Raw genomic sequence first — 230,686 nt, 5'->3', positions numbered from 1 at the left:
ACGCCCTCGGACCAGCCGGTGCCGTCGGCCGAGTCGGAGAACGCCTTGCAGTGCCCGTCCGGGGCAAGACCGCCCTGGCGGGTGAACCCGGCGAAGCTGGTCGAGGTCGACATGACCGTGACCCCGCCGACCAGTGCCATGGAGCACTCGCCCGCGCGCAGCGCCTGGGCGGCCCAGTGCAGCGCGACCAGGGAGGAGGAGCAGGCGGTGTCCACGGTGACGGCGGGGCCCTCGAAGCCGAAGGCGTAGGAGAGCCTGCCGGAGATGACGCTGGCGGCCAGCCCCGTGCCCGCGTGGCCCTCCACGTCCTCGTTCGCCCGGAGGATCAGATTGGCGTAGTCCTGGCCGTTGGTACCGACGAAGACCCCGGTCCGGCTGCCGCGCAGCGAGGCCGGATCGGTCCCGGTGCGCTCGAACGCCTCCCAGGCGGTCTCCAGCAGCAGCCGCTGCTGCGGGTCCATGGCAAGGGCCTCGCGGGGCGAGATGTCGAAGAAACCCGGGTCGAAGTCGGCGGCCTCGTAGAGGAAACCGCCCACGCGTGTCGCGCTGCGGCCCTGGCCGTCCCCGGCGAGGACATCGAGGTTCCAGCCACGGTCCGTGGGGAACTCCGCGATGCCGTCGCGGCCTTCGGTGAGCAGCTGCCACAGATCCTCGGGCGAGCGCACCCCACCGGGGAAGCGGCAGGCCATGGAGACGATGACGACCGGGTCGTCGGTGACCGCGGCGGTGGGCGGTGCGCCGGCCCCGGCCGGCTCCCCCGTCTCTCCCGTCTCCCCGGACTCGCCGGACTCGCCGGTCTCGCCGGTCTCGCCGGTCTCGCCGGTCTCGCCGCCGAGCAGTTCGGTGCGGAGATGGCCGGCGAGCGCGTGCGGGTTCGGATAGTCGAAGACCAGGCTCGCGGGCAGGGCCAGACCCGTCATCTCCGTGAGCCGGTTGCTCAGTTCGACGGCGGTCAGCGAGTCGAAGCCGAGATCGCGGAAGGCCTTGTCGCCCCTGATCGCGTCGGCTCCGGTGTGACCGAGCACGGCCGCCGCCTGGGTACGGACGAGGGTGAGCAGTACGGCGGTCCGGTCGGCCCCGGTCGCTCCGCGCAGCCGCTCGCGCAGCCCGGACGCGGCCGATTCGCCCTCGCGCCGCGCTTCCCGTACGGCCGTCAGCGCCTTGCGCGCCTCGGGCAGATCGGCGAGCAGCGGGCTGGGGCGCAGACTCAGCAGGGCGCTCAGCAGCCGTGGCCGCTGGAGGTCGGCGAGGACCACGGTCGGCTCGGGCTCCACCACGACGCGCTGCAGCGCGGAGACCGCGAGGGCGGGGTCGAGCGTGCCCGGTCCCGTCTGCCGGTCGGAGGGGGCGGAGTGGGCCGCCATACCGCCGCCGTCCCAGGCGCCCCAGGCGATCGAGGTCGCCGGCAGACCGAGCGAGCGGCGCCGCTCGGCCAGTGCGTCGAGGACGGTGTTGGCGGCGGCGTAGTTGGCCTGGCCGGGGTTGCCCACGGCGCCCGCCACCGAGGAGAACAGCGCGAACACCGACAGATCGAGGTCACGGGTCAGTTCGTCGAGCAGCAGCGCCGAGGCGACCTTGGCGCGGAACACCGTCTCGAACCGCTCGGCCGTCAGCCCCGCGAGCACCCCGTCGTCCAGGACGCCCGCCGTATGCACCACCCCGGTCAGCGGGGTGTCCTCGGGGACGGCGGCGAGGGCCCGTGTCAGCTGGTCCCTGTCGGCGGCGTCGCAGGCGGTGAGGGTGACCCGCGCGCCGAGAGCGGTCAGTTCCGCCCGCAGTTCCCCGGCGCCGGGCGCTTCCGGGCCACGGCGGCTGAGCAGGACGAGATGCGGGACGCCCTCGCTCGCCAGCCGGCGCGCCACATGGGCGCCGAGCGCGCCCGTACCGCCGGTGATGAGCACGGTGCCGGACGGCTGCCACCGCTCCTCGGCGGCACCGGGGCGCTCCGTGCTGGGCGCGGGCGTCATCCTGCGGCCGAACACGCCCGAGGCGCGGACCGCCACCTGGTCCTCGCCGTCCCGGCCGGCCAGGACGGCGATGAACCGCCGTACGGACCGCTCGTCCAGTTCCTCGGGCAGATCGGCCAGCCCGCCCCACTGGCGGGGGTGTTCGAGCGCCGCGACCCTGCCGAGGCCCCAGACGGCGGCCTGCGCCCGGCCGGTGGGCGGCTCGGAGTGGATGGGTGAGACGGCGCCGCGCGTGACGGCCCAGAGGGGGGCCGCGATGCCCGCGTCGCCGAGCGCGCGCAGGAGCGCGGCGGTGGCGATCAGTCCCGCGGGGACACCGGCGGGACCGGCCGACTCGTCGAGGGCGAGCAGCGACACCACCCCGGCGATCTCCGCCGGGGCGTCCGAGGCGGCCTCCGTGAGCCGGGCGACCAGGCCGGTGCCGTCGGCCGTGCCGGTGCCTTCAGCCATGTCGGTGCCGTCGACCGTGCCGGTGCCTTCAGCCGTGCCGGTGCCAACCCGTACGGCGGCCGGGCCGAGCCCGTCGATCAGTGCGGTCACCCACGCGTCGGCGATCCCGGGCGCGGGCGCCAGTACCAGCCAGGTCCCGGACAGCGTCGCCGCGGAACCGCTGACCGTCAGCGGCTTCCAGCTCTGCCGATAACGCCACGCGTCCACGGCGGAGCGGGTCTTGCGCCGGGTACGCCACGACGACAGCGCGGGCAGGACGGCCCCGAGCGAGTCGCCGTCCACGTCCAGTCCGGCCGCGAGGGATTCCAGGTCCTCCCGCTCCACGGCGGCCCAGAACTCCGCGTCGGCCGGGTCCGTACCGTCGGCGGGCGTGGCGGCGACCACCTCGGGCCAGAACCGTTCGCGCTGGAAGGCGTACGTCGGCAGATCGACCCGCCGGGCGCCGGTGCCCGCGAAGACGCCGGCCCAGTCGACGTCGGCGCCCACGACATGCAGCCGGGCCAGCGCGGTGACGAGTGCGGCTTCCTCGTCGCGGTCCTTGCGCAGCGCCGGGACGACCACGGCGGTGGCGGGCAGGGACTCGCGTGCCAGGGCGGAGAGCACCCCGTCCGGGCCCAGCTCCAGGAATGTACCGACGCCCCGGTCGCGGAGCGCGCGCACCCCGTCGGCGAAGCGCACGGCCTCGCGGACATGGCGTACCCAGTACTCGGCCGAGCACAGCTCGCCGACCGACGCCGGAGCGCCCGTCAGGTTGGACACGACGGGAAGCGTCGGCTCGGCGTAGGCGAGCCCCTCCGCGACGGTACGGAACTCATCCAGCATCGGCCGCATCAGCGGCGAGTGGAACGCGTGCGAGACGCGCAGCCTGCTCGTCCTGCGGCCCTGGGCCTCCAGTTGGGCCGCGACGTCCAGCACGGTGTCCTCCGCGCCGGAAATCACCACGGACGAGGGGCCGTTGACGGCGGCGACGGACACCTCGCCCGACAGCAGGGGAAGCACCTCGTCCTCGGCTGCCTGGACAGCGACCATCGCACCGCCCGGGGGCAGCGCGGCCATCAACCGCGCACGGGCCACCACCAGCCGGGCCGCGTCCTCCAGCGAGAACACCCCCGCCACATGCGCCGCCACGATCTCACCGATCGAATGACCCGCCACAAAGTCCGGCCGTACACCCCACGACTCCACCAGCCGGAACAACGCCACCTCGACCGCGAACAACGCCGGCTGAGTAAACCCCGTGTCATTCAGCGGCTCGGCGTCATCACCCCACATCACCTCACGCAGCGACCGCCCCAACTCGGTTTCCAACGCGGCCAGTACGGAGTCCAGCGCCTCCGCGAACACCGGGAAGCGCTCATACAGCTCACGCCCCATCCCCAGCCGCTGACTGCCCTGACCGGAGAACAGCACCGCCGACGACCCCTCGGTGGCCAGGCCCCGGGCGACGTCCACGACGCCCTCGTCGGTCGCCAGCAGCACCGCGCGGTGCTCGAAGAGCGAACGGCCCGTCGCCAGCGAGTGGCCTGTATCCGCCGCCGGGATCTCGGGGTGCTCCCGCGCGAAGGCCCTGAGCCGGTCGAGCTGTCCGTCCAGCGCCGCCTCGCTCTTGGCCGAGACGAGCCACGGCACGGCGCGCGGGGCGGCCCCGGGCGTGACCGGCCCGCCCTCGGCGGTGTCCCGCTCCGGTTCGGGCAGCTCCGGACCGGCCTGCTCCAGCACCACATGCGCGTTCGTACCGCTGATCCCGAAGGACGAGACGCCCGCCCGGCGGGCGCGTCCTGTCTCCGGCCACGCGGTGGTGTCGGCGAGCAGCTCCACGGCCCCCGCCGACCAGTCGACATGGCTTGACGGTTCGGTCAGATGCAGCGTCCTCGGGAGCGTCCCGTGCCGCAGCGCCATCACCATCTTCACCAGGCCGGCCGCGCCCGCCGCGGCCTGGGTGTGACCGATGTTGGACTTCACGGAGCCGAGCAGCAGCGGCAGGTCCCGCTCGCGGTCCTGGCCGTAGGTGGCCAGCAGCGCCTGGGCCTCGATCGGGTCACCGAGCGGGGTGCCGGTGCCGTGCGCCTCCACCGCGTCCACCTCGGCCGGGGAGAGCCCGGCGTTGGCGAGCGCCTGCCGGATCACGCGCTGCTGCGCGGGCCCGTTGGGGGCCGTCAGACCGTTCGAGGCACCGTCCTGGTTGACGGCGCTGCCGCGCACGACGGCCAGCACCTGGTGGCCGTTGCGCCGCGCGTCCGACAGCCGCTCAAGGACCAGCACGGCCGCGCCCTCGGACCAGCCGGTGCCGTCGGCGGAGTCGGAGAACGCCTTGCACCGGCCGTCACCGGCCAGTCCGCCCATCCGGGAGAAGCCCGCGAAGTTCGCGGAGGTGGTCATCACCGTCACACCGCCCGCGAGAGCGAGTGAACACTCACCGCCGCGCAGCGCCTGGGCGGCGAGGTGCAGCGAGACCAGGGACGACGAGCAGGCCGTGTCGACCGACATCGCCGGGCCCTCCAGGCCCAGCGCGTAGGCCAGTCGGCCGGAGACGACGCTGACCGCGAGCCCGGTGGTGGCGTGGCCCGCCATGTCGTCCTTCGAGCGCATGACGAGGCCGACGTAGTCCTGGCCGCTGACGCCGACGAAGACACCGGTGCGGCTGCCGCGCAGGGTGGCCGGGTCGATGCCCGCGCGTTCCGCCGCCTCCCAGGAGACTTCGAGCAGGACGCGCTGCTGCGGGTCCATGGCAAGGGCCTCGCGCGGCGAGATACCGAAGAATCCGGCGTCGAAGTCGGCGACGTCCCGCAGGAATCCGCCCTGTCCCCCGACCGCGCCGATGGACGCGTCGGTCTCCCAGCCGCGGTCGTCGGGGAAGCCGGAGATGGCGTCGCCGCCGGAGAGCACCAGCTCCCAGAGTCCTTCGGGGGACTCCACGCCGCCGGGGAACCGGCAGCTCATGCCGACGATCGCGATCGGGTCGTCGGTGGTGCCGGCGCTGTCACGCGATTCGCGCGCGGTGACGGCCGCGACCTCGTCCTCCCCGACCAGCTCGTCGAGGAGATACGCGGCGAGCCTCGCCGGTGTCGGGTAGTCGAAGATCAGCGTGGCGGGCAGTGTCAGTCCGGTGGCGGACGCGAGCCGGTTGCGCAGTTCGACGGCGGTCAGCGAGTCGAAGCCGAGCTGCCTGAACTCCCGTTCCACGGCGATGGCCTCGGGCGAGGAGTGGGCGAGCACCACCGCGGCCTCGGCGCGTACCAGGTCGGTCAGCAGCCGGGGCCGCTCGTTCGCGCGCAGCGCGGCCAGCCGCTCGACGAGTCCCGCGCGGGACACCCCCGCGGCTCCGCTCTTCGCGGCGCGGCGGCCGGTCCGTACGAGTCCGCGCAGGAGGGCCGGGACACCGGCCGCGGCCGGCACGGCGCCACCGCCGATGGAGAGCGGGACGATCAGCGCCTCGTCGCTCGCGGTGGCGGCGTCGAACAGCGCCAGGCCCTGTGCCACCGAGAGCAGCGGCATTCCGGAGCCGCTGCTCACCCGGCGTACGTCATGGTCCTCCAGCGTGCTGGTCATGCCCACGCCCTGTTCCCAGGCGCCCCAGGCCAGCGAGAGCGCGGGCAGCCCCTGGGCACGGCGGTAGGCGGCCAGCGCGTCGAGGAAGGTGTTGCCTCCCGCGTAGTTGGCCTGTCCGGGGCTGCCCATGACCCCGGCCGTGGACGAATACACCACGAACGCGGCCAGATCGAGATCCCGGGTCAGCTCATGCAGATTCCACGCCGCGTCGATCTTGGGACGCAGCACAGCGGCCAGCCGTTCGGGGGTGAGCGAGCCGATGACGCCGTCGTCCAGCACGCCCGCCGTGTGCACCACGGCCGTCAGCGGATGCTCGGACGGTACGGACGCCAGCAGTTCGGCGAGTGCTTCCCGGTCCGCCACGTCGCAGGCGGGGACCGACACCTCCGCGCCCAGGGTACGCAGCTCCGCGGCCAGCTCGGCCGCTCCGGGGGCCGCCACTCCGCGCCTGCTGGTGAGCACGAGGTGCCGTACGCCCCGTTCGGCCACCAGGTGCCGTGCCAGTACGCCGCCCAGACCGCCCGTGCCACCGGTGATCAGGACCGTACCCTCGGGGTTCCACACGGCCGGCATCGTGAGCACGATCTTGCCGACATGCCTGGCCATGCTCATGAAGCGGAACGCGTCACGTGCCCGCCGTACGTCCCAGGACCGCACCGGCAGCGGCTCCAGTACGCCGCGCTCGAACAGCCCTTCCAACTCGACCAGCATCCGTTGGATGCCCTCGGGGCCGACCCAGCCGAGGTCGAAGGCCTGGTAGTCCACACCCTCCGGCACATCTGCGGCATCCCGGATATCGGTCTTGCCCATCTCCAGGAACCGGCCGCCCGAACCGACCAGCCGCAGTGACGCGTCCACGAACTCACCGGCCAGCGAGTTCAGTACGACATCGACGCCCCCACCACCCGTGACCCCCGCGAACGCCGCCTCGAACTCCGTCGTACGCGACGACGCGATGTGATCATCGGCGACCCCCAATGACCGCAGAACATCCCACTTGCCCTCACTCGCCGTCGCGAACACCTCAGCACCCAGATGATTCGCCACCTGAATCGCCGCCATACCCACACCACCCGCACCGGCATGGATCAGCACCCTCTCCCCACGCCGCAACCCGCCCAGCTCCACCAGCGCGTGATACGCGGTCAGGAACACCAGCGGCATCGAGGCCGCCGTCTCCCACGACCAGGTGTCCGGTACGCGGGTCATCATGTGCTCGTGGCCCACCACATGGGTGCCGAAGCCGCCGAAGAGCATGCCCATGACCCGGTCGCCGACCCGCAGATCGGTCACGTCGGGCCCGGTCCCGACCACGACACCGGCTGCCTCTGAGCCGAACAGCCCGGCGTCGCCCGGGTACATGCCCAGGGCGTTGAGGACATCGCGGAAGTTCACTCCGGCCGCGCGGACCTCGATCCGTACGTCGCGGCCGGTCAGCGGTTCGAGTACCTCGGGGAACGGAGCCAGGGTCAGTCCGTCGAGGCTGCCCTTGGCCCGGCTGCCCAGCCGCCAGGGCATCCCGGCCGGCGGCACCAGGCCCGTGCCCGACTCCAGCCGGGCGAGCCTGCCGACGCGCAGCGCGCCCGCGCGCAGCACGGCCTGGGGCTCCTCGGCGGCCACCAGCCCCGGCAGCGCCGGGAGTACGGCCGCCGAGTCGGCGGTGTCATCGGCGTCCACCAGCAGGAACCGGCCGGGGTTCTCGGCCTGCGCCGAGCGCACCAGACCCCATACGGAGGCGGCGGCGACATCGGTGACGTCCTCGGCGCCCTCCTCGACGGCGCCTCGGGTGACGAACACCAGCCGCGAGTCACCGAAGCGCTCCTCGGCCAGCCACTCCCGCACCAACGTCAGTGCGTAGCGGGCGAGTTCATGTGCCGACTCGGCGCCGCGCGCGCTGTCGCCGCACAGCGGTACGACCACGATCCCCGGCACCGCCGCGCCGTCGCGGGAGGTCAGCTCGGCCAGGGTGCGCGCCGGGGCGCCGAGCTTGGCGGCGCCGGTCGAGGCGAGGGCGGCGCCCAGGCCCAGTCCGTCCGTGCCGAGTACCACCCATTCGGTGTCCTCGGAGACCTTCTCCGGGGTGCCGGGCACCCAGTCGACGCGGAAGAGCGAGTTCAGCTCGTCCCGTCGGCCGCTGTCGGCCGCCTGGGGGCCCGCCGCCCGCAGGAGAAGCGAGTCCACCGAGATGACCGGTTCGCCGTGGACGTCGACGGCGGCCAGCTGGACGGAGTCCTGACCATTGCTGGTGATCCGGACACGCAGGGTCGACGCCCCGGAGGCGTGCAGGGAGACCCCGTTCCAGGCGAACGGCAGCAGACTGCGGTCGTCGCCGTCCGCGCTGGCGAACACGGTGCTGTGCAGGACGGAGTCGAGCAGCGCCGGGTGTACGCCGAAGTCGTTCGCGTCGCTGACACCGCGGTCGAGGGCGACCTCGGCGAAGATCTCCTCGCCCCGGCGCCAGACCGCGCGCAGACCGCGGAAGACCGGGCCGTAGTCGAGTCCGTTGGCCGCGTAGCGGTCGTACAGACCCTCGATGTCCACCACGGTCGCGCCCTTGGGCGGCCATACGGACCCGTCGAAGCCGAGGATCCGCTCGCCGCCGCCGATCCGGCCCGAGGCGTGCAGGGTCCACTCGTCGTCCGGCGCGTCGGCGGGGCGGGTGTAGAAGCGCAGTTCGCGGCGGCCCTCGTCATCGGCGCCGCCGACGGAGATCTGTACCTGGACGGCGCCGGTACGGGGCAGGATGAGCGGCGCGGCGAGCATGAGTTCCTCGACGCGGTCGCACCCTGCCTGGTCGGCGGCCCTGATCGCCAGTTCGAGGAATCCGGTGCCGGGGAAGAAGACCATCCCGCTGACGACATGGTCGGCCAGCCAAGGATGGGTGGCCAGCGAGAGGGTGCCGGTCAGCAGGAGTTCGTCGGAGCCCGCCACGGACATGGCGGCGCCGAGCAGCGGGTGATCGGCGGAGGCCAGTCCGAGACCGGTCGCGTCGGCCGGCCGGAAGGTCGTCTTCGGCCAGAACCGCTCGTGCTGGAACGCGTACGTCGGCAGATCCACCAGCCGGGCGCCGGTGCCCGCGAAGAACGCGGGCCATTCCACGCGCACGCCGTGGACATGCAGCTGGGCCAGTGCCGTGACGGCCGAGGTCTCCTCGGGGCGGTTCTTGCGGAGCAGGGGTACGGTCACGGCGCCGTCCGGTACGGACTCCTGGGCCATGGCCGACAGCACCCCGTCCGGGCCCAGCTCCAGGAAGACGCTCACGCCCTGCTCGCCGAGGGTGCGTACGCCGTCGCCGAAGCGGACGGCCTCGCGGACATGCCGTACCCAGTACTCGGCCGAGCACAGTTCCTCGGCCGACGCCGGAGCGCCCGTCAGATTCGATACGACGGGGATGACCGGCTCGGCGTAGGCGAGGCCCCGCGCGACGGCGCGGAACTCGTCCAGCATCGGGTCCATCAACGGCGAGTGGAAGGCGCCCGAGACCCGGAGCCTGCTCGTCTTGCGGCCCTGCTCCCCCAGCCGTGCCGCGGCCTTGAGGACGGCGTCCTCGTCGCCGGAGATCACCACGGAGGCGGGGCCGTTGACGGCGGCGACGGACACCTCGCCCGACAGCAGGGGAAGCACCTCGTCCTCGGCGGCCTGGACGGCGACCATCGCACCGCCCGGGGGCAGCGCGGCCATCAGCCGCGCCCGCGCGACCACGAGCGTGCAGGCGTCCTCCAGCGAGAACACCCCCGCCACATGCGCCGCCGCGATCTCACCGATCGAATGACCCGCCACGAAGTCCGGGACCACACCCCACGACTCCACCAGCCGGAACAACGCCACCTCGACCGCGAACAACGCGGGCTGAGTAAACCCCGTGTCATTCAGCAGCTCGGCGTCCTCACCCCACATCACCTCACGCAGCGGACGGTCCAACTCCCCGTCCAGTTGGGCCAGTACGGTGTCCAGCGCCGCCGCGAACACCGGGAAGCCCTCGTACAGTTCGCGGCCCATTCCGAGCCGCTGGCTGCCCTGCCCCGAGAAGAGCACGGCGCTCTTGGTACGTCCCGCGACCGTGCCCTCGACCGCGCCGGCCGCCGCGCCGCTCTCGATCCAGCTCCTCAGCGCCGCGCGTCCCGCCCCGCCGTCCTCGTCCGCGACGACCGCGAGGCGGTGTTCCAGGCTCGCCCTGGATGTGGCGAGGGAGAGCGCGGTGTCCAGCGCGCGCGTACCGGGCTCGTTCTCCAGCCTGTTCAGCAGCGCGGTCGCCTGGTCGCGCAGCGCCTCGGCGGTCCGCCCCGAGACGACCCACGGCAGCGCGATCGCACCGCGGGCGGGGGCGGCCTCGTCCTTCCGCGCGGGGGTCCCCCCGGTGCTCGGCGCCTGCTCGATGATCACATGCGCGTTGGTGCCACTGACCCCGAACGAGGAGACACCCGTACGGCGCGGACGGCCCGCGTCCGGCCACGCGCGCGCCTCGGTGAGGAGTTCGACCTTGCCCGCCGACCAGTCGACGTGCGACGACGGCTCGTCCGCGTGCAGTGTCTTCGGCACCACGCCGTGCCGCATCGCCATCACCATCTTGATGACGCCCGCGACACCCGAAGCGGCCTGGGTGTGACCGATGTTGGACTTGACCGAACCGAGCAGCAGCGGGTGCTCCCGGTCCTGGCCGTAGCTCGCGAGCAGGCTCTGCGCCTCGATGGGGTCGCCCAGCGGGGTGCCCGTACCGTGCGCCTCCACGACGTCCACCTCGGCCGGGGTGAGTCCCGCGTTGGCGAGCGCCTGCCGGATCACCCGCTGCTGCGAGGGACCGTTGGGCGCGGTGAATCCGTTGGAGGCGCCGTCCTGGTTGACGGCGGAGCCCCGGATCACGGCGAGGACCGGGTGTCCCTCGCGCTGCGCGTCCGACAGGCGCTCCAGCATCAGGACGCCCGCGCCCTCGGACCAGCCGGTGCCGTCGGCCGACTCGGAGAACGCCTTGCAGCGGCCGTCCCTGGCGAGCCCGCCCTGTCGGCTGAACTCGATGAGCGAGCCGGGGGTGGACATCACATTGACGCCGCCGGCGAGCGCCAGCCCGCATTCGCCGTTGCGCAGCGACTGCACGGCGAGATGGAGGGCGACCAGGGAGGACGAGCACGCGGTGTCGACGGTGATGGCCGGGCCTTCGAGCCCGAGGGTGTACGAGAGCCGGCCGGACACCGCGCTGGCGGCGATACCGGTGCCGACGTCGCCGGTCGCGTCGTCCAGCGACCTGACCAGCAGGTAGGCGTAGTCCTGGCCGTTGGTGCCGATGAACGCGCCGGTACGGGTCCCGCGCAGCCGGGTGGCGTCGATACCCGACCGCTCGATGGCCTCCCAGGTGGTCTCCAGCAGCAGCCGCTGCTGGGGGTCCATGGTGACGGCCTCGCGGGGCGAGATCCCGAAGAAGCCCGGGTCGAAGTCGGCGACCGTGCTGAGGAATCCGCCCTGCTGGCTGACGGAGGTGTCGCGCTCGTCGGTGGTGCTGTCGCGCAGCGCGTCCAGGTCCCAGCCCCGGTCGGCGGGGAATCCGGAGATGGCGTCGGTGCCGGCGGCGACGAGGTCCCAGAGTCCTTCCGGGGAGTGCGCCTCGCCGGGGAACCGGCAGCTCATTCCCACGATGGCGATGGGTTCCTTGGCGGCGGCGACGAACATCCTGTTCTGCCGCCGTAGCCGCTCCGTCTCCTTCATCGCGGCGCGCAGTGCTTCCACGACGTCGGCGTTGGGGGCCTTCTCGGTGGGGGCGTTCATTCTCTGCTCCATCACTCTCGCGCTACAGGTCGGACTGGCCGTTGAGCGCGGCCCGCACCAGGTCTGCCACTGCCATCGAGTCGATGGACTCGTCGGTGTTGTCGGTTCCCTCGTCCCGCACCGGGGCGCTCTCGCCCCGTCCCGCCAGTTGGAGCAGCGGTTCCAGCACGCCGATGTCCCGCAACCGCGCGAGCGGTACGGACGCCAGCAAGGCCCGGATCTCCGCTTCCTCGCCGTCGGCCCCGGCTCGGTCCCCCTCGTCGGGGATCAGCTCGCCGAGCACATGCTCGGCGAGCGCCGTGGGCGTCGGGTGGTCGAAGACGAGCGTCGCGGAGAGGCTCAGGCCGGTGGCCGTGTTGAGCTGGTTGCGCAGCTCGACGGCGCCGAGCGAGTCCACCCCGAGGTCCCGGAAGGACCGTTCGGCGCCGACGGCGTCCGTGTCCGGGTAGCCGAGCACCTGCGCGGCCCGGGTACGGACGAGGTCGACGACCGTCTCCAGCCGCCGGTTCGCCGGCAGACCCGCGAGCCGGTCCCGCAGTCCGCCGCCGGCCGCGCCGTTCCCGGGCGCCGCCGCCGTCGCGGCCACCAGCTCGCCGTAGCCGGGGAACTCGCGGAGCAGGGCGCTCGGCCTGGCCGCGCCGAAGGCTCCGACAAAGCGGTCCAGGGCGACTTCGGCGACGACCGCGGTCGGTTCGGGCTCCATGACCAGCCGGAGCAGCGCCTCGCAGGCCAGCCCCGGGTCCATGGCGCCGATTCCGGCGCGCCTGGCGGCCTCGTCGGCGCCGGCGCCGTCGGCCATTCCGCCGCCGCCCCAGGCGCCCCAGGCGATGGAGGTCGCCGGGAGGTCCTGGGCGCGGCGCCGTTCGGCCAGGGCGTCCAGGACCGCGTTGGCCGCCGCGTAGTTGGCCTGGCCGGGGTTGCCCACGGCCGCGGAGGCGGAGGAGAAGAGCACGAACGCCGCGAGGTCCAGCTCACGGGTCAGTTCGTCGAGCAGGAGGGCCGAGGTGACCTTCGAGCGGAAGACCGCCTCGAACCGCTCGGGGGTGAGCCGGTCGAGCACTCCGTCGTCCAGGACACCGGCCGCGTGGACCACGCCGGTGAGCGGGTGCTCCGCCGGGATGTCGGCGAGTACGGCGGCCAGTTGGGCACGGTCGGCGACATCGCGGGCCGCGATCGTGACGGTCGTGCCGAGGGCGTCGAGTTCGGCGCGCAGGGCGTCGGCGCCCGGTGCCCCGGGGCCGCTCCGGCTGAGCAGCACCAGGTGCTGGGCGCCGTCCTTGGCGAGCCTACGGGCGACCTGGGCGCCGAGGGCGCCGGTGCCGCCGGTGATCAGGACGGTGCCTGCCGGGTCCCAGGCGCGGGCTGACCGCTTGCCCGGCGCCCGTACCAGCCGTCGGGCGAGGACCGCGGAGGTGCGTACCGCCACCTGGTCCTCGCCGTCGAGGCCCGCCAGTGTTCCGGCGAGGCCCGCGGCGGCGCGCTCGTCCAGCGTCTCGGGAAGGTCGATCAGACCGCCCCAGCGTTCCGGGTACTCCAGCGTGGCGACCCGGCCGAGACCCCATACGGCGGCCTGGAGCGGGCGGTGCGCGCCGTCCGCGCGGTTGACGGACACGGCGCCCCGGGTGGCGCACCACAACGGCGCGTCGATCCCGGCGTCGCCGAGCGCCTGGAGCAGTACGGCGGTGAGGGCGGCTCCCTCGGGCACACTGCCCGCGAGGGTCTCGCGCAGGGCCAGGAGCGAGAGGACACCGGAGAGGCGGGTGCCGTCCTCGGCGTGGACGCTTCCGGTGAGTGCGCGCAGTTCCCCGGCCAGTTCGGTCCGGTCGGGGCTGCCCGCGGCGAGCCGTACGACCTTGGTGCCGAGCGCGTCGAGCGCGGCGGACACCCAGGCGTCCTCGGCCAGTTCGGCGGGGACCACCGCGAGCCAGGTGCCCGTCAGCGACTTGCGGTGGGCGAGGGACGCGCCGGCCAGGGCCTTCCAGACGATCCGGTGGCGCCAGCCCTCCATGACCGATTCGTCGTTCCGCTGCCTGCGCCAGTCCAGCAGCGCGGGCAGCACCTTCGACAGGGCGTCGCCCTCGACGTCCAGGGCGGACTCCAGCGAGGCGAAGTCCTCGTGTTCCACGGCGTCCCAGAACGCGCGGTCCGTGGCCTCCGTCTCCCCCGTGTCGGCGCCGGCGGCGGTGGCGCCTGGCATGACGTCCGGCCAGAACCGGCCGTGCTGGAAGGCGTAGGTGGGCAGGTCCAGCCACTGGGCTCCGGTACCCGCGAAGAACGCGGACCACCGAGGGCTCACCCCGTGGACATGCAGCCGGGCGAGCGCGGTGACGAGCGTGGTCTCCTCGCCCCGGCCCTTGCGCAGGACCGGTACGGCCACGGCGCCGCGCGGCGCCGTCTCCTGGGCGAGTGCGGAGAGGATCCCGTCCGGGCCAAGCTCCAGGAACGTGGTCACGCCGCGCTCCGCCATCGTCCGTACGCCGTCGGCGAAGCGGACGGCCTCGCGGACGTGCCGTACCCAGTACTCCGGCGAGCACAGCTCGTCGGCCGTGGCCTGGGCTCCGGTCAGGTTGGACACCACCGGGATACGGGGCGCCCGGAGCGACAGCCCGGCGACGACGGTGCGGAACTCGTCCAGCATCGGGTCCATCAGCGGTGAGTGGAAGGCGCCCGAGACCCGCAGCCTGTTCGTCTTGCGGCCCTGGGCCTCCAGCTGGGCCGCGACCTCAAGGACCGTGTCCTCGTCACCGGAGATCACCACCGACATCGGGCCGTTGACCGCCGCCACGGAGACCCGCTCCGACAGCAGCGGCAGGACCTCCTCCTCGGTGGCCTGTACGGCGACCATCGCGCCACCGGACGGCAGGGCCTGCATCAGCCGGGCACGGGCCACCACCAGCCGGGCCGCGTCCTCCAGCGAGAACACCCCCGCCACATGGGCCGCGGCGATCTCACCGATCGAGTGGCCGGCCACGAAGTCCGGCCTCAGGTCCCAGGACTCCACCAGCCGGAAGAGCGCCACCTCGACGGCGAACAGCGCGGGCTGGGCGACGCCCGTCCCGTTCAGCGCCCCGGCGTCCTCGCCCCACATCACCTCGCGCGGCGACCGCCCCAACTCGGTTTCCAGCGCGGCCAGTACGGTATCCAGCGCCGCCGCGAACACCGGGAAGACCTCGTACAGTTCGCGGCCCATGCCGAGCCGCTGCGCACCCTGGCCGGAGAAGAGGAACGCACGCTTTCCGACCCGCTCCACCTGGTGCTCGACCAGGTCCGAGGCGGTACCGCCCTCGGCGAGAGCGGCGAGTCCCGCGAGCAGACCGTCCCGGTCGGTGACCGTCAGGGCGGCCCGGTGCTCGAAGACCGCGCGGGTCGTCGCGAGCGAGAACGCCAGGTCGGTCAGCGGGGCGTCGGGCCGCGCCGTCACCTGGGCGAGCAGCCTGCGCGCCTGGGCGCGGAGCGCGTTGTCGGACTTGCCGGAGAGCAGGACCGGCAGCGTCCCCGGCTCACGGACGGGCGCGTCGGGCGCGGTGGGCGCCGGGGCGCCGGCGGGCGCCTGCTCCAGGATCACATGGGCGTTCGTACCGCTGGCACCGAACGAGGAGACTCCGGCGCGGCGCGGGCGGCCCGACTCGGGCCAGGCGACCGGCTCGGTGAGCAGTCGGGCGGCGCCGGCCGTCCAGTCCACGTGCGAGGTCGGGGTCTCGGTGTAGAGCGACCTCGGCAGGGTGCCGTGCCGCATCGCCATCACCATCTTGATCACGCCCGCGACACCCGAGGCGGCCTGGGTGTGACCGATGTTGGACTTCAGCGACCCGAGCAGCACCGGGCGGTCCGGGTCGCGGTCCTGGCCGTAGGTCGCCAGCAGCGCCTGCGCCTCGATCGGGTCACCGAGCTTGGTGCCGGTGCCATGGGCCTCGATGGCGTCCACCTCGGCGGCCGTCAGGGCGGAGTTGGCGAGCGCCTGCCGGATCACCCGCTGCTGGGCGGGTCCGCTGGGCGCGGTCAGTCCGTTGGAGGCGCCGTCCTGGTTGATGGCGGAGCCGCGCAGGACCGCCAGGACGTGGTGGCCGCGCCGCCGGGCGTCGGAGAGCCGCTCGACGACGAGCATGCCCACGCCCTCGGACCAGCCGGTGCCGTCGGCGTCCTCCGAGAACGCCTTGCAGCGGCCGTCGGGCGACAGCGCGCCCTGGGCGCTGAATTCGACGAAGCCCGCCGGGGTCGCCATCACGGTCACACCGCCGGCCAGCGCGAGGGAGCACTCGCCCGACCGCAGCGCCTGGGCCGCCAGATGCAGCGCGACCAGCGACGAGGAGCAGGCGGTGTCGACGGAGACCGTGGGTCCCTGGAGACCGAAGGAGTACGCGAGCCGGCCGGACAGGAGGCTCGCCGACTGGGCCGTCTCCCACTGGCCCGCCTCGGCCGGCGGCCGGTAGTCACCGCTGCCGCCGCCGACGTAGACGCCGGTGGTGCTGCCCCGCAGGGTCGCCGCGTCGATGCCCGCGCGCTCCAGCGCCTCCCAGGCCGCTTCGAGCACGATGCGCTGCTGCGGGTCCATCACGATGGCCTCGCGCGGCGAGATGCCGAAGACCCCGGGGTCGAAGTCGGCGGCGTCGTAGAGGAAGCCGCCGTTTCCGGTGGTGCTGCGTCCGCGTCCGCCCTCCGGCGGGCCGCCGAGCAGGGTGTCCAGATCCCAGCCCCGGTCGGTGGGGAACTCCCCGACGGCGTCGGTCTCGTCCATGACGAGCCGCCACAGGTCCTCGGGCGAGCCGACACCGCCGGGGTAGCGGCACGCCATGCCGACGATGACGACGGGGTCGTCGCCGGTACGGGCCGAGGCCACCACGGGGGCCGCGGCGTCCGGCAGTTCGCCGAGCAGCAGGCCTCGGAGATGACCGGCGAGTTCGGCCGGGGTGGGGTGGTCGAAGACCAGGGTGGCGGGCAGGGTGACGCCGGTCGCGGCCGTGAGCTGGTTGCGCAGATCGACGGCGGTCAGGGAGTCGAAACCGAGGTCGCGGAAGGGCAGATCGGATTCGACGACCGCCGTGTCCGGGTGTCCGAGGACCATGGCGACCTTGTCGGTGACCAGGGTGAGCAGGGCGTCGGCGCGCTCCGCCTCGGGCAGTTCCAGCAGTCCCAGCCGGTAGGCGCCGGCCGCCGGCCGCTCGTCGCCGCGGTCGCGTTCGGCCGCGTCCAGGGCCTCGCGTGCTTCGGGCAGGCCGGCCAGCAGGGCGCTGCGGCGGGTTTGGGTGAAGGCCGGTGCGAAGGTCTCCCAGCGCACATCGGCCACGGTCACGGCGGGCCCGCCGTCCGCGACGGCCCTGCCGAGCGCGGCGAGCGCCGTCTCGGCGTCCAGAACGGGCAGTCCGTTCATCCGCAGATGCGCGGCCATGGCGGTGTCGACCACGCCGGACCAGGCGCTCCAGGCGACGGCGAGCGCGGTGGCGCCCCTGGCACGGCGCTGCCGGGCGAAGGCGTCGAGGTACGCGCCGAACGCGGCCTCGTCCGCCTGGCCTTGGACGCCCCAGACTCCGGCGACGGTGCCGAAGAGGACGAACGCGTCGAGCGGCCGGTCGCCGAGGACGGTGTCGAGTCCGCTCACTCCGGCGAGCGCGCCGGCGAGGCCCGCGGATCCGGAGTCGCCGGTACCGGTGATCCCCTCCGCGTGGATCACCGCGGTCAGCGGCGCGTCCTCGGGGAGCGCGGCGAGCAGCGCCGTCAGCTCGTCGTGGTCGGAGGTGTCGCAGACGGCGAAGGTGACGGTGGCGCCGAGCCGCTTCAGTTCGGCTTCGAGCGCGTCGGACCCGGCGAGGTCGGACGGGTGACGGCCGGTCAGTACGAGGTGCGTGGCGCCGTCGCGGGCCAGCCGGCGGGCGGCCCGGCCGCCCATCGGTCCCGTACCGCCGGTGATGAGTACGGTGCCGGTGGGGCGCCAGGAGTCACCGGACGGGTTGGCCTCCGTGGTGGTCGTACGGACCAGCCTGCGTCCGAAGGTTCCGCTCGCGCGGACCGCGATCTGGTCCTCGCCGGCCCGGTCCTGACGGCTCGTCAGGACAGTCGCGAAGGCGGCGACGGTGCGGTCGTCGAGTGTCCCGGGGAGGTCGATCAGACCGCCCCAGCGGTCGGGGTGCGCCGGCGCGGTGACCCGGCCCCGGCCCCATAGGGCGGCCTGTCCGGCGCTGAGCGGCGGCTCGGAGGGGGCCACGGAGACGGCGCCCCGGGTGACGCACCACAGCGGCGCGTCGATCCCCGCCGCTTCCAGGGCCGTCAGCAGCGCGTCGGACCAGGCGGCGTCGGACGGCAGCTCCGTGGCGCCCGTGGCATCCGGGACCCCGGTGGCGAGCAGGGAGACGACGCCGGTGTAGGGGGATCCGTCCCGGTCCGCGCGTGCCGCGGCCAGGAGTCCGACCAGTCCGTCGGCGTCGGCGGGGTCGGCGGCGACCGTGTCCAGCCGGGCCGTGCCCGTACGCAGCGCCTCGACGGCGGCGGAGTGCCACGCCGAGTCGGCGCCGGAGTCCACGATCACCAGCCAGTCGCCGGACGGCTCGGTCACGGACGGCTCGGTCACGGACGGGGCGGCGAGCGGTGTCCAGGTCTCGTGGTAGCGCCAGTTGGCGCCGGCGGACTGCTCGCCCCGGCGGCGGCGCCAGGCGGAGAGCGCGGGCACCATCGTGGTGACGGTGCCGCCGTCCAGATCCAGCGAGGCGGCCAGCGACTCCAGGTCCTCGCGCTCCACCGCCGACCAGAACTCGGCGTCCACCGGGTCGGGTGCCCCGGCGGCGGCGAGCGCGGCGGGCTCGGGCCAGTACCGCTCGCGCTGGAAGGCATACGTCGGCAGTTCGATCCGGCGCGCGCCCAGGCCCTCGAAGAAGGCGGCCCAGCGCGGTCCCGTGCCGTGCGTGTGCAGCGCGGCGAGCGCGGCGACCACGGCCGCCTCCTCGCCCTGGTCCTTGCGCAGGAGCGGCACCACCGCGGGCGCGGGCTCGACACCGTCCAGGCTCTGCTGGGCCATCGCGGCGAGCACCCCGTCGGGGCCCAGTTCCACGAATGTCCCGACCCCGGCGTCCCGCAGGGTGCGCACGCCGTCGGCGAACCGTACGGCCTCGCGGACGTGCCGCACCCAGTAGGCGGGCGAGCGCAGTTCGTCCGCCGTCGCCAGGGCCCCGGTCAGATTGGAGACCACCGGGACACGGGGTTCCTCGTAGGTGAGTGACTCGGTGACCCGGGCGAAGTCCGCGAGCATCGGGTCCATCAGCGGCGAGTGGAAGGCGTGCGAGACCCGTAGCCGCCTGGTGCGACGGCCGTCGCCGGCGAACACCTCGGCGACCTCCAGGACGGCGTCCTCGGCACCGGCGATGACCAGCGCGCGCGGGCCGTTGACCGCCGCGATCGAGACATCGCCGTCCAGCAGCGGCGCGACTTCGTCCTCGGTGGCCTGGAGGGCGACCATCGCACCGCCCTGCGGGAGCGCCTGCATGAGCGTGGCGCGGGCCGCGACCAGCCGGCAGGCGTCCGCCAGGGAGAACACCCCCGCCACATGCGCGGCGGCGATCTCACCGATGGAGTGACCGGCCACCACGTCCGGGGTGAGGCCCCAGGATTCGGCGAGCCGGAACAGCGCTACCTCGACCGCGAACAGCGCGGGCTGGGTCCATCCCGTCTCGTCGAGCAGCTCCGACTCGAAGGTGCCCGGATCGGCGAACAGCACCTCCCTGAGCGGGAATTCGAGCTCGGTGTCCAGATGGGCGAGGACCGCGTCGAGGGCCTCGGCGAAGACGGGGAACCGCTCGTACAGCTCGCGGCCCATGGCGCCGCGCTGGCTGCCCTGGCCGGAGAAGAGGAACGCGGTCCTGCCGGGGGCGCGGCTCGCGACACCGCGCGCGCTCTCCCGTACGCCGTCGGCGCCGGCCAGCAGCACCGCGCGGTGCGGGAAGACCGTACGGTCCGTGGCGAGCGAGCGGCCGATGTCCAGCGGGGACAGGTCGCTGTGGGCCGCCGCGAAGGAGGTGACCCGGTCGATCTGGGCCTGAAGCGCCTCACGGGTCCTGCCGGAGACGATCCACGGCACGACGGCCGGGGTGGCGACGGGCTCGGCGGTCCGCTCCGCCGGCGCCTCGACGGCCGGTGCCTGCTCGACGATGACATGCGCGTTCGTACCGCTGACACCGAACGCCGAGACTCCGGCGCGGCGCGGGCGGCCGGTCTCCGGCCATGCCTCCGGCTCGGTGAGCAGCCGCACGTCGCCCGCCGTCCAGTCGACATGCGTGGAAGGGGTGCCGATGTGCAGCGACTTGGGCAGGGTGCCGTGCCGCATCGCCAGCAGCATCTTGATGACACCCGCGACACCGGCGGCGGCCTGGGTGTGGCCGAGGTTGGACTTGACGGTGCCGAGGAGCAGCGGGCGCTCCCGGTCGCGGCCGTAGGTGGTGAGCAGGGCCTGGGCCTCGATCGGGTCGCCGAGGGTGGTGCCGGTGCCATGGGCCTCGACGGCGTCGATGTCGGCGGCGGTCAGTCCGGCGTCGGCGAGGGCCTGCCGGATGACGCGCTGCTGCGAGGGCCCGTTGGGGGCGGTCAGTCCGTTGGACGCGCCGTCCTGGTTGACGGCGGTGGCGCGGATGACGCCGCGGACCTCGTGTCCGTTGCGTACGGCGTCGGAGAGCCGTTCCAGGACGAGGATGCCCACGCCCTCGGACCAGGCGGTGCCGTCGGCGGAGTCGGAGAACGCCTTGCAGCGGCCGTCGGGGGCCAGTCCGCCCTGGGTGGAGAACTCGACGAAGGAGTCGGGGCTCGACATCACGGAGACACCGCCCGCGATCACCAGTGAGCATTCACCGGCGCTCAGCGCCTTCCCGGCCCAGTGCAGCGCGACCAGTGAGGAGGAGCAGGCGGTGTCGATGGTGACGGCCGGGCCCTCCAGGCCGAGGGCGTAGGAGAGCCGGCCGGACATGACGCTGGCGGTGTTGCCGGTGGCCACATACCCCTGGACGTCGGAGCCGGACCGGCGCAGCAGGGTGGGGTAGTCCTGGCCGTTGGTGCCGACGAAGACGCCGGTGGTGGAGCCGCGCAGGCCGGACGGGTCGATCCCGGCCCGCTCCAGCGCCTCCCAGGTCGCTTCGAGCAGCAGGCGCTGCTGCGGGTCCATCGCCAGTGCCTCGCGCGGCGAGATACCGAAGAAACGGGCGTCGAAGTCGGCGACCCCGGTGAGGAATCCGCCTTCGAGGGTGTCGGAGGCGCCCGCGCCGAGGGCGCCGATGTCCCAGCCCCGGTCGTCCGGGAAGCGGGTGATGCCGTCCCGGCCCTCGTCCAGCAGCCGCCACAGCTCCTCGGGCGAGGAGACCCCGCCGGGGAAGCGGCAGCTGATGCCGACGACGGCGATCGGGTCGTCGTCGAGCGGGCGTCCCCCTGCCACCGGCTCGGCGGCGGCCGGTCCCGGCAGCGAGCCGAGGAGTTCGGCGAGCAGGAAGTCGGCCATCTCGCGCGGGGTCGGCCGGTCGTAGACGAGCGAGACGGGGAGGCTGAGCCCGGTGGCGGCGGCGAGCCCGTTGCGCAGTTCGAGTGTGGTCAGCGAGTCGAAGCCGAGGTCACGGAAGGCCCGGTCGTCCTCGATGGCACCGGCGTCGGAGTGGCCGAGCACGGCGGCCACCTGGCCGCGCAGCAGGTCCCGTACGTATCCGCCGCGCTCGGCCGCGGGGAGCTCGGCGAGCCGCTGCCGCAGCTCCGGCTCCCCGTCCGTGGCGCCGGACGGGGCGGTGGCGGACTGCCGTACCTCGGGCAGGTCGCCGACGAGCGGCAGGGGGCGGGTCGGCGCGAAGGCGCGGAGGAAGCGGGTCCAGTCGATGTCGGCGAGCGCGAGGGCGGTGTCGTCCCGCTCGATCGCGCGGAGCAGGGCGCGGACAGCGGGTTCCGGGGCGAGCGGCTCGAATCCGCCGCGCCGTACGCGGGTCTCGATCTCGGCCGCGTCGGCGACCATGCCGGATCCGGCCCAGGGGCCCCAGGCCACCGAGAGCGCGGTCTGTCCGTGTGCGCGCCGGTATTCGGCGAGGGCGTCCAGATAGGCGTTGGCCGCGGCGTAGTTGCCCTGTCCCGCGGCGCCGAAGACGCCCGCCGTGGAGGAGAAGAGGACGAACGCGGACAGCGGCAGCTGGGCGGTCAGTTCGTGCAGGTGGCGCGCGGAGGCGACCTTCGCGTCCAGGACGGTCCTGAAGCTCTCCTGGGTCAGCGCGTCCACCACACTGTCCGCCACCACACCGGCCGTGTGGATGACCGCGCTGAGCGGGGTGTCCTCGGGGACGGTGGCGAGCAGGGCGGCCAGCGCCTCGCGGTCGGCGACATCGCAGGCCGTGATGGTGACCCGGGCGCCGAGTCCGGTCAGTTCGGTGCGCAGCGCGTCCGCGCCGGGGGCGTCCTCGCCGCGCCGGCTGACGAGCAGCAGATGTTCGGCGCCGGCGCGGGCGAGCCCGCGGGCGACATGTCCGCCCAGGCCGCCGGTGCCGCCGGTGATCAGGATGGTGCCGGACGGGCACCCCTTCGCCCCGTCCGGGAGGGACCCGCCGCTGCCCGTGGCCGGGCTGTGGGCGAGCCGGCGTACGAAGACGCCGGAGGCGCGTACGGCCGCCTCGCTCTCGCCGCCGGTCCCGGCCAGGACGCCGCGCAGCCTGCGCGCGGTGTGGGTGTCGAGCTGTTCCGGCAGATCGACGCAGCCGCCCCAGCGGTCGGGCTGTTCCAGCGCGATGACGCGGCCGAGGCCCCATACGGCGGCCTGGTCGAGTCCGACCACCGCCTCGGAGCGGCCCACGGAGACCGCGCCGCGGGTGACGGTCCACAGCGGCGCGCCGATCCCGGCGTCGCCGAGCGCCTGTACGGCGACGGTGGTCAGCATGAGGGAGTCGGGTACGCCGGTGCGTGGGACGCTCTCACAGCCGGCCAGGCCGAGCAGTGACAGGACTCCGGCGAACTCCCCGTGTTCGGCGTGGAGTTCGGCCAGCCGGGCGGCGAGTGCGGTCCGGTCGGCGCCGGTGACCTGGCAGCTGACGGTCGGGGTGGCGAGGGCGCGGACGACCTCGTCGGACCACTCGGCGTCCTCCGTGCACGGCGGCGCGAGGACGAGCCAGCGGCCGGTGAGCGCGGTCGGCGCGGTGGATCCGGTCTGTGGCTTCCAGGTGACCCGGTAGCGCCAGGCGTCCACCTCGGACTGCTCGTCGCGGCGGCGGCGCCAGGCGGTCAGTGCCGGGACCATCGCGGTGACGGTCGTGTCGTCGAGACCCAGCGAGGTGGCGAGCGCGCTGATGTCGTCGCGCTCCACGGCCGACCAGAACTCGGCGTCCGCCGCGCTGCCCGCGCTCACCGGCGTATCCGTGACGGCGAGCGTGTCGGGCCAGTACCGCTCGCGCTGGAAGGCGTAGGTGGGCAGTTCGATCCGGCGTGCGCCGGAGTCCGCGAAGTACGCGGCCCAGTCGATGTCCACGCCGTGGGCGTGCGCCCCGGCCAGCGCGGTGACGACCGTCTGCTCCTCGGGGCGGCCCGCCCGCAGCAGCGGCAGCAGTCCGGTACGCGGCGCGTCGGTGAGGCTGTCCCTGGCCATGCCGCAGAGCACGCCGTCGGGGCCGGTCTCCAGGAACGTCCGCACACCGCCCTGTGCCGAGAGCCAGTTGATCCCGTCGGCGAAGCGAACGGCCTGACGCACATGCGTGACCCAGTACTCCGGGGTGCTCACCTGGTCGTCGGCGGCGAGCGAACCGGTGACGTTGGAGACGAGGGGGATCACCGGCGGGTGGTACGTGATGCCCCGCGCCACCCGCGCGAAGTCGTCGAGCATGGCGTCCATGAGCGGCGAGTGGAAGGCATGGCTCACCCGCAGCCGCTTGGTCTTGCGGCCGTCGGCCCCGAGCGTCGCGGCGATATCGAGGACGGCGTCCTCGGCGCCCGCGATCACGATCGACTCCGGGCCGTTGACGGCGGCGATGGAGACCTGGTCCTCGCGTCCGGCGAGCAGCGGCAGGACCTCGTCCTCGGCGGCCTGGAGGGAGATCATCGCGCCGCCCTCGGGCAGCGCCTGCATCAGCCGGCCGCGCGCCACCACCAGGGCGCACGCGTCCTCCAGGGAGAACACTCCGGCGACATGGGCGGCGGCGAGTTCACCGATGGAGTGCCCGGCCAGATAGTCCGGGGTGATGCCCCAGGACACGGCCAGCCGGAACAGCGCCACCTCGATGGCGAAGAGCGCGGGCTGCGCGTACTCGGTCCGGTCGAGCAGGGCCGCTTCCGCGGAGCCCTCGGCGGCGAACAGGATCTCGCGCAGCGGCCGGTCGAGCGCGCCGTCGACCCGCGCCAGTACGGCGTCGAGCGCGTCGGCGAAGACGGGGAACCGCTCGTACAGTTCCCGTCCCATGCCGGGGCGCTGGCTGCCCTGGCCGGTGAAGAGGAACGCCGTACGGCCGCGGCCCGTACCGCCCTGGACGACCCCGGGGCCAGGCAGTCCGTCGCGCAGGGCCAGCAGGCCCCGCAGCAGTTCGTCGCGCTCCCCCGCCACCACGGCGGCGCGGCGCTCCAGGCCGGCCCGTGAGGTGGCCAGGGAGAAGGCGAGGTCGGTGAGGCGCGCGTCGGGGCGCTCCTCCACCAGCGAGAGCAGCCGTCCCGCCTGGGCGCGCAGCGCGGTCTCGCTCCTGGCGGAGACCACCAGCGGGAGGAGGCCGGGGCGGGGCTCGCTGTCCGGTGCCGGGCCTTCGGCGGGCTCGTCGGCGGGGGCCTGTTCGAGGATGGTGTGCACATTGGTGCCGCTGAGTCCGAAGGAGGAGACGGCGCCGCGGCGGGGCCGGCCCGTCTCGGGCCAGTCGGTCCGCTCGGTCAGCAGCCCGATGGCGCCGGAGGACCAGTCCACATGCGAGGAGGGGGTGTCGATGTGCAGCGTCTTCGGCACGATGCCCTGCTGGAGGGCGTGCACCAACTTGATCACGCTGGCGACGCCGGAGGCCATCTGGGTGTGGCCGATGTTGCTCTTCACCGAGCCGAGGAGCAGGGGCCGTTCGGCGTCCCGGTCCTGTCCGTAGGTGGTGAGCAGCGCCTGTGCCTCGATGGGGTCGCCCAGCGCGGTGCCGGTGCCATGGCCCTCGATGACATCGATCTCGCGGGACTCAAGTCCGGCGTTGGCCAGGGCCTGGCGGATGACCCGCTGCTGTGAGGGGCCGTTGGGGGCGGTGAGTCCGTTGGAGGCGCCGTCCTGGTTGACGGCGGAGCCGCGTACGACCGCGAGTACGGTGTGGCCGTTGCGCCGTGCGTCGGAAAGGCGCTCCAGCAGGACCAGCCCGACGCCCTCGGCGAGCGTCATGCCGTCGGCGGCCTCGGCGTACGCCTTGCAGCGGCCGTCGACCGCGAGCGCGCGCTGCCTGCTGAAGCCGACGAAGGCGCTGGGGGTGGACATGATGCTGACGCCGCCGGCGAGCGCGAGGGAGCTCTCGCCGTCGCGCAGCGACTGGCAGGCCAGATGCAGCGCGACCAGCGAGGAGGAGCAGGCGGTGTCGAGAGTGACGGCGGGGCCCTCGAAGCCGAAGAGGTAGGAGACCCGGCCGGACAGCACGCTGGAGAGCGTGCCGGTGATCATGTGGCCCTCTGAGCCCTCCGCGGAGTTGGCCACGCTGGACGCGTAGTCCTGGTAGCTCGCGCCGATGAAGGTGCCGGTGAGGCTGGAGCGCTGGGCGACGATATCGATCCCGGCGTGTTCGAAGGCTTCCCAGGCCGTCTCCAGCAGCAGGCGCTGCTGCGGGTCCATCGACATGGCCTCACGCGGTGAGATACCGAAGAAGCCCGGGTCGAACTCGGCGACGTCCCGCAGGAATCCGCCCTGGACGGAGTAGGTCCTGCCGGAGCGGTCCGGGTCCGGGTCGTAGAGCGCCTCGGCGTCCCAGCCGCGGTCGGCGGGGAAGCCGGAGATGGCGTCCGTACCGTTCAGGACGAGCTTCCACAGCTCCTCGGGGGAGGTGACCCCGCCGGGGTAGCGGCAGCTCATGCCGACGATGGCGATCGGGTCGTCGTCGGCCCCGGAGAGGGACCCGGAGCGAGCCCCTGAGAGAGACCCTGAGCGAGACCCCGTGAGGGACGCGGGGAGCGCGGGCGCCCCGGTGGCGCTCTGCGCGCCGGCCAGTTCGGAGCGGAGGAATCCGGCGAGCGCGGCGGGGCTCGGATAGTCGAAGACCATGGTCGTCGGCAGCGTCAGCCCGGTGACGGAGGCGAGACGGTTGCGCAGTCCGACGGCGGTGAGCGAGTCGAAACCGACGTCGCGGAAGGCGCGCTGGTCGGGCAGGGCGTCGGGGGCCGAGAGGCCCAGGACGGCCATGGCTTCGGTGCGGACGACCTCCAGCACCAGCCGTTCCTGCTCGGCGGCGGACAGCGCGCGCAGCCTGGCCGTGAACTCGCCCTCCACGACGGTGCCGGTGCCCTGCTCGGCGGCCTCGGTGAGCGCCCGGACCTCGGGGACCTCGGTGAACAGGGCCGTGGGGCGGCTGGAGGTGTAGACGGGGTAGTACGTCTCCCAGTCGACGTCGGCGACCGCGATGACGGTCTCGTCGTCGTCCAGGGCCCGCTTCAGTCCGGTCAGCGCCAGCTGCGGGTCCATGAACTCCAGACCGCTGCGCCGGATCATCTTCGGGTCGACGCGGCCGGCCTTGATGTCGTCGGCCCAGATGCCCCAGGACAGGGAGGTGGCGCGCAGGCCGCGGGCGCGCCGGTGGGCGGCGAGCGCGGCGAGATAGGCGTTGCCCGCCACATAGGCGGCGTGTGCCCCACTGCCCCACATACCGGCGGTGGACGAGTAGAGGATCAGATCGTCCAGGTCGTCGTTGTCGAGGAGTTCGTCCAGGACCTGGGCGCCGGTCACCTTCGCGTGCAGGACGCGGGAGAAGGCGTCCATGGTGGTCTCGGCCAGGGTGTACAGCTCGATGAGCGCGGCGGTGTGGACGACCGTGCGTACGGTACGGCCCTGGGCCTTGAGATCCGCGAGGAGCGCGGCGACGGCTTCGCGGTCGGTCACATCGCAGGCGACGGCGGTGGCCTCCGTACCCGACGCGGCGAGTTCCGCGACGAGTTCGGCCGCGCCCGGGGCGTCCATGCCCCGGCGGCTCATCAGCACCAGGTGCCCGGCGCCCTGTCCGGCCAGCCAGCGGGCGAGATGCGGGGCGAGAGTGCCGGAGCCACCGGTGATGAGCGTGGTGCCGCGCGGTGTCCAGTCGCGGGGGATTCCCTGCTCACCGGCTCCGGCGCGGACGATACGACGGGTGAAGACCCCGGAGGGGCGAATGGCGAGCTGGTCCTCCTCGCCCAGCGCGCCCGCGAGCGCCGAGGCGAGCCGTCCCGCCGCCCGCCGGTCGAGCGCCTGCGGCAGATCGATGACGCCGCCCCAGCGCTGCGGGTGCTCAAGCGCGGCGGTCCAACCGACGCCGGACACCTGTGCCTGGACGGGGGAGGTGACCTCGTCGGAGCGGCCGGTGGAGACCGCGCCCCGGGTGAGGAACCACAGCGGGGCCTCGATTCCGGCGTCGCCCAGGGCCTGTACCAGCGAGACGGTCAGCGCGAGTCCGAGAGTCAGTCCGGGGTGGAGCGTCCCGGGCTCCTCGGCGGCGGCGAGTGTGGAGACGACCCCGGCGAACTCACCGGTCTCCGGCAGCCGTTCGGCGAGAACCGCGCGGTCCACGCACGGCTCGTCGAGCACCAGCCTGATCACCTCGGCGCCCTGGCCGCTCAGCGCGTCGGCCACCTCGTCGGCGTCCTGGCCCTCGGCGGAGACGACGAGCCAGCTGCCCGTCAGCGACCGTTGCGGAACGGTGCTCACCGGCGTCCAGGACACCCGATAGCGCCAGGAGTCGACGGTGGAGCGGTCCTTGCGGGACCTGCGCCATGAGGAGAGTGCGGGCAGTACGGCGGCCACGGAGTCCTCGTCCGTGCCCAGGGTGGAGGTCAGCGCGGACAGGTCCGCCTGCTCCACCGCCGTCCAGAACTCCTCGTCGGCGGGGTCGGCGGCGACCGCGTTCCCGGGGGCGGGCGCTATGGCCCAGAGCCTCTCGTGCTGGAAGGCATAGGTGGGCAGATCGACCCGGCGGGCGTCCGTGCCGTCGAACAGTCCGGCCCAGTCGGCCTCGACTCCGCGTACGTAGGCCTCGGCGAGCGAGAGCAGGAAGCGCGGGACGCCGCCCTGATCACGGCGCAACGTGCCGGTGGCGACGGCCGGTTCGGCCGTCTCGTCGATCATGTCCTGGACCGACATGGTCAGTACGGGGTGCGAGCTGACCTCGATGAAGGCGCGGTGTCCCGCGCCCAGCAGCTCGCGTACGGCGTCGGCGAAGAGGACCCGCCGGCGCAGATTGCGGAACCAGTAGCCCGCGTCCATCTCCTCGGTGTCCAGCCAGTCGCCGGTCATCGTCGAGAAGAACGGGACGTCGGAGGCGCGAGGGCTGACCGGCGCGAGGACATCGAGGAGTTCGTCGTGCAGATTCTCGACCTGCGCGGAGTGCGAGGCGTAGTCCACCGCGACCCGGCGGACCCGTACCTCCTCGGCCGTCAGCCGCGCCGACAGCTCGTCCAGTGCCTCGGGTTCGCCGGAGACGACGACCGAGCGCGGCCCGTTGACCGCGGCCACCGACACCCGGCCCGACCAGGTCTCCAGCCGGCTCTCCAGCTGGTCCACCGGGAGCGCCACGGACATCATTCCGCCGTGTCCGGCCAGGGTGCGGCCGATCGCCTGGCTGCGCAGCGCCACGACCCGGGCACCGTCGCGCAGGGACAGCGCGCCGGAGACGACGGCCGCCGCGATCTCGCCCTGCGAGTGGCCCACCACCGCGGCGGGCTCCACGCCCCGGGAGCGCCAGAGGGCCGCCAGCGACACCATGACCGCGAACGAGGCGGGCTGGACGACATCGACGCGCTCCAGCGTGGGGGCGCCCTCCGTCTCCCGCAGCACATCGACGAGGGACCAGTCCACGAACTCGCTCAGAGCGGCGGCGCATTCGCCGATCCGCTCGGCGAAGACCGGTGACTCCTCCAGGAGTTGGGCGCCCATTCCGGCCCACTGCGAGCCCTGTCCCGGGAAGACGAAGACCGTCTTGCCCTCGATATCGGCCACGCCCCTGGCCACCACGGCCGACGGTCCGTCGGCCGCGACGGCGCGCAGGGCCTCCAGCGCGTCGCCGTCCTCGGCGGGGACCACCACGGCGCGGTGTTCGAAGACGGAGCGGGAGGCGACGAGCGAGTGGCCCAGATCGATCGCGCGCGGCGCGGGGTCCGCGCTCTCGATGTACGAGACCAGCCTGGCCGCCTGCTCGCGCAGCGCGGCGCCGGTCCTGGCCGAGACGGCCCAGGGGACGACGCCGCCCGCGACGGGCACCGGCGGGAGCGCGGGAGCGGTCTCCTCGGCCGCCTCGGGCCCGTCGGCCACGGGCGCCTGCTCAAGCAGCGTATGGGCGTTGGTGCCGCTGATACCGAACGACGAGACGGCGGCCCGGCGCGGGCGGCCGGTCTCGGGCCACTGGACGGCCTCGTGCAGCAGCCGCACCGTGCCGGAGGACCAGTCCACGTGCGAGGACGGGTTCTCCGCGTGGAGCGTCCTCGGGAGGACGCCGTGGCGCAGCGCCATCACCATCTTGATGACGCTCGCGACACCGGCGGCGGACTGGGTGTGCCCGATATTGGACTTGACCGAGCCGAGCAGCAGGGAGCGCTCCGGGTCGCGGTCCCTGCCGTAGGTCGCCAGCAGCGCCTGCGCCTCGATCGGGTCGCCGAGCGGCGTACCGGTGCCGTGCGCCTCCAGGGCGTCGATGTCGGAGGGGGCGAGGCGGGCGTTGGCCAGCGCCTGGCGCATCACGCGCTGCTGCGAGGGGCCGTTGGGGGCGGTCAGTCCGTTGGACGCGCCGTCCTGGTTGATCGCCGAGCCGCGGATCACCGCGAGGACGGGGTGTCCGTTGCGCTGGGCGTCGGAGAGCCGTTCGACCAGCAGGATACCGACGCCCTCGGCGAGCGTCATGCCGTCCGCCTCGTCGGAGAACGCCTTGCAGCGGCCGTCCTGCGCGAGGGCCCGCTGCCGGCTGAACGCGACGAAGGGGGCGGGCGTGGTCATGATCGTGGCGCCGCCCGCGACGGCGAGCGTGGACTCGCCGTTGCGCAGCGACTGGCAGGCCAGATGCAGCGCGACCAGCGAGGACGAGCAGGCGGTGTCGACGGTGACGGCGGGGCCTTCGAGCCCGAAGACATACGAGATACGTCCGGACAGGACGCTCGGGCTGCTGCCGGTGACCATATGGCCCTCGGCGCCGTCGCCCGCGCCGAGTCCGTAGTCCTGGTAGCTGGAGCCGATGAAGGTGCCGGTCAGACTGGAGCGTGCCTCGGCGGGGTCGATCCCGGCGCGCTCGAAGGACTCCCAGGTGGTCTCCAGCAGCAGCCGCTGCTGGGGGTCCATCACCAGCGCCTCGCGCGGGGAGATACCGAAGAACGTGGGGTCGAACGCGTCGGCCTCGTGCAGGAATCCGCCGAGCGTCGAGTAGGTCTTGCCCTGCCGGTCGGGGTCGGGGTCGAAGAGCCCCTGGGCGTCCCAGCCGCGGTTGACGGGGAACTCCGTCACCGCGTCCGTGCCGTTGGTGACCAGGTCCCACAGCTGTTCCGGGGAGTCGGCGCCGCCGGGGAAGCGGCAGCTCATGGCGATGATGGCGATGGGTTCGTCGTCGGCCGCGCCGGTGGCGACCGGTCCCGTCACCTCCAGGACGGAGCCGAGGATCTCGGCCCGCAGATACCGCGCCAGCTCCACCGGGGTCGGATAGTCGAAGACCATGGTGCTCGGCAGGGTGAGGCCGGTGACACCGGAGAGCCGTTTGCGCAGTTCGACGGCGGTCAGCGAGTCGAAGCCGATGTCGCGGAAGGCCCGTCCTTCCGGGACGCCGTCGGCGGAGCTGTGGCCGAGGACCGCCGCGGCCTCGCTCCGTACGAGATCGGCGAGGAACCGGTCCTGCTCGGCCTCGTCCAGGGCGCGTACGCGCGAGACGAACTCGGGGGCGCCGCCGGTGCCGTCCTGCTCGGCGGCGCTCGCGAGCGCCCGTACCTCGGGCAGCCCGGCGAGCAGCGCGCTGGGGCGTACGGAGGTGAAGACCGGCGCGTAGCGCGCCCAGTCGACATCGGCGACCGTGACGGTGGTGTCCCGCTGGACGACGGCGCGGCGCAGTTCGGTCATGGCCGGGCCGGGCTCCAGGAAACCGAGTCCCTGGCGCCTGAGGGTGTCGGAGACCGTCTCGTCGGTGGCCATACCGGCTTCGGCCCAGGGGCCCCAGGCGACGGACGTGGCGGTCAGCCCCCGGGCGCGCCGGTGCTCGGCGAGGGCGTCGAGATAGGCGTTGGCGGCGCCGTAGGCGCTCTGGCCGCCGCTGCCCCAGACACCGGCGACGGAGCCGAAGAGGACGAACAGATCGAGTTCGCGGTCCCCGAGCAGGGCATCGAGATGGGCGGCGCCCGCCAGCTTCGCGGAGGTCAGCTCGGCGAACTCGGCGGGGGTCAGCTCGGCCAGGGGGCCGTACTGGCCGACGCCCGCGGTGTGCACCACGCCGGTCAGCGGCAGTTCGGCCGGGATGCCGGCGAGTACGGCGGCGAGCGCGTCACGGTCGGCGGCGTCGCAGCCGACGATCTCCACGCGGGCGCCCAACTCCTCCAGCTCGGCGCGGAGTTCGGCGGCGCCGGGGGCGTCAGGACCGCGCCGGGAGGTGAGGACGAGATTCTCGGCGCCGGAGCGGGCCAGCCAGCGGCCGACCTCGGCGCCGAGGCCACCGGTGCCGCCGGTGACCAGTACGGTGCCCCGGGCGGTGAACTCCTCGGCGGCGGGCAGCGCGTCGACGGTGTACCGGACGAGCCGGCGGCCGGAGACTCCGGAGGCGCGCAGCGCGATCTGGTCCTCGCCGTCGGGGGCGTCCTTCGTGGCGAGCACACCCGCGAGCCGCTGGGCGGCCCGCTGGTCGAGGGTGCCGGGCAGATCGATCAGTCCGCCCCAGAGCCGTGGGTACTCCAGGGCCACGGTCCTGCCCAGGCCCCAGGCGGCGGCCTGGGCGGGGCGGGTGACCGGGTCGGCGGGGCCGGTGGACACGGCGCCCCGGGTGGCCGTCCACAGCCGTCCCCTGGCTCCGGTGTCGTCCAGCGCCTGGACGAGCGCGAGCGTCAGGGCGAGGCCGTGGGTGAGCGGCGCGTAGCTGTCGCTCGGGCGCTCGTCCAGCGGGAGCAGGGAGAGCACCTGGGCGGCGCTGTCCACATCGTCGGTGGACGCGGCGGCTTCGAGCCGCGCGGCCAGCGTCCGCCGGTCGGCGCACGAGGGGTCCAGGACGAGACGGCGTACCCGCGCGCCGTGGGCGCTGAGCGCGCCCGCCAGTCGCTCGGCGAGATCGCCGCCGTCCTCCGCACGCGCGCCGTCCTCCGCGGGAGAGCCGTCGGTGTCGCTGGTGACGAGCAGCCAGGTGCCGTCCAGGACCGGGGCGGCCGGCTTGTCGAGCCTCGTCCATTCGACGCGATAGCGCAGCGAGTCCAGCAGGGTCTTCTCCTGGTTGCCGCGGCGCCAGGAGGTCAGCGCGGGCAGCAGCGAGCCGAGGGAGTCGTGTTCCTGTTCGCCCAGACCGAGGATGGCGGCCAGCTCATCGGCGTCGCCGCGCTCCACGGCGGCCCACAGCCGCTGGTCCCCCGGGTCGGCGGTCGCCGCACCTGGGGCCGGTGGCAGCTCGGGCCAGTAGTACGTGTGCTGGAAGGCGTAGGTCGGCAGATCGACGCGGCGGGCGCCGCCGCCCGCGAAGTAGGCCGGCCAGTCGACCGTGCCGCCCTGGACCTGGAGCCTGGCCAGCGCGGTGGTGACGGCCACTTCCTCGGCGCGGTCGGCGCGGCAGAGCGGGATGAGTTCGGCTTCGTAGGTGTCGCCCAGGGTGTCCTGGACCATGGCGGAGAGCGGTGCGTCGGGGCCCAGTTCCAGGAAGGTGGTCGTGCCGGCGTCGCGCAGGGTGCGTACGCAGTCGGCGAAGCGGACCGCGTCGCGGACATGGGCGACCCAGTACTCCGCCGAGCACACCTGCTCGTCGGCGGCGAGGGCGCCGGTCAAGTTGGAGACCAGCGGGATGCGCGGCGCGCTGTAGGTGAGTCCTTCCGCGACGGTGCGGAACGCGTCGAGCATCGCGGCCATGCGCGGCGAGTGGAAGGCATGGCTCACCCGCAGGCGCTTGGTCTTGCGCCCGCGCGCGTCGAACGCGGCGGCGATCTCCAGGACGGCGTCCTCGTCCCCGGAGACGACGACCGAGTCGGGGCCGTTGACCGCCGCGATCGAGACGGAGTCCTCGCGGCTGGCCAGCAGCGGGGTGACCTCGTCCTCGGCCGCCCGCACCGCGACCATCGCGCCGCCGGCGGGCAGCGCCTGCATCAGCCGGCCGCGGGCCACGACCAGGGCGCAGGCGTCCGCGAGCGTCAGCACGCCCGCGACATGGGCCGCCGCGAGTTCACCGATCGAGTGACCGGCCACGTAGTCCGGCGTGACGCCCCAGGACCGTACGAGACGGAACAGCGCGACCTCGACCGCGAACAGCGCGGGCTGGGTCCAGCCGGTCTCGTCGAGCAGCGCGGCCTCGGCGGTGCCCGCGTCGGCGAACAGCACCTCGCGCAGCGGGCGGTCGAGTAGCGGATCCAGCTCGGCGAACACCGCGTCGAGGGCGTCGGCGAACGCCGGGAACCGCTCGTACAGTTCGCGTCCCATGGCGGCCCGCTGGCTGCCCTGGCCGGTGAAGAGCATCGCGGTCCTGCCCCGCCGTGCCGCCTCGCCCTCGATCAGTCCGGCGTCGGGGCGGTCGGTGGCCAGTGCGCTGAGGGACCGCAGCAGCGCGGTACGGTCCTCGGCCACCACGGCCGCGCGCTGGTCGAACCGGGTGCGGGTGGTGGCGAGCGAGAACGCCGCGTCCACCAGGTCCAGTTCGGGCCGCGCCTGTACGTAGGAGAGCAGCCGGGCGGCCTGGCCGCGCAGGGCGTCCCGGGTCCGGCCCGAGATCAGCCAGGGCACGGCTCCGGGCTCGCGGCGCGGCGCGGTGTGCGCGGGGGCCGGGGTGCGCGGGGCCTGCTCGATGATGGTGTGGACGTTGGTGCCGCTGATCCCGAACGAGGAGACACCGGCCCGGCGCGGGCGGCCGGTCTCGGGCCAGGCGGTCTGCTCGGTCAGCAGCTCCACCGCGCCCTCGGACCAGTCCACATGCGAGGACGGAGCGTCCACGTGCAGTGTCCGGGGCAGCACGCCATGGCGCATCGCCATGATCATCTTGATCACACCGGCGACTCCGGCGGCGGCCTGGGTGTGACCGATGTTCGACTTCACCGAGCCGAGCAGCAGCGGACGCTCCGGGTCACGGTCCCTGCCGTACGCGGCGAGCAGGGCCTGGGCCTCGATCGGGTCGCCCAGCGTCGTACCCGTGCCGTGCGCCTCGACCACATCGACGTCATCGGCCGCCAGTCCGCCGCCGGCCAGCGCCTGACGGATCACCCGCTGCTGCGAAGGGCCGTTCGGGGCGGTGAGGCCGTTCGACGCACCGTCCTGGTTGACGGCCGAGCCACGGACCACGGCGAGGATCTCGTGGCCGTTGCGCCGGGCGTCCGAGAGGCGCTCCAGGACCAGCATGCCGACGCCCTCGGACCAGCCCACGCCGTCGGCCGAGTCGGAGAACGCCTTGCAGCGGCCGTCGGGCGACAAGCCGCGCTGGCGTGCGAAGTCCACGAACACCGACGGGGTCGACATCACCGTCACACCACCGGCCAGCGCCAGCGAGCACTCACCGCTGCGCAGCGCCTGCATCGCCCAGTGCATCGCCACCAGCGACGACGAGCACGCCGTGTCCACCGTCACCGCCGGACCCTCCAGGCCCAGCGTGTACGAGACCCGGCCGGAGGCCAGGCTCGCCGAGCTGCCGCCGCCCCGGAAGCCCTCGAACTCCGGACCGGCGAGCACCGCGCCGTAGTCGCTGTACATCACCCCGGCAAACACACCGGTCGCACTGCCGCGCAGCGTCGTCGGGTCCATGCCCGCCCGCTCCACGGCCTCCCAGGAGGCTTCGAGCAGCAGCCGCTGCTGCGAGTCGGTCGCCAGCGCCTCACGCGGGCTCATCCCGAAGAAGGCGGGGTCGAACTCGCCCGCCTCGTGCAGGAATCCGCCCGAGCGGGTGTACGCCGTACCGGCGTGGTCCGGGTCCGGGTGGTAGAGCGACTCGACGTCCCAGCCGCGGTTGGTGGGGAAGCCGGAGATGGCGTCCGCGCCCTCGGTGACCAGACGCCACAGATCCTCCGGCGAAGCCACCCCGCCCGGGTAGCGGCAGCTCATCCCGACGACCACGATCGGATCGTCGGCCACCGCGGCGGTCCGGGTGGCGGCGGGCCCGGCGACAGCCGTGTCGGAGCCCAGCAGTTCATCGAGGAGATAGGCGGCGAGAGCGCGCACGGTCGGGTAGTCGAAGACCAGGGTGGCAGGCAGCCGCAGTCCGGTGACGGTGCCCAGTCGGTTGCGCAGCTCCACCGCCGTCAGCGAGTCGAAGCCCAGCTCGCGGAAGGCGCGCCCGGCGTCGATGTCCGCGCCACTGGTGTGGCCGAGGACGAGGGCGACCTGTCCGCGTACGAGATCGAGCAGCAGCTCGGCGCGCTCGGTCGCCTCCAGCCTGGTCAGCCGCTGGACGAGACCGCCGGCCGTACTCGATCCCGCGACGGACGTCCGGCGGGCGCGGGTACGGATCAACGACCGCAGCAGCGGCGGGACATCGCCCTGTGCGCGGAGCACCGGCAGATCCAGCCGTACGGGTACGACGGCGGCCTCGCCGGTGGTCAGCGCCGCGTCGAACAGCGCCACGCCCTGCTCGACCGGGAGCGCGGGCACCCCGGAGCGTGCGTGCCGCTCCGCCTCGGACTCCGCCAGGGAGCCCGTCATACCGCCGGTACGGTCCCAGGGGCCCCAGGCGAGGGACACACCCGGCAGGCCCTCGGCGCGACGGTGCTCCATCAGCGCGTCCAGGAAGGCGTTTCCGGCCGCGTAGTTGCCCTGTCCCGCGCTGCCGATCACTCCGGCGACCGACGAGAAGACCACGAACGCGGCCAGCTCCTGACCGCGTGTCAGTTCATGCAGATGCCAGGCCGCGTCGGCCTTGGGGCGCAGGACCGCCGCCAGCCGCTCCGGTGTGAGCGAGGCGATGAGACCGTCGTCCAGCACACCCGCCGTGTGGATCACCGCGGAGACGGTGTGGCGGGCCAGCAGCCCGGCCAGAGCCTCGCGGTCGGCCACGTCGCACGCCTCGACCGAGACCTCGGCGCCCAGCTCCGTCAGCTCGTCCGTCAGGGCTTCGGCGCCCTCGGCGGCCGGACCCCGGCGGCTCACCAGCAGCAGCCGGCGCACTCCATGCTCCGCCACCAGATGCCGCGCCATCACCGCGCCCAGACCACCCGTACCTCCGGTGATCAGCACACTGCCGTCGGTGTCCCAGACCGGCCCTGTCCCGATCTCGCCGAGCGCCCTGCGCACCAGCCGCCCGGCCCTGGGCTCGCCGTCCCGGACGATCAGCTGCGGCTCGTCCGTACCCAGCGCCCGGAGCGGAAGCGCGAGTGGCCCCGCCGGGTCCAGATCGACCAGGCCGAAGCTGCCGGGGTGCTCCGACTGCGCGGAGCGCACCAGCCCCCACGCCGCGGCCGACGCCACATCGGTGCCACCCACCGCGCCGCGCGTCACGAACACCAGCCGTGATCCGGTGAACCGCTCCTCCGCGAGCCAGGCCCGCGCCGCCGCCAGGACGTCCGCGGTCAGCGCGTGCGCGGACGCTGCCGCGTCGTCCCCGGAGGTGCCACCGACCGTCATGAGTACGACGGCCGGTACCGGCTCCCCGCCCGCGGCCAGCGCCGCCAGCTCGGGATGGACCGCGAGCGGGCCGGCCGGCGCCTCGGGCCCGGCGAGTCCGAACACGTCGGGTCCGACCAGGGCGACGGACTCGGGGGCCCGCGTCCCCTCGCGTACGGGGATCCAGTCCAGGCCGAACAGCGCGTCGCGGGCGGCCGTGGCGGCGGCGCCCACCTGCTGCGCCGCGACGGCGCGCAGCACCAGCGACTCGACGGAGACGACCGGCTCGCCGGAGGTGTCCGCGACGGTGATCGAGACCGCGTCCCCGGCGGCCGGGGTGAGCCGTACCCGCAGCGCGGTGGCGCCGGTCGCGTGCAGCGACACGCCCTCCCACGAGAAGGGCAGTCCGCCGCGGCTCTCCGCGCCGAGTTCGACGAAGGACGCCGCGTGCAGCGCCGCGTCCAGCAGCGCGGGGTGCAGACCGAACGCGTCCGCGTCGGCCTCGCCGCCCTCGGGCAGCGTGACCTCGGCGTACACCTCGCCGTCGCGCCGCCAGGCGCCCCGCAGCCCCTGGAAGACCGGACCGTAGGCGAAGCCGTCGTCGGCCAGCCGGTCGTAGACGCCCTCGACGGCGACGGGCTCGGCCCCGGCGGGGGGCCAGACGGCCGCGTCGAACCCGGCGCCCCGCTCCTCGGCCCGCCCGTCGACGGAGAGTACGCCGGTGGCGTGCCGCGTCCAGGCCGTCTCGTCGCTTCCCTCGGGGCGCGAGTAGACATTGACGGTGCGACGGCCGGAGTCGTCCGGGTTGCCGATCCACAGCTGGACCTGGATACCGCCCCGTTCCGGAAGGATCAGCGGCGCGGCCAGGGTCAGTTCCTCGACCAGATCGCAGCCCACCTCGTCGCCCGCGCGCAGGGCGAGTTCGAGGAAGGCGGTGCCGGGCAGCAGCGTGGTGCCGCGCACGGCGTGGTCGGCGAGCCACGGGTGGGACTGGAGCGAGAGCCGGCCGGTGAGCAGGACGCCCTCGGAGTCGGCGAGGGAGACGGCGGCGGAGAGCAGCGGGTGGTGGGCCGCGCCGAGCCCGGCGGCCCGCAGATCGGCCGACTGGTTCCGGGCGCCGCCCTTGGGCCAGTACCTGCGGCGCTGGAAGGCGTAGGTCGGCAGGTCGTGGCGGTGCGCGCCGGTGCCCGCGAAGTACTCCGCCCAGCGGACGGTGACGCCGCGTACGTACAGTCCGGCCAGCGCGGTGGTGAGGGTGTCGGCCTCGGGGCGGCCTGCCCGCAGCGCGGGGAGCGCCGCGTGGTCCGCGGTGTCCGCCGAGTCGAGGCAGTCCTCGGCCATCGCGGACAGCACGCTGTCGGGGCCGAGTTCGAGGAAGGTGGTGACGCCGTGCCCGGCGAGCCAGCCGACGCCGTCGGCGAACCGTACGGCCCGCCGGACATGGTCCACCCAGTAGTCGGCGGAGGTCACCTGCGCGACCGTGGCGGGCTCGCCGGTGAGGTTGGAGACGAACGGCAGCAGGGGGGCCTGGAGGGACAGGCCGGCCACCACGGCGCGGAACTCGTCGAGCATGGGCTCCATGAGCGGCGAGTGGAAGGCGTGCGAGACCGTCAGCCGCTTGGTCTTGCGGCCCCCGTCCGCCAGGCGGCCGGCGATCTCGGTGACCGCGCTCTCCTCACCGGCCAGGACGAGGGCGGAGGGGCCGTTGACCGCGGCGATCGACACCGCGTCCTCGTGGCCGGACAGCAGCGGGGTGACCTCGTCCTCGGTGGCCTGTACGGCGATCATCGCACCGCCCTCGGGCAGCGCCTGCATCAGCCGGCCGCGGGCGGTGACGAGGGCCGCCGCGTCGGTCAGCGACAGTACGCCCGCGACATGGGCGGCGGTGATCTCACCGATCGAGTGGCCGGTCAGATAGTCGGGCTTGACGCCCCAGGACTCGACGAGCCGGTACAGCGCGACCTCGACGGCGAACAGCGCGGGCTGCGCGTACTCGGTACGGTTCAGCGCGTCGGCGTCCTCGCCCCAGAGCACCTCGCGCAGCGGCCGGTCGAGGAACGGGTCGAGTGCGGCGCAGGCGGCGTCCAGCGCCTGGGCGAACACCGGGAATCTGGCGTGGAGTTCACGGCCGGCGCCGAGGCGCTGGGAGCCCTGGCCGGTGAAGAGGAACGCCAGCTTCCCGTCACTCCGGGTGGCGCCCTGGACGGCGCCCGCCGGCGGGCCCGCCGTCTCCCCGTCCTCGGTGAGCGCCGTCAGCGCGGCGAGCGCGCCGTCGCGGTCGGCGGCCATGAGTACGGCGCGGTGCTCGAAGCCGGCCCGGGTGGTGGCCAGTGAGTAGGCGGTGTCGAGGACGGTCGCGGCGGGGTCGGCCGCCAGCGCGGCCAGCAGCCCGGCGGCCTGGGCGCGCAGGGCCTGCCGGGTCCGTCCGGAGATCAGCAGCGGTACGGTGCCCGGCTCGATGCCCGCGCCGTCCGCGGGGGCGTCGGCAGCGTCATCGCTCTCGGTGGCGGCCGGGGCCTGTTCGACGATGGTGTGCGCGTTGGTGCCGCTGATACCGAAGGAGGAGACGCCCGCGCGCCGGGGCGCGCCGGTCTCGGGCCAGGGGGCGTTCTCGGTGAGGACGCGGACCGCGCCCCGCGACCAGTCGACATGCGAGGAGGGTTCGTCCGCCAGCAGGGTCCGCGGCAGCACTCCGTGGCGCATCGCCATGACCATCTTGATGACACCGGCGACACCGGCGGCGGCCTGGGTGTGGCTGATGTTCGACTTGACGGAGCCCAGCAGCAGCGGCCGGCTCTCGTCGCGGCCCTGGCCGTAGGTGGCGAGCAGGGCCTGTGCCTCGACCGGGTCACCGAGGGTGGTGCCGGTGCCGTGCGCCTCGACGGCGTCGACCTCGGCGGCGGAGAGCCGGGAGTTGATCAGGGCCTGCTGGATGACCTCCTGCTGGGAGGGGCCGTTGGGGGCGGTCAGTCCGTTCGACGCGCCGTCCTGGTTGACGGCGGTGCCACGTACCACGGCAAGGATCTCGTGCCCGTTGCGCCGGGCGTCGGAGAGCCGTTCCAGGACGAGGACACCGACGCCCTCGGCCCAGCCCGTGCCGTCGGCGGTGTCCCCGAACGAGCGGCAGCGGCCGTCCGCGGAGAGGCCGCCCTGCCGGCCCATCTCGATGAAGGTGCCGGGGCTCGACATCACGGTGACACCGCCGGCCAGCGCGAGGGTGCACTCCCCCGCGCGAAGCGCCTGGGTGGCGAGATGGACGGCCACGAGCGAGGAGGAGCAGGCGGTGTCCACGGTGACCGCGGGGCCGACGGTGCCGAAGGTGTAGGAGATACGTCCGGACAGGACGCTGCCGGTGTTGCCGGTGAGCTGGAACCCCTCGGCGCCGTCGGCGGGGCCGACCCGGTAGTCCTGGGCCATCGCGCCCATGAACACGCCGGTCTGGCTGCCCTTGACCGAGGTCGGGTCGATGCCCGCGCGTTCGAACGCCTCCCAGGCGGACTCCAGCGCGACACGCTGCTGGGGGTCCATCGCCACGGCCTCGCGCGGCGAGATACCGAAGAAGTCCGCGTCGAAGTCGGGGGCGTCGTGCAGGAATCCGCCGGACGAGGTGCTGGACGAGGCGAGCGCCTCGGCGTCCCAGCCGCGGTCGGTGGGGAACGCCGTGATGCCGTTCTCACCGGCCTCGACCAGCCGCCAGAGGTCTTCCGGGCTGCTGACACCGCCGGGGTAGCGGCAGGTCATACCGATGATGGCGATCGGCTCCTGGGCCGCCGTCTCCAGCTCATTGACCCGCTGCCGCGTCCGTCGGAGATCGGCGGTGGCAAGCTTGAGGTAGTCCCGGAGCTTCTGTTCGTTGTCCATCTCAACTCAACCCATCTCGACAGCCAGCGGCCGAACATGAATCACGCGGGGCATCTCGCGCTCGCCGTGCAATGCGAAAAATAGAAAGCCACATGGCTTCGCAGCCGTTCAGCGGGAAGCCATGTGGCGAGTGTGGTACGGACCGCTACGGGAATTCCCTAGTCCTCCGCGGCCCTTCGTTCCGCTACCAGTTGGAGGCCAGCAGAAGGTCCCCGTATTCGTGTTCCCTGGAGACCTGATTCAGATCGGCGTCGACCATCATGTGCATCAGTTCGGGGAAGTCGACGCTGGGCTTCCAGCCCAGTTTGGTACGGGCGTGCTCGCTGTCCGCGCAGAGGATCTCCACCTCCGCCGGGCGGACCAGCTCGGGGTCGATGACGACATAGTCCTGCCAGTCCAGGCCGACGTGTTCGAAGGCGATGCGCACCGCGTCGCGTACCGAGTGCATGGTGCCGCTGCCCACCACGTAGTCATCCGGCTCGTCGGGCTGGAGCATGAGGTGCATCGCGCGCACATAGTCGCCGGCGAAGCCCCAGTCACGTACCGCGTCGAGGTTTCCGAGGTGCAGCTTGTCCTGGAGCCCGAGCTTGATCCGGGCGACGGCGAGGGAGATCTTCCGGGTCACGAACTCCGAGCCCCGGCGCGGGGATTCGTGATTGAAGAGCATGCCGGAGACGGCGTACATCCCGAAGGACTCACGGTAGTTGCGGGTGATGAAGTGGCCGTACGCCTTGGCGGCGCCGTACGGGCTGCGCGGGTGGAACAGCGTCGTCTCACGCTGCGGGGTCTCGGCGGCCTTGCCGAACATCTCCGAGGACGACGCCTGGTAGAAGCGGATCTGGCCGTCTCCCGCGGTGCGTGAGCTGTTCAGACCGCTCACCATCCGGATCGCCTCAAGGACGCGGAGGACGCCCATGCCATTGACCTCGGTGACGAGTTCGGCCTGCTGCCAGGACATCGGCACGAACGAGATCGCGCCGAGGTTGTAGACCTCGTCCGGCTGCACGGTGTCGACGGCGGAGACCAGGCTGCCCTGGTCCATCAGATCGCCGTCCACGAACGAGAGTTCGGAGACGAGACGGCTGACCCGGGACTTTCGCGGGTTGGCCTGTCCTCGGATCAATCCCCATACCTGGTAGCCCTGTGACAGGAGATGCTCGGCCAGATAAGAACCGTCCTGCCCGGTAATTCCGGTGATCAGCGCACGCTTGGTCATACCAACCCCTTCTCGACCACGGAGAGACCGCCCAAACGCAGAGCTCGGTCGACGACCTTGCATCGAATACGCTTCTGTCCGGACGATAGACATCGGCACGCTCGCAAGCCGCCGACCACGGTGTCAAGAAATCCCGTGCTTACTAGGGAATTCCCGAGTCAGAGCCCCGTCAGGAAGCCGCGGAGAGACGGAACACTAGTAATTTTCGGGACCGTGATGCGGTGCACTGTGTGCGTCGGCGTTCGGGCCGGCTCTGTCAACCGGAGCGTCTTTCCGTGCTGTTCAGACTTCTGCGTACCCATGTGCGCCCGTACCGGCGAGCCGCCGCCCTGCTGGTCCTCCTGCAACTGATCCAGATCCTCGGCACACTGCTGCTGCCGACGCTGGGCGCCGCCCTGATCGACAACGGTGTCGTCGCCCGGGACAGCGGCTATATCTCCCGGCTCGGCGCGGTCATGGTCGCGCTGGCGCTCGTCCAGGTCGCCGCGGCGATCGGCGCGGTGTCCCTGGCCTCCCGTACGGCGATGGCGATGGGACGCGACATCCGCCGCGTCGTCTTCCGCCGGGTGCTGGACTTCTCCGCCCGGGAGGTGGGCCGCTTCGGTACGCCGTCACTGCTGACCCGGACCGTCAACGATGTGCAGCAGGTGCAGACGCTGACGCAGTCGGGCTTCGGCATCGTGGTGGCCGCGCCCCTGATGTGTCTGGGGAGCGTCGTACTGGCGCTTCAGCAGGACGTTCCGCTGGCGCTGATCCTGGTGGTCCTCGTCGTGGTCGTCGCCGTCGCGTTCGGGCTGTTGCTGGCCCGGATGGGTGTGTTCTACGAGCGGATGCAGACGTATCTCGACCGGCTCGGCCGGCTGCTGCGCGAGCAGATCACCGGCGTACGCGTGGTGCGTTCCTTCGTACGGGACGGCTACGAGCGCGAGCGGTTCGCCCGTACGAGCACGGAGCTGTACGAGGTCTCGCGGCGGGTCGGCCGGCTCATCGCGTCGATGCTGCCCGTGGTGCTGCTGCTCATGAACGGGTTCATGGTCGCCATCCTCTGGGTCGGCGCGCACCGGATCGACAGCGGGGCGACCCGGATCGGCGCGCTCAGCGCCTTCCTCAGCTATCTCTCCCTGATCCTCATGTCGGTCGTGATGGTCGCGTTCGTGTTCCTGTCGGTACCGCGCGCGAAGGTGTCCGCCGCGCGTATCCAGGAGATCCTGGCGACACCGACGAGTGTCTCCCCGCCCTCCGAGCCGGTCCCGGCCGCGTCGGGCGACATCGGCCAACTGGAGCTGCGCGGGGCGGAGTTCCGCTACCCGGGCGCGGAGAAGCCGGTGCTCCAGGGAATCGATCTGACGGCGGGCCCCGGGGAGAGCGTGGCGATCCTCGGCTCCACCGGCAGCGGAAAGACGACACTGCTCAACCTCGTCCTGCGGCTGTTCGATGTCACGGAGGGGGCGGTACGGGTCAACGGCGTCGACGTACGGCGGCTTGACCCCGATGTCCTCAGCCGAGCCGTCGGCTTCGTACCGCAGAAGCCGTATCTGTTCTCCGGGACCGTCGCGACCAACCTCCGTTTCGGGAATCCGGACGCCACCGACGACGAGCTGTGGCACGCCCTGCGGACCGCCCAGGCCGCCGAGTTCGTCGCGAGCATGCCCGGCGGGCTCGACGCCGAGATCTCCCAGGGCGGCACGAATGTCTCCGGCGGCCAGCGCCAGCGGCTCGCCATCGCGCGCACGCTGCTGCGCCGGCCCGCCGTCTATCTCTTCGACGACTGCTTCTCCGCGCTCGACTACGCCACGGATGCCGCGCTGCGCACCGCGCTGGCACCGGAGATCGCGGGTTCGACCGTGATCACCGTCGCCCAGCGGGTCGCCACCGTCCAGTACGCCGACCGCATCGTCGTCCTGGACGCCGGACGCGTGGTCGACAGCGGCACCCATGACGAACTGCTGCGCGACAGCGCCACCTACCGCGAGATCGCCCTCTCCCAGCTCACCGAGGAGGAGACCGTTCATGGTCTCGTTGGCCGGCCCCAGCCCAACTGAGTCCCGCGGGCCCGGCCGCCGGCTCCTCGGCCTGCTCCGGCCGCACCGGCCCCGGATCGCCGTCGCCCTTCTGGTGGGCATCGGCGGGATCACGCTCAACGCGTTCGGTCCGCTCCTGCTGGGCAAGGCCACCGACCTGATCGTGGACGGTCTGCTCGACGGATCCGGCGACGCGTCGCCGGGGGGCACGGGGGTCACCACCGGAGGCGTCGACTTCGGCGCGGTCGGGCACCTGCTGCTGCTCCTGCTGGTGCTGTATGTCGCGGCGTCGCTGTTCATGCTGGCGCAGGGCCGACTGGTCGCGGCCGTCGTCCAGCGCGTGGTCTTCGATCTGCGGGAGAAGGCGGAGGAGAAGCTCGGACGGCTGCCGTTGCGCTACTTCGACCGCAATCCGGCGGGCGAGGTGCTGAGCCGAACGACCAACGATGTCGACAACCTCCAGCAAACCCTTCAGCAGACCCTCGCCGAGCTGATCACCTCGGTCTTCTCCATCATCACCATGCTCATCCTGATGCTGGTGATCTCGCCGTCCCTGGCGCTGATCATGCTGGCGAGCGTGCCGGTGTCGGGGGTGCTCGCCGCGTGGATAAGCAAGCGCGCCCAGCCCCGGTTCGCGGAGCAGTGGGCCGCCACCGGCTCAATGAACGCGCAGGTCGAGGAGGTCTATACGGGCCACTCACTGATCAAGGGCTTCGGCAGGCGCGAGCAGGCCGAGCGGCGCTTCGACGCGCACAACGAGGCGCTGTACCGGGCGGGCGCCAAGGCCCAGTTCGCCTCGGGCACCATCGAGCCCGCCATGATGTTCATCGCCAACCTCGGCTATGTGGTGGTGGCGGTGGTGGGTGCGTGGAAGGTGGTGAGCGGCACGCTGACGCTGGGGGACGTACAGGCGTTCATCCTGTATTCCCGGCAGTTCAGCCAGCCGATCGTGCAGGTCGCCAGTGTGGCGGGCCGTCTCCAGTCCGGGATCGCCTCCGCGGCGCGGGTCTTCACCCTGCTCGACGCCGAGGAACAAGGCCCCGACCCGATCCACCCCGTCCGGCCGGAACGGATCACCGGACGGGTGGAGTTCGACCACGTCGGCTTCCGCTACACCCCCGAGACCCCGCTGATCGATGATCTCTCCCTGACCGTGGAACCCGGCAGTACGGTGGCGATCGTCGGACCGACCGGGGCCGGCAAGACCACGCTGGGCAATCTCCTCATGCGGTTCTACGAGGTCGACGAGGGCCGGATCCTGCTCGACGGCACGGACATCGCGACGATGACCCGTGACGATCTGCGCGCGCAGTTCGGTCTGGTGCTCCAGGACACCTGGCTGTTCGGCGGCACGATCGCCGACAACATCGCGTACGGCCACGCCGGGGCCACCCGTGCGGAGATCGTCGCGGCGGCCCGCGCCACCTGCGCCGACCGCTTCATCCGTACCCTGCCGGACGGCTACGACACCGTGCTGGACGACGAGTCGGCGGGCGTGAGCGCGGGTGAGAAGCAGCTGATCACGGTCGCCAGGGCGTTTCTCGCCCGGCCCGCCGTGCTGGTCCTCGACGAGGCGACCAGTTCCGTCGACACCCGTACCGAAGTCCTGATCCAACGCGCCATGAACACCCTGCGCGCGGGCAGGACCAGCTTCGTCATCGCGCACCGGCTGTCCACCATCCGCGACGCCGATGTGATCGTGGTCATGGAGGCGGGGCGGATCGTGGAGCGCGGCACCCATGACGAACTGATCCATGAACAGGGCGCCTACGCGCGTCTGCACGCCGCCCGCGCCCATGGCTCCCCCCGGCCGGGCGCCGAGGATGCGGTTTCCGGTGGCTGACGCGTCGCCGCCCGCTTCCGCGTAATCTCGAAGGGTCAGCGCGCCGGTCCGATCACCGGCGTGCGAGCCCGACCGATAAGGACGGTATTGTGCCCGACGGAAAACTCCTCGCCGTCAGCGATCTGCATGTCGTGTACGACGAGAACCGCGCGCTGGTCGAGGAACTGCGCCCGGCCTCGGACGACGACTGGCTGATCGTCGCGGGCGATGTCGCCGAGAAGTACGCCGATATCGAGTGGGCGCTACGGCTGCTCAGCGAGCGCTTCGCGAAAGTGATCTGGGCGCCGGGGAACCATGAACTGTGGACCCATCCATCGGATCCGTGCGATCTGCGCGGCGAGAAGCGCTATCTCCATCTGGTGGAGCTGTGCAGGGGGCTGGGCATCGCCACCCCGGAGGACCCCTATCCCGTCTGGCGGGGCGCCGGCGGTCCGGTGGCGATCGCTCCGCTCTTCGTGCTCTACGACTACTCCTTCCGCGCGCCAGGCGCCACCACGACGGAGGAGTCACTGCGGCTGGCCCATGAGGCGGGCGTGGTCTGCTCCGACGAGTACTTCCTGCACCCCGACCCGTTCGCCGGCCGGGACGCCTGGTGCTGGTCGCGCGTCGAGGAGACCGAACGCCGGCTGTCGGCGATCGATCCGTCCCTGCGTACGGTTCTGGTCAACCACTTCCCGCTGGTCCGCCACCCCACGCGCATTCTGTACTACCCGGAGTTCGCGCAGTGGTGCGGTACGGAACTGACCGCCGACTGGCATGTGCGCTTCCGTTCCGCCGCCGTGGTCTACGGCCATCTGCACATCCCCCGGGTCACCTGGCACGACGGGGTGCGCTTCGAGGAGGTGTCGGTCGGCTATCCACGCGAGTGGCGCAAACGCCCGCCCAGGGAGCCGTTGCGGCAGATCCTGCCCGAGCCCGTCGGAGAGGTGGCCCGGTGATCGGGGAGGTGCTGCCCGCCGCGGTCGCCGCCGAGGCGGCCTACGACGACGGGCACGAGCCGGGCGAAGAGCTGTTCCCGCAGGAGAAGGCGCTGGTGGCGAACGCCGTGCCCAAGCGGCAGCGGGAGTTCACCACCGTACGGTTCCTGGCCCGGCGCGCGATGCGCCGTCTCGGGCAGCGGCCCGTACCGCTGCTGCCCAACCGGCGCGGGGCGCCCCAGTGGCCGGAAGGCATCGTCGGCAGCATGACGCACTGCGACGGCTACCGCGCCGCGGTGGTGGCCAGGTCCGCGGAGACGGTGGCGCTCGGCATCGACGCGGAGCCCGACGCTCCGCTGCCCGAGGGTGTGCTGGACGTCATCACGCTGCCGCCCGAGCGGACTCTGATCGCAAACCTCACCGAACGTCACCCCGGGGTCAGCTATGACCGGCTGATTTTCAGCGCCAAGGAGAGCGTTTTCAAGGTGTGGTATCCGCTCACCGGTCGCGAACTCGACTTCTCCGAGGCGGAGATCGACATCGATCCGGTCGAACGGACCTTTCAGGCAAGGCTTCTGGTACCGGGCCCCTTCGTGAACGACCGTCATATCGGTGAATTCCAGGGCCGTTGGATCGCGGAACGGGGTCTGGTGGCCACCGCGATCCATGTGGCACATGAAACGTCATCAGTTTTTCATTGAATCCTTCGTCACTCGCCGTCGTGAACTGCTATCCAGGTGTGGTCCTTGTCCCCCCACTCCTGGAGAAGCATCTCCGTGCGTTCAATAAAGGCACTGTTCGCCGTCTTTCTGGCAATCGTCGCGGCGGTCACGATTTCGCCGTCCGCGTACGCCGCCGACGGTAAGTACGTGGCGATGGGTGACTCGTACGCGGTCGCTCCCGGCACCCGTACCTACGACGACCCCAACCACGAATGCCGCCGTGGCCCGCTGACCTACCCCCGGCTGTGGGCGGCTCAGCACAGCTCGGTGGCGTTCGTCGAGGCGTCGTGTTCGGGTGCGACCACGGCCGAGGTGATCAGCTCCCAGATACCGCAGCTCACCGCGGACACGACACTGGTGACGCTGCAGGTCGGCGGTAACGATGTCGGCTTTGTCGACGTACTGACCAACTGCGTCCTCACCATCGACGACCGGGACTGCCTCAACGGTGTCGCGCTGGCGAAGCAGGCGGCGGAGGCGGTTCTGTCCCCGGCGCTCGCGCAGACCTACGGCGCGGTGCGTGCCGCCGCGCCCAACGCGAGAGTCATCGTCATCGGATATCCCCGGCTCTACACCATCGGGGGTTCCTGCGGCATTTTCGGACTGAGTGACACCGAACGTACCGCGCTGAACTCCGCGGCCGACACCCTGGCCTCCGTCATGTCCGCCCGTGCGGCGGCCGCCGGTTTTGAATTCCTGGACGCCCGACCGGTATTCGACCCGCACACGATCTGCTCGTCCGGTTCCACCTGGGTCACCAGCCTGGAATGGGACAAGCTCAACGAGTCCTACCACCCGAACACCGCGGGCCACCGCGACGGTTATCTGGCCGCTCTGAACGCCCTCACCGGCTGACGGAGCGACCGGCCTGCCGGCCTGTCGATTGAATAAGTGGGGGCGTTCCGCTCTGTTCCGCGGAACGTCCCCACTGCCATATTCCCTGCCCTATGCCTTGCCGTTTCTCTTTGTCAGCGCGGCATGTCCGCCGCCCATGCGTCGATGCCCTCGTCGCCTTCGCTCACCAGCATCTGGGAGGAGGCGAGTTCGCGGTAGAGGACATCCGCCTCGACCAGCTCCGCGTGGGTTCCCGCGGCGCGCACCAGACCGTGTTCGAGGACCACGATCTGGTCGGCGCCGGTCACGGTGGACAGCCGGTGCGCGATCAGGATCACGGTGCAGCGTCTGGCCGCCTGGTCCACCGCCTCCCGCAGCGCCCGTTCGTTGCTCGCGTCGAGCTGGGCGGTGGCCTCGTCCAGGAGCAGTACCTCCGGCCGGCGCAGCAGAGCGCGCGCGATGGCCAGCCGCTGCCGCTCGCCGCCCGACAGCGTGACGCCGCGGTTGCCGACCTCGGTGCGCAGTCCTTCGGGCAGCCGGTCGATCAGGGAGTCGAGCCGGGTGAGCCGCAGGACCTCCGCGATGTCCTCGTCCGACGCGCCGGTCGCGGCGTAGCGCAGGTTGTCCTCGATGGTGCCGGCCATCACCGGCGATTCCTGCTCCACATAGGCGATGCGCCTGCGCACCTCCGACCGGGGCAGGGTGGCGATGTCGACGCCGTCGATCAGGATCTGTCCCGCGGCCGGTTCGTGGAAGCGCTGGAGCAGGGCGAACATCGTGGTCTTGCCCGCGCCGGAGAGTCCGACCAGCGCGGTCTGGGTGCCGCCCGCGACGGTGTACGAGATACCGCGCAGGGCGGGTGCGCGGCCGGGGTAGGAGAACCGTACGTCCCGGAACTCGACCGGCGGCGCGCCGGGCGCGGCCACGGCGGCGCCCGGCTCGCGCGGGTCGTCCACATCGTCCTCGACCGGCATGTGCTCGACCTGCTCGATACGGCCGACGGCGCCGAGCCCCTGTTGCAGCATGCTCAGCCCGGCGACCAGTGAGCCGACCGGGCTCGCCAGATAGAACACGTACAGCAGGAAGGCGATCAGGGCGGAGGCTTCGAGGCCGCCGGAGGCCACCAGCGCGCCGCCCACGCCGAGCACCGCGAGGAACGCCGCCTGGATGGACACGCCGGAGAGGACCTTCACCAGCGCGACATAGCGCGCGCCGGCCAGTCCGGCGCGGTAGGCGCCCTCGATGGCGTCTCCGGCGCGTTCGGTCTCCCTGCCCTCGGCGCCGTTGGCCTTCACGGTCCTGGCGGCGCCGAGCGTACGGTCCAGTGCGGCGCCCACCGCGCCGACCGACTCCTGCGCGCGGGCGACCGCTTCACGGATCCGGGGCAGGACGAGCATCATCACCAGCGCGACGGCGATCAGCACGCCGGCGGTGACCCCGAGCAGTCCCGGATGCACCACGCCCATCAGGACCACCGCGCCGAGGATGCTGAGCACTCCGTTGGAGACCATCACCAGCCCCTCGGTGGCGGCGTTCTGGACGAGGGCGCTGTCGGAGGTGACGCGGGAGATGAGGTCGCCCGGAGGTCGGCGGTCCAGCTCGGGTACGCGCAGCCGTATCAGCCGGAACACCAGATCGCGGCGGATCTGCCGGACCACCCGCTCCGAGGTGCGCTGCTGCCACCAGGACTGGAGTCCGGTGAGCCCGGCGCCCAGGACGACGAGCGCGGCCAGCAGGAGTACGGGCCCGAGCACCCCGCGCCCGTCGCTCAGTCCGTCCAGTACGTGCTGGGCCACCAGCGGCTGGACGAGTCCGGCGGCGCTGGCGGCGAGCACGAGGAGCAGGGTGGCGAGCAGCACCGTCCGGTGCGGGCGGGCGTAGCGCAGCAGAACGCGCAGCGGGGGTGTCGCGGGCGGCTCGGGGGTCTGGGCCGGCGCGGGCGGCCGAGGGGTCCCGGCCATCGCGGGAGGAGCGGAAACCGTTGTCATGGGGGGGGTCCGGGTTCGCTGGTCGGGAGGGGGGTTCGCCGGGGGGAGCAGAGGACGGTGGGTGGGTGGGGTGTTCAGTGGGCCGCGGGGACGGGCACGTGGTGTGCCGCGATCCGCTCCAACTGGTCGGCGGCGGCGACCTGGCCGCCCGCCGCGCGGAAGGACCGGCCGATCGCCTCGGCGGCGGCGCGGTGGCCCGAGGCGCTGTCCAGTACGGTTTCGACGGCCGTGGCCAGCCGGGCGGCGTTCACCCGGTTGAAGCGGACCCGGACGCCCGCGCCCGCGTCGACCACCTGTTGCGCGACGATGGGCTGGTCGTCGCGGATGGGGGCGAGGACGAGGGGCAGCCCGTGCCAGAGCGACTCGCACACGGTGTTGTGTCCGGCGTGGCAGACGACGGCGTCGGCCCGTGCCAGCAGATCGAGTTGGGGTACGTGGGCGCGTACGAGGACTCCCGGTGGCACCGTTGAGAGCGTATGGCCGGGGTCGACCACGACGCCCTGTACCGCGTCCCCGAGCCCGTCGAGGGCGGTGACGGCCTCCGCCAGGAACCGGCCGCCCGCGTCCGCGTTGGCCGTGCCGAGCGAGACGAGCACGGTGGGGCGCCCCGGATCCAGTTCGTCCCACGGGAAGTCGGAGCGGTCGGCGCGCGGCGCGATGGCGGGTCCGACCAGATGTGTCCGCTCCCAGGGCAGCGGCGTGTCACCGAGCAGTTCGCGTCCGGTGAAGGCGATGACACCGTACGGGGAGAACCGCGGGTCGGCCGTGCTCGCGGGGTCGCCGATACGCGCGCGCAGCGCGCCCAGCAGCTCAGCGAGCCAGGCGGCCACCTTGGGCATCCCGGCCAGCGGGTCGATGAGTTCGGCCGAGGTGGTCGCGGAGGTGACATGGGGGATGCCCCTGCGCTCCGCGATCAGCGCGCCCGCCACGGCGTGCTGGTCACCGAGGACGACATCCGGGCGGAACGCGTCGATGGCGTCCTCGATCCCCGGCGCCATCAGGTCGGCGAGCGGGACGAAGAACTCCTCCCACAGAAACCGGAAGGCGGCGGGTCCGGTCAGCTCCGGCGGCCTGACCAGTCCGTTCTCGGGCATGGGGCAGTCGAGGGCCATGGCGTCGGGGCCGGCGAGCCGGCGGATCTGGTCGGCCTGGCCCGCCCACGCCACCGGATGCCCCCGCCGGGCGAGTTCACCGGCCACCCCGACCAGCGGGTTGACATGCCCGACCAGGGGTGGGACGACGAGCAGGAAGCGGGTCACCGCACCGCCCCGGCGAGCGTGTGGTCCCGTATCCACTCCAGGATCAGATCGCGGGTCTCCTCGGTCCGCTCCACCAGTACGGAGTGGCCCTGCTCGGCCAGGACCACGGTGCGGCAGAACGCCAACTTGGCTTCCAGGGAGTCCACTTGGGCGCTCAGACCGGACTCGTCGCCGAAGATGGCCAGGACCGGGCAGCCGAGCGCGGAGAGATCGTCGTCGATGACGCGTCCGGCGGGGATGTCCTCGGCGAGGGTGGTGACGCGCAGGATACGGCCGGCGCCCCGGGAGAGCCGGGCGGTGTGCGCGCCGTGATGGGCCGAGATCCAGCCGATGACATCCTCGCGGGCGAGCTGGCTCTTGGCGTCCGCGAGCCCGTCGGCCATGTGCCGGGTCCACTCCGCGACCGGGGGCTCGGACTCGATCATGGTGACCGTGGCGACCCGGTCGGGGTGCCACGCGGCGAGCGCGGCGGCCACCGTACCGCCGAAGGAGTTGCCGACGACATGCACCCGGCGGGTCTCGCCGAGCGCGTCGAGCAGTCCGGCGAGGTCGGCGACGAAGGACTCAAGGCGGTAGCCGGTGGCCGGCCGGTCGCTGCGGCCGTGGCCGCGCAGGTCGTACATGATCACGTCGAAGCCCGCGGCGGCGAAGGCCGGGCCCAGGGTGAAGTAGTAGCTGGCCAGGCTGTCGGTGAGCAGACCGTGCACGAATACGACGACGGGCGTCTCGCCGCCGTCCGCGGGCCGGGTGGCGGCGGGGAGCCGCTGCACATGGGTGGTGATCTCGCCGGTACGAATCTTGGTCATCGGTTCAGCCCTGTCCGGTGGCGGTGGAGCGCAGCGACGCCGCGACATAGTCGGCCAGCTCACCGACGGTGAGGGCGATGATCTCGTCGAGTTCGAGGTCGGCGATGAACAGGGCGAGGTTGACCCGCTCCCCGTAGTGCTCGCGCAGGATGCCGGCGAGCGTCACCAGATCGATGCTCTCCAGTTCGAGATCGTCGTGGAAGGTGGTCTCCCGGCTGATCTCGGCGTCGTCGAGACCGTCCTCCTCCAGCAGTTCGCGCAGCATGCGGGTGATGTCCGCCAGCACAGCGGCGTCATCGGTGTCCAGCTGCTCCGTGGTCATGATCCCGATCGCCTCAGTGCTCATCAGACTCTCCTGTCTCGTTGTCATCGGTCGTCCAGGCGACGATGTACCGCCGCTCGGGCAGCCCCGGTGGATTGGCCACCTGCCGCACACTCACCTCGTACGCCCGGCCCTCGGTCACCACGCGCAGCCTCTCCGCGTCCGCCGCCACCACGCGGTACTCCTGGGGTCTGCCGCGCAGACCGGTACCGCGTGCCTTGGCCACGGCCTCCTTGGCCGTCCAGAACCGGGTGAACCAGCCGGGCCCGCTGTCCGGGGCCGCTGCCACCAGCCGGTCCAGCAGGGCCAGTTCGGCGCTGTCGCAGGCCATCTCGACGGCGGACCTGGGCCGGTCGGTGATCTCCTCGACATCGATCCCGCACGGTCCGCGCCGGGCGATGGCCACTCCGGTCTCCCGGCAGTGGGCGATCGACACGGTCAGCTCGCCCAGCGCGCGTCCGTGCACCCCGTGGGCGAGGGGCCGCCCCGTGTCGTCGTTGCGTAGGGCGATCTCGGCCGGATAGATCTCTTGCGGACAGATCTCGTCCGCGCCCTCCCGCCACAGGAGTCCGCGGACCGCGTCCTTCGCGGCGACCCTGCCGAGGAGCCACTGACGGCGCCGGACAGGGGGCAGCGCGTCATAGCCGGCGCGTTCTGCGCCGCCGAGCATATTGCGCATGATCAGCTCGCGGGTGGCCAGGTCGGGCCAGCGCTCATGCACCCTCGTCCAGCCCTCGGGCTCGGCCGTGGAGAGGGTGTTGCGGCCCGGGAAGCGGTCCACCGCCCGGATGTTGGGATCGGTGTCGAACCTCCGGTCCTGCCAGCCGGTGAACTCCGCCCAGACCCGGCCCTCGTGGACCAGCTGCATGTCCGCGGTGAGGGTGAGGTCGGTGATCTCGGTGATCCGGATCAGACAGTCCAGCCGCTCCCCCGGCTTCGGTTCCGGCCCGTGGAAACGGATCCGGTCCATTCCGATCGGGAAGACCGTGGTGCGCTCGGTGAGCGTCGCCATGATCCAGTAGCCGAGGAGCTGTCCGACGTTGTCGAGGAGGGCGCCGGGGGCGTCCGGCGCGGTGATGACGCCCCGTACCGACAGATCACCGAGGGCGGTCAGTTCGCTGACGCCCTGGAAGCGCGGCCCGTGGAACATCCACCGTTCGCTGTAGAGCTGTTCTGCCCGCAGGCCGGGGGCGCGTTCGGCGGCCGGGTCGACCGGCCACGGCGCGGGCGCTTCCGGGTAGCGCGGGGCCAGTTCGACCACCGCCCGGGAGTAGCCGGTCAGGCTCACCTCGACCAGGTCCGGTGCCTGCCGCCGTACCACCACCGGTACGTCGACGGACGGCATGGCCTCGATCCACTTCAGCAGCCGCACCTCGTGCACGGCGACGGCCCGCGTTCCGGGCACGGCGCGTTCGGCGATCTCCATGAGATGGCCGATGACGGTGGTGGCGGGCACGATCGGCCAGCGGTCGGCCTCGTCGGGCCATCCGGGGCGCTGCCGGAAGAAGCAGTGGTCGAGCAGATACGGCATCGCGGTGACGTCCACCCGCAGTACTTCGGGGACCGGCGCCACGGCCGGAGCGGGGGCGGGCGTCCCCGTCGAGGGTCCCCGGCGGGCCGGTGCGGGGCGCCGGAGTGTGGCGCCCGCGCCGATGAGTTCGTTCGCCACGGCCGCGGTTTCGTTCAGCAGCGCGGAGAGTTCGGCCGCCACCGGGAACCGCGCGCCGGCCCGGCCGAGCGACTCCAGCGCCCCGCCGTCGGCGACGGCGAGCGCGGGCGAGGCCGCGGGCGTGACGGGCCTGGACACGATCCCGGTCAGCGCCCTCCTGGTGTGCTCGGGCAGGGACACGAGCGCCCCGCCGAGCTCCAGCCGTACCCCTGGCCGGGCCGGCCGCGCGCTCGCGGTCGGCGTACGGATGTCCGTCGCGGTCACGGGCCCCAGCAGTGGCGTGACATCGGGGGCGGCGCCGTCCACCCAGAGCGCGGTGACCACCCGGCGCAGCTGCGCCAGGCTGTCCCTGGCCGTGGAGTGGGCGGAGACGACGAGCCGGTCCTCGCCCGCCAGAGTGTCGTCGATCAGCGAGCCGAGCTGCCCCGCGCCCAGCTGGATGAACGCGCGGTACCCCGCCCCGTGCATCGCCGCGATCATGAGCCGGAACCGCACCGGTTCGAGCAGATGCCGGACGAACAGCTCCCGTACGGCGGCCGGTTCGGCCGGGTAGGGCGCGGCGGTGGTCGCGGACCAGACCGGGGTGGTCTGCGGATGGAGGGTGTACGTCTCCGCCGCGCGCCGGATCGGATCGAGGTACGGCGCGAGCATCGGGGTGTGGAAGCCGGACCGGAACGGCAGCACCTGTCCGATCACGCCCTGGCCCCGGAAGCGCAGGACCAGTTCGCCGACGGCCTCCTCCGGACCGCAGATCATCGACTGGTTCGGCGCGTTGTCGTGCGAGAGCACCACATCGGTACGTCCGCCCAGCTCGGCCAGCACCTTGTCGGCGGGCATGCCGAGCACGGCGAAGACCGCGCCGGGCACACGCAGCGCGTCCGGGTCGAAGCCCGCGAGGAAGGTGTCCACCTCATCGGCGGCGTGGATGCCGCCGCAGGCCATGGCGGTCCACTCCCCCACGCTGTGCCCGGCGACCGCGTCGGGCACGACGGCGAGCCTGCGCAGCGCGGTGTCGAGGACGCGTCCGAGCTGGAACACCGCGGCTCCGTGCCGTCCCACATCACCGACCCTGGCGTCCTCGCCGGCCGACCACGGGAGACCGAACCGCTCGGCCAGTTCGGCCACTTGGGGCTCGAACTCCGCTTCGAGGCCCGGGAAGACGAACGCGGTCCGTCCGCCACCGGCAGGACCGAGCAGCGGGCGCGGGCTGAACCACACATCGCTGCGGCCACGCCAGGCGGTGCCCTTGCTGACGGCCTTGCGTGCCAGCTTCAGCCGGCGCGCGGTCGGGTCGACGATCCCGAGCCGTACGGGCCCGGCGGCCGGAGCGCGCTCGTCGAGCCCGGCCGCGAGGACGGTGGAGTCGTCGGCGGCCAGCAGCGCGGCCAGCTCCGCGGGGCTCGCCGCGGCGAGCCGCAGCACCCGCTCGGGCTCGGTCACCGTCGTACGGGCCTGCCGCGCGGCCGGGGCTGTGGCCGGCTGCTCCAGTACGACATGGGCGTTGATACCGCCGAAGCCGAAGGCGTTGACACCCGCCCGGCGCGGGGCGCCGGTCGCGGACTCCGCCCAGAGCCTGGCCTTCGCGAGCGGGGCGAACCGGGTGGTGTCCAGGGCGGGATTCGGCTCGTCACAGTGCAGGGTCGGGGGCAGCACCCCGTGGTGGATCGCGAGCGCCGCCTTGATCAGCCCGGCGATCCCGGCGGCGGGCATGGTGTGCCCGATCATGGACTTCACCGAGCCGATGGCCGCCCGCTCGCCCACGGCCGGGCCGAACACCTCGGCGAGCGTGGTCAGTTCGGCGCGGTCACCGGCGACGGTGGCGGTGCCGTGGGCCTCCAGCAGCCCCAGGGCGTCGGCCGCGCGCGGATCGAGGCCCGCCGCGTCCCATGCCTGCCGCACCGCGCGGATCTGGCCGCCGGGGTCGGGGTTGAAGAGGCTGGCGGAGCGGCCGTCGCTGGCCACCCCCGTCCCGGACACCACGGCGTAGACACGGTCGCCGTCGCGCTCGGCGTCCGCGAGCCGCTTGAGCACCACGACCCCGGTGCCCTCACCGATGAGCACCCCGTCGGCGCCGGCGTGCAGCGGACGGATCCGCTCGCTCGGCGAGAGCGCGCCGAGCTGGCTGAACACACTCCAGAGGGTGATGTCGTGGCAGTGGTGCACACCACCGGCCAGCATGACATCACAACGCCCGGCCGTCAGTTCACGGACCGCGTGGTCGACCGCCACCAGCGAGGACGCGCAGGCGGCGTCCACGGTGTAGGCGGGGCCGCGCAGATCGAGCCGGTTGGCGACCCGCGAGGCGGCCAGATTGGGCACCAGCCCGATGGCCGACTCCGGCTGCTCGGGGCCGAGTTGCGCGGCGAACGCCGCCCGTACCTCCTCGATCCTGGCCTCGCCCAGCTCGGGCGCCAGTTCCCGGAGCGTACGGACGACCTGGCCGGCCGTACGCACCCGCTGGTCGAGCCGGACCAGCCCGGGCGTCAGATAACCGCCCCGGCCGAGAACGATCCCGGCGCGCTGCCGGTCGACGGGGAGTACGGGGTCCCCGCCGGCGTCCTCGATGGACCGGTGGGCGACATCGAGCGCGATCAGCTGGTCGGGCTCGGTGCCCGCCACGGAGGTGGGCATGATGCCGAACCGCGTGACATCGAACTCGGCTTCCTGGTCGACGAATCCGCCGCGCCGGCAGTACACCCGGTCGCTGCGCCGGGGGCCGTCGGGCGCGTAGAACTCGCCGTCCCAGCGGTCGGCCGGTACGTCACTGATCGCGTCGACCCCGTTGACGATGTTGTGCCAGTAGCTGTCCAGGTCCCGGGCGCCGGGGAAGAACGCGGCCATCCCGACGATGGCCACCGGTGTCCCTGAGCCCGCGGACGTCCGGGGATCCATCCCGGTCACCAGCCGGAGGCGGTGTAGACCGCGGCGTGCACCGAGGGGGCGCCCCAGGCGAGTTCACGCAGCAGGCTCAGCGGTCCCTCTTCGGGGTCGATGAGCTTGATCCCGCGCGACGCGTACGAGCGCATCAGCTCCGGGGTGACCATGCCGCCGTTCGTCTCGGCGGCGGCCCAGGGGCCCCAGTGGACGGTCAGCCCGCGCCGGTCGGCGGTGGACCAGCGGCGTCCCAGCTCCTCCAGCGCGTCGTTGGCGGCGGCGTAGTCGGACTGGCCCCGGTTGCCGAGCGCGGCGGCGATACTGCCGAACAGTACGGCGAAGCGGGGCCCGGTGGGCAGTGAGTCGACCGCGTCGAGCACCGTGCGCGCCCCGCCCACCTTGGTGGAGAACACCCGGCGGAACGACTCGACCGGCTTCTCGGCGATCAGCTTGTCCTCAATGACGCCGGCGGCGTGGACGACACCGTCGAGCCTGCCGTGTTCGGCGTGGATGTCCTTCACCGTGGCCCGTACCGCCTCCGTGTCGAGCACATCGACGCAGTGGTAGCGGACCTGGCTGCCGAGCTCGCGCAGTCCGGCGATCGTGTCGCGCACCTCGCGCGCGGCGAGCGTGGCGGACACCCGGCGCTCGACCTCGGCGGGCGAGGTCACCCCGGAGGCGAGGAAGGCGGCCCGCAGCCCGGCGCGGTCCGTGGCTCCGGCGGTCGCCGGGTCCTCGGTGCCGGAGGGGACCGGTGTGCGGCCCATCAGTTCGATACGGCACCGGCTGACGGCGGCGATCGTACGGGCGAACCGCGCGGTGATCCCGCGTGCTCCGCCGACCAGCAGGACGACCGCGTCCCGGTCGAGCCCGGCCGCCTCGGCCTCGGCGACCCCGTCACCGGCCGGGCCCGCGCCGGTGGCGGCCAGCGCGCCCAGATCGGTGAGGGTCAGCCGCAGGGCGCGCCGGGTGGCACCATCGGTCAGCACGACCGGCTCCCGTTCGGTGGCGGCGAGTTCGGTGACCAGTGCGTCGGCGACCGCGTCCGGCGCCGCGCCCGGCGCCACCTCGACCAGGGTCGCGGCGAGGTCAGGGTACTCACGGGCGACGCTGCGGAAGAAGCCGCGCAGCCCGCTGGCCGCGCCCTCGGTCCTGCGCTCGACGGCGAGCAGTCGGCGTGGTGCGCCTGCCAGCACGCTCTGGAAGAGCGGGAAGGCCTCGGGCAGCGGCGCCTCGGCCGCGTCGAGGGCGTCCAGATAGAGCACGGCGTCGGCGCCGCCCTCCGGCAGCTCTCCGGTGGGTATGAGCCGGGGCACGGCGCCGGCCGCGCGCAGCCGGTCGGCCACGAGCGGGGCCAGCTCACCGCCGCCCAGCAGCAGGACCGTACTTCCGCTGTCCACGGTCCCGGTGACCGTGGGCAGTTCGGCCTCGGTGAACTCCAGCCGCTGCGGGGGCACGATCTCGGCGGCGGGCGGGGCGGGTGTCCCGGACGCGGCGGGCGCCGTCCGGGGGTCGGTCGTCTCGGCGCTCTCCCCTCCACCGAGCCGGGTGGCGAGCAGTCCGGCGATCCCGGCGGCGGTACGGGCCGCGCTCAGCCCGTCCAGCTCCGCACCACCATCGACCGGCAGCCCCAGCCGGACCGCCAACTCACCCGCGATCTCCGTCCGCTTGATCGAGTCCACACTCAGATCCGCTTCCAGATCAAGATCCGGCTCGATCATGTCCACCGGATAACCCGTACGCTCCGCCACCACCGCCAGCACCGCATCCAACACCGCCTCACGGTCCAGCGCCGGACCAGCGGCCGAGGCGGCGGGAGCCGGGGCGGCGGGCGCGACGGGAGCGGTCGCGGGTACGGGCGCGGGTACGGGCGCGGCGGGCAGCGCGACGGGGGCGGTCAGCTGGGGTGCGGTGGCGTAGACGGGCGGCCGGTCCGCGGCGACGGCCGCGGGGCCGCCGAGATAGCTCAGCATGACGTCTCGCTGCGCCGCCACCAAGTCCCGGCTGGTGCGCAGGAATTCGGCGACGAGTGCGTCGGGACCGGACGTCGCGGCGCCGTGGGGGGCGTAGTTCTCCGGCACGATCAGCTCCGTAACGGGTCGGGCGGGATGCAGGGCGTTGGGGGGAATGGTGCCGTCGGCGAGACGGACGAGCTGGCCGTCCACCGTCCAGCCGGCGGTGCGCTCGGGCACCGCGGTCTCGGGGTCGACCGCGTCGCGTCCCTGGAAGAGCCGGCCGGTGCGGACATCGGCCCCGCCGACGGCGAGCCGGGCCAGGGCGGTGAGGAAGCCGGTCAGTCCGGCGCCCCTGCCGCCGTCGAGCGGGACCGTACGGTGCGGGCGGTCACCGAGGACCGCCGAGACCAGCCCGCTCAGTACGCGGCCGGGACCCACCTCCGCGAAGACCCGGGCGCCCGCCGCGTACATGGCCTCGATCTGCTCGGTGAACCGGACGGGCGCGCCGATCTGCGCGGCGAGACCGGCCCGGATCGCCGCGGGATCCGCCGGGTACGACTCGGCCGTGCGATTGGCCCAGACGTCGAAGGTGGTCGGGTAGACGGTCATGGACTCCAGGCGCTCGGCGAAGGCGTCGCCCGCGCCGGCCAGCAGGGGGCTGTGGAAGGCACAGGCCACCTGGAGCGGTTTCACCGAGTGGCCGGCGTCCCGCAGCCGGGTGACAGCGGTGGCCATCGGCTCCGTGGGTCCCGAGATGACGGTCTGCTGGGGCGCGTTGTGGTTGGCGGCGACGACCTCCTCGGCGAGCCCGGCCGACCGCAGCACGTCCTCGACCTGCTCGACGGTGGCGGTGACGGCCGCCATCGTGCCGGCGTCGCCGTCCGCCACCTGGGCGAGGATCGCCTCGGCGCGGGCGGCGCTCGCGGTCAGGACATCCTGGGGCGCGAGCGCCCCGGCCACGCCGAGCGCGACCAGTTCGCCGTAGCTGTGGCCCGCGGCCATGGCCGGGCGTACGCCGAGCGAGGCGAGCAGTTCGGCGGCGGCGAGTTCGACCACACCGAGCGCGGGCTGGGCGACGGCGGTGTCGGTGATCCGGGCCAGCTGGCCGGCCTTCGTCTCCTCGTCGAAGGCGGCCGGCGGGTAGAGCGCGTCCGCCCAACGGGCGCCGAGCTGGAGATAGCGCTGCAACTCGGGGAAGACGACGAAGAGTTCGGCGAGCATGCCGGGGCGCTGGCTGCCCTGCCCTGGGAAGAGGAAGGCAAGCTTTCCCGGTCCCTCACCGTCGGTGCCGGTGGCGCCGGTCGCGGTGCTGTCCGTCGCGGGGTCGTCGGTCGCGGTGCCGTCCGTCGCGATGTCGTCGGAGACATGGAGCCCGGCCTCCGGGTCGTGCTCCCCGTCGGCGGCCCTGCGCAGCAGTTCGGGCAGCGCCGCGAGGCTCGGTGCCACGACGGCGATCCGTACCGGCTCGCCGCGTACCGCGGCCTGGTCGCCGCGGTGGGCCGCGTGACGCGCGTAGTCACGTAGTCGCCACTCGCCTCCGCGCTGGATCAGCTCAAGGAGCGCACGGGCCGCGCGGCGCGCCGCGGCGGCGTCCCGGCCACGGAACGTGAACAGCTCCGCGGGCCAGGTGTCCAGCGTATGGGCGGCCGGCGCCTGGTCATACGCGCGTAGAACGACATGGAAATTCGTGCCGCCGAATCCGAAAGCGCTCACTCCCGCGATACGGTCCGCGGGCTCGGCGGCCCACGGCCGGGCGTCGGTGTGGAAGACGAACGGGCTGCTGTCGCCGTCCCACGCCGCGTTGGGCCGCCGCACATGCAGGGTCGGGGGTTTCACCCCGTGGTGGAGAGCCAGGGTGGTCTTGATCAGTCCGGCGAGTCCCGCCGCGCACTTGGTGTGGCCGATCTGGGACTTCACCGAGCCGATCGCACAGCCGGCCCGCTCGGCGCCCGCTTCGGTGAACACCTCGGTCAGCGTGGCGAGTTCGGTACGGTCGCCGACGACGGTGCCGGTGCCGTGCGCCTCGATCAGACCGACGTCGGCGGGGGACACACCGGCGTTGCGGTAGGCGCGGGTGAGCGCGGAGCGCTGGCCCGCCGGGCGGGGCGCGGTCAGGCCGAGCGCCCTGCCGTCGCTGGCGCTGCCGACGCCGTCGATCACGGCGTAGATCCGGTCTCCGTCGCGCTCGGCGTCGGCCAGCCGCTTGAGCGCCACGCAGGCCACGCCCTCGCCGAGCGCGATGCCGTCGGCGGCGCCGTCGAAGGTGGCGGAGCGGCCGGTCGGGGAGAGCGCGTGCACGGAGGAGAACAGCAGATAGTCGTTGATGCCGTTGTGCAGGTCGGCGCCGCCGCAGAGCACCAGATCGCTGGTGCCGGTGACCAGTTCCTTGCAGGCCACGTCCACGGCGGTCAGCGAGGACGCGCATGCCGCGTCGACGGTGTAGTTGGCGCCGCCGAGGTCGAGCCGGTTGGCGATCCGGCCCGCGATGACATTGGCGAGCATCCCGGGGAAGGAGTCCTCGGTCAGCCGGGGCAGCTGTTCGTCGAGCGCGGACGGGATCGTGCCGACATACCCGGGCAGCACCGTGCGCAGGGTCGTCGCGTTGGACAGATCGCTGCCCGCCTCCGCGCCGAACACCACGGAGGTACGGGCGTGATCGGTGTCCGCGCCGTCGTACCCGGCGTCGGCGAGCGCGCGCCGCGCGGCCTCCAGCGCGAGCAGCTGGACGGGTTCGATGCTGGCGAGCGAGGCCGGCGGGATGCCGTAGCGCAGCGGGTCGAAGGGGATCTCGGGCAGGAATCCGCCCCAGCGCGAGGGGGTGTGCTCACCGTCGCCGTCCGGCGCGTAGTACCGCTCCGCGTCCCAGCGGTGGGCCGGGACCTCGGTGACACAGTCCTTCCCCGCCAGGATGTTGGCCCAGAACTCGGCGAGGTCGGGGGCGCCGGGGAACATGCCCGCCATGCCGACCACCGCGATCCGCAGCGGCTCGGGGGCGCTCTCCTCGGCATCGTCCACGCGGTCGAGCCCGAGTGCGGTGCGCAGCCCGGCGGCCCGGGCGCGCAGCCATCCGGCGGCCCCGTCGGCGACGGACTCGTGGAGCGCCGCGACGGTGGTGACGGATTCACGCAGGACGCAGACCTCCCCGGCCATGAACATGCCCTCGTCGGACTGGCGTGTCTCGTCGACCGGCCGCAGCTCGTCGCCGACCCGCTCGATGCCCTTGCTGGCGAGCCGGAGCCGGCCGACGTTGAACCGCTCCAGCTGTTCCCAGATCTCCCTGTCGGGCACGCCCTGCTCCCGCAGTTCGGCCTTGAGGTGCGCGAAGTCGTCGGTGATGGCGCTGTGGGCGCAGCGGGTGGCGTGCCCGGGGGCGGTCTCCAGGAGATCGGTCCGTTCGGCGGCGACGATACGGCGCTGGAAGAGGGGCTGGATGGCGCCGGCCGCGACCGCCTCCTCGGTGAAGAGGTACGCGGTGCCCATCAGCACACCGAACGCGGCTCCCGCCCTGGTCAGCGGGGCGGCGAGGGCCGCCGCCATCGCGGCGGAGCGCGCGTCGTGGATGCCTCCGGCGAACAGGACGGTCAGCTCGGCGGCGGTCTCGTCACCGTTCTCGGCGATGAAGTCGAGCAGGACCTCGGTCTGGGCCTCCCACAGCGGGAAGCTGTTGCGCGGTCCGACATGCCCGCCGCACTCGGCGCCCTCGAAGATGAACCGACGCGCGCCGGCCGCGAGGAACTGCCGCAGCAGCCCCGGCGAGGGCACATGGAGGAAGGTGGCGATGCCCTCCGCTTCCAGTGCGGCGGCCTGGGCGGGCCTGCCGCCCGCGATGATCGCGTGCGTCGGCCGCAGCTCCCGTACGACCTCCAGCTGTGCGGACCTGATCTCCTCGTCGGCGAAACCGAGCACACCGACTCCCCAGGGGGCGTCGCCGAGTGCGTCGCGGGTGCGCTCCAGCATCGTCCGGGTGCGGTCCGCGTTCGCGAGGGCCAGCGCCAGGAACGGCAGGCCGCCCCCGGCCGCGACGGCGGCGGCGAACTCCGGCTCATCGCTGACCCGGGTCATCGGCCCCTGGGCGATGGGGAATTGGGTGCCGAGCGCCCGTGCGCCCGGCGAGCCGGCGGCCAGCGCGGCGGCGGCCTGGTCGTCCTCGACGGCGGCGGATATCGCGGCCCTGACGCCTCGTATCGCATCGCCCACCGACTTCCAGCGCCGGGCGAAGGAGGCCGCGAGGAAGGCGTCCTGCCCGACCGGCAGGAACTGGGTGCGCAGGTCGTCGCTGCCGACCCGGGCGGCGAACTCGGCTGGATCCGAAGGGAGTTCGGGGGCGCCGGGACCACGACGGCGCAGCACCCGCGTCCCGTGGTGCAGCACGGTCTCGGAGCCGTCGAGCCCGGTGAGCGCTCCGGTGAGCTCCGCGGGCAGGCCCGCCTCGTCGAACAGTGCGAACTGGGTGTCGAGTACGACACCCGCCGCGCCTCCCACGACAGCGGCGGCGGCCGTGTGCGGCCCGATACCACCGCAGGCCCAGACCGGCAGCGCGATCTCCGGGTCGGCCAGTACCCGCTGGAGCAGGACGAACGTACTCAGCTCACCCGCCCTGCCACCGCTTTCCGCACCGCGCACGATCAGTCCGGCCGCCCCCGCTCCGGCGGCCTGCCGCGCGCCCGCCGGATCGGTCACCTCCACCAGGACCCGGCGCCCGGCGAACTCCCCCGGTGTGCGCCCGGGGTCCGCCAGCAGCACAGTGTCCACCGCCTCGGGCAGCTCCGCCGCGGTGACGGTGCAGCCCGGCCGTATCCGCACACCGAACGGCAGCGACGACCAGCGGAGGGTGCGGTCGAGTGTGTCGGCGACGCTCCTCGGATCACCGGTGGACAGTTCCAGCACACTGAGCGCACCCGCCCGCGCCGCGGCGGCCGTCAGCCGTGGTGACGGGCGGTGCAGCGGGTTGACGGCGATGACCGACTGGGGCAGTGAGAACTCAATGGACGCGACGGATTCCGGCATCCGCATGAAGTCTCCCGGATCGAAGTGGGGGGTTGACCGTGGGGGGCAGACCATGGAGGTGACTGGCCGGTAGTTAACTGGCCTTGCCTCCCAGGGGTCAACTCGTCACACTCAGCGACGAGTTACACATCGCCGCCGACCCACACACTCCGCGGCCGAAGAACCCTCGCGAGCGGGCAGCAATCGGACGCGTTCCCGGTGCGGGCAATCCGCGGATCATGTGCGTGATATCGACCTGTCATGCCCCTGAAATGCGGGATCTTCCTCCGGGCCGTCGACTGTGCCGTATATCACAGCACCCGGGTCTCGCATTCCATCGTCCGCCGAGCTCGCCTACACGGTGTGACGATGCCGAGGAAACGCTTCAGCCGCCTCGGCGCCATGCCGACGTGACGCTTGAGCAGGAGATAGATAAATCTTATAGTTGCCACCGCATCAGTGAACGCGGCGTGAACCGGAGGAAGAAGAGTGAGGAACGTTCCATCACAGCTCTTCCTGCCCATATGCCCGTCCGCCGGCGCCCGCTGACATACACGTCCCCACGCGCGTACCACTCTTTCCGTGACAGCTCCGGAAACAGTACGGGCGGGATCGGGTAACGCCCCCTCAACACCACGAAAAGCACCGCACATCAACGGTTTCCCCTCGCGACCCGTTCCCTTTCGGTGCCCCTTCCTTCCCGCCCACCACGGGTATGTGGAGTGAGATGACGACCCCTCAGATTTCCATTGTCGTACCGTGTTTCAACGAGAGCGAGGTGCTCGGCACCTTTCACACCGCTCTGCTCGCCGCGCTCGAACCGACCCGGCAGACTTTAGAGATCTGCTACGTGGACGACGGCAGCGTGGACGGCACCAGACGACAGCTCAGCGAACTGGCGGCGGCGGACGCACGCGTCCGCTACACCTCCTTCAGCCGCAACTTCGGTAAGGAAGCCGCGATGCTCGCGGGACTGCGCATGTCCCGTGGCGACGCGGTGGTGCTCATGGACGCGGATCTCCAGCACCCCCCGGAGCTGGTGCCCCGCATGCTGGAGCTGCACCGGCACGGCTACGACCAGGTCGTGGCGCAGCGCGACCGCGCGGGCGAGAGCGCCCTGCGCACCGCGCTCAGCAGGGTCTACTACCGGCTGGTGCGGCGCTGTATGGATGTCCATGTCGTCGACGGGGCGGGTGATTTCAGACTGCTCTCGCGCCACGCCGTGAACAGTGTGCTGTCCCTGCCGGAGAGCAACAGATTCTCCAAGGGAATCTTCTCCTGGATCGGCTTCGACACGGCGAGCTTCACCTACCGGAATGTCAAGCGCGCCGCGGGCACCTCGAAGTGGGGCGGCCGGAATCTGCTGAACTACGGCATCGACGGACTGCTCTCCTTCAACAGCCGCCCACTGCGTCTCGCCATCCATACCGGCCTCTGGCTCTTTCTCTCCGCGCTCGTCTACGCGCTGTGGATCATCGCGAATGTCGCCCTCAATGGTGTGGACGCGCCTGGCTATACGACGCTCATGACCGCCATCGTGGCGCTGAGCGGAATTCAGCTCGCCACGCTCGGCGTCATCGGCGAATACGTCGGGCGGATTTACCACGAGGCGAAGCGCCGTCCGCACTATGTGGTCCGGGAAACGGAATCGACGCGCACGTCCTTTCCGTCCGGTGCGCCGTCGGCGGCTTCCGTGGGACAAGCCCGTTCGGAGCGATAAGGCATCGGCGGGCGGTCGCGGTTCCGCCGGATACGGAACGTTTCCGTCCGCTCCCGAAAGCCCGTCCCCTCTCGAAAGGCAGTGGTGTCCATGGCCGCGGGCGCGTCGAGCGTCGCCATCCCGGAACAGCCGGGCGAAGAACAGCCGGGCGAAGGAACCGGGCGGAAGCGGGAGAACGGCCGCGGATCATCCGTACCACCCGCGATTTCCGCGCGTTCATGGCCGGGATACGCGGTACTGGGCCTGCTGACACTGCCTCTGGGTCTTCTCGCGTCGGCCTTCTGGCTCGGCCGCCATGTCCGTCCCAGCGCGGACGAGTGGTGCTTTCTGCCCAGCGTGCGCGATCACGGCATCGCGGCGCTGGTCGGGAAGTTCTACTTCACGGACAACGGACGGCTCGGCAATGGCCTGCTGGTCGGGGTGTACGCGAAGTTCGGGGTCGCGGGCCACCAGTGGTTCGGCCTGGTCAGCGGTGTGGTGATGCTGGGGCTGCTGTGGGCCGTGACCGTACTGCTGCTGCGCCTGGCGGGCCGGACGGCGCCGCGCGGAGTACCACTGTTCGTCGCGTCGATGGTGACGGTGGTGTTCCTCTTCGCGAGCCTCAACACGTACAAGACCTTCTACTGGCCCGCCTCCTCCGTCTCGCACACCGCCGCACCGGTACTGGCGTGCGCGGCGGCGGTGCCCCTGCTGTGGGCCCGATCGCGCCGGGGACGTGTCGTGGCGGCGGCCTCCGCGCTGGTCGTGGGCGTCTTCCTCGGCACACTCTCGGAGGAGACATCGGTCGTCGCACTGGTCGTGCTCACGGCCCTGCTGCTGCTCAACCGCCGGATCCTCGCCCCCCGCGTACGGGCCCGCGCGCGCGTCTGGTGCCTGGCCGGTGTGGCCGGGATCGGGACCGGCACACTGCTGCTGGTCACCTCCCCCGGATCACGCAACCGCCGTGCACGGTACGACGCGGGCACCGCCTCGATGTTCGCGCCCGAATCGCTGGCGGACTCACTGGACGGGTACCTGGACATCCTCGGGACCCTGCTGACCACCTGGCCGTATCTGGGCGCCCTCGCGGCCGGTGTGCTGCTGGCGCTGCTGACCGGGAGCAAGGAAGGGCGCGCTCCGGCACTGCTGCCGTGCCGCCCGCTCTTCCTGCTGGGCGCGGGCACCGTCACCTTCCTGGTCGCCGGATACCTCTGCACGGTCATCACGTACCCGCTCTTCGGCTCGCATGTGGTGGTCGCGCCCCGGACCTGGAACGACTACCTCCTGCTGTATGTCGCGCTGCTGGTGGGCGCCGGAGCGCTCCTGGGCCGGGCGCTGCGGGGACACACCGGGCGTACGGGCGTCGTCGCGACAGCCGCCGGGGCGGCGATGTGCGTCGCGGTGTGCGTCGGACTCGCTTTTCCGCTCGGCGAGTTGGGCGAGAACATGCGGGTACGCGCCGAGAAGTGGGACCACCAGGACCAGTGGCTGCGGGAGCAGGCGGCGCGGGGCGCGCGGGTTCTCCCGTACAGGCCGCTGTCCGTCAGCGGGATGGGGGAACCGTTCGGGCACCACGGAAACAGGGTCTGGCCGGCCCGCTGTGTCGCCGACTACTACCACCTGAAGCGGATCACCTACTCGGAGAGACTTCCCTGATGCCCCTCCGATCCCGCCACCGTCACCGTCTCCCCCACGCTGGTTCTTGTGGGATGCTGAACTCTCCGCACGTCCCCTTCTTCCCCCCGAGGCACTATGCGCTGCGTCATCGCCCGCTTCCCCTTCGAGCTGGTCAAGAGCGAGGTGCAGCAGGCGATGAAGGGCATCAAGCCCGAACCCATCACCGGTGAATCCGTGGTCATCGGCCGCCGCGCCTACCCCGTCAAGCAGGTGGGGGAGGTCATCACACGGCAGGACCGCCGCGACTTCACCTCCTTCGAGGTGACCAGGGCGCTGACCCGGCTCGGCTTCACCTGCCACGCCGTCCCGGCTCCCGCCGCCGTCGCCCCGGAGCCGCTCACCCCGCTCGAAACCGCCACGGCGCTGCTGGGCCCCGACGTGCGGTGATACACGCCGGACTGATCACTCACGCGCCGGACGGCCCGCGGGCGGTGTTTCATACGCTCACTCAGGGCGCCGCCCGCGTAGTAGAGTCGGCGCCCATGTCGAAGCCTGATCATCTGCTTGTTGACATCGCCACCACCGTGGAGTCCGAGCAAAGCAATCAGATGTCCCTCACCGTGGTCGTCCAGGGCGCCGTCATCACAGGACGGCTGGCGCCGGAAGTTGTGTGGAGGGAGCGGGTCGCCGAGGTCCTGGAGGACTCCGAGCGACTGGGGCCGTTCGCCGCCGTCTTCGGACCGGCCGGCGCGGATGCCCGCTCACCGCGACCGGACGAGCCGCCCACCCATCTGCATTTCCATGTCGCGCGAATCCTCCAGGGAAGTCTCGGGATCCCGGAGACCGGCGGTATGTACCGCATCGCCATCGGGGATGTGAACGCCTGGACGGTGGGAGACCTCAGCTACTCCGACGACTGAGACCCGCCGCTCCCCCTCCGAACCCCCTCGGGCCGTGTCGGTCGGCCCGGCACACCACAGCGGAAGAGCCCCGGTACCAGCTGGTACCGGGGCTCTTCCGCTGAGTTCGGCCGACCGGTCAGGCGGCGCTGTTACGGGGCGACTGGCGCTGCGCGCCGCCGGTGCGCGCCTTGGACGCGGAGCCGGCCGAGCCGCGGCGGCCCTGGCCCCCGCGGCCACGGCCACGGGACTGGGAGGGACCGCGCCCGGCCCGCTCGGGGACCGGCGCGGTGATGGTGACAGGAACACCCGAGGGCGCCTGGGCACCCGTGATACGGCTCAGTTCCGCCTCGCCCGAACGGACCTGGGCGGTCTGCGGGGTGATACCCGCGTCGGCCATCAGCCGGTTCATCTCGCGCCGCTGGTTCGGCAGGACCAGCGTGACGACACTGCCGGACTCGCCGGCCCGTGCGGTACGCCCGCCGCGGTGCAGATAGTCCTTGTGGTCGCTGGGCGGGTCGACATTGACGACGAGGTCGAGATTGTCGATATGAATGCCGCGGGCCGCCACATTGGTGGCCACCAGCACCGTGACATGGCCGGTCTTGAACTGCGCGAGGGTGCGGGTGCGCTGGGGCTGGGACTTGCCGCCGTGCAGCGCGGCGGCGCGTACACCGCTGTTCAGCAGATGCTCGGTGAGCCGGTCGACGGCGTGCTTGGTGTCCAGGAACATCAGCACCCGGCCGTCCCGTGCCGCGATCTCGGTGGTGGTGGCGTACTTGTCGGCGCCGTGCACGTGGAGTACGTGGTGCTCCATCGTGGTGACCGTGCCCGCGGACGGGTCGACGGAGTGGACCACCGGGTCATGGAGATAGCGACGGACCAGGAGGTCGACATTGCGGTCGAGAGTGGCGGAGAACAGCATCCGCTGGCCCTCGGCGCGTACCTGGTCGAGCAGCGCGGTGACCTGGGGCATGAATCCCATGTCGGCCATCTGGTCGGCCTCGTCGAGCACCGTGATGGCGACCCGGTCCAGCCGGCAGTCACCACGGTCGATGAGGTCCTTGAGCCGTCCCGGGGTGGCGACGACGATCTCCGTGCCGCCGCGCAGCGCGCTGGACTGCCGGCCGATCGACATACCGCCGACGACCGTGGCCAGCCGCAGCTTCAGCGACCTGGCGTACGGGGTGAGCGCGTCGGTGACCTGCTGGGCCAGCTCCCTGGTCGGGACGAGGATCAGGGCGAGCGGCTGCTTGGGCTGAGCGCGCTGTCCGGCGGTACGGGCCAGCAGCGCCAGACCGAAGGCGAGGGTCTTGCCGGAGCCGGTACGCCCCCGGCCGAGCACGTCCCGGCCGGCCAGCGAGTTGGGCAGGGTGGCGGCCTGGATCGGGAAGGGCTCACTGACCCCCAGGCCGGTGAGCGTCTTGAGGAGCTCGGACGGCATGTCCAGATCGGCGAAGGACGTGACCGCGGGCAGGGCCGGGGTGAGGGTGACCGGGAGGGCGAACTCGCCCTTCGGCGCGGCGGGGCGCCGCCCGGAGCCACCGCCGGAACGGCCCGGGGCGCCGGAGCGCCCCTGGGAGCCGGCGCGGCCGGTGGCGCCCGAGCCGAAGCGGCTGCCCCGGCCGGAGCCGGCGGCGCCGCCCGTACGGGTCCGGGAGTAACGGTCGTTCGTGCGTGCTGCGCGGTTCATTCAGAACCTTTCTCGATGGGCACGTATCGAGAATTCTTGGCAGGAAATCCGCACAAAGAATCGCAAGAACGAGCCGATACATACAGAGACCAGAGCCGCGCCGGGGCGGTAAACAGCCGGAACCGTGCATCGCGTTCCGTACACCGTCAACGTGCACGGAACGGGCTCTGTGAAAACGCGGGAAAACAGCGGGAACGTGGGAAACACAGGAAATATAGAAAAACAACGAGCTGGGGCCCGCCTTTCCAGGTGCGGACCCCAGCTACGTCATGAATTCAGCGTCAGGCGGGAACGATGTTCTCCGCCTGCGGGCCCTTCTGGCCCTGCGTGACGTCGAAGTTCACCTTCTGGCCCTCCTGCAGCTCGCGGAAGCCCTGGGCGGCGATGTTCGAGTAGTGGGCGAAGACGTCGGCGCCGCCGCCGTCCTGCTCGATGAAGCCGAAACCCTTTTCCGCGTTGAACCACTTGACGGTGCCACTGGCCATGTTGATCTCCTTCGGGGCATTTAGCCCGGAGGTCCGCACTGTGCGGACCCCACGTCACTGCGATGATTACCCCGTCCGGAGAATACCCGGAAATACAAAAGCGCACCCACCGGCACATAAAGCCGGTAAGAGCACTTGAAGTCTTTGGGAACCACAACCGCAACTGAGATCAACAGTAGCACGGCGCGAGCGGCCGGGCACAGCGGGCATTATCACTCCGCCCGCCCTGCCACAAATCTTCATCGTTCATCAAGCTGATTTCTGCGTCAGCGACCACAGATATTGGCGCCGCGCGGGCGGCCGGGCGGGAAACGGTCCGACGCGTACCGTGGTACGGGTGTGCTGGAGTGCGACAGCCGATCTTGTGGTGGGCGCCGGTATCACCGTGGTCGGCGTGGCCTGTGTGGCGCGCGTGCGCAGGGCCCGTGATCTGCCGCTCGCCGCGCTGCCGCTGCTCCTGGGCGCCCACCAGCTCATCGAATCGGCCGTGTGGCGCTCGGGCGGCGGCGCGGGTCCGGCCACCCTCGCCTGGGCCGTGATCGCGCTGCCCGTCCTGGCGGTGTGGGTGCCGTTCGCCGTCCTGCTCGCCGCGCCCGCCCGGGCGCGGCGCCGGCTGATGGTTCCGGCCGCGATCGGGCTCGGCACCGCGGCGGCGCTGTCGTACTTCCTCGTCCATCTGACGGTGACGGCCGAGATCCGCGGCCATACCGTCGGGTACGCGCTCGGCCTCCCGCACACCCCGCTCTTCGTGGTGGCCTATCTCCTCGCCACGGTCGGCGCCCTGCTCCTGGGCGGCGATCCGACGGTGCGGCTGCTCGGCGTGGTCGTCGCGTACGGGGCGTTGCTGTGCGCGGCGTTCTGGCGGCTGGAGTTCATCTCCACCTGGTGCGCCCTCGCGGCGGTGGCGTCCGTCCTGGTTCTCGTGTGGACCCGGCGCTTCCCGGCGAGCCAGCGGCCACGCACCGGGTGACACACGGGGTGACCCACCGGTGACACACCGGGTGACATACGAACAAAGAGCCGCCCCCGCCCACACGGTCCGGCCACCCCCGCGCCCGGCCATGGATCCCTAGCATGGGAACGGCCGGCTCGCGCTCACCGCGTGGCCCGCTCCTCGGGAGGGGACGTCTCATGAGCAGCGGTACGGCCGACCCGTCCCGGACACCTCGGGGGCCTCGTACACCACGCTTCACCGCCGACTTCTCCTCCACGGAACAGTGGGTCGCGGGGCGCTCATGGGCGTATCCCGGCGGCGGGCCGACGAATCGGGGAGACAACAAGCTCGACCATCTCGTGCCCGACGCGGAGTACAGCCGCACCGGCGTCTTCCGGGCGACCCCACGCTCCGACGGCTACTGGAACACGGGACTGCTGACCACCGAGGGCAGCCCCCAGGAGTTCGCCCTCCGCACCGGAGACGTGCTGGAGACGCGCGTACAGCTGCCCACCGAGACCGGCGCGTGGCCCGCGATCTGGACCTGGCTGGACGGTGGGAACGAGATCGACATCTTCGAGTACCACCCAGACAACCCCCATCTGCTGGAGCTGTCGAACCGTGTCCGGGGCGGCGCGCGCTACTACACGCACCCGGCAATCGGCCCCGGCGCCTGGGTGGAGCTGAAGGTGGAGTTCCGGTCCTGGACCGTCGTCTGGTGGGTCAACGGCCGGCGCGTCTTCGCCGACGGGAGGGGGGTGGGCCGCGACTGGCGGGCCCATCTCATCGTCAATCTCTCCGTCTGCGCCGGTCGGTACCATCCCGCGCCCGAGCCGGGGGTGACCGCCATGTCGTACCGGGTCGACTATCTGCGGGTGTACGGCGCCCCCTTCTGAACCGACATGCGGGCCGGAGGCCGGTGCGCGAGACTCGACAGCACGATGAACGAGGACGCTCAGAAGACGGACACCCCGACCGGGGACGAACGGGACGAGACGTATCTGCCGATCGCCGAGCACGGTCTGATCGGGGATCTGCGGACCGCGGCGCTGGTGGGCACCGACGGCCGGATCGACTGGTTCTGCGCTCCCCGCTTCGATGCTCCCAGCGTCTTCGGGTCCCTGCTGGACGCGGAGCGCGGCGGCTGCTGGACCATTCGGCCGGTGTGCCAGGTCTCCACCCACAACCAGTTCTACTTCCCCGACACGAACATCCTGATCACCCGCATGCTCACGGCCGACGGCATCGTGGAGGTCCAGGACTTCATGCCGATCGTGCGGGAGCAGGACCCGCACCACAGGCAGCGGCTGGTGCGCCGGGTGGTCAACGTACGTGGCCGGATGCGGCTGGGGGTGCGGATCGCGCCGCGGCTGAACTACGGCCGTGACCGGCACCGGCTGGAGCGGATGCCCGACGGCGTACGGTTCATCGGCGACGTCCTCGCGCTGTCGCTGCGCTCCTCCGTCGCGCTGGAGCTCGACGACACCGACGCGTACGCGACGTTCGACCTCGCCGAGGGTGAGACCGCCCTGTTCGATCTCGAAACGGATTACGCCTCCGTGTCCCTCGCCGCGGACGCGGGCATCGGCGCCGCCACCGGGCCGGTCCCCTGCGCGGTCGACGCCGAGGCCGCCGAAGCGCTCTTCCTGGCCACCAAGGACTTCTGGCGGCGTTGGCTGCGGCAGTCCACGTACACCGGCCGCTGGCGTGAGACGGTCCACCGCTCGGCGCTGACCCTCAAGCTGCTGACGCATGAGCCGACGGGCGCCATCATCGCCGCGCCGACGCTCGGGCTTCCCGAACAGCTCGGCGGCGCGCGCAACTGGGACTACCGGTACGTATGGATCAGGGACGCCGCGTTCTCCCTGTACGCGCTGTTGCGGATGGGCTTCACCCAGGAGGCCCAGGGGTTCATCAGCTGGCTGGCCGAGCGGCTGCGGGCCGCGACGGACGGCAGGGTGGGTCCGCTGCGCGTCGTGTACTCGATCGACGGTCACGACCAGCTCCCCGAGGAGGTGCTCGGGCATCTGGAGGGTTACCGGGGCTCGTATCCGGTGAGTATCGGCAACAACGCCAGCGACCAGCGCCAGCTGGACATCTACGGCGAACTGATCGACTCGATCTATCTGTTCAACAAGTACGGCGCGGGTATCTCGCACGAGAGCTGGACGGATCTGTGCGAGATCCTGGAGTGGCTGCTGAGGCACTGGGACAGCGCCGACCAGTCCATCTGGGAGACCAGGGCGGGCCAGCAGCACCACACGTACTCACGGCTGATGTGCTGGGTCGCCGTCGAGCGCATGATCAGGATGGCGCGCCAGCGCGGACTGCCGGGCGATCTGGTCCGCTGGACGGCCGCCCGGGACGAGATCTACCACCAGATCATGGAGCGGGGCTGGGATCCGCGGGCCCGTACGTTCGTCCAGCGGCTCTCGCTCGACCCCGGCCGGCCTCCCGAGAACATCCTGGACGCCTCGCTGCTGCTGATGCCCATGGTCAAGTTCATCTCGCCGGTCGATCCGCGGTTCCTGTCCACCGTCGAGGCCATCGCCGACCGGCTCGTGATGGACAACCTGGTGTTCCGCTACGACCCGTCGCAGGCGCCGGACGGGCTCGACGGCTCCGAGGGCACGTTCTCGATCTGTTCGTTCTGGTGGGTGGAGGCGCTCGCCCGCACCGGTGAGGTGGAGCAGGCACGGCTGGCGCTGGAGAAGATGTTCACCTACGCCAACCATGTGGGCCTGTACGCCGAGCAGATCGGGCTGACCGGTGAGCATCTCGGCAACTTCCCGCAGGCGTTCACCCATCTCGCCCTGATCAGCTCGGCGATCAACCTCGACCGGGCGATGGGCTGAGGGCCCGACCGGAAGGGAGCGGACAGGAACCATGCCGGCCTCACATCACCCCGTATCCGGGGCCCCCTGCTGGGTGAGTCTGATGGCCCGCGACCTGGAGGCGGCCCAGACCTTCTACGGCGCAGTCCTCGGCTGGACCTTCCGGCCCACGGCCCTGGGCGACGAGTTCAGTCTCGCGCTCGACCACGGCGCGGCGGTCGCCGGGATCGGGGCTCTCGCTCCGAGTCTCCAGGCCGCGGTCGCCTGGACCCCGTACTTCGCCGTCGACGACGCCGACCTGGTCGCAGGCCGTATCCGGGAGCGGGGCGCGACCGTGGCGGTCGGGCCGCTGCCCATGCATACGGGCCGTGCCACCCTCGCCGCCGATCCGGACGGCGCGGTCTTCGGCCTCTGGGAGGGCAGGACCGTCGCCGGCTGGTCCGTGGGGCGGGGCAGCGCGCCGGCGCGGCTGGAGCTGCGTACCAGGGACGCGTTCGCCGCCGCCATCTTCTACGGACAGGTCCTCGGCTGGGGGTCGGTGGAGAAGGAGGGCCCCGAGGTCCACTACGAGGACGATCAGGTGCTGGTGCGCGACGGGGCGCACACGGTCGCGGCGCTGCGCGGCGGAGCCATCGAGAGCGCACCGAACCCGCAGATCAGACCGCGCTGGCATGTCTACTTCCGGGTGGCCGACGTGAGCGCCGCCACGCGGGCCGCCGCCGAGGCCGGAGGGGTCGTCGTCACTCCGCCGGGGCTGACCAGGGCCGGGGAGGAGGCGACCCTCCGTGACCCCGACGGCGGCCTTTTCACCGTCACCTCGGGGTGAAGGCGCCGCTCTCAGGGGTCACGCGGCCAGACGGGCGTTACGACGGACCGAGGACCAGAAGGACCAGCCGATCAGCACAACGCCGACGAGACCGGTGATGAGTTCGCTGATCTGGTACTGGATGGTGATGAGCAGGATCAGCGCGAGCGCCCCGATGGCGTAGTGCGCGCCGTGCTCCAGATAGACGAAGTCGTCGAGTGTTCCCTGCCGGACCAGATAGACCGTGAGCGACCGGACATACATCGCCCCGATGCCGAGGCCGAGGGCCATCAGCACGATGTCGTTGGTGATGGCGAAGGCGCCGATGACCCCGTCGAACGAGAACGAGGCATCGATGACCTCCAGATACAGGAACATGAAGAACGCCGCCTTGCCGGAGAGCGCGATCGCCGAGCCGGCTCCGCGCTTCTTCTCCGCCTCCTCGACCCGTTCCTCCTCGTCCTCGATGCGGTTCTCGAAGAAGCGGGAGAGCCCGCCGACGATCAGATAGGTGATGAGCCCCGCGAGCCCGGCCGTCAGCACCGTCTGAGCCTTGTCCGCGTGTGCGCCGCCGTGCTGGTGGGCTTGGGTGGCGACCGTCATGGACGCGACGAGCAGCACGATCAGCGCGACACAGACCGAGAGCATGTCGACCTGGCCGAGCTTGGCCAGTGGCCGCTCCAGCCATGCCTGCCACTTGATCTCCCGGTCCTCGAAGATGAAGTCGAGGAAGATCATCAGCAGGAAGATGCCACCGAAGGCCGCGATCGACGGATGGGCGTCCGTCACCAGCTGCTGATAGCGGTCCTTGTCGTTGATGGCCAGATCCACCGCCTTGACCGGGCCGATCTTGGCGGTGAGGGAGACGATCAGGACGGGAAAGACGAGCCGCATGCCGAAGACGGCGATCAGCACACCGACGGTGAGGAAGATCATCTGCCAGAAGGCGCTCATCTTCTTCAGGATCCCGGCGTTGATCACCGCGTTGTCGAAGGAGAGCGAGATCTCCAGGACGGCGAGGATGGCGACGATCCCCAGAGCGGCCCAACCGCCGTACAGTCCCCCGACGGCGAGGCCCGCCGCGGTGACGACAAACGCCCATCTGAATGTTCTCAGAATCACTGTTTATCCATTCCTCCTCGGTGGGACGGGCCTTCCCCTCGGTGAGGCCCGGTCAGGGTCTCACCGAGAAGCCGGCTCTTCCCGGAAACACGCACGACTGACAGACTCCTCCCGTGCCCGACTTCGACATGCTTGTCATCGGATCAGGACCGGGCGGCCAGAAGGCCGCCATCGCGGCGGCCAAGCTCGGTCGCAGGGTCGCTGTGATCGACCGCCCCGACATGGTCGGTGGTGTCTCCATTCATACCGGAACCGTCCCGTCCAAGACCCTGCGCGAAGCGGTGCTCTATCTCACCGGGCTGGCCCAGCGGGATCTGTACGGCCAGAGCTACCGGCTCAAGGAAGAGATCACCGTCGCCGATCTGACGGCACGGACCCGGCATGTGGTCGGCCTGGAGGTCGATGTCGTACGCAGTCAGCTGGCCAGGAACCAGATCACACTGCTCGCGGGCACCGGCCGGTTCATGGACGACCACACGGTCGCCGTACGGGACGCCACCGGCCAGGACCGGCTGCTCACCGCGGAACACATCGTGATCGCCACCGGCACCCGGCCGGCCCGCCCGGCGAGCGTCGAGTTCGACGACCGTACGGTCCTGGACTCGGACAGTGTGCTCAGCATGGAGAAGGTGCCCCGGTCCATGGTGATCGTCGGCGCCGGCGTCATCGGGATGGAGTACGCGTCGATGTTCGCCGCCCTCGGCAGCAGGATCACCGTGGTCGAACAGCGCGCGGGAATGCTGGACTTCTGCGATGTCGAGGTGGTCGAGGCCCTCAAGTACCGGTTGCGGGATCTGGCCGTGACATTCCGCTTCGGCGAGACGGTGGCGGCGGTCGAACGGCACGAGGCGGGCACGCTCACCATCCTGGAGAGCGGGAAGAAGATCGCCGCCGACGCCGTGATGTACTCCGCCGGGCGCCAGGGACTGACCGATGAACTCGATCTCGGCAAGGCGGGTCTCTCCGCCGACGGGCGTGGCAGGATCACGGTCGACGAGCATTACCGCACCGAGGTTCCGCATATCTACGCCGTCGGTGATGTCATAGGCTTCCCCGCCCTGGCCGCGACCTCGATGGAGCAGGGCCGGGCCGCCGCGTACCACGCGTGTGACGAGTCGGTTAATCCGATGCACCATCTCCAGCCGATCGGTATCTACACCATCCCGGAGATCAGCTTCGTCGGCCGGACCGAGGACCAGCTGACGAAGGAGCGGGTGCCGTTCGAGGTCGGTATCTCCCGCTACCGCGAACTGGCCAGGGGCCAGATCGTCGGCGACGCGCACGGGGTACTGAAGCTGCTGGTGTCCCCGGAGGACCGCCGGCTGCTCGGAGTGCACTGCTTCGGCTCGGGGGCGACGGAACTGATACATATCGGCCAGGCCGTGATGGGGTGCGGCGGTACGGTCGACTACTTGGTGGACGCGGTGTTCAACTACCCGACGCTCGCCGAGTCGTACAAGGTCGCCGCTCTCGATGTGACCAACAAGATCCGCGAGATCGACCGCATGAAACGCTGATCGGACCGCATCAAGCGCCGATCGAACGGCGGGCGCGCTGCTACGGCTGCTCGCCCACCATGACGTGGGCGCCCGCCATGACGTGGGCGCCCGCCATGACATGGGCGCCCGATTCGGGCCGGCGCGACAGGCCGAGCGTCCAGGTGGCGTTGCCGTCCGCCGGCTCCTTGAGCATCCGAACGTGACGGGGTTCCGACGTCCTGTCAGCACCTCGTCGACGGCGGACTCCTGACCGGTCAGCCCGATCCGGTAGCGCACCCGTCCGCGTGACACCGGGCCTACTGACCTTTGCCGTTTCTTTGCTTTCATGAACAACTGTCGCCCAGGGAACCCCGAAGGGGATACACGAGGCCCCCGACACTCTTTCGCGCGCCCCCGGAGCCGGGGCGGCACGAGGGACGGACCGCCTCGCCAGAAGGGTCGCGCGGGGCGCACGGACCCGCGCTCGACCAGGGCGATCATGCACAGAACAACACCGGCGTGCGCCCACCCGCGTACCACATCGTCGTCACTACCAGTGGCCCCGATATGACCTCAGGAGAGGCCGGGCGGAGATACGATCCCCCAACAACGTCTGGTGAAGAGGTAGTTCAACCCGTGATCAAGTCGCATGGCCTTGGTGGGACTGAGATACCCCGCCGACCGACACCCTCGCACCCGGCAGTCGTACCGGCTCCGCGCCGCCCCCACTCCCCGTGACCATTGCCGGGTGAATCCTCCGCACCACATTTCTCAGCCAACTCGAAGGTTCCCCATGGCACGTTCCCCCGCGCCCTCCCCCCGCTCCCGCAGGTCGCCGTGGCTCTGGCCGACGACCCTGCTGGCCGCCCTCGCCGCATTCGCTGTCGCGATCGTGCCCATAGCGCACCTCGGCACCGGCGCGGCCATGGCCTACGGCGTGGTCGTGCTGCTGGTCCTCGTCTCCCTGTCGGTGCTGCGCGCACAGCACCGGCGCGCCGAGTCCGACATGGTCCGCCACGGCGACGAGACACGGGAACGGGATGCGGACGCGGCCCGTCGCGACACCCGCTGGCGCTCCCATGTCCAGCACCAGGCCGAGCTGGTACGGGAGGAGGTCGAGCATCTCGTCAAGGAGCGGCTGCCCGCCGCACTCTCCAGGACGGAGATCCCCGGCCCGCTGCATGGCCCCGAGCGGCTGGGGGAAGGGGTCACCGACTGGTTCGGCCGGCTGCTGACCGAGGTCGCCGAGGCGGTGGACCACCGCGAGGAGTCGCAGCGGCTCGCGCTGGTCGAGCTGGCCAGCCGGGTACAGACCTCGGCACACCGGATCCAGGCCGCGGTGACGGGGCTGGCGGACCGCTATCCCGGTGACGCCGATCTGCTGGAGACCACCATGCAGGTGGATCACGCGGCGACCCAGCAGGCCAGGCACGCGCAGAGCCTCAAGGTGCTCTGCGGCGAGTGGCCGGGACAGCAGTGGCAGAAGCCGCTGGCGATGGTGGACGTGGTCAGGGCCGCGTCCGGACGGATCGTGGCGTACAAGCGCATCGAGGTCACCGGCGATCCGGACGTCGGGGTCACCCCGTCGGTCGTCGAACCCCTGATCCATCTGCTCGCCGAACTGCTCGCCAACGCCACCGAGTACTCACCGCCGCGTACGGGTGTGCCCGTGACCGTACGTACGGTGCAGCGCGGCGCGGTCATCGAGGTGGACGACGGCGGTCTCGGCATGGACGAGTACCGGCTGGCCGAGGCGCGCGAGATCGTCTCCGGCAGCCGGCTGCTCGGGGTCGGCGAGGTCGGCGAGATCCCGCAGACCGGCTTCCCGGTCGTGGGCCGGTTCGCCGACCGGCACGGCTTCCAGGTCGATCTGGGCCCTTCACCGTACGGCGGTGTCCGCGCCGTGGTGCTGGTGCCCACGGGGGTGCTGGAGACCCTCGCCCCCGCCGGTACCACCGCGCCCGTCCCTCCCGTACCCCAGGTACCCCACGTGCCCCAGCCCAGCTCAGCGCCCGACGCGACCGGTACCCCGCCGGAGCGAACCACCTCCGGGGACGGACTCGTCGCCGACCGGCCGGCCGCCGCTCGGCCGACCGTCGCGGAATCCGCCGTCTCCGAAACCGCCGCCCCTGAAACCGCCGCTCCCGAGTCCGCCACGACCGTGCCCGTCGCTTCCCGGCCCGCCGCCCCCGAAACCGCCGCGGCTCCGGCACCCGATGTGTCGGTGCCCGCCGCGCGCGACGCGACGGTCCAGGACGCCCCGGCCTCCGGCGTGTCGGCCCTCCCGTCACGGAACGGCCGTCGGCTCCCCCAGCGCCGTTCACGGCGCGACGAGTACGCACCCGCGGTCGAGGCGGCCCCCACCGCCCTCACACCGCCGGGCACACCGGAACAGGCCGGTGACTGGATGGAGCAGTTCTTCGAGGGCGGCCGGACCGTCCCGGCGTCCGGCTCCGTCCCGTACGAGGGCCAGGACGGCTCTTCCTCCCCCACACCCGATTCACCGGAAGGACTGACGTGAGCATGAGTTACGTGGAGAACCCGGAGCAGCGCGGCTGGATGATCGCCGAGGTCGCCGCGGTTCCCGGGGTGCGCGAGGTGATCGTCTTCAGCGCTGACGGACTGCTGCTCGCCAGTTCCGAGGGGATGAACCGGGACTCCGCCGACCGCCTGTCGGCGAACTGCTCGGGTCTCCAGTCCCTGGCCCGCAGCCTGGGCCGGGAGTTCGGCGAGGACGGCGGAGCCGTCCATCAGCAGATGGTGGAGTTCAACGGCGGGTTCCTGTTCATGCGCAGCGCCAACGGTGCCCATCTCGCGGTGGTGACAGGACCCGTGGTGGACCCGAAGCTGGTCGCCCGTCAGATGCAGGCGCAGGTCATGAAGATCGGCGCCGGCAATCTGAGCAGCCCGCCGCGACAGGAGTCCGCGCGGTGAGTGAACCGGACGGTGAGTACGCGGCCAGTGCGTTACGTCCCTATGTGATTACCAAGGGACGCTCCAGGCCCTCCCGTAACACCATAGGGGTCGAGACCCTCCTCATCGCCATCGATCCCCCGCGCGACGTTCCGGTCTCCGCTACGCGGGAGGAGCGCGCGCTGGTGCGGATGTGCGAGCGGCTGCTCTCCCTGGTGGAGGCCGCCGCCCATCTCGAACTGCCGGTGAGTCTGGTGAAGGTGCTGGCATCCGATCTCGTCGACAGTGGCCATCTCTCCGCGCGCTCCGGCGTTCCGCAGGCCGTTCTGCCCGACTCGCAACTGCTTCAGGAGGTACTGGATGGTCTCCGTCGGCTCCGCTGACCGCTACTTGCCCGACACGGTCCAGCAGGCCGTCAAGATTCTCGTGGTGGGCGCTTTCGGCGTCGGGAAGACCACCCTGGTCGGCTCGGTCAGCGAGATCGCTCCGCTGCGCACGGAGGAGGTGATGACGGAAGCGAGTATCGGCGTGGACGATCTGGCCGGTATGAGCACCAAGACCACCACGACGGTCGCCATGGACTTCGGCCGGATCACCCTCAACTCCTGGCTGGTCCTCTATCTGTTCGGCACCCCCGGGCAGCGACGGTTCTGGGATCTGTGGGACGGCCTCGCGGAGGGCGCCCTCGGTGTGCTCGTCATCGTCGACACGAGGCGGCTGGAGGACAGCTTCGACGTCCTGGAGCAACTGGAGCTTCGGGGACTGCCGTTCGCGGTGGCGGTCAACCAGTTCCCGGACAGCGAGGAGTACGGGGTGGAGGAACTGCGCGGCGCGCTCGACCTGTTGCCGGAGACACCCGTGGTGATGTGTGACGCGCGTGAGCGTGCCGCTTCGGTGGACGCGCTGATCAGCCTGGTCGAATATGTGTCGAGCGTCGGTGCGGTACGTGCTAGAGAGACCGCTTCATGAACCGCTCCTCGCCGCTCGCCCCGCCCCCGGCGCTCGCCCCGCCGCCTGTGTGCCCGGCCCAGCCCTCCTCCCCGGCCCCCGATAGAGCCGTCCCGGTCGGGCCGGACCTGTCACAGCCGGCCCGCCTCGACGATCCGCCGGAGGAAGCGCCTCGTACGCTCCTGCCGCGGATTCCCGAACACCTCCTGGGGCGTGCCGCGTTCCAGTACCACGCCGTTGTCCAGGAAACACACCTGGTCCGCGACCTCACGGGCGAAGCCCATCTCATGGGTGGCCAGCACCATCGTCATCCCGTCGCCCTTCAGGTCGCGCACGACCGAGAGCACCTCACCGACGAGTTCGGGGTCGAGCGCCGCCGTGATCTCGTCCAGGAGCAGCAGCCGCGGCCGTACCGCGAGCGCGCGTACGATCGCGGCGCGCTGCTGCTGACCGCCGCTGAGCCGGTCCGGGTACTCCCCCGCCTTGTCCCCGAGACCGAGCCGTTCCAGCAGTTCGCGCGCCCGCGTCTCCGCCTCCTCGCGGGAGACGCCGAGGACCCTGCGCGGCGCGAGCGTGATGTTCCGGAGGACCGTCATATGCGGGAAGAGGTTGTACGACTGGAACACCACCCCGATACGCCGGCGCACCGCGTCCGGGTCGGCCCGCGGGTCGGTGATCTCCTCGCCGTCGAGGAAGATCGCGCCGTCGTCGATCTCCTCCAGCAGATTGGCGCACCGCAGCAGGGTGGACTTGCCGGAGCCCGAGGCGCCGATCAGCGCGGTCACGGTGTGCGGGGCCACATCGAGACTGACATCGCGCAGGACGACCCGGTCCCGTCCGAAGGTCTTGCGTACGGACTCCAGACGCAGCACCGGTCCGTCGCCGCCGCCCGGCGCGCGGACGTCGTGGGCCGTCATACGGTTCCTCCCTGGACGCGCCGGCGGTCCATCCGGGCCGTGACCCAGTCCGTGAAGCGGGTCATCGGGATCGTCAGCGCGACGAAGACGAGGCCCGCGACCACATACGGCGTGTAGTTGAAGTACTTTCCGGCGATGATCTGCGCCGCGTACACCGCGTCCACGGCGCCGGCGATCGACACGAGACCGGTGTCCTTCTGAAGCGACACCAGGTCGTTGAGCAGCGGCGGCACGACACGCCGTACGGCCTGCGGAAGCACGACGTACCGCAGCGTCTTGGCACTGGACAGTCCCAGCGAACGGGCCGCCGCCCGCTGGGAGGGGTGTACGGACTCGATGCCCGCCCGGAACACCTCGGCGACATACGCGGAGTACGTCAGGACCAGCGCCGTCCCGCCCAGCAGTACCGGGTCCGTGGTGACACCCTCCAACCGCAGCGCCGGGACCCCGAAGACGACCATGAGCAGGCAGATGATCAGGGGCAGTCCGCGGAAGAAGTCCGTGTAGGCGGTGGCCAGGGCGCGCACGGGGAAGAAGACAGGACCGCGCAGGGTGCGGGCGACGGCGAGCAGCAGTCCGAGCAGCAGGACGCACACCCCGCAGATCGCCAGCAGCCGCAGATTGAGGAGCAGTCCGTCGAGGACCTTGGGCAGGGCCATCCGCGCGTACTCGGCGCTGAAGAAGGTCTCGCGGGTGCGCTGCCAGCCGGGCGAGCCCGTGATGACGAGGAACAGGACCACGCCCGTCACGAGGGTGGAGAGCGCGGCGACGGCGATGGCCCGGCGGGCGCGGGCGCGCTTGTACCGCTCGCGCGCGATCCGCCGCGCCGAGGGCGTGTATGTGTCCTCGCCGCTGTCCTTCGTCAGCCCGACGGTGTTCGAGGAGGTCACTTGAGCACCGGGGCGTCCACGGCGTCGGCGAGCCACCGCTTCTCCAGCGCGGCGAGCGTGCCGTCCGCCCGCAGCCCGTCGACGGCCTTGCTGACACAGGATGTGAGGGCGCTGCCCTTGTCGAGGACGAGCCCGAACCGCTCCGCGGTGCCGGCCGACTCCGCGAACTGGCCGACCACCTTCGCGTCCGGCACCTCCGCCGAGGTGATGTAGAAGGCCGTGGGGAGATCGACGACGATCGCGTCGACCTGACCGTTGCGCAGCGCCGACTTGGCGAAGTCGTTCTTCTGGTAGACGGCGGGCTGACTCGTCGGCTTGATGACCTGGTTGATCGTGTCGAGGCTCGTGGTGCCGACCTGCGCGCCGAGCTTGGCGCCCTTGAGCTCGGCGGCGGTCGTGGCCTTGGCGTACGGGGAGTCCTTCAGCGCGATGACGGCCTGCCGTACGTCGTAGTAGCCCGAGGAGAAGTCGACGGCCTTCTCGCGCTCGTCGCTGATGGAGATCTGGTTGATGTCGAAGTCGAAGTTCTTCTCGCCCGGCGCGAACGAGTTGTTGAACGGCACGGTCTGCCAGACGACGTGGTCCTTCCCGTAGCCGAGCGCCTTGGCCACGGCATACGTCACCGCCGACTCGAACCCCTTGCCGCTCGCCGGGTCGTCGTCCTGGAACCAGGGCGCGTAGGCCGGCTTGTCCGTACCCACCGTCAGCTTCCCCTTCGCTTCCGTGGGCAGTGCGCCCGGGTCGCAGGAGGACGCGGCGGACCCGGACGCGGACGCGTCGGCCCCGGTCGAGGTGTCCTGCGGGGCGCAGGCCGTGGTGACGGCGATGACGAGGAGGGCGGGAAGCGCGGGGAGCAGGCTTCGGGCGGTGAGGTGCATGGCGGGAGAGTGGCACCGCGCGGGGGGATCTGTCGAGATCAGGGCATTGCGATCGCATGAATTCCGCCGGTGGGCGGGCCCGCGTGGCCGGGATCCGCCCCTCGCGCCCCCGGCACCCCGCGCGGCATCCCGGCCGGCCCGTGCGGCACCCGCCGTCCGGCGGACGATCTCCGCCGTTCGGCGCTCCCGACAGGCTCGGGACCGGAGGCAGGATGGCCGTACCGGTCTCAGGGACGTGACCGCGACGTAGGGAGATGCCCATGAACGCCACTCCGCCCTCCGATGCGCAGGCCGACCGGTACGGTCCGCCGCCGCCGTTCGATCCGGAACTCGCGGCGGCGCTCGGTGTCGTCGGTGAGCAGATAAGCGTCCTCCAGAGCCTTGATGACATCCCCGCCCTGCGAGGGAGCCGCGGCCTGCCGCAGCTCTCGGACGAGGACCTGCGGCAGGACGGCGCGTTCGAGATCGAGGAGCGCGCGGTGCCGGGCCCGCCGGGCGAGCCGGACATCTCCCTGCTGATCGCGCGCCCGGCCGGGGCCGGCCCGGCGCTGCCCGCGCTTTACCACATCCACGGTGGCGGCATGATCCTCGGCGACAACAGGACGGGCGTCCTGCCCTTCCTCGACTGGGCGCGCGAACTCAACCTGGTGATCGTCTCGGTGGAGTACCGGCTGGCCCCCGAACATCCCCACCCGGCGCCGGTGGAGGACGCCTACGCGGGACTCGTCTGGACGGCGGAGCACGCCGGCGAACTCGGCATCGACCCCGGCCGGATCATCGTCGCCGGGGGCAGCGCGGGCGGTGGTCTGGCCGCCGCCGTCGCACTGCTGGCACGCGACCGGGGCGGCCCCTCGCTGGCCGGGCAGATGCTGATGTGCCCGATGCTCGACGACCGCAACGACACCCCCTCCAGTCTTCAGATGGCCGGCCGCGGGGTGTGGGACAGGGCGGCGAACCACACGGGATGGACCGCGCTTCTCGGGGACAGGCGCGGCGGCCCCGATGTCTCCCCGTACGCCGCGCCCGCCCGCGCCGAGGATCTGTCCGGGCTGCCCCCCGCGTTCATCGACGTCGGTTCCGCGGAGACCTTCCGTGACGAGGACGTCACCTACGCCAGTCGTCTCTGGCAGGCCGGTGGCCGGGCCGAGCTGCATGTGTGGCCGGGGGGCTTCCACGGGTTCGACGGCCTGGCGCCGCAGGCGGCGATCTCCCAGGACGCGCGGAACGCCCAGCTGACGTGGCTGCGCAGACTGCTGGCGGCCAACTGATACACGGACCCGCGAACGGGCCTCCCGACGGACCGGGAGCCGTGACAGAGGGAGGAAGGGAGAAAAGAGAGGAAAAGGAACGGAACGCTTGGCACCGGCCGCGTGGAGAAGCAGGATGAGGGAGTGAAGGAGCTCGCGGGCAAGCTTGCGGCGCTGGACCCCGACGCGGGCGCGGCCCTCCAGGTGATCGCGTACTTCGACCGGCTGGTCGAGGGCCGCGCGGGCCTGGAGTCGCTGGTGCGCGGCGCGGCCGTGCTGGCGGGCTGCCCGGCCCGGCTGGTGGACGACGAGCGGGGCGTACATATCCGGGTCGACGCCGACGGCGTACGCCGGAATCACGTCGGACCGGTGCTGTCGTCGTGGATGTCCGCCCCATTGGCGCCCGGCGGCGCCCCGGCGGTCTGGCTGGAGAGCGAGGGACCGCCCGACGGAGTCCACGCGATGGTGCTGGAACGGGCCGCTGCCGCCGCCCGTGTCGTCCTCGACCGGACCCGCGGCCGGGCGCCGCTGGCGGGCCCGGCCGCCGATCCCGCCTCGGTGGAGGTACTGCTCGACGCGGCGGCCCCGGAACACGCCCGGTCGCGTGCGGCCGGCCGGCTCGGGCTGCGGAACGTGGCATGGGCGCGGGTGGTGGCGCCCGTGGGGGATGTGCCGGTGGTCGAGGCGGTGCACTCCCCGGACGACCGGCCGCCGCCGTCCGCGGGCCGGCGCGCCGGTGTCGGCCCCGTCGTGCCCGTACTCGAACTGCCGGCGTCCGCGGCGGCTGCCCGGACCGCGTCGCTGTTCACCGCGGAGGGCACCGACCAGGACCCCGGGCCGAGGACGGTGTACGCGGACGAGTTGGGCGGTCTCGCCCTGCTGGCGGGCTCCGTCGGACCCGACACGGAACCGATCCCCGATGTACGGGCGCTGGACCGTGCCGTCGCCGCGGCCCCCTGGGCGGCCGGCACCCTCCACACGGTCGCGTACGCCACGAGCCTGCGCGCCGCCGCCACCGAGCTGAACATGCATCACTCCACGCTCCAGGACCGGCTGGCACAGGCACAGCACTGGCTCGGCTGGCCGGTGCACGATCCCCGGGGGCGGCTGCGGCTGCAACTGGCCCTCGCGCTGTGGCGGCTGCACCGCAACCTCCGCCTCTGAGCGGGTGGGTACGCCTACGCCGGTGTGAGGGGTCTTCTCCGTGCTCGGTCCGCATACGGTCGCCCGGCCCGGGCCTTACCCTGGGCCTTGATGTTCACACCTCAGGGCCCGACCCTTCGCGAACTCGCCGTGCAGGCGCTCTCGTCCATCGAGCACGGCTACGACCTGCTGGCGCCGAAGTTCGACCACACGCCGTTCCGTACACCCGATCAGGTGCTGGACGCGGTGGTACGTACGGTCCGGCCGCTCGGGCCGTTCGCCACGGGGCTCGATATCTGCTGTGGCACCGGGGCCGGAGTGGGTGTGCTGCGGCGGTTGTGCGACGAGCGCGTCGTCGGTGTCGACTTCAGCGCGGGCATGCTCGCCGCCGCCGCTGCCTCCTCTTCCGGCTCCGCGTCCGCCGCCTCCGCCGCCGCCGCCTCCGCCTCCGCCTCCGCCTCCGCCTCCGCCTCCGCCTCCGCCTCCGCCGAGTTCACCTCGGCGGCCGTGGACTGGGTACGTGCCGACGCGCGCGCCCTGCCCTTCGCGCCGGTCTTCGATCTGGCCGTCAGCTTCGGGGCGTTCGGCCATTTCCTGCCCGCCGAACGGCCCGTGCTCTTCGCGCGGGCTCACGCGGTGCTCCGGCCCGGCGGCCTGTTCGTCTTTCCTCTTCCCGCCCCGCCCCGCGTCGGCTCCCCGCTCTACTGGGCGCTCTGGGGCTTCGATTCCGCGATGCGGCTGCGCAATCTGCTCTGGCATCCGCGATTCGTCATGTACTACCGCACGTTCAGGCTTCCCGAGGTACTGGACGAACTGGCCCGCACGGGGTTCACCACGGAGCTCCTCCCGCTGCCGGATCTCGGCCGACGCCCCGACGGAAGCCCTCGATGTGCCCTGGTGGTGGCACGCCGGGAGTAAGCGCCGTACATGGGCGTACCCCCCTGGGCGTACCCCCTGGACCCTGTCGGACCGGGGGTCCGCTCAGTCGTCCAGCGTCCGTCCTGGTCCCCGGGGCCCCGGACGTTCGTCGAGCACTTCCGGAAACTCCTGGTCCCGTGGCTGCGGCGGCTGCGGACCATGGCCGGTCATGATGATGGTCTGCTCGATCCGCACCACGCGGTAGACCTCACCGCCGATGATCACTTGGTCCTCGCCGCGTACGACCGCCTCGGCCGCCCGGCTGAAGCGCGGTCCCAGCTCGCCCGCGTCCCTGGCCCGTACCCGCAGCACATCACGGAGATCCGTCCTGGCCTCCGCCTCGGCCGGAACAGCCGGAAAGAGCTGTCGCCAGCCCCCGTCCTCGTGGAGCATCGCCGCATACGCCGTGTAGTGCGAGACCGACGTCCGCTCCCCGTCGGATCCGTTCACCGGGAACCTGCGCCGCAGCGCCTCCTCACGCTGGCCCAGCTCCAGCAGCCGCCGGGCCGCCGCGTCATCGAATAACTCGCCCGCGGACTCGTCGTCCGCCGTCTCATCGTCCGCTGCCTCATCGGGTTTCGCGCTCACCCGAGTAGCGTGCCGCAAAACGGTGCTCCCCGAGCGCGGGACGGGAGGATCTTCCGGGGTATATCCCGCCATTTTTACGTGGTGCGGATCGGCCGGTGACCGCTGTCAGCCGCCGTCCGCCGCTCCGCGCCCCCGCCCGGGAAGTATCGTTCCAGCAGGTCGTTACGGAAGACCCCGCGCGGGTCCAGCTTCGCCGTCAGCGTCTCGAAGTCGGCGTACCGCTCGTACAGCGCCGCCACCCGCGCCGGGCCCATCGTGAACAGCTTTCCCCAGTGCGGTCTGACGTCGAACGGCGCGAGGGCTTCCTCGATCGCGTCCAGTACGGGCGTGACGGCCGCGGTGTCCGGGTGCCAGGTGAAGTGGAAGGCCACGGTGTCCCGTCCGTAGGCGGGACTGAGCCACAGTCCGTCGGCCGCGACCGTCCGGATCTCACCGATCTGGAGGACCGGCGCGATGCGCTCCCTGATCCGTGCCAGCGCGTCGAAGGCCGCCCGGCCGTCCTCCCGCGCGACGAAGTACTCGCTCTGCAGCTCTTCGCCGCTGCTCGGAGTGAACTCGGGCCGGAAGTGCGGCAGTCGTTCGTGCCACGGTCCGGGGACGCCGGACTGTGCCGTGCAGGTCGACGGGTCCATACCGGGCACCGGGTGCCGGGGGCTGTCGGCACGTACGGCACCGAACCGGCGGTCAGGGGCCGGGGCCGGGTCGCCGTCGCCGATCCGCTGCTTGAGCCACAGCTGCTCGATCCGCTCCGTACGCCAGCTGGTGAAGACGCTCACGCTGTACGCGGCGGAGAGCACCTCGTCGAACCGCTCGCGCAGCCGCTCGTACGGAAGCCCCTCGTACACCCACTGCCGGATGTCGTACGCGGGCACGAGGTCGAGCGTCATACGGGTCACGACGCCGACCGCGCCCAGGGCGGTCACGGCCCCCGCGAAGTCCTCGTCGGCCCGGTCCAGGACGAGCAGTTCGCCGTCCGCCGTGACGAGTTCGAGCGCGCGTACCGCCGAGGCCAGCGTTCCGTTGCCGACCCCTGATCCGTGGGTTCCGGTGGCGCAGGCACCGGCGACGGAGATATGCGGCAGCGAGCCGAGGTTGTGCAGGGCGAGGCCCGCCCGGTGGAGCGCCCCGGTGAACTCGGCGAACCGCAGACCGGCGCTGACCGTGACGGTGGCGGCCGTCTCGTCGATCTCCACGATCCGGGGCAGTCCGGCCACCGAGACCAGATCGCCGTGGGTGTCCGCGATGGTGTTGAACGAGTGGCCGCTGCCGAGCGCGCGCACCGAATCGCTTCCCGCGACGATCTCCCGCAGCCGTTCCACCGATGAGGGCGTGTGCACGCGCGCCGCGTTGAAGGTGATGTTGCCGGCCCAGTTCCTCGGCACCGGAGGTATGGCCCGGTCACGGGGGACATCGGGGCTTCCGGGCGGCTGGAGCACGGAGTTCTCCTTCTCTGCGATCGGGCGTGGCGGCCATGCCCACTCCCGTACTTCATACCTCATGCGCACACGGCGCCCGTCGGCGTGGTGCGGACAGGACGGCCCGCCCGCCGGGCGAACGACGCCACTTCGGACTTACTGTCTAGGGTGTCGATCTGTTGGTCCGTGCGACAGGCCGCCCACAGGAAACCGTCCGCCGGTGAGGGCGAGGTACGCCGGTGAGGGTGAGGCCGAGCGCGAAGGAAAGCAGGTGCCCCTGTGCCCGAGAACCTTCCCGTGGCACCGCGGTGGGCCGTCGGCGCGCTGCTGACCATGACCTTCGCGACCGGTCTCGTGGACGCGGTGAGCTATCTGCGGCTGGGGCATGTCTTCGTCGCCAATATGACCGGCAATGTCGTCTTCCTCGGATTCTCCGTCGCGACAGGGTCCGGGATGCCGGTGCTCGCACCGATCGTGGCCATGGCGTCCTTCGTTCTGGGGGCGTTCTTCGGCGGGCATCTCAGCAAGTTCCTCGGCGGCCGGCCCCGGTTCTGGCTGGTCTGGGCCTTCGCCTGCCAGGCCGCCGGACTCACGCTGACGGCTCTGCTGCTCGGTACGGGGGTGCTCCGCCCCGAGGGCCGGCTCGTACTGGTGGTCATCGCGCTGCTCGGTGGTTGCTCCGGTCTGCAGAACGCGACGGTGCGCGTGCTCGCCCCCCGGGACCTGATGACGACCGTCCTCACCCAGACGCTCACCGGGCTCACGGCGGAGAGCGTGCTCGGGACGGGCACCGGTACGAGACCACACCGCAAGGTCGGCTCGTTGATCGCCATGTTCGCCGGGGCGGCGGCCGGCGCGCTGCTGCTTCAGCTGACGCTGGCGGGGGTCGTCGGGCTGGCCGCCGTCCTGGTGGCGGGTGTCGCCTGTGTCTTCGCGCTGGCGCCGGCACCGGACGACGCCACTTCGGACTTACTCGTCTAGCAACTCCTCCACCCGCCGCAGCGCTTCACGGACGTTCTCCTCGGAGGTGGCCTCCCGTGCCTCGGCCGGGGTCATCCAGCGCAACGGGGCGTCCGGGTTCTCCGGCCGTGCCGCGTCCGGTTCGGCCGTGGCCAGGACGAACCGGAGGTCCGCGTGTTCATGGGCGGGTTCACCGCCGCCCGCGGCGACCGGCACGATCACCACCTGGACGAGCCGCGCGAGGGACGGGTCCGGATACGGGACGAGGTCCCCGAGCCCGGTCTCCTCGCGGCCCTCCCGCGACACGACCTCCAGGGGGTCGCTCTCACCCGGATCGCCATGGCCCCCGACCTGGAGCCATGAGCCCTGGCGCGAGTGCCAGCGCATCAGGACCCGTCCGCTCGGGGGGTGCACGATCAGTGCGGACGCCGTCACATGCAGCGGAATCGAACGCAGCCAGGGATCGTCCGCGCTCTCCGCGAGCGCGCGCACGCGGGCCGCGTCGGCGGCCTCCCGGGGATCCCGTGTCCGGTACTGGGACAACAGATCGACGATCGGTCGGCCGACAGCCCGCATCGCGTTCTCCATACCCGTCAACTCGTCAACTCCTGGAATCGGCCTCAACCGGTCCGGCCGAAGGTGCCGATGAACGGCTCGGCCCGGGCCGGCCGGGCGCGTTGATGCCCACGTGGCCCTCGCGCGCCACGCCGACCAGGACGTTACGGATCACGGCGGCCGATGTCCTCCGGGTTTTCCGCGCTCAGGGCTTGCGGCCCACCCCGACGGAAGTGATGTGTGCCGCCCAGCCAGGCGTCGTACACCCGTGCGGGGTGGGCCACGCCCGAGTGGAACTCCGGCGGTCGCTCCGCGTCCATCGCGTCCATCTCGCGGTCCCGTCGTCCCGGCGTACGGCCGGATCTCGTAGCGGTCGCAGGTCAGGGGCCTTGTCCCAGGAGCCACGGGTTACGCACCCGGCAGCGCGGCGAACACCCTCCGGTGACGACCTGAGGTGACCGATCACATACGCTGCGCGACATGACCGGTACGGCGGGACACGGAAAGGGCGGGCGCGGATCGAGACCGTGCGCCGTGCTGCTCACCGTGCTGGCCGCGCTGCTCCATGTGCTGGGCTGTGCGCACGGTCCGGTCTCCGCCGCGCCGCTCCAGGGCGCGGCGACGCCCACGTCGGCGCTCTCGCCGCAGTACCTCGCCGTCGGCCACCCGCCCAGGCCGGTGGCCGGCTGTGCCGGTCGGGCCAGCCATGGGGCGGCCTCCTGCACCGACACGGATGAACCGAGCGTCCTGCCGCAGCGCCCGGACGCGTGGGCCGTATCCCTCGCCGTGGACGACGGTCCGGACGCGGCGGACACCGCCGTACGGAACCCGGTGGGCCCGCGCGCCCGTGCGGCACGCGAGGACGCGGGGAGTCACCGGGACACGGAACAGCGGCGGCGCGCGGCGCTGGGTGTGTGGCGGAACTGATGACGGCCCCGGGCCTCTGACCGCGCGCGGCTGCGCCCGCACGCAGGTCCTGTGGCTCTCCACGCTCTCTGACCGTTCCCCCTCACCACGGCCGGGACCGCGCCCACGCGCGGCCGGCCACTGGAGCTCTGCGCGATGGACCACTTCGATGTTTCACCCGCCCCCCAGCCGGCCCACAGCCCGGCCGCGCTGGTGGGCGACACCCCGACGCTCTGGATCGGCGCCCCGTTCACGGCCCCCGGCCGCGGCTTCTGGGCCAAGCTGGAAGGACACAACCCCGGCGGAATCAAGGACCGTACGGCCCTGTACATGGTGGCGCGCGCCCGGGAGCGCGGCGAACTGCCGCCCGGGGCACGGATCGTGGAATCCACCTCCGGCACGCTGGGCCTGGGGCTGGCACTGGCCGGGGTGGTCTTCGGCCATCCCGTCACCGTCGTCACCGATCCCGGGATGGAACCGCTGATGACCGGGCTGCTGACGGCGTACGGCGCGGACATCGAGCTGGTGCGGGCGCCGCATCCGGTGGGCGGCTGGCAGGAGGCCCGCAGGCGGCGGGTGACGGAGCTGCTCGCCGCGTATCCGGACTCCTGGTGCCCGGATCAGTACCACAACCCCGACAATGTGGCCGCGTACCGTCCGCTCGCCCAGGAGCTGGTGTCCCAACTGGGCCGGATCGACACACTCGTGGCCAGTGTCGGCACCGGCGGGCACTCCGCCGGGATCGGTACGGTGCTGCGCCGGCACTTCCCCGCCCTGCGTGTGGTGGGTGTCGACACCACCGGCTCGACCATCTTCGGCCAGCCGGCGGCGCCCCGGCTGATGCGCGGTCTGGGCAGCAGCATCCACCCGCGCAATGTCGCGTACGGCCTCTTCGACGAGGTGCACTGGGTGGCCGCCCCGGAGGCGGTCTGGGCCGCGCGTTCGCTGGCGCGGGCGCGGTACGCGACGGGCGGCTGGAGCGTCGGGGCGGTCGCCCTGGTCGCGCGCTGGCTGGCCGCCGTACGGCCGCCGGGGGAACGGATCGTGGCGGTTTTCCCGGACGGTCCGCAGCGCTATGTCGGGACCGTCTTCGACGACACGTACTGCCGTGAGCATGGACTGCTCGGCCACCGGCCCGCCGACCATCCCCAGGAGATCGCGCATCCCGGCGAACACGCCGTCACCCGGTGGACGCGCTGCACCACGGTGGTGGATCCACTCGCCACGACGGGTCCGGAGGCGGGCGGCGGCCTGGCGGGGGTGGCCAGGTGAAGGGCTCCGTGACAGCCGGAGGCCGAGGGGCCGGTGCCATGGGTACCTGGGCCGCGGCCCGGTCCTTTCCGCCCGCGGCACGCCTGTTGATGGTGAACCAGTTCGCCATCAATCTCGCCTTCTACATGCTCATGCCCTATCTCGCGGCGCATCTGGCCGGTGGGCTCGGGCTGGCCGCCTGGGCGGTCGGGCTGGTGCTCGGCGTACGTACGCTCTCGCAACAGGGGATGTTCCTCATCGGCGGTGCCCTCGCCGACCGGTTCGGCTACAAGACGCCGATCATGACCGGCTGTCTGCTGCGCACGGGCGGTTTCGCGCTGCTGGGGTGGGTGGACCAACTGCCCGCGCTGATCGTGGCCTCGGCGGCGACCGGGTTCGCGGGCGCGCTGTTCAATCCGGCGGTACGCGCCTATCTGGCGGCCGAGGCGGGCGAGCGGCGGGTCGAGGCCTTCGCGGTCTTCAACGTCTTCTACCAGGCCGGGATGTTGCTGGGGCCGCCGGTGGGTCTCGTCCTGCTCGCCGCCGACTTCCGGCTGGTGTGCGTGGTCGCGGCGGTGATCTTCGCGGCGCTGACCGTCCTCCAGTGGCGCGCACTGCCCGCCCGGGGCGGCGGGGAGGAGGCGGCCGGACGGCCCGCGGGGGTGGCCGCGCAGTGGCGCACGGTGCTGGCCAACCGGCCGTTCCTGCTGTTCTCGCTGGCCATGATCGGCTCGTATGTGCTGACCTTCCAGGTCTATCTGGCCCTGCCGCTGGCCGCCGCCGACGCGCTGGGACCGGCGGCTGAGAAGGCCACGGGCGCGCTCTTCGTGATCTCGGCCGCCGTGGCGGTGGTGGGGCAGACCCGGCTGACGCGCTGGGCCACGCGCCGCTGGAGTCCGCGGGGAGCGCTGGTGCGGGGGCTGACAGTCATGGGGCTGGCGTTCATCCCGCCGGCCCTGGTCCCCGCCGATGACGGGCGTACGGCACGGCTGTGGATGCTCGCCGCGCTGGTGGCGGCGGTCGTCGCGCTGGCCGTGGGGAGCGCGGTGGTCTATCCGTTCGAGATGGACACCGTCGTCGCGCTGTCGGGCGACCGGCTGGTCGCCACGCACTACGGCTTCTACAACACCGTCTCCGGGCTGGGCATCACGCTCGGCAATCTGGGCACGGGCGCGCTGTGGGATGTGGCACAGCGCCACGACGCCCGCTGGCTGCCCTGGGCGGTGCTGGCCGGTACGGGCCTGGCCTGCGCCGGAGCGGTGTTCGCGCTCGCGCGCGGCGGCCGGCTGACCGCCCCGGCGGCCCGGTCCGTACCGGCCTGAGTTCCGTTTCGAGCGCCGTCCGCCCGGTGGCGGTCCCGCACCGGGACATACCATCGGTTGCCGAAATGGACATATCTTGGTGGGGATTCGCCGCGCTGGCCGCGGCGGCGGCGCTCGTCGGCTTCTCGAAGACCGCGGTGAGCGGCGCGAATACGGTGAGTCTGGCCGTATTCGCCGCCGTGCTGCCCGCGCGTGAGTCGACGGGCGTACTGCTGCCGATACTGATAGTCGGTGATGTGGTGGCGGTGCTCACCTACCGGCGCCATGCCCACTGGCCGACCCTGTGGCGGCTGTTTCCCGCGGTCGCCGCGGGGGTGGTGGCGGGCACGGTCTTCCTGCTCTGGGCCGATGACGCGGCTGTCCGCACCTCGATCGGCGCGATTCTGCTGCTGATGGCGGGCGTCACGATCTGGCGGCGACGCGGCGGCGCGGACAGCGCGAAGGAGAAGACCACGGCGGAAGGACCGGAGGGAGCAGAGCGGGCGGCGGGAGCAGAGAAGGCGGAAGCGACGGGAGTGGTCGCCGGGGAAGGCGGCTCGGGGGGGTCGTCCGCCGGCCGCGTCAAGGCACGTTCGTACGGTGTGCTCGGCGGATTCACCACCATGGTCGCCAACGCCGGCGGCCCCGTGATGTCGCTCTATCTGCTCTCCGCCGGTTTCCGGAAGCTCGGCTTCCTGGGCACGTCCGCGTGGTTCTTCCTGATCGTCAATACCTCCAAGCTGCCCTTCAGTGTGGGACTGGGACTGGTGGACGGCCCGTCCCTGCTGCTGGACGCCGCCCTGGTGCTCTTCGTCTTCCCCGGCGCGCTCATCGGCAAGGCGTGTGTGGACCGGATCGACCAACGGCTCTTCGAACGGCTGGTGATCGGGGCGACCGTCCTCGGCGGTCTTCAGCTTCTGCTGCGCTGAACCCGTTCCGGAATCCGGCGCCTCTCCACCGCGACGCCGTTCCGATATGCGTGGTTTACGGTGCCTTCATGGACGCGGATCACGAAGGTCACCCACGCTCCGGCGGTGCGCACGGCAGACATCGGACCCTGGGGGAACGCTGGTCCGCCTTCACCGCCTCACCCTTCCTCCCCGCGATCGTCCTCACCTTCATCCTCGCCGCTGCCGCCGGGCTCTTCGCGGGTTCCTACACGTACAACATGGCGAATCCGACGCCCCACCGGATCCCCGCCGCCGCGGTGGGGCCCACCGGCACGGCGAACGCCACCGCCTTCGTGAAGGGCATGGAGAAGGCCCTCAACGGATCACTCGAACTGCGTCGCTTTCCGAGCGACGCGGCGGCGCGGCGCGGAGTGGAGGAACAGGAGGTCTTCGCGATTCTGACGTTCCATACGGACCGCGTGGATTTCGCGGTGGCCGGCGCGGCCGGGGCATCCGTGGCGCAGCTGCTCACGGAGACCGCCCTGCCCGTGGCCGAGGCCGTCGGGATCCCCGTACGGATCAGCGATGTCAAGCCGCTCCAGAAGGGGGATCCGCGCGGGCTGGCGCTCTTCTACGTCTCGCTCGCCGCCGTGATCGTGGGGCTCGTCGGGGCGATTCAGCTGAACGTCCAGGCGAGCGAGTTGAATCCCGGGGAACGGATCGCCTTCACCCTCGCGTACTCACTGCTCGGCGCCTTCGCCATCGCCTCGGTGGTGGACTGGTGGCTCGGCGCGCTCCGTCTTCCGTTTGTGGAGTCCTGGCTGATCCTGGCGCTCACCATGTTCACGTCCGGGATGGTCTTCACCATGTTCAACACCCTCATGGGCCGGTGGGCGATGCTGCCGACCTGGGGGCTGTTGGTGCTGCTGGGCAACCCCTCCTCCGGCGGAGCCGTCTCCTGGCCGCTGCTGCCCTCCGTGCTGGGGCACATCGGACGGTGGCTGCCACCGGGCGCCTCGATCAACGCCAACCACACGGCGGTGTACTTCGGCGGAGCCCAGCATGTCTTCCCCTTCGCCGTGCTGGCGGGCTGGGCGTTCGTGTCCATCGCCGTGTTCTGGATCTGGCGCCGCCGGCACCCCGGCGGCCGGGAGCACACACCGGCGCACGCCGGCGCGGACCCGGGCTCGGGAGCGGGCTCGGGAGCGGGCTCGGGAGCGGGGGCCGGCGCGATGTGAGCATCCCCTCGGGAGGCTCGTACCCTGAGCGCCATGAACGCAGGGGGTCCCGAACGACGGGTGATCGACGGACGGTTCGAGCTGCTCGACCGGCTCGGCAGTGGCGGCATGGGCATGGTGTGGCGCGCCCGTGATCTGGCGCTCCACCGTGAGGTGGCGCTCAAGGAGGTACGACCCCCCGATCCGGCCATGCTGGCGGCCGATCCGGCCGCCGCCAGGACGCTCCGTGAGCGGGTGCTGCGGGAGGCACGCGCGCTGGCCAGGATCGACCATCCGAATGTGGTCACGATCCATCACATCGTGGACGCCGCCGAGGTGGCCCATCCCTGGATCGTCATGGAGCTGGTGCCGGGAGCGTCGCTTCAGGACCGGCTCGCGCGCGGGCCGTTGCCGCCCGGCGAGACCGCCGGGATCGGACGCGGCGTGCTGGCGGCGCTGCGCGCGGCGCACGCGGCCGGGATCCACCACCGGGATGTGAAGCCCGCCAATGTCCTGCTGCGCGCCGACGGGCGGCCGGTTCTCACGGACTTCGGTATCGCGGCGCTGCGCGAGTCCAGCGGGCTGACGGCCACCGGTGAACTCATCGGCTCCCCCGACTACATCGCCCCCGAGCGCATTCGCGGTGACGAGGGCGACCCGGCCTCCGATCTGTGGTCGCTCGGCATGCTGATGTATGTCGCGGTCGAGGGCCGTCATCCCTTGCGGCGGGCCACCACGCTCGCCACCTTGGCGGCGGTGCTCGACGAGGAGATTCCCCCGCCCGTGCGGGCCGGTCCGCTCGCGCCCGTACTGGTGGCGTTGTTGACCCGGGACACGGGCGCCCGGCCGGACGCGGCCGAGCTGGACCGTATGCTCGCCGGCGTCTCGGAGGAGCGTCCCCAGCGGCCCGAGGGGACGGGACAGCCGGAGCGAGGCGGTCGGCGGGGCGGTCTCGCGGCCGGACCGGTGGACTCCGTCACGCTCGCCTACGGGCCACCCGCGCCGCCGTCCTCGCCAAGCCCTCCGTCACCGTACGCACCACCGTCACCGTACGTACCGCCCGCACTCGTACCGGCCGCACTCGTACCGGCCGGAAGGAGACGCGTCGGCCGCGGGGTGTCGGTCGCCGCCGCCGTCGCCGGAGTGAGCCTCGCCGGTGTGCTCATCTGGACGTTGGTGCCGTGGCCCGGAGACTCCCGCGCCGATGGGGACTCCGCGGGCGGCGACCGGTCCGTGACCGGCGCCCCCGTACCCTCCACGCCGCTGCGGACCCCGACCGCGTCGGCGTCCCCGTCGACGTCTCCCGGGACGTCACCGGACTCCCTGCTCTCGCCGTCGGCCATCAGGAGCGTGATCGCCGGGCTGAAACCCGTGATGGGCGGTACGGACGTCAACCGGTTCGTGGTGTACGACGATTACGCCTCGGCCGAGGCTCCGCTCCCGGACGACAAGCGGCTCTACGACACGTTCCAGTACCGGGACGGCGAGGCCACCCGGCAGGGGGCGGGCGGCACTCTCACCGCCGGCAAGCGAACGGTGGACCTCACCTCGTTCGACTGGGACGCGCTGCCCGGTCTGCTCCGTACCGCCGAGAAGGACCTCGGCGTCGACAAGCCGACAAACCGCTATGTGATCGTGGACCCCGCGTGGGTCTTCGCCGACGATCAGCCCGTCCTGCTGGTCTATGTGATGGACGACTACGGCGCCGCCTATCTGGCCGCGAGCAGATCCGGCAAGGTGCTGGACACCGTTCCTCGGGAGGGCGGCTGACATACCGTCGGGCGGGCGGCGCCGTTCCCACCCCGCCGGAGCCGCACAACCACCGGGGCCGTTCGCGTGTCATCTCGGGCAAGCGGCACAGCACGGCCGATGGTGGACGGACCGCCCGTCCGGCGCTGTGCCACTGACCACCGATCGACCGAAACGGGGAAACCAGCCATGCGTATCCGTATCCGTCCTGCCCTCGTCGCCCCGGCGGCTGCCGCCCTCACCGTGCTCCCGTTCGCCACCGGCGCCTCGGCCGCCGTCCCCGCGCCCGCCGGGGTCTTCGCGCCCGCGGCCCTCGGCACATGCCGCGAGAGCGCGGTCAAGGTGACCGCGACGGCCTCCGATGTCGTCAACCAGGTCCGTATCAGCGTCACCAACAAGAGTGGCCGTGCCTGTGCCGTGGACCGTATCCCGACCATCACTTTCGGGAACCTGGACGGAGCGGCCCAGCCCGTGCCGCCGGTGGAGAGCGCGCCGTACCGGCTCGCCGCCGGAGCCACCGCGTACGCCGTGGTGCGCACCATCGACCCGGCCGCCGACGAGTCCCGTACGGTCGCGTATCTGACCGTCGCGGGCGACCCCTCGCACAACGGCACACGATTCGACGCCACTTCCCTGGGATCGCCCGCGGGTATCCGCGTCTGGGAGCCGGTCACCACGCTCTGGGGGCCCACCCGCGGCGGGGAAGTGGCGCTGGGCCTGGCAGAGTAGGGGCACCGATCGGGGGCAGCAGGTAGTGACAGCAGAGAGTGACAAGAGTCGGGGCGAGGGTGGAGTGAGCGGTGTGGAGCCGGACAAGATCGATTCACAGACGGTGGCCGGAGCTCCTTGCTGGGTGACGCTGCTCTCCCGTGAACTGCCCGCCGCTCAGGACTTCTACGGCGATGTGCTGGGCTGGACCTATCGTCCGGCGGGGCTGGGGGACGACTTCTGTGTCGCCCTTTCCGACGGGATGCCGGTCGCGGGCATCGGCGCTCTGGCGGCGTCGCTCCAGGTCGCCGTCTCCTGGACGCCGTACTTCGCGGTGGCCGATGTGGACGAGGCCGCGGCCCGGATCAGGGAGCGCGGCGCGACCGTCGCGGTGGGTCCGCTGGCCTTCCACTCGGGCCGGGCGGCGCTGGCCACGGACCCGGACGGCGCGGCGTTCGGTATCTGGGAGGGCGCCGTGCGCTCCGACTGGACCGTGGGGCGCGGCAGCGCGCCGGCGTGGCTGGAGCTGCGCAGCCGAGACACCGACGACGCGGCCAGGTTCTACAGCCAGGTCCTCGGCTGGGCGCCGGAGACCGAGGGCGGGTTCACCCTCGTCCGCGAGCACGATCACGCGGTGCTGCGGCAGGACGGGCATGTGGTCGCCAAGATCCGCGGCGGGGCCGTACAGGCCACACCCGACCCGCGGATCCGGCCGCGCTGGCATGTGTACTTCCGGGTGCCGGAGGTGTCCGGTTCGGTGCGGGCGGCGCTCAAGGGCGGAGGCGTGCTGCTCTCGCCGCCGGACGCGTCGCGGGCCCCGGCCGAGGCGACGCTGCGCGACCCGGACGGCGCGCTGTTCACCGTGACGTCGGGCTGACGGGCGTCGAGGGCGTCCCCGGTCAGGCGGCGGGCCGGATCGGCGGAACGCCCTCGACCTCGAAGACGACCTCGTCCTCGTAACACCACCACCAGCCCTCACCCGGCTCGTACGAACGGATGAGCGGGTGTCCGGACGCGTGGTGATGCGCGGTCGCGTGCTTGTTCTTGGAGGAGTCGCAGCAGCCGATGTGGCCGCAGCTCTGGCACTCCCGCAGATGCACCCAGGTGTCGCCCATGGCCACGCACTCGGTGCAGCTGTCCAGGCTGTCCGGAGTCACCGGCTCCACATCCGCGAGATGACTGCAGATGAACCCGCCCACGCCCTCTCCGCTGTTCGTCATCACGCCGCCGCCCGTCCGACCGCACAGGTCACTCGCACAGCTTCACTCGCACAGGTCCATCGCACAGGTCACGTCGAGTCCGTCGTCCTTTTTCACCGTACGGCCGGTCCCTCGCCACCGCCAGCAGGAAGGGAACCGGGGCCGCGCCCGCGGCGTCTTGACAGCCGTCCGGCACGGGAGAAGCCTGGGCATTCGGTGCTCGCCGGGGGGCGAGCGGGGGGAAACGGGGCAGCAGGGTGAGTGACATACGTGCGCGTATTTCGGGGCGGGCCACGGCCGCGGGTGTGGTCCTGGCGCTGGCCGTACCACTGACCGCGTGCGGCTCGGGGGGTGACAGCGGCGGCCCGGAGTCCCCGGCGGCGGCCAGTCCCACGCCGAGCCCTACGCCGACCGTCGATCCCGCCGCGTACCGCGGCACGCTGGACAGCACGCTCGGCCCGCTCGACAAGGCCCTGCGCGCGGTCGACCGCGCGAGCGAGGGCCGGGCCCTGAATCAGGCGCTCGGTACGGCCGCGACCGCCGCCGCCACGGCCGCCGGCGGGCTGGAGACGGCTGGTACCCCCGAAGACGCCGAGACCGGGAACGCCGCTCTCGCCGCTTCGCTGCGCGATCTGAGCCGGAGCCTGGCGGAGGCGGGGGGCGGCGAGGGACGCTGCGCCCTCTCACCACGCGTCGAACTGGGCTCGGCCGACGGCCCCCGGCGCGTCAGCGAAGCGAGCACCACGCTCACCGGCCTCGGCTACCCCGTACGGCTGAAGCTGCCCCGCACCGAGCAGCCGAAGCACCGCCGGCTCGGCAACGGCGCCCTCGTGAAGGATGCCCGTTCGGGCGGGCTGGGGCGGCTGACCGTCAAGAACGGCACGGACTCCGACGCGGTGGTCTCCCTGACCCGTGGCAAGAGGACCGCCTTCACGGTGTACATACGCAAGGGCGCCAGTACGACGGTGCGCCGCGTCGGCGACGGCTCGTACACCGTGTACTTCACCTCGGGCTCGGACTGGAGCTCCGCGAAGAAGTCCTTCACGCGGGACTGCGCCTTCGAGAAGTTCGACGACACGGCGGACTTCAAGACGGTGGAGGTCAGCGGGGGTACGCAGTACACCGTGCTGACCTTCTCGCTGGCCAAGTCGATCGGTGGCAACGCCACCACCAGCGAGGTCCCCGAGAGCGAATTCCCGTCCTGAACCGCTCAGCCGCCCCGCACCGCGCGTTCAGCCGCTCAGCCGTCGCACAGCCCGGCGGGCGCCGTCCACACACGCAGTGTGGCGGCGAACTCCTCCGCCCGCGCCAGCCGGGTACGGAGATGCGCGATCCGTTCCGCGGTGGCCCGCTCGAATTCGCCCACGCGCGCCAGGAGCCCGTCCCGCTCGTCCGGGGCGGGCGGCTCCTCGGCGCCGAGCCGTTCGACGACGGCGAGCAGGGCACGCACCTCCTCCAACGAGAAGCCCAGCGGTTCCATCCGGCGGATGGCCATCAGCCGGGCCACATCGGAGTCGGTATAGAGGTGGAAACCGCCCTGTGAGCGGGCGGAGGGGGTGACGAGCCCGGTCTCCTCGTAGTGCCGGATGGTGCGCAGGGACAGTTCGGTACGCGCGGCCACTTCACTGATGCGCATGCGGTGTCTGGAGTCCACGTATTCGGCGTCCACATATCCGATCATGACAGTTTTATACCTTTTACCCCATTCCACAGCGGCCCGAGCCGCGCGCCCGCGAGGTCAGGGCTTGTAGACCTTCCCCGGCTCGGCGCGTCCCGGCGCCAGCAACTGGGGGACCGTGACGAACGTATAGCCGCGCTTCTTCAGCTCCTCGATGATCCCGGGTACGGCCGGCACGGTCCCGTCATAGATGTCGTGCAGCAGGATGATGCCGTCGCGGTCCGACTGGTCGAGAATGCGCTTCTTGATGAGCTCGGAGTCCGTCGTCGAGTAGTCCTTGGCGGTGGCGCTCCACATGATCTGCGCGAGACCGAGCTCGCGGCTCACCTTCGCGACGTCGTCGTTGGTACGGCCCTGCGGGGGACGCATCAGCGTGGGCTTGTGGCCGGTGATCTCCGCTATGGCGTCCTGCGTACGCGCCAGCTCCTCGCGTACGGAGTCGGGGTCCTTATCCGAAAGGATCTTGTGCGACCAAGTGTGGTTGGCCACCTCATGGCCCTCGGCCGCGATACGGCGTACGAGGTCGGGGTGTTTGACGACATGGTTCTTGCCGAGCAGGAAGAAGGTCGCGGGAACCTTCTCCTTCTTGAGGATGTCGAGCAGCCCGGGGGTGTGTTCGGAGGGTCCCGCGTCGAAGGTGAGGGCTATACAGCGCTCCTTCCCGCAGTCGACCGCACCGGACCCGGCCTTCGCCCCGTTCTTGGCGTCACCCCTGGCGTCGGCGGGCGAGGTGGCGTCGTACGCGGAGCAGCCGCTCAACGCGAGGACCAGCGAGGCGACCGCCGCCAGGGCGCCCACCGCTCGGGAACCAAGTGCCGAAGTGTTTTTTGGCATGACAAATCCCTCTACTGATGACGGAGTGGCTCACGAGGGAGCGGGCCGCAGTCGCGCAGCGCTGAGCCCGCACCGGGCCTGGATGGAAGCCGGCGCGCGGAACGGCGCGCCGGGTTACGTGGGTTCGGCCGCGGGCCCGGAGGGCCCGACGCGCCGGCTACGCCATGCGCGAGGCGCCGGACGCGCGACGTACGCGACGACGCGCGTCGCGGCACGCCGACCCGGACGGCGGGCAGGGCGAAGCAGGCATCGGTAACCCGGTCAGGGCACGGCCGAAGGACATAACCGCACTATACATAGCGCGTATACATGCAGTGCATAGCGGGGCGCCCTCTCTCGCTCCCGGATATTCCGTGAAGGTGCTCGCACCCGCACGACCTGCACCAACGCACCCCAACCCGGCATTCCGTTCGGAATTCAACATGATATGTACGGGCTCCCGTCATCCGGCCTTCATCCCAGCGATCGAACATCTGACCCGCTGGGCATCACAGGCATCGGCGAGGAGCGCACCATGGGCCACGGCCATCACCACCCGCACGACCACACGCACGACCACACGCACACAGAGGCCGACACCGGCCCCCTGCCTCCGGCGCTCGACGCCAACGTCCCGGACAGCGAGCTGTCGCCCAGCCAGCTGTCGCGCCGCTCGATGCTGCGCCGCGCCGGTCTGCTCGGCGCGGGCCTGGCGGGGGCGGGCGTGCTGGGCGGGGCCACCGCCGCCGCCGCGCACTCGGGCGGTTCGGGCGGCTCGTCCGACCGGGGCAAGAGCAATGGCTTCCTCTGGCTGGCGGGCGACCACCACATCCACACCCAGTACAGCAGCGACGGCAAGTACCGCGTCGTCGACCAGGTGCGCCAGGGCACGGCGCACGGTCTCGACTGGATGGTCATCACCGACCACGGCAGCGCCGCGCACGCCAAGATCGGTGTGGAGAAGGTCAACCCGGACATCAAGGAAGCCCGCGAGACCTACCAGGACCAGCTCGTCTTCCAGGGCCTGGAGTGGAACATCCCGGGCGCCGAGCACGCCACGGTCTTCGTCCACCCGGGCCGCAACGAGGTGGAGGTGCTGAAGAAGTTCGAGACCGACTACGACGGCAGCCTGCACCCCAGCTCCTCGAACGCCACCAATGAGGCGCTGGCCATCTCGGGGCTCCAGTTCCTCGCCGACCAGGTGCGCAGGCGCAAGGTCGACGACGCCGTGATGCTCGCCAACCACCCGGCCCGCAACGGCATCGACTCGCCTCACGAGATCCGCGGCTGGCGCGACGCCACCTCGGCCTCCCATCCCATCGCCATCGGCATGGAGGGCGCCCCCGGTCACCAGGCGGCCGGTCTGCCGAAGCCGGTCGGCAGTGGCGGTGGCCGCGGCTACTACGAGAACGCTCCCAACGCCAACTCCTTCGCCGCCTACCCGCCGGAGAGCTACCGCACCTGGGGCGGCTTCGACTGGATGACCTCCACGGTCGGCGGTCTCTGGGACAGCCTGCTGGCCGAGGGCAAGCCGTGGTGGATCACCGCGAACTCGGACTCGCACAGCGTGTACGCCGAGCCCTCCGTCATCGGGCCCAACGACGACTTCAACGCCAATGGCAAGCACTCCGACCCCGTCTACGGAAACGGCCTCGACCTCGGGAAGGGCGACTACTGGCCGGGCCACTACAGCCGTACGCACGTCGGCGCGGACCGGTTCTCGTACGCCGCGGTCATGGACGGTATGCGGGCCGGCCGGATCTGGGTCGACCACGGCGGTCTGATCAGCGGTCTGGACACCCGGCTCAAGGGCGGTGGCCGCTGGGCCACGCTCGGCGGCGCGCTGCACGTCAGGCGTGGTACGGACGTCGAGCTGTCGATCGAGATCGCGCTGGCCAACGGTGCCAACTGGGCACAGTTCATTCCGACGCTGGCCCGGGTCGATGTCATCCAGGGCCAGGTCACCGGCCACGTCCACGACAAGGACACCTTCACCGCGCCGACCGCCAAGGTCGCGAAGTCCTTCGAGATCAACCAGTCGAAGGGCACCGTCCACCTGACGTACAAGCTCGGCCGGGTCTCCGGACCGCTCTACGTCCGGCTGCGCGGCACGGACGGCAACCGCACCGCCGTCGGGCTGAACGGCGCGTCCGTCGACCCGGTGGGCCCGGCGATGGACGTGCTCGGCGACGCCGACCCGTGGAAGGACCTGTGGTTCTACTCCAACCCGATCTGGGTGCTTCCTGCCTGATCACCCGCCCCGGGAACAATCGGCGGGGGCCCGCCGTTGGACCCATTGAGGGTGTGGATGGAACTGAGTCCCCGGGCCCCACATAAGAATCGCCCATGGGGAAGATCGTTCGGCTGAAGCCCCATGGAGCCTATCGCCGCGAGGCGACCGCCATCCACACTCTCCCTTCGGCGACCCCGACCGGCATCCCCCGTCCGGTCGGGGTCTTCTGTCGGTCCGGGCACGACCACCTGGCGGAAGGGGACGGCGGCGGGGATGGCGAGCGAAGAAGAGGGGACGGGGCGGCCCGACGGCTTCGAGGCGGCCACGGGCGACGGCCCGCCGTGCGGTACGACGCCCCGGGCGCGGGCGGCCGAGGTCCGGGTCGCGTTCGAAGGACTGCTCCAGATCAGACGGCTGACGAACACCGGGACCGGTGATCCGGCGGCGGTCCCCGCGCAGTGGGAGCTGCGGCGGCCGGTGCGCGCCGTCGCGCTGGCGCTGGAGGCCGCCGGTCTGCCGGCGTCCGCGGTCGACGGCTCGGGACAGCGGGTCGCGACGGGGTATCGGGTAGGCGCGGCTGAGCCGCCCGCCGCCGTACGAGTGGAGTGGCTCGGCCCGCACGGCGGCGGAGCCGCCCAGGACGAGGAGCGGGCCCTGACCGAGTGCGCCGCCGTCCTGACGCGTCTGGGGTGGGAGGCCCTGCTCTACCGGGGGCCGCGGCGACGGCGCTTCCTGGAGGTCGAACCGGCCTCGTAAGCCGCCTCCCGCTCGCGGTCACCGCTCCGGGCCACATGGCGCACCCCGGGCACCCCAATATCGTGGGGGTGCCCGGGGTGCGCCCGGGAATACCTAGGGATAGCTGACGAGATTGGCCACATTGGTGGCCGAGTTCGACGGGCCTCCCCTGTCGTTGATGACATGCCGGATGGTGCCCGTACCGCCCAGCGACACCGTCACCATATTGCGGAAGCGCACATTGGCGTTGTTGGGCACTTCGAACGCGTGCTCCGCGGTGACGCTGTTGTTGACGTTGAAGAAGCAGTAACTTCCGAGCCCGTACGCCTGATGGCTGGTCACCGAGTCGGCCACCTTGTAGGCGGCGTATCCCTGTGTCGTGCCGTTCATCCAGGCCGCCTGGTTGGGCGGGTCGTACGGCATCTCGTTCTGGTAGAAGTACGTCTTGCCGCCGTTGCCGTTCCAGATCGTCTGATGCTTCTGGTAATGCTCGACGAACAGGCCGTACATCGTGACATCGGCGCCGTTCACGACCAGACCGGTGTCCGCCGTGTTGGTGTTCCACCCGACCCCGCTGCCGTGATCCGCGCGCCAGATCCACATATGGTCGCCGATCACATTCCGGCTGTTGACCACCAGACTGGTGGTCGCCTTGCCGACACCCGCGCCGCCGATACGGAAGAAGACATCGTGCAGCGAGGTGGGGTTGGCGGCGTGGTTCGCGTTCGAGCCGTCGGCGCCCACCTCCATCAGCCGCTGGGAGTTGACCGTGCCCGCGTCGATGAGCAGGCCGGCCACCTTGACGCCGTCCACATCCGCGACCGATACGGCGGTGATGCCGTTGTCCGGGATGAGGGTGGCGAGGCCGAGACCGAGGACGACGGTGTCGGGGCGGGTGATCCTCAGCGTCTGGTTGAGGTGGTAGACGCCGGGGGTGACGAGCAGGTTCTTGCCCGCCGCCAGCGCGGCGTTCATGTCCGCGGCCGTCGCGCCCGGCTTCGCGATGTAGAACTGGTCCAGCGGGAGCGACGTACCCGCCGGGGCACCGCCCGACCAGGTCGTCCCCTTCGAGTTGGCGCGCAGCGCGGGCACGAACACCTTGTAGGCGCCGGCCGAGTCGACGTACAGGAAGGGCTTCTCCCGCACCTGCGGGGTCTGGTCGACCGTGGTGTAGGGCGGGTTGGGGAAGCTGTTCGCGGGCGCGTTCTGGGCGCCGACGAACACCATGTTCCAGTTGGACCCCGTCCAGCTGCCCCATTCGGTGTTGCGGGACAGCCACTGCTGCTGTGAACCGGACCTGACCTGACCGTCGACCTTCGAGTCCGCCATGAATCCGCCGCTGGCCCAGCCGCCGTCGTCCAGGGCGAGATTGCCGCGGACATGCATCCGGCGGTACGGGGCGGCCTGTGAGACCGCCCAGCGGTCGGTGCCGGTGGTGGGGGTGACGGAGAGATTCTCGGCGCTGCGCCAGAAGTTCTGGGTGGCGTTCTGCGGCGGGAACCAGTCGGCCTCGACATGGACGGCGCCACGGATATTGACGTCGTCGGGCGAGAGGCCCAGACCGGCCACCTGCGTGTAGAAGCCGACGTTCACATCGGCGTCGTAGGTGCCCGGCTTGAACAGGAAGGCCGCGCGCTGGGCGCCGAACTGATTGGTCTCCTGCTGCTGGAAGGTCGCGTTCACCCGGTTCTGGATCGAGGAGGCCGACATCGACGGATCGAAGACGACGACGTTCGGACCGAGGTCCGGGGTGCCGGGCGGCGCCGGCGGATCGGCCGCCTGGACCCGGAAGGACTGGGCCGCCGAGCCGTTGCAGGTGTACTGCTGGAGCTGGACGCTGTCGGCGGTCGAGGCGCTCGGTACGTCGAGGCACTTGCCGCTGTTGCGGTTGACGAAGTGGTAGGCGCCGTCGGCCTCCGCCACCGGCAGCCACTGCTGGTTGTTGCCTCCGCCGTACGTCCAGAGCTGGATCGTGGCGGCGTCGGCGGCCGAGACATCGGTGACGTCCCAGACCTGGTTGTCGGCGTTGCGGTTGCCGGCTCTGACATATCCGGCGCCGGTCTCCGTGAGGGACCAGTTCTGCGCGAGGCTGCCGTTGCAGGCGTACTGCTGCACCGCGGTGCCGTTGCCGGTCGCCGCGGCGCGGGCGTCCACGCACTTGCCGTTGCCCTTGTTGCTGATGGTGGTCCAGCCGGTGGGCAGGGCCGCCGCCGCGGTGGTGCCCGCGGTACCGGTACCGCCCGCGGCGGCCTCCTGCTGGGGCAGACCGATCAGGGAGGCGCACAGGGCCACCACGGTCAGCAGCAGGGTGAGCGGGAGGGTCCGGCGGCGGGGCTGCCCGCCGCCGTACGGGTGTCGGTTCATGGAGGCTCCTCGCCCGGTCAGCCGGCGTACTGGGCGAAGACGCGGGTGAAGTCCCACGCCTGCTGGCTCACACCGGAGCAGGTGTCGGCTCCGCCGCCGGTGCAGGGCCGGTCGCGGTTGACCGACCAGAAGGTCAGCCGGGCCAGATGGTGCTGCTGCGCGTAGGCGAGGATGGTGCGGAAGTCCGCGACGGTCACCGTCTCGTTGTTGTCGGTGATGCCGTTCATCGACGAGATGCCGATGCTGCGGTACGTCTGGTCGTCGCTGTACCCGTACGCGTTCTTGACCGCGTTCTTGAGGCCTTCGGCGGCACGGGTGGTGAGCGTACCCATGTTCTGGCCGCCGCCGCCGAAGTTGAACGGCATGATCGTCCAGCTGTCGACGGTGAGTCCGGCGGCGGCGGCGCGGTTGATCAGACTGGTGTCAGGACCGTTCTGGCCGGTGCCGAAGGTGACATAGACCTTGATGCCGGGGTTGTTGGCCTTGATGGTCTTGAGGGCGTCCACGGTGCGCTGCTGGACGGTGGGGCTGTCGTACGCGGCGGCCTCGATGTCGATGTCGATCGCCTTGAGACCGTACGCGTTGATGACCTTCTGGTACGCCGCCGCCAGCTCACCGGCGCTGGAGCAGGAGCTCTCCAGCTTGTTGCCGCTCCAGCCGCCGAAGGACGGGATGACATCGCCGCCCGCGCCACGCACGGTGTTGATGGTCTGCTGGTCCACGCCACCGGTCAGCGGCCGTCCGCCGTCCCACTGCGGGTTGCAGTAGCCGTTGCTGAGCACGAACGCCAGGGTGAACCACTTCACGCCGGTCGCGTTCATGACGGTGGTCGGGTTCGGCGGGCTGCCCCAGCCGTTGTAGATATACGGCGCGACCGCCATGGGTCCGCTGGGGGCGGGGTTGCCGCCACCGCCCGAGGGCGCGGTCCACTTCTGGTTGGCCGCTCCGGTACAGGTCCAGATCTGCAGCCGGGTGCCGTTGGCCGAGCTGTTGCCGGTCGCGTCCAGGCACTTGTCGGCCTGGGTGTTCACGATGTCGCGGGCCGCGGAGACGGTCCACTTCTGGTTGGCGGTTCCCGTGCAGTCCCACAGCTGGAGCTGCGCGCCGTTCGCGGTGCTGTTGTCCTTGACGTCCAGGCACTTGCCGAGGGCCCGGATCGAGCCGTCGGAGGCGACGTCCCACTGCTGGGCGGCCGAACCGTTGCAGTCGTAGAGCTGTACGGCCGTGCCATTGGCGGAGCTGCCCGCCGCCACGTCCGCACACTTGCCGCCCAGGCCCGTGATCGTGCCGACGGCGGCGACCGCCGCGGTGGCGGGGGTGGGCGCGGTGATGAGCGACGCGCCGAGCGCGAGGGGCAGCGCGGCCAGCAGGACGAGGGATCTGAGGGGCTTGCGGAGCGTGCGTACCGTCATCATCCGCGGTTCACCGTCCACTTCTGGTTCGCGGCGCCCGAGCAGGTCCAGATCTGCAGCCGGGTGCCGTTGGCCGAGCTGTTGCCGGTCGCGTCGACGCATTTGTTCGCCTGGATGTTCACGATGTCGCGGGCGTCGGGGACGGCCCAGCGCTGATTGGCGCCGCCGGAGCAGTCCCACAGCTGGAGCTGCGCCCCGTCCGCCGTGCTGTTGTCCTTCACGTCCAGGCACTTGCCGAGCGCGCGGAGCGAGCCGTCGGCGGCGACGGTCCACTGCTGGGCGGCCGAACCGTTGCAGTCGTAGAGCTGTACGGGCGTGCCGTTGGCGGAGCTGGCGGAGGCCACGTCCACGCACTTGCCGCCGAGTCCGGTGATCGTGCCCGCGGTGCCGCCCGACCCGCCGTCGTTCGTGCTGACGCGCACGTAGTCGACGACGAGCTGGGACGGGAACGGCGTGCTGCCGTTGGGGTCACCGGGCCAGTAGCCGCCGACCGCGAGGTTCAGGATGATGAAGAAGGGCTTGTTGAACACCCAGGTACGGCCGCCGAGATCGGCGGGGGTACGCGTCTGGTAGACGTTGCCGTCGACGCTCCAGGTGATGCGGTTGGGCGACCAGTCGATGGCGAAGGTGTGGAAGGCGTCGGCGAACGCCTGGCCGTTCGGCAGGGTGTAGCCGGCGCCGATACCGCCCGAGCCGGAGTAGCCGGGACCGTGCAGGGTGCCGTGGACGGTGCTGGGCTCGAAGCCGACGTTCTCCATGATGTCGATCTCACCGCTGTTGGGCCAGCCGACGTTGCCGATGTCGCTGCCGAGCATCCAGAACGCGGGCCACATGCCCTGGCCGCGCGGGACCTTCATACGGGCCTCGACCCGTCCGTAGGTCGAGGTGAACTTGCCGGACGTGTTGAGCCGCGCCGAGGTGTACTCGCACCGGCCGTACCAGCACTGGTAGTTGCCGGGGTTGTCCTTGCGCGCGGTGATGACCAGATTGCCCTGGCCGTCGAGCGCGGCGTTGTTGTTGCCCGCCGTGTAGTACTGCCGTTCGTGGTTGTTGACGTTGTCGCCGGTCTCGATCTGCCACTTCCCGCCGTCGACGGCCGAGCCGGCGGCGCCGTTGAAGTCGTCGGAGAACGTGACCGCCGCCGCCCCGACCGCGGCGGTCGGCCGCTCGGGGGCGGGCGCCGCGGCGGCCGGGACCGCGGCGGCCAGGCTGGAACAGCAGAGCAGGGCGAGCGCGTAGAGCGCCATTCGGCGTCCCATGGGGATTCGCACAGGTCATCACATCACTTCGAGTGGGGGGTCATGCGCATGACATCGCAACGCCGAGAAGCCTGGGGAGAGTCACCTCGGACGCTTATTTCAATACTTGATTTAAGGGAGGGTGCGAGGGGTCGTCAAGAAGCTGGTATGGACCAAAGTTGACCAGATTCATGTCCGCCTCACATCCATATGAACGCAGACCCCCCACAACCGGGCGGCACGCCACCGAACGGGAAGGAAACTTGACCTGCACATGACCGACACCGGGCGTTCACGCGAGGACACAAGCCCTGTGGAAAGCTCCGGCTGAACCGTTACTTCACGACCATGCGCCGCACGGCCCCCCACCCTGTGGCCGTGCGTCGCGGTGGTCCCGCCGGAGAGGACAGCTCCCCCATGTCCCGTCGTCAACGTCCCACCCGACGCACGCTGTTGGCTCTCTGCGCCGCCACCGCGGTGCTCGCCACCACCGCGGCCGCCGCACCCGCCGTCGCCGCCCCGGAGGCCGCGCCGGCCGGCACGGTCACCGTCACGGCCACCGCCGCGCTCGACGACACGTACTACCAGAGCGCCATCGGGAAGACCGGCACCGCGCTCAAGTCGTCGCTGCACTCGATCATCAGGAATCAGACGAAGATCACCTACGACCAGGTCTGGACGGCGCTCAAGTCCACGGACCAGGACCCCGCGAACTCGTCGAACGTGATCGAGCTGTACACCGGCAAGTCCATATCCAAGTCGAACAACGGCGGCAACACGGGCCAGTGGAACCGCGAGCACGTCTGGGCCAAGTCCCACGGCGACTTCGGCGAGGCGACCGGCCCCGGCACCGATGTCCACCATCTGCGCCCGGAGGACGTCCGCGTCAACTCCGTACGCGGGAACAAGGACTTCGACAACGGCGGCAGCGCGGTCTCCGGCGCCCCCGGCAACTACACGGACTCCGACTCCTTCGAGCCGCGCGACGCGGTGAAGGGCGATGTCGCCCGGATGATCCTGTACATGGCCGTACGGTACGAGGGCAATGACTCATGGCCCAACCTCGAACCCAATGAGCGGGTCAACAACGGATCAAGCCCCGCGATGGGCAAGCTGTCCGTACTCAAGCAGTGGAACGACGAGGACCCGCCGGACGCCTTCGAGCAGCGCCGCAACCAGGTCATCTACGACCAGGTCCAGCACAACCGCAACCCGTTCATCGACCACCCGGAATGGGTGGAGGCCATCTGGTGATCGCGCGGGCCGTCAGGTGATCACGGCGCGGCCTGCCCGCGCCTGATCGCCCGCGGTGCCAGACTGTGCCGCGTTAACTCCAAGCGCCCCCAGCGGGGAATGCTGGCCGAGCCCCCGGGACACGCTTCGCCCGGGGGCTTCGGCTTGCCCCGGCACCTGTCCCGGCGCGCGGCCCGCCCGCCCGGCCGAGCCAGGCCCGGCCCCGGGGTCACCGTCGCCACCCCGCCCGGACCACCTCCTGGACAGCTGTCTATGATTCATGGACATCTGTCCAGCAGTGCCGATCCACAGGAGATCCCGATCATGCAGACCGCCGCGAACGTCCTGGTCGGCCTGGTGGCCTTGTTCCACGTGTATGTGATGGTGCTGGAGATGTTCCTGTGGGAGCGGAAGCCGGGCCGTGAACTCTCCGGATTCGACGCCGACATGGCCCGCGCGACCGCTCCCCTCGCCGCCAACCAGGGGCTCTACAACGGCTTTCTGGCCGCCGGGCTGATATGGGGGCTGATCGCCGCCGACCCGACGGGCCACCGCGTCCAGATCTTCTTCCTGATCTGCGTGGTCGTGGCCGGTGTGTACGGCGGAGCCACCGCGAACAGGCGCATCCTGTCCGTACAGGCGCTGCCCGGCGCGGTCACCCTGGCCGCGGTACTGGCGGCGGGATGAGCGGCCCGATGAGCGGCGTACCGGCGGAACCGCCCGCGAGCGGACCGGCGGGCGATCCCCGTACGGCCAGGACCCGGGCCCGGCTGCGGCGGGCTCTGCTCGACGCCTGCGCGGAGCGCCCGTTGGAGGAGGTCGGGGTCGCCGCTCTGGTGCGCCGTGCCGGGATGGGCAGGGCCACGTTCTATCTGCACTACCCGGACCTCCGGACGCTGGCGGTCGACGCCTGTGCCGAAGTGGTGCGGGACGCGGTGGACGCCCTGCACGCCTGGCGCGGCGCCCCCGATCCACGTGTCCCACCACCCGCGCTGACCTCTTTCTTCACCGGTCTCGCCCCGCATACCGCGCTCTACCGGACGCTGCTGCGTCCGGGAGGGAGCGGTCCGCTCGGCGAGCTGCTCCACCGCGAGCTGCGGGAGCGCAGCCGCGTCGAGCGGACCCTCGCCGGGGCGCCCGCCCCCGAGCTGATCGCCTCGGCGGTGGCCGCCGCCTTCGCCGGGGTACTGGCGGACTGGCTGCACGGACTGATCGAGGACACGCCGGAGGGCATCGCGGCCCGGATCTGGCGGCTGCTGGTGGCGCTCCACCGGATGCCGGTCACCTGAGGCAGCGCCGCTCACCCGAGTCACGCCGCTCACCGGAGTCACGCCGGTCACCGGAGGCGCCGACTGAGGCGTACGGCACGGGACGGGACCGGTCCGCCCGGGTGCATGAATGCGGGACGCCCAGCCTGCGGCATATGCCAACGGCACCATCACTCCGAGTGTTGCCAAACGCCTTACGCGCCCGGGGCGCCTGTGCGACAGTCGTAGCGGTCCCCCCACCGACAGGCCGTGCCGCCCCGTATCGGAGTACGAGATGCCGTCCCCTCTGTTCGCGGACCGCCCCGTCCCGCGGCCCGCCGAGCCCGGAACGATGGACGCGCTCATCAGCAGGACCCGTCGGCTGCGCGGTGACGTGGACGCCGTACGCCGGGACACCGAGGTCGACGACGGCAACACGCTCCGGCGCTGGCAGCGCGCGCTCTACGACCTGGCGGTATGTCAACTCGACCAGCTGGGCTCCCACTTGGACCAGCTCAAGGCGGGCAGGCCGGACCCGGAGGGGCCGCTCGACCGCCCCGCACAGGACACCTCTCCCGGCTACGACCGCTCCGGACCCCGGCTCGGCCGGGTGGGCAGCGGGGAGTGGAACCTCCTGACGGACGAGGTCGGCTGGTCGGACGAACTGTTCCGGATCCTCGGACGCGACCCGGAGAGCGGACCGCTGACACTCGACGAACTACCGTCCCTGGTGCACCCAGACGACCAGATCCTGCTCACCGCGATGGTGACGGACTGTCTGATCGACGGAAAGCCCATGGACGGCGAGTTCCGGGTCGTCAGGGCGGACGGCCAGGTCCGTACGCTGCACATGATGGGCGAGCCCATCCTCGACACCGACGGCTGTACCGCCTCCATGTGGGCGGTGATGCGTGATATCAGCGCGCTGCGCCACAGCGAGCGGACCGTACGCGACTCCCATGACACCCTGCGGCGGGAACACCATCTCGCACAGACCGAACACCGGCTGGTGGCCGAGTTGCACGAGGCGGTGCTCCCCGCGTGGCACGGCTCGTCGTATCCGCCGAGGAGCGGGCCCGACACGCTGGACCTGGCGGCCCGCCGGCTCCCCGGCACGGCGCATCCCCCGACCGGTGGTCAGTGGTTCGACGCCCTTGAACTGCCCTGCGGGGAATCGCTGTTGACCACCGGTGAGCTGACCGTCCGCGGGGTGGCCGGCGCCTCCTCGATGGCGATGCTGCTGGGGGCGCTGCGCGGCATGGCCGTGGCGGGCATCGCGCCCGGGGCCCTGCTCGGCCATCTGAACCAGCTGCTGGAGACCTCGCGACAGCCCGCGCTCGGCAGTGCGCTCTGCTCCCGCTACGCCCCGGAGACCGGCACCTTCTCCTGGGCGCAGGCGGGCCACCCCGCCCCGCTGCTGTTCCGCGACGGGACGGGGCACGCGTTGACGCCGCCGGACGGCGTCCTGCTCGGAGCGACCTCGGGAGCCGCGTACGAGCAGGCCGAAGTCCAGCTTCGGCCCGGGGATCTGCTGGTGCTGCACACCGAAGGGCTGACCCGGGACCACATCGTCGGGCTGGCGCCCAGGATCGCCGGAAGCGGCTCGGCGCGAGAGTGTGCTCAGCTGATCGTCGAGGAGTCCGACAGCGCCGAACGCATGGACGCCGCCTGTCTGATGGTCATCAGGATCCCCGGCTGACAGACCCGGTCTCCGGGCAGGGCGGGACGTTGAGGACACGCCCTAGACATCGGTCTTCCCCGTCCGCCTCACCGGCCCCTTCGGCATGGCGGTCTTCAACTCCTCGCGCAGATCGTCGATCTTCTCGTACCCCGCGTACTGGCCGGTGAGCCGGTACATCTCCCGCAGCCGGTCCCAGGTGCGGTGCGAGGAGGTCTCCCCCATCGACACCAGCGCCAGCCGCGCGTAACGGTCGGCCTGTTCGGGGTCGTCCGCGATGAAGCAGGCGGACGCCAGCGAGATGTAGTCGAAGATCTTGGAACGCTGCCGGCCGTTGCCGCGCAGCTCCAGCGCCCGCTTGGCGTGCCGCTGCGCGGTGATCGCCGCCTCGGGCTCATGGTCGGCGAGGGTACGGAAGGCCAGGGCCTCCATCCCGTGGAGATCGGCCTCGTCGAACATCTGCATCCAGCAGGGCGACGGGACATCCCGCTCGTCCGCGACGAAGAGTTCCTCCGCCTCGCCCAGAGTGCGGCGCATGGCCTGGCCGCGGCCCATGGACGCGTGCGCCCATGCCTCGATGGTGCGCAACATGGCGCGGGTACGGGGCAGGGCCTCCTCGCCCGAGCCCGAGTCCGCGAGCTTCATCAGATCGAGTGCCTCGTCGGGCCTGCCGAGGTGGACCATCTGACGAGCGGCCCTGGACAGTGCCTCGCCCGCGCGGGGGCGGTCGCCGCCCTCGCGGGCCGCGTGGGTGGCGATGACGAAGTACTTCTGGGCCGTGGGTTCGAGACCGATGTCGTGGGACATCCAGCCGGCGAGTACGGAGAGGTTGGCGGCGACGCCCCAGAGGCGCCGCTGGAGATGGTCGGGGTGACGGTAGGCGAGCATGCCGCCCACCTCGTTGAGCTGGCCCACCACCGCCTTGCGCTGGAGACCGCCGCCACGGGCGGCGTCCCAGGCACGGAACACCTCGACGGAGCGCTCCAGGGCCTCGATCTCCTGCGACCCGATGGGGGCGGCCTCGTAACGGTCGAACCCGGCGGGTTCCGCGTTCAGGGGATCGTCGATCCGGGGGGCGTCGGACGAGAGTGCGGGGTCGGAGTGCAGCCAGTCATGCATGGCGCTGGTGAGTGCTGAGCCTGCGGTGAGCGCGGCACCCGCGCCCACCAAGCCGCGACGGTTGAGCATGAGGTCCATTCCCGTGAATTCGGTGAGGACCGCAGCCGTCCGGTCGGGCGCCCAGGGGAGGGCGTCGGGGTTGTCCGCGTTCCCGGCGTCCCGTCGTTTCCCCGCGCGCCCGCTCCGTACGAACCCGAGGTCCTCGATGGTCACGACACGACCGAGCCGCTCGGTGAACAGCGCTACCAGCACTCTCGGCACGGGATCGCGCGGGGTCTCCCCCATGTCGATCCAACGCCTGACCCGCGAGGTGTCGGTGGCCAGTTGGGGGTGGCCCATGGCCGCCGCCTGCCGGTTCACCAGTCTCGCGAGTTCGCCCTTGGACCAGCCGGCCAGGCCGAACAGATCCGACAGACGGGTGTTGGGTTCTCCGCTCACGTCAAGCCCCCAGGTTCTCGGCTGAGTTGACAGTAACCGCCTGTCAGACGCGTGGCGACTATTCGCCACGGTTCGCCAGGCTTCGCCAGCTCGTATGCCAGGGGGTCGACGGTGTGGGGTAGGAACGCGCCATCCCGGCCCGGCAGCCGGACGTACTCCCCAGGGTGCCAAGGCTGCCGGCCGGGAGGCGCGAGTAATTCGTCGGCGCACGAAGGGATCTGTATCGCCCATGTACACAGCATCGTCCTCCGTGTCCGCCCCGCCCCGGTCGCAGCGTACGGTCACTCCCGGCAGCGGACCGTATCTGGACCCCACACACGCGGGGCGGCCGCGGCTCAGGGCGGGGACGGTCACCCAACCGCTCAGCGGGAGAATCGACGTGTCCGGCCCCCAGGGCGCGCAGCTGCGTATGGCGATCACGGCGGTGCACCGGGTCTGCCCGGAGTTCAACCCGGTGCAGGTGCTGCGGCGCAGCGGGCGTTCCGTTCTGCTCGTCGGAACCACCGGGCGGGCCAACGCGGTCGCCAAGTGTCTGCTGGACCACTCTCCGGTCTGGACCGAACGGTTCAGGCACGAAATAGCTGCTTATCGCTCCTTCGTCCGACACCGGCCGCCGGTCCGGGTCCCCCGGCTGATCGCCGCGGACCCGGAGAACTGTGCGCTGGTGATCGAGCGGATGCCGGGGCGGGCCGCCGCGCTGACGCGCCATCCGGTGGAGGCGCCGCCGCGCGCCGATCTGCGGGCCGCGCTCGGCGCGATCACCAGGCTGAACACCTGGCGGCCCTCGGCCGGTCTGTTCGACAAGCCGCTCGACTACGCGTCGCGGATCGCCCGCTACCACGAGCTGGGGCTGTTCACCGACCGGGACCTGGGCGATCTGCAGAAGCTGCTGCACGGGCTGGCCGGCGCCCGACAGGGCATGGAGTTCTGTCACGGTGACGCCCTGCTCTCCAACGTCCTGCTGTCTCCGGCGGGTCCTGTGCTCGTCGACTGGGAGCACGCGGGCTGGTATCTGCCTGGCTACGATCTGGCGACGCTGTGGGCGGTGCTCGGGGACGCCCCGCTGGCGCGCCGCAAGATCAGTCAGCTCGCTCAGGCCAGTGGGCCGGTGGCGCGGGACGCGTTCCTGGTCAATCTGATGCTCGTGCTGACCCGGGAGATCCGGATGTACGAGACGGCCGTGCAGCGCGCGCTGCGTGAGACGCCGTCGCCCGGTACCGGTCCGTCCCCCCATCCGTCGCCGTCCGGGCAGCAGAGCGGTCTGACGCCGGCCGAGGAACAGCGGCTGCTGCTGCGGCGGCTGCACGACGACTGCGCGATGGCCCGGCGGGCCGTACGCGCGGCGGTCGGGACTCGCTGATCCGGCCGTACCGTACCGAGCGAGTACGAAGAGCGCCGCGCGCCTCGTGGGCACCCACGGGGCGCGCGGCGCGTCCTGCGTAACGGCCGTGCCCGGCCGCTCCCGGCCGCGCTTGGCGCGCTTGGCCGCGCTGGGATCCTCCCGGCCGATCGGGCCGCCCCACACGGCAGATGTCTGATCATTGGTCCATTCCACTGACGCGCCGCAGGCCCGGACACCACCGCCGCGAAACTCCGTCATACCCACGCTGACGTGCGAAATCCGCTCCGTGCCCGATGATTGACGGATCGTCCGGAAGCCGATACCCCTGTATTCCCAGTCGGCCCGGCAGGCCCCTTCACGCACCACCCGTCACTGGAGGCTGCATTGCAAGGATCTGTCCCCCCACGACCGAGATTCCCGCGTGCTCGCGCGCTGCGAGCGGGGGGTGTCGTGGCGTCCGCCGCGCTGCTGCTGCCGCTGGTCTCCGCCGCTCCGTCCGCCACGGCGGAGCAGCCGGGATCCGGCGCGCTGCAACGTGAGTTCGCCGCCGCGGCCGCGCGGTACCAGGTGCCGCAGAGCGTGCTGCTCGGAGTCTCGTATCTCCAGTCCCGCTGGGACACGCACAGCGGCGCTCCCAGCGTCACCGGCGGCTACGGCCCGATGCATCTGACCGACGCCAAGGCCGCGCTCGCCGACGCGCCGCACCACTCGGAGGGCACGGAGGATCCGCGCGGGGACTCCTCGCGCGCGGTGAAGACCGTCACCGGCACGGCGCTGCCCAAGACCTCCGAACTGCCCGCCCGGCTGCGCACCCTGGAGCGCGCCGCCGAGCTGACCGGGCTGCCCGCCGAGGAGCTGCGGCGTAGCCCCGCCGCCAATGTCCGGGGTGGCGCGGCGCTGCTGGCCGCGGCCCAGCGGGCGCTGGGAGCGCCGCTGAGCGGTGATCCGGCCGACTGGTACGCGGCGGTGGCCCGGTTCTCGGGGGCGGACGACTCCGCGACCGCCACGACCTACGCCAACGATGTGTACGACGTGATCAGGAACGGCGAGCGTCGTACGACGGACAGCGGCCAGCGGGTGGCGCTGCGCGCGGCCCCCCGGGTCTCCCCCGACACCGCGCGGACCGCGCGGCTCGGTCTGCGGAAGGCCGACGCGGGGCGGGCCGAGTGTCCCGGTAAGGTCGCCTGCGAGTGGATCCCGGCGCCGTACGCGGAGTTCGGCGAGGACGACTACGGCAACCACGACAAGGCCGACCGGCCGAAGTCCCAGTCGGTCGACTACATCATCATCCATGACACAGAGGGCTCCTGGGACACCACGATCAAGCTGATCAAGGACCCGAAGTATGTGTCGTGGAACTACACGTTGCGCTCGTCCGACGGGCATGTCGCCCAGCACGTGGCGACCAAGGATGTCGGCTGGCACGCCGGCAACTGGTACATCAACTCCAAGTCGGTGGGTCTGGAGCACGAGGGTTTCCTCACCGCGCCGGACGCCTGGTACACGGAGGCGATGTACCGCACCTCCGCGCGGCTGGTCGGCTATCTGGCGAGGAAGTACGACATCCCGCTGGACCGTCAGCACATCCTGGGTCACGACAATGTGCCCGGCACGACCACCGCGCTGATCCCCGGGATGCACACCGACCCGGGCCCCTACTGGGACTGGGCGCACTACTTCCAGCTGCTCGGCAAGCCGTTCAAGGCGACCGCGGGGCCGGCCGCGTCCGTGGTCACGATCCGTCCGGACTACGCGTCCAACCAGCCCTCGTACACCGGCTGTGAGAAGGCGGGCCAGGCCTGCGCCCCGCACGGCTCGGGCGCCGTACGGCTGCACACGGCGCCGGCCGCGGACGCGCCGCTCGTGAAGGACATCGGGCTGCGGCCCGGCGGTCAGGACTCCACGATCGACGTCAACGACCTGGGCGCCCGCGCCTCGACCGGCCAGCAGTACGCGGTCGCCGGGCGCGAGCGCGACTGGACGGCGATCTGGTACCTCGGGCAGAAGGCGTGGTTCCACAACCCGCGTACGAACCCGACCGCCGTGGGCGCCAAGGCGCCGGTGCTGACGCCGAGGGCCGGGCTGGCGGAGATCCCGGTGTACGGACGGGCCTATCCGGAGGCGGATGCCTACCCGGAGGGGGTTCCGGTCCAGACGGTCTCGGCGTTCCCCTACAAGCTGCTCGCCGGCCAGCGCTATGTGGTGGGCGCCGAGGCTCCGAGTGAGTACTACTTCGCGCCGACCTTCGACACCGCCGGACACCGGGTGGTACGGGGCAAGGACACCTACTACGAGATCCAGTTCGGGCACCGGGTCGCCTATGTGAAGGCGGCCGATGTGGAGGTGCGTCCGGCGCGCTGACCAACCGGCGGGGGGATGCCGGGCGTCACCGGCCGCGGGGGAGCCGGTGACGCCCGGCGCGTATCCGTCCGGGTGACGGAGGGCGGCGCGGCGCCCGCGGCGGTGGCGCGGCGTCAGCGGTGTGCGGGGCGCGGGGTGCGGTCAGTAGCGCAGGACAGCGGCGATCCGGTCGTGGGCGGCGAGCGCGTCGTCCGGGAGGAACACCACCTCGGCGCCGCCGTCCAGAGCGGCTTCGACGAGTTCGTCGACGATGTCCTCGCGTACGTCGGGGCCCGCGGCGGACTCGTCGTCGACCGGAATGAGATGGCCGTCGCTGACACGGACCGTACGGCGGTAGTGCTCTTCGAGCGCGACCAGATCGGCCCGCTTCTCGCGTACCGACTCCCAGACCTCGTCCAGTCCGGCGGCGAAGGTGCGCCGGCCCTTGGCATCGTCCAGCCGGGTCAGTACCTCGGCCATCTGCCGGCGCGCGTACTCCTCGACCACGGGCCCCAGTTCCCTCCGGAGGACGGGGGCCGGACCGTCCGTCAGACCGCCCTTGACCAGCCGTCCGACGGCCGTACGGGTGGCGTTGCCCGCCTCGTCCAGCAGGGCGAGCGCGGGGGCGAGCCCGACCAGATGGAGCGGCCGGGGCCGGCGCGCGAGCACCGCGCCCATGGCCTCGTCGACGGACCGCAGAAAGCGGCGGGTCTCCTCGTCGGTGAAGGTGCTCGGGGTGTCCCCGATCCGTTCCTCGCGTTCGACGTCCCAGGTCTCCTCCGGCGGCGTCATGGGGAATCCGTTCTCGCGGTGCTCGCGCAGGGACTCACCGGTTCCGCTCCAGAGCGTCGCGCGGTCGGCGGCGATCGCGAGCACCCAGTACGGCCGTGACTGCGCGGTGGCGGCCACGAGGTTCCGGGTCAGATAGGTGTCGGAGAGTACGACGCGCTCGGGCACCTCACGCGGCAGATACCAGACCCGGAACTCCCCGGAGTCGGCGAGCAGCAGCAGTCCGTCGAGCAGATGGCGCAGATCGACCTCGGCGACGGCCTTGTCGAGCTGTCCTTTGATGGCCGCGCGGGATCGCTTGTCCAGATCCGGTTCGGCCTCCAGCCGGCGTCCCGCCTCGGCGAGCAGATTGCGCAGCCGTACCGCGTCCTGCTCGTGGTGGTGCTCGCGGCGGTGGGTGGGCATCGTCAGGGACACGGCCGGATAGGGGCGCAGCGCTCGCAGTTCCCGTAGGACGTCGGGGTTCAGACCATTGCTGTCCATGCTGTCCCTTCGCTCGATGAAGGTCCGGCGGGCGGGCGGACAGGCGCCTGCCGGCCCCCCGTCGTGCATCCCATCTTGCGTGATTCCGCCCGGTTCCGCAGGAGGGGCGGTCCACTTGGCGCGAAGGGCCCCATCGGCCATGTGGCGGATGGGGCCCGGCCGCGGCGGTCCGAGTGGCCCGGGACCTACGGGGTGAACTCGTAGGTCCGTCCCGCGGTCGCCCGGAAAGTGCGCTCACCGCCCGGCAGCAGGGTGCTGCGCAGGGTCAGGTCCGTCGTACGGCTCGCGCGCAGCGTGATCCGGCTCGCCCTGCCGCCGCTCCAGCTGATGTCGAGGGTGGCGCCGCCGCGCGCCCGCAGCCCCGTCACCCGGCCGTTCGGCCAGGAGGCCGGCAGGGCGGGCAGGATCTCGATCGGGCCGTGCTGGCTCTGCACCAGCATCTCGGCCACGCCCGAGGTGGCGCCGAAGTTGCCGTCGATCTGGAAGGGCGGGTGGGTGTCCCAGAGGTTGGGCAGGGTGGAGGACTTGAGCTGCTCCGAGAGCATCTTGTGGGCGTGGTCGCCGTCCCGCAGCCGTGCCCAGAAGTTGATCTTCCATGCCTTGCTCCAGCCGGTCCCGCCGTCGCCGCGCGCGGTCAGCGAGACCTTGGCCGCCTCCGCCCAGGTGCTGCCCGCGACGATCTGCCGGCCCGGGTGGAGCCCGAAGAGATGCGAGACATGGCGGTGGTCGTCGGTCCGGCCGTCGACATCGGTCTTCCACTCCTGGAGCTGGCCCCAGGAGCCGATACGGAGCCCGGGGTCGAGGTCGCGCAGCGCGGTCTCCAGCCGGGTACGGAAATCGGGTGCGTCCCCCAGGGTCCTGGCGGCCTCCAGGGTGTTGGTGAACAGATCGTGCACGATCTGCTGGGACATCGCCGCGCCCGCCGTGAAGTCCCCGTGCTCCGGTGAGTAGCTGGGCGTGACGACGAGCTTGCCGTCGCGCGGGTCGGTGCGGAGATTGACGAGCCAGAACTCCGCGGCCTCCTTCATCACCGGGTAGGCGGTGGAGCGCAGATAGTCGGTGGAGCCGTTGAACCGGTAGTGGTCGTAGAGCTGCTGGGTGAGCCAGGCCGCGGCCTCCGGGAACCAGAACGACGTGGCCCAGTTGTGCACGCCGGTGAAGCCGAACGGGTTGGTCTCGTTCTGTACGACCCAGCCGGCCGAGCCGAAGATCTCCCGCGCGCTCACCCGGCCGGGCGCGCGCATCGCCTCGACGTAACGGTCGTACGGCGCGGTGGTCTCGGCGAGGTTGGTGACCTCGGCGAGCCAGTAGTTCATCTGGAGGTTGATGTTGACGTGGTAGTCCGCCGACCAGGGCGGGTTGGTGACGTTGTTCCACACGCCCTGGAGGTTCGCGGGCAGGGAGCCGGCCCGCGAGGAGGCGATGAGCAGATAGCGGCCGTACTGGAAGAACAGCGCTTCGAGCGCCCGGTCGGCGGCGCTGCCGCCCCCCGTGTACTGCGTCAGCAGCTGGTTGGTGGGCAGGTCGGGGAGTTGCTGGCCGATGTTGAGGGAGACCCGGCCGAAGAGCGCGCCGTGGTCGTTCATATGGTCGGTGCGCAGGGCGTCGTACGAGCGGCGGGCCGCCGCGTCAACCGCGCCGGTGACCGCGCCGTGCGGGTCGGCGCCCCGGTAGCGCGGATAGGTGTCGGCGTAGTCCGTACCGGCTGCCAGGACGAACCAGGCGCTGTTGGCACCGGTGACGGTGAGAGTGCCGTTCGCCCCGGCGCTGACCCGGCCGCCGTCGGTCCGTACCCGGATCTGGGTCTCGAACCGCATCCCGTTGTCCTGGAGGGCGCCCTTGACGGTGAGCCGGTCGCCGCCGGCCGTGGCGGTGAAGTCGGCGCGCGGCGAGGTGTAGCGCAGGGTGAAGCCGATCTTTCCCGGCTGATTGGCCGAGAACCGGCCGACGATGACCTTGCCGGGGTAGGAGGCGAAGAACTCCCTTGTGTACGCGACGCCTTGATGGGTGTACGTGACGGCGGCGAGCGCGGACGCGAGGTTGAGGGTACGGCGGTAGGAGCCGTCGGGGGCCGACGGGGCGCCCGGTACGGCCAGTTCCAGATCGCCCAGTACCTGGTACGCGCCGAAGCCGTTCTTCGGCTGGCCGAGTTCGGCGGCGACGGCTTCCGGGGTGAGCTTGTCCTCGGTGTCGAGGCGCTGCTGCACGGAGGCGAGCACTCCGGGCCGGGGCTGGGTCCAGTTGCCGTGGTCGTATCCGCCGGCGGCGCCGGGGCCGCCGGTCCACAGGGTCTTCTCGTTCAGGGTGAGGCGCTCGGTGGCGAGGGTGCCGAACACGCTCGCACCGAGCGCACCACTGCCGATGGGCAGCGACTCGCGCTCCCAGTCGGCGGCGGGTGTGTGATACCTGAGCGTCAATTCATCGGAGGGGTTAACGGCGGCTGTGGCTCCGGATATCGTCGGAAGACCCAGCGTCATTGCGCCCGTTACCCCGAGCGCGGACTTGATCGTGGTTCTGCGGCTCATCCCAGGGGTCATGGCAGGCACCGTAAAAGTCCGATGACTGAAAGGGCAAGGGACATGACAAATTCGCTCCCGCCGGTATGGACCCGGCCGGATACCGACCCCTGATCCCTACCGTGCGGGAGCGCTCGGCTCCTGGCTCAGCCCTGCTGGAACAGCTCCGCGGGCAGTGGCTTCAGCAGTGCGTAGAGGTCGTCCGTGATCGGCCGGTCCCAGCTGGCGATGGTCACCAGCACATCGTCGCTGCGGTCGAACTGCACGCAGGAGATCCGGCTTTCCGAGAGCTTGAGGCGGCGCACGATCAGGAGGTTGTCCCCCTGCATCACCGGGATGTCCTCGGCGCCGGTCACCTCGACCGGCTCCTCGTTCTCCAACGCCAGCAGCAGCTGGGCGACCTCGAACGGAATCTGCCCGTCGGCCAGCTCGCGGGCGGGTGACCCGGCGGGCAGATTCCCGATGATCATCGCGGGCCCGCGGCCACCGAACAGGTCGTACCTGAGGAAGACACCCTGGCAGCTGCCATCGGGCGCGGGCAGCAGCCCCGCCCCCAGATTGCCGGGCCAGTCACCCGGGTCCATGGCCAGGACATCGAAGTCCGGGCCCGCGGGTGTGGCGGCGCTGCGGCGGCGGAGAAAGGACATCCCACCATGGTACGGGTTCGCGCCACTTCACCGGAGCCGGCCGCCCACGCTCTGTCAGCCGGACGCCGGGCGGAACCATGTCATGTCCGTCAGGTGAGGTCGAACTCCCCGTCGCGCGCGTTGATCACGAAGGCCCGCCACTCGGCAGGGCTGAAGATCAGCGACGGGCTCTCCGGCCGGCCGCTGTTGCGCATGGCGATGAACCCCTCGACGAAGGCGATCTGGACGTCACCCGTACCCCGGCTGCTCGACTGCCAGTCCGCGTTGCTCAGATCGAGTTCCGGCTTCTCCCAGCCCGAAAGCGGCTTATGGGTGGTGGTGCTCTCAGCCACGTCCTGCTCCTCCCGCTGCGTCGTCCCGGGGCCACCCTATCGACCGGCGCCGGTCCCGGACAGGCCGCGGCGCGGGGCCGGAACGGGGCTCGGGAATCACCGCGTGCGTCGCGTCGCGGCCCTTGACGCTCGTCGTCACTCCTGAATTACTGATCCCGGGACGATCAACCGAATGATCGGTCGATCGGACGACCGCACTGTCCGAGGGACCGGGAGAGCGCCCATGACACCTCTGCTGGACGCGGCGGAACAGCTCAGCCGCGAGGAGCTGGCCGTACTGCAACTGGACCGGCTGCGCGCCACACTGCGCCACGCCTACAAGAACGTCGGCCATTACCGGACGGCCTTCGACCGCGCGGGGCTGCGCCCCGAGGACTGCCGTACGCTCGCCGATCTGGCGCGCTTCCCGTTCACCGCCAAGGCCGATCTGCGGGACAACTATCCCTTCGGGATGTTCGCCGTGGATCAGTCGGAGGTACGGCGCGTCCACGCCTCCAGCGGCACCACGGGCCGGCCGACCGTCGTCGGCTACACCCAGCGGGATCTGGACACCTGGGCCGATGTGGTGGCCCGCTCGATCCGGGCGGCCGGCGGGCGCCCCGGGCACAAGGTCCATGTGGCGTACGGCTATGGGCTCTTCACCGGCGGACTCGGCGCGCACTACGGCGCGGAGCGGCTCGGCTGCACGGTGATCCCCGCGTCCGGGGGCATGACGGCCCGCCAGGTCCAGCTGATCCAGGACTTCCGCCCCGAGATCATCATGGTGACCCCGTCGTACATGCTGACGCTGCTCGACGAGTTCGAGCGGCAGGGCGTGGACCCCCGTACGACCTCTCTCCAGGTGGGCATCTTCGGCGCCGAGCCCTGGACGGAGGAGATGCGGCGCGAGATCGAGGAGCGGTTCGCGATCGACGCGGTCGACATCTACGGACTGTCGGAGGTGATGGGCCCGGGGGTCGCCCAGGAGTGTGTGGAGACCAAGGACGGTCTGCACATCTGGGAGGACCACTTCTATCCGGAGGTGGTCGATCCGTTCACCGGGGAGGTGCTGCCGGACGGCGCGGAGGGCGAGCTGGTCTTCACCTCGCTCACCAAGGAGGCGATGCCGGTGATCCGCTACCGGACCCGGGACCTCACCCGGCTGCTGCCGGGTACGGCGCGGGTCTTCCGCCGGATGGAGAAGATCACCGGCCGGTCCGACGATCTGGTGATCCTGCGCGGGGTGAACCTCTTCCCCACCCAGATCGAGGAGATCGTCCTGCGTACGCCGGGGGTGGCCCCGCACTTCCAGCTCCGGCTGACCCGCGAGGGCCGGATGGACGCGCTGACGGTACGGGCCGAGGCCCGCGCGGAGGCGACCTCCGCGCAGCGTGCGGAGGCGGTCCGGGCGATCGCCTCGGCCGTCAAGGACGGGGTCGGGGTCTCGGTGGCGGTGGAGGTCGTGGATCCGGAGACCCTGGAGCGCTCGGTGGGCAAGATCAAGCGGATCGTGGATCTCAGGCCCCACTGAGCCCCGATGCCGAGCGCCACTGAGCCCCGGTCCCGAGCGCGGTCCTGAGCGGCCCCGAGCGGCCCCGAGCGGCGTCTCAGGACCCGCTCAGGCGGTCCCGCAGCTCACGTTTGAGGATCTTCCCGCTGGCGTTGCGCGGCAGCGCCGCCACGAACACGATCCGTTTCGGGGCCTTGAAGTGGGCGAGCTTCTCGCGGGCGTGGGCGAGGAGTTCGGCCTCGGTGACCTCGCCGCGCGGGACCACGACGGCGGTGACGGCCTCGATCCAGCGGTCGTCTGGCAGCCCGACCACCGCGGTCTCGGCGACGCCCGGGTGGGTGTAGAGAGCGTCCTCGACCTGCCGGGAGGCCACCAGCACGCCACCGGAGTTGATGACGTCCTTCACCCGGTCCACGACCGTGAAGTAGCCCTCGGCGTCCCGCACGGCGAGATCCCCCGAGCGGAACCAGCCGTCGCGGAAGGCCTCCGCCGTCTCCTCCGGCTTGTTCCAGTACCCCGCGCAGAGCTGCGGCGACCGGTAGACGACCTCGCCCGCCGTACCGTCCGGGACGTCCTCGCCGCTCTCGTCGACGACCCGTGCCTCGACATGCCGTACGGGCCTGCCGCAGGAGTCCATCCGGCCCTCGTGCTCATCGGGTCCGAGAACCGTGGCGAGGGGACCGATCTCGCTCTGTCCGAAGCAGTTGTAGAAGGCGAGCGAGGGCAGCTGGGCGCGCAGCCGTTCCAGGACGGGCACCGGCATGACCGAGGCGCCGTAGTACGCCTTGCGCAGCGCGGTCAGATCACGCGTGGCGAACTCGGGGTGCCGCGACAGGCCGATCCATACGGTGGGCGGCGCGAAGAGGCTGTCCGCTCGGCCCGCGCCGACGAGATCGAGGATCGCCTCCGGGTCCGGTGCGTCCAGGATGGTGTTCTCCGCGCCGACCGCGAGATACGGCAGCAGGAAGACATGCATCTGCGCGGAGTGGTAGAGCGGCAGCGAGTGCACGGGCCGGTCGCTCTCCCGCAGGTCCAGGGCGGTGATGGCGCTGGCGTACGCGTGCACCTGGGCGCGGTGCGTCATCATGGCGCCCTTGGGCAGCGCGGTGGTGCCCGAGGTGTAGAGCAGCTGGGACAACGCGCCGGGGTCACCGGCGCGTTCGTACGGTCTCGGGGTGGCCAGCGCGGTGAGCAGCGAGTCGTCGGTGTCGCGCAGAGCGCGGACCGTGACACCCCCGGAGACCCGTCCCGCCAGGCCCGGATCCGCGAGGACGAGCGTGCTGCCCGACTGCTCCACGAGATAGCCGAGGTCCTCGCCGGTGAGGTGCTGATTGACCGGTACGTGGACGAACCCGGCCCGCGCGCAGGCGAGATAGGCGATCAGATAGACGTCCGAGTTATGGCCGTAGGTCGCCACCCGGTCGCCGTCCGCGAGCCCGTGTCCGCGCAGCTCGGCGGCGGCGGTGGAGATGGCCGCGTCCAGCTCCGCGTAGGTCCAGGTACGGTCCGCGTACCGTACGGCCACGCGGCCCGGCACCCGGGCCGCGGTACGGCGCACCACTCCGTCGACGGTGCTGTCGAGCAGTTCCCGCAGGGGGTCGTCGGGCTCCGGCGCGGTGTGGTCCTCGGTGTTCATGGCGCGATCCTCCGGGCGGTCGCGCGGCGGGTCAATCCCCCGGACCGGGCCGTCCGGGTCACGGGCTGATGGCGAGGAAGACGAACGCGGCGAAGATCCCCAGATGCACCCCGCCCTGGAGCAGGGTGGCCCGGCCCGGCGCGACGGTCAGGGCGCCCACCACCACCGTCAGCGCGAGCAGCACCATATGGACGGCGCTCAGCCCGAGCACCAGCGGCCCACTCAGCCAGATCGAGGCGAGCGCGATGGCCGGGATCGTCAGACCGATGCTCGCTATGGCCGAGCCGAGCGCCAGATTGAGGCTCGTCTGCACACGCTCGCGGCGGGCCGCGCGTACGGCGGCGAGGGTCTCGGGCAGCAGCACCAGCAGGGCGATGATCACACCGACCACGGCCTGGGGCAGCCCGGCCGACTCCACCCCCGACTCGATGGTCGAGGACACGGCCTTCGCGTCCCCGACAACGGCGATCAGCGCCACGACCAGCATCACCAGGCTCAGGACGGTGGCCCGGCGGGTGGGCAGCGGGGCGTGCGAGTCCTCCTCGCGCACATCCCCTTCCTGGGTGACGGGGAGGAAGTAGTCGCGGTGGCGCACGGTCTGTACGGCGACGAAGAGCCCGTACAGGACGAGTGAGGCGACCGCGGCGAAGCCCAGCTGCGCGGGTGAGAACTCCGGGCCCGGCTTGCTGGTGGTGAACGTCGGGATCACGAGCGTGAGCGTGGCCAGGGTGGCGACGGTGGTCAGCGCGGTCCCCGTGCCCTCGGCGTTGAACACGGCGACCCGGCTGCGCACCGCCCCGACCAGCAGGCAGAGGCCGAGAATGCCATTGCAGGTGATCATGACGGCGGCGAAGACCGTGTCCCGGGCGAGCGAGGCGGTCTTGTCGCCGCCGTCGATCATCAGCGTGACGATGAGCGCCACCTCGATGACCGTGACCGCGACGGCGAGGACGAGTGAGCCGAACGGCTCCCCCACCCGGTGGGCGACGACCTCGGCGTGGTGCACGGCCGCGAGCACGGCGCCCGCGAGACAGAGGGCGACGAGCGCGACCGCGAAGCCCGGCAGGCTGCGGCCCCAGCTGAGGATCAGCGCGACCACCGCGAGCAGTGGCACCACTACGGTCCACTGGGACATCAGTGACCTGATGCCGACGCTCGTCCTCATGTGCCACACGCTGCCAGAGGTACTGGTGGTGCGCGCGGCGGCGGCGCCGTACGGCAAGCCCGTCCCGTCGTGTGTGATGCGGTGTCAGTTCCGCTGTGGTAAGAGGTCCTGACGGCTGGGTCGGATGTGAGAAGCGACGTTCAGGGGAGGGCTGCCGAATGGCGGAGGACCGGGCGGGCGGACGCGGAGCGAGCGGTGCGGAGGACGGCGGGCGTGACGGCGGGCGTGACGGCGCGCGGAGCGAGCCGCGGGCCGGCGGGATAAGCCGGCGCAGGCTGGGCGGCGGGGTACTGGCCCTGGGCGGGGCGCTCGCCGTGGCGCCGATCCCGTTCGCCGAGGGCTCGGCCCGCGCCACCACGCCCGGTTCGGACGGCAGGTCCGGCGGGTCCGGCGGCGCGCGGCGGACGACGCTGCGGCACGGCTCCGCCGAGCGGGCCGGTCTCCTCCCCGGTCAGCTGGACCGGCTGATCGACGACGCGTCCGCCTTCCTCGGCCCCTCCCCCACGCACCCCTGGTACGCGGGCGCCGTACTGCTCGCCGGGCGCGGGGGTACGGTCGCCCTGCACCGGCCGATCGGCGCCGCCGTGCGCTACGCCGCGTACGACGAGAAGACCGACACCGGAGTGGAGCTGCCCCCCGAGCGGCGGATCGCGATGACCGAGGACACGGTCTTCGATCTCGCCTCCCTCTCCAAGCTGTTCACCTCGATCCTCGCCGTCCAGCGGATCGAGCGCGGCGAGCTGGAACTGGCGGCGCGGGTCACCACGTATCTCCCCGAGTTCGGGCGGGCGGGCAAGCAGGACGTGACCGTGCGCCAGCTGCTGACGCACACCTCCGGCTTCCGCGCCTGGGTCCCGCTCTATACGGCGCCGACGTACGAGGGCAAGCTCCAGCTGCTGTGGAACGAGGCCCCGGTGACCCGGCCCGGCACGGCCTATCTGTACTCGGACCTCAATCTGATCTCGCTCCAGCTGATCCTGGAGCGGATCACCGGTCACACCTTGGACACCCTGCTCCGCGACGAGATCACCGCGCCGCTGGCGATGCACCGCACGCGCTACAACCCGCCCGCCTCCTGGAAACCGGGGATCGCCGCCACCGAGGACGCGCGCCGGCCCTGGTCGGGGCTCGACCGGGGGCTGGTGTGGGGCGAGGTGCACGACGAGAACGCGTACAGCCTCGGCGGGGTCGCGGGGCACGCCGGGGTCTTCTCCCGCGCCTGGGACCTGGCGATCCTCGCCCGTACGCTGCTGAACGGCGGCGCGTACGGCCGGGCGCGGATCCTGCGGCCCGAGTCCGTGGAGCTGATGTTCACCGACTTCAACTCCGCTTTCCCCGGCGACGCCCACGGACTGGGCTTCGAGCTCTACCAGCACTGGTACATGGGCGCGATGGCCACCCCGAGCACGGCGGGCCACACCGGGTTCACCGGCACCAGTCTCGTTCTCGACCCGACGACCGACTCCTTCCTGATCGTGCTCGGCAACTCGGTGCACCCCGTGCGGAGCTGGCGGTCCGGCAGCGCACCGCGCGTCGCGGCGGCCGACCGGATGGCACGGGCCGTCGCGGTGCGGCCCGCGCACGGCCGTACCGCGTGGTTCTCCGGCATGGCGAACGCCACGACGGCCACGCTGACGCTGCCCCCGGTCACGGCCCGCGCCGGAGTGCTGCGCTGTTCGCTGTGGTGGGACACCGAGCCGGACGCGGACGGGCTGTTCCTGGAGGCGTCGGCCGGTGCCGGGAGCGACTGGCGGCCGGTGCCCTTCACGACCGCGGCCGCCGGGCGGGAACCGCTGGCGCACCCGGCGGGCTCGGCCACGGGCTGGTCGGGACGCGGCTGGCACCGGCTGACCGCGGATCTGGCGGCCTGGCGGGATACGGAGGTACGGCTGCGCTGGCGGTACACGACGGACCGGCTCTATGTGGGGCGGGGCGCGTATGTGGACGGGCTACGGATCGAGGACGGTGGGCGCCCGGTCTTCGACGAGGCCCGACGGAAGGACGCGGCTCGTATCGAGGCGGCCGGCTGGGTGGCCTCGGAGGACTGAACCGCTCAGCGGCCTCTGGTGCCGTGCTGCTGGCGCAACGCGGCGACCTGGCGGTACAGCTCCACCGCCTCGCCTCCCCTTCCCAGCTGTTCCAGGCAGTGCGCCTCGTCGTTCCTGGCCGCCAGGGTGTCCGGGTGGACGGCGCCCAGGACCCGGTGCCGCGCCTCGGCGACCCTGCGGTAGACGGTCAGGGCTTCCGGCCAGCGAGCCAGCCAGCCCAGGCCGACGGCGATCTCCCGGCGGCTGACGAGGGTGTCGGGGTGGTCGGGGCCCAGAACCCGCTCGCGGGCCTCGCACACGTCACGGGCCTCCGCGAGCGCCTCGTCCCAGCGGGCGAGCCGGCCCAGGTTGACCCCGAAGCCGTGCCGGGCCCGCAGGGTCTCCGGATGCAGCGGCCCCTGGACACGGGTGCGGTCGGCGACGAGCCCGCGGTACAGATCGAGCGCCTCCTCGCTGCGGCCGAGCCGGCCCAGGCTGATGCCGATCTCGTAGCGCGCGGAGAGCGTGTCGGGGTGGTCGGGGCCCAGCGCGCGGGCGCGGACCGCGGCCACCTCGCGGTAGCCGCCGAGCGCCTCCGGCCAGCGGCCGAGCCGCCCCAGCGCGTAGGCCACCTCGTACTGGCTGACCAGCGTGTCGGGATGGTCGGCTCCGAGCACCCGGGCGCGGGCCACGGCGACCGAGTGGGCCAGCCGGTACGCGTCCTCCAGGCGTCCGAGCCGGCTGAGGTTGTACGCCAGGTTGTGGCGGCAGCGCAGGGTGTCCGGATGGTCGGGGCCCATCGTGCGCTCGCGCGAGGCGAGCACCGCGGCGAACACGTCATGGGCCTCGAAGTGCCGGCCGAGCTGCCCCAGTACGTACGCCATCTCCTGGCGGGCGGCGAGCGTCTCCGGATGGTCAGGGCCCAGCGCGCGGGCGCGCCCCTCCGCGACGCGGGTGAACTCGCGCAGCGCGTCCGCCGTACGCCCGGTCCTGCTGAGCGTGAACCCGACCTCGTACCGGCTGGCGAGGGTGTCGGGGTGGTCAGGACCCAGGGCGTGCTCACGTTCCGCGGCGACCGCGCGGTGCACCTCCCCCGCCTCCTCCCAGCGGCCGAGCCGGCCGAGGCTCAGACCGGCGTTGTGCCGGCTGACGAGGACCGCGAGCTGTTCGGGGGACGGGGTGGGACGCGCGGCGGCCGGATACGTTCCGGTGGTGGCGCGCGGATCGGCCGGGCGGGTCCACTCGCCGGTGAGGCCCGCGGTGTGGTCGGGCGGGGTGGGCCGCGGCACGGAGACACCGGTCGCCTTGTGGCCGGTGGTCATGGACCGGGCCCAGGACGGCAGCCGGGATCCGTCCGGGTGGTGGGGCGTGGCACCCCCGTCCGGCGCCGGGAAGGCCAACGGCGCCCGCGGACCGGTGCTCAGCGGGCCTGTGCTCCCGAGCCCCGTGTCCCCGAGCCCTGGGCTCCCCAGGACCGTGCCCGCCGGCCCGGGGGCGGTGCGCGCGGCGCCGATTCTGCGCCGCAGGTCCCCCGCGTCGGTGGGCCGCTCCTCCGGTGTCTTGGCCAGCAGGTCGAGGACGAGCCGGTCGAAGAATTCCGGCAGTTCCGCCCGGTGCTTGCGCGGCGGCTCCGGGACCGTGTCGCGGTGGCCGACCAGTACCGCCCAGGCGTCGCCCAGGTCGAACGGCGGGGCGCCGGTGGCGATCTCGTACAGCACACATCCCAGCGAGTAGAGGTCGCTGCGGTGATCGACATGGCCGGCGCCGATCTGCTCGGGCGACATGTAGTGCGGGGTCCCCATCGCGATGCCGGTACCGGTCAGCCGCGAGGTGAAGCCGATGTCGTGGCCGAGCCGCGCGATGCCGAAGTCGCAGATCTTCACCGTGCCGTCGGCGAGCCGCATGATGTTGGCGGGCTTCAGGTCGCGGTGGATGATGCCCTGGCCGTGGGTGTACGCGAGGGCGTCCGCGACCTGCTCGGCGATGTCGACGACATGGGGCACCGGCAGCGGATGCTGCTCGTTGTCCTCCAGCAGCTGGCTGAGGTTGCGTCCGTCGAGCAGCTCCATCACGAGATAGAGCACGCCGTTGTCCTCGCCGAAGTCATGGACGACGGTGACGCCGCGGTGCTGGAGCGCGGCGGCGACCCGCGCCTCCCTGCGGAAGCGCTCCCGCATGATCCGGGTGAAGGACTGGTCCTGCTGCGGGCCCAGCGGCTTGAGGCACTTGACCGCGACCTGTCTGCCGAGCGACTCGTCGCGAGCCCGCCACACCTCGCCCATCCCCCCGCGCCCGATCAGATCGAGCAGCCGGTAGCGGCCCTGGATCAGCCTGGTGTCCGCCATCGCGTGCTGTCGCCCCCGTCACCTCGCTGCGCCCTCCCCGGCCCGTCCAGTATGGCCGCACTGTCCCGGAGTGTGTACGGGGGCGGCCGGGTGTCGGCGCCGAGCCAGGCCATTGCCCGGAGAATGTGCCGGGGCGGCAGCTGCCCTCGCGCCCCGGCGGGAATGAGGCGCGGCGGGTTTCCGGTCGTGATGAGCCGACGGGTGGTGTTCTCCGTCAGGACGGGCGGACCCGCGCGCGGCGTTGCACGATGGCAGCATGCTGTTGGCACCGCTCGCGCATGTCTCCCGGGAGGTCGCCGAGACATCGGCGCGCTCCCGGAAGATCTCCCTGCTGGCCGGACTCTTCCGGACGGCGGGCGCCGAGGACGTGCCCCTCGTCATTCCGTATCTGGCCGGGCGGCTGCCGCAGGGCAGGATCGGCGTCGGCTGGAACGCGCTGAAGGACCCGCCCCCGCCCGCGGACCGCGCCACGCTCACCGTGCACCGGGTCGATGCCGTCTTCACCGCCCTCGCGGCCGTGGCGGGCCGTGGTGCGCAGGGCGAGCGCAGACGGCTGGTCCAGGAGCTGCTGGGCGCGGCCACCGAGGAGGAGCAGCGCTTCCTGGTGGGGCTGATCTCCGGCGAGGTGCGCCAGGGCGCGCTGGACGCCGTCGCCGTCGAGGCGCTGGCGGAGACCTCGGGCGCGCGGGCCGCCGCGGTACGCCGGGCGGTGATGCTGGCCGGCTCCCTCCAGCGGGTGGCGGAGCGGCTGCTGACGGAGGGGCCGCGGGTGCTGGAGGAGTTCCTGCTGACGGTGGGGCGACCCGTACTGCCGATGCTCGCGCAGAGCGCGGCGAGCGTCACCGAGGCGATCGGCCGGCTCGGGGAGTGCGCCGTCGAGGAGAAGCTGGACGGCATCCGGGTGCAGGTGCACCGCGACGGGCCGACGGTACGGATCTTCACCCGCACGCTCGACGACATCACGGACCGGCTGCCCGAGGTGACGGCGATCGCCCTGGAGCTGCCCGGCGACCGTTTCGTGCTGGACGGGGAGGTCATCGCGCTGGACGCGGAGGGCAGGCCGAGGCCGTTCCAGGAGATCGCGAGCCGGGTCGGCTCGCGGATGGACGTACGGTCCGCGGCGGCGGCCGTCCCGCTGTCGCCCGTCTTCTTCGATGTCCTCGCCGCCGGGGGCGAGGATCTGCTGGAGCTGTCGTGCGCGGAGCGGCACGAGGCGCTGGCGCGGCTGGTCCCCGAGCCGATGCGGGTACGGCGGATCGTGGTCACCGGCACGGCCCGGGAGGAGGGGCGGGCGGCCGAGGCGTTTCTCCGCGACACCCTGGCCCGGGGCCATGAGGGTGTGGTGCTCAAGGCGCTCGACACCCCCTACAGCGCGGGCCAGCGCGGGGCGGGCTGGCTGAAGGTGAAACCGGTGCACACCCTGGATCTCGTGGTGCTGGCCGCGGAGTGGGGGCACGGCAGGCGCACCGGCAGACTCTCCAATCTGCATCTGGGCGCGCGACGGCAGGACGGCTCGTTCGCGATGCTCGGCAAGACGTTCAAGGGACTGACGGACCAGATGCTGGAGTGGCAGACGGAGCGTCTGCGGGAACTGGCGGTCCGTGACGACGGCTTCACCGTGACCGTACGTCCCGAACTGGTGGTCGAGATCGCGTACGACGGACTCCAGCGGTCGTCCCGCTATCCGGCGGGGGTGACGCTGCGCTTCGCCCGGGTGGTCCGCTACCGCGAGGACAAGGCCGCCACGGAGGCGGACACGGTCGAGACGGTCCTCGCGGCGCACGGCCGGGACGTGGCGGAGCCCGGCTGACGGAACAGGACCAGGGGACGGACGGGCCCCGTGGGACAGGGGGTCCCGCGAGCCCCGGGGCCGGTGAGCGGAACCGGCCCCGGGACGTGTGTGGCTCCCCCGGCTCAGCCGCGCGGAACGACGGTCGCGAGCACCGTCGGCAGCGCGCGCCAGTCCGCCGAGATCAGGCTGGCGTTCCGCTGGGCCAGCAGGGTCAGCCGGTCACGGGCCTGCTGCTCGGTGGGGTTGGTGCCGTCGATGGCCGGCGGCACGTTGTGGGCGTCCGTCATCAGCAGGAAGTAGTTCCGCTGCGCGTACCACGCGGTGTCGATCCCGCCGGCGGTGTACGTGGCGGCGTCGCCGTCGAAGAAGACGAACCAGGGCCTGATCGTCGCGTCCGTGTAGCGGGTGCGCGGATCACCGGCGGTGGCCTTGTGGACGGCGGGGAAGGCCGCGGCCTCGTTCAGCCGGCCCGCCGCCTTGAGGTCACGCAGATAAATGGCGTACTCACGGTCGGTCCACAGGGTGTCGAGCGGGTTCTGCTCCTCCACCGTGCCGGGGATCAGCTCGACGATGAACTTGCCGGCCAGCTGCGCGCGCGACGGCCAGGCGCCGGCCTGGGCCGCCCGGTCGAGGTCGCCGTGGTCGCCCACCAGGTCGGCGGGGCGGAAGAGCGCGTCGCCGAGCTTGCTGTTGAGCAGCGCGTCCAGGGCGGCGGGGCCACGGCCGCCCTGTCCCTGGAAGCCGTCCTTCATCTCGATCTTGAGGACGATCGGCCGGTGGTTCTGGTTGGCGTCGTGCCAGGTCCTGATGTCGGTCAGGCAGCCGGCGAGATCGCGGTTCTGCGCGTTGGTCCGCAGCTGGCTCACCGTGGTGGCGTTGGCGCAGTTGTTGTCATTGCCCAGCGGGTTGCTGTGGGACACCCGCCAGGAGGCGCCGAACAGGTTGGTCCATACGTCGAGTTCGAGCATCCCGGCTCCGGAGTCGAGCGCGTCCGCGAAGTACGGGAAGGTGGCCTTCTCGTACGCGTTGTGGACACCGACCCCGGTGGTGGAGGGGTAGGGCAGCGCGCCCGGGTCGGCGGCGCCGGCGGACGTGGCGGTGAAGGCGAGCACGGCGACGGCGCCGGCCGCCACCGTGGTGCGAAGGAGCTTTGCCATATGCCTTGTTCCTCCCGTTGCGCATGTCTTGGGCATGTCAACCGAGAGGGAGCGTAGGCGAGTTCGATGACGGGCGGGAGGACGCGAGCTTACGGATGTGATCAGCGGGAGCGGGCAGCGAGAAACGCGCCCCGCCGCTCAGCAGCGGTGGAGCGCGCTCGGCGCGCGAGGGGCCTGGTGGGAGCTGGAGGGTGGGAGGTGGAGAGGTGGGAGGTGCGGTGGCTGTCGCGGTCGCGCCGGGACAGCCGCGGTTTGGCTACGGCAGCTGCTCCTCGATGGCCGCGCGACCCCTCTCGGCCAGCCGCCGCCTGGCCCATTCGATGTTCTCGGGGGTGAGATCGCGGCCGGAGGCCAGCGCGAGATCTTCGGCCGTGACCTGGTCGTACGCGCCGGTGTGCAGCAGCCGGTCGGGGGTCACGCTCTCGGGCTCCGGTCGCGCCGTGGACTCTGCGTTCATGCCGCCTCCTCGTTCATCCGGTGTTCGCCATTCTCGTGCCCGCCGGGCCCCGCCGCATCCCCGGTATCCGGCGGCGCCCAGTGCGTGTCCTCACCGCCGGGGCCGCGGATCACCCCGCCGGGCGGGCCCGGGAGGCGGACTGCCGCCCGAGCAGTTCCGCCAGCCCCCTGCGGGTGGCCGCCAGCACCACCCGGTCCCGGGGGTGCAGCACATAGCCGGGGTGCAGATCCCAGACCAGACCGGCAGGCCGGCGCTCCTCATGATCGAGCCGGGTGTCGGCGAGATCGGGCACCCGGTCCCCCGGCGCCGCGGTGTCCAGCGCGATGACCCGCCAGGCACCCGGCCGGAACACCTCCGCGACCGTACGCCCCTCCAGCCTCGGATGACCCGCCACGTCTATGGCGGCCATCAGCAGCACCTTGCGTTCCACCGGGATGGCCCCGAGGATCTGGCGGCCCATCATGGCGATGGCGAAGGCGGGGGCCGCCAGGGTGGACACACTGCGGCTGCGGGTGAGCGCCCCGGGATGCGCCGCGCGCAGGGTCCGGTAGACGGCGGTCGCGAAGTCGTCGTCGTACAGCCGCAGCGCCACCCGCAGATCGGGCGCGATGGAGCGCGCGTACAGCGCGGCCTCAAGATTGGTGGTGTCGACGCTGGTGAGGGCGAGCAGGGCGTGCGCGCGCTCGATCTTGGCCGCCTCCAGCACCCCCTCCTGGGTCACATCGCCCAGGACGGTCGGCACGCGCAGGCCGCGGGCGAGCGCGATTCCTCGCGCGTCGGGGTCCTCCTCCACGCACACCACTGGGATGCCCAGCTCACGCAGGCGTACGAGCACCCGGCTGCCGATCTTGCCGAGTCCGAGGAGTACGACATGACCGGAGATACCGCGCGGTGGCCGGCGCAGCGCCGACGCCGTACGGAACGTGCCGAGCGCCTCCAGGACCGCCGCCAGCACCACGGGCAGCAGCAGGATTCCGGTGACCATGGCGAGGAGCTGCATCACCTGCCGGGGCGCGGGCTCGCCGACGGCGGGATCTCCGATGGCGAAGAGATCGAGCAGCGTCAGATACATCGCGCCCAGCGGATGGGCGCCGGTGACCAGCGACGAGACGACCGCGAGGGCGAGTACGGCGGCGATGATCCCGGCGAAGGACCAGCGCAGCCGGCGGGAGAACAGTGAGGCGAGCGGGGCGCCGCGGCCCGCGAGCCGGCGCGGCGGCAGATCGGGAGCGGCGTGCGAGACGGCTTCCAGGACGACCGTGCCGCGTCCGGTGGCGGCGGCGGCGCTCGCGTCGTCGGGCAGCAGCCGCGGGCCGTCCTGGCCGCTGTTGTCCGAACCCTCGGCCCCCGCCGGGTCGTTGGTGGTGGCGGAGAGCAGGGCGAGGGTGCACAGCCCCGGGTCGGCGATCTCGCCGGGTCCCGGCGGGTTGCGCTCCACGGCTCGCAGCAGCAGGCCGTCGGCCCGTACCACCTTGCTGGTCCCCGCGACGGCCGTGGCGGCCAGTGCGGGGGCCGCGGTGTCGGCGTCCGAGAGGACGGTGGTGGCGTCCAGCGCCGCCCGGTCGAGACCGGGGACGGCGACGGCGGCGGCCTGGTCGAGCAGTTCCTCCAGATGCTGGCCGAGCTTGCGGTTGTAGAGCCGGATGACCAGCCGCAGATGGGGGTTGAGCCGACGGGCCGCGAGCGCGACCCGGATATTGATCTCGTCGTCGTCATGGACGAGGGCGAGGGCCGCCGCCTCCTCGACTCCGGCGTCCACGAGGACGTCCTCGTCGAGCTCCGCCGCCTCCAGGACTCGCGAAGCGTCCGGTCTCCTGGTCCCCTCCCCCACCGGGTCCGGGAGCGTCGCCGCCGTACGGGCCATGGCCGCGGACATCCGTCCGAAGAAGGCCGAGGCTCGGCCCGGACCGGCCAGTGGAGCGGGCGGGAGGCGGGAGGGGCGTACCGGCGGGATGACGAGTGTGACCCGTTCGCCGTAGACGTCGCGCAGCTCGCCCGCCAGCCGGTGGGCCAGTGTGTCGTCGCCGCAGACGACCATATGGCCCGCCGGCAGGGCCTGTTGTACCTGGTGAGGAAGTATGGACACGGCACCAGTGTGCCGAACATCCGAGCGGACGCGAGACAGCCGCCCCTGCCAGGGACGTGGCGAGGAGCGGCTGAATCCAGGCCGGATCCCCCTTGTCCTGGGGACCCATGACGCGTGATCAGCTATCTCGGTCAGGCGTTCTTCACCGAGCGGTCAGGTGTTCTTCACGGAGTACGAGTGGGCACCGACACCGGCCAGCGCCCCCTTGTCGACGATCAGATACTCGTCACGCAGCGGGGTGCCCGCGAACCAGGACTCCAGGATCTCCCGGGTCCCCGCGGCGTAGCGGGCCTGGGCGGAGAGCGAGGAGCCGGAGATGTGCGGGGTCATGCCGTGGTTCGGCATGGTCCGCCAGGGGTGGTCGGCCGGCGCGGGCTGCGGGTACCACACGTCTCCCGCGTAGCCGGCGAGCTGGCCGCTGCGCAGCGCGCGGTCGATGGCGTCGCGGTCGGCTATCTTCGCGCGGGCGGTGTTGATGAGATAGGCGCCGCGCTTCATGGTGGCGAGCAGCTCGTCGCCGAACAGCCCCTCCGTCTCGGGGTGGAGAGGCGCGTTGATCGTGACCACGTCGCAGTGCGGGACCATCGCGGCGGCGCTCTCGTGCCAGGTGAGCCCCAACTCCTGCTCGACGGACTCCGGGAGCCGGTGGCGGTCGGTGTAGTGCAGCCCGACATCGAAGGGCGCCAGCCTGCGCAGGACGGCGAGCCCGATCCGGCCCGCGGCGACGGTGCCGACCTGCATGCCCTCCAGGTCGTACGAACGGGCCACGCAGTCCGCGATGTTCCAGCCGCCGTCCAGGACCCACTGGTGCGAGGGCAGGTAGTTCCGTACGAGCGACAGCGTCATCATCACGACATGCTCGGCGACGCTGATGCTGTTGCAGTACGTGACCTCGGCGACGGTGACGCCCTTGGCGATGGCGGCGTCGAGGTCGACATGGTCCGAGCCGATGCCCGCCGTGATGGCGAGCTTCAGGTTCTCGGCCTTCGCGATGCGCTCCGCCGTCAGATAGGCGGGCCAGAACGGCTGCGAGATGACCACATCGGCGTCGACCAGCTCCTGGTCGAAGACCGAGCCCTCGCGGTCCTTGTCCGAGGTGACGACGAGGCTGTGGCCGCGGGACTCCAGGAACGTACGCAGCCCCAGCTCACCGGAGACGCTGCCGAGGAGCTGCCCGGGGGTGAAGTCGATGCCCTGCGGGGTGGGGGTGGTCTGGCCGCCCGGGTAGTGGTCGATACGCGGAAGGTCGTCCCGGGCGTAGGTCTTGGGGTATCCGTCGACCGGGTCGTCGTACAGCACGCACAGCACCTTTGCCATGACTGCGGCTCCTCATTCGTTGCTGCGGGAAGATGTCTCCACCCTCGCGGCGCCGCCGGGTCATGGTCAAAATGAACCTTTCTATCTCGGGATAGGCCACGGCTATCCCGAGTCGCCCGGCGGGGTCGCCGGATACAGATAGGTGTCCAGAAGCCGGTCGAGCGCCTCCCGTACGCCCGCCTCCCTGGCCGTCTCCAACAGGGCTCTGGCCAGCACGGATCCGGGGCTGCGGTCGGCGATGACCAGGCCCACGCGAGGTCCGTGCGCCGGGTGTTCCAGCGGGATCACCCGCATCCCCTCGGGAACGCCGAACATATGCAGCCAGGCGTGGGAGATGACGCTCGACCAGTGGCCGGCCGTGAGATGCGCGTACAGGGCGGCGACGGAGTCCGTCTCGATGGCCGGGGTCACGGCGCTCACGCCTTCGGCGGCGAAGTACTCGTCCATGATCCGGCGGTTGCGCATCTGCGGGGAGAGCAGACAGAGCGGCAGCTCGGCGATCTCCGCCCAGCGGGCGGCCGGGCAGCCGCCCATCGGTCCGTCGAGCGGGGTGAGCAGCAGATAGCGCTCCTCGTACAGCGGACTCCTGCGGACATGGCCGAGGCTGTCGTCGTCCAGATAGGTGAGCGCGATGTCCAGCTCGAACGCGGCCAGCCGCTGGGCTATCTCGCGGGAGGAGAGGGAGTCGAGCGAGACCCGGGTCCGTGGATGCCGCTCCACGAAGGGGGTGGTGAGCAGCGAGGCGGCGGTCAGCGCGGTGGGGATGGCGCCCAGCCGCAGGGTGCCCGCCAGCCCGTCGCGCATCGCGGAGAGTTCATGGCCCAGGGCGTCGCGCTCGGCCAGGATGCGGTGTGCCCAGAGCAGCACCCGTTCGCCCTCGGGGGTCAGCCCCTCGAAACGGCGGCCACGCCGCACGATGGGCACGTCCAGTTCGTGTTCGAGTTTGCGGATCGCGGCGGACAGCGAGGGCTGCGACACATAGCAGGCCGCGGCGGCACGTGCGAAGTGCCGTTCCCTGGCGAGTGCCACCAGATACTCCAGCTGACGCAGCAACATCGCTCGCTCCCCTGCTCGGTCCGCGTACTCACCCTGTCAGGCCGACGGCGCCGACGGGACCTCCCCGACGGGCCCGGTCTCACAGGGCGACGAGGGTGACCTCGGTGGCCTTGACACTGGTCCATACGGAAACGCCGTCGGCCAGGCCGAGTTCGGCGGCGGACTGGGGCGTGATCTCGGCGACCAGATCGGGGGCCTCGTCCGAGGTGATCAGGACACGCAGCCGGCTGCCGAGCGCGGTGATCTCGCGTACCGTCCCCCGCCAGACGTTGCGGGGGCTGCCACCTGGGCGCTCACGGTGTACGGAGACGGCCTCCGGGGCGATGATCGCGAGGGCCGCCGTGCCCTCGGCGGGCGGCTCGGCGACCACCAGCCGCCCACCGGCGGTGAGTTCGAAACCGGCGGGCCCCGACCTGCCGGGCCAGGCGTTGCGTCCGAGCATCCGGGCCACCCACGGCGAGCGGGGGTTACGGGTCACTTCGGCGGGCGGGGCGTCCTGGAGGACCCTGCCGTCGTCGAGTACGAGGACCCGGTCGGCCAGCGAGACGGCCTCGACCGGGTCATGGGTGACGATCAGACAGACACCGCCGAAGCCGTCGAGATGGCCGCGCAGGGTATGGCGTACCCGCGCCCGGGTGGTCTGGTCGAGCGCGGCGAGCGGCTCGTCGAGAAGCAGCAGCCGGGGCCTGACGGCGAGCGCGCGGGCCAGCGCGACCCGCTGCGCCTGACCGCCGGAGAGCTGATGCGGCTTGCGGTGGGCGAGTTGCCCGACGCCGAGCCGGTCGAGCCACTGCCGTGCGATACGGCGGGCCTCGGCGCGGTGGACGCCGTGGGCGCGGAGCCCGTACGCGGTGTTGGCGAGGGCGCTCAGATGCGGGAAGAGCGCGCCGTCCTGCGGGACCCAAGCGACACCGCGCCGGTGCGGCGGGAGGGCGGTGACATCCCGGTCCCCGAGGCGGAGTTCGGCGTGGGCGCGCGGCGTGAGGCCGAGGAGGGCGCGCAGCAGGGTCGTTTTACCTGCGCCGTTGGGGCCGACGACCGCGATGGTCGTACCGGGCTCGGCGGTCAGGACGAGCTGGTTGAAGCCGGTGACCTCCGCGTGCAGTCGCCAGCGCTCGGCCGGGTCGGGGGACGCGTCCGCCACGAGGTCGGCGCCGTCCGGCTCGGACGGTCCGGACGGTGTGCCGGTCGCGGAGGCGGCGGCGGACGGGGAGGGCGTGTCCGTATCGTCCGGCGGCGTGGCACGGTCCGGTGCGCGGTCGGCCGTCACCCCCGTCCAGCGTCCGCGCAGTCCGATCAGCACGGCCATCGCGATGGCGAGCAGCAGCAGGGATACCGAGGTCGCGGCCTCCGGCGAGTCCTGGAGCAGCAGATAGACCTGGAGCGGAAGGGTCTGGGTGGTACCGGGGAGGTTGCCGGCGAAGGTGATCGTGGCGCCGAACTCGCCGAGGGCGCGCGCCCAGGTCAGCGCGGCGCCCGCGGCGAGCCCCGGGGCGACCATCGGCAGGGTGACGGTGAGGAACACCCGTACCGGCGAGGCGCCCAGTGACGCGGCGGTCTCCTCGTAGGCGGGCCGCATACCGGCCAGGGTGCCTTCGAGGCTGATGATGAGGAACGGCATCGCCACGAACGTCGCGGCGATCACGGCGCCCGAGGTGTGGAACGGCAGGGTGATCCCGAAGGAATCCTCCAGCCAGGGCCCGAGCAGTCCGCGCCGGCCGAAGCCGAGCAGCAGCGCGACCCCGCCGACGGTGGGCGGCAGCACCATCGGCAGCAGGACCAGCGTGCGCACCAGCGTCTTGCCGGGGAACCTCACCCGGGCCAGCAGCCATGCCAGTGGCACCCCGAGCAGCAGGGAGAGACCGAGCGCCCAGAAGGAGACCAGCAGCGACAGCCTCAGCGCCTCCACCACACCGGGGGTGGTGAGATGCGTCCCGAGGTCGCCCCAGGGCGTACGGACGAGAATGCCGATCAGGGGCAGCAGCAGAAACGCGATCGCGAGCAGCGCGGGCAGCGCCAGCGCGACGGGAGCGCCGCGACCTCGTGCACGCATGCGTCTCATCGGGGTTCCTGGGAGGGGGAGTCGCTGGTCACCGGGTGGGGGTTACGGCTTCTGGAACCCGGCGTCCTGGAGGATCTTCTGCGCCTCGGGCCCGCTGAGCCAGCTGACGAAGGCGGCGGCGGCATCGGCGTGCTCGGAGGTCTTCAGGGTGGCGGCCGGGTAGTCGGCGATGGCGTTCTGCGCGTCGGGGATGGCGACGGCGTCGACCTTGTCGGTGGCGGTGGCGGCGTCGGTCTTGTAGACGATGCCCGCGTCGGCCTCGCCGAGCTCGACCTTGCTCAGTACGGCGCGCACGTTCGGCTCCTGCGAGACCGGCTTGACCTCGATCTTCTGGGCGTCGAGCACCTGCTTGCTGTACCGGCCGACCGGCACCTCTGGCGCGGCCAGGACGACCTTCAGCTTGGGGTCGGCGAGGTCCTTCAGGCTCTTGATCCCGTCCGGGTTGCCCTCACCGGTGGCGATCACCAGCCGGTTCTTGGCGATGATCTCCGGGGAGCCGGTGTCGCCCCGGAGACCGTCCATCGTCTTGGTGTCGGCGGTGACCAGCGCGTCGGCCGGAGCGCCCTGCTTGACCTGCGCGGCCAGCTCCTGCGAACCGGCGAAGGAGAACGTCACCTTCGTGCCCGGGTTCGCCTTCTCGTAGGCGGCGCCCGCCGTCTTGAACACATCGGTCAGCGAGGCGGCGGCCAGCACGGTCAGATCCGCGGCGGGGGCACCGCTCGCCGACGCCTCGGCGCTGGAGCCCGCACCGGTGTCCTTCTCGTTGTCGCTTTCACCGCCGCAAGCGGCCAGCGGCACGAGCAGGGCGGCGGTCATGAGCACGGTCGCGGCGCGGCGCCGGGTGAGGACGTGAGACATGAGGGTGGACTCCTTGACGGTACGGGCCCGGTGCGGGCACGCGAGCGGACGGTGACAGGAGCGCCGGGGACGGGCGACGCCTCGGGGCGGTACGGAAGGGCCTGGGGCGAGTCGTCGACGTCCCGCCCCGGTGCGGCCCGGGAAGCGACGGTGGCGCGGGGTACCGCGTCGCGCCGTTCCCGGGGGCAACGCGGGTCACGGGCGGTCGATATGCACGCTGGTTGACTTCACGCGGGCGGTGGCCTGCATGCCGACCTCAAGACCCAGTTCCTCGACGGCTTCCCGGGTCAGCAGGGACACCAGCCGGTGCGGACCGGCCTGGATCTCCACCTGGGCGGCGATATCACCGAGCTTCACGGCGGTGACGATGCCGGGAAACGCGTTACGGGCCGAGGTGTACGAGACCTCCTCCTCGCCCGAGTCGTTCTGCGCGAGCTCGATGGAGAACGCCGCGAGCGCGCGGCCGTCGATCAGACGGCGCCCGCCCTCGTCACGATGCGTCGCGACCCGCCCGGCGTCGGCCCAGCGGCGCGCGGTGTCGGGGCTCACCCCGAGAAGCCTGGCCGCCTGACCGATGGTGTAGGACTGCATGTGCGACAAGATAGGCCGTATTCGCTCGCACATACAATCCTTGAGATGATCATCCATGGCAGATGCGAGGTCGCCTGGAGGAAGTCCCCGAACCCCGGCTCGGTCCGGTCCGACCGAGCCCGGGATCCCCGCGGCCGGGTCAGCGTTTGACGGCCCGCAGGATGACGAACTTCGGGTCGCTGGTGACGGTCTCGCAGTTGCCGAAGAGCCGCCGCAGCTTGGTGTGGTAGCCGAGATGCCGGTTGCCGATGACCCACAGCTCACCCCCGGGCCGCAGCGCGGCGCGCGACCCGGTGAACATCCGCCACGCCGTCGCGTCGGTCGTCGCCTGATGGGTGTGGAACGGCGGGTTGTTCAGTACGAGGTCGACGGTCCCGGCCGGCACCTCCGTCATGCTGTCGCCGAGGACGAACTCCGCCGCGGTCCCGGCGTCGACGTTCTTGTGGAAGGTGGCCTCGGCCGAGGCCACGGCCGAGAACGACTCGTCGATGAAGGTCACCCTGGCCGCCGGGTTCTCCAGTGCCATGGCCGTGCCGACCACACCGTTGCCGCAGCCGAGGTCGACCACATGCTCGGACCCGTGGCGCCGGGGCAGATGGCGCAGCAGGAAGCGCGTACCGATGTCGAGCCGCTCGGCGCAGAAGATCCCCGCGTGATTGACGACGGTACGGCCCGATACGGTTCCGAGCCCTTCCGGCAGCGCGTAGCTGTGCGGCCAGGGGCTGGCGGTCCGGGTGCGCCCCGGCGCGGCCGTACCGAGGATCAGCCGCGCCTTTCTGACCGCGAGCGAGGTCCTGGTCGGTCCGAGGATCTGCTCGAACAGCTTCAGTGTGGAGGTGTGGATCTCGGTGACCCGTCCCGTACCGATGATCACGGTCCCCGGGTGCACGGACGGGGCGAGACGGTGCAGCTGATCCTCCAGCAGCGCGAGGCTCTTGGGGACGCGGATCAGCAGCACGTCGACGCGGTCCGGCGGGGTGTCCCTGGCCGAGAGCAGCCGTACGGAGTCCCCGCCGACGCCGGCCCGGCGCAGATTGGCGCGGGTCGCCTGCTGGGTGAGATACGAGTCGGTGATCTGCACGAGCGGGTCCGCGCCGAGCTGTTCGAGTCGGCGCGCGGCGAGCACCGTGGTCAGCGCGCCCCAGCGGTCACCGACGACGACCACCGTGCCCGACAGGTCCGTCGGTTCGACGCCCCCCGGCGCGTCGCCCGCCGGCTCCGCCTCCGTCGGCGTGTCGCCGGGTCGCGCGGCGTCCCCCTGCCCGGCCTCGGCTCCCGCGAGGTGCCGCAGCAGATACTCGTCGGCGGCGTCCCACGCGCGCAGCGTCTCGCGGGGATGCTCGGGGAATCGGGTGAGGCCGAACTCGCCCCAGGGTGTCGTCAAACGGTTCATCGTGGTCACAGGCTATCCGTCCGGGAGCGCGGCGTACGCGTCGAGGCGCGCGCGGTGCCTGTTCAGCGCGGGTTCGGCTCGCTCCGTAGCCGCCCCGGCTCACCCGCCGCCGCGCCGCTGGTTCCCCGGGCGGGCCCGTCCTTCGCCGACCGGCGCGCACGGTCCAGGGCCGCCCGCGCCTGGCCGACCGTGAGGACGGCGGCGAACTCGTTGCGGGCGATCTCCAGCACCAGCTGGGCGTCGGCGGGCGGATGGGGGTGCTCACGCAGCGCGATGTCCGCCGCCGCCCGCGCGAGCAGATCGTCGTCGGGGGACGCGCCCGGCTGGGACATGGTGCGCAGGACCTGGTGCCAGAGTCCGGTCATCGCGTCATTCCCCTTCGTCCGCGGGGCCGCCGCGCGCGCCGTCCACAGGTGCCGCCCCGTCCACCGGAACGCCGGAACCGCCGCCCGCCACAGCGCCGTCGGGGGCGGCGGAGAGACCGAGGACGGCGAGAGCGTGATGGACCAGCTCGTCGGCCAGCATCAGTGGCGAGAACATACCGGTGTTACGGGCCCAGTGCCCGACCAGTTCATTGACCGCCCCGATCAGGGCGACCATGGCGAGCGTGTAGTCACGCCGTACGGCCTCGCCGCGCTCCACGGCGCGCTCCGCCTCCCCGATCAGGAAGTCGGTCCACAGGCCGCGCCAGAGCAACCGGTGCTCCTCCACCGCGCGCCCGACGCCGACGACCTCGATGAACGCGATCCGGGTGGCCGCGGGGTCGGCGGTGACGGCGTCCACATAGGCACGGGTCAGGGCCGTGATCCGGGCGCGGGTGTCCGCGGACTCCGTCGCGGGATCGCTGAGAACCGTCAGCGCGGCTTCCATGCCCGCACGGGCGACATCGTTGTGCAGCGCGATCAGCAGCGCCTCACGCCCCTCGAACTCCTCGTAGAACGCGCGGATGGAGACGCGCGCGGTGACACAGATCCGCTCGATGGAGGTGGCCGGGTAACCCCGGGTGATGAACAGCTCGGTGGCGGTCGTGAGCAGTCGCTCGCGGCGCCGCGCCCTGCGCGCCTGGCTCGTGCGGTCCGGCGCGGGGGGCGTGTCCCCGGAGGACTGGCCCGTACCGGCGGACGATGTGCCCGGGTCGGCGGACGGGGGGCGCGCACCGGCGGGCGGTGGTCCCGTACGCGCCTGCGAACGGCCCGTACCGGCGGGCGATGTGTCCCTGGATTTCCGGACCGGATCCATCCGACCTCCCCGAATCGCCCTGTGTACGTGCGGTGTTGCGTGGTCGCGTGGGGGTCAGGGCGCTTATCGAGCATGGCACGTGCCGGGGGGCCGACACGCCGTGATCCGAGAATGCTCCGCTGTCCGCCGTCACGGTGCATTCCCGTGTGAAAACCACTCGAATGGTCGTCACGCCGGGCTCCCCCGGCTCCGGAACGCGATGCTCGTGCTCACGGGCGATACCGCGTTACCGACCAGCGGAGGGAGCGGGGCTGTGATGACCACTCCCGCTGACCGGGCGGAGCGCGGCCGGTCCGCACGCAAACAGGCGTCCCGGTCATCGCACGGTCTGTGGATACCCGCCGCCGACCGGCTCGATCCGCTCACCGTACTGGCGCGTCAGACCGCCCACCGCGTCCCCGAGCTGCTGCCGCTGCGCTACGAGCGGATGGCCGCCTCGCCGTTCGCCTTCCTCCGCGGCGCCGCCGCCGTGATGGCCGCCGATCTGGCCACCCAGCCCCGCACAGGACTGACCGTCCAACTCTGCGGGGACGCCCATCTGCTGAACTTCGGTGTGTTCGCCTCGCCCGAGCGCGCGCTGCTCTTCGATCTCAATGACTTCGACGAGACCCTCCCCGGCCCCTTCGAGTGGGATGTGAAACGGCTCGCCGCGAGCGTCGCGGTCGCCGCGGGCGAGAACGGCCACTCCGAGGCCGACACCCGGCGGTCCGTACACGCCGCGTCCGCCGCCTACCGGACGTCGATGCGACGGCTGTCCGCCCGCGGTGAACTCGACGTGTGGTACGAGCGCCTCGACGCCGAGGACATCCTTCCGCTCATACGGTCGGAACACCGCAAGCGGGTCGAATCCCAGCTGGCGCACGCCGGTGAACGCACCGGGCTGCGGACGCTCGACATGCTGACCGACGCGCCGGACGGGCACCGCAGGATCACCCCCGACCCGCCCCTGCTGCAACCGGTGAGCCGGCTGGACATGGCCGTGCTCCGCCGCGTCTTCATCGGCTACCGGAGCACGCTCCCGGAGGATCGGCGCACACTCCTCGACAGGTACCGCTTCATCGACGCGGCCCGCAAGGTCGTGGGTGTCAGCAGCGTCGGTACGCGCTGCTACATCGTGCTGCTGGAGGGCCGGCACGCCGGGGATCCGCTGTTCCTCCAGATCAGGGAGGCCGAGCGGTCCGTACTCGAACCCCATCTGCGGCAGAGCGCCTATCCCCACCAGGGCCATCGGGTGGTGGCGGGGCAGCGGCTGCTCCAGGCGGCGGGCGATGTCTTCCTCGGGTGGGTGACCGGGCCCGAGGGCCGGCACTTCTACTGGCGTCAGCTGCGTGACATGAAGGGCTCCCCCGTCGTGGCGGACATGTCGCCGCCCCTGCTGCACGACTACGCGGGGCTGTGCGGCGCGGCGCTGGCCCGCGCCCATGCCCGGTCCGGCGACCGGATCGCGATCGCCCACTACCTCGGCGGCTCCGACGCCTTCGACCGCGCCATGGCCGACTTCGCGCTGCGGTACGCCGACCGGAACGCGGCCGACCACGCCGCGCTCGCCGCGGCCGTCGCGGCGGGCCGGCTGCCGGAGGAGCGCCCGGGGCCGGTGAACCACCGGTAGCGGACGGAGGCAGCAGCCCTTCGCCGAAGCAATAGGAGGTCCGGAAGACCTCCAGCGTCCCGGCCGACTGCCTCATGTACTCCTGAATGCCGAAGTCGCGCACGGCCAGGTCGAGATGGAGCGCCGCGGCCGGTCCGCCCAGCTGGTCTCCTCAGCGCGCGGCCCGCATCAGCAGGACGGCGGCCTTCCGCGCCTGGAGGGCCGGTTCCGCCGTTTCGAGTATCCCGGCGGTCACCATGGCGCCCTCGGCCAGCAGTTGCAGCTGATCGGCCAGATCCGGCGGCAGCTTCGCGTCGGCCACCAGACCGGCCAGATACCGCTTGAAGGCGAGCTTGTGCGCCCGCGCCCGCTCCGCGACCCGGGGTGAGGTGGCGCCGAGTTCGCCATACGCGTTGATCCAGGCGCAGCCGCGGAAGTCCGGCTCGCCGAACCAGGTGTGCAGATGGTCGAAGACCGCCAGGATCCGTTCCCCGGGATCCCGGTGGCGGTCCACCCGGTCGGCCAGCCGCTGCCGCCATACGAGGTCGCGCCGCGCGAGATACGCCTCGACCAGCTGTTCCTTGGCGGGAAAGAGCTGGTAGAGCCGCTTGAGTGAGATCCCGGAGGCGCCGCGGATGTCGTCCATGCCGACGCTCTGGACGCCCCGGGCGTAGAACAGCCGCTCCGCCGCGTCCAGCGCCTGTTCCCTGGCGGCCACGCCGTCCATCCTCGTCACGTTCCCCACGCCGCTCCTCGCCCCTCGTTCCTTGACCCGAGAACCATCGTTCTCTAGCGTATCAATGAGCGAGGAGAACGCCAGTTCTCCGTCGTGGTCCGCACCGGGACACACTCGTTCCGCCACCGGCCCACGTCCGTCCGCACCAGAAGGAGCCCGCGATGAGCGCCCGTCCGCCCCTGCCGCCGTTCACCCTCGACACGGCGAAGCAGAAGGTCCAGGCCGCCGAGGACGCGTGGAACACCCGCGATCCGCACAAGGTCTCGCTCGCCTACACCGAGGACTCGCGATGGCGTAACCGGGACACGTTCGTCACCGGCCGGGACGCCATCGTGGAACTGCTGACCCGGAAGTGGGGGCGCGAGCTGGAGTACGCGCTGCGCAAGGAGCTGTGGGCCTTCGAGGCCGACCGCATCGCGGTGCGCTTCCAGTACGAGAGTCATGACACGGACGGCCAGTGGTGGCGCTCGTACGGCAACGAGCTGTGGGAGTTCGACACGGACGGGCTGATGTCCCGGCGCGAGGCCAGCATCAACGACGTACCGATCCAGGAGAGCGAGCGCCGGATCCTCGGCCCCCGGCCCGACGCGGAGCGCGGGGTGCCCTTCCCTCTCCGCTGAGCCGCTGAGCCCTTGAGCCGCTGAGCCGCCAAGCCGTTGAACCGCTGAGCCGTGCGCCTCAGCCGGCGTCCAGGGCCGGGCCCGCCGTGTCGAGGGCGGCCCCGGCGTCATCGGCGAGCGTCACGGCCACCAGCCGCACCTGCTTGGACGGTACGAGGCCGGGGTTGGGCCGGAGCATGAACCGCCCCACGTAATGCCCGCTGCCCGAGGCCCGTAGCTCGATATCGCCGTCCGGCCAGCCGAGCTGTTCGATGTCCCACGGCTTGTGGTCCACCGAGACGGTGCCGTCCTGCTCCAGACGGGCCGGATGGCCGAGAAGACTGCCGTACTCGAACCGGCAGCCGCGCAGCCGCAGGATCTCCACGAGATGACGGCTGACCTGGTCGACCACGGCGTCCGGAGAGCCGGTGGACTGCGCGAGCCGTGCGGTGTCATGGATCCGGCCGAGCAGCCCGGCGTCCACCACCGTCATGACATGCAGCCGCCGGGCATGGGCGGCCAGTTGTGACACGGCGAGGCCCACCGCAAGCAGCAACACAACGGTCGCGATGTCGGTCGCGGCGGTGATACTGAACCGCTCGAACGGCCGGGCCAGGAAGAAGTCGAACCACAGAGCCGCCGACAGCGCGGCCAGCGCGCCGGCGACACGGTTCCCCATGGCGGCGACCGCCACGACGACCACGACGAGGATCAGCGCCAGATCGGCGCTCGCCATGCCCGAACGCAACGGCAGCAGCAACAGGGCGACCGCCAGTGGCGCGATCAGCGCCGCGCCGAGTGCGATGCGGTCGCGAAGGGGGAATCTCATGGTCCACCTCGCAGTACATCGTGCGCCGGACCGGACCGTCCGACCACCGAATCCAGGCCGTACAGCGGCCCACACCTTTACCTCTCCCCCCGGCGGCCTCCGGCGACTCGGGCCGCCGGGTGTCTTGACGCGGCCCTGCCGTCGGCCGGACCGACCTTGACGCGATCTTGACGCCCGGGACCGCCCGTCAGAGCCGGACGTACCGGCGGACGGCGTATGCACATCGGATGAAACGCGTGTGGAGCCGCGGCGGCGCGTGATACGTCTCCGTGTCATGGACGATCTTGTGACTGAGCGGCTCGTGCTGCATCCGTTGAGTGTGCTGGAGGCCGAGCGGGTGGCCGCGGCCGAGCCGGCGGACGGGGACCGCTGGGCGCCCGGATACCCCGCCGACGGCGACATGGTGGGGGCCAGGCGCTATCTGACGACCTGTGCGATCACCGGCGATCCCCAGCCCTTCGGCCCCTACGAGATCCGCCGCCGCGAGGACGGATACGCCATAGGCGGTCTCGGCTTCCACGGCGCGCCGGACGAGAACCTCACGGTCACCATCGGCTACGGCCTGATCCCGTCGGCGCACGGCAGGGGATACGCCTCCGAGGCCCTGCGCGAGCTGCTGCGGTTCGCGCGGGCGAGCGGTATCACCCGTGTCCAGGGCGACACCGATCACGAGAACACCGCGTCCCAGCGCGTCATGACGGCGGTGGGGATGCGGCTCGTCTCGGAGGACGAACAGCTGAGGTACTACGGGATCGTCTGGGCCGAGGACCTGCGGGCCGGGTGATGATCCGGTCTCACCCGGCCCGTCCGAGCGGGCCGCCCCGCCGCTTCCCGGACTGACCGCGACTATCCGCGGCGCGCGGTGGGCGTACGCCGGCGGGGCCCCGGACGGTCGAACACGCTGTCCATGGAGGGCTCGTCCTCCCCCTCGCCGTCGGGCAGCGGTGGCAGCTCCACGGTGTAGCGCGGTTCGAGGAAGATGTCGTGATGCTGCGGACGCGCGTTCGGCGCGGCCCCCGTGCTCGGTTCCTGCGACGGATCCTGACGGGAAGGAGAAGAAGGCATGCACAACCGTTCGGATAGTCGAGCGGCCGCGCGGCCCGAATGCCGATCGACCCGCTGGGAAGGTGTCTACCTCATCATTCCCCGTCCCGCATCACCGCGAGTGGTCGGAGCGTGGCGCCATCGGTACCGGCTGCTCGACCGGCGTACCGCGTCGGCCGGTTCCACCGGGTGCGGGCGGGGTGGTGAGAGTGCCCGGCCGCGCACCGCCCACCGGTCGGTGAACGTGCCCGTACGGAGCTGATCCAGAGTACGCGAGAGCGGCCGCGGGAGACGCATCCGGGAGCCCGATCCTCGGGTACGACGCGATGGCCACCCGCTCGGCCATGGCCGTGCGCTCCCCCTCGTACCCAACGAGCATTGCGCGTGTGAACCTTCGTCGTGTCCGAAAGGCGGTGAGAGCGGTGGCCGAGCTGGTGAGGGGGCGGCGCCCGCAGCCGGTCCTGGTTCAGACGGTGCGGTCGGCCGCCGCCGCGACGATCGCCTATGTCGTCGCCCTCCGGCTGAGCAGCGAGCCCGCGCCGCTGACCGCTCCCCTGACGGCGCTGCTCGTCGTACAGGTCACGCTCTACTCGACCCTGACCACCGGCATCCGCAGGGTGAACTCCGTTGTCGCGGGGGTGCTGGTCGCCAGCGTCTTCAGTGTGCTGGTCGGGCTGACCTGGTGGAGCCTGGGGCTGATCATCGTGGCCTCGCTGATCGTCGGGCGGCTGGTCAAGGTGGACGAGTTCGTGCCGGAGGTCGCGATCAGCGCGATGCTCGTCCTCGGTGTGACACGGGTGGCGTCCACCGCCTGGGACCGGGTGCTGGAGACGCTGATCGGCGCGGTGGTGGGGCTGCTCTTCAACTTCCTGTTCGTGCCACCGGTGTGGGTCCGTACCGCGGGCCAGTCCATCGAGGATCTGTCCCGCCGTATGCGCCAGTTGCTGCTGCGTATCGGGGAGGGGCTGACGGAGACCACTCCGGTCGAGCGCGCCGCCGACCGGCTGCACGAGGCGCGCCGTCTCGACCACGACATCAGCGAGGTGGACGCGGATCTCCGGCAGGCCGAGGACAGCGTACGGCTCAACCCCCGGGTCAAGGAGGGTCTGCTGAACCGCGTGGTGCTGCGTACCGGTCTCGACACCCTGGAGATCTGCACGGTGGTGCTGCGCGTACTGGCCAGGACGCTGACCGACCTCGCCAAGGAGCGTACGGAGGAGCCGCTGTTCCCCCAGGAGGTGGGGATCGCGCTGAAGGAGCTGCTGGCCCGGATCGCCGACGCGGTCGTCAGCTTCGCCGTACTGGTCACCACGGAGGCCAGTCGGAGCGCCGAGACCGCGGAGGCACGGCTCGCCGAGGATCTGGCGGCGGCGCGCGTGAGCCGGGAACGGCTGGCGGGGCTGCTGCTTGAGGGCGTCCAGCGGCACCCCCGTCAGTGGCAGCTCCATGGCGCGCTGCTCGCGGAGATCGACCGGATCCTGGACGAGCTGGACATGGAGAACCGCTCCAAGCGGCTGATGGAGGAGCTGGACCGCGCCTCTCGTGAAACGCGTGAGCGATACCCCCGGCTGGCCGCCGCGTGGCAATGGGTACGGGAAGCGCTGCCGCGGCGGCGGGGATAAAGGCCGGCCGATATACCGAACCGGGAAAGGGGGCGGTGGCCGGGCTTCTCCCGGCCACCGCTGTGGCGTGAATCGCTCGCCCGCGGAGCAACGGGAAACTCGCGCCGAATTATTGACGGAGTTTTTGCCCGCAACGCTTTGAGACGAGGTGTATTCGGGCGGGGACGCCGTCGCCCGCCCCCTCCGGGCCCCGCAATCATGGGCGCCATCAGCGAGGACGACGGGATCCGGCCGCTCGGCCGGATGTGATCAGGAGCTTCGCCCCCGCCGCCCGGGCGCGCCGCGCGGACCGTTTTCCGGCGTCTCAGCAGGTCCACGGGGTGCGCGGAGAGGGCGAGTTGGGTGGGGCGGTTGATGAGGCCGGTGCGGATGGCGGTACTGTGCGCGCGCGCCGTCATCGTGGGCGGCGCGGTTATAGCGGAGGATTTTGTGACTCTATTCAGCGGATCATGGCGGCGCAGAAGCGCCCTCATAACCGTCGCCACGGCAAGCGCGCTGGGTGTCGGCCTGTCGGCCGTTCCCGCGGTCGCGCACACGCCGACGTGGTCGGTGACCTGCTCCGAGGTCAGCCTCGACCTGACCGCCTACGGCAACAGCGACAAGAACACGGTGACGGTCACCGTGGACGGCAAGGACCTGCTGCCCACCGAGAATTTCAAGAACGACTTCCACCGGAAGCTCGATCTCCCCGAGCACAAGAACGAGCTGAGCGTTCGTCTCATCGTGGTGGCCGCCGACGGCGACCAGTTCTCCAAGGACGAGACGAAGACCGCTCCGGTCTGCGACGAGCCCACCAAGCCGCCGACCTCGAACGCCCCGACGCCGACCGCGACACCTTCGGACGAGACGCCCACCCCCGAGGCGCCCAAGCCGACGCCTTCGGTGACGGACACGCCCTCGGACGAGGCCAGCAGCTCGGCGCCGGCGACGGTTCCCTCCTCGCAGCCGAGCCCGGCCGGCGACGACCTCGCCGAGACGGGTTCCTCCAGCTCCACCCCGCTGATCGCCGGTGCGGCCGGTGTCGTACTGGTCGCCGGAGCGGGCATCATGTGGGCCGCGCGCAAGCGTCGTACCGCCGGAAACTGATCCACCGCTCGACACACCGCCCCGTCGCCACGCCGGACGCGGTCCGGACTTCCACCGCCAACACTCGGCGGCCCGGACAGTGGTGACCCGGCCATGAGGCATGGACCGGACGACTGCTCGCCCGCCAGGGGCGCGTCGGCCGGACTCCCCGCGGCGGAGGTGGTGTGAGGTCGAGGAGGTACGGAGCGGGCGCGCGACCCCAACGGGGCGCCACCCCGACGTACTCCTCGTGCCGTGTGAGGCCCCGCGACACCCCCGTTCGCGGGGCCTCGTCATGCGCGGGGCGCCCCCGGCGCCGACAATGGACCGGACACCCGTCGACAGGCCACCGACGCACTGGGGGCGCCATGGATCCGGTGGAGGCTCTCGACAGGATCGCCTTTCTGCTGGAGCGCTCGCGGGCCGAGACCTACCGGGTACGGGCGTTCCGTACCGCCTCGGCGGTGGTGGCGGACATGCCCGCCGACGAGGTCGCGCGGCGGGCCGAGGCGGGCACCCTCGGCCGGGTGCGCGGCATCGGTCCCAAGACCTCGCAGGTCGTGGAAGCCGCGGTGAGGGGATCCGTTCCCGAGTATCTGGCGCGGCTGGAACGGGAGGCCGCCGGGCCGCTCACGGAGCGCGGGCACGCGTTGCGCGCGGCGCTGCGCGGTGACTGTCATCTGCACTCGGACTGGTCGGACGGTGGCAGCCCCATCGAGGAGATGGGGCGGACGGCCGCCGCGCTCGGCCATGAATGGGCCGTGCTCACGGACCACTCCCCCACCCTCACCGTGGCCAGGGGTCTGACGGCCGAGCGGCTGCGCGCGCAACTCGATGTGATCGCGGAGCTGAATGAGCGGTGGGCGCCGTTCCGGCTGCTCACCGGCATCGAGTGCGACATCCTGCCGGACGGCTCGCTCGACCAGGAGCCCGAACTGCTCGACCGGCTCGATCTGGTGGTGGCGTCCGTCCACTCGAAGCTGCGCATGGACGCCGCTCCGATGACCCGACGGATGATCGCCGCCGTACGCAATCCGCTGACCGATGTGCTGGGTCACTGCACGGGACGGCTGGTCATCGGGCGGAGCCGACGGGATCGCGGCGGATCGGGCGGCAGCCGGCCGGAGTCGGAGTTCGACGCGGACGCGGTGTTCGAGGCGTGCGCCGAGTCCGGCACCGCGGTGGAGATCAACAGCAGACCCGAACGGCTCGATCCACCCCGCAGGCTGCTGCGCCGTGCGGTGGCGGCCGGGGTCTTCTTCGCCATCGACACGGACGCGCACGCGCCGGGGCAGCTCGACTGGCAACTCCTGGGCTGCGCACGGGCGGAGGAGTGTGACGTGCCCGCCGACCGGGTCATCAACACCTGGCCGGCCGAGGGACTGCGGGAGTGGACGCGGACCCGGCTGGCACCGGCCCCGGGCTGACCGGTGCCTGCCGGGCATACGGGAGAGCAGGGTAAGACCGAGCGGGGTAAGACCGAGCGGGTACGGCCGACCGGGTACGGCTCAGCGGGTCGGTACGGCCGAGCGGGACTCAGCGGCCGTCCAACTCGGCGAACAGACTGGTGTCGAGGCGGGCCAGCAGATCGGTCGGATCCTCGTACACCTCGACCGCGCCGGTGGACTCCAGGGCGGCGCGCGGAATGCCGCCCGACAGCAGGGCGACGGGGCGGACACCGGCTCGGGTCGCCGCCTCCATGTCCCACACCGAGTCGCCGACGAACACCGCCAGCTCGGGCGGCACCCCGGCCAGCGCCAGCGCCCGGCCGACCGGGTCGGGAGCGGGGTCGCCCGCCGGTACGTCGTCCGCGCCCACCGTCCCCCGGATGACGTCGTCGGCGTCGACCGCCCCGCGCAGCGCGGCGATCTCGGCCGCGCCCGCCGAGGTGGCGAGCACGATCCGCCAGCCCCGGTCGGCGAGCGACCGCAGAAGATCACCCGCGCCCTCGAAGGCCGGCAGCCGGTCCAGGAAGGTCCCGTACAGCGCGGTGTGCGCGGCGCTGATCCGCGTGTCCTGGCCGCGGTCGCGCTCGTCACCGAGCAGATACGCGATCAGTTCGCCGGAGTCGAGGCCGATCGCCCGGTGGATCGCCGACATCGGGACCGTGTGCCCGGCCTGGCGGAACGCCTCCCACCAGGCGGTCACATGGAGGTGGTTGGTGTCGACGAGCGTTCCGTCGACGTCGAACAGGGCCGCGCGCGTCGCCATGTGTCTCCCGTTCCCGTTCGGGCCGGGCCACCGGGGACACGCCCCGGGGGCCCGGATGCCTGGAGCAACGTCTTGATCATGCCGTCTTCTCACGGCCCGGAACGGGTTGAGCGGGGCCGTACGGGTGAGCGGCGGCGTCCGTGCGCACGCCTGGACGGACACCGGCGAGAAGGACCTACGCGTACAGGCCGCCGAGCCAGTCGCGCCACGCGCCCTCGATCGCCTTGGAGTCGGCGCCGGGAGCGAAGTCGTGCACGCTGACCCCCACCGGCGCGCCGAAGTGGTTCCTGCCGAACAGCCGGTACATCGCCGTGTCGGTGCGCACACCGATGAAGTACGGATCGCGGTAGTCGACGACGGCGTCGACGGGCCCCGCGCCTGGCAGCTCGAACCGTACGGCCGTCCCCTCCGTCGCCTCGTCCGGCAGCCCGAGCCCCCGGCTCGCGACGTCGAGCGCGTCCGCGGCCCGGGAGGCGTCGGGGCCGTCCGCGCCGGCGAACACCGCCGTGCGTCCGGTGAAGTGCAGCAGATACTGGCGCAGTGTGTGCAGATAGAAGTCGGTGTGCTTGGAGGCACCGTCGTACTGGTTGTCCCAGTCGTCGACGAAGATGCCGCTGTGGACGTACCGCACCCACGAACCGCCGCCCTCGCGCGGCTCGATGACATGGTCGAGCTGATTCAGCGTCTGCTGCGAGATCCCTTCCACGTTCTCGACCCGGCCGGTCAGCCGCCGCGGCGGGTCCCAGGCCGTGACGGTGCCGCCGTGCGGTGCGGCCCCGCCCTCATGGGGCTCGTACTCCATGGGCCACAGCCAGCCCGCGGTACCGGTCGTGAGCGCTTCCCAGACCTGCTCGGGACTCGCGTCCACCTCGAACTCGCGGATGATCTCGAATTCCTTGGACATGACGACTTACTCCTGTGCGTGGGTGGGTGATGCGGTGTGGGACGCGCGCCCGGCCGGCCGCGTGTCGGAGGTGTTCCGCCGGCTCTCGACGGCCGCTCCGGCGGCCGTCGGCTCGGCGTCGTCGGACGGGACGGGATCCAGCTCGGCCGGGCCGGACTTGAGGGTGTCGGGCTTGACGGTGGGATGGAGCGCGACCACGATCCGGTGATCGCGGCCGTTGTCGGCGTGTTCGTCGTGGTACTTGGCGATCAGCGCGCCGACGCCGCGGGTCAACTCGTCGACGAAGGCGGCCCGGTCGGCCGCGGAGGCGAAGCGTACCTCCCCGTCGAGCGCGTACGTGGCGAGCCGCTTGTGCGCCTTCGTCGCGCCGGTGATCAGCGCGCCCACGTCGCGTACGAGCCGCGCGGCGACCGCGAGCAGCCAGCGCGCGGAGAGCTGGTCACGGAAGCGGGCGGGGTCGGGCTGTACGGAGGCCAGCGCGAGCGGCGAGATGACATACGAGGCCGCGGTGGCCCGCATCAGCCGCTCGGTGACATTACCCTTTCTGCGCTCACCGGCCAGCTCCACCAGGCCGTGCCGTTCCAGGGCCTTGAGGTGGTAGTTCACCTTCTGCCGGGGCAGCCCGACCCGCCCGGCGAGCATCGTCGCCGACGCGGGTCCGACGGCCAGCTCGGCGAGCAGCCGGGCTCTCATGGGGTCCAGCGAGACGGCTGCCGCCGCCGCGTCCTCGATCACGGTCACGTCCAACATGGCTCCACCATCTCACCGAAAACTTTTTCTGTCCAGAACCATTCGCTTGTCGGTGAGAGGACCCTGATGCGTCAGTCCGGGGGCGAGGGCGGTGGCAGGCGCAGATGGGCCAGGTCGTCCGGGACCGGGGTGTTGGGGCGGAACAGCGGGGCGGACTCGCCGTCGGCGGCCGTCGCGGGTGCGTCGGTGAGCCGGAACCTGGCGCGCAGCCGGGTGTAGAAGTCGGTGGGCCCCAACCGGACCAGCCGCAGCCGGTACTTGGCGCCGTACACACCGACCCAGTCGCCGGGTCCGAGCACCCCGCGCAACTGTCCGTCGATGCTGAGCGCCACCTCCCCGGAGTGCGGCAGCACCCGCATGGCCACCGGTTCGTCGGGCGCGGCCACGACCGTGCGGTCGAAGGTCATGTGCGCGGCCACGGGCGTGAAGACCACGGCGTCCATGTGCGGAGAGAGCACCGGTCCCCCGGCCGCGAAGCTGTAGGCGGTCGAGCCGGTCGGTGAGGCCACGATGACCGCGTCCGCGGAGTACGCGGCGAGCAGCCGGCCGGCGATATAGACCCCCAGGCTGACCTGCCGGTCCCGGACGAGCTTCTCCAGTACGACATCGTTGACCGCGACGATGTCCAGCGCCACCCCCCAGCCGTCGCCCACCGCGGTGTCCGGCCGGACATGGGGCGGCGGCAGCGTCGGTACACGGCCGGAGCGCAGCAGCGCTTCCATCACGGACGGCATCTGCGGAACACGGGACGTGCGCATGGTGAGCGTCATCCGCTCCTCGATCTCGGCGCGCCCCTCGTGAACGGCGTCCAGCGCCTTCGTGACCTTCTCCGCCGGGACTTCGGTCAGAAAGCCGACCCGGCCCAGATCGACCCCGAGCACCGCGGCGTCGTTCTTGGCGGCGATCCGGGCCCCGCGCAGGAAGGTGCCGTCGCCGCCGAGGGTCAGGACGAGGTCCGGATGGCCGGCCGCCGTGGCCTCCTCCTGGCCGCCGTGGCGCGGTTCATGGTCTTTCCACACATCGATTTCCGTGCAGGGGATGCCGTGCGCGTGGCCCCAGGTGTGGACCGCGATCGCCGCCTCGACGGCCTCGGGGCGGCCCCGGTGGACCACGAGGCCGATGCGTTCGACAGTCATGCTCGCGCTCTCCGTACGTCCGGTTCCTCGGAAGGAGTCCGCTCCGGCGGTCGGGAGCCGCCGCGCACTTTCCAGGATCACCGATTTGCCGGCGGGACGGCCGGGGCCGGTCGGCCCCCTGTTGGATTCACCCGAATGGCGGATGACTCGGGATGGCCCCGCCACAGCGACGACCACTGTGAGCGCTGGCCCGACAGGCACCGGGGGCCAGGTCGCGGCGGGGCCGGCGTGCTGCCCCGGTTGCCACGGGTCCCGGACGGATGCGCGATGGAGTCGTGCGCGCCTGACCGTGAGGGGCCTGATCCCGCAGACGCGCTTCCCCCACGCGAGGAGTGATCGCTGATGTCAGCCGATGGCGTGTTCGACAACCCCAGCAGGCTCAACGGTTTGGCCATATACGACAAGGACGGCGACAAGATCGGCAACGTCGGCCAGGTCTATGTGGGCGACCGCTCGGGCCGCCCGGAGTGGGTCACCGTGAAGACCGGTCTGTTCGGCATGAAGGAAAGCCTCGTCCCGCTGTCCGGCGCCCGCCGGGCGGGCGAGGACATCCACGTCCCGTACGCGAAGGAGACCGTCAAGGACGCTCCGCGACTGGACGCCGACGAGCATCTGGACCCCAGTCAGGAGAAGCAGCTCTACAAGCACTACGGTCTGACCGCCACGGGCGCGGGTCTGGGCATGGCCTCGGACACCGCCGCGGGTACGGGCACGGCCTCCGGTACGCGCACGACCGCCGGCACGACCGCGGGCGCGCCCTCCGGCACGGGACGGACGGGAGCCGGGAGGGCGACCGGCGGCCTGGCAGGCGCCGCCACCACCGGTGGCGCGGGACGGCCCATGGCCGGGGTGCGCGGCTCGACGCCCGACGAGGGCAAGGAACGGCACGGCGAGGAGCTGATCCGGTCCGAGGAGCAGCTGTACGTCAGCACCGAGGAACACGAGGTGGGCCACGCCCGGCTGCGCAAGGTCGTGGTGACCGAGAACGTGACAACCTCCGTACCGCTCAGCCATGAGGAGGTCCGGGTCATCCACGAGGCGATCTCGCCCGAGGACCGGACCGGCGTCCGCGGCTCCCTCATCGGGGAGGCCCAGACCGAGGTGACCCTGCACGCCGAGGAGCCGGTCATCCGCAAGGAGTCCGTGCCGGTCGAGCGTGTGCGCATGGAGACGGAGAAGGTGACCGAGCAGAAGGAGGTCTCCGCCGAGGTCCGCAAGGAGCAGATCGAGTACGACACCGATCAGACCGACACGGGTATGGGCGGCAGGCGCGGCTCCGGCCGCTGACCCCGCCGGCATCCGGCCGGGCACACACGCCCCCGCCCACCACGTCCGCGTGGCCGGCGGGGGCAGGCCATACGCACACACGTCGTCATACCTCGTGAGTGGCATGGCCTCTCCGAGTGTTCGGACCGGTGGACCAGGTGGGTGAGCCACCGGTGAACCAGTCGGGGGTGAGAGAGGGGAGCGTCAGCTCGCGCTCGGGCTGGCGCTCGCGCTTTCGCTCGGGCTGGTGCTCGTGCTGGGGCTCGCGCTCTGCGGCGGGGTGGTGATGGCCTTGCCCTCGGGGCTGACGACGAACCACTTGGCGCCGAACTCGGTCAGGTCCTGGCCCTTGGTCTCGCCGGGCTTGGTGTCTTCCCTGAACGTGTAGAGCGGGTGGCCGTTGTACATGGCCTGCTTGGTTCCGTCGCTGCGGGTGGTGGTGGTCAGCAGGTTCGCCTTGACCCCGGTGCCCGCCTGCGGTGTGCCCTTGACGAGCGCGGGCGGCCAGTCGACGATGCAGTCCCCGCTGCACGTGGACTTCTTCGCCTTGTCCGCCTCGAAGAGGTAGAGCGTATGACCCTTGCCGTTGACCAGGATCTTCCCGAAGGGTCCGGTCTTGACGGATACCTTGCCCACTTCCTCGGACGGGTTCACCGACGGGGAGGCCGGCATGGACGAGGACGGAGAGGTGGAGGCGGAGGCCGCCACGAAGTCCGCGGGGTTCTCCTTGGACGCCGATTCGCTCCCACTGTCGGAGCAGCCGGCGAGCGCCCCGGCGCAGAGTGCCGCCGCGGCCACCGCGGTGGCTGTCCTGGTGTTGATCCTCATTCAGGTCTCCTCAGCTCAGGGGCCGCCTCACGGACAGCACAGCGCCCGCCCGATCGCGGCCACAGCACCCACTACACGACAGGGTCGGAAAGCGGGCCACCGGACAGAGCCGTCCGGAGTACACGGCGCCGCGGGAGGCGGGCGCCCGGCCGTCGCCTGGCGCCCGGCCACGACCCCGCGGACCTGGCATGTTCCGGTCTGGGCTCTGCCGAACGGGTGAGGTATCGTGGGGTGCTGCGAAGGGGAGTAGCCCCGCGAACCGGTCGTCGACACACTGGAACCCCCGGGTTCCCGGTGGCCGGGCCCACTGATCCAGTGGGCGGGCGAGACCTTCGGTCAGGCATTGACGGTGTCCGCGTCCCGCGGTCACCGCCGTCGTGCCGGGCCGAGTCTCCTCCTGGCTCCGTACGGGGCTTCGCGAAGATCCGGGCCCGGCCCTCAGAGAAAGCCACCCGGAATGCATCTCGACCCCCTGGCGATCGTCACCGCCTTCGGGCTGATCTTCCTTGCGGAGCTCCCCGACAAGACCATGTTCGCGTCCCTGGCCATGGGCACGCGCATGCGCCCGCTCTACGTATGGTTCGGCACGTCGACGGCGTTCATCGTGCATGTCGCCATCGCTGTCGCCGCGGGCGGTCTCATCGGGCTCCTGCCCGACTGGATCGTCAAGCTCGTCTCCGCTCTGCTCTTCGCGTTCGGCGCCTTCATGCTGCTGCGCGGTGGAGGCGACGACGAGGACGAGGAAGGCGAGAAGAAGACGGTCACCGGCTTCTGGCCCGTCTACTCCACCGCGTTCATGGCCGTCTTCATCAGCGAGTGGGGCGATCTCACCCAGATCACCACCGCCAACCTCGCGGCCAACAACGGCACGTGGTCGACCGCCATCGGTTCGGCCGCCGCGCTCATGTCCGTATCCGCGCTGGCGCTGCTCGCCGGCCGGTTCATCGCCACCCGCGTCCCCCTCAAGACCGTCCAGCGCATCGGCGGTCTGTGCATGCTGGGCCTCGCCATCTGGTCCGTGACCGAGATCTTCGTGGGCTAACGAACCGCCATATATACGAACCGCTATATATACGAAGCCCTGCCCACCGGCGAGCGCCGGTGAGCAGGGCCTTCTGATGGGATTCGGGCTGGACGGCGGCTCTCAGGCGGCCGGGGCCAGGTGCTTTTCGAGCACCGTGAGCACATCACGGGCCGCCGTGGGCCCGGTGTTGAGATAGAAGACATCGTCGTCGACCGGGATCGCCGTCTTGCCCGCGACGGCGGACAGCGTCGGCCAGAGGGGCGCCTTCGTCAGCGCCGACGCCTTGGACTCGGCGCCCTGGACCCCGTAGAACAGCCAGTCCGCGTCGGCCCGGTCCAGCTGCTCATTGCTGATGTTCTGGGAGGTCTTGTCGAACCGCTGGCTCTTGGGGCGGCCGAGCCCGGCGTCCTCGGCGATGCTTCCGGTGAACGAGGGCACACCGAAGACCCGCAGCCGGTCGCCGTTCAGCCGCAGGAAGGACACGGTCGCCGGCTTGTCGAGGCTCTTGCCCAGTTCTTCGGCGTCGGCGTGGAAGGTGTCGAGATACGTCCGCGCCTGTTCGGTCTTGCCGAGTCCGTCGGCGACGAGCAGGAAGTCCTGCTTCCAGTACAGCCCGGTGCCCTGGGTGGCGATGGTGGGCGCCAGCTCGGTCAGCGCCGTATAGAGGGTCTTGGCGTTCTTGCCCGCGATGTTCATCAGGATCAGATCCGGCTCGATGTTCGCGATGGTCTCCAGGTCCGGGTCGACCCGCGAGCCCACGTCCACGACCTTCGCCAGCTGAGCGGCGTCCTTCGGGAAGTCGTCCTTCAGATACCGGGGTACGAGATCCGCCCCGTCCCCGCGGGTCGAACCCGCCGGCACCGTGCCGAGCGTGAGCAGCGCGTCGGCCTGTCCGGTGGAGATCACCACGACCTTCTTCGGCGCGGCCTCAAGGGTGGTCCTGCCTTCGAAGTGGCTGACGGTACGGGGGAATTGCCCGTCAGGTTCGCCGCTTCCCATGCCCTTGGGCACGGAGCGGGGAGCCGTATGGGTCGATGTGGCCGGGGTGGCCGACGGGGCGGACGTCCCGCCATCGCCCGACGAGTCCGTCGAGTTGGTGGAACAGCCGCTGAGCAGCAGGGCGCCGGCTATGGCGACGCCGCTGACGAGACGGGTGAGAGGGAGATCACGGAAGCGGTACACGGGGCATTAGCTTAGGCTTCCCTAAGTGCGGATGAGTAGGTATGACAGTCATGCGATGGATCACATATCCGGAAGTGCGGGTTCCGGGGGTGCGGGCTCCAGTGAGGCGGGCTCCGGAAAAGCGGACCCGGTGTCCCCGGCCGGCGACCGGCGCTCCCCAGGGTCGCGAACCGTCGAACCGCCGGGCGGGCGCCCCCGGTCCGGCGGGCGCCGCCGCGGACAACACCTCGCCGCCCTGGTGGTCTGTCTCGCCCTTGTCGTCCTGCTCGTACTGATCAGCCTGGGCGTCGGCGCGCGGGGCATCCCCCTGGGGACCGTGGGGCGGGTGCTGCTCCATGACGACGGAAGCCCGGAGGCCATCATCGTCCGGGAGTTGAGGATGCCCCGTACCGTCCTCGCGGTGGTCGTCGGTGCCGCGCTGGCGCTGGCCGGGGTCGTCATGCAGGCCATCACCCGTAACCCGCTCGCCGAGCCGGGCATCGTCGGCGTCAACGCGGGCGCCTCCTTCGCGGTCGTGGTCGCGATCGCCGCGTTCAATGTCACCGGCGTCTCCGGATACATCTGGTTCGCCTTCGCCGGAGCGGTTCTGGCCGCGCTGATCGTCCATACGCTCACCTCGGGCGCCGCCCGCGGTCACCACCACACCCGGCTCGTCCTGGCGGGAGCGGCGCTGTCGGCGAGCCTCGGGGCCTGTACGGGCATCATCACCATGTTCAACACCACGGCTTTCGACTCCTACCGCTTCTGGGTGGTGGGGGCGCTGGAGAACCGGGGTACGGAAGCGCTCACGGCCGCGGTCCCCTTCGTTCTGGCCGGCACCCTGATCGCGCTGGCGCTCGGCCCGTCCCTGAACGCGCTCGCGCTGGGGGACGAGACCGGGGCGGCTCTCGGGCTCAGAGTCCCCTGGGTGCGCGCGGCCGGCTTCCTCTCGATCATGCTGCTGTGCGGCGCGGCGACCGCCGCCGCGGGGCCGATCGCGTTCGTCGGTCTGGTCGTTCCGCATGTGCTGCGGCTGGTCCTCGGCCCCGACCTGCGCCCGCTGCTGGCGTTCGCGCTGCCCGGCGGCGCCATTCTGCTGCTCGTCAGTGATATCGCCGGACGGGTCGTCGCACCGCCGGGCGAGATCGAGGTCGGTATCGTCACGGCGTTCATCGGGGCGCCCGCGCTGCTCTGGCTCGTCGTCAGGCGCAAGGAGGCCGCGGCGTGACCACCCCGCACCGGACCGCCGCCCCGACGCGCGTACTGCGGCTTCCCGGAGAACTCACCCTGCGCTACTCGGGCCGTACCGCCGCCGTGACGGCCGTCCTGCTGCTTGGCTGCGCCGCGGTGTGGACGCTCAGCGTGTTCACCGGCACGTACCGGATCGACACGGGCCGCATCCTCGACGTACTCGCCGGTGGCGGATCGGGGACGGACCGGTTCATCATCGTCGGCCAGCGGCTGCCGCGCGTCTGTGCCGCACTGCTCGTCGGAGCGGCCCTCGGGCTGTCCGGGGCGCTGTTCCAGAGCCTGTCGCGCAATCCGCTCGGCAGCCCGGACGTCATCGGGTTCACCACCGGCTCGACCAGCGGCGCGCTCGTCGTCATCCTGGCCGGCGGTGGTACGGCCGGAATCGGTGTCGGCGCGGGCTCGGTGCTCGGCGGGCTGGTGACCGCGGTGGTCGTGTACGCGTTCACCGCGTCGCGCGGTGTCTCCGGCAACCGGCTGGTGCTCGCCGGTATCGCCGTGGGCGCGATGCTGGCGTCGGTCAACGACTTCCTCATCACCCGCGCCGATCTGGAGTCCGCGGAGAGCGCCAAGGCCTGGACGTTCGGCAGCCTCAACGCCGTCTCCTGGCCGCAGGTCACTCCGCTGGCGCTCGCGCTGCCCGTACTCGCCGTCGCGACCCTGGCCGTGGGCCGGCCGCTGAGGCTCATGGAGATGGGGGACGACACCGCCGGCGCGCTCGGGGTGAACATCGCGCGCGTCCGCGCGCTCGGCCTGCTGCTCGGTGTCGCCCTGGCGGGCGCGGCCATCGCCGTCGCGGGCCCGATCGGCTTCCTGGCGCTGGCGGCCCCCCAACTGGCCCGCAGAATCACCCGGGCCCCGGGCCCCCCGATCGGTTCGGCCACGCTCACGGGCGCGCTGATCCTCGCCACCGCCGATCTGCTGGCCCAGCGCCTCCTGTCCCCCTTTCAGATCCCGGTGGGGCTGGTCACCGGGGCCCTCGGCGGTCTCTATCTGCTGTGGCTGCTGTCCAGGGAGAAGAGGAACGCTCGGGTCCATTAAGCCTCGATAAGCAGCGATAAGCCCCGATGAGACCGATGAGCACGATAAGTGAGCCGGACGGTCCGGGCGGGACCGGTCGCGAATGGTCCCCCAGGAGAAGAGGCCGCTCGCCGACGGCCGGGCCGCGTCATATTGGGCGCCCACGGTGATTACGATAAACACATGAGGCGATGGTCATCACACGGCAGGACCCGGCCCGCTGGGGCGCGGGTTCTCCTGTTGTCGCTGGTGACCGCGGTACTGACCGGTCTGCTGGCGATGCACGGGCTGTCGCCGGTCACCCCACCGCAAGGACACACCGCTTCCGCTCCGTCCTCGTCGGCCTCGGCGTCCGCGACGGACCCCCGGTCCTCCTCCGTACCCGCGTCCTCGGCTCATGCCATGGCCGCCGGCGCGGTGGACGGGGACTGCGCACATCGGGATGGCGGAGGCGGCGGGCATCTGGACCACGCGGACGCCACCTGCGCCGCCGCCGGGGTGGGCGCGGGTCCCGCGCTGCCGACCCCGCTCGCCTCCGCGCTGCCCGCCGGGCCGCTCACCGTACCCGCCGGGCTACGACAGGCTCCCGGGACGGCGACGGGCGACCGGGCGCCTCCCTCATTGAGCGAACTCCAACTCCTGCGCATATAGGCGCCGCTCCGGCGGCCGTCCCCGCTGCCGAGCCGATCGCGTCGATCGGTTCGCCGGGCCGGTGGCCGCGTTCGGTATGCCCATACCCTCACCACCACGCACAGGAGTCGTTCCACCATGACCTCGTACCGTCACGCGGCCCGTGCGGCCGCCATCGCCGCGGCCGTGTCCACCGCCGCACTCACCCTCTCCGCCTGCGGCGGGGACAACGGACCTACGTCCGCCACCGCTTCGACGTCCGCGTCCGCATCCGCCTCGGCCCCGGGTTCGGCGGCGGGCTCGTTGTACAACGCCGCGGACGTGTCGTTCGCGCAGGGCATGATCCCGCATCACCGGCAGGCCGTGGAGATGGCCGACCTCGCGGCGACCCGGGCCTCCTCGGCGGAGGTGAAGAAGCTCGCCGCCGAGATCAAGAAGGCCCAGGACCCGGAGATCAAGACCCTCTCCGGCTGGCTCACGTCCTGGGGCGCGCAGGTGCCCACGCAGGGCAGCATGGATCACTCGGGGCACTCGATGCCCGGGATGATGGCCGACAGCGATATGTCCACGCTGGAGAAGGCCACGGGCCCGGCGTTCGACACCGCGTTCCTGAAGCTGATGGTCGAGCACCATGAGGGCGCGGTCGAGATGGCCAGGACCGAGAAGTCGGCAGGGGCCGACAAACGCGCCAAGGACATGGCGGACGCCATCATCACGTCCCAGAGCGCCGAGATCACCCGGATGAACACGCTGCTCGACGAGTAGCGGCGAGGCACCGGGGCTCCGGGGCTCCGGTCCCTCGGCCACCGGGGGCCGCGCCGCACGCGCGGTCCCCGGTCGGTCGGGCAACGCCTAGTCGGTCGGGCAACGCCTATTGGGGCGGTACGCCGCTTCTCCCCGTACGGTCCGCGCCGCCCGGCACGGAGATCAGCAGTTCGGGCCGGTCCCACATCACGGCCGGTGGGTTCGCGGCCACCGTGCCGGTCCTACGGGCACCCACGCTGCGGTAGAAACCCTCGGCGGGCGGATGGGAGACGACACGGACGGCGTCGAGTCCGGCGCCGCGCGCCTCGTCCGTCATGTGCTCGACGAGCCGACGGCCGATGCCGAGCCCTTGGGCGGCGTCCGCGACGAACATCAGATCCAGCTCGGGCGGATCGAGGACGAGCGCGTAGAAGCCGAGCAGCCGCTCCTCGGTGCGTACGGTTTCCGCGGCGCCCCCCGCCCCTCCCCCTTCGGTCGCCACGGCCAGGAAGACCCGGTGGGTCTCGATGTAGTCGGGGCCGACCCGGTACCCCGCGACCATCGGGGCGTACGGCCCCTCGTAGGCGCGGGAGACCCGGACGAGCCGGGTGAGCCGCCGGGCGTCCCGCGCGGTCGCCCGTCTGATCGAGACCGTCGTACCGGCCGCCCCCGCACCCACACGCGTAACTTGCGACACCATGGGGAGAGTATTACACCCGCGTAACTCCCGACGTGGGGCGCCCTTGCGCGGATCCGGGCGGCCGACAGGATGAGGACCGGGACCGGCCCGCCGAACCGGCCCTGGAGTGCGTCGCGTATGCCAGAGGTCCAGACCGAGCCCCGCTTTCTTTCTTTGCCCAGCGGTTATTGGCATGGCCATGCAGAAGGTTCAGCATGGAACCGCGCTACGCGCGTCATCCCTTCCAGGCAATGGATTTCGGGAGGCCCCATGGAAGACCACGCCCCCACACCGTCCCGCCGCGCCTTACTCCGCTCCGGCGCCGGTCTCGGCGCCGCCGCGCTGGGACTCGCCACGATCTCCGCCTCCACGGCCCGGGCCGCCGACGACCGCCGTCCGCCCGGTGAACACGGCGCCCCCGAGGGCGGACCGCGTGCCTCCGCCGGTTATCCGCCCACCCACTGGATCCCGGCCAGCACCTCCAACTACACGGTGTCCAGCCGTCCGACGACCTATCAGGTCGACTTCGTCGTCATCCATGTGACACAGGAGACCTTCCCCGACGCGATGAAGATCTTCCAGAACCCGGCCAAGAAGGTCTCCGCGCACTACATGGTCGCCTCGGCGGACGGCTATATCGGACAGTTCGTACGGGAGAAGGATGTCGCCTGGCACGCGGGGAACTGGAACTACAACACCCGCAGCATCGGCATCGAGCACGAGGGCTGGGTGGACAGGCCGGAGTACTTCACGGACGCGATGTACGCGTCGTCCGCGGCGCTGACCGCCGCCATCTGCGGCACATACGGCATCCCCCGGACACGCGAACACATCATCGCCCACAGCGAGGTCCCCGGCGCCACGCACACCGACCCGGGCCGGCTCTGGGACTGGGACCGCTACATCGCGCTGGTCAACAGCTGACCGGTCAGGCGTTCCACAACGGGCGCGGTCGGCGGTCGTTGCCGGTCGCGCCACCGAACACAGCGCGCACGTCGACCCGTTCGGGTGAGGATTCCCCTCCGGCCTGGCGATCGTCCCGCCCCGCGTGCCATAAGGAGGAGGCAACATCCCACAGGGGAAAGGGAACACCGTGAACAGACCGCGCACCGGGCGCCGTGTCGCCTCGGGTCTCGCCGTACTCGCGATCATCGGCTCCGGGCCGCTGGCCGCCGCTCCCGCCGGCGCCGCCGATGTCACCGGCTCCCCCGCCGCCGTCTCCGCCGTGGCGGGCGATCCGTTGCCCACGCGGTCGGCGCGGACGCCCGTGGAAGAGCCCAGGGGCAAGGTCGTCTCGCGGATCACCCTGAGCATCCGTGAGGAGCCGACCTCGCGCTCCGCCTATCTGGGCGGCCTGCGGCCAGGGACGGTCATCCCCCTCTTCTGCAAGGTCAGGGGCGAGAACGTGGACGGCAACAACCTCTGGTATCTGCTGGGGGACGCACGACCCGGCTATGTCGCGGCCCGTTACGTCGAGAACCAGTCGCCGGTGCCGTACTGCCGACGGTGACGTAGTCGAGGGGCCCTGAGGACGGCCGGGTGGCGACGGACGTGAGCCCGCCGCCGCCACCCGGCCCACCGCCTTACGCGAACGGTGTCAGGAAGTCCTTCGGCGCGAGTGCCCGGCTCACGATCCGGGTGTCCCCGATCCAGCCGTAGAAGCCCTGGCCGAACTGCTCGTCGAACTGGGTGGCGCCCAGGACGAAGGGCTTGCCCAGCGTGGCGATACCGGTCGACTTCTGGGCCGGGTTGCGCGCGATCTTCGAGCCGTCGACGTACATCACCGTACGGCGGCCGTCGTTGACGACGGCGATATGCATCCAGCGGCCCACCGGGACCGCGTGGCTCCAGGAGGTGGGGTCCGCGTCCTGGCGCTGCGGATAGACGACGAACTGGAGGAATCGCTCCGGGGAGAGATTGAGGCTGCAGGTCGGCTCGTCGGGCGACCAGCCGGTCGTCTTGCCCGCGTCGCCGTTGCGCCCCTCCCAGCTGAGGATCCCCATCCAGGCGTGATCGCCGTCGAAGGGCTCCGGAAGCTTGATGAAGGTCTCGATGGTGTAACCCGAGGTGAAGGTGGCGCTGTTGAGCGGGGCGCCCGCCGCGGTGGTGAGGACCGCGCCGCGGTCCGGGGCCTTCCCTCCGTCGAAGCGCAGACTCGCGTGGGCGGGCTGGCCGAGGTGGTGTTCGGCGGACCAGGTCAGCGCGTCGGCACCGCTGGTGTGCAGCCGACGTACCGTCAGATCGTTGCCGTTGCCGGTCAGATCGCGGGCGACCCTGCCGTCCGTCACGGGCTTGCCCGCCCGGCCGCCGTCCGGCAGTCCGGAGGAGTCGAAGCGCCAGTACGCGACCGTTCCACGCGGCATCACGGCCGAAGCGGGCCGCGGGGCGGGCGGTACGACCGGGGCGAAGCCGGCGAACCGTTCGGTGAAGTCGATGTCCAGGCTGAACCGGTCGACCGGGCCGGTCAGTTCGATGGTCTCGGCCTCCAGTGGCGTCCGCTTCTCCGGATCGCGGGAGAGGAACCACGGGGAGAACGTCTCGACGTCGATGACTCCGCGGGCCAGATCGAAGCCGTACAGCCGGATCATCGCGGCACCGCCGTAGTAGCGGTCCTGGTAGTTGGTGATCTGGACGTGTACGTCATGACCGGCGTCGTTGGTCAGTACGGTGCGGCCCGGCGGCCAGTAGTGACCGCCCAGGGCCAGGAAGATCTGGTCGTTGCCGCGGACGATGCCGTCCCACAGCCGCTTGCCGTTGTCCGAGAGCTGCGCCGAGCCGTCGTCGTCCGACCACGCCAGGTCGTGGGTGGTCAGCACGGTCGGCAGCGAAGGGTGCTTGTCGAGCACGCCCTGCGCCCAGCGCAGTCCCCCGTCCGACACCCGCCAGTCCAGGGCGAGGACCAGCCACTCGCGGCCCGCCGCGCGCACCACGTGGTAGCTGTTGTAACCGTCGGGCGAGGCACCGCCGAAGGTCGGCATGGAGGAGTAGCGCTTCGGCCCGAAGGCCTTGAGATACGCGCTGTCGCCACGCTGGTCGTCCAGCGACCCGTTGATGTCGTGATTGCCCGCGAGGACGCTGTAGGGCACCTTGCCGTGCAGGGTACGGAAGGTGTCGGCGGCGAGTTCGATCTCCTCCTCGGTGCCGTGCTCCGTGACATCGCCGAGGTGCGTCATGAACGCGATATTCGATTCGCCACGCTCCGATACGAGGTACCGGAACGTCTCGCGCAGCGGCGCCGGGTCGGAGCTGTCGGCGTCGAAGAGGTACTGGGTGTCCGGAAGGACGGCCAGCGCGAACCGGGGGCTGTCGGCATCGAACCGGCCTCCGCCGCCCCCTGCCGTGGCCGCCGCCGTCGCTGTCGCGGCCCGCGCCGGTACGGTGTCGAGCGCCGCCACCGCGGCGCCCGCCGCCGGTACGACCAGCGCGGCCTGCAGGAGCGCCCGTCTGTCCAGATTCTTCTTGCTGTCTGCCGTACTCATGCGTACTCCATGAACTGGATGTCCGTGTCCGCTGCACTGTGCTGATCGGCTGTGTCCACCCGATGGCAGGGAGCTGAACGATGGCCGCCCTTCGTCGCACGAATGGGACCGTTGGGCGCGAAGGAGCCCACACAGCGCGAAAGTGGCATCGGAAGGAAGTACTGGCCTGCCGGGTCCGCCGGGTTCCCTCGGGTCCGCCGGGTGCGCCGGGTCCCTCGGGTCCGTCACCGACGCCGCTGACGCCGCCGGGGTGATGCACGATGATCTCCGCAACGGCCACGCGACAGCGCGTGCGCCCGAGTGGAGGGGATTCCTGATGCGCCGTCATGGAACTGTCCTGGATGACCTCGATCGCAAGATCCTCACAGCGCTGATCGCCGACGCCAGGGCGAGTTTCAAGGAGATCGGTCTGTCCATCGGACTGTCGGCGCCCGCGGTGAAGCGCCGGGTGGACCGGCTGCGGGAGGACGAGGTGATCACCGGCTTCACCACGGTGGTCACGCCGTCGGCGCTGGGCTGGCACACCGAGGCGTATGTGGAGGTGTTCTGCGAGGGCGCCGCGCCGCCGAAGCGGCTGGCGGAGGTCGTGAGGAACCACCCCGAGATCCAGTCGGCCGTCACCGTGACCGGGCGCGCCGACGCGATCCTCCATATCAGGGCGCTCGATGTCGAGCACTTCGAGGATGTCCTCGAACGGATCCGCGCGGAGTCGTTCGTGAAGGAGACGCACAGCTTCGTGGTGCTGTCCCATCTGCTGCCTGGCAGTCCCGAGGCCGGCTCGGGACGCTTCTCACGGATTAACGAGTAGCCGCTCTCGCGCCGTCACACGCAACAGAGTTGCGGCCCCACGCAACATTCCTCTCTTGTTCGCGGGTCCGGGGCGTCCATATTCTGGTGCTCGTCTCCCCCGGTTCTACGAAAGGGCCGTTCATGGTGCCACGACGGACAGCGAGGAAGCGTCGTTATCTGGTGTGCCCGCCGGAGTATTTCGAGGTCCGTTATGCCATCAACCCCTGGATGACAGCGGAGGAGCCGGTGGATTCGGCGCTGGCGCTACGGCAATGGGAGGCCCTCGTCTCCGTATACCGGAATCTGGGACATGACGTGGAGCTGATGACGCCCGTCGCCGGTCTGCCGGACATGGTGTTCGCCGCCAACTCCGCTCTGGTGCTGGACGGGAGAGTGTTCGGGGCGCACTTTCACGCGCCGGAGCGGCGGCCGGAATCCGGTCACTACCGGGCGTGGTTCGAGCGCGCCGGCTTCGAGGTGGGCACACCTGTCCATATCTGCGAGGGAGAGGGTGACTTCATACCGGTGGGAGGGGTTCTCCTCGCGGGGACGGGATTCCGTACGCTGCCGCAGGCGCACCAGGAGGCCCGGGAGTACTTTGGTGTGCCCACGGTCAGCCTGCGCCTTGTCGACGCGCTCTTCTACCATCTGGATACGGCGTTGTTCGCGCTCGACGACGACAATGTCGCCTATTATCCGGGCGCGTTCTCACCGGGAAGTCAGCGGGTCCTGAGAACCCTCTTTCCCGACGCGGTCGTCGCGACCGAGCAGGACGCCAAGTGCTTCGGTCTCAATTCCCTGTCCGACGGGCATCATGTGGTCATCGCCCAGGACGCGGTCGGTCTCATCGAGGCGGTGGCGGACCGCGGTTACCGTCCGGTCCCGGTGGATCTCTCGGAATTCCGGAAGGCCGGCGGCGGGGTGAAATGCTGTACGCAGGAGATCCGTAGGGAGTAGGTCCGTACGCGCGTGATCGGCCCGCGAAGATCGACCGGACAGGACCTAACAGGTTGAGTCCCGGGTTCGGCCCGTGCTACCACTGGCGGGTTCACAGAAGGCTGATCATGAAACAGCGAAGGGCCGGCAGACATGGTGCTCGGAGACCTCGTCAAGCTGCGAGCGATGGATCCGTCGGACGCCGAGGCACTGTGGCGGTGGAACCACGATCCCGACGTCATGCGCTGGATGAACGACGACTACGCCCAGCCGCTCGGCCGCGTCAGGAGATGGCTGGAGGAGCGACCGCGCAACGCCTACGGTGAGGTGCTCTTCGGGATCGAGGCGCTCACCGACACGCACCTCATCGGCCTCGTCCAACTGCGCGAGGCCGAGCCGGAGACGGGATGCGCCAAGCTCGACATCTATCTCGGCGAGAAGGAGTACTGGGGACGCGGGTACGCCACCGACGCGATGCGGACGGTCTGCCGCTACGGGTTCGAGAAGATGCGGCTGCACAAGATCTCGCTGACCGTCGTCACCGAGAACCACGCCGCTCACCGCGTCTACCAGAAGGTCGGCTTCGTCGACGAGGGCAGGCTGCGCCAGACCTTCCGACGTGATGGCCAGTGGTACGACATGTTCACGATGGGGTTGCTGGAGGGCGAACTCCGTCAGGCGTCGGAACCGGACGCGTAAACCAAGACGTAAACCAAGAGAGGAAGACGCGCCCGCGCGGTGGTCCGACGGCCGGCGGGCGCGGGCCGCTCACGGCGCTGGGCCGCCGTCCAGGATCCCGAGTACCGGCCCGCCGAGCAGACCGAGTACCACCGACCCGGCGGCGATCGCGCAGGCGAGGCCGCCGGCGGTGCGCGACCACACACGAGGCACCGTCGGGGCGGGGCCCGAGACGGCGGCGGCGATCCAGCGCAGGTAGTAGAAGAGCGAGGCCACGGTGTTGACCGCCGCGACGACCGCCAGCCACGCGTAGCCGCCGTCGAACGCCGCGCTGAACGCCTCCAGTTTGCCGAGGAAGACGGCGGTGGGCGGGGTACCGACCAGGCCGAGCAGACAGACGACCAACGCGAAGGTCAGCGCGGGCCGTTCCCGTATCAGGCCCCGGTAGTCCTCGATGGTGCGGGCCCCCGGCAGCGCGCGGACGACGGCGAACGCCCCGAGGTTCGTCAGCGCGTACGCCGCCAGGTAGTAGAGCAGGGCTCGTTGGCCGATGTCCGTACGCCCACCGACGACGACGGGGAGCAGGAGGTAGCCGACCTGGCTGATGGTCGAGTACGCGAGCAGCCGCTTGACGTCCCGTTGGAAGAAGGCGGCCAGATTGCCCACGGTCATCGACGCGACGGACAGGACCGCGACCAGCGCGGGCCACGGTACGGAGGTGTCCGCGAGGGGTACGGCCACGAGGCGGTAGAACGCGGCCAGCGCACCGATCTTGGGCACGGTCGTGAGGAACGCCGCCACGGGCGCCGAACTGCCCTGTACGGCGTCCGGAACCCAGAAGTGCGCCGGTACGCCGCCCGCTTTGAACAGCACCCCTGCCAGGAGCGCCACCACACCGGCGGCCACCAGCCCGGCGGACGCGTCCGGCAGCGCGGCCCGCAGCGCCGGATAGGACGTGCCGCGCCCGGCGGCGAGCAGCAGGGTGATCCCGCCGAGCATCACCACACCGAGGAGTGCTCCGACGACGTAGTACTTCAGCGCCGCCTCGGTCCCCGGCCCGTCCTCGCGGAAGCCGGCCAGGGCGTACGCCGGGACACTGGCCAGCAGATAGCCCGCCGCGAGCAGCAGCAGGTCCTGGGTTCCGGCGAGCATCAGCGCCCCCAGGGCCGACAGTTGCAGCAGCACATAGAACTCGCTCTCCCGGCGGTTCGCGTGGAGCGGGCCGACGGCGAGGGCGAGCACCAGCAGCGTGCCACCGAGGATGACGATCCGGGCGGTGTTCGTGACCGGGTCCACCGCGAAGGACGCGCCGAACGCGGTGGTGGCCGGCCCGGCGGCGGCCACGGCGGACGCCCCGATGCCCGCGCCGCACGCCGTGAACGCCAGCGCGCCGGTCAGCCACTGCCGGCGCCGCGGCAGCCAGGCGCCCCACAGCAGTCCGAGGACGGCGGAGGCGGCGAGCAGTACCTCGGGGAGCAGATCGAGCGGGTTCTCGTTCATCTCCGTCATCGCGCGAGCAGCTCCAGCACGTCCTGGGAGGCCGGCTCGATGACGTCCAGCACGAAGCGCGGCGCCAGGCCGAGGACCACGCCCAGGCCGAGCAACGGAACGACGGCGGCGCTCTCATGGGCCCGGAGGTCGGGGAACGGCCCCGCCGCGCCCGGCGCGACGGCCGGAAGCCGGAGCGGGCCGAAGAGGATCTGGCGCAGGGCGCGCAGGAACAGGGCGGCGGTGAGCAGGATCCCGAGCACGGCGAGCCCGGTCGCCACCGGCCGCGGGCCGAGACTCCCGGTGAGGATCTGGAATTCGGCGATGAAGCCGGAGAACCCAGGCAGCCCCAGCGAGGCGAAGGCGGCGACGCCGGTCAGCGCCGCGAAGACCGGCGCCCGTCCGGCGACGCCCGAGTACGCCGCCATGTCGTACGTACGCCCACGCGCGTACAACACGCCGGAGAGCAGGAACAGCGCTCCCGTCAGCAGACCGTGGCTGACCATCTGGAACACGGCGCCGGTGACGGCGAGCCGGCGCGCCTCGACGCCCGTGGTGATGGCCGCCGCCGCGCCGATCGCCAGGATGATGTAGCCCATGTGACTGACCGAGGTGTACGCGATCATCCGCTTGAAGTCGCTCTGGGCGAGCGCGACCAGCGCCCCGTACAGCACGGAGACCACACCGATCACAACGAAGACGGCGGCGTACTCCCGCCAGGCACCGGGAAGGACCGGCAGGGCGATCCGCAGGAATCCGTAGGTGCCCATCTTCAGCAGGACCCCGGCGAGGATCGCCGACCCCGCGGCCGGTGCCTCGGTGTGCGCGGGAGGCAGCCAGGTGTGGAAGGGGACGGTCGGGGTCTTGACCGCCAGGCCGACGCCGATCGCGAGCAGGACGAGCGCGCCGTACAGGGACCGTCCGGCGAGCGGGTTCTCGCGGGTCAGATCGACGATGTCGAAGGTGTGCGGGGAGGCGGCCAGATAGAGACCGATGAATCCCAGCAGCAGGGCCAGCGAGCCGGTGAAGGTGTAGAGGAAGAACTTCAGCGCGGCACGGGCCGCGTGCCGGTGTCCCCACCCCGCGATGACGAAGTACATCGCGACGATCGACAGATCGAAGAAGACGAAGAAGAGGATCAGGTCGAGGGCGACGAACAGCCCCAGGCAGGTCGTCTGGAGGAACAGGAAGAGCGCGGCGAACTCGCGGACGCGCCGTCGCTCGCGCCACGCGTACAGCGCGCACGCCAGGAACAGCACACAGGCCATCGCGACCAGCGGCAGGGACAGCCCGTCGACGCCCACGTGGTAGCCGACCCCGGCGCTGGGGATCCAGCGGGCGCGGGTCTCGTACCGCATCCCGCCGCCGGCCCCGAACCCCCACCACACGGCGACGGTCAGGGCCAGTTCCGCCGCGGCGGTCGCCACCCACACGGCGAGGAACAGACCGCGCGGGGCGCCGCGCGGGACGCAGAGCAGCAGCGCCGCCACGGCGGTCGGGAGCAGGACGATGGCCGTGAGCACGGCGGTCACCTCATGAGGACGAGTACGACGGCGAGGACGGTGAAGGCGACAACAGCCTGGGCGAGGTACTGATGCAACTGACCGGTCTGTGGCAGACGCGCCCAGCGGCCGAGTGCCCGCGCGCCGGCGGCGATGCCCTCGACGCCGCCGTCGACGCTCCCTTCGACCCGGCGGTCGGTCCAGCGCGCGAGCCGCAGGACACCGCGTGCGCCACCGTCGACGGCGCGGTCCAGTACGCGGTCGTCGAACGCGGCGAGGGCGTGGGCGAGGCGTACCACCGGCCGTACGAAAAGGAGACGCGCCACTGCCTCCAGGCCCAGCCAGTCGGCCCACCACCGGCTTCCGGCGGAACGTGGGCCTCTCACCCACACGACGGCGGAGGCGACAAGGGCGAGCGCGCCGGAGAGTACGAACTCCCAGGCCACCGGGGCCGGTTCGGCGGCGGATCCCAGTACCCGGCCGAGGGCCTCGCGCACCGGCGGGAAGCATGGCACGGTCAGTCCGGCGCAGGCGACGGTGAGGACCACCAGTGGCGCCCGGGTCACCCGGGGAGGGGTCACCTCGGCCGCGTCGGTGGGCCGCCGGACGAACCAGAGCGCCTTCGCCGCGTACACCGCCGACACGACGGCCCCCGCGAGCCCGACCCCGTACAGCGCGGCGCTCTCGTGCAGCGCCGCGGCGAGGAGAACGTCCTTCGCCGCCCACAACGACAGCGGCGGAACGCCGGCGAGCGTGAGCGCCGCGACGGTGTAGGCGACTCCGGCCGTACGGTCGCGGCGCGCCGCACCGCGCAGGGCGGGGAGCGATCGGGCGCCCAGGGCGGCCAGCCAGCCGCCCGCGATCAGGAAGGCGAGGCTTTTGGCCGCCGCGTGGGCCATCAGCTGGAGGGTCGCGCCGGTGGTCGATCCGACGCCCGCGGCGAGCACCATGAAGCCGATCTGCGCGCAACTGGACGCGGCCAGCAGCTGCTTGAGGTCGCTCTGCGCGACCGCGACAAGACCGAGCAGCACGGCGGTGACCGCGCCCGCCCAGGCCACGGCGGTCCCTCCCCAGCCGGACGCCGCCAGCAGCGGTTCCAGGCGGATCAGCAGATACGCGCCGCCCACCACCATGGTCGCGGAGTGCAGCAGGGCGGAGACCGGACTCGGACCCCGCATGGCGTGCGAGAGCCAGAAGCTGAAGGGAAGTTGGGCCGATTTGCCGAGTGCGGCGACGATGACCCCCGCGGTGATGACCGCGAGCCAGGGCGCGGTGGCACGTGGCAGATCCGCGAGGGCGAGCGAGCCGGCGCCACCGGCCGCGAGGGCGGCGAGTGCGGCCCCGGCGGCGAGATAGAGCCCGAGGTCCGCCGCGCGAGTGGTGAGGAAGGCGATATTCGCCGCCCGGCCGTTCTCCGGGTCGCGCCACCAGAAACCGATGAGCGCCCAGGAGGTGGCGCCCATCAGCTCCCAGGCCATCAGCAGTACGGGGAGCGTCGCCGCCGTCACGGTGGTCAGCATGGCGCCGCTGAACAGGAGCATGAGCCCGAAGAAACGCGCGCGCGCCTCCCCGGGAGGGATATCGCCGACGCTGAAGACCAGGACGGCGGTGGTGATCGCCGCCACCGTCACGGTCATCACCCCGGAGAGGCCGTCCACCACCAACCGTACGGGGAGTCCGTCGAGCAGCGGGGCCCCGGCCGTCGGGCGGCCGAGGGCGACCGCGATGGCGAGGCCCAGGGTGACGAGGGCGGTGGCGACCGCGGCCACGGGTGCGGTCCGGTCGGCGGCGCGCCCGCAGGCCGCGAGAACGGTTCCCACGGTGAGCGGCAGGGCGAGCAGCGCCCACAGCAGGGCGCTCACTCCCTCAGCTCCGCCGCCATGTCGGTCATCTCGACCTCGCGGGCCCGGAAGAGCGCGGTGACGACGGCGAAACCGATGGCCATCTCCACGGCCATCACCGTGACCGCGAGGACGACCAGCACCTGACCGTCGGCGGAGGCGGGCGCGATGTGGTGCCAGACGGCCGCTGCGGCGAGGATGACGCCGCCCACCATCAGTTCGAGACCCATCATCAGCATGACGATCGACTGCTGGGTCAGCGCGCCGAACAGCCCGGTGCTGAACAGCGCGGCGGCGAGCAGGAGGAACAGGTCGAGACTCATCGGCCGTGGCCTCCCCGTTCCGGATCTCCGGCGGTCCGGGGCGGGGTCGAGGTGGGGGCCGGGGCCGGGGTGCCGGCTCGTAGGTCGTCGCCGAACCGGTCGTAGCGTCCGCGGTGGGTGGCCAGAGCGACCGTGGCGACGATGGTGGCGAACAGGGCCAGGCCCAGGGTCATCATGGTGAGCATCTGGGGTCCCATCAGCGACAGGCCGAGGGCCGTCGTGGGATCGTCCGGCGGTCTTCCCTTCCGGGCGGGCCAGGGTGCGAGGAGCGCGCCGGCGGCCAGGACGGCGAAGACCACCGCGCAGATCCCGGCCGCGCCGTTCTTGTTGTGCACCATCGACATGGGCAGCAGACCGGCCGGGTTCATCATGTACATCACCATGAACACCGCCATGACGGCCATCTCGATGGTCATCATCAGGATGATCACCACGCCGAGATAGTCGAGGCCGAGCAGCAGCACCTCACCGCCGACGCAGAGCAACGACATCAGCAGGGCGTAGGTCGCCCGCGCCATCGAGTCGAACCGGAACACCATGATCCCGGCGCCCGTCGCGAGGACGGCGAGCACCCAGAAGATCACGTCGTCAAGCGTCACCGGCTTCTCACCCGCCCCTCACCCGCCCTGTCATCGGTGGAGCACGACCACGGCCACGAAGAGCGCCTGAAGAAGCGTCAGCGGTACGAGCACCAGCCAGGCGAGCCCCATGTACCGGTCCATACGCAGGACCGGCAGCAGCCGGCGCCCCGTCACCAGCAGGGCCAGTACCAGCGCGGTCTTCAGCGCGGTCCACGCCCAGCCGGGCAGCAGCGGCCCGTGTCCGCCACCGAGGAAGAGCGGCACGCTGAAGGCCGCGCTCACCACGAGCAGCAGCCAACGGCCGCCCAGGAACACCAGCCGGTCCACGCCCGACAGCTCGACCGCCGCGCCGCCCGCCGTGTCCCGTCCCAGCGGTCCGCCGAACGGCCCCCAGAACGACATCGCCATCGCGCTCAGCAGATAGACGACGAAGGCGGCCGGCATCCACACCACGAACCACAGCCCGTCCTGAGCGGCGACGACATCGCCGACGCGCAGGGACTCGGCACCCAGGGCCGCGGTGGTGAGGGCGAACATGTGCGGAAGCTCGTACGCCAGGCCCTGGGCGAGAAAGCGGTATCCGCCGATCAGTGACAACGCCGAGTTGGGACCCCAGCCCACCAGCCACACCGCCGCCCAGGACAGGGCCTCCATGGCGTTGAACCACACGACGCCCACGCTCGGATCGCTGACGGCGCGGAACCCCCAGGGCAGCACCGCGCCCGCGAGCACGGCGGCCACGGGGACCAGTACCACTCCGGCCCTGCCGAGCGCCACGTCGGAGGCCGTCGTCCGGCGCCGCTGCTGTACGAGGAGGCGCAGACCCTCATGTACCGGCGCCGCCGCCCGAACGCCCCACTCGCGTGGACTCCCCGCGCGCCCCCGCTCCGCCGCGGCCGTCAGCGCCGCGTCGAATCCCGCCGTGACGACGGCGGCGGCCAGCAGGGCGAGCGGCAGGACCGCGGTGGCCCACAGGGGCGCGGATTCAGGCATGGCCCGCCCCTGCCGACGGCACGGGGGCCACCTCGTCGATATCGGGATCGAGGCTCGCCAGAATGGCCCGCGCGCACCCGAACTCCGTTCCCACGAGCAGCCCCGGCAGGATGTCGAGAAGCGCCCGCGAGGGCGGACGGTCCCCGTCCAGGGCGCCGCGCGGCCCTCGCATATCGCCGGGGGCCAGCGGCCGGGTGTCGTCGAAGTCCCGTACGGCCCGGCCGATTTCCGTCAGCCAGAGGCGGAGGCGGGCATGGGCGTCACCGTCCGCCGCGAGAGCCGGGCCGCTCACGCCCCGTTCCCGCGCGTGGGTCGTGGACAGCGGGCCGAGTCCCGTGAGAAGCCACCGCAGGGTCCGGGATCGCCCCACCCGCGTGGCCAGGCGCCGTACTTCCGCTGTCGTACGCGCGGAGGGAGGGCCCGCCAGCACCTCGTCCCGCAGGCGCCGGGAGCGGGCGGCGGGGTCGGCCCATCCGACGACGGAGAGCAGTCTGCCGAGGCTGTCGAGATGGGCCGCGCAGCGGCGGCGGGCCGCGGTCCCGCGCGAGACCCGCTCACCACGGGCGGCCCGCAGCCAGGGTGCGGCCCAGAACGGCATGCCGTCCGACCCGGGCAGGTGCTCGACTTCGGCCCGCTGGACGACGTCTCCTTGCAGCGCGCAGCGCAGGATCAGCCCCGCCGGCCAGTCGGCCAGGGCCGGTCCCAGCGGCACATGCAACCGGTCCAGCCGGAGGCCGTCCCGGTCGTCGGCCCGTTCGGCCAGGGGCAGACCCGCCACCTCGGGCATCGCGTGTGTGCCGTGGTCCTGATGGTGTTCGTGGCCGTCGCGGTCCTCGTGGTGTGTCGGTTCGCGTCCGGTGGGGCGCGGTGTCGTTTCCGTGTCCGGGCGCGCCCGTACCCGTTCGCGTACCTCATCGAGCGGACGGGCGGCGTGACCGGGCTCCGTCACGGTGACGCGGACGGCGGGACGCGGTACGGCGCGTTCGAGATCGTCCAGCCACCGCGCACGGGCGGCCACCGGGGACCCGCAGACCACGAGCGCGTCCGCGGCGGCGGGCGAGGCCACCACCGGCCAGCCCCGACGCCGGAGTTCCGCCTCCATACCGAGCCGGATACCGGTCGCGCCCGGCCATGTCACGAGGAGGACGGCGGGACGCCGCAGGGCGGTACGCCGGAGAGCGCCTCTCAGGTCCACCGGAAGGCCCCCTCGCGCCAGGCGTAGGCCACCGCGGCGAAGAGAATCCCGAGGAACAGGAACATCTCGATGACGGCGCTCACCCCGACCCGCGACACCACCGTGACCCACGGGTACATAAAGAGCATCTCCATGTCGAAGGCCAGAAAGATCATCGTGACGGGGTACCAGCGCACATGGAACCGTGAGAACGCGTGTTCGGCGGCGGGCAGTCCACCGGCGAACGGTCCTGTCTCCAGCGGCGTACGGTCGACGGCCAGCCACGCGGCCAGTCCGTACAGCGCCACCAGACCGGCCACGACCACCGCGAGGAGAACCAGCACCGGCTGCCACCCACCCACCTCGTCCGTCCTCCGCTCTCTCTCGCTCGCCCCGGAAGGACCGCGGAGCTCATGGTGTGCCGCGGACACACGCAAATCGTGGAGGCGCGGCGACAGCGCGATTGGTCCATACCAAACCCTTGACGCGCGCTTCGCTCACACCTTGAATCAAGTAGTGAACTCCCCTGCCGTATCCCCGATTTGTGCGCGCCTCGTGAAAGGTATGACATGGGCATGAGAATTCACTGGAGACGCGTGGTCGCCCGGCGGCGCGGCTCCATGACCCGCAGGGCGGCCTACGCCGCCATCGGCTCCCTCATCGTGGGCCTGCTGAGCGTGCTCCCCGCGTCCCCCGCCGCGGCGGCCACCGGCCAGATCAGCGGACTGGCGGGCAAGTGCGTCGACGTGGCGGGCGCTTCGAGTGCCAACGGCACCGCCGTGCAGTTGTACGACTGCAACGGCTCCGGCGCCCAGCAATGGAGCGTCAACGCGGACGGCACCATCCGGGCTCTCGGCAAGTGTCTCGACGTCACCGGCAATTCGACCGCCAACGGGGCCGTGCTCCAGCTGTGGGACTGCAGCGGCGGCGCCAATCAGCGGTGGGTCGTGACCGCCGCGCGGGACATCGTCAGCGTCGCCGCCGACAAGTGCGCCGATGTCACGGGCAACAACTCGGCCAACGGCACCCGGTTGCAGATCTGGACCTGCACCGGCGCCGCGAACCAGAAGTGGTCGGCCCCGGCCACCGGCGGCGGCAACCCGAGTCCGGGCGGATTCGTGGTCTCCGAGGCCCAGTTCAACCAGATGTTCCCGGGCCGGAACCCCTTCTACACCTACAGCGGGCTGACCGCCGCGCTCGGCGCCTACCCCGCCTTCGCCAAGACGGGCAGTGACACCGTCCAGCGGCAGGAGGCCGCCGCCTTCCTCGCCAATGTCAACCATGAGACCGGCGGCCTGGTCCATGTCGTGGAGCAGAACACCGCCAACTACCCGCACTACTGCGACTGGGGCCAGCCCTACGGCTGCCCGGCGGGCCAGGCCGCGTACTACGGCCGCGGTCCGATCCAGCTCAGCTGGAACTTCAACTACAAGGCGGCCGGGGACGCGCTCGGCATCGATCTGCTCAACAACCCCTGGCTCGTGCAGAACGACTCGGCCGTGGCCTGGAAGACCGCCCTGTGGTACTGGAACACCCAGTCCGGCCCCGGCACCATGACCCCGCACAACGCCATGGTCAACCAGCGCGGCTTCGGCGAGACCATCCGCAGCATCAACGGTTCCCTGGAGTGCGACGGGCGCAACCCCGCCCAGGTCCAGAGCCGGGTCGACGCCTACCAGCGCTTCATCTCGATCCTCGGCACCACTCCGGGCGGCAATCTCTACTGCTGACCCCGGGGATACCCCTGGCCTCGGGATACCACTGGCCTCGGGGATGCCACTGGCCTCGGGGGCAGGATCCCTCGGCCCGATGAGGATCTCGGGGGCCGTCCGGCCACGGGCCGGGCGGCCCCCGTCGCTTCGGCCGGCGCGTACCGCCGGCTCGGCGGACCGCTCGTCGTGCGCGGTCAGGGACGGACGAGGACCTTCAGAGCCTCACGGTTGTCCATGGCCCGGTAGCCGTCGGGCACCTCGTCCAGGCCGACGGTACGGTCGAAGACCCGGCCCGGCTCGACCGTACCGTCGAGGACGTCGGGCAGCAGCTCCTCCAAGTAGGCGCGCACCGGGGCCGGGCCGCCGTTGAGAGTGATGTTGGGGCCGAACAGGCTGCCGAACCCGATCGGCGCCTCCTCGTACTGCGGCACACCGACACGGCTGATCACACCGCCCGGGCGCACCACACCGACCGCCATCTCGTACGCGCTCATGTAGCCGACGGCCTCAAGCACCGTGTGCGTACCGTCACCGCCGGTGAGGTCCCGCACCTTCGCGATGCCTTCCTCGCCGCGCTCGGCGACCACATCGGTGGCGCCGAAGTCGCGTCCGAGGTCGGTGCGGTCCTTGTGCCGGCCCATGAGGATGATCCGCTCCGCGCCCAGCCGCCTGGCGGACAGCACGGCCATCAGCCCGACGGCGCCGTCACCGATCACGGTCACCGTGGTGCGCGGATTCACCCGGGCCATCCTCGCCGCGTGGTAACCGGTGCCGTACACGTCGGACAGGGTCAGCAGGGACGGCAGCAAGGCGGAGTCCTCGCCGACGGGCAGCTTCACCAGCGTGCCCTGGGCCTGCGGGACACGTATCGCCTCGGCCTGTCCGCCGCCGATACCGCCCGCGGCCCAGAACCCGCCGTGGCGGCAGGAGGTGTGCAGGCCCTCGCGGCAGAAGTCACACGTGTTGTCGGCCCACGCGAAGGGGGCGACGACGAGATCACCGCGCTTCAGCCCGGAGACGTCGGAGCCCAGTTCCTCGATCACACCGAGGAACTCATGGCCCATCGGCGTTCCCTCCTCGGAGGCCGGAATGTTGTGGTACGGGTGCAGGTCACTGCCGCAGATACACGCGCGCACGATGCGCACGATCGCGTCGGTGGGCTGCCGCAGCACGGGGTCGGGCGCGTTCTCCACCCGCACATCGCCGGGTCCGTACATGAACGTGGCTCGCATGAGGCACCTTCCCTAGTGGTGGCGTTCCATTGGTTTCGCTGGTCGCGGGCGCGCGGTCAGGCCCGCGGGCAGTGGTATTCGTCGTCCGTGACGTGCTCTCCCCACTGGGTCTCCGGGCCTTCGTCGCCGCGTCCTTCCCACAGCGCGATATGGACCATGAAGTGGGCCGGGGCGGCGCCGTGCCAGTGCCACTCGCCCGGCGGGGTGTGGACGGTGTCGCCGGGGCGCATCACGACGACCTCGCCGCCGCGGGACTGCACCAGCCCGATGCCGTCCATGACATGCAGCGTCTGCCCCACGGCGTGCGTGTGCCAGGCGGTACGGGCGCGGGGCGCGAAGCGCACCGTGTTCGCCCGCATACGGGACGGCTCCTGGCCTGCGTAGATGACGTCGAACCACACGTCACCGGTGAACATCTCCTCCGGACCCTTGGTCGAAGGTCTCTTCGGCAGCTTTTCCATGCCGGTCACTCCTTGCGTCATGCTGTGCCACCGACTTCTCGCGCCGGCCACACCATCAAGGCTCGCATTCCCGCATCCGCCCGCAAAGGGGAGACTTCCCTCCCTGGGACAGGTTCCGTCCTGGGAGAAAACTGTCCCCCTCACACAAGGGTCGGCCGGTGCGACACTGGTGCCCATGAACCGCGACGCACACCGCAATGAGCTGGGGGAATTCCTCAGGGCCCGGCGTGCCGAGCTCAGCCCCCGCGCGGTGGGGCTGCCCGACAGCGGTACACCGAGGCGGGTGCCCGGTCTGCGCCGGGAGGAGGTGGCCCGGCTGGCCGCGATCAGCACCGACTTCTATACCCGTCTGGAACAGGGACGCATCCAGGCGTCCTCGTCCGCACTGGCCTCCCTCGCCCGGGTCCTGCGGCTGAACGACGACCAGCGCGACTATCTCTTCGGCCTGGCGGGAAAGGACCGGAACCGGCCCCGGCGGCGCACGCTGCAGAAAGTCCAGCCGCAATTGCAGCGGCTTCTCGATGACCTCACCGCGACACCGGCCATTGTCATGGGACGCCGTATGGATGTTCTCGCGTGGAACGCGCTCGCCGCCGCCCTGGTCACCGATTTCTGCCGGATCCCGGAAAAGCAGCGCAATTATGTACGCCTGGTCTTCACCGACCCCGCCATGAGGACGCTGTACAGCGACTGGGAGACCGTCGCGCGCACCTGCGCCGCCCAGCTGCGCATGGAAGCCGCCAAGTATCCCGACGACCCGCGGCTGACCGCGCTGGTGGGCGAACTGTCCGTCCAGGACCCGCGGTTCCGCCAGTGGTGGGCCGCCCACCACGTCGCGACCCTGAGTGTGGGCACCAAGAGGCTCCATCACCCCGTCGCCGGCGACCTCACCCTCGACTGGGACACCCTGACCGCGAGCACGGACCCCGACCAGCAGCTCGTCATCTGGACCGCCGAGCCGGGCACCCCCTCCCACGACGGACTGCGCATCCTGGCCTCATGGGCCGCGGACCACCCGATGCCCGCCTCGGACAGCCCCTGACTCGGCGCCGCCGGCCCCGGCTCCCGCGCCGTCTCCTATGCCTCCTCGTCCACCCTGATCAGATGCAGGGACGTACTCGACCAGTCCCCGGCCGGCAGGTCGGGCGTGATCCCGTAACCGGTCAGTACCGACGCGTGACATACGGCGCCGGTACGGGTGTCCCGGTAGCGCGCGGCCGGGTCAAGACCGGCGAGCCTGAGGGCGGGGCGCGGTGTGCCATGGCGCGGGGCCCGCTGCCAGACCAGCACGAACGCCTCCCGCCGGTCCGCGGTGGTGTACTGCACGGCGGACGGCGCGTCGTCGACCGGACCGCGCAGCCGGTGCAGGGTGCCGTGCTGCACGATATGGCGGACTCTCTTGTACTCCGCCACCCACTCGGCGCCCTCGGCGCGTTCCGCCGCCGTCCAGCGCGCGAGATCGCCACCGACGGCCAGCACCCCCGCCATCGCGACATGGAACCGGTAACGCAGTGGCACCGAGCGGCCGGTGAGCTGGTTGGGCACATCCGTCACCCAGGCCGCCATCGTCCGTGCCGGGTAGATCTGGCCGAATCCGTGCTGGATCGAGACCCGGTCGGCCGCGTCGGTGTTGTCGGACGGCCACGCCTGGTCCGTACGGGAGAGGATGGCCAGGTCGACCCGGCCGCCACCGCCGCTGCACGTCTCGATCCGCAGTCCCGGGTGGTCCGCGCGCAGCCGGTCGACGACCTCGTACAGATGGTGTGTGTACCGCGTCCACAACACATCCTCGCCGTCCGCGCGGCCGGGCCAGCCGGCCTCGCTGAAGGCGCGGTTCATGTCCCACTTGAGGAAGTCGATCCCGTTCTCCGCGACCAGCCGGGTCAGCCAGCCGTACGCCCACTCGGCGACATCGTCCCGGGCGAAGTTGAGCACGAGCTGGTTGCGCAGCTCGGTGCGGGTGCGGTGCGGGAAGTGCAGTACCCAGTCCGGGTGCGCGCGGTAGAGATCGCTGTCCGGGTTGACCATTTCGGGCTCCACCCAGAGACCGAAACGCATACCGAGCCGGTGGACCTCCTCGATCAGCGGGGTGAGCCCGCCGGGGAAGCCCTTGGCCGCGGGCACCCAGTCGCCCAGTCCGGCCGTGTCGTCGCGGCGTCCGCCGTACCAGCCGTCGTCGACGACGTAGAGCTCCACACCGAGCTCCGCGGCCCGCGCCGCGAGCGCCTTCTGCCCGGCCTCGTCCACCTCGAAGCCGGTGGCCTCCCAGGAGTTGAACAGTACGGGGCGCAACTCCTCGGGGTGCGGCAGCACATGGGCCAGGATGTACGCGTGCCAGGCGCGGCTGGCCGCGCCGAAGCCGCCGTCCGTGTACACCGCCGCGTAGCGCGGGGTCGCGTACTCCTCGCCGGGACCGAGCGGAACTGACGTACCGTCATGTCCGGCTCCGCCGGTGAAGGCCGTACGTCCGTCGGGGGTGCGCTGCACGGTGACGTGCCAGCTTCCGCTCCAGGCCAGGGCCGCGCTCCACACCTCGCCCCGGTCCTCGGTGGCGTCGCCGGCGTCCAGCATCAGCCAGGGGTTCGCATGATGGCTGGTGATGCCGCGCCGGCTGGTGAGCACGGTCTCGCCGTGCGGTACCGGCTCCCGGTGGAGCACGCCCTCCGCGGACCACCGTCCGGTGACATGGCTGATCCGGTAGTCGTCGCGCGGGGGCAGCGTCCAGGCCGCGGAGTCCGCGCGGGGCAGCGAGACCGGTTCCCGGCCGGTGTTGCGCAGCACGGTCCAGCGCTCGATGACATCGGTGTCCTCGTGGACGCGGTAGTGCAATGTGACCGTCAGCGGGTAGTGGCGATCACGGAACTCCAAGGCCAGCTCGGCCGTCCCGGGCGCCGGCGCGCTGGTGCGGTGGCCCACCGGCCGCCACTCGAAGGCGCGCGTACCGTCGGCGAACCGTACCCGCAGGGAGGGCGCCCCGTACCGGGCCCCGCCGTCGACGGGCAACTCCTCGCCGGCCGCCGGACGGCCCTCGAAACTGCTGATCTCCACGGCCGGCGGAGGTACGAGTTCCGTGGCCGCCGCGAGGGTCAGCGGCGGTCCCCACGCGAGGTGGCAGGGCGCTCCCGTGTCATCGATCCGCAGCGCGTACGACGTGCGCGCGGTGGAGAGCAGCCAGACCCCGGAGGCCGGGGCGAAGGAGATCAGAGACATTGATCCTCGCGTTCGATTAGCGCCACAGGAGAGGTGAGCAGCCAACCTCTCCTTCGATCAGCTGTCAACACCCGCACTGGATCTGGCTTTTACAGGTTGTCAGCACCATCAGAAGGTCCTTCACATGAAGTCTGTTTCTTTCATTGACAGCAGAAAAGAATCACCCTAGCTTTCCGGCCATGCGCTCAACCACTCCTCATGAGGCGGTCCCGGCGACGACGCCGGCCGCTTCCCTGGTCTTCACGACCGTGCTGTCCCACGGCCCGCTCACCCGGGCCGAGATCGGGCGGCGGGCCCGGCTGTCCCCGGCCGCGGTCACCAAGGCGGTGCGCCCGCTGATGGAGGTCGGGTATCTGGTCGAAGGGGTGGACGAAGGCGCGCCGCCCGCTCTCGGTCGTCCGGCCAACCTGGTACGGGTCGACGCGGGCAGAGCGCTGTTCATCGGGATCAAGGTAACCGGCGACGAGATCATCGCCGTCCTGGCCGATCTGTGCTGCCATATCCGGGTCGCCCGGCACGTACGGCTCACGGACCGTGAGCCCGCGGCGGTACTCCCCGCCCTCACCGCGCTGGTGCGCGAACTGCTCCTGGAGGCCGATGGCTTCGGTGTACAGGTGCGGGGGCTCGGCATCGCCGTCTCGGGTGATGTGGACCGTACGGACGGTGTGGTGCGCTACTCGCCGTTCCTGGAGTGGCGGGACATCCCGCTCGCCGGGATCGTCGGCACCGCGACCGGTCTGCTGGTCACGGTCGACAACGACGTACGGGCGCTGACGGTCGCCGAGCAGTGGTTCGGGGCCGGGGTCGGGCTCTCCGACTTCGCCCTGGTGACCGTGGGCGCCGGTATCGGCTGTGGCCTGGTGGTCCATGGACGGGTGGTGTCGGGCGCGCACGGCGTGGCCGGCGAGATCGGACATCTGTCCATCGACCCGCTCGGTCCGCCCTGCCACTGCGGCAACAACGGATGTGTCGAGGCCATCGCGGCCGATCCGGCGATCCTGCGCGGGGTCCGGGAGGCCACGGGCAGGCCCGTGGCCACCGCGGCCGAGGCGCTGGAACTGGCCCACGGCGGGGACCCCGGGGTCCGGGAGGTCTACGCGCGGGCCGGCGAGGCCATCGGCAGGGCCATCGGCTCGGTGGTCAATGTCCTCGGTCCGGAACGGGTGATCATCTCCGGCGAGGGCCTGGCCGCGTACGACTTGTTCGCCGAGGGCATCCGCGACGCGTTCGCCGCGTCCGCCTTCGGCACCGCCGCGCAGTGCGACGTGATGACACGTCCGCTGCCCTTCGAGGAGTGGGCGCGCGGGGCCGCGGCCACCGCGATCCAGTCCTTCATCGGATCCGACACGCAATAGGAGTAGCGATGACGCTGCAGAGCCGCACCCCCCGGACCCCCGCTGGTCCACACCGCAGAAGGGTGGTCCAGGGGCTGTTCGGTGTCGGGGCCGCAGCCCTGGCCATGCCCGCCCTCGCCGCCTGCGGCGGAGGGCCCGCGTCCGACCCGAAGACGGTGACCTTCGGCTCGAACGGCGCGGACGCCACACCGAAGAAGGCGTACGCCGCGGTGACGGACGCCTTCGAGAAGGACAGCAAGCTCACTGTCAGGACGAACACGGTCGACCACGACACGTTCCAGAAGAGCATCTCCACCTACCTCCAGGGCACCCCGGACGATGTCTTCACCTGGTTCGCGGGCTACCGCATGCAGTACTTCGCCAAGAAGGGCCTCGCGAGCCCCATCGACGAGGTGTGGGAGACGATAGGCGCCGGCTACAGCGACGCCGCCAAGCAACTCTCCAAGGGGGAGGACGGCAAGTACTACTTCGTCCCGCTGTACAACTACCCGTGGGCCGTCTTCTACCGAAAGAGTGTCTTCCAGCGGTACGGCTACGAGATCCCCGTGACCTGGAGTCAGTTCACGGCGCTGGCCAAGCAGATGAGGAAGGACGGTCTCTCCCCCATCGCGTCCGGCTACGGCGGCGGTGACATCTGGAGCATCCTCGGTGCCTTCGACTATCTCAATCTGCGCGCCAACGGCTATGACTTCCATATGTCCCTGATGCGGGGTCAGGTCTCCTGGACCGACAAGCGCACCGCCAGGACCATCGACCTGTGGCGCGAGCTCACCCCGTACTACCAGAAGGGCGCGGGCGGCCGTTCCTGGCAGGACGCCGCGCAGTCGCTGCTCGACAAGAAGTCCGGCATGGCGATCATCGGTCTCTTCCTGGGACAGCAGGTCACCGACGAATCCCTGCGCTCCGACATCGACTTCTTCCCGTTCCCCGAGATCGACCCGGCGTACGGTCAGGACGCGGTCGAGGCGCCCACCGACGGCTTCATGCTCAGCCGCAAGCCGAAGAACCCGGACGCCGCGCGCGAGTTCCTCGAATTCCTCGGCGGCGCCAAGGCCGAGAACCTCTACATGGGCGTCGACCCGAGCAATGTCGCCGTCAACTCCGCCGCCACCACCGGCTCGTACAACGCGCTCCAGAAGAAGTCCGCCGAACTCATCGCCGGTGCCAAGCACATCACCCAGTTCGGGGACCGCGACAGCGATCCGGGATTCATCTCCACGGTGGTCGAGCCCGGCTTCACCGAGTGGCTGAACCACCCCGACGACGGTTCGGCCCTGCTGAAGAAGATCGAGTCGCAGCGCTCGCGCTTCTTCACGGCCTGATCCCACCGGAGAGGTTCCACCATGTCCTCCGTGCGTACCGCGCCCCGGTCCCCGTCGCGCGCGCAGTCCCGTCCTCGCCGGCTCGGTCCTGGTGACCGCCTCTTTCTGTCGGTGGTCGTCGGCATCCCGCTGATCGCCCTGCTGGTCTTCGTGTGGCTGCCGGCGCTGGCCTCCATCGGTCTGTCCTTCACCAGTTGGGACGGTCTGAGCCTGTCCGACATCCACTGGGTCGGACTGGACAACTACCACCAGATCTTCACCAATTACCCGCCGTTCTGGCCGGCCGTGCAGCACAACGTGATCTGGCTGCTGTTCACGGTGCTGCTGCCCGCTCCGTTCGGGGTCTTCCTCGCCTACCAGCTGGACCGCAAGATCCGCTTCACCCGGATCTACCAGACGGCCATCTTCATGCCGATGGTGCTGTCCCTGGCGGTCGTCGGCTTCATGTGGGAGATCATCTACAACCCGGACAACGGACTGCTGAACGGGGTGATCGGCGCCGTGTCCTCCGGTCACCACATCGACTGGCTGGGCAATCCCGACCTCAACCTCTGGGCCGTACTGGTCGCCTCCGGCTGGCGGCACGCCGGCTACATCATGATTCTCTATCTGGCGGGCCTCAAGGGCTTCGACCCGGCGCTCAAGGAGGCCGCCGCGCTCGACGGTGCCAATGGACGCCAGACCTTCCTGCGGGTGGTGCTGCCGGCCATGAAGCCGGTCAACATCATCGTGGTGGTCGTCACCGTCATGGAGTCCCTGCGCGCCTTCGACATCGTCTACGTACTCGGCGGCGGGACCGGCAGCAAGCCCGGCATGGAGCTGCTGTCCCTCCTCATCACCGACAACATCATCGGTGAGTCCAGCCATATCGGATACGGGTCCGCCCTCGCGGTCATCCTGCTCCTCGTCTCCCTCGCGGCGATCGGGGCGTTCCTCTTCCAGACCTTCCGCAAGGAGGACCAGTGACCGCGACCGTCACGCCGCCGGCCCCCCGGTCACACCCCCCGCTTCCGCGTACCACCGAGGCTCCCCGGGGGCCGAAGCGGCAGACCGGACGGCACCTCATGCTCAGCGGCATCGCGCTGCTGTGGCTCGTTCCGCTGCTGTGGGCCGTCTACACCTCCCTGCGGCCCTACTCCGACACCACGAAGCACGGCTATCTGTCCTGGCCGCGCGACATCGGTCTGCAGAACTTCGCGGACGCGTGGAGCCAGTCCGGGATGCCGCGCTTCTTCTGGAACTCGGTGCTCATCACCATTCCCGCGGTCCTCGGTACCCTGCTGTTCGCCGCGGCGGTGGCCTTCTTCGTCTCGCGGTTCGACTTCCGCTGGAACATCGCGCTGCTGATCCTCTTCACCGCGGGGAACCTGATCCCCGCACAGGTGCTGATCACACCGCTGTACCGGCTGTATCTGCTGGTACCGCTGCCGCCGTGGATGAGCGACTCGCTGCTCGTCTACAACTCGCTCTGGGGCATCATCTTCATTCATATCGCCTACCAGTGCGGCTTCTGCGTCTTCGTACTCAGCAACTACATGAAGACGATCCCGAAGGAGATCTTCGAAGCCGCTCTGGTCGACGGCGCTCCGGTGTGGCGCCAGTTCTTCCAGATCGTGCTGCCGCTGTGCCGGCCGGCGTTCGCGGCGCTCGCGACGCTGGAATCCATCTGGATCTACAACGACTTCTTCTGGTCCCTCGCGCTGATCGAGACCGGTGACAAGCGTCCGATCACCTCGGCCCTGGCCAATCTGGAAGGCCAGTACTTCACCAATCCGAACCTCATCGCGGCGGGCGCCCTGCTGACCGCGATCCCGACCCTGCTGGTCTACTTCGCGCTCCAGCGCCAGTTCATCAGCGGGCTCACCATCGGCTCGGGCAAGGGCTGAGCCGCGGCCCGACGTACCGCCCACCCGCTCTCCCGACCGGCACCGTGAGCGGCAGGCCGACCCCGACCGTCAGGCACGCACGTCCCCTGCCCGGTTCCACCCGCGCGATCCCCGTGACCCGACAACAGGAGGTGCGACCCCATGCGGTCATCCTCGTACCCCGCCCCGCCGGCAGCCCGGACGGGCTCCCCGCGCCGGACCATGAGAGCCATGCTGGTCCTGGCCGTCACCGCCGGACTCGCCACGGCCGTTCCCGCCGCCGAGGCCACGTCTCCCACCCGGGACACGGCGGCCTCGTCCGTGGCCGAGGCCGTCGATGCCGCCCATGCCGTCGATGCCGCCGATGCCGCCGGCGTCGCCGACATCGCCGCCAAGCCGTATATGGGCTGGTCCAGTTGGAGCATGCAGTCCTCCAAGTACCCGGGGCTGAACCCGGACGGCGACTACAGCTATCTCACCGAGGCGAATGTCCTGAAGCAGACGGACGCCCTCGCCGCCAAGCTCAAGAAGTACGGGTACGACCACGTCAACCTCGACGCCGGCTGGTGGCGCGACAACGACTGGAAGCCCGGGTTCGACCAGTACGGGCGGCAGACGAACGACCCGGTGAGGTTCCCCCGCGGCATGAAGCCGGTCGCGGACCATATCCATGCCAAGGGCCTGAAGGCGGGCATCTATCTGCCCGTCGGCCTGGAGAAGGAGGCGTACGGCGAGGGCAAGGTGCCGATCTGGAACGCCCCGGGCTGCACCACCGCCGATATCGTCCACTCGGACCTGCGGACCACCAACGGCTGGGACAGCTCCTACAAGCTGGACTTCACCGACCCGTGCGCACAGAAGTACATCGACTCGCAGGCCCAGTTGTTCGCCGACTGGGGTTATGACTTCCTCAAGCTGGACGGCGTCGGTCCCGGCTCGTTCAAGTCCGGTGACAACTACAACAATGTGGCCGATGTCGCCGCCTGGCAGAAGGCCATCGCCGCCACCGGGCGCCCGATCCACCTCCAGCTCTCCTGGTCGCTCGACATCGGCCACGCCGCCGACTGGAAGCGGTACTCCAACGGCTGGCGCATCGACACCGACATCGAGTGTTACTGCAACACGCTGGTCACCTGGGAGAACTCGGTCAACGACCGATGGGACGACGCCCCCGCGTGGAGCGACAAGGCGGGTCCAGGAGGCTGGAACGACTTCGACGCGATCGATGTCGGCAACGGCGAGATGGACGGTCTGACCAAGGCCGAACGGCAGAGCTATATGACCCTGTGGGCCATCAGCAAGTCGCCCCTGTACACCGGTGACGACCTCACCAGATTGGACAGTTACGGTGTCTCGCTGCTGACCAACCGGGAAGTCATCGCCGTCGACCAGAGCGACTCGCCCGTGGCACGCCCGGTCACCCCGATGGGCGACCAGCAGGTCTGGGGCACCAAGAACTCCGACGGCAGCTACACCGTCGCCCTGTTCAACCTCGGCGACTCCCCGGCCTCCGTCACGGCCCACTGGGCATCCTTCGGGTTCACCGGCAACGCCTCCGTGCGCGATCTGTGGAACAAGGAGAACCTCGGGCCCCACAAGAACAAGATCACCGCGGCGCTGCCCGCACACGGCTCACGGCTGTTCACGGTCAGGCCCGGCGGCGAGACCCTGCCCACCACCGGTTACGAGGCCGAGTCCACGGCCAACACACTGACGGGCAACGCCTCCCTCGCCGGATGCGACGCCTGCTCCGGTGGCCAGAAGGTCGGCAACCTCTACACCGGTGGCAAGCTGACGTTCAACGACATCACCGTGAGGAAGGACGGGATCTACACCGTCCGGGTCGGCTATGTCAGCGGCGACGCCCGTTCGGTGACCGTCTCCTCCAACAGCGGTAACGGAAGCAGCCTGAAGTTCCCCTCCACCGGCGACTGGGGCACCGCGAAGACCGTCAGTGTCCAGCTCGCCCTGAAGGCGGGCTCCAACACCATCACGTTCGACAGCGGCAGCGGATACGCGCCCGATCTCGACAGGATCGACGTACCGCGCTCCTGAGGTACCCCCGCGGGGCCCGGTGACAGCGCCCCGGGCCCCGTGCCGGCCCCCGCGGTGCCCATGGCCGGCCCCCGCACACCACCAAGTGATCCCCCGACATCACACCGACGGTCCGCAGCCGCCGTTCCCGCCTGCGCGTTTCCCCGGATATGGAGTGCACACCCGTGGACATCCCGCACACCCCCTCGTCCTCCCCCGACGACCACCCCAGCGGCAGCCCGAGCCGCAGCCGCAGAGGTTTTCTCGCTCTCACCGCCGCAGGCGCGGCGGCCACCGCACTCGGTGCCCTGCCCGCCTTCACCGCCTCGGCGGCCCCACTCCGCCCCATCGAGTCGCCCCTGCTGTCCCCGGCCAACGCCGCGAGGAACCAGCTGTGGTGGCAGGCCCCCGGCGACACCGGCTCGATGATCGAGCAGGGGCTGCCGGTCGGGAACGGGCGCCTCGGGGCGCTCGCGAGCAACGATCCCGCCGCCGAACTCCTGCTCATCACCGACGCCACCCTGTGGACCGGCGGGCTCAACGACACACTCCAGAGCGACGGTCAATTCCCCTACGGACGTGATGACTTCGGCTCCTTCACCCTTCTCGCCGAACTCACGGTCGCCCTCCCGGACCATGATCTGGGCCGCGTACACAACTACCGCCGGACCCTCGACCTCGCCCAGGGCCTGGTCACCACCTCGTACGACCTCGCCGGGGTCAGCTACCGGCGGCAGATCTTCGCCAGCCGTCCCGATGACGCCATCGTCCTGCACTTCTCCCAGCGCGGCGGAGGCACGTACACCGGCACCATCACCCTCGCCGGCACCCACGGCGAATCCACCAGCGCCAACAGTGCCGAGCGCTACGCGTCGTTCGGCGCCACCTTCGCCAACGGTCTGAAGTACGGCGCGGCCGTCACCGCCCACAGCGGCACCGGCACGGTCCGGGTGCACGGTACGTCGATCACCTTCAGCGGCTGCCAGGACCTCACCGTCGTCGTGAGCGGTGGTACCAACTACGCGCCCGACGCCGCCGCGGGCTTCCGTAACCCTTCGCTGGAACCGGAGCGCCTGGCCAGGACCAAGGTCCTCGACGCGGCCGGCCACTCCGCCAACAGCCTGCTGCGTACCCATGTCGCCGACTTCCGGGCCGTGTTCGGACAGTTCGGCATCGATCTCGGCGCGTCGTCCGCCGCACAGCGCGAACTGGACACCTGGGAGCGGGTGCGGGCGCGCGACCGGGACGGTGTGCCCGACCCGGAACTCGAAGCCGCCTACCTCCAGTTCGGCCGCTACCTGATGATCTCCGGATCGCGGGGCAGCCTGCCGCTCAATCTCCAGGGCCTGTGGCTGGACGGCAACGACCCGGACTGGATGAGCGACTACCACACCGACATCAACATCCAGATGAACTACTGGCTGGCCGACCGGGCGGGGCTGTCCGACTGCTTCGACGCGTTCGCCGACTACTGCCTCGCGCAGCTGCCCTCCTGGACGGACATCACCCAGCGGCTGTTCAACAGTCCGGCCAACAGGTACCGCAACTCCCGCGGCACGATCGCCGGCTGGACGGTGGCCATCTCCACCAACCCGTACGGCGGTGGCGGCTGGTGGTGGCACCCGGCCGGCAACGCCTGGCTCTGCCAGAACCTCTACGAGCACTACGAGTACACCCAGGACCGCGCGTACCTCGACAAGATCTACCCCCTGCTCAAGGGCGCCGTGGAGTTCTGGGAGGCCCGCCTTCTCACGACGACCGTCACCGACGCGTCCGGCGCCTCGCGCGAGGTCCTGATCGCCGACAGCGACTGGTCCCCCGAGCACGGTCCGCTCGACGCCAAGGGCATCACCTATGCCCAGGAACTGGTGTGGAACCTGTTCGACAACTACCGCGCCGCGACCGGGACGCTCGGCAGGGACACCGGCTACGGCAGGACCGTCGACCGGCTGCGGGAGCGGTTGTATCTGCCCGGGGTCAGCCCGAAGACGGGCTGGCTGGAGGAGTGGATGTCGCCGGACAACCTCGGCGAGACCACACACCGGCATCTCTCCCCGCTTGTCGGGCTCTTCCCCGGCGACAGGATCCGCCCCGACGGCTCCACTCCGAAGGAGATCGTCGAGGGCGCGACGGCCCTCCTGGACGCGCGCGGTATGAACAGCTTCGGCTGGGCCAACGCCTGGCGCGGTCTGTGCTGGGCACGGCTCAAGGACGCCGAGAAGGCGTACCAGCTGGTCGTCAACAATCTGAAGCCGTCGGCCGATGGCGGCAACGGCAGCGCCATGAACCTCTTCGACATCTACGAGGTCGAGCAGGGGCGTGGCATCTTCCAGATCGACGCGAACTTCGGCACCGCCGCCGCGATCATCGAGATGCTGGTCTATTCGCGGCCGGGGCACATCGAGCTGCTGCCCGCGCTGCCCACGGCGTGGGCCGCTTCCGGTTCGGTCTCGGGCGTGGGTGTCCGGGGCGGCTTCGTCGCCGACGTCAGCTGGCGGAACGGCAAGGTCACCCGCGCGACGCTGCGGAGTGTGGGCGGCCGTGGCACGGCCCTCGTCGCCGGTGGCACCACGCGCGAGATCAGCCTCAAGCCCGGTGAGTCCCTCACCCTGCGAAACCTCGGATGAGGGACAACCCGGCACACCCCAGGAGCCGATGGATACGGTCCGGGTACCGGCATCGGGCGGTGGGGGTCGTATGCGCGCTGGTCATGGCGGTCCTCGGGCCACTGACCGCGACCCCGGCGGCGCAGTCGGCACAGGCGGCCCCGGCGACTCGGACAGCGCAGGAGGCACAGGTGTCCGGGCGGAACACGCACACCGTGGTGACCTGGGGCGCCGCCGCGGAGAGACAGGGCGCCGGCCCCGCCGACCGCGGCTACCGGCTGATCGTACGCACCAGCGTCGGCGGTACGGACCTGCGTATCCGGCTCTCCAACGCCTTCGGCGACCACCCGGTCACCTTCGCCAGCGCCTACGCGGGGCTGCGGAAACAGGGGGCCGAGCTGGTACGCGGCTCCAACCGGCGGCTGACGTTCGGCGGGGCCGCGTCCGTCACCGTACCCGCGGGTGAGACCGTGCTGAGCGATCCGCTGCCCGGGAGGCTGGCCGCCGAGAGCGATCTCGTCGTCAGCCTGTATGTGACGGGTGCCCAGGGGGCGACGACCGGTCATGGAATGGCCATGCAAACGTCCTACGCGGCGGCCGGTGACCACACCGCGGAGGAGGGCGCGGCCAACTGGAGCGATCCGATGGGCTCGTGGTACTGGCTCGACGCCGTCAGTGTGGAGACGCCCGCGCGGATCGGTGCGGTGGTGACCCTCGGGGACTCCATCACCGATGGATGGGCCTCAAGCACGGACGGGAACCGCCGCTGGCCCGACTATCTGTCCCGGCGACTCCAGGCCGCGTCCGGCGGCACCGTGAAGGGGGTCGCGAACGAGGGCATCTCGGGGAACAAGGTACTCGCGGACGGGGCCGGAGAGTCCGCGCTCAACAGGCTGGAGCGTGATGTGCTCTCCCAGCCCGGGGTCAGCACGGTCTTCCTGTTCGAGGGCATCAATGACATCAAGGCGCACACCGGTGTCACGGCGGACGATCTGATCGCCGGCTATCGGCGGATCATCGACCGGGCGCACACCGCCGGGAAGTGTGTCGTCGGCGCGACCGTCATGCCGTTCAAGGGCTGGTACGAGTACGACGACGAGGCCGAGGCCGTACGCCGGGGTGTCAACGACTGGATCAGGAACAGCGGCGCGTTAGACGCCGTGACGGATTTCGACAGGATCACCCGCAGCCCCTACGACCAGCAGCGGATCCTGCCGTTCTTCGACGGCGGCGACCATCTCCACCCGAACGACAAGGGAATGCAGGCGATGGCCGACGCGGTCGATCTGTCCGCTCTGCGGTGCGCTCGCTGACGTACTCGTCCCGGTGAAGCGCAGGGCCGGACGGCCACGCACCAGCCCGCCGACATGTTCTCGGCGGGCTGGTGGGAGCCAGGCGGGAGCCAGGCGGGATTTGTCAGACAGGACTTAGCGGACCCGGACGAAGACAGGGTTCGAGTAGAACCACAGGTCGTCCCAGGGGCTTTCCTTTCCGTCGGCGAGCGGTTCGGCCTCGTCCGTGCTCGTGCCGCGCACGCGCGCGTAGAGGTCGCTCTCCACATTGCGCAGGGTGTGCCGGATGACGTATTCCTTCCCCTGCTTGCGCCAGTCGCTCGGGCCGAACCGGGCCACCACCTTCGTGGTCGGGTTGGTGTCGGTGTCGAGCGAGGGGCTCGGTCCGGTGATCTGACCCACGATCAGGTCGACACGCCGGACCTCCGGGCGGTCGCCATTGGCGTTCTTGCCCTCCAGCGGCCGGAACCTGATCTCGATCTCAACGTCGGTGCGGTTGCGGCGGCTTACGGTGAGGGTCTCACCCATGGCGGCGTCGTCACCGCGGTTGCTCGCCGTGAGATCGAGACTGGTGATCAGATCCCCGGTCCCGACCCAGATCCGCCCGTTGCGGAGTCCGTCCATGATGTCGGCGTAGTCCTGCCGCGCCAGCACATGGGTCTTGCTGTACTCGCCCGGCCAGAAGTCCGAGCCGCCGCGCGTCCAGTGCACATGCGAGTCCGAGGTCGCGGTGATCCACCAGCGCCGGCCTTCGCCGAGCAGCGCGTCCCAGAGCCCGCCGACGCGCGCGGTCATCTGGTCGAAGCCGCCGTGGGTCGGATAGTTTCCGTAGCCGCCGCGCGCACCACCGTTGAGCGGACCTGCCTGGTGGCCGGGGGCGCCCTCGAAGCCGATGTAGATCTCCGGTGCGGCGTTGTTGCCGTTACGGAACTCCCGCGGGGTGTCCTGCCCGTAGACACCGAGACCGGTCGCCGACCGTGAGGCGTGGTGAGCGATCACCAGCGGCTTGCGCCTCATGTCCTTCGCGGTCTTCAGGAACTCGATCATCTTCGCCTCGGTGTCACGGCCGCCGTCGGTGGGGAAGGCGTCGTACTTGGCGAAGCGGCTCTCCAGCTCGAACAGCTGCTGTGCCTCGTCGCTGTGGTGGGGAATCATCAGCGTGTGGTGGTCCAGAGCCGGTGCGTCGAACTCCATCCCCCAGAACTGGAGCACCCCGGGCACGAGTACGCGCGAGCGCAGAAGATCGGGGTAGGCCTGCTCAAGGTTGACCTTCGAGTGCGTCGGACCGCCGTGGTCGGTGCACATCACCCAACTGAGGCCGAAGTGCTTGGCCATGATCGCGTTGGTGACGATCGGGTAGACGGCGTCGGCACCCTTGTGGAACGTCGGAGGCGTCGTCGACGTGTCGAACTCGCCGCTGTACTCCGAGTGCACATGGTGGTCACCGGCCCGCCATACGCGGTGGCGGGAGTCGTCGGACTTTCCGCGCTCGCGGTCCTCGTCGTCGCTCGCCCATGCCGTACCACCGCCCACCAGCGGGCTCGCGGCCGCCAGCGTCGCCCCGACGCCCGCGAACTTGACCAGTCGGCGCCGCGAGATCGCCGCGAACTCGGGATCTTCGCTGTTCCTGTCCTGCACGATGGGACCTCTCGTTCAAAAGCTCAGGGGGGGCGATCCCCGAGTCTCGGACGACAAACCGAACGCGGCATGAACAGAGGTCGCGACTATCGAGAACAACGGACTCCGGCGCGGTCGGCGAACACGGCGCGGAGGGTGGATTCCTGACCGTCCATCGCCGTGCCCGTCGATCGCCGCCTCCGGGATGTTCGCCGGTTTCCCGTGGTTCCCGTGATTCCCGCCGTACGGCACGGGCGCGGCGAACAGGCGGCCGGTGGCTCCTTGGGGTTCGGGGTGAGTCAGTTGCCGTCAGCGGTCTTGGGGGCGGCTTGTTGCACCACCTCGAAGGACCACAGGGTGGAGCCGGAAGCCGCCGGCTTCTGCTGAGGAGAGCCGTCTCCGCCGCGCTGGTGGGCCGCCTTCATCGGACCCTCCATCCACGCCTGGAAGTCGGCCTCGCTGCGCCAGCGTGTGTAGACGAGGTACTGGTCGGTGCCCTCGACCGGGCGCAGCAGCTCGAACCACTCGAATCCGTCGGAGTTCTCCACCGACCCCGCCCGGGACGCGAAGCGCTTCTCCAGCACCTCACGCTGTTCCGCCGGAACCTGCAACACATTGATCTTGACGATGCTCATGGCTCCATCTTGCCCCAGCGCGTCGGCGCCCAGAGACTGTCGAGCACCCACGAGCTTCTGGAGCACCTGGAAGCGTTGAACACCTCGCGGCGCACGGTCCGCTACACGGTCGGGGCGACACGCGAAGGCCCAGCCGGCGATCACGTGAAACCAACAGGGCGAACCAACAGCCCGGCCATACACTCACGACCGCCGAAAAATCGAGGTTAACACCCCGGCAAGATATGTGAAACAGGCCCGCTCCCCGAAAACACGCCATTTGCCTCTGGGGCAATCTCGCGCCGTAGAGGCACCCTTGCCGCAGGGGAACGGATGTCCTAGAGTAAAAGCGCGTTTAGCACATCCCGTTATTTCTCCGTCATTTCGCGAACCGATACGTGGCTCATATTCTGTTCCGCCGAATTCTGCCCGCTGAACCACCGCTTCGCAATTCCCTGACCTGCGCCTATGAGGGGGCCTGCCGGTCGGCCGCCCACTGGCCCGAGGATGCCTGTCTCTTCGGCCCGGCGCTGCGCGCTGCGGTTCTCCATGCCGCCGCCTCCACTTACTCCGTCGCCGACCGCCGATTCGGCCGACGGAATGAGCACGCCGGACACGGCAATCGCTTCGCGACGCGACGTGATGAACAGTGGCCGTATTTCATGCTCGAACCGTGGCCCGTCTTGCGTGGGCACTGAGAACAGCGAAACAATCACGCGCCCTATCCGAATCGAAAGGCAACTCGATGACCGGAAAAACAGGAACCTCGGCCATGTCGACAGGAGAAATCCCTTTAGCTCCTGGCGGCCTCCCGCTCCTCGGGCATCTCCTGCCGATGCTTCGAGACCCCGTCGATTTCCTCGCATCCCTGCCGGTCCACGGTGACGCGGTTCGCATCCGCCTCGGGACGGCGAGTGTCATCGTCGTGTGCACTCCGGAGCTGACACGCCAAGTCCTCCTGAACGACCGCGTCTTCGACAAGGGCGGACCGATCTTCGACCGGATCCGAGAGGTGGCCGGCAACGGCCTCGGTACCTGCCCGCACAGTGACCACCGGCGACAGCGACGCCTGGTGCAACCGGCGTTCCACCGGGACAGAATGCCCGGATACGCAGAGGTGATGGCCGCGCAGATCCGGTCCGCCACCGACCGATGGCGCACCGATCGGGACCTGGACGTGCTGGCCGAGTTGACGCACCTCACAGCGACAACCTTGGTGGAGACAATGCTTTCAAGTACCTTGTCGCCAACCACCCTCCACGATGCCGTTGAGGATCTCGCGACCGTCATGAGCGGAATCTACCGGCGGACGATCGCACCTCAGCTCAACGTCCTGCCCACCCCCGGTAATCGCCGTTACTTTCGGGCCCGAACCCGTCTGCGCAAGATGCTCAGCGAGATCATCGCTGACCGAAGGAACGACGGGACGGATCGAGGAGACCTGCTGTCGGCGTTGCTCGTCGCCCAGGATACCGACGGCACCGGGCAGGACCAGGGGTTGACCGACACGGAGATCAGCGACCAGGTCATCTCCTTGTTCCTTGCCGGAGCGGAGGCCACCGCCACAGCACTGGCATGGGCTCTGCACCTGGTCGCGATCCACCCCGACATCGAACGGCGTCTGCATGACGAAGTCGACAGAGTCCTGTGCGGGGGATCCGCCACCTTCACACACTTACCCGAGCTTGAAATGACCGGGCGCGTTGTCACCGAAACCCTGCGTCTCTACCCGCCCGTCTGGATGTTCAGCCGTACGGTCACCGCTGATACCCGCCTCGGGGACCACAGCGTTCCAGCGGGGTCGGCGATCATCTTCAGCCCCTATCTCGTACACCACCGCGGCGACTTGTTCGACGAGCCCGACAGCTTCGACCCCGATCGCTGGGACGGCCGGCGACCGCAGCCACCGCGCAATGGGTTCATCCCTTTCGGCAGCGGCGCCCGCAAATGCGTCGGCGACGAGTTCGGAACCAACGAGGTCGTGCTCGCCCTGGCCACTATTACGGCCCGCTGGCGCTTGGTCCCCGCATCGCGCCACGAGGTCCGCCCGGCCGCGGCCCTGGCGCTGACACCGCGTGGACTGCGGATGCGCGTGATCGACCGCGCGGAACCGCTGGTTTCACCTGACGGAGTCCCAAAGGAAAATTAGCTCCGGGAATCCCGCCACCCGCAACACCATCACGTCATCAGGGTTTCGAACATCGATCACTTGTCACTCCTCACCTCATGACACAGGAGGCACTCGCATGAAATCGGCAACGCCGCTGAGTGGAATCGACCTCTCCATGCCCTTCCCCGAGAATGAAGTCGGCGCGACGGTGGAATTGGCGGCAGCGGACATGTGGCAATGGCTGGAACGCTTCGAACTGTGCCCCACGCTTCCGACCATTGACCACCTCCGTCGCACGCGACCCGAAATTATCACGGCACTGTACATCCCGGCGGCCGATGGTGAAACGCTGCCCTACCTCAGCGAATGGATGGCATGGTTCTTCATTGTCGATGACCAGTTCGACCACAGCGGATCCGAGGGGCAGGATGCGCAACGGTGCGCCCGGGACATCGATTCCCTGTTACGGGTCATCGACACCGGAGCGCATTCCGCCCCCGCGCTGAGCAATGGGTTACCGAGGGCGCACGCCGCACTTTCCGATCTATGGCAGCGCTTACCGTCCCACCTCTCACCGAACTGGCGCACGGTGTTCCGTGACCATATTCGCGAATGGCTGTGGAGCGACTATGCGGAAATGGTGGATCGAGCGTCGGAGCGGCTCCCTGCACTCTGGGAATACCGCGAACACAGGCGCGACAATGTCGGTAATTTCATGCTACTCGACCTGTGCGAGATAGCGGCCGGATTCGAAGTCACGGAGCTCACCCGGCGCTTACCCTGCATGATCAATCTGCGAAGGTCGGCAGTCGAGCACACGGGAATTATCAATGACATACGGTCCGTGGAGAAAGAGCGCGCCAACGGCGACCATCGCAACACGGTTCTGCTGATCGAGCAGAATCATCGAATCGCCGTCGATTCCGCGCTCAAGGTGGCCGGCGGTTTCGCCAACGAATGCATCGACCGGATGAACACCGCACGGCGTGAGCTGCCGAGTCAGCTGGCGGCAGCCGGCATCACGGGTGTCGAACGCGGCCGAGCGCTCACGATCGCCGATCACTATCTCTCACTCGTCCGAGGCAACTTCGACTATCACGAGCAAACGGAGCGATTCAATATCGGGCGCTACGATCACCCCGATGAGTTCAAGGAAGGCAATCCCGTTTATCTCGCCGATGTCCTTGGCCGGTGAGAGATCGCTCGATCCTCCCTCCTGTACCCCAATTCCCGAGGAGATCAGCCATGACATCCCCCATTGGCGTACGGTTCGACCCGCTGGGCAAACACCTCCAGGATCCCTACCCCGTCTATGCCGAAGCCAGAAGGTCCAGCCCAGTATTCTTCTCCGAGAAACTCGGCGTCTGGTGCGTCGCCCGTTACGACGACGTTCTCACGGTACTCAAGGACCACGAGACTTTCTCCTCGGCGGAGACCCTCCCCCGACCGAAAGGCATGCCCGAGAATGTCGAGCGGTTCCTGGACTGGTACTACGACGACTTCCCGCCGCTGGCCCTCTCGGATCCGCCTGTCCACTCCAAGAGCCGTGCTGTCGCGGCCCAGGGCTTCCGGCCCCGTGTCATCGCGAACTTCGAGCCGACCATCCGGCGGATCACCGCTGAGCATCTGGACAAGGTCGCCGGAAGGGCCGAGTTCGATCTCGTCACCGAATTCGCTTTCCCGCTCATCTCGTCCGTGGTCCTGGAACTCGTCGGAATCCCGAAGGCCGACCATGTGGATTTCATCGAGTGGAACCGAAAGCTTCTCACGGTCCTCGTCGGTTCACACGCGGTCGACGAGCCGACGCTGATCCAGTACGGCCGGGATCTGGAGGACTGGCGCGGCTATGTCCGGAAGATCATCGAAGAACGTCTCACCGACCCCCGCGATGACCTCATCAGTCTCTTCGCCCACAGCGACGTCCGCGGGCACCGGGTGCAGGGCGACGAAGTCACGGCCCTCGTCATGGCGATGCTCGCGGCAGGTGTGGAGACCACCGCCGCGGCCCTCTCCAACAGCGTCGAGATTCTGCTGCGCCAGGACGAGTGGGCCTCGCTCGACGACAACCCCGATGAACTCATCGCGGAATGTATACGGCTCAACAGCTCGCTGGCGTGGATCACACGTGTCGCGCTCCGTGACACCGAGATCGCCGGGCAATCGATCCGCTCCGGCGACATGGTCTCGCTCCTGTGGAACTCCGCATGCCATGACGAGGATCATTACCCGGAGCCGACAGCCTTCCGCCCCGCCCGGTCGCGCGACACCCAAGAGCTGGCTTTCGGCCACGGCATCCACTACTGCGTCGGCGCCCCCCTCTCCCGAATCGAGCTGCGCGTCGCGCTGACCATGCTTCGCGAACGGTTCCCCAACCTGCGGCTGGTCTCCCGCGAGCCCTCCCTCTACCGGCCGGTGGCGACCTTCCGCGTGCTGGACAGCCTCCTCGTGACAGCGAAGTGACAGCGAAACCAGCGCGGCCGGAGGGCCGGCCCGAGCGATGATGCCGAGTTCCGCGAGAGGGAGAGACCCCGCGGATCTTTCCCCCGAAGTGTGAACGCCAACCGGCTGACGGGACCCGTGCCGGGGTCCTGGTGCACCTCGCGATCGCGATCGTGCCGGGGGCGGCGAACTCCTCGGAGGCCGAGCAACGCCGGCTGCGTCAGCGGCCGTTGTTCGGGCTCGCGGCCTCGGACTCCACCGCCCGGCGCACGCCGGCCGCGCTCGGCGAGGCCACCCTGGTGAAGATCGCGAAGACGCGGGCGAGGGTGCGCCGGCATGTGTGGAGTCTGCCGCGTCTGCGGCCGGGAGGCTTCCCGTGACCGCTCGCCCCGGCCCACGGTGGAGACGGCGGCCGACCGCGCTCAGGGCCCCAGCTGCGCGGTGACTGGGCGCAACGGCCAACGAAGTGCCGTCTGGACGCTCCCGGGTAGGACACCTCTCGGCCACGAGCACGTCGTATGCCGTGCCACTTGGCCGGGTCCGATCGATACTGGAGTCGGGCGGCAGACCGCCCCGCCGGACCACCTGAGAGGGAGCTGATGATGTGTCAGAGAAGTCGGCATGAGGTCGGCAGCAGTACCGCCGGACCCCGCTTCGAAGCGCCGGCCCCCGCCAAGATCACTAAGCGCTCACACACATCTTGACCTGCAAAAACGCTGGTCAGAGGCCCATCAGCTAGCCCACCTGGGAGATACCGTTGAAGATGCTCATCAATGTGCCGGAGACGGTCGTCGCGGACGCCCTGCGAGGTATGGCCGCCGCGCATCCCGGGCTCTCCGTCGATGTGGACAACCGTGTGGTGGTACGGGGCGACGCGCCCGTCGCGGGGAAGGTGGGGCTCGTGTCCGGGGGCGGGTCCGGGCATGAGCCGTTGCACGCCGGGTTCGTCGGGCCCGGAATGCTCTCCGCCGCCTGTCCCGGTGAGGTGTTCACCTCTCCCGTGCCCGATCAGATGGTGCGGGCCGCCGCCGCGGTCGACAGCGGGGCCGGGGTGCTGTTCATCGTCAAGAACTACACCGGGGACGTCCTGAACTTCGACATGGCCGCCGAGCTGGCCGAGGACGAGGGTGTGCAGATCGCGAAGGTGCTGGTCAACGATGATGTGGCGGTGACCGACAGCCTGTTCACGGCGGGCCGGCGCGGTACGGGCGCCACCTTGTTCGTCGAGAAGATGGCCGGGGCCGCGGCCGAGGAGGGGCAGCCGCTGGAGCGGGTCGAGGCGATCGGCCGGCGGGTGAACGAGAGCGCGCGGAGCTTCGGTGTCGCCCTGACCGCCGTCAGCACACCCGCCAAGGGCAGCCCGACCTTCGACCTGCCCGAGGGCGAGCTGGAGCTGGGCATCGGAATCCATGGCGAGCCCGGCCGTGAGCGGCGCGCGATGATGACCTCGCACGAGATCGCGGACTTCGCCGTGAACGCGGTGCTGGAGGATCTGCGGCCGTCGGCCCCGGTGATCGCTCTGGTCAATGGCATGGGCGGCACACCGCTGCTGGAGCTGTACGGATTCAACGCCGAGGTCCAGCGGGTGCTGGCCGAGCGTGGCGTGGCGGTGGCCCGTACTCTCGTCGGCAACTATGTGACCTCGCTCGACATGGCAGGCTGCTCGGTGACTCTCTGCCAGGTCGACGAGGAGCTGCTGCGGCTGTGGGACGCGCCGGTCGAGACCGCCGCGCTCCGCTGGGGCCGCTGAGTACCGACGGGAATCCGGCACGGCAGGGACGGACAGCAGGGTCGGCAGGGAACGACCCACGGGGTGAGGAGATCACGTGACCGATCAGAATCCCGGCCCGGTGCTCGACACCGGCTTCTTCCGCGGCTGGCTGACCGCGACGGCCGCCGCGGTGGAGCGTGCGGCGGACCGGCTCACCGAGTTGGACTCGGCCATCGGCGACGCGGACCACGGCACCAATATGCAGCGCGGTTTCCGGGCGGTCGTGACCGTACTGGAGAAGGAGAATCCGGCCGGTCCGGGTGACGTACTGACGCTGGCGGGACGCCGGCTCATCTCCACGGTGGGCGGTGCGTCGGGGCCGCTGTACGGGACGCTGCTACGGCGTACGGGCAAGGCACTCGGCGATGCCACCGAGGTGACGTCCGCGCAGCTGACCGAGGCGCTGCGGGCCGGGGTGGCGGCGGTGGCCCAGCTGGGCGGGGCCAAGGCCGGCGACAAGACGATGCTCGACGCGCTGGAGCCGGCGGTCGAGGCGCTGGGCATCTCGTTCGCGGCGGCGGCGGAAGCGGCGGAGCAAGGGGCTCTGGCGACCGTACCGCTCCAGGCGCGCAAGGGCAGGGCGAGCTATCTGGGCGAGCGAAGCATCGGGCACCAGGATCCGGGGGCCACCTCCTCCGCCCTGCTGATCGGCGCACTCGCGGAAACGGCGGCGGGGACAGGGGCGGGGACGGCGGGGGCGACGGAATGAGTATCGAGGCGCCGGTGGGCATCGTGCTGGTGTCGCACAGCGGACCGGTCGCCATGGCCGTCGCCGCACTGGCGCGGGGGCTGGCGGGCGGCGGTGCGACCGCCCCGGTGGCCGCCGCGGGCGGCACCCCGGACGGCGGGCTCGGCACCAGCTCCGAGCTGATCGTGGCCGCCGCCGCCGAGGTGGACCGGGGGGCCGGGATCGCGATCCTGGTGGACCTCGGCAGCGCCGTGCTGACGGTGAAGTCGCTGCTCGCCGAGGGGGACGAACTGCCGGAGGGCGCCCGGCTGGTGGACGCGCCGTTCGTGGAGGGCGCGGTGGCCGCGATGGTCACCGCCTCGGCGGGCGGCGATCTGGACGCGGTATCGGCCGCGGCGGCGGAGGCGTACCAGTACCGCAAGGAATGACCCGCGACGCCTGGCGGATAAAGCGTTGAAAACGGCGCATAGTCGTCGTGATCCACGCATCACCTCACAGGAATACTGAACCCTCACGGATCGGCGGCGTCGGCAGCCCGTCGGCGTCGGCATGACCCGGAGGGACCAGCATGGTGAACGCGGCGGACGTGGAGAGGGACCCGGCCGACGGGACCGGACCGACCGGCTCCACGGACCGCGGGACCCGCCATGCCGTGGTCGTCGGCGGGAGCATCGCGGCCCTGCTGACGGCCCGAACGCTCAGCGCCCACGCGGACCGGGTGACCCTCGTCGAACGCGACCGCTTGCCCGAAGGCCCGGAGCCCCGGGCGGGCGTCCCGCAGAGCCGTCATCTCCATGTCCTGCTGGAAGGCGGCCGGCACGCGCTGGAGGAGCTGCTTCCCGGAATCGTGGCCGAACTGCGCGAGCAGGGCGCGCCCCGGATCGGGATGCCGGGCGACCTGGCGCAGTGGCAGAACGGGCGCTTCTACCGCCGTACCGCCTCCAGCGTCCACCTCCTCACCGGCACCCGGCCCGTACTGGAGTGGCTCGTGCGGCGCCGGGTCCTGGCCGATCCCCGGATCACACTCCTGGAGGGCACGGAGGTCGTGGGGCTGATCGGCGACGCGGCCCGCGTCCGGGGCGTACGGCTCCGCGGGCGCGGGGCCCGCCGCCGTCTCGGCGTACGGTCGCTGACCGCCGATCTGGTCGTGGACGCCTCGGGACGTACCACCCACGCGCCCGACTGGCTGGCCGGGATCGGCGCCGAGCCCGCGCACGAGGAGACGCTCGACTCCGGACTCGCCTACGCGTCCCGGCTCTATCACGCGCCGGAATCCACCGACGGGACCGACTGTCCCGGCTACTACTTCGTCCCGGGCCGTGACCAGCCCTACGGCGCGGTCGCCCTGCCCGTCGAGAACGGTCGCTATCTCGTCACGCTCAGCGGACTGCGCGGCTGCGAACCGCCCTCGGACGAGGCCGCGTTCACCGAGTTCACGGCCCTGCTCCCCCATCCGGTGCTGCACGACTGGCTGTTGAAGGCGCGGCCCGACTCGGCCGTGCACGCGTTCCGCTCGACGGCCAGTGTCCGGCGACGCTATGACCTCCGCGGGCGCAGGCCGGCCGGGTTCCTCGCCATCGGCGACGCTCTGTGCTCCTTCAATCCGGTGTACGGGCAGGGCATGACGGTCGCCGCGCTCGGCGCGCTCGCACTGCGTGACGCGCTCGCCGACCCTCGCCGGGCGCCGACGACCCGGCGCGTACAGCGGGCGCTGCTCGGGGCCGCGCGGCAGTCCTGGGACATCGCGTCCGGCGCCGACAGGGAGTTGCCCGGGGCGATCGGCAACGTGGCGCGGACGCGGCTGGCGGACCGTCCCGGCGCCTGGTACGTCGCACGGGTGCTGGACCGCGCTCCCGGCGATCCGGTGGTCGGAGCGGCGTTCCGTGCCGCGTGCGCGCTGACCGCGCCGGTCAGCGGGCTCTTCGCGCCGCGGGTGGCGCGCGCGGTGCTGTTCGGGCCTCCCCTGCCGGCACCGACGGATCCGCCGCGGAGGCCGGAGAGGGCATGAGCGCGCGAGGTACTGCCACCTCGCGCGCCTCGCCCGCCCCGCCACCTCGCGCGCCTCACGCGCCTCGCCGCCTTGCCGATCGCCCGTTCCGGGCACAGGCTCACTCCTGAGGAACCTGAGACACCCCGAACGGGATCCCTGGGAGTGGCACATGACATCGGACGAATCGGACCTCCCGGCCGCTTCGGCCGCTTCAGCCCTTTCGGCCCCTCCGGAGCGGGCGCGCTGTCTGGTCACCGGGGCCACGGGATACCTCGGCGGCCGGCTGGTGCCCGAGCTGCTGGACGCCGGCCATACGGTGCGCTGTCTGGCCCGGTCGCCGGAGAAGCTGCGTGACCATCCCTGGGCCGGCCGCGCCGAAGTGGTACGGGGCGATGTGACGGACCCCGCGTCGGTCGGGGCGGCCCTGGACGGCATCGAGGTGGCGTACTACCTGGTGCACGCGCTGGGTACGGGGCGGGACTTCGCGGCCACGGACCGCCGGGCCGCCGAGATCTTCGCGGCACGGGCCAGGGCCGCGGGCGTACGGCGCGTCATCTATCTCGGTGGGCTCACCCCGGCGGGGGTCCCGGAGCGTGAACTCTCGCCGCATCTGCGCTCGCGCGCCGAGGTCGGCCGTGTCCTCCTCGGCTCCGGAGTGCCGACCGTGGTGCTGCGCGCGGCGGTCATCATCGGCTCGGGGTCCGCCTCGTTCGAGATGCTGCGCTATCTGACGGAGCGGCTGCCGGTGATGGTGACGCCGAGCTGGGTGCGTACAGCCATCCAGCCGATCGCGGTCCGCGATGTGCTGCGCCTTCTCGTGGGCTGCGCGCGGCTGCCCGCCGAGGTCTGCCGGGCCTTCGACATCGGCGGCCCCGACGTACTGACGTACCGGGACATGATGCGCCGGTACGCGGCGGTGGCCGGGCTGCCCCGACGGCTCATCCTTCCGGTGCCCGTCCTGACACCGGGGCTGTCCAGCCACTGGATCGGTCTGGTGACACCGGTCCCCCGTTCGATCGCCCGGCCGCTGGCGGAGTCCCTGCGCCATGAGGTCGTCTGCCGCGAACGGGACATCACGCGGTACATCCCCGATCCCCCGGAAGGTCAGATCCCGTTCGACCGCGCGGTCGAACTGGCCCTGCGGCGCGTCCAGGACGCCCAGGTGACCACTCGCTGGTCGTCCGCCTCCGTACCGGGTGCGCCGAGCGATCCGCTGCCCACCGACCCGGACTGGGCGGGCGGCAGCCTCTACACCGACCGCCGCGCTCTGACCGTGCGCGCGTCGGGCGCGTCGCTGTGGCGCGTGATCGAGGGCATCGGCGGTGACAACGGCTGGTACTCCTTCCCACTGGCCTGGGCGGTACGTGGCTGGCTCGACCGGTTCGTCGGCGGGGTCGGACTGCGCCGGGGCAGACGCGATGCCGCGCGGCTACGGGTCGGTGACTCGCTGGACTTCTGGCGGGTGGAGGAGATCGAGCCGGGCCGGCTGCTGCGGCTGCGCGCGGAGATGCGGCTGCCGGGGCTCGCCTGGCTGGAACTGCGCGCGGACCGGGACGGTCAGGGCCGTACGGTGTTCCGGCAGCGGGCGCTGTTCCATCCGCGGGGGCTGCTGGGCCACGCGTACTGGTGGAGCGTCTCGCCGTTCCACGCGGTGGTGTTCGGCGGGATGGCCCGCAATATCGCGCGGGCGGCGGAGGCCCATGAAGCGGCCGGGGCCGAGGCCGGAGCGGGAACCGGCGAGCCCGCCCGGACCTGACCACCATCGGGCCGGGGGGCGTGTCCGGGCCCGGGGGCGCGCGGATCAGAGGGGCGTGGCCGCCTTCAGTACGAGGAAGAGCGTGACGGTCGCGTTCGCCGAGGACAGAGCGGAGCCGAGCGTGCCGGCAGCCGCCGCCCAGACCGCGAGCCCGACCGCCGTGAACATCGGTGGCCAGCGGACGGCGGAGGGCTCGGGCCCCAGCAGCGCCGCCACCCTGCGCGGGACCGGCCCCGGCCCCGGCACCGACGCGGCGAAACCGGCCAGAGTCGGCGTGGGGGTCGCCCGGGAGATCAGCGCGGCCTTGCCGATGGCGCGGGCCACGACCGTACGCTCGCCGGTGACCTTGGCCGCCTCCTCGTCCGCCCAGCGTTCGGTGGTGTACGCGACCGCCGATCTGAGCGGCCGGAGCAGCGGATTGGCCCGCGCGGCGAGCCGTACCGCCAGCAGGAACCGGTGGTGCCGACCGGTGAGATGCGCGTGCTCGTGCGCGATCAGGGCGGTACGTTCCTGGTCGTCCAGGCACGCGAGCATGGCGGTGGAGACCACGATCCGCCCCCGCGCGGCGACGCCGGAACCGGCGGCGGACCCTGTCGACGCACCGGAGCCGGGCAGCGCGTAGGCGTACGGCGCGTCGTCGGTCAGCACGGCGAGTTCACCGTCGGGCAGTCCGGCCAGCGCGCGGTGCGCGCGGCGGCGTACGCGCCGGTGGCGCCCGGCGGCGGCCGCACAGGCGACGGCGACCCCGGCGAGGGCGACGATGGCCGCCTTGCCCGCCACCTCGTCGTACGGGACCGCCTCCCTGACCTCCGGGTCCGACCAGGCGTCCGGCAGGGGGTTGCCGGGCAGCTGCGCCGTACCGACCACCACCAGCAGCCCCAGACAGAGGGTGCTGCACAGCGCGAGGACTCCGGCCAGCGCCGACAGCAGCCGGGTGGCGACACGGGGATGGAGATGGACTTCGGCCAGGCGCGCGATCGGCACCGCGGTCAGCGGCAGCACAAGCGGCAGAAAGACGAACAACCCCATTCCGTCAGGCCCCCGCCCCATCCTCGGGCACGTCCCTGGAATCGGCATCGGCGCCGGGGCCGGGGCCGGGGCCGGGGCCGGGGCCGGGGCCGATGTCAGGACCGTCCTCCGGCAGGACGAGAAGGTCGCGCAGCAGCCGTTCGTCGTCCGGCGAGAGCGCGGTGACAAACCGCGCCAGTACCGCCTCGCGGTCCGCCTCCCCGTCGAGCACCTTGCGCATCCGGAGTGCGGCGAGCCCCGCCTCGTCCGAGGCGGCGCGCCATTCGAAGGAGCGGCCCGCGCGCTCCCGCGTCACCGCGCGCTTGGCCTGGAGCCGGGTCAGGATGGTCATCACGGTCGTGTACGCGAGTGTCCCGCCGATCCTGTCCTGCACCCAGGCGGCCGTGACGGGCCCCGGCGCCTGCCGCAACGCGGCGAGTACCTGGGCCTCCAGCTCGCCCTGGCCGCGCCGGCAGGGACGTTCGTCCGGACTGCCGTGCACCCTCACGATGTCTCCCTCCCGCCGCGCCGCCACATCACGGGGGCAGGTCGTACATGCTACTGAGCCCGGCGCCCCCCGCGCTCACGCGAGGCACACTCCCGAAATCCTTCTACAGTCCTGTAGATTTAAGTACGGATCACAGGACGAGGGCGCGCGTCCTGTGATCCGTTCCCGCCGGAGCCCGCAAGGGCTCACACCGGTGGGCCCGCGCAGAGCGGGGCCCGGACCGATCCGGGCTCAGGGGTGGCTGGGCGCCGCGTCATTCGCTTCCGTGGCGGGCGGTTCCGCTACGGACGACTCCGCCGCGAGCGGTTCCGCTCCGGCCGAGACGGTCATCTCCGGCGACGCGGAGGCGGCGGCAGCCGCCGGCGCGGGCGAGGCCGGCGCGGGCTTGCGTGTGAGACGGCGGGCCAGGGGCTCCGTCCAGCGGGCCGCCAGCGGCCCGAGGATCACCAGAATGAGTACGTACGCGGTGGCCAGCGGCCCGATCCGCGGCTCCACCCCGACCGCCAGTCCGGCGATGACGATGGAGAACTCGCCACGCGCCACCAGCGTGCCACCGGTGCGCCAGCGACCGGCGGTCCGCACTCCGGCCCGCTTGGCCGCGTACCAGCCGGTGCCGATCTTCGTCAGGGTGGTGACGGTCGCCAGGATGAGGGCCGGTACGAGAACCGGCGGAATGGCGGCCGGATCGGTGTTCAGACCGAAGAAGACGAAGAAGACGGCGGCGAACAGATCGCGCAGCGGGGCGAGCAGGTTGTGCGCGCCCTCGGCGACCTCGCCGGAGAGCGCGATACCGACGAGGAACGCGCCGACGGCGGCGGAGACCTGGAGCTCCTGGGCGACTCCGGCGACCAGGACCGTGAGACCGAGGACGACCAGGAGCAGCATCTCCGGGTTGTCGGAGGAGACCGCGCGGCTGATCAGCCGGCCGTGACGCAGCGCCAGATAGAGGACGGCGCCGACCGTGCCGAGCGAGATCAGCAGCGTGAGACTCCCGCCCGCGAGGCTGAGTCCGGCGAGCAGCGCCGTGAGAAGCGGCAGATAGACGGCCATGGCGAGGTCTTCTATGACCAGGACCCCGAGGATCACGGGTGTTTCGCGGTTGCCGAGCCGGCCGAGATCGCCGAGGACCTTGGCGATCACCCCGGAGGAGGAGATCCAGGTCACCCCGGCCAGGGCCACCGCGGCGACCGGCCCCCAGCCCAGGATCAGCGCGGCGGCGGCGCCCGGTACGGCGTTCAGTACGAAGTCGACGATGCCGGAGGGGTATTGGGTCTTGAGGTTCGAGACGAGTTCGGAGGCGCTGTACTCCAGCCCCAGCAGGAGCAGCAGCAGGATGACGCCGATCTCCGCGCCGGTCGCGACGAACTCCTCGCTCGCGTTGAGCGGAAGCAGCCCGCCGTGGCCGAAGGCGAGCCCGGCGAGCAGATAGAGCGGAATGGCGGAGAAGCCCACCCGGCCCGCGAGCCGGCCGAGTATCCCGAGGCCCAGGATGATGGCCCCGAGTTCGATGAGCAGTGCGGTGGTGTCGTGCACGGGCGCTTATCCTCCGGTGATCAGTTCGGCGACGGCGTCCACGCCTTCCCGGGTGCCGACGACGACGAGCGTGTCCCCCAGGGCGAAGCGGAAGTCCGGGGTGGGTGAGGGGAAGGCGTCGGTGCGGCGCAGGACCGCGACGATCGAGGCGCCGGTGCGGGTCCGCACCTGGGTGGCGCCGAGCGTCCGGCCCACGTACGGGGACCGCTTGGTGATCTGGATGTGCTCGGTGAGCAGATCGATTTCGAGGTGCTGGTACAGATGCGCGACGGGATCGGGCGTCAGGAGCTTGGAGAGCGCGGTCGCCTCGTGCGGGGCGAGCGTCGCGGCGTCCCGGCAGTTGTCGTCGTCCTCGGGATCGTGGAAGGCGAGGATGCGGCGGCCGTCCTGGTGCACGACGACCGACAGATGCTTGCCCGCGTCGGTGCTGAGGTCATAGCGGGTGCCGACCCCGGGCAGAGGGGTTTTGCTGACGTGAGCTGTGGGCTCCATTGAGAACGCTCCATGCGGGCGTGGCGTGAGGGTCTGCGGGCACGGCGGCCCCCTGGAGGGCCCGCCTGGCGGCTGGGCGGGACGGTGCGCCGCCCACCACCGGACAGGGATTCCGCGTCATGCGGACAGGGATTCCGCGTCATGCGCCATGCGGAAGCACCGGTGCGAGAGGCAACGGTGCGGGACACTCCGGTAAGGGCACCCGTGACGGTACTGACGCGGCGTCAGTCAACCCGGCGCGGCGTACGGGCAGGGAAGCGCGCATATGGAAACCGCCCCCTCAAGCCCCGCGTGACCGACCGTTCGCCCAGAATCACTGCCATGGGCACACCAACACTCAAGGGAGCGCCGGTCACCCGATCGCCATTTTAACGTAAAATAAAATGTGCAGATTGGGCCTTATGGGAGAAAAAGAGCGGTCCGGTCCGGAAAGAGCTATTCCGAAGTGCGGGCGATGCCCCGCCGGACGCGGCCCCGGTCGGGGTCGAAGAGGTGGGCGGCCAACCCGGCCAGCACGAGGCCGCCGGCGATGAGAAGTCCATGTCCGACGACGACGCCGAGCACGAATCCACCGAGTGCGACGGCCAGCAGCAGCCAGGCGACGCCGTGCCGGTACTCACGCGGCCTACAGGGGGAGCCCGTCGCCAGGGCGCGCGCGAACCGGGGGTCGTCCTGGCGCAGCTGCGCGGCGAGATCGCCGAGTCGCCGGTCTTCGAAGGCTGCCACGAGTTCCCTCTCGTCGGGTCCTTCACACGATCACCCGCCGGGGCACCCGGCCGCCATCGGGGCCGACACCCACATCAGGGGGTGGCCGATATGTAGATACGCGGGCGTACGCCCCCCCATGGACGGCGGAGGCGCGCGTCGGCGGTCGGACCGCTCTCGCCGGGCGGGCGATAGTGGAGGGCGTCTACTGCGAGGAGGCCCGCGTTCCGTGTCCCTGTTCTGGCGGATCTTTCTGCTCAACGCCGCGGTCCTGTTCGCGGCCACCGCCCTGCTGCTGCTCGGCCCCGTCACCGTGTCCGCCCCCGTACTGCTCACCGAAGCGCTGATCATGGTCCTGGGGCTGGCGGCCATGCTCGTCGCCAACGCCGCGCTGCTGCGGATCGGACTCGCTCCGCTGCAACGGCTCACCCGGGCCATGACCACGACCGATCTGCTGCGTCCCGGGCGCAGGCCCGCGGTGTCGGGGCATGGCGAGATCGCCGATCTGATCAGGACGTTCAACACCATGCTCGACCGGCTGGAGGCCGAACGGGCCGCCAGCAGCGGGCTCGCGCTCTCCGCCCAGGAGGCCGAACGGCGGCGGATCGCACAGGAGTTGCACGACGAGATCGGCCAGACCCTCACCGCGGTGCTGCTTGAGTTGAAGCGCGTCGCCGACCGGGCGCCCGCACCGCTGCGTGATGAACTGCGCCATGTGCAGGAGACGACCCGGGACAGTCTGGACGAGATCCGCCGGATCGCCCGCCGGCTCCGCCCCGGTGTGCTGGAGGAACTGGGGCTGATCAGCGCGCTCAAGGCGCTGACCGGCGAGATCACCACGCACTCCGGCCTCTCCGTACGGTGCGGCTTCGACAGCGCGCTGCCCCCGCTGGGCGAGGATGTCGAGCTGGTGCTCTACCGGGTCGCGCAGGAGGGCCTCACCAATATCGTGCGCCACGCCGACGCACGGCAGGTGGCTCTCACGCTCCGGCGCACCACCGGGGGTGTGGAGTTGCGTCTCCGGGACGACGGGCGCGGCATCGGTACGGCGACGGAGGGCGCGGGCATCCGCGGGATGCGCGAACGGGCCCTGCTCATCGGCGCCGAGCTGTCGGTGGGGCGGGGCCGCGCGCGGAGCGCTGGAACCGGCGGTGGGACGGACGTACGGCTGCGCGTACCGATCAGCGGCGACGGCGACCGGCGCACCCAGAACACCGAGAACACCGGAACCACCGGGAACACCGGGAACACCGAGAGCGATGAGATCAAGGGGAGCGACTGACCATGCCCGAGGCGACCCAGACCCGCATTCTCCTGGCGGACGATCACGCCCTGGTCCGCCGGGGAGTCCGGCTGATCCTCGACAACGAACCGGATCTGACGGTCGTCGCCGAGGCCGGCGACGGCGCGGAAGCCATCGAGATGGCCCGTACCCACCAGCCCGACCTGGCCATCCTGGATATCGCGATGCCCCGGTTGACGGGCCTTCAGGCGGCGCGCGAACTCGCCAGGCTCCAGCCGGAGACCCGCATCCTGATGCTGACCATGTACGACAACGAGCAGTACTTCTTCGAGGCGTTGAAGTGCGGGGCGAGCGGCTATGTCCTCAAGTCCGTCGCGGACCGCGACCTGGTGGAGGCATGCCGGGCCGCGATGCGCGACGAACCGTTCCTCTACCCCGGGGCCGTGACCGCTCTGATCCGTAACTACCTCGACCGGGTACGGCAGGGCGACAGCATCCCGGACAGTGCCCTCACGCCCCGCGAGGAGGAGATCCTCAAGCTGGTGGCCGAGGGACACACGTCCAAGGAGATCGCCGGAATCCTGGTCATCAGCGCCAAGACCGTCGAACGCCATCGCGCCAACCTCCTGCAGAAACTCGGGCTGCGCGACCGGCTGGAACTCACCCGCTACGCGATCCGGGCCGGTCTGATCGAGCCCTGAGGGCTGGGTGACACCTCCCGTCCGGTATGCGCCAGGGGCACGGCCGGCACTCGTCGGGAGTCCGTGCGCTCCGCGCTGGGCAGAGACTGGGTGGCGCCTGTACGAACCCGCGTACGGATTCGGCGCCCAGGACACCGCACCAACACGAGCGGAACGAGGCGAGGCATGAACCCGGGCAACAGCTGGGAGTTCACGGACGACCGCGGCCATCTCACCGTGGCACGAAGCCACCCGACACGGGTGGTGGCCTATATACAGGCGGGCGCGACCCTCTGGGACCACGGTCTGCGTCCACTGGGCGTCTTCGGATCCCACCATGACGGGGACACCCCCGATCCGGCGAAGGCGGGCGAGCTGCCCCTCGCCGAAGTGCGCTCCTTCGGCGCGGGCAGCGCCCTCGATCTGGACGCCCTGTTCACGGCCGATCCGGATCTCGTCGTCGCCGTCAGCTACGGCGGCGGGCAGGTCTACGGCATCGACCCGGATGCGGCCAAGCATCTGGAGGAGCAGGTGCCCGTCGTCGTCCTCGATGTGGGGAAGGACCGCTCGCTCGACGGGATCAGGGACCGGTTCACCGCGCTGGCCCGCTCGCTGCGTACGCCGCTCCGGCCCGCGGAGGCGGACCTGGAGCGGGCGGAGGCCAGGCTGCGCGCCTCGGCGGCCCGCCCCGACGCGCCCCGGGTGCTGGCTCTCTCGGCGGCGGGACCGGAAACGGCCTATCTGGCCCGGCCGGGGACCTGGCCCGATCTACGGGCCGTCAGCGCGCTGGGGGTGGCGCTGATCGAGCCCGAGGCGGGCGGCGGGGCCAACTGGCGTACGGTCGAGTGGGCCGAGGCGGCCACGCTGGAACCGGACATCGTGCTCGCCGACGTACGCGCGAACGCGGCGCCGCGCGAACAGCTCCGGGGCAACACGCACTGGCGCGGCATCGAGGAGCGGGCGCGGATCGTGCCGTGGAACCCGGAGGCGCCGGGAAGCCACCGCGCGCATGCCCGGTTCCTCCACACCGTCGCCGACGCCGTGGACGCTGTCGGAGCCGCGGACGGGGTGTAGGCCCTGCCCGGCCCCGGACCGGGGCGCCGCGTCGGTGTAGGCGCGCTGTCGGTGGCGTGTCGGAGCCTGCTGCCAGCGTTGCCGTATGACAGACAACGCACCTCAGCCAGACGGCGGCGCCGCACCACGAGCGCTGCCGGTACGGACCGTCGAAGTGACCGGGGTCCGGCGGATCTCGCCGCACATGGTACGCGTCACTTTCGGCGGCCCCTCCCTCGGCGATTTCACGCTGGACGGGCCCGATCAGCAGGTGAAGCTGTACTTCCCGAGGCCGGGGCAGCGCGTCCCACGGCTGCCGGAGGCAGGTACGGACGACGATGTGATGCGGTGGTACGGCGCGTTCCAGGCGATCCCCGAGGCGGAGAGGCCCTGGTCGCGCAGCTATACCGTCCGGTCGCACGATCCGCTGCGCGCCACGATCGACATCGATTTCGTGCTCCACGGCGAGGGCGAGGGCGCCGGCCCCGCGACCTCGTGGGCACGGAGTGCCGCGCCTGGTGACGTACTCGGCGTGTTCGGACCGTCCGCGTACTTCGCCACCCCCGTACCGCTGGGCACGACCGACTGGCTGCTGCTGGCGGGCGACGAGACGGCCCTGCCGGCGATCGGCACCCTCGTCGAGGCGCTGCCGGCAGGCGCCCGCGCCCTGGTCTATGCCGAGGTGGTGGACGCGGCGGAGGAGCAGCGGTTCGAGACGGCGGGCGAGGTGACGGTGCACTGGCTGCACCGCGGCGGGGCGCCCGCCGGGCGCGGCGGCCCACTGGTGGCGGCGGTGCGCGCAGCCGAGTTCCCGGCGGGCTCGGTCCTCGCCTGGCTGGGCGGCGAGGCGGGCGCGGTCCGCGCGCTGCGGCGCCATCTTCTCGCGGAGCGCGGGCTCGACAGGCGGTCGGTCCACTTCTCCGGCTACTGGCGGCTCGACCTCACCCAGGACGACGCCCCGACGGAGGAGGATCTGGCGGAGGCGCGTGAACGCCTCTCGGACGCGGCCGATCCGGCATAGGTCCGATCAGGGCGGCGGCCTCCCTCACCGGGAGGCCGGCGCCCTCGGCGCGGGCGCGGGCGTAGGTCTGTTCGTCGAGGGCCGCGCGTACCGCCTCCTCGGCCCTGGCGAGAATCTCCGCGTCCGGGACGGACGGGAGGGTCCCGAGTCGGAAGCCCTCCGGCAGGGCGATATGACGGGCGTACGCGCCGAGCAGTCGCGCCGCGTCCTCGTCGGCCCCCAGCCGTGCCTTGGCCCAGGCGGCGCAGGGAAACTGCTGGACGATCAGCTGAGGTGTGACGAGATAGGCCACGCTGTCCAGCCGCCGTACGGCCAGGGCGGTCCACTCCCGCGCCCCCTCGAACTCGCCGTCCAGGCAGTCCAGCCAGCCCCGCATGCCCGCGACCACCCCACCGAGGAAGGGCTGTTCGGCGGCGCCGACCCTGGCCCCGCCCGCCGCGCCCTCCGCCGCCTCGTCCGCCTCGTCCGTCTCCAGGGCGCGCAGCTGCGTACGTGCCCGATCCGTCCGTCCGGTGCGTCCGAAGCGCCGGGCGAGCAGCAGCCGGGCCGTGCCCTCGGCGTATCCGGCCGCCTCGGCGGCCTCCTCGACCGCCTCGATCAGCAGCCGCTCGGCGTCCCGCTCCGCGGCCGGATCCTCCGCCGACTCCAGGCGTACGGACGCCAGCCGGGCCTTGAACAGGGGCACTTGGGCGTGCGCGCCGATCGGCGCGCAGCTCTCCATCGCGCGGGCGAAGTCGGCGGCGGCTTCCTCGTACCGTCCCAGTTGCTCGTACAACTCGGCACGCGCCCCCAGGGATTGGGCGATCCCATGGAGATCCCCCGATCGTTCGAAGCAGGCCAGGGCCTCGTCCGCGTCACGCGCCGCTCCGGCCGGTCCGTCGGGGCGACCGCCCACCAGCTGCGCCCTGAGCGTCAGCGCCAGCCCGAGATCCCAGCCGCTCCCCTGTTCCCGGCAGGCCAGCACCTGTGCGTCCAGAGCCGCGCCGATCCCGGGGAAGTCCCCCACCATCAGCTTGGCGATGAACCACATGGTGCCCGGCTGACGGCAGATCTGCGGCAGCCCGGGGCGGTAGGCCGCCACGACCGCCCGCAGCCGTGCCGGCGTACCGGGCCAGGTCGGATCGGAGGCATCGGCCTCGCCGCGGCTCGCCAGCACCAGCAGCCGCGCTCCGCGCCGCGCCTCCCACAGCCGCTCCTCCGACCAGGGCGGGGCGTGCGCGGTGCACGGCTCGGTCAGGGGTACGGCGGGCCGTACCGGCGCGCGGAAAGGGTCGGGGCCGAGCGCGGCGGCGGCGCTGGACCAGGCACTGGCCTCGGACCGGTGGTCGCGCAGCTGCCAGAACCAGCCCATCGAGAGCACCAGACAGAGCGCTTCCTGCTCCTCCTTGTGGTCCACGGCGGTGCGCAGCGCGGTCCGCAGATTGTCGTGCTCCCGCTCGAACCGGCGGAGCACTCGGGCCTGGTGCGGACCGCGTGACTCCGGGTCGCCGGTACGGGCCAGCTCTCGGTAGACGGCCAGATGACGGCGTTCGACGGCCGCCCGCTCCCCCGACGCGTCCAGCCGCTCGGCCGCGTACTCGCCGACGGTCTCCAGCAGCCGGTAGCGCATACCGTCCGCGCCTCCGGTTTCGGCGACGACCAGTGACTTGTCGACGAGGGAGGCGAGCAGCCCGAGCGTGTTGCCGTCCTCGGGCCTCTCCGCGCACACGGCCTCGGCCTCCGCCGGGGCGCAGCCGCCGGAGAAGACCGACAGACGGCGCAGTACGGCCCGTTCGCCCTCGGTGAGCAGCTCCCAGGACCAGTCGACGACGGCCCGCAGGGTCCGCTGTCTCGGCAGTACGGTCCGGGCCCCGCTGCCGGCACCGAGCAGACGGAAGCGGTCGTCCAGCCGGTCCGCGAGCTGCCGGGGCTCGAACGCGCGCAGCCGCGCGGCGGCCAGCTCGATGGCGAGCGGCAGTCCGTCGAGCCGGTGGCAGATCTCGGCGCACGCGACCGGATCGTCGGTGGTGCGGAATCCGGGCCTGGCGGCGGCGCCGCGTTCGGCGAGCAGTTGGAGCGCCATGTCGCGCGGCAGGGGGCCGACGGTATGGACGAACTCGCCCGGCACGCCGAGCGGTTCGCGGCTGGTGGCCAGCACGCTCACTCCGGGGCAGCCGGTGAGCAGTGTCTCCGCCAGCCCGGCGGCGGTGTCGATCACATGCTCGCAGTTGTCGAGCACGATCAGCAGCCGGCGCTGGGCGCAGTACTCGGCGAGCCGGGTCAGCGGGTCGCGCGGCGCACCGTCCCCGGCCGCCGGGCGTACCACGGTCTCGCGGGCGCCGAGCGCGGTGAGCACGGCCTCGGCGACGGCTGCGGGGTCGCGTACGGGTGCCAGCTCGGCCAGCCAGACGCCGTCCGGCCAGCTCCCGGCGGCAGCGCGGGCGGCTTCGAGCGCGAGCCGGGTCTTTCCCGCGCCGCCGGGGCCGGTCAGCGTGATCAGCCGCGCGGCCGGCAGTTCGGCGGCGAGCGCGGCCAGCTCCGGCTCGCGGCCGACGAAGGAGGTGAGACGGGTTCTGAGGTTGCCGGGGACGGCCGGGTCGGCGGGCGCGGACAGGGCGGCGGGAGCGGGTGGCGCGGCGGGCCGTGTCGCCGAGGCCGCCGGGGCGGCGGGCGCGGGCTCGTCATCGGCCAGCAGCGCGGCGTGCAGGGCGCGCAGCTCACGGCCGGGTCCGGTACCCAGGCGCTCGGCGAGCCGGGAGCGTATCTCCTCGAACGCCTGAAGCGCCTCGGCCGGTCTGCCCGCCGCACGCAGAGCCCGGATGCGCAGCGCGTGGAGGGGCTCGTCGAGCGACTGCCCGGCGGTGAGGGCGGCGAGACCTGCCAGGGCCCGGTCCGGCCTGCCCGCCGCGACGTCGGTGGCCAGCCGGGCGCGGCGGGCCTCGGTGTGCCGCTGTTCGGCGCGTACGGCTCGTGGGTCGGCCTCCCGGCCAGGGAGGTCCGCCAGCGCGGGCCCGTCCCAGAGCGCCAGGGCCTCGTCCAGCACCGTGGCCGCCTGTCCGACCTCGCCCGCGCCGAGGGCCGCGGTGCCCTCGGCGGCGAGCCGTTCGAAGCGGAAGAGGTCGATGTCGTCGCGGTGCGCGTGCAGCCGGTAGCCGCCGGGCTCCGAGGCCACGGCCGCGCTCCCGAGGGCCCGCCGTACCCGCCCCACCAGAGCCTGGAGCGCGGCGACCTCGTCGGCGGGCGCGTGCGCGTCCTCGCCCCAGATCTGGTCCGCCAGCTGTCCGGTGCCCACGGCCCGGCCCCCGGCGGCGGCGAGCGCGCAGACCAGCGCCCGCAGCCGGGCCCCGCTGAGCGGCACCTCGGTCCCGTCCCGGCGAACGGCCCGGGTGGTGCCGAGCACGCGATAGTGGTACGTCACGGGACCATTGTCCTCGCCGCCCGGATCCGGGGACGCCGCGTTCGGACCCGTCCGCCGATATCCGCCGAGTGAGAGCGGCGCACCGGACCCGGCCTGAGCAGCGCACCGGACCCGGCCTGAGCGCCGCTCCGGACCCGGTCGCTCTCAGCCCCGTCCGCCCGCCGGCCGGAACTCGCACCAGACCGCCTTGCCGGACCCGCGCGGCTCGACCCCCCAGCGCGCGGCCACCGCGTCCACCAGCAGCAGCCCTCTCCCCGAGGTGGCCGCCTCGCCCGGCTCCCGGCGGCGGGGCCAGGCACTGGAGCGGTCCTTGACCCAGAGGCGTACGCGGCGCACCGGCTCCGGCAGGACCTCCAGGGTGAGTACCGCGCCGCCCTCGGTGTGGAGCAGCACATTCACCAGCAGCTCGCCTGCGGCCAGCTCCACATCGTCGATCAGCTCGGCCAGCCCCCAGTCCGCCAGCGCCTGGCGCAGCCCGGCACGGCTCTCGACCAGGCCCTCCGGGTCCGCCTGGTGGACGTACAGATGGATACGGGGCGCCTGGTCGGTGCCGGGGTCGGGGCGGCGGCGCAGCACGAGCAGCGCGATGTCGTCGCCCGTCCCCCAGCGCTCCCACAGCCGCTCCGAGAGATGGTCGGCGAGCTCGCTCGCCCGCCCGGGCCCGGTCCGCACCATCTCGGCGAGTGCGTCCATCCCCACCGAGATATCGCTGCCGGGCTCCTCGACCAGCCCGTCGGTGCACAGCACCAGCGTCTCGCCCGGTACGAGGTCGAGCCGGGTCTCCGGGTACTCCTCCTGTCCGAAGGCCGTGGCGACCCCCAGCGGCAGTCCGCCGCGCAGATGGGGCCGGCCGATTCTGCCGTCGTTGTGCCGGACGAGCGGGCCGAGATGACCGGCCCGCACGGCGCGTATCCCGCCGGTGGCCAGGTCCATCTGGGCGTATACGCAGGTCGCGAAGCGCTCCGTGTCGAGTTCGGCGAGAAAGCGCGAGGCGCGCGCCAGGACGGTCGCTGGTGCGTGGCCCTCGCCCGCGAAGGCGCGCAGGGCGATACGGAGCTGGCCCATGATGGCGGCGGCGTGTGTGTCGTGCCCCTGGACATCACCGATGACGACGCCGACCCGGCTCCGGGGCAGGGTGATGACGTCGTACCAGTCGCCTCCCACCTCTCTGCCGCTCCAGGCCGCGTGATAGCGGACCGCGATCTCGGCGCCGGGGAACTCCGGGATGTCCCTGGGCAGCATGGACGCCTGGAGGCCGGTCGCGAACTCGCGCTCCTGGTCGAAGAGGATCGCGCGCTGGAGCGACTGGGCCACGATGCCCGCGAGGCCCATCAGCAGGGTGCGGTCCTCGGCCGAGAAGTGCGTACGCCGCCGGTAGAAGAGCGCCAGACAGCCGATGGAGCGGGCCTGGACGACCAGTGGCAGGAAGGCGGCGGCGTTGGCCCCGAGGCCCCGGACGTACGGCCGCAGCCGGGGGAAGCGGTCGATCACCAGGTCGCGCAGTGAGCTGACGAACCGCGGCCGCTGGTTCAGGACCGCCTCGGCGAGCGGCAGGGAGCCGTCGAGGCGGTGGAGGCGCAGGTCGTCGAGCACCTCGATGGACTCGCCTGCCAGCGCGATGAGCTTCAGGGCGCCGCCCTCCACCAGACCGAGAGCGAGTCCGTCGGCGCCGAAGTGCTCAAGACCGCCCGCGCCCGTCAGCGCGGCGGCGACATCGTCCACGGTGATCGCCCGGGAGAGTGCGTCCGTGGCGCTGTGGACCATGCCGGTCATGTCCGTACGGCCTGTTTCCGCCGGGTTGACCACGGTGAATTCGGAGAGGTCCGCCGTGGCGTTCCGCACGATGCCGACGATACGGTACGGGTGGCCCCGCTCGTCGCGCAGGATGCGGCCCCTCGTATGGGTCCACTGCCGTGTTCCGGTGCGGCGCGTCAGCTGGAAGTACGAGCCGTACGAGGTCCGGCCGCTCCGGATCGCCGCGTCCACCACGGCCTGCAGGCGCAGGCCCTCCTCGCGGGGTACGCGTGAGATCAGGGTCTCGGCCACACCGTCGTACTCGTCGGGGCGCAGATCGAACACAGCGAGACCCGCCGCATCCAGCTCGAAGGCCCCGCTTTCGAGGTCCCAGTCGAAGCTGCCCATGCGGTTCAGTGCGAGTCTCTCGTCCGCACCGATCACCGGCCGGTCCCGGTCCCGATCGCGTCCTGCCATGCCCCCGCTCCGGAGGTGGGCTGGGAGCCCGGTCAGCCGGCCGGGCTCCTTGTTTCGTGGCGCTCGAACGCATGTAGCGTAACTTTCCCGGCAAAATGTCGCATTGTTAACGAGATCAAGAGAGTCGCCCGACCACTCCCGTGACCAGGCCCGTCCAGGGCCTCCGGGGTCGCCGCGCCGCACACCTGGACAGAGCGACAGCCGCGTGCTGTGATGCCAACTCCCGCTGTTTTCAACGTTGTACTGCTCGGCACTGACATGGATGGGAGTCCCTGATCATGCTCGACCGACGACGTTTTCTGCACACCGGCGCCCTCGCTCTCGGTGGTGGGGTCCTCCTCGGTCCCTTCGCGCCCTCCGCCTCCGCCGTGGCTCCGGCACCCGGAGGCTGGTACGCGCCGAACGCCGCGCCCCTCGCCCCCACCGCCTTCCAGAAGCTCCCCCTCGGCAGTGTCACGGCCCGGGGCTGGCTCTCGGGGCAGCTGGGCCTCCTCCTCGACGGGCTGTTCGGCCGTTACGCCGAGATCTCCCGCTTCCTGCGGTTCGACGAGTCCGGCTGGGTCCATCCGGAGAAGGACGGCTGGGAGGAAGTCACCTACTGGCTGCGCGGATATGTCAGCCTCGCCGCGCTCACCGGCGACACGGACGCTCTCGCCACCAGCCGCCGCTGGATCGACGCGATCCTCGCCACTCAGCGGCCGGACGGTTTCTTCGGCCCCACCCGGCTGCGTACCGCGCTCAACGGCGGCCCCGACTTCTGGCCCTATCTGCCGCTGCTCCAGGCGCTGCGCTCACACGAGGAGTTCACCGGCGACCAGCGGATCCTGCCGTTCATGGTGCCTTTCCTCCGCTATATGAACGCGCAGGGCCCCGGGGCCTTCGACTCCAGCTGGGTTTCGAAGCGCTGGGGCGACGGTCTCGACATCGCGATGTGGGTCTACAACCGCACCCACGAGCCCTTCCTCCTCGACCTGGCCGACACCATGCACAGACACGGCGCGAACTGGGTCGACCACTTCCCCGATCTGCACAATGTCAATATCGCGCAGGGCTTCCGCGAGCCGGCGCAGTACGCCCTGCGCTCGGGGTCCGCCGAACTCACTCGCTCCACCTATCGCAACTACGCCTCCATCATGGGCTCCTACGGCCAGTTCCCCGGGGGCGGATTCGCGGGGGACGAGAACGCCAGGCCCGGTTTCGGAGACCCCCGGCAGGGCTTCGAGACCTGCGGAATCGTGGAGTTCATGGCCAGCCACGAACTGCTCACGCGGATCACCGGCGACCCGGCGTGGGCCGACCGCTGCGAGGAGCTGGCCTTCAATATGCTCCCGGCCGCCACCGACCCCGGGGGCCGGGGCGTGCACTACATCACCTCCGCGAACAGCGTCGATCTCGACAACTCCCGAAAGACCCAGGGGCAGTTCCAGAACGGCTTCGCCATGCAGGCGTTCCAGCCCGGTGTCGACCAGTACCGCTGCTGTCCGCACAACTACGGTATGGGCTGGCCCTACTTCACCGAGGAGCTGTGGCTCGCCACCCCCGACCGGGGGCTGGCCGCCGCGATGTACGCGGCGAGCCGTGTCCGCGCCAAGGTCGCCGACGGTACGGAGATCACCGTCACCGAGGACACCGACTACCCCTTCAAGGAGACGGTCGCCCTCACCGTCGCCACTCCGCGCCCTCTCCGCTTCCCGCTCTATCTGCGGATTCCCGGCTGGTGCGAACAACCCGAGCTCTCCGTCGGCGGACGGCGGACAGCCGCCCCACCCGGCCCGGCCTTCGTCAAGGTCGACCGTATGTGGCGCGACGGTGACCGGGTGACTCTGCGGCTGCCGCAGCGCACCACCGTGCGCCGCTGGGGCGACAACCACGGCGCCGTGAGCGTCGACCACGGCCCGCTGACCTACTCCCTGCGGATCGGCGAGCGGTACGAGCGCTACGCGGGGACGGACGACTTCCCCGAACTCGCCGTGCACGCGGGCGGACCGTGGAACTACGGCCTCGCCACCGACCGGCCCGCCGATCCACCGACGGATCTGCGGTTCTCCGCCGACAGCGGTCCGCTGTCCGGCGATCCCTTCACCCAGGAGGGCACACCGGTCCGGATCACCGCCCCCGCCCGGCGGATCACCGAGTGGGTCGCGGACGACCAGCGGGTCGTCGCTCCCCTCCAGGACAGCCCGGCCCGCAGCACCTCGGCGGTGGAGCGGGTCACACTGATCCCGATGGGCGCGGCCAGGCTGCGTGTCACCGCCTTCCCGACCGCGCACCCCGAGGGCCGTCCCTGGACACCGGAACCCGCCTTCCACCGCGTCCAGAGCAAGCACAGCGGGAAGGTGCTGGCGGTGGACAGGATGTCGCTGGCCGACAGCGCCCGGGTGGTGCAGTTCGACAATTCCGGTACGGCGGACCATGCCTGGCAGCTGACCGACGCGGGGGGCGGCTGGTTCCTGATCCGGAACGGGAACAGCGGCAAGGTGCTCGGCGTCGACGGCATGTCCACCGCCGACAGCGCGCCGGTGGTGCAGTTCGCCGACAACGGTACCGACGACCATCTCTGGCAGCTGCTGGACAGCGGCGACGGCTGGTACCGCATCCGCAACAAGCACAGCGGGAAGGTGCTGGGCGTCGACGGCGTGTCGACCGCCAACAGCGCCCAGGTGGTCCAGTTCGCCGACAACGGCACGGACGACCATCTGTGGAGACTGCTCTGACAGCGCCCCGTCCGGTGGTTCCCGTGCCCGTGTGATAGCGACGCTACGCCCTGATTGATAGCATCCCTTTCATGAGCACGCGCACACGCATCCTGGAGGCCGCCGCCGACCTTGTGGCGAAGTCGCCGAACGGCGATATCTCCACGCGCGCGGTCTGTGAGGCCGCCCAGGTCGGCGCGCCGGTGCTCTACCGGCAGTTCGGCGACAAGGAGGGACTCCTCTCCGCCGTCGTCGACCACGGCTTCGACGCCTACCTGGCGACCAAGCGTCTTCATCAGCCGGGGGCCGACCCGATCCAGGATCTGCGGGACGGCTGGGACACCCATGTGGCGTTCGCGCTGGCGAATCCCAACCTGTACCGGCTGATGAACTCCCCACTGATGCGCAAGCCGCCGGCTTCCGCCCTGGCGGCCCATCAGATCCTCACCCGTGATCTCGAACGGGCGGCGGCCCGGGGCGCGTTGCGGATCTCCCCCGAACTCGCCGCCCAGATGGTCATGTCGGCCAATGTCGGTGTGGCGCTGACGCTGGTCGCCCGCCCCGCCACCTTCACGGACCCCGATATGTCACGGCGGGTCCGCGACGCGGTGCACGCCGCCGTGTTCACCCCGGAGGCGATGCGCGGGGAGACCCCGGCCGAGGACGCGACCACGGCCCCCGCCGACACCCCGGCCGCCGCGACACGGCTGGGAGCACTGATCCGGCGGTCGCCGCCCACGGCCCTGACCGCCGCCGAGGCCGCGCTGCTGAGCGAGTGGCTGGAGCGTGTGTCGAACGCGCCGGACACCACAGGCGCACCCCCGTCGTCAGACCTTGAAACGACACCCACCCGGGACGCGGGACAAACAACCACAACAGCCGCGCCCCGACGGTGATTTCTTGTTCACCGCGGAACGGGTCCGGCCGCTTCGCGCGCAACTCTTGACGTGTACGAAACACGGGAGAACCATCTCGGGTACTCAGAGAGCGCTCTCCAAGCTCTCTGTCACCCGCCGTGCTCCCGCATCGCCCGACACTCAGGAGACCTGCCCATGCACGCTCCTCCGCTCGCTTCGCCGGTATTCCGGAGACCCTCGCCCGCGCGTCGGCGCCCCGCGCGCCGACGCTGGCCGGCCGCCTCCCTCGCGGCGGCCCTGATCGCCTCCCTGTTACTCCTCGTCCCCGGCACCTCCGCCCAGGCCGCGCCCACCCTGCTCTCCCAGGGCAAGCCCGTGACCGCCTCCAGCCAGGAGAACGCCGGCACCCCCGCCACCGGGGCCGTGGACGGCGACAACGGGACCCGCTGGTCGAGCGCGGCGTCCGATCCGCAGTGGATCCAGGTCGACCTCGGCGCCACCGCCGCCGTCAGCCAGATCGTGCTGCGCTGGGAGACCGCGTACGCCACCGCGTACCGGATCGAGCTCTCCACCAACGGCACGAGCTGGACCACCGCGTACTCCACCACCACCGGTCCCGGTGGCACGGAAACGCTCAACGTCTCGGGCAACGCCCGCTACGTGCGGGTGTACGGCACCGCTCGCGCCACCCAATGGGGCTACTCGCTCTGGGAGTTCCAGGTCTTCGGGGGCACCTCGGGCGGCGGGGACCCGCTCCCGGGCGGTGGTGATCTCGGGCCGAATGTGGTGGTCTTCGATCCGTCGACGCCGAACATCCAGGGCCGGCTGGACGAGATCTTCCGGCAGCAGGAGTCGGCGCAGTTCGGCTCGGGCCGCTACCAACTGCTGTTCAAGCCCGGCACGTACAACAACATCAACGCCCAGCTCGGCTTCTACACCTCGATCTCCGGCCTGGGACTCTCGCCCGACGACACCACCTTCAACGGTGATGTGACCGTGGACGCCGGCTGGTTCAACGGCAACGCCACCCAGAACTTCTGGCGCTCCGC

General features: G+C 71.3%; 160 protein-coding genes (1 of these 160 cut by a window edge). 84 read left to right on the top strand and 76 right to left on the bottom strand.

The window, feature by feature from the left end; genetic code table 11:
* From AB0M67_RS14645 to AB0M67_RS14635, 3 genes are all read right to left on the bottom strand, one after another.
* Positions 1–11,723 carry the 5' portion of a type I polyketide synthase gene (locus AB0M67_RS14645; protein ID WP_365745707.1) on the bottom strand. Its footprint begins 4,753 nt before the window's first position, so the window shows 11,723 of its 16,476 coding nt (coding positions 1–11,723); the start codon lies at positions 11,721–11,723; its stop codon lies beyond the left edge, outside the window.
* Positions 11,724–11,745: 22 nt separating this feature from the next.
* Entirely contained in the window at positions 11,746–40,416 is a 28,671-nt protein-coding gene (locus AB0M67_RS14640) for a type I polyketide synthase (protein ID WP_365745706.1), read from the bottom strand.
* Positions 40,417–40,600: 184 nt separating this feature from the next.
* On the bottom strand, positions 40,601–41,632 hold the full coding sequence (locus AB0M67_RS14635; RefSeq protein WP_365745705.1) for a GDP-mannose 4,6-dehydratase: 1,032 nt from the start codon (positions 41,630–41,632) through the stop codon (positions 40,601–40,603).
* 275 nt (positions 41,633–41,907) lie between these two features.
* Between AB0M67_RS14635 and AB0M67_RS14630 the strand changes: the two genes are divergently transcribed.
* The 5 genes from AB0M67_RS14630 (at position 41,908) to AB0M67_RS14610 (ending at position 47,990) form a co-directional block, all read left to right on the top strand.
* Positions 41,908–43,674, top strand: a complete 1,767-nt coding sequence (locus tag AB0M67_RS14630) for an ABC transporter ATP-binding protein (RefSeq protein WP_365745704.1) — start codon at positions 41,908–41,910, stop codon at positions 43,672–43,674.
* A complete protein-coding gene (locus tag AB0M67_RS14625; RefSeq protein ID WP_365745703.1) occupies positions 43,643–45,496 on the top strand; it encodes an ABC transporter ATP-binding protein in 1,854 nt (617 codons plus the stop codon). Before AB0M67_RS14630 ends, AB0M67_RS14625 begins: the two co-directional genes overlap by 32 nt.
* 89 nt (positions 45,497–45,585) lie before the next feature.
* Positions 45,586–46,434 (top strand): metallophosphoesterase, encoded by an 849-nt coding sequence (locus tag AB0M67_RS14620; protein WP_365745702.1) that lies wholly within the window; start codon positions 45,586–45,588, stop codon positions 46,432–46,434.
* A complete protein-coding gene (locus tag AB0M67_RS14615; RefSeq protein WP_365745701.1) occupies positions 46,431–47,114 on the top strand; it encodes a 4'-phosphopantetheinyl transferase superfamily protein in 684 nt (227 codons plus the stop codon). Before AB0M67_RS14620 ends, AB0M67_RS14615 begins: the two co-directional genes overlap by 4 nt.
* Before the next feature lie 75 nt (positions 47,115–47,189).
* On the top strand, positions 47,190–47,990 hold the full coding sequence (locus AB0M67_RS14610; RefSeq protein ID WP_365745700.1) for an SGNH/GDSL hydrolase family protein: 801 nt from the start codon (positions 47,190–47,192) through the stop codon (positions 47,988–47,990).
* Between the two features lie 113 nt (positions 47,991–48,103).
* Here AB0M67_RS14610 and AB0M67_RS14605 read toward each other — a convergent pair whose 3' ends face one another.
* From AB0M67_RS14605 to AB0M67_RS14580, 6 genes are all read right to left on the bottom strand, one after another.
* Complete coding sequence (locus AB0M67_RS14605) at positions 48,104–49,930, bottom strand: ABC transporter ATP-binding protein (protein WP_365745699.1); 1,827 nt, start codon at positions 49,928–49,930, stop codon at positions 48,104–48,106.
* A gap of 101 nt (positions 49,931–50,031) precedes the next feature.
* Complete coding sequence (locus tag AB0M67_RS14600) at positions 50,032–51,216, bottom strand: glycosyltransferase (RefSeq protein ID WP_365745698.1); 1,185 nt, start codon at positions 51,214–51,216, stop codon at positions 50,032–50,034.
* Positions 51,213–52,022, bottom strand: coding sequence for an alpha/beta hydrolase (locus AB0M67_RS14595; RefSeq protein WP_365745697.1), 810 nt, complete (start codon positions 52,020–52,022; stop codon positions 51,213–51,215). Before AB0M67_RS14595 ends, AB0M67_RS14600 begins: the two co-directional genes overlap by 4 nt.
* 4 nt (positions 52,023–52,026) lie before the next feature.
* Complete coding sequence (locus tag AB0M67_RS14590) at positions 52,027–52,368, bottom strand: phosphopantetheine-binding protein (protein WP_365745696.1); 342 nt, start codon at positions 52,366–52,368, stop codon at positions 52,027–52,029.
* Entirely contained in the window at positions 52,358–56,905 is a 4,548-nt protein-coding gene (locus tag AB0M67_RS14585; protein ID WP_365745695.1) for a beta-ketoacyl synthase N-terminal-like domain-containing protein, read from the bottom strand. The genes AB0M67_RS14590 and AB0M67_RS14585 overlap by 11 nt, the downstream gene beginning before the upstream one ends.
* A gap of 5 nt (positions 56,906–56,910) precedes the next feature.
* Positions 56,911–63,855, bottom strand: coding sequence for an SDR family oxidoreductase (locus tag AB0M67_RS14580; RefSeq protein ID WP_365745694.1), 6,945 nt, complete (start codon positions 63,853–63,855; stop codon positions 56,911–56,913).
* Positions 63,856–64,555: 700 nt separating this feature from the next.
* On the opposite strand from AB0M67_RS14580, the gene AB0M67_RS14575 reads away from it, so the two are divergent.
* The 4 genes from AB0M67_RS14575 (at position 64,556) to AB0M67_RS14560 (ending at position 68,064) form a co-directional block, all read left to right on the top strand.
* Entirely contained in the window at positions 64,556–65,548 is a 993-nt protein-coding gene (locus AB0M67_RS14575) for a glycosyltransferase family 2 protein (RefSeq protein ID WP_365745693.1), read from the top strand.
* A 90-nt stretch (positions 65,549–65,638) separates the two neighbouring features.
* Complete coding sequence (locus AB0M67_RS14570; RefSeq protein ID WP_365745692.1) at positions 65,639–67,183, top strand: DUF6056 family protein; 1,545 nt, start codon at positions 65,639–65,641, stop codon at positions 67,181–67,183.
* A 96-nt stretch (positions 67,184–67,279) separates the two neighbouring features.
* A complete protein-coding gene (locus AB0M67_RS14565; RefSeq protein WP_365745691.1) occupies positions 67,280–67,591 on the top strand; it encodes an SCO5918 family protein in 312 nt (103 codons plus the stop codon).
* A 95-nt stretch (positions 67,592–67,686) separates the two neighbouring features.
* Positions 67,687–68,064, top strand: a complete 378-nt coding sequence (locus tag AB0M67_RS14560) for a hypothetical protein (protein ID WP_365745690.1) — start codon at positions 67,687–67,689, stop codon at positions 68,062–68,064.
* Between the two features lie 118 nt (positions 68,065–68,182).
* Here the strand turns inward: AB0M67_RS14560 and AB0M67_RS14555 are convergent, their stop codons facing one another.
* The gene (locus AB0M67_RS14555; RefSeq protein WP_365745689.1) at positions 68,183–69,736 is read right to left on the bottom strand and encodes a DEAD/DEAH box helicase; all 1,554 of its coding nucleotides are present in this window, start codon (positions 69,734–69,736) and stop codon (positions 68,183–68,185) included.
* Positions 69,737–70,017: 281 nt separating this feature from the next.
* Complete coding sequence (locus tag AB0M67_RS14550) at positions 70,018–70,221, bottom strand: cold-shock protein (RefSeq protein WP_014061102.1); 204 nt, start codon at positions 70,219–70,221, stop codon at positions 70,018–70,020.
* A gap of 337 nt (positions 70,222–70,558) precedes the next feature.
* On the opposite strand from AB0M67_RS14550, the gene AB0M67_RS14545 reads away from it, so the two are divergent.
* The 4 genes from AB0M67_RS14545 to AB0M67_RS14530 all read left to right on the top strand — a co-directional run bounded on the left by AB0M67_RS14545 (position 70,559) and on the right by AB0M67_RS14530 (position 74,815).
* On the top strand, positions 70,559–71,191 hold the full coding sequence (locus AB0M67_RS14545) for a DUF6629 family protein (RefSeq protein WP_365745688.1): 633 nt from the start codon (positions 70,559–70,561) through the stop codon (positions 71,189–71,191).
* Between the two features lie 161 nt (positions 71,192–71,352).
* Positions 71,353–72,051, top strand: coding sequence for a beta-glucanase (locus AB0M67_RS14540; RefSeq protein WP_365745687.1), 699 nt, complete (start codon positions 71,353–71,355; stop codon positions 72,049–72,051).
* Between the two features lie 45 nt (positions 72,052–72,096).
* The gene (locus AB0M67_RS14535) at positions 72,097–74,010 is read left to right on the top strand and encodes a glycoside hydrolase family 15 protein (RefSeq protein WP_365745686.1); all 1,914 of its coding nucleotides are present in this window, start codon (positions 72,097–72,099) and stop codon (positions 74,008–74,010) included.
* Positions 74,011–74,092: 82 nt separating this feature from the next.
* Positions 74,093–74,815, top strand: a complete 723-nt coding sequence (locus AB0M67_RS14530) for a VOC family protein (RefSeq protein WP_365745685.1) — start codon at positions 74,093–74,095, stop codon at positions 74,813–74,815.
* An 18-nt stretch (positions 74,816–74,833) separates the two neighbouring features.
* Here AB0M67_RS14530 and AB0M67_RS14525 read toward each other — a convergent pair whose 3' ends face one another.
* Positions 74,834–75,916 carry a DUF475 domain-containing protein gene (locus tag AB0M67_RS14525; RefSeq protein ID WP_365745684.1) on the bottom strand — a complete coding sequence of 361 codons (1,083 nt, stop codon included), beginning with the start codon at positions 75,914–75,916 and terminating at the stop codon, positions 74,834–74,836.
* Between the two features lie 113 nt (positions 75,917–76,029).
* Here AB0M67_RS14525 and sthA point away from each other — a divergent pair, with 113 nt between their 5' ends.
* Complete coding sequence (sthA, locus tag AB0M67_RS14520) at positions 76,030–77,433, top strand: Si-specific NAD(P)(+) transhydrogenase (protein WP_365745683.1); 1,404 nt, start codon at positions 76,030–76,032, stop codon at positions 77,431–77,433.
* Positions 77,434–77,473: 40 nt separating this feature from the next.
* On the opposite strand, the gene AB0M67_RS14515 is transcribed toward sthA, so the two are convergent.
* Positions 77,474–77,608 (bottom strand): hypothetical protein, encoded by a 135-nt coding sequence (locus AB0M67_RS14515; RefSeq protein ID WP_365745682.1) that lies wholly within the window; start codon positions 77,606–77,608, stop codon positions 77,474–77,476.
* Between the two features lie 579 nt (positions 77,609–78,187).
* Here AB0M67_RS14515 and AB0M67_RS14510 point away from each other — a divergent pair.
* Genes AB0M67_RS14510 through AB0M67_RS14495 form a run of 4 tightly spaced genes read left to right on the top strand, consistent with a single transcriptional unit; the run spans position 78,188 to position 81,276 of the window.
* Positions 78,188–79,915: an ATP-binding protein gene (locus AB0M67_RS14510; protein ID WP_365745681.1), complete on the top strand. Its 1,728-nt coding sequence runs from the start codon at positions 78,188–78,190 to the stop codon at positions 79,913–79,915.
* 2 nt (positions 79,916–79,917) lie between these two features.
* Positions 79,918–80,328, top strand: a complete 411-nt coding sequence (locus AB0M67_RS14505; protein ID WP_030353840.1) for a roadblock/LC7 domain-containing protein — start codon at positions 79,918–79,920, stop codon at positions 80,326–80,328.
* Positions 80,325–80,690 carry a DUF742 domain-containing protein gene (locus AB0M67_RS14500; protein WP_365745680.1) on the top strand — a complete coding sequence of 122 codons (366 nt, stop codon included), beginning with the start codon at positions 80,325–80,327 and terminating at the stop codon, positions 80,688–80,690. The genes AB0M67_RS14505 and AB0M67_RS14500 overlap by 4 nt, the downstream gene beginning before the upstream one ends.
* Complete coding sequence (locus AB0M67_RS14495) at positions 80,668–81,276, top strand: ATP/GTP-binding protein (RefSeq protein WP_365745679.1); 609 nt, start codon at positions 80,668–80,670, stop codon at positions 81,274–81,276. Before AB0M67_RS14500 ends, AB0M67_RS14495 begins: the two co-directional genes overlap by 23 nt.
* Before the next feature lie 110 nt (positions 81,277–81,386).
* Here AB0M67_RS14495 and AB0M67_RS14490 read toward each other — a convergent pair whose 3' ends face one another.
* Genes AB0M67_RS14490 through AB0M67_RS14480 form a run of 3 tightly spaced genes read right to left on the bottom strand, consistent with a single transcriptional unit; the run spans position 81,387 to position 83,940 of the window.
* Positions 81,387–82,172 carry an amino acid ABC transporter ATP-binding protein gene (locus tag AB0M67_RS14490; RefSeq protein ID WP_365745678.1) on the bottom strand — a complete coding sequence of 262 codons (786 nt, stop codon included), beginning with the start codon at positions 82,170–82,172 and terminating at the stop codon, positions 81,387–81,389.
* Positions 82,169–83,062: an amino acid ABC transporter permease gene (locus tag AB0M67_RS14485; protein WP_365745677.1), complete on the bottom strand. Its 894-nt coding sequence runs from the start codon at positions 83,060–83,062 to the stop codon at positions 82,169–82,171. Before AB0M67_RS14485 ends, AB0M67_RS14490 begins: the two co-directional genes overlap by 4 nt.
* Positions 83,059–83,940 (bottom strand): ABC transporter substrate-binding protein, encoded by an 882-nt coding sequence (locus tag AB0M67_RS14480; RefSeq protein WP_365745676.1) that lies wholly within the window; start codon positions 83,938–83,940, stop codon positions 83,059–83,061. The genes AB0M67_RS14485 and AB0M67_RS14480 overlap by 4 nt, the downstream gene beginning before the upstream one ends.
* A 260-nt stretch (positions 83,941–84,200) precedes the next feature.
* On the opposite strand from AB0M67_RS14480, the gene AB0M67_RS14475 reads away from it, so the two are divergent.
* The 3 genes from AB0M67_RS14475 (at position 84,201) to AB0M67_RS14465 (ending at position 87,248) form a co-directional block, all read left to right on the top strand.
* Positions 84,201–85,208 carry an alpha/beta hydrolase gene (locus AB0M67_RS14475; protein WP_365745675.1) on the top strand — a complete coding sequence of 336 codons (1,008 nt, stop codon included), beginning with the start codon at positions 84,201–84,203 and terminating at the stop codon, positions 85,206–85,208.
* Positions 85,209–85,331: 123 nt separating this feature from the next.
* A complete protein-coding gene (locus AB0M67_RS14470) occupies positions 85,332–86,351 on the top strand; it encodes a helix-turn-helix domain-containing protein (protein ID WP_365745674.1) in 1,020 nt (339 codons plus the stop codon).
* Between the two features lie 90 nt (positions 86,352–86,441).
* Positions 86,442–87,248 carry a methyltransferase domain-containing protein gene (locus tag AB0M67_RS14465; protein WP_365745673.1) on the top strand — a complete coding sequence of 269 codons (807 nt, stop codon included), beginning with the start codon at positions 86,442–86,444 and terminating at the stop codon, positions 87,246–87,248.
* A gap of 63 nt (positions 87,249–87,311) precedes the next feature.
* On the opposite strand, the gene AB0M67_RS14460 is transcribed toward AB0M67_RS14465, so the two are convergent.
* Both AB0M67_RS14460 and AB0M67_RS14455 read right to left on the bottom strand, forming a co-directional pair.
* Entirely contained in the window at positions 87,312–87,836 is a 525-nt protein-coding gene (locus tag AB0M67_RS14460) for a DUF5954 family protein (protein ID WP_365745672.1), read from the bottom strand.
* Between the two features lie 74 nt (positions 87,837–87,910).
* Positions 87,911–89,227: an FAD-binding protein gene (locus AB0M67_RS14455; protein WP_365745807.1), complete on the bottom strand. Its 1,317-nt coding sequence runs from the start codon at positions 89,225–89,227 to the stop codon at positions 87,911–87,913.
* 303 nt (positions 89,228–89,530) lie between these two features.
* On the opposite strand from AB0M67_RS14455, the gene AB0M67_RS14450 reads away from it, so the two are divergent.
* Positions 89,531–90,232 (top strand): YoaK family protein, encoded by a 702-nt coding sequence (locus AB0M67_RS14450; RefSeq protein ID WP_365745671.1) that lies wholly within the window; start codon positions 89,531–89,533, stop codon positions 90,230–90,232.
* Here AB0M67_RS14450 and AB0M67_RS14445 read toward each other — a convergent pair.
* Positions 90,221–90,799: an NUDIX domain-containing protein gene (locus AB0M67_RS14445; protein WP_365745806.1), complete on the bottom strand. Its 579-nt coding sequence runs from the start codon at positions 90,797–90,799 to the stop codon at positions 90,221–90,223. The genes AB0M67_RS14450 and AB0M67_RS14445 overlap by 12 nt on opposite strands.
* Before the next feature lie 447 nt (positions 90,800–91,246).
* On the opposite strand from AB0M67_RS14445, the gene AB0M67_RS14440 reads away from it, so the two are divergent.
* The 8 genes from AB0M67_RS14440 (at position 91,247) to AB0M67_RS14405 (ending at position 99,665) form a co-directional block, all read left to right on the top strand.
* Positions 91,247–91,693, top strand: coding sequence for a hypothetical protein (locus AB0M67_RS14440; protein ID WP_365745670.1), 447 nt, complete (start codon positions 91,247–91,249; stop codon positions 91,691–91,693).
* A 135-nt stretch (positions 91,694–91,828) separates the two neighbouring features.
* Positions 91,829–92,944, top strand: coding sequence for a PLP-dependent cysteine synthase family protein (locus AB0M67_RS14435; protein ID WP_365745669.1), 1,116 nt, complete (start codon positions 91,829–91,831; stop codon positions 92,942–92,944).
* A 38-nt stretch (positions 92,945–92,982) separates the two neighbouring features.
* Positions 92,983–94,245: an MFS transporter gene (locus tag AB0M67_RS14430; protein ID WP_365745668.1), complete on the top strand. Its 1,263-nt coding sequence runs from the start codon at positions 92,983–92,985 to the stop codon at positions 94,243–94,245.
* A 65-nt stretch (positions 94,246–94,310) separates the two neighbouring features.
* Positions 94,311–95,153: a sulfite exporter TauE/SafE family protein gene (locus tag AB0M67_RS14425; RefSeq protein WP_365745667.1), complete on the top strand. Its 843-nt coding sequence runs from the start codon at positions 94,311–94,313 to the stop codon at positions 95,151–95,153.
* A gap of 68 nt (positions 95,154–95,221) precedes the next feature.
* Complete coding sequence (locus AB0M67_RS14420) at positions 95,222–96,352, top strand: ABC transporter permease (RefSeq protein WP_365745666.1); 1,131 nt, start codon at positions 95,222–95,224, stop codon at positions 96,350–96,352.
* A gap of 33 nt (positions 96,353–96,385) precedes the next feature.
* The gene (locus AB0M67_RS14415) at positions 96,386–98,101 is read left to right on the top strand and encodes a serine/threonine-protein kinase (RefSeq protein ID WP_365745665.1); all 1,716 of its coding nucleotides are present in this window, start codon (positions 96,386–96,388) and stop codon (positions 98,099–98,101) included.
* A gap of 168 nt (positions 98,102–98,269) precedes the next feature.
* The gene (locus tag AB0M67_RS14410; RefSeq protein WP_365745664.1) at positions 98,270–98,809 is read left to right on the top strand and encodes a DUF4232 domain-containing protein; all 540 of its coding nucleotides are present in this window, start codon (positions 98,270–98,272) and stop codon (positions 98,807–98,809) included.
* Positions 98,810–98,933: 124 nt separating this feature from the next.
* On the top strand, positions 98,934–99,665 hold the full coding sequence (locus AB0M67_RS14405) for a VOC family protein (RefSeq protein WP_365745663.1): 732 nt from the start codon (positions 98,934–98,936) through the stop codon (positions 99,663–99,665).
* Between the two features lie 22 nt (positions 99,666–99,687).
* On the opposite strand, the gene AB0M67_RS14400 is transcribed toward AB0M67_RS14405, so the two are convergent.
* Entirely contained in the window at positions 99,688–100,008 is a 321-nt protein-coding gene (locus tag AB0M67_RS14400) for a UBP-type zinc finger domain-containing protein (RefSeq protein ID WP_365745662.1), read from the bottom strand.
* Between the two features lie 236 nt (positions 100,009–100,244).
* Between AB0M67_RS14400 and AB0M67_RS14395 the strand changes: the two genes are divergently transcribed.
* Positions 100,245–101,192, top strand: coding sequence for a hypothetical protein (locus AB0M67_RS14395; RefSeq protein ID WP_365745661.1), 948 nt, complete (start codon positions 100,245–100,247; stop codon positions 101,190–101,192).
* Positions 101,193–101,227: 35 nt separating this feature from the next.
* Here AB0M67_RS14395 and AB0M67_RS14390 read toward each other — a convergent pair whose 3' ends face one another.
* Positions 101,228–101,668: a MerR family transcriptional regulator gene (locus AB0M67_RS14390; protein ID WP_365745660.1), complete on the bottom strand. Its 441-nt coding sequence runs from the start codon at positions 101,666–101,668 to the stop codon at positions 101,228–101,230.
* 57 nt (positions 101,669–101,725) lie between these two features.
* Positions 101,726–102,499, bottom strand: coding sequence for a polysaccharide deacetylase family protein (locus AB0M67_RS14385; protein WP_365745659.1), 774 nt, complete (start codon positions 102,497–102,499; stop codon positions 101,726–101,728).
* A 514-nt stretch (positions 102,500–103,013) separates the two neighbouring features.
* Here AB0M67_RS14385 and AB0M67_RS14380 point away from each other — a divergent pair.
* Both AB0M67_RS14380 and AB0M67_RS14375 read left to right on the top strand, forming a co-directional pair.
* Positions 103,014–104,729, top strand: a complete 1,716-nt coding sequence (locus AB0M67_RS14380; RefSeq protein ID WP_365745658.1) for a PHP domain-containing protein — start codon at positions 103,014–103,016, stop codon at positions 104,727–104,729.
* A 255-nt stretch (positions 104,730–104,984) separates the two neighbouring features.
* Positions 104,985–105,467, top strand: coding sequence for a hypothetical protein (locus AB0M67_RS14375; RefSeq protein WP_365745657.1), 483 nt, complete (start codon positions 104,985–104,987; stop codon positions 105,465–105,467).
* A 93-nt stretch (positions 105,468–105,560) separates the two neighbouring features.
* On the opposite strand, the gene AB0M67_RS14370 is transcribed toward AB0M67_RS14375, so the two are convergent.
* The 3 genes from AB0M67_RS14370 to AB0M67_RS14360 are packed head-to-tail and all read right to left on the bottom strand — an operon-like array spanning position 105,561 to position 110,481.
* The gene (locus tag AB0M67_RS14370; RefSeq protein ID WP_365745656.1) at positions 105,561–107,810 is read right to left on the bottom strand and encodes an RICIN domain-containing protein; all 2,250 of its coding nucleotides are present in this window, start codon (positions 107,808–107,810) and stop codon (positions 105,561–105,563) included.
* Positions 107,811–107,827: 17 nt separating this feature from the next.
* Positions 107,828–109,222, bottom strand: a complete 1,395-nt coding sequence (locus AB0M67_RS14365) for a ricin-type beta-trefoil lectin domain protein (RefSeq protein ID WP_365745805.1) — start codon at positions 109,220–109,222, stop codon at positions 107,828–107,830.
* A complete protein-coding gene (locus AB0M67_RS14360) occupies positions 109,222–110,481 on the bottom strand; it encodes a family 16 glycosylhydrolase (RefSeq protein WP_365745655.1) in 1,260 nt (419 codons plus the stop codon). The genes AB0M67_RS14365 and AB0M67_RS14360 overlap by 1 nt, the downstream gene beginning before the upstream one ends.
* Before the next feature lie 396 nt (positions 110,482–110,877).
* On the opposite strand from AB0M67_RS14360, the gene AB0M67_RS14355 reads away from it, so the two are divergent.
* The 4 genes from AB0M67_RS14355 (at position 110,878) to AB0M67_RS14340 (ending at position 114,639) form a co-directional block, all read left to right on the top strand.
* Positions 110,878–111,714 carry an endonuclease gene (locus AB0M67_RS14355; protein ID WP_365745654.1) on the top strand — a complete coding sequence of 279 codons (837 nt, stop codon included), beginning with the start codon at positions 110,878–110,880 and terminating at the stop codon, positions 111,712–111,714.
* A 303-nt stretch (positions 111,715–112,017) separates the two neighbouring features.
* Positions 112,018–112,380 (top strand): DUF1304 domain-containing protein, encoded by a 363-nt coding sequence (locus tag AB0M67_RS14350; RefSeq protein ID WP_365745653.1) that lies wholly within the window; start codon positions 112,018–112,020, stop codon positions 112,378–112,380.
* Positions 112,381–112,388: 8 nt separating this feature from the next.
* Complete coding sequence (locus tag AB0M67_RS14345) at positions 112,389–112,982, top strand: TetR/AcrR family transcriptional regulator (RefSeq protein ID WP_365745652.1); 594 nt, start codon at positions 112,389–112,391, stop codon at positions 112,980–112,982.
* A gap of 253 nt (positions 112,983–113,235) precedes the next feature.
* Positions 113,236–114,639 (top strand): SpoIIE family protein phosphatase, encoded by a 1,404-nt coding sequence (locus tag AB0M67_RS14340; protein ID WP_365745651.1) that lies wholly within the window; start codon positions 113,236–113,238, stop codon positions 114,637–114,639.
* Positions 114,640–114,681: 42 nt separating this feature from the next.
* On the opposite strand, the gene AB0M67_RS14335 is transcribed toward AB0M67_RS14340, so the two are convergent.
* Entirely contained in the window at positions 114,682–116,175 is a 1,494-nt protein-coding gene (locus AB0M67_RS14335; protein WP_365745650.1) for a hypothetical protein, read from the bottom strand.
* 229 nt (positions 116,176–116,404) lie between these two features.
* Between AB0M67_RS14335 and AB0M67_RS14330 the strand changes: the two genes are divergently transcribed.
* Complete coding sequence (locus AB0M67_RS14330) at positions 116,405–117,535, top strand: aminoglycoside phosphotransferase family protein (protein ID WP_365745648.1); 1,131 nt, start codon at positions 116,405–116,407, stop codon at positions 117,533–117,535.
* Positions 117,536–117,967: 432 nt separating this feature from the next.
* Complete coding sequence (locus AB0M67_RS14325) at positions 117,968–119,878, top strand: peptidoglycan recognition family protein (protein ID WP_365745647.1); 1,911 nt, start codon at positions 117,968–117,970, stop codon at positions 119,876–119,878.
* A 141-nt stretch (positions 119,879–120,019) separates the two neighbouring features.
* Here the strand turns inward: AB0M67_RS14325 and AB0M67_RS14320 are convergent, their stop codons facing one another.
* The 4 genes from AB0M67_RS14320 to AB0M67_RS14305 all read right to left on the bottom strand — a co-directional run bounded on the left by AB0M67_RS14320 (position 120,020) and on the right by AB0M67_RS14305 (position 124,624).
* Positions 120,020–121,129 carry a chemotaxis protein gene (locus tag AB0M67_RS14320; protein ID WP_365745646.1) on the bottom strand — a complete coding sequence of 370 codons (1,110 nt, stop codon included), beginning with the start codon at positions 121,127–121,129 and terminating at the stop codon, positions 120,020–120,022.
* A 185-nt stretch (positions 121,130–121,314) separates the two neighbouring features.
* Positions 121,315–123,666, bottom strand: a complete 2,352-nt coding sequence (locus AB0M67_RS14315; protein ID WP_365745645.1) for a glycoside hydrolase family 95 protein — start codon at positions 123,664–123,666, stop codon at positions 121,315–121,317.
* 125 nt (positions 123,667–123,791) lie between these two features.
* Positions 123,792–124,292 carry a hypothetical protein gene (locus AB0M67_RS14310; RefSeq protein ID WP_030353882.1) on the bottom strand — a complete coding sequence of 167 codons (501 nt, stop codon included), beginning with the start codon at positions 124,290–124,292 and terminating at the stop codon, positions 123,792–123,794.
* A gap of 89 nt (positions 124,293–124,381) precedes the next feature.
* On the bottom strand, positions 124,382–124,624 hold the full coding sequence (locus tag AB0M67_RS14305) for a DUF397 domain-containing protein (RefSeq protein WP_365745644.1): 243 nt from the start codon (positions 124,622–124,624) through the stop codon (positions 124,382–124,384).
* Positions 124,625–124,847: 223 nt separating this feature from the next.
* Here AB0M67_RS14305 and paaK point away from each other — a divergent pair, with 223 nt between their 5' ends.
* Complete coding sequence (paaK, locus tag AB0M67_RS14300) at positions 124,848–126,134, top strand: phenylacetate--CoA ligase PaaK (protein WP_365745643.1); 1,287 nt, start codon at positions 124,848–124,850, stop codon at positions 126,132–126,134.
* Positions 126,135–126,210: 76 nt separating this feature from the next.
* Here paaK and AB0M67_RS14295 read toward each other — a convergent pair whose 3' ends face one another.
* Positions 126,211–127,749: a fatty acyl-CoA synthetase gene (locus AB0M67_RS14295; protein ID WP_365745642.1), complete on the bottom strand. Its 1,539-nt coding sequence runs from the start codon at positions 127,747–127,749 to the stop codon at positions 126,211–126,213.
* A 58-nt stretch (positions 127,750–127,807) separates the two neighbouring features.
* A complete protein-coding gene (locus AB0M67_RS14290; RefSeq protein ID WP_365745641.1) occupies positions 127,808–128,914 on the bottom strand; it encodes an ionic transporter y4hA in 1,107 nt (368 codons plus the stop codon).
* Between the two features lie 158 nt (positions 128,915–129,072).
* On the opposite strand from AB0M67_RS14290, the gene AB0M67_RS14285 reads away from it, so the two are divergent.
* The gene (locus tag AB0M67_RS14285) at positions 129,073–130,962 is read left to right on the top strand and encodes a serine hydrolase (RefSeq protein ID WP_365745640.1); all 1,890 of its coding nucleotides are present in this window, start codon (positions 129,073–129,075) and stop codon (positions 130,960–130,962) included.
* A gap of 5 nt (positions 130,963–130,967) precedes the next feature.
* On the opposite strand, the gene AB0M67_RS14280 is transcribed toward AB0M67_RS14285, so the two are convergent.
* Positions 130,968–133,286 (bottom strand): tetratricopeptide repeat protein, encoded by a 2,319-nt coding sequence (locus AB0M67_RS14280; protein WP_365745639.1) that lies wholly within the window; start codon positions 133,284–133,286, stop codon positions 130,968–130,970.
* 256 nt (positions 133,287–133,542) lie between these two features.
* Between AB0M67_RS14280 and AB0M67_RS14275 the strand changes: the two genes are divergently transcribed.
* On the top strand, positions 133,543–135,096 hold the full coding sequence (locus AB0M67_RS14275; RefSeq protein ID WP_365745638.1) for an ATP-dependent DNA ligase: 1,554 nt from the start codon (positions 133,543–133,545) through the stop codon (positions 135,094–135,096).
* Positions 135,097–135,200: 104 nt separating this feature from the next.
* Here AB0M67_RS14275 and AB0M67_RS14270 read toward each other — a convergent pair whose 3' ends face one another.
* The 11 genes from AB0M67_RS14270 to AB0M67_RS14220 form a co-directional block, all read right to left on the bottom strand.
* Positions 135,201–136,235 carry a phosphatidylinositol-specific phospholipase C domain-containing protein gene (locus AB0M67_RS14270; RefSeq protein WP_365745637.1) on the bottom strand — a complete coding sequence of 345 codons (1,035 nt, stop codon included), beginning with the start codon at positions 136,233–136,235 and terminating at the stop codon, positions 135,201–135,203.
* Between the two features lie 256 nt (positions 136,236–136,491).
* The gene (locus AB0M67_RS14265; RefSeq protein ID WP_249949883.1) at positions 136,492–136,692 is read right to left on the bottom strand and encodes a hypothetical protein; all 201 of its coding nucleotides are present in this window, start codon (positions 136,690–136,692) and stop codon (positions 136,492–136,494) included.
* A gap of 109 nt (positions 136,693–136,801) precedes the next feature.
* The gene (locus AB0M67_RS14260; RefSeq protein ID WP_365745804.1) at positions 136,802–138,730 is read right to left on the bottom strand and encodes an NAD-binding protein; all 1,929 of its coding nucleotides are present in this window, start codon (positions 138,728–138,730) and stop codon (positions 136,802–136,804) included.
* A 201-nt stretch (positions 138,731–138,931) separates the two neighbouring features.
* Positions 138,932–140,095 (bottom strand): NAD-dependent formate dehydrogenase, encoded by a 1,164-nt coding sequence (locus AB0M67_RS14255; protein ID WP_365745636.1) that lies wholly within the window; start codon positions 140,093–140,095, stop codon positions 138,932–138,934.
* A 102-nt stretch (positions 140,096–140,197) separates the two neighbouring features.
* Positions 140,198–141,151 carry a LysR family transcriptional regulator gene (locus tag AB0M67_RS14250; RefSeq protein WP_365745635.1) on the bottom strand — a complete coding sequence of 318 codons (954 nt, stop codon included), beginning with the start codon at positions 141,149–141,151 and terminating at the stop codon, positions 140,198–140,200.
* A 79-nt stretch (positions 141,152–141,230) separates the two neighbouring features.
* Positions 141,231–143,213: an ABC transporter permease gene (locus tag AB0M67_RS14245; protein ID WP_365745634.1), complete on the bottom strand. Its 1,983-nt coding sequence runs from the start codon at positions 143,211–143,213 to the stop codon at positions 141,231–141,233.
* 42 nt (positions 143,214–143,255) lie between these two features.
* The gene (modA, locus tag AB0M67_RS14240) at positions 143,256–144,071 is read right to left on the bottom strand and encodes a molybdate ABC transporter substrate-binding protein (RefSeq protein WP_365745633.1); all 816 of its coding nucleotides are present in this window, start codon (positions 144,069–144,071) and stop codon (positions 143,256–143,258) included.
* A gap of 195 nt (positions 144,072–144,266) precedes the next feature.
* Positions 144,267–144,662 (bottom strand): helix-turn-helix transcriptional regulator, encoded by a 396-nt coding sequence (locus AB0M67_RS14235; protein ID WP_365745632.1) that lies wholly within the window; start codon positions 144,660–144,662, stop codon positions 144,267–144,269.
* Between the two features lie 139 nt (positions 144,663–144,801).
* Entirely contained in the window at positions 144,802–146,055 is a 1,254-nt protein-coding gene (locus tag AB0M67_RS14230; RefSeq protein ID WP_365745631.1) for a methyltransferase, read from the bottom strand.
* A gap of 62 nt (positions 146,056–146,117) precedes the next feature.
* The gene (locus tag AB0M67_RS14225) at positions 146,118–146,420 is read right to left on the bottom strand and encodes a hypothetical protein (RefSeq protein ID WP_365745630.1); all 303 of its coding nucleotides are present in this window, start codon (positions 146,418–146,420) and stop codon (positions 146,118–146,120) included.
* A gap of 4 nt (positions 146,421–146,424) precedes the next feature.
* Positions 146,425–147,294, bottom strand: a complete 870-nt coding sequence (locus tag AB0M67_RS14220; protein ID WP_365745629.1) for a TetR/AcrR family transcriptional regulator — start codon at positions 147,292–147,294, stop codon at positions 146,425–146,427.
* Between the two features lie 256 nt (positions 147,295–147,550).
* Between AB0M67_RS14220 and AB0M67_RS14215 the strand changes: the two genes are divergently transcribed.
* Positions 147,551–148,903 carry a DUF2252 domain-containing protein gene (locus AB0M67_RS14215; protein WP_365745628.1) on the top strand — a complete coding sequence of 451 codons (1,353 nt, stop codon included), beginning with the start codon at positions 147,551–147,553 and terminating at the stop codon, positions 148,901–148,903.
* 151 nt (positions 148,904–149,054) lie between these two features.
* Here the strand turns inward: AB0M67_RS14215 and AB0M67_RS14210 are convergent, their stop codons facing one another.
* On the bottom strand, positions 149,055–149,609 hold the full coding sequence (locus tag AB0M67_RS14210; RefSeq protein WP_365745803.1) for a TetR/AcrR family transcriptional regulator: 555 nt from the start codon (positions 149,607–149,609) through the stop codon (positions 149,055–149,057).
* A 170-nt stretch (positions 149,610–149,779) separates the two neighbouring features.
* On the opposite strand from AB0M67_RS14210, the gene AB0M67_RS14205 reads away from it, so the two are divergent.
* Positions 149,780–150,238 (top strand): nuclear transport factor 2 family protein, encoded by a 459-nt coding sequence (locus AB0M67_RS14205; protein WP_365745627.1) that lies wholly within the window; start codon positions 149,780–149,782, stop codon positions 150,236–150,238.
* A 58-nt stretch (positions 150,239–150,296) separates the two neighbouring features.
* Here the strand turns inward: AB0M67_RS14205 and AB0M67_RS14200 are convergent, their stop codons facing one another.
* On the bottom strand, positions 150,297–151,046 hold the full coding sequence (locus AB0M67_RS14200) for a DUF4118 domain-containing protein (protein ID WP_365745626.1): 750 nt from the start codon (positions 151,044–151,046) through the stop codon (positions 150,297–150,299).
* Between the two features lie 274 nt (positions 151,047–151,320).
* Between AB0M67_RS14200 and AB0M67_RS14195 the strand changes: the two genes are divergently transcribed.
* Positions 151,321–151,830 (top strand): GNAT family N-acetyltransferase, encoded by a 510-nt coding sequence (locus AB0M67_RS14195; protein WP_365745625.1) that lies wholly within the window; start codon positions 151,321–151,323, stop codon positions 151,828–151,830.
* Positions 151,831–151,892: 62 nt separating this feature from the next.
* On the opposite strand, the gene AB0M67_RS14190 is transcribed toward AB0M67_RS14195, so the two are convergent.
* Positions 151,893–152,111 carry a hypothetical protein gene (locus AB0M67_RS14190; RefSeq protein ID WP_365745624.1) on the bottom strand — a complete coding sequence of 73 codons (219 nt, stop codon included), beginning with the start codon at positions 152,109–152,111 and terminating at the stop codon, positions 151,893–151,895.
* Positions 152,112–152,512: 401 nt separating this feature from the next.
* Between AB0M67_RS14190 and AB0M67_RS14185 the strand changes: the two genes are divergently transcribed.
* The 3 genes from AB0M67_RS14185 to AB0M67_RS14175 all read left to right on the top strand — a co-directional run bounded on the left by AB0M67_RS14185 (position 152,513) and on the right by AB0M67_RS14175 (position 156,204).
* Complete coding sequence (locus tag AB0M67_RS14185; protein WP_365745623.1) at positions 152,513–153,712, top strand: aromatic acid exporter family protein; 1,200 nt, start codon at positions 152,513–152,515, stop codon at positions 153,710–153,712.
* 429 nt (positions 153,713–154,141) lie between these two features.
* Positions 154,142–154,798: an LAETG motif-containing sortase-dependent surface protein gene (locus tag AB0M67_RS14180; RefSeq protein ID WP_365745622.1), complete on the top strand. Its 657-nt coding sequence runs from the start codon at positions 154,142–154,144 to the stop codon at positions 154,796–154,798.
* A 347-nt stretch (positions 154,799–155,145) separates the two neighbouring features.
* On the top strand, positions 155,146–156,204 hold the full coding sequence (locus AB0M67_RS14175; protein WP_365745621.1) for a PHP domain-containing protein: 1,059 nt from the start codon (positions 155,146–155,148) through the stop codon (positions 156,202–156,204).
* A gap of 109 nt (positions 156,205–156,313) precedes the next feature.
* On the opposite strand, the gene AB0M67_RS14170 is transcribed toward AB0M67_RS14175, so the two are convergent.
* From AB0M67_RS14170 to AB0M67_RS14155, 4 genes are all read right to left on the bottom strand, one after another.
* Positions 156,314–156,988 (bottom strand): HAD family hydrolase, encoded by a 675-nt coding sequence (locus AB0M67_RS14170; RefSeq protein WP_365745620.1) that lies wholly within the window; start codon positions 156,986–156,988, stop codon positions 156,314–156,316.
* Positions 156,989–157,163: 175 nt separating this feature from the next.
* The gene (locus AB0M67_RS14165; protein WP_365745619.1) at positions 157,164–157,892 is read right to left on the bottom strand and encodes an SRPBCC domain-containing protein; all 729 of its coding nucleotides are present in this window, start codon (positions 157,890–157,892) and stop codon (positions 157,164–157,166) included.
* Positions 157,893–157,898: 6 nt separating this feature from the next.
* Positions 157,899–158,642, bottom strand: a complete 744-nt coding sequence (locus AB0M67_RS14160) for a winged helix-turn-helix domain-containing protein (protein ID WP_365745618.1) — start codon at positions 158,640–158,642, stop codon at positions 157,899–157,901.
* A 71-nt stretch (positions 158,643–158,713) separates the two neighbouring features.
* Positions 158,714–159,778 (bottom strand): NAD(+)/NADH kinase, encoded by a 1,065-nt coding sequence (locus AB0M67_RS14155; RefSeq protein ID WP_365745617.1) that lies wholly within the window; start codon positions 159,776–159,778, stop codon positions 158,714–158,716.
* Between the two features lie 342 nt (positions 159,779–160,120).
* On the opposite strand from AB0M67_RS14155, the gene AB0M67_RS14150 reads away from it, so the two are divergent.
* Positions 160,121–161,065 (top strand): PRC and DUF2382 domain-containing protein, encoded by a 945-nt coding sequence (locus AB0M67_RS14150; RefSeq protein WP_365745616.1) that lies wholly within the window; start codon positions 160,121–160,123, stop codon positions 161,063–161,065.
* 183 nt (positions 161,066–161,248) lie between these two features.
* Here AB0M67_RS14150 and AB0M67_RS14145 read toward each other — a convergent pair whose 3' ends face one another.
* Complete coding sequence (locus tag AB0M67_RS14145) at positions 161,249–161,872, bottom strand: hypothetical protein (RefSeq protein ID WP_365745615.1); 624 nt, start codon at positions 161,870–161,872, stop codon at positions 161,249–161,251.
* Between the two features lie 457 nt (positions 161,873–162,329).
* On the opposite strand from AB0M67_RS14145, the gene AB0M67_RS14140 reads away from it, so the two are divergent.
* Entirely contained in the window at positions 162,330–162,914 is a 585-nt protein-coding gene (locus tag AB0M67_RS14140; RefSeq protein ID WP_365745614.1) for a TMEM165/GDT1 family protein, read from the top strand.
* A gap of 102 nt (positions 162,915–163,016) precedes the next feature.
* Here the strand turns inward: AB0M67_RS14140 and AB0M67_RS14135 are convergent, their stop codons facing one another.
* Complete coding sequence (locus AB0M67_RS14135; RefSeq protein ID WP_365745613.1) at positions 163,017–164,078, bottom strand: ABC transporter substrate-binding protein; 1,062 nt, start codon at positions 164,076–164,078, stop codon at positions 163,017–163,019.
* A 55-nt stretch (positions 164,079–164,133) separates the two neighbouring features.
* On the opposite strand from AB0M67_RS14135, the gene AB0M67_RS14130 reads away from it, so the two are divergent.
* From AB0M67_RS14130 to AB0M67_RS14115, 4 genes are all read left to right on the top strand, one after another.
* Positions 164,134–165,285, top strand: coding sequence for an iron chelate uptake ABC transporter family permease subunit (locus tag AB0M67_RS14130; RefSeq protein ID WP_365745612.1), 1,152 nt, complete (start codon positions 164,134–164,136; stop codon positions 165,283–165,285).
* Positions 165,282–166,346, top strand: coding sequence for an iron chelate uptake ABC transporter family permease subunit (locus AB0M67_RS14125; RefSeq protein WP_365745611.1), 1,065 nt, complete (start codon positions 165,282–165,284; stop codon positions 166,344–166,346). Before AB0M67_RS14130 ends, AB0M67_RS14125 begins: the two co-directional genes overlap by 4 nt.
* A 162-nt stretch (positions 166,347–166,508) precedes the next feature.
* Entirely contained in the window at positions 166,509–166,976 is a 468-nt protein-coding gene (locus tag AB0M67_RS14120) for a DUF6153 family protein (protein WP_365745610.1), read from the top strand.
* A gap of 117 nt (positions 166,977–167,093) precedes the next feature.
* Positions 167,094–167,720, top strand: coding sequence for a DUF305 domain-containing protein (locus AB0M67_RS14115; protein ID WP_365745609.1), 627 nt, complete (start codon positions 167,094–167,096; stop codon positions 167,718–167,720).
* A 106-nt stretch (positions 167,721–167,826) separates the two neighbouring features.
* On the opposite strand, the gene AB0M67_RS14110 is transcribed toward AB0M67_RS14115, so the two are convergent.
* Positions 167,827–168,399: a GNAT family N-acetyltransferase gene (locus AB0M67_RS14110; protein ID WP_365745608.1), complete on the bottom strand. Its 573-nt coding sequence runs from the start codon at positions 168,397–168,399 to the stop codon at positions 167,827–167,829.
* Positions 168,400–168,648: 249 nt separating this feature from the next.
* Here AB0M67_RS14110 and AB0M67_RS14105 point away from each other — a divergent pair, with 249 nt between their 5' ends.
* Together AB0M67_RS14105 and AB0M67_RS14100 are read left to right on the top strand one after the other, a co-directional pair.
* Complete coding sequence (locus tag AB0M67_RS14105) at positions 168,649–169,302, top strand: N-acetylmuramoyl-L-alanine amidase (protein ID WP_365745607.1); 654 nt, start codon at positions 168,649–168,651, stop codon at positions 169,300–169,302.
* A gap of 169 nt (positions 169,303–169,471) precedes the next feature.
* Positions 169,472–169,888: a hypothetical protein gene (locus tag AB0M67_RS14100; RefSeq protein ID WP_365745606.1), complete on the top strand. Its 417-nt coding sequence runs from the start codon at positions 169,472–169,474 to the stop codon at positions 169,886–169,888.
* A 73-nt stretch (positions 169,889–169,961) separates the two neighbouring features.
* On the opposite strand, the gene AB0M67_RS14095 is transcribed toward AB0M67_RS14100, so the two are convergent.
* Positions 169,962–171,857: a LamG-like jellyroll fold domain-containing protein gene (locus AB0M67_RS14095; RefSeq protein WP_365745605.1), complete on the bottom strand. Its 1,896-nt coding sequence runs from the start codon at positions 171,855–171,857 to the stop codon at positions 169,962–169,964.
* 316 nt (positions 171,858–172,173) lie between these two features.
* Between AB0M67_RS14095 and AB0M67_RS14090 the strand changes: the two genes are divergently transcribed.
* From AB0M67_RS14090 to AB0M67_RS14080, 3 genes are all read left to right on the top strand, one after another.
* On the top strand, positions 172,174–172,665 hold the full coding sequence (locus tag AB0M67_RS14090) for an Lrp/AsnC family transcriptional regulator (RefSeq protein WP_365745604.1): 492 nt from the start codon (positions 172,174–172,176) through the stop codon (positions 172,663–172,665).
* Positions 172,666–172,787: 122 nt separating this feature from the next.
* On the top strand, positions 172,788–173,603 hold the full coding sequence (gene ddaH / locus AB0M67_RS14085) for a dimethylargininase (RefSeq protein ID WP_365745802.1): 816 nt from the start codon (positions 172,788–172,790) through the stop codon (positions 173,601–173,603).
* Between the two features lie 132 nt (positions 173,604–173,735).
* Positions 173,736–174,281, top strand: a complete 546-nt coding sequence (locus AB0M67_RS14080) for a GNAT family protein (protein WP_365745603.1) — start codon at positions 173,736–173,738, stop codon at positions 174,279–174,281.
* 69 nt (positions 174,282–174,350) lie between these two features.
* Here AB0M67_RS14080 and AB0M67_RS14075 read toward each other — a convergent pair whose 3' ends face one another.
* The 8 genes from AB0M67_RS14075 to AB0M67_RS14040 form a co-directional block, all read right to left on the bottom strand.
* Entirely contained in the window at positions 174,351–175,769 is a 1,419-nt protein-coding gene (locus AB0M67_RS14075) for an NADH-quinone oxidoreductase subunit N (RefSeq protein ID WP_365745602.1), read from the bottom strand.
* Positions 175,766–177,271, bottom strand: coding sequence for an NADH-quinone oxidoreductase subunit M (locus AB0M67_RS14070; protein WP_365745601.1), 1,506 nt, complete (start codon positions 177,269–177,271; stop codon positions 175,766–175,768). The genes AB0M67_RS14075 and AB0M67_RS14070 overlap by 4 nt, the downstream gene beginning before the upstream one ends.
* Before the next feature lie 5 nt (positions 177,272–177,276).
* Positions 177,277–179,112 carry a proton-conducting transporter membrane subunit gene (locus tag AB0M67_RS14065; protein ID WP_365745600.1) on the bottom strand — a complete coding sequence of 612 codons (1,836 nt, stop codon included), beginning with the start codon at positions 179,110–179,112 and terminating at the stop codon, positions 177,277–177,279.
* A complete protein-coding gene (locus tag AB0M67_RS14060) occupies positions 179,109–179,414 on the bottom strand; it encodes an NADH-quinone oxidoreductase subunit K (RefSeq protein ID WP_365745599.1) in 306 nt (101 codons plus the stop codon). The genes AB0M67_RS14065 and AB0M67_RS14060 overlap by 4 nt, the downstream gene beginning before the upstream one ends.
* The gene (locus AB0M67_RS14055) at positions 179,411–179,953 is read right to left on the bottom strand and encodes an NADH-quinone oxidoreductase subunit J (RefSeq protein ID WP_365745801.1); all 543 of its coding nucleotides are present in this window, start codon (positions 179,951–179,953) and stop codon (positions 179,411–179,413) included. Before AB0M67_RS14055 ends, AB0M67_RS14060 begins: the two co-directional genes overlap by 4 nt.
* A gap of 90 nt (positions 179,954–180,043) precedes the next feature.
* Positions 180,044–180,988: an NADH-quinone oxidoreductase subunit H gene (locus AB0M67_RS14050; RefSeq protein WP_365745598.1), complete on the bottom strand. Its 945-nt coding sequence runs from the start codon at positions 180,986–180,988 to the stop codon at positions 180,044–180,046.
* Positions 180,981–182,183, bottom strand: coding sequence for a hypothetical protein (locus AB0M67_RS14045; RefSeq protein ID WP_365745597.1), 1,203 nt, complete (start codon positions 182,181–182,183; stop codon positions 180,981–180,983). The genes AB0M67_RS14050 and AB0M67_RS14045 overlap by 8 nt, the downstream gene beginning before the upstream one ends.
* Positions 182,174–182,524: an NADH-quinone oxidoreductase subunit A gene (locus tag AB0M67_RS14040; protein ID WP_365745596.1), complete on the bottom strand. Its 351-nt coding sequence runs from the start codon at positions 182,522–182,524 to the stop codon at positions 182,174–182,176. The genes AB0M67_RS14045 and AB0M67_RS14040 overlap by 10 nt, the downstream gene beginning before the upstream one ends.
* 258 nt (positions 182,525–182,782) lie before the next feature.
* Between AB0M67_RS14040 and AB0M67_RS14035 the strand changes: the two genes are divergently transcribed.
* On the top strand, positions 182,783–183,892 hold the full coding sequence (locus tag AB0M67_RS14035; protein ID WP_365745800.1) for a glycoside hydrolase family 19 protein: 1,110 nt from the start codon (positions 182,783–182,785) through the stop codon (positions 183,890–183,892).
* 176 nt (positions 183,893–184,068) lie between these two features.
* Here AB0M67_RS14035 and AB0M67_RS14030 read toward each other — a convergent pair whose 3' ends face one another.
* Positions 184,069–185,106 (bottom strand): alcohol dehydrogenase catalytic domain-containing protein, encoded by a 1,038-nt coding sequence (locus AB0M67_RS14030; RefSeq protein ID WP_365745595.1) that lies wholly within the window; start codon positions 185,104–185,106, stop codon positions 184,069–184,071.
* A 56-nt stretch (positions 185,107–185,162) separates the two neighbouring features.
* Positions 185,163–185,567: a cupin domain-containing protein gene (locus tag AB0M67_RS14025; protein WP_365745594.1), complete on the bottom strand. Its 405-nt coding sequence runs from the start codon at positions 185,565–185,567 to the stop codon at positions 185,163–185,165.
* A gap of 175 nt (positions 185,568–185,742) precedes the next feature.
* Between AB0M67_RS14025 and AB0M67_RS14020 the strand changes: the two genes are divergently transcribed.
* Positions 185,743–186,609 carry a helix-turn-helix transcriptional regulator gene (locus AB0M67_RS14020; RefSeq protein ID WP_365745593.1) on the top strand — a complete coding sequence of 289 codons (867 nt, stop codon included), beginning with the start codon at positions 185,743–185,745 and terminating at the stop codon, positions 186,607–186,609.
* 35 nt (positions 186,610–186,644) lie between these two features.
* On the opposite strand, the gene AB0M67_RS14015 is transcribed toward AB0M67_RS14020, so the two are convergent.
* Complete coding sequence (locus AB0M67_RS14015) at positions 186,645–188,777, bottom strand: alpha-galactosidase (protein ID WP_365745592.1); 2,133 nt, start codon at positions 188,775–188,777, stop codon at positions 186,645–186,647.
* 179 nt (positions 188,778–188,956) lie between these two features.
* Here AB0M67_RS14015 and AB0M67_RS14010 point away from each other — a divergent pair, with 179 nt between their 5' ends.
* The 7 genes from AB0M67_RS14010 (at position 188,957) to AB0M67_RS13980 (ending at position 199,272) form a co-directional block, all read left to right on the top strand.
* The gene (locus tag AB0M67_RS14010; RefSeq protein WP_365745591.1) at positions 188,957–190,132 is read left to right on the top strand and encodes an ROK family transcriptional regulator; all 1,176 of its coding nucleotides are present in this window, start codon (positions 188,957–188,959) and stop codon (positions 190,130–190,132) included.
* 8 nt (positions 190,133–190,140) lie between these two features.
* The gene (locus AB0M67_RS14005) at positions 190,141–191,454 is read left to right on the top strand and encodes an ABC transporter substrate-binding protein (protein WP_365745590.1); all 1,314 of its coding nucleotides are present in this window, start codon (positions 190,141–190,143) and stop codon (positions 191,452–191,454) included.
* A gap of 21 nt (positions 191,455–191,475) precedes the next feature.
* The gene (locus AB0M67_RS14000) at positions 191,476–192,420 is read left to right on the top strand and encodes a sugar ABC transporter permease (protein WP_365745589.1); all 945 of its coding nucleotides are present in this window, start codon (positions 191,476–191,478) and stop codon (positions 192,418–192,420) included.
* Entirely contained in the window at positions 192,417–193,340 is a 924-nt protein-coding gene (locus AB0M67_RS13995) for a carbohydrate ABC transporter permease (protein ID WP_365745588.1), read from the top strand. Before AB0M67_RS14000 ends, AB0M67_RS13995 begins: the two co-directional genes overlap by 4 nt.
* Before the next feature lie 141 nt (positions 193,341–193,481).
* Complete coding sequence (locus tag AB0M67_RS13990; protein WP_365745587.1) at positions 193,482–195,374, top strand: carbohydrate-binding protein; 1,893 nt, start codon at positions 193,482–193,484, stop codon at positions 195,372–195,374.
* A 170-nt stretch (positions 195,375–195,544) separates the two neighbouring features.
* The gene (locus AB0M67_RS13985; RefSeq protein WP_365745799.1) at positions 195,545–197,980 is read left to right on the top strand and encodes a glycoside hydrolase N-terminal domain-containing protein; all 2,436 of its coding nucleotides are present in this window, start codon (positions 195,545–195,547) and stop codon (positions 197,978–197,980) included.
* 83 nt (positions 197,981–198,063) lie between these two features.
* Positions 198,064–199,272 carry an SGNH/GDSL hydrolase family protein gene (locus AB0M67_RS13980; protein ID WP_365745797.1) on the top strand — a complete coding sequence of 403 codons (1,209 nt, stop codon included), beginning with the start codon at positions 198,064–198,066 and terminating at the stop codon, positions 199,270–199,272.
* A gap of 114 nt (positions 199,273–199,386) precedes the next feature.
* On the opposite strand, the gene AB0M67_RS13975 is transcribed toward AB0M67_RS13980, so the two are convergent.
* The 3 genes from AB0M67_RS13975 to AB0M67_RS13965 all read right to left on the bottom strand — a co-directional run bounded on the left by AB0M67_RS13975 (position 199,387) and on the right by AB0M67_RS13965 (position 202,198).
* A complete protein-coding gene (locus AB0M67_RS13975; RefSeq protein ID WP_365745586.1) occupies positions 199,387–200,889 on the bottom strand; it encodes a phosphoesterase in 1,503 nt (500 codons plus the stop codon).
* A gap of 278 nt (positions 200,890–201,167) precedes the next feature.
* The gene (locus AB0M67_RS13970) at positions 201,168–201,503 is read right to left on the bottom strand and encodes an antibiotic biosynthesis monooxygenase (protein ID WP_365745585.1); all 336 of its coding nucleotides are present in this window, start codon (positions 201,501–201,503) and stop codon (positions 201,168–201,170) included.
* A gap of 347 nt (positions 201,504–201,850) precedes the next feature.
* Complete coding sequence (locus AB0M67_RS13965) at positions 201,851–202,198, bottom strand: hypothetical protein (RefSeq protein ID WP_365745584.1); 348 nt, start codon at positions 202,196–202,198, stop codon at positions 201,851–201,853.
* A gap of 56 nt (positions 202,199–202,254) precedes the next feature.
* On the opposite strand from AB0M67_RS13965, the gene AB0M67_RS13960 reads away from it, so the two are divergent.
* From AB0M67_RS13960 to AB0M67_RS13920, 9 genes are all read left to right on the top strand, one after another.
* Complete coding sequence (locus AB0M67_RS13960) at positions 202,255–203,631, top strand: cytochrome P450 (RefSeq protein WP_365745583.1); 1,377 nt, start codon at positions 202,255–202,257, stop codon at positions 203,629–203,631.
* Between the two features lie 97 nt (positions 203,632–203,728).
* On the top strand, positions 203,729–204,787 hold the full coding sequence (locus tag AB0M67_RS13955) for a hypothetical protein (RefSeq protein ID WP_365745582.1): 1,059 nt from the start codon (positions 203,729–203,731) through the stop codon (positions 204,785–204,787).
* Positions 204,788–204,837: 50 nt separating this feature from the next.
* A complete protein-coding gene (locus AB0M67_RS13950) occupies positions 204,838–206,052 on the top strand; it encodes a cytochrome P450 (RefSeq protein ID WP_365745581.1) in 1,215 nt (404 codons plus the stop codon).
* Between the two features lie 131 nt (positions 206,053–206,183).
* Entirely contained in the window at positions 206,184–206,411 is a 228-nt protein-coding gene (locus AB0M67_RS13945) for a hypothetical protein (RefSeq protein ID WP_365745580.1), read from the top strand.
* A gap of 377 nt (positions 206,412–206,788) precedes the next feature.
* Positions 206,789–207,781 carry a dihydroxyacetone kinase subunit DhaK gene (gene dhaK, locus AB0M67_RS13940; RefSeq protein WP_365745579.1) on the top strand — a complete coding sequence of 331 codons (993 nt, stop codon included), beginning with the start codon at positions 206,789–206,791 and terminating at the stop codon, positions 207,779–207,781.
* A 100-nt stretch (positions 207,782–207,881) separates the two neighbouring features.
* Complete coding sequence (gene dhaL / locus AB0M67_RS13935) at positions 207,882–208,511, top strand: dihydroxyacetone kinase subunit DhaL (RefSeq protein WP_365745796.1); 630 nt, start codon at positions 207,882–207,884, stop codon at positions 208,509–208,511.
* Positions 208,508–208,918 (top strand): PTS fructose transporter subunit IIA, encoded by a 411-nt coding sequence (locus tag AB0M67_RS13930; protein WP_365745578.1) that lies wholly within the window; start codon positions 208,508–208,510, stop codon positions 208,916–208,918. Before dhaL ends, AB0M67_RS13930 begins: the two co-directional genes overlap by 4 nt.
* A 140-nt stretch (positions 208,919–209,058) precedes the next feature.
* Complete coding sequence (locus tag AB0M67_RS13925; protein WP_365745577.1) at positions 209,059–210,498, top strand: FAD-dependent monooxygenase; 1,440 nt, start codon at positions 209,059–209,061, stop codon at positions 210,496–210,498.
* Between the two features lie 151 nt (positions 210,499–210,649).
* Complete coding sequence (locus AB0M67_RS13920) at positions 210,650–212,236, top strand: SDR family oxidoreductase (protein ID WP_365745576.1); 1,587 nt, start codon at positions 210,650–210,652, stop codon at positions 212,234–212,236.
* A gap of 45 nt (positions 212,237–212,281) precedes the next feature.
* Here the strand turns inward: AB0M67_RS13920 and AB0M67_RS13915 are convergent, their stop codons facing one another.
* The 5 genes from AB0M67_RS13915 to AB0M67_RS13895 all read right to left on the bottom strand — a co-directional run bounded on the left by AB0M67_RS13915 (position 212,282) and on the right by AB0M67_RS13895 (position 216,503).
* Entirely contained in the window at positions 212,282–213,265 is a 984-nt protein-coding gene (locus AB0M67_RS13915) for a M56 family metallopeptidase (RefSeq protein ID WP_365745575.1), read from the bottom strand.
* Positions 213,266–213,269: 4 nt separating this feature from the next.
* On the bottom strand, positions 213,270–213,755 hold the full coding sequence (locus AB0M67_RS13910; RefSeq protein WP_365745795.1) for a BlaI/MecI/CopY family transcriptional regulator: 486 nt from the start codon (positions 213,753–213,755) through the stop codon (positions 213,270–213,272).
* Between the two features lie 228 nt (positions 213,756–213,983).
* The gene (locus AB0M67_RS13905) at positions 213,984–215,285 is read right to left on the bottom strand and encodes a cation:proton antiporter (RefSeq protein ID WP_365745574.1); all 1,302 of its coding nucleotides are present in this window, start codon (positions 215,283–215,285) and stop codon (positions 213,984–213,986) included.
* Between the two features lie 6 nt (positions 215,286–215,291).
* A complete protein-coding gene (locus AB0M67_RS13900; protein ID WP_365745573.1) occupies positions 215,292–215,777 on the bottom strand; it encodes a TrkA C-terminal domain-containing protein in 486 nt (161 codons plus the stop codon).
* Positions 215,778–216,212: 435 nt separating this feature from the next.
* The gene (locus AB0M67_RS13895) at positions 216,213–216,503 is read right to left on the bottom strand and encodes a DUF3040 domain-containing protein (RefSeq protein WP_365745572.1); all 291 of its coding nucleotides are present in this window, start codon (positions 216,501–216,503) and stop codon (positions 216,213–216,215) included.
* 208 nt (positions 216,504–216,711) lie between these two features.
* Between AB0M67_RS13895 and AB0M67_RS13890 the strand changes: the two genes are divergently transcribed.
* The 4 genes from AB0M67_RS13890 to AB0M67_RS13875 all read left to right on the top strand — a co-directional run bounded on the left by AB0M67_RS13890 (position 216,712) and on the right by AB0M67_RS13875 (position 220,479).
* Positions 216,712–217,764, top strand: coding sequence for a HAMP domain-containing sensor histidine kinase (locus AB0M67_RS13890; protein WP_365745571.1), 1,053 nt, complete (start codon positions 216,712–216,714; stop codon positions 217,762–217,764).
* A 2-nt stretch (positions 217,765–217,766) separates the two neighbouring features.
* On the top strand, positions 217,767–218,426 hold the full coding sequence (locus AB0M67_RS13885; RefSeq protein ID WP_365745570.1) for a response regulator transcription factor: 660 nt from the start codon (positions 217,767–217,769) through the stop codon (positions 218,424–218,426).
* A 165-nt stretch (positions 218,427–218,591) separates the two neighbouring features.
* On the top strand, positions 218,592–219,479 hold the full coding sequence (locus AB0M67_RS13880) for an ABC transporter substrate-binding protein (protein WP_365745569.1): 888 nt from the start codon (positions 218,592–218,594) through the stop codon (positions 219,477–219,479).
* Between the two features lie 85 nt (positions 219,480–219,564).
* Positions 219,565–220,479 (top strand): siderophore-interacting protein, encoded by a 915-nt coding sequence (locus tag AB0M67_RS13875; protein ID WP_365745568.1) that lies wholly within the window; start codon positions 219,565–219,567, stop codon positions 220,477–220,479.
* Here AB0M67_RS13875 and AB0M67_RS13870 read toward each other — a convergent pair.
* Both AB0M67_RS13870 and AB0M67_RS13865 read right to left on the bottom strand, forming a co-directional pair.
* Positions 220,400–223,876, bottom strand: a complete 3,477-nt coding sequence (locus AB0M67_RS13870; RefSeq protein WP_365745567.1) for a BTAD domain-containing putative transcriptional regulator — start codon at positions 223,874–223,876, stop codon at positions 220,400–220,402. The genes AB0M67_RS13875 and AB0M67_RS13870 overlap by 80 nt on opposite strands.
* A gap of 144 nt (positions 223,877–224,020) precedes the next feature.
* The gene (locus AB0M67_RS13865; protein WP_365745566.1) at positions 224,021–226,087 is read right to left on the bottom strand and encodes a SpoIIE family protein phosphatase; all 2,067 of its coding nucleotides are present in this window, start codon (positions 226,085–226,087) and stop codon (positions 224,021–224,023) included.
* A gap of 278 nt (positions 226,088–226,365) precedes the next feature.
* Between AB0M67_RS13865 and AB0M67_RS13860 the strand changes: the two genes are divergently transcribed.
* The 3 genes from AB0M67_RS13860 to AB0M67_RS13850 all read left to right on the top strand — a co-directional run.
* Positions 226,366–228,801: a beta-L-arabinofuranosidase domain-containing protein gene (locus AB0M67_RS13860; protein ID WP_365745565.1), complete on the top strand. Its 2,436-nt coding sequence runs from the start codon at positions 226,366–226,368 to the stop codon at positions 228,799–228,801.
* A gap of 71 nt (positions 228,802–228,872) precedes the next feature.
* Entirely contained in the window at positions 228,873–229,676 is an 804-nt protein-coding gene (locus AB0M67_RS13855) for a TetR/AcrR family transcriptional regulator (protein WP_365745564.1), read from the top strand.
* Between the two features lie 156 nt (positions 229,677–229,832).
* Positions 229,833–230,686 (top strand): discoidin domain-containing protein (locus tag AB0M67_RS13850; RefSeq protein ID WP_365745563.1); only part of this gene is annotated, 854 nt, incomplete at its 3' end.

It is taken from the genome of Streptomyces sp. NPDC051662 (assembly GCF_040681655.1).
Taxonomy (GTDB): domain Bacteria; phylum Actinomycetota; class Actinomycetes; order Streptomycetales; family Streptomycetaceae; genus Streptomyces.
Note: the sequence above shows the minus strand (reverse complement) of the source record. Positions and strands in the feature narration are given on the sequence as shown.

What these genes read in the sequence shown, in the direction of transcription:
- paaK (WP_365745643.1), top strand. Translation starts at nt 124,848, where the DNA reads ATGACACCTCTGCTGGACGCGGCGGAACAGCTCAGCCGCGAGGAGCTG.
- AB0M67_RS14490 (WP_365745678.1), bottom strand. Translation starts at nt 82,172, where the DNA reads ATGACGGCCCACGACGTCCGCGCGCCGGGCGGCGGCGACGGACCGGTG.
- AB0M67_RS14535 (WP_365745686.1), top strand. Translation starts at nt 72,097, where the DNA reads ATGAACGAGGACGCTCAGAAGACGGACACCCCGACCGGGGACGAACGG.
- AB0M67_RS14010 (WP_365745591.1), top strand. Translation starts at nt 188,957, where the DNA reads ATGCGCTCAACCACTCCTCATGAGGCGGTCCCGGCGACGACGCCGGCC.
- AB0M67_RS14165 (WP_365745619.1), bottom strand. Translation starts at nt 157,892, where the DNA reads ATGTCCAAGGAATTCGAGATCATCCGCGAGTTCGAGGTGGACGCGAGT.
- AB0M67_RS14380 (WP_365745658.1), top strand. Translation starts at nt 103,014, where the DNA reads ATGGGCCACGGCCATCACCACCCGCACGACCACACGCACGACCACACG.
- AB0M67_RS14320 (WP_365745646.1), bottom strand. Translation starts at nt 121,129, where the DNA reads ATGGACAGCAATGGTCTGAACCCCGACGTCCTACGGGAACTGCGAGCG.
- AB0M67_RS13860 (WP_365745565.1), top strand. Translation starts at nt 226,366, where the DNA reads ATGCTCGACCGACGACGTTTTCTGCACACCGGCGCCCTCGCTCTCGGT.
- AB0M67_RS14110 (WP_365745608.1), bottom strand. Translation starts at nt 168,399, where the DNA reads ATGGTGTCGCAAGTTACGCGTGTGGGTGCGGGGGCGGCCGGTACGACG.
- AB0M67_RS13920 (WP_365745576.1), top strand. Translation starts at nt 210,650, where the DNA reads ATGACATCGGACGAATCGGACCTCCCGGCCGCTTCGGCCGCTTCAGCC.
- AB0M67_RS14345 (WP_365745652.1), top strand. Translation starts at nt 112,389, where the DNA reads ATGAGCGGCGTACCGGCGGAACCGCCCGCGAGCGGACCGGCGGGCGAT.
- AB0M67_RS14105 (WP_365745607.1), top strand. Translation starts at nt 168,649, where the DNA reads ATGGAAGACCACGCCCCCACACCGTCCCGCCGCGCCTTACTCCGCTCC.
- AB0M67_RS14540 (WP_365745687.1), top strand. Translation starts at nt 71,353, where the DNA reads ATGAGCAGCGGTACGGCCGACCCGTCCCGGACACCTCGGGGGCCTCGT.
- AB0M67_RS14595 (WP_365745697.1), bottom strand. Translation starts at nt 52,022, where the DNA reads ATGACCAAGATTCGTACCGGCGAGATCACCACCCATGTGCAGCGGCTC.
- AB0M67_RS14410 (WP_365745664.1), top strand. Translation starts at nt 98,270, where the DNA reads ATGCGTATCCGTATCCGTCCTGCCCTCGTCGCCCCGGCGGCTGCCGCC.
- AB0M67_RS13930 (WP_365745578.1), top strand. Translation starts at nt 208,508, where the DNA reads ATGAGTATCGAGGCGCCGGTGGGCATCGTGCTGGTGTCGCACAGCGGA.
- AB0M67_RS14260 (WP_365745804.1), bottom strand. Translation starts at nt 138,730, where the DNA reads ATGGTCGTCTGCGGCGACGACACACTGGCCCACCGGCTGGCGGGCGAG.
- AB0M67_RS14000 (WP_365745589.1), top strand. Translation starts at nt 191,476, where the DNA reads ATGTCCTCCGTGCGTACCGCGCCCCGGTCCCCGTCGCGCGCGCAGTCC.
- AB0M67_RS14365 (WP_365745805.1), bottom strand. Translation starts at nt 109,222, where the DNA reads ATGACGGTACGCACGCTCCGCAAGCCCCTCAGATCCCTCGTCCTGCTG.
- modA (WP_365745633.1), bottom strand. Translation starts at nt 144,071, where the DNA reads ATGTCTCACGTCCTCACCCGGCGCCGCGCCGCGACCGTGCTCATGACC.
- AB0M67_RS14195 (WP_365745625.1), top strand. Translation starts at nt 151,321, where the DNA reads ATGGACGATCTTGTGACTGAGCGGCTCGTGCTGCATCCGTTGAGTGTG.
- AB0M67_RS14275 (WP_365745638.1), top strand. Translation starts at nt 133,543, where the DNA reads ATGCTGTTGGCACCGCTCGCGCATGTCTCCCGGGAGGTCGCCGAGACA.
- AB0M67_RS14265 (WP_249949883.1), bottom strand. Translation starts at nt 136,692, where the DNA reads ATGAACGCAGAGTCCACGGCGCGACCGGAGCCCGAGAGCGTGACCCCC.
- AB0M67_RS14245 (WP_365745634.1), bottom strand. Translation starts at nt 143,213, where the DNA reads ATGAGACGCATGCGTGCACGAGGTCGCGGCGCTCCCGTCGCGCTGGCG.
- AB0M67_RS14145 (WP_365745615.1), bottom strand. Translation starts at nt 161,872, where the DNA reads ATGAGGATCAACACCAGGACAGCCACCGCGGTGGCCGCGGCGGCACTC.
- AB0M67_RS14250 (WP_365745635.1), bottom strand. Translation starts at nt 141,151, where the DNA reads ATGTTGCTGCGTCAGCTGGAGTATCTGGTGGCACTCGCCAGGGAACGG.
- AB0M67_RS14120 (WP_365745610.1), top strand. Translation starts at nt 166,509, where the DNA reads ATGAGGCGATGGTCATCACACGGCAGGACCCGGCCCGCTGGGGCGCGG.
- AB0M67_RS14550 (WP_014061102.1), bottom strand. Translation starts at nt 70,221, where the DNA reads ATGGCCAGTGGCACCGTCAAGTGGTTCAACGCGGAAAAGGGTTTCGGC.
- AB0M67_RS14270 (WP_365745637.1), bottom strand. Translation starts at nt 136,235, where the DNA reads ATGGCAAAGCTCCTTCGCACCACGGTGGCGGCCGGCGCCGTCGCCGTG.
- AB0M67_RS14590 (WP_365745696.1), bottom strand. Translation starts at nt 52,368, where the DNA reads ATGAGCACTGAGGCGATCGGGATCATGACCACGGAGCAGCTGGACACC.
- AB0M67_RS14205 (WP_365745627.1), top strand. Translation starts at nt 149,780, where the DNA reads ATGAGCGCCCGTCCGCCCCTGCCGCCGTTCACCCTCGACACGGCGAAG.
- AB0M67_RS14350 (WP_365745653.1), top strand. Translation starts at nt 112,018, where the DNA reads ATGCAGACCGCCGCGAACGTCCTGGTCGGCCTGGTGGCCTTGTTCCAC.
- AB0M67_RS14340 (WP_365745651.1), top strand. Translation starts at nt 113,236, where the DNA reads ATGCCGTCCCCTCTGTTCGCGGACCGCCCCGTCCCGCGGCCCGCCGAG.
- AB0M67_RS14315 (WP_365745645.1), bottom strand. Translation starts at nt 123,666, where the DNA reads ATGACCCCTGGGATGAGCCGCAGAACCACGATCAAGTCCGCGCTCGGG.
- AB0M67_RS14055 (WP_365745801.1), bottom strand. Translation starts at nt 179,953, where the DNA reads ATGGTGTTCCGGTTCGACTCGATGGCGCGGGCGACCTACGCCCTGCTG.
- AB0M67_RS14640 (WP_365745706.1), bottom strand. Translation starts at nt 40,416, where the DNA reads ATGGACAACGAACAGAAGCTCCGGGACTACCTCAAGCTTGCCACCGCC.
- AB0M67_RS14075 (WP_365745602.1), bottom strand. Translation starts at nt 175,769, where the DNA reads ATGACGGAGATGAACGAGAACCCGCTCGATCTGCTCCCCGAGGTACTG.
- AB0M67_RS14210 (WP_365745803.1), bottom strand. Translation starts at nt 149,609, where the DNA reads ATGGACGGCGTGGCCGCCAGGGAACAGGCGCTGGACGCGGCGGAGCGG.
- AB0M67_RS14295 (WP_365745642.1), bottom strand. Translation starts at nt 127,749, where the DNA reads ATGAACACCGAGGACCACACCGCGCCGGAGCCCGACGACCCCCTGCGG.
- AB0M67_RS13925 (WP_365745577.1), top strand. Translation starts at nt 209,059, where the DNA reads ATGGTGAACGCGGCGGACGTGGAGAGGGACCCGGCCGACGGGACCGGA.
- AB0M67_RS13855 (WP_365745564.1), top strand. Translation starts at nt 228,873, where the DNA reads ATGAGCACGCGCACACGCATCCTGGAGGCCGCCGCCGACCTTGTGGCG.
- AB0M67_RS14495 (WP_365745679.1), top strand. Translation starts at nt 80,668, where the DNA reads ATGGTCTCCGTCGGCTCCGCTGACCGCTACTTGCCCGACACGGTCCAG.
- AB0M67_RS14440 (WP_365745670.1), top strand. Translation starts at nt 91,247, where the DNA reads ATGACCGGTACGGCGGGACACGGAAAGGGCGGGCGCGGATCGAGACCG.
- AB0M67_RS13980 (WP_365745797.1), top strand. Translation starts at nt 198,064, where the DNA reads ATGGCGGTCCTCGGGCCACTGACCGCGACCCCGGCGGCGCAGTCGGCA.
- AB0M67_RS14430 (WP_365745668.1), top strand. Translation starts at nt 92,983, where the DNA reads ATGGGTACCTGGGCCGCGGCCCGGTCCTTTCCGCCCGCGGCACGCCTG.
- AB0M67_RS14580 (WP_365745694.1), bottom strand. Translation starts at nt 63,855, where the DNA reads ATGCGGATGCCGGAATCCGTCGCGTCCATTGAGTTCTCACTGCCCCAG.
- AB0M67_RS14420 (WP_365745666.1), top strand. Translation starts at nt 95,222, where the DNA reads ATGGACGCGGATCACGAAGGTCACCCACGCTCCGGCGGTGCGCACGGC.
- AB0M67_RS14140 (WP_365745614.1), top strand. Translation starts at nt 162,330, where the DNA reads ATGCATCTCGACCCCCTGGCGATCGTCACCGCCTTCGGGCTGATCTTC.
- AB0M67_RS14635 (WP_365745705.1), bottom strand. Translation starts at nt 41,632, where the DNA reads ATGACCAAGCGTGCGCTGATCACCGGAATTACCGGGCAGGACGGTTCT.
- AB0M67_RS14360 (WP_365745655.1), bottom strand. Translation starts at nt 110,481, where the DNA reads ATGGGACGCCGAATGGCGCTCTACGCGCTCGCCCTGCTCTGCTGTTCC.
- AB0M67_RS14005 (WP_365745590.1), top strand. Translation starts at nt 190,141, where the DNA reads ATGACGCTGCAGAGCCGCACCCCCCGGACCCCCGCTGGTCCACACCGC.
- AB0M67_RS14225 (WP_365745630.1), bottom strand. Translation starts at nt 146,420, where the DNA reads ATGACCGGACTCTGGCACCAGGTCCTGCGCACCATGTCCCAGCCGGGC.
- AB0M67_RS13950 (WP_365745581.1), top strand. Translation starts at nt 204,838, where the DNA reads ATGACATCCCCCATTGGCGTACGGTTCGACCCGCTGGGCAAACACCTC.
- AB0M67_RS13915 (WP_365745575.1), bottom strand. Translation starts at nt 213,265, where the DNA reads ATGGGGTTGTTCGTCTTTCTGCCGCTTGTGCTGCCGCTGACCGCGGTG.
- AB0M67_RS14090 (WP_365745604.1), top strand. Translation starts at nt 172,174, where the DNA reads ATGCGCCGTCATGGAACTGTCCTGGATGACCTCGATCGCAAGATCCTC.
- AB0M67_RS14290 (WP_365745641.1), bottom strand. Translation starts at nt 128,914, where the DNA reads ATGAGGACGAGCGTCGGCATCAGGTCACTGATGTCCCAGTGGACCGTA.
- AB0M67_RS14385 (WP_365745659.1), bottom strand. Translation starts at nt 102,499, where the DNA reads ATGCCAAAAAACACTTCGGCACTTGGTTCCCGAGCGGTGGGCGCCCTG.
- AB0M67_RS14020 (WP_365745593.1), top strand. Translation starts at nt 185,743, where the DNA reads ATGAACCGCGACGCACACCGCAATGAGCTGGGGGAATTCCTCAGGGCC.
- AB0M67_RS14510 (WP_365745681.1), top strand. Translation starts at nt 78,188, where the DNA reads ATGGCACGTTCCCCCGCGCCCTCCCCCCGCTCCCGCAGGTCGCCGTGG.
- AB0M67_RS14435 (WP_365745669.1), top strand. Translation starts at nt 91,829, where the DNA reads ATGGACCACTTCGATGTTTCACCCGCCCCCCAGCCGGCCCACAGCCCG.
- AB0M67_RS14505 (WP_030353840.1), top strand. Translation starts at nt 79,918, where the DNA reads ATGAGTTACGTGGAGAACCCGGAGCAGCGCGGCTGGATGATCGCCGAG.
- AB0M67_RS14175 (WP_365745621.1), top strand. Translation starts at nt 155,146, where the DNA reads ATGGATCCGGTGGAGGCTCTCGACAGGATCGCCTTTCTGCTGGAGCGC.
- AB0M67_RS14190 (WP_365745624.1), bottom strand. Translation starts at nt 152,111, where the DNA reads ATGCCTTCTTCTCCTTCCCGTCAGGATCCGTCGCAGGAACCGAGCACG.
- AB0M67_RS14560 (WP_365745690.1), top strand. Translation starts at nt 67,687, where the DNA reads ATGTCGAAGCCTGATCATCTGCTTGTTGACATCGCCACCACCGTGGAG.
- AB0M67_RS14035 (WP_365745800.1), top strand. Translation starts at nt 182,783, where the DNA reads ATGACCCGCAGGGCGGCCTACGCCGCCATCGGCTCCCTCATCGTGGGC.
- AB0M67_RS14025 (WP_365745594.1), bottom strand. Translation starts at nt 185,567, where the DNA reads ATGGAAAAGCTGCCGAAGAGACCTTCGACCAAGGGTCCGGAGGAGATG.
- AB0M67_RS13865 (WP_365745566.1), bottom strand. Translation starts at nt 226,087, where the DNA reads ATGGCAGGACGCGATCGGGACCGGGACCGGCCGGTGATCGGTGCGGAC.
- AB0M67_RS14570 (WP_365745692.1), top strand. Translation starts at nt 65,639, where the DNA reads ATGGCCGCGGGCGCGTCGAGCGTCGCCATCCCGGAACAGCCGGGCGAA.
- AB0M67_RS14080 (WP_365745603.1), top strand. Translation starts at nt 173,736, where the DNA reads ATGGTGCTCGGAGACCTCGTCAAGCTGCGAGCGATGGATCCGTCGGAC.
- AB0M67_RS14515 (WP_365745682.1), bottom strand. Translation starts at nt 77,608, where the DNA reads ATGCTCAAGGAGCCGGCGGACGGCAACGCCACCTGGACGCTCGGCCTG.
- AB0M67_RS14130 (WP_365745612.1), top strand. Translation starts at nt 164,134, where the DNA reads ATGGATCACATATCCGGAAGTGCGGGTTCCGGGGGTGCGGGCTCCAGT.
- AB0M67_RS14605 (WP_365745699.1), bottom strand. Translation starts at nt 49,930, where the DNA reads ATGGCCGGGACCCCTCGGCCGCCCGCGCCGGCCCAGACCCCCGAGCCG.
- AB0M67_RS14160 (WP_365745618.1), bottom strand. Translation starts at nt 158,642, where the DNA reads ATGTTGGACGTGACCGTGATCGAGGACGCGGCGGCGGCAGCCGTCTCG.
- AB0M67_RS13990 (WP_365745587.1), top strand. Translation starts at nt 193,482, where the DNA reads ATGCGGTCATCCTCGTACCCCGCCCCGCCGGCAGCCCGGACGGGCTCC.
- AB0M67_RS14215 (WP_365745628.1), top strand. Translation starts at nt 147,551, where the DNA reads ATGACCACTCCCGCTGACCGGGCGGAGCGCGGCCGGTCCGCACGCAAA.
- AB0M67_RS14370 (WP_365745656.1), bottom strand. Translation starts at nt 107,810, where the DNA reads ATGAACCGACACCCGTACGGCGGCGGGCAGCCCCGCCGCCGGACCCTC.
- AB0M67_RS14200 (WP_365745626.1), bottom strand. Translation starts at nt 151,046, where the DNA reads ATGAGATTCCCCCTTCGCGACCGCATCGCACTCGGCGCGGCGCTGATC.
- AB0M67_RS14060 (WP_365745599.1), bottom strand. Translation starts at nt 179,414, where the DNA reads ATGAGTCTCGACCTGTTCCTCCTGCTCGCCGCCGCGCTGTTCAGCACC.
- AB0M67_RS14015 (WP_365745592.1), bottom strand. Translation starts at nt 188,777, where the DNA reads ATGTCTCTGATCTCCTTCGCCCCGGCCTCCGGGGTCTGGCTGCTCTCC.
- AB0M67_RS14310 (WP_030353882.1), bottom strand. Translation starts at nt 124,292, where the DNA reads ATGTCCTTTCTCCGCCGCCGCAGCGCCGCCACACCCGCGGGCCCGGAC.
- AB0M67_RS14155 (WP_365745617.1), bottom strand. Translation starts at nt 159,778, where the DNA reads ATGACTGTCGAACGCATCGGCCTCGTGGTCCACCGGGGCCGCCCCGAG.
- AB0M67_RS13960 (WP_365745583.1), top strand. Translation starts at nt 202,255, where the DNA reads ATGTCGACAGGAGAAATCCCTTTAGCTCCTGGCGGCCTCCCGCTCCTC.
- AB0M67_RS14115 (WP_365745609.1), top strand. Translation starts at nt 167,094, where the DNA reads ATGACCTCGTACCGTCACGCGGCCCGTGCGGCCGCCATCGCCGCGGCC.
- AB0M67_RS14585 (WP_365745695.1), bottom strand. Translation starts at nt 56,905, where the DNA reads ATGGATCCCCGGACGTCCGCGGGCTCAGGGACACCGGTGGCCATCGTC.
- AB0M67_RS14030 (WP_365745595.1), bottom strand. Translation starts at nt 185,106, where the DNA reads ATGCGAGCCACGTTCATGTACGGACCCGGCGATGTGCGGGTGGAGAAC.
- AB0M67_RS14280 (WP_365745639.1), bottom strand. Translation starts at nt 133,286, where the DNA reads ATGGCGGACACCAGGCTGATCCAGGGCCGCTACCGGCTGCTCGATCTG.
- AB0M67_RS14480 (WP_365745676.1), bottom strand. Translation starts at nt 83,940, where the DNA reads ATGCACCTCACCGCCCGAAGCCTGCTCCCCGCGCTTCCCGCCCTCCTC.
- AB0M67_RS14465 (WP_365745673.1), top strand. Translation starts at nt 86,442, where the DNA reads ATGTTCACACCTCAGGGCCCGACCCTTCGCGAACTCGCCGTGCAGGCG.
- AB0M67_RS13875 (WP_365745568.1), top strand. Translation starts at nt 219,565, where the DNA reads ATGACAGACAACGCACCTCAGCCAGACGGCGGCGCCGCACCACGAGCG.
- AB0M67_RS13880 (WP_365745569.1), top strand. Translation starts at nt 218,592, where the DNA reads ATGAACCCGGGCAACAGCTGGGAGTTCACGGACGACCGCGGCCATCTC.
- AB0M67_RS14170 (WP_365745620.1), bottom strand. Translation starts at nt 156,988, where the DNA reads ATGGCGACGCGCGCGGCCCTGTTCGACGTCGACGGAACGCTCGTCGAC.
- AB0M67_RS14355 (WP_365745654.1), top strand. Translation starts at nt 110,878, where the DNA reads ATGTCCCGTCGTCAACGTCCCACCCGACGCACGCTGTTGGCTCTCTGC.
- AB0M67_RS14150 (WP_365745616.1), top strand. Translation starts at nt 160,121, where the DNA reads ATGTCAGCCGATGGCGTGTTCGACAACCCCAGCAGGCTCAACGGTTTG.
- AB0M67_RS14400 (WP_365745662.1), bottom strand. Translation starts at nt 100,008, where the DNA reads ATGACGAACAGCGGAGAGGGCGTGGGCGGGTTCATCTGCAGTCATCTC.
- AB0M67_RS14255 (WP_365745636.1), bottom strand. Translation starts at nt 140,095, where the DNA reads ATGGCAAAGGTGCTGTGCGTGCTGTACGACGACCCGGTCGACGGATAC.
- AB0M67_RS14390 (WP_365745660.1), bottom strand. Translation starts at nt 101,668, where the DNA reads ATGATCGGATATGTGGACGCCGAATACGTGGACTCCAGACACCGCATG.
- AB0M67_RS14445 (WP_365745806.1), bottom strand. Translation starts at nt 90,799, where the DNA reads ATGGAGAACGCGATGCGGGCTGTCGGCCGACCGATCGTCGATCTGTTG.
- AB0M67_RS14220 (WP_365745629.1), bottom strand. Translation starts at nt 147,294, where the DNA reads ATGGATCCGGTCCGGAAATCCAGGGACACATCGCCCGCCGGTACGGGC.
- AB0M67_RS13885 (WP_365745570.1), top strand. Translation starts at nt 217,767, where the DNA reads ATGCCCGAGGCGACCCAGACCCGCATTCTCCTGGCGGACGATCACGCC.
- AB0M67_RS14625 (WP_365745703.1), top strand. Translation starts at nt 43,643, where the DNA reads ATGGTCTCGTTGGCCGGCCCCAGCCCAACTGAGTCCCGCGGGCCCGGC.
- AB0M67_RS14235 (WP_365745632.1), bottom strand. Translation starts at nt 144,662, where the DNA reads ATGCAGTCCTACACCATCGGTCAGGCGGCCAGGCTTCTCGGGGTGAGC.
- AB0M67_RS13955 (WP_365745582.1), top strand. Translation starts at nt 203,729, where the DNA reads ATGAAATCGGCAACGCCGCTGAGTGGAATCGACCTCTCCATGCCCTTC.
- AB0M67_RS14565 (WP_365745691.1), top strand. Translation starts at nt 67,280, where the DNA reads ATGCGCTGCGTCATCGCCCGCTTCCCCTTCGAGCTGGTCAAGAGCGAG.
- AB0M67_RS14555 (WP_365745689.1), bottom strand. Translation starts at nt 69,736, where the DNA reads ATGAACCGCGCAGCACGCACGAACGACCGTTACTCCCGGACCCGTACG.
- AB0M67_RS14415 (WP_365745665.1), top strand. Translation starts at nt 96,386, where the DNA reads ATGAACGCAGGGGGTCCCGAACGACGGGTGATCGACGGACGGTTCGAG.
- AB0M67_RS14330 (WP_365745648.1), top strand. Translation starts at nt 116,405, where the DNA reads ATGTACACAGCATCGTCCTCCGTGTCCGCCCCGCCCCGGTCGCAGCGT.
- AB0M67_RS14095 (WP_365745605.1), bottom strand. Translation starts at nt 171,857, where the DNA reads ATGAGTACGGCAGACAGCAAGAAGAATCTGGACAGACGGGCGCTCCTG.
- AB0M67_RS13970 (WP_365745585.1), bottom strand. Translation starts at nt 201,503, where the DNA reads ATGAGCATCGTCAAGATCAATGTGTTGCAGGTTCCGGCGGAACAGCGT.
- AB0M67_RS14575 (WP_365745693.1), top strand. Translation starts at nt 64,556, where the DNA reads ATGACGACCCCTCAGATTTCCATTGTCGTACCGTGTTTCAACGAGAGC.
- AB0M67_RS14050 (WP_365745598.1), bottom strand. Translation starts at nt 180,988, where the DNA reads ATGCCTGAATCCGCGCCCCTGTGGGCCACCGCGGTCCTGCCGCTCGCC.
- AB0M67_RS14530 (WP_365745685.1), top strand. Translation starts at nt 74,093, where the DNA reads ATGGCCCGCGACCTGGAGGCGGCCCAGACCTTCTACGGCGCAGTCCTC.
- AB0M67_RS14375 (WP_365745657.1), top strand. Translation starts at nt 104,985, where the DNA reads ATGGCGAGCGAAGAAGAGGGGACGGGGCGGCCCGACGGCTTCGAGGCG.
- ddaH (WP_365745802.1), top strand. Translation starts at nt 172,788, where the DNA reads ATGGTGCCACGACGGACAGCGAGGAAGCGTCGTTATCTGGTGTGCCCG.
- AB0M67_RS13900 (WP_365745573.1), bottom strand. Translation starts at nt 215,777, where the DNA reads ATGGAGCCCACAGCTCACGTCAGCAAAACCCCTCTGCCCGGGGTCGGC.
- AB0M67_RS14475 (WP_365745675.1), top strand. Translation starts at nt 84,201, where the DNA reads ATGAACGCCACTCCGCCCTCCGATGCGCAGGCCGACCGGTACGGTCCG.
- AB0M67_RS14425 (WP_365745667.1), top strand. Translation starts at nt 94,311, where the DNA reads ATGGACATATCTTGGTGGGGATTCGCCGCGCTGGCCGCGGCGGCGGCG.
- AB0M67_RS14285 (WP_365745640.1), top strand. Translation starts at nt 129,073, where the DNA reads ATGGCGGAGGACCGGGCGGGCGGACGCGGAGCGAGCGGTGCGGAGGAC.
- AB0M67_RS14230 (WP_365745631.1), bottom strand. Translation starts at nt 146,055, where the DNA reads ATGAACCGTTTGACGACACCCTGGGGCGAGTTCGGCCTCACCCGATTC.